We start from the raw sequence: 223307 nt of genomic DNA on the forward strand, positions 1-223307 counted from the left end.
GGATCAATCGGCATTACGCATCTCCGCGAGAGACTTTTTCATCGAGGCCCGAGACCCCCTCACGCCGGTCCAGTTCGGCGAGGACATGATCGAAGCTGACGCCCTTTGCCTGCAACAGCACCAGCAGGTGAAACATCAGATCGGCGGCCTCGCCGACCAATTCCTCGTTGCTGCCCGAAAGCGCCGCGATCACCGCTTCGGTCGCCTCTTCGCCCACTTTCTGCGCGATTTTGGGCAGGCCTCTGGCGTTGAGGCTGGCGACATAGGAGCTGTCTGGCGCGGCGGCGGTGCGCGATGCAATCGTCTTTTCGAGGCGTTCAAGTGTGGTCATGATTGCCCTTTCTAAACCCCTCGCGCTGGAAGGCCAGCCGCGCGTAGAGCCTCGTGAGCTTCGGAAACGCTGTGCGTGCCAAAGTGGAAGATGCTCGCGGCCAGAACCGCGCTCGCATGCCCCTTGGTCACGCCTTCGACCAGATGATCGAGCGTGCCCACCCCGCCGCTGGCAATCACCGGCACACTGACGGCGTCGGCAATCGTGCGGGTCAGCTCCAGATCGTATCCCGCCTGCGTCCCGTCGCCATCCATGCTGGTGACGAGCAGTTCTCCTGCGCCCAATTCCGCGACCTGCTTGGCATATTCGACCGCGTTGATCCCGGTCGGCTTGCGCCCGCCATGGGTAAAGATTTCCCACTGCGGCACCGCCTCACCCACCGGCAGGATCACCCGCCGCGCATCAACGCTCGCGACCACGCATTGGCTGCCGAACTTCTCGGCGATTTCGCGCACCAACTCGGGCCGAGCCACCGCAGCAGAATTGATCGCGACCTTGTCTGCGCCTGCGAGCAGCAATTCGCGCGCATCCTCTACGCTGCGCACACCGCCGCCGACGGTGAGCGGCATAAAGCACACCTCCGCCGTCCGCCGGACCATATCGAGCAGCGTCCCGCGCCCTTCGTGGCTCGCGGAAATGTCGAGGAAGCACAACTCATCCGCGCCCGCCGCATCATAGGCGCGCGCTTGCTCGACCGGATCGCCTGCGTCTTTGAGGTCAACGAAATTGACGCCCTTCACCACGCGCCCATCAGCGACATCGAGACACGGAATGACACGGATACGGACTGTCATTGATCAATCTCCTGCGGGACCGACGATAATACCCCGCTTTCCAGACATTCATCGCCAGAGCAATCATCTCCCGACTGAAAGGCGATAAGTAGATAGGGCCAAAGGAAGCTGGCGAAGAACGCGCCCGCCATGCCGTAAACGAGGCCATTGGTTCCAAATCGCGGCTCGATGAATTTGACCACGCCCAGCGCGAGCAACAGGAACACCACCACATTGATCATCGCGTATTCGACTGTGCCGACGGTAACCCCGGCAAGGAAGGTGAGTCCAAGAAAAAGGCAGCCCATTTGTCGCATTGTTACACGGGAGGCTCCGCCCTCGCCCCCATCGCAATTGCCGCGGCGAGATCGAGCCGACCTTCATACAGCGCGCGGCCCGTAATCACCCCTTCGATCCCCTCATGCGCGTGCAGGCTAAGCACGTGGATATCGTCCAGCCCCTTCACCCCGCCGCTGGCGATCACCGGAATGTCGACCCGGCGCGCAAGGTCCAACGTTGCGTCGATATTCGCACCTTTCAGCAAGCCATCGCGGCCAATATCGGTGAACAAGAGGCTTGCGACGCCCGCATCCTCAAACCGGCGCGCGAGATCGACCACCGGTACATCTGAGACATCGGCCCAGCCCTCGGTCGCGACCATGCCATCCTTCGCGTCGACCGCGACGACAATGCCGCCTTCCCAGTCCTTCGCCATCTCTTTGACGAATTCGGGGTTCTTGAGCGCGGCAGAGCCCATTACCACGCGCGAAACGCCGAGGTTGAACCAGCCTTCGACACCAGCCGCATCGCGGATACCGCCGCCCAATTGCACGTGGCCGGGAAAGGCTTTGATAATCGCTTCGACCGCCTCGCGGTTCTCGGTTCGCCCCGCAAAACTGCCGTCGAGATCGACGACATGCAGATACTGCGCACCGGCCTCCGCAAACAGCATCGCCTGCGCCGCAGGGTTGTCACCATAGACAGTCGCGCGGTCCATATCGCCTTCGGCCAGGCGCACCACTTCGCCGTTTTTGAGGTCAATGGCGGGGAAGATGATCATGTGAAGAGTCCCTGCTGCGGGCGGCCTGCACATCCGTGCGTGCCTTCGCAGGAGCCACCCGCTCCCTCCACCCTTCCACCCGGATTATCACACCGGGTTACGATCCGGGTGGAAGGGTGGAGGGAGCGGGTGGCTCGGGTGCGAGCGTTAGTGAGCCGCGAACAAACTAAGGCCGCCATTTTAGAAATCTCTCCAGCGTCGCCAGCCCGTAGGCTTGGCTCTTTTCCGGGTGGAACTGCACGCCCAGCACATTGTCCTTGGCCACCGCCGCGACGAGACCCTCGCCGTGATCGGTGAGCGCAGCGACATCATGCGGATCATCGGCGACGAAGTGATAGGAATGGAGGAAATACGCCTCCCCCTCCTCGATCACCGCAGAGCCGCGCGCATGCGGCATCATCGCAACATCGTTCCAGCCCATATGCGGGATTTTGATCGCCGGATCTGCCGGTTCGATCAGCCGCACTTCGCCGGCAATCCAGTCTAGACCCGGCGTTGCGCCATGCTCCAACCCGCGTGTCGCCAGCAATTGCATGCCCACACAAATGCCGAGAAACGGCGCGCCGCCAACATGCACACGCTCGGTCATAGCTTCGACCATATGCGGGATTGCGCGCAGACCCTCAGCGCACGCCCTGAACGAGCCGACACCAGGCAGGACGATCCGGTCCGCCGCGCGCACCACGTTTGGATCAGCGGTGACTTCGACGCGTGCGCCGACCGCCTTCAGCGCGTTGTGCACCGAATGCAGGTTCCCCGCGCCGTAGTCCACCAGCGCCACGATCATAGCGCGGAACCTCGGCTGCGCAGCAGCCGCAAGGGCGACTGCCCGCCCGCAGCGGCGCGGACTTGTCCGCAAGCCGCGAGGAAACCGCGCGCCCCGATGGGCGTGCGGAAAACAAACAGCCCTCCTTCACCCACCAAGCTGCCCTTTGGTACTCGGGATAGCGCCGCCTTTGCGCGGGTCTCGCTCAACCGCGATCCGCATCGCGCGGGCGAAACCTTTGTAGATTGCCTCGCAAATGTGGTGATTGTTCTCGCCGTAGAGCAGCTCGATATGCAGCGTGATCCCTGCGCTTTGAGCGACGCTTTCAAACCAGTGGCGGATCAGTTCGGTATCCCACTCGCCCAGTTTTTCTTGGCTAAAGCTCGCATTCCAGACGCAATAAGGGCGGCCCGAAATGTCGAGCGCAACGCGCGCCAAGGTCTCATCCATCGGCGAATAAGCGCTGCCATAGCGGCCAATGCCCGCCTTATCGTCCAGTGCATCGGAAATCGCCTGACCCAGCGCAATCGCGCTGTCCTCAGTCGTGTGGTGCTGATCGACATGCAGATCACCGACCACTTTCATCGTGACATCGATCAGCGAGTGTTTGGAGAACTGCTCCACCATGTGATCAAGAAAGCCGATGCCGGTCGACACATCATATGTGCCGGTCCCATCGAGATTGACCGAAATCGCAATCTCGGTTTCGGCGGTTTTGCGCTCTACAGAGCCGGTTCGCATATCTGCCTGCATAATGGTTGCGGGCTATAGGCCTACCGGCGCGCGGTGCAAGCATATCGGGCGTAACTCGTCGCTTTGGCGCGCAAAACGCTTGACCCGCGCGGGATCGCTCGCCACCCTCTCAATCGAAATGAGCGAAGAGACCCCCGATAGCTTGATCCCGTATGACGAGATCGTTCAAGAAGCGCTGCGTGCCGTGGTCTAGCCGTGTGCTGGGCGAAATCGTGGCTGGTGGCAGCGAATTGCCGGGCGAGCATCATTTCTACATCACGTTCAAGACAGGAGCTGTCGGCGTTTCGATACCGCAGCATTTGCGAGAGCGCTTTCCCGATGAAATGACCATCGTGTTGCAGAACAAGTTCTGGGACTTGGAAGTCGGCGATGAGGGCTTTTCTGTCGGCCTGTCGTTCAACCAGATCCCGGCAAAGCTGTCCGTGCCCTTTGCGGCGATCACCGCCTTTGTCGATCCGGCGGTTGATTTTGGCCTGCAATTCCAGGCGACTGTTGCCGACATGGCTCCCGAAGAGCACGAGGATGCGGAAAATGATGCTGCCGAAGGCGTCGGAGCGGACGAAATCGAAGGCGCAGATGACGGCTCCAACGTCGTCACTGTCGACTTTGGACGCAAGAAGTAGGGCGAGTTTCGCAAAACTGCGGACACAAATGCTCTGAACAGCGTTGAGTGACAATGGCCGATATCGACCCAACCACGACAGACATTAGCGCAGCGGATGCACAGCGCCCTGCGGTCAAAAGCGCTGGCAAAAGCATGGTCGGGCCCAGCCCAAATGCTGCCACCAATCTGCTGATCGCCGATGTGGTTTTGCGCGGCGCATCCAGCCTGTTTCGCAAGCAGGTTGAAAAGGGGATAGTCAAAACCAGCGACAATCAGGAAGAGGCGCGCCAAATCCTTGATGGGCGCGGCATCGTGACGACGCTGGCGCTTTACGGAGCGAGCAAGCTCGCCACCCGGTCACCCATTGGGCTTGGCATTGTCGCCGGCGGGCTGGTGCTCAAGACGCTGTATGATCGCGGCAAGTCACTCGAAAAGTCGAAAAAGCGCGTAGATCGCGGCTAGCACGCCCCTTCGCACTTGATTTCCGCTCGCGCTTTGCGGCATCGCCCGGCCATGAGTGATCACCAATCAACCGACAAGCTGGCGCGGCGTGGGCTGCTATTTATCCTGTCCTCGCCTTCCGGCGCGGGCAAAACCACGATTTCGCGCCGTCTTTTGACCGCCGATGACGAGATCGAATTGTCGGTATCCGCCACCACGCGCCCTCCACGCGAAGGCGAAATTGACGGGATCGACTATCACTTCATCAGCGAAGAGCGCTTTCGCGAGATGGTCGAGAAGGACCAGTTTTACGAATGGGCCGAAGTGTTCGGCAATCTCTACGGAACGCCCAAGGGCTATATCCGCAACGGTCTGAAAGAGGGGCGCGATTTCCTCTTCGATATCGATTGGCAGGGCACGCAGCAGCTCTACCAGAAGGACCAACAGGATGCCGTCAGTGTCTTCATCCTTCCGCCGAGCCTTGCCGAGTTACGCCGCCGCCTGGAAAGCCGGGCGCAGGACAGCAATGAGGTGATCGACAGCCGGATGGAGCGCGCCCACGCAGAAATCAGCCATTGGGCCGAATATGACTATGTTGTCGTCAATGCCGATGTGGATGAGTGCTTTTCCAAGGTGCGCGAGATCCTGCACGCAGAGCGCATGCGCCGCACCCGCCAGACCGGACTCATCCCGTTTGTCCGCGAACTGATGGCCTAGGGCCTTGCCGCAGAACCGCTTCAGCCGCCCGACGGGTCGACGAAATTGCCCGCGCCGATATTCGCGTTGACCACGCCGCCGTCGATCGCGAGCGTCGTTCCCACGACATAATCACCCGCACGGCTCAGCAGGTAGATCGCGCCCGCTGCCATGTCTTCGGTCACGCCCACACGCTTCGATGGAATCCCTTTCTTGACCAATTCTTCATTGTCGCGCGCGGCGCGGTTCATCGCGCTCGGGAAAGCGCCCGGGCCGATGCCGTTGACGATAATGTTGTCGCCAACCAGCTCTGCCGCCATCCGCCGCGTGAGGTGGATCAGGCCAGCCTTGGACGCTTGATACGGATAGGTCGGCCATGGGTTCGACTTCATCCCGTCGATCGACGCAATCATCAGCACCTTGGCCGGACGCTCAGGCGTGCCCGCCGCTTTGAGCAGCGGGTGCAGCTTTTGTGTGAGGAAGAACGGGGTCTTCACATTGAGGTCCATCGTGCGGTCCCAACCGGCCTCCGTAAAGTCGGTGAAGGGCTCACCCCAGGCAGCGCCCGCATTGTTGACTAGCAAGTCGAGCTTGGCTTCGCGCGATGCGAGTTCATCGGCGAGCTGCTTGATGCCATCCATCTGGCTAAGGTCGCCGACCAAACCGATGACTTTCTCGCCCAGTTCAGCAGCAGTTTCATCGACCTGCTCTTTCTTGCGCGCGACGATATAGACTCGCTCGGCGCCTGCTTCGAGCAAGCCTTCGACGATCATTTTGCCGATCCCGCGGCTACCGCCGGTCACGAGCGCCACGCGGCCCTGCAGGCCGAACAATTCTTCGAGTTTCATCATAGTGGTATCTCCGTTCGCGCTGGCTAATCAGTATCCGCTCATCTCGGCAACTCGGCCCGCATGGTAATACGCATCGCCGAGGAATTCGGTCAGCGCCCGGTCACGCTTCATGTAGAGGCCGATGTCGTATTCGTCGGTCATGCCAACGCCGCCATGCATCTGCACGCCTTCGCGCACCGCGAGGCCAGCGGTCTTGGCAACCTTCGCCTTGGCAACCGAAGCCATAAGGTCGGCCTTCTCGCTGTCGCCGTCGAGCAATTGCTGCGCCTTGATAACGGCAGCGCGCGCGATTTCGACTTCGGAATAGAGATGCGAGGCGCGGTGCTGCAACGCCTGAAACTCGCCGATCATCTTGCCGAATTGCTTGCGCTGTTTGAGGTATTCAACAGTGATGTCCATCGCGCCGCGAGCAACGCCAACGCCTTCGGCTGCCGAACCGATCCGGCCTGCAATTAGCATAGCGTTGAGGATATCGCGGCCACCATCGACCTCGCCGATCACAGCATCGCCATCGAGCTCAACACCGTCAAACTTTGTGTGAGTCGCCATCGAACTGTCGACCAAGCGCACTGCATCGTGGCTCATATTCGCTGCATCTTTGGGCACAGCGAAAAGCGTGATTCCGTCGTCATCCTCGTCGCCGCCCGATGTGCGCGCAGCCACCACCAGCATGTCAGCGCTAGCGCCTTGGACGACAAAGTCTTTCTGGCCGGAAAGCTTGAAGCCATTGCCCGACCTCTCGGCGCGCGTCGCAATCCGCTCTGGCCGGTGCTTGGAACCTTCATCGACCGCGACGGCGAACACGCTCTTACCCTCAATCAGACCGGGCAGATAGCGTCCACGCAGCTCATCACTGCCCGACTTCAGCGCGGTTGCGGCCAGCACAGAGCTGGTCAGGAACGGCGAAGGAGTGAGGTTGCGGCCGATCTCTTCGAGCACGATGCCCGCTTCGACATGGCCCATGCCCAGCCCGCCATCCTCTTCGGATACGAGGATGCCGGTGAAGCCCATTTCACCGAACTGCTCCCACAGGGCGTGGCCGAAACCGTCCTTACAATCGCGATCTCGCCAATGGCGGAGCTGTTTTGCGATTGCGCCTTCCTCAGCCATGAATTGCGCGGCGCTATCCGCCAGCATGGCCTGATCTTCGTTATGATAGAGTGGCATTGATCAGGCTCCCGGCAGGTCGAGAATGCGTTTCGAAATGACGTTAAGCATGACTTCCGACGTGCCGCCCTCAATTGAGTTCGCTTTGGTGCGGAGCCAATTGCGCGATGGTTTGCCGCCACCCGTCTCTTCGCTTTCCCATTCAAGGCTGCGCGAACCGCCCGCCGACATCATCAATTCATGACGACGTTTGTTGAGCTCGGTTCCGGCATATTTCATCATGTTGGGCTGGGCCGGATGCGCTTTGCCGACCTTGACCTCATCGAGGAACTTCTCGCCCATCGCGCCGTAAGCCAGCGCATCGACATCAAACATTGCCAGTTCCGCGCGCAGCACCGGATCAAGCTCGCCTGCGTGACGCTTCATCGCCGCGCCAATCGTGCCGGTGTTGCCGCCGTCGGCCCCTGAAATCATCTCGCGCTCATGACCCAGCAGATATTTTGCCACGTCCCAGCCGCGATTGATCTCTCCAACATAGGCCGGAATGCCTTCGCCATAGGATTTGGGCACCTTCACATCGTCCATGAAGGTTTCGCAGAAAGGCGAGCTGCCACTGATCAGCTTGATCGGCTTGGTAGCGCACCCTTCGCTTTCCATGTCGAACAGCATGAAGGTGATGCCTTGATACTTGTTCTCTTTGTCGGTGCGGACAAGGCAGAAAATCCAGTCGGCTTGGTCAGCATAAGAAGTCCAAACCTTCTGGCCATTGACGACCCAGTGATCGCCCTTGTCTTCGCCATATGTTTGTAAGCTGACGAGGTCAGACCCGCTGCCCGGCTCCGAATAGCCCTGACACCAGCGGATTTCGCCGCGTGCAATCTGGCCGAGGAAGTGCTTCTTCTGCTCTTCGGTGCCGAAGTGCAGCAGCGCTGGGCCAAGCATCCAGATGCCGAATGAACTGAGCGGCGGACGTGCATTGATGCGGCTCATTTCTTGACGCAGCACTTTGGCTTCGGGCGGGGTCAGGCCCGCGCCGCCATATTCCTTAGGCCAGGCAGGCACGGTGTATCCCTTAGCAAGGCAGGCATCGAACCACGCTTTTTGCGCGTCATTCTTGAAGGCCGCGCGGCGGCCACCCCAGTAAATATCGCTTTCATCGCGCACAGGCTCGCGCATTTCGGCTGGGCAATTCGCCTCCAGCCATTCGCGTGTCTCGCTGCGGAATTGCTCTAGATCGGACATTAAACCGACTCTCCTCTTTCATCTCTCACTTGACGCTTACGTTATGGGCATAGCCCCCATGCAAGCAAGGCCCGATTTACGCCAATTTTCGTCGCCCTGCGATGCCGTAGCGTCAGCGGGTTTCCGTTGACGGAACGCGCATGGCGCGTAGGTTTGGAGCCGAGAGTTGGGAGAAAAACGTGCGCGGATTCGGTTTTGGCAGCTGGGCTAAGAGGGAACTCTCGTGGGCCTAGTTCAGGGCAAGATCCCGATGCGGCTAAAGCTGATCCACGGCTTCGGCGCGGTCGCATTCGGCGTCAAAGACGGCGGCTTCCTGTTCTTCCTTCTGTTCTATTATAGTCAGGTGCTCGGCATGGATGCGGGCCTGGTCGGCCTGATCCTGTTGGCTGCCCTGCTGATCGATGCGGTTATTGATCCCATCATCGGCTACCTTTCAGACCGCACATACACCCGCTGGGGCAGGCGTTTGCCGTGGCTTTATGTCGCGCCAATACCTCTCGCCTTTGTCTGGGTGCTGTTGTGGTCACCGCCGGGCGGCGTTGCGCCGAGCCCACTGGGATTGCTCGGCATAATGGTGGCGGTCCGCATCTTATTGTCCGCCTGCGAAGTGCCCTCGGTCAGCCTCGTGCCAGAGCTGACATCGGACTATAACGAGCGCACGACCTTGTTCCGCTATCGCTATCTGTCCGGCTGGATGGGCGGAATTCTCATGATGGTGCTGGCATATACCGTCTTCATGCCGGGTGAGAACGGATTGCTGATGCAGGATGGATACGGCGCATTCGGCACATTCGGCGCCATTCTGATGGCAGTTGCAGTGCTCGGGTCAGCTTTGGGGCAGCATCACATTGTCGCCAAACTGCCCGAGACAAAGCCCCCACCCTTCAGCCTCAGCGATGCCTTTTCAGAGATCAAAGAGGCGTTCAGTGAAAAGGCGTTTCTGATCTTCGCGGCAGGCGGTCTTGCCGCTTACATCAGCCAGGGGATGACATTCTCGATCTCCAATTATTTGAACGTCTATGTCTGGCGGCTGGATGCGGTGACATTCGACTGGGCACCTTCGTGGCTCAATGGACTGACCGCCTATCCGTTCGTGTTGGGCGTTTCAGTGATCGGAATGTTTCTGCTGGTGGGGCCGATGCACAGCAAACTCGGCAAACCCAAAAGCGCGACGATCGCCGCGATTGCCGCGCTGGTGATTGGCTTGGCGCCCTATGTTCTATTCTTAGCCGGCATCTGGCCCCCGGTCGCGACATTGTCATCGACCCTGCTCTTCTACGCTTTCACCGTCTTTGCCAACATGTTCGGCGTGGTGATCATGATATCCGCGACGTCGATGATTGCCGAGATTGTCGAAGCATTTGAAGAACGCACCGGACGGCGCGCCGAGGGATCGTTCTACTCAGGCAACTGGCTAGTGCAGAAATGCGCGACCGGTTTTGGCGCGGCTATTACCGGACAGATCATCGCCCTGTCACAGCTGGAACAGGGCGCCGACCCGGCCAATGTCGCGCCGGACGTATTGAGCACGATCATCATCGCGTTCGGTGCGGCCACTGTTGTTCTGGCGCTTCTCGCGGCATATTGGCTTGGTCGCTTCCCGATCACCCGCGAAGAGCACGAGGCGCGCATTGCCGCCCGCGATGCGGCGATTGCCGCCAAGGCGCATAACCCGGGATATAGCTGACGCGCACAAATCATTGCTTGGCGGGGCCGTTTGGCTCTGCCACGGTTCGTCCAACAGATTCGATTGCATTTTAGGACTAGAGAGGAACACCCCCATGGATTTTGAGCCAACCGAACGTCAGGTCTATTGGCGCGACCGGGTGCGCGACTTCATCGAAACGCATGTCCGCCCCAACATGGATACTTACAAAGCGCAGGACGCTGAGGGTGATCGCTGGAAAGTCATCCAGATCATCGAGGATAAGAAGAAGCTCGCGAAAGATGCGGGCATCTGGAACCTCTTCATGCCGCCGCGTAATGACGGCCATCACCACGTTGAAGAAACCTTCGAATTCGACGGGCCCGGCCTCACCAACCTCGAATACGCGTTGTGCGCCGAGGAAATGGGCCGCATTGGCTGGGCATCGGAAGTGTTCAATTGCTCCGCGCCGGACACTGGCAATATGGAAGTGTTCCACCGCTACGGCACGCGCGAGCAAAAGGATAAGTACCTCACGCCGCTGATGAATGGCGAAATCCGCTCTGCCTTTTTGATGACAGAGCCGTTCACCGCATCGTCCGACGCTACCAATATCGAAACCCGCATTGAGCGTGATGGCGACGAATATGTCATCAACGGTACCGCAAATGGTGGTCTTCGGGTGCAGGCGATCCGCGCTGCAAAGTCGCCATCGTGATGGGTAAGACTGACTTCGAAGCGAAGCGTCACGCGCAGCAATCGATGGTTTTGATGGATCTTGATGCGCCGGGCGTGAACATTCTGCGCCACCTGCCGGTCTTCGGTTACGACGATGCGCCGCACGGCCATATGGAAATTGAGCTGAAAGACGTTCGCATCCCCGCCAGCAATATGCTGCTCGGCGAAGGGCGCGGTTTCGAGATCGCGCAGGGCCGCCTTGGCCCAGGCCGTATCCACCACTGTATGCGCACGATCGGCGTCGCCGAAGAGGCGCTCGCGAAGATGTGCAAGCGCCTGCAGGAGCGCGAAGCCTTCGGCAAGCCGATCTATAAGCATTCGGTCTGGGAAGAGCGCGTGGCGCGTGCCCGCATTGATATCGATATGACCCGCCTACTGTGCCTGAAAGCGGTCGACATGATGGACAAAGTCGGCAACAAGTCGGCCAAGCAGGAAATCGCCATGATCAAGGTGCAGGCGCCGAACATGGCTCTGCAGATTATCGACGATGCGATCCAGGCACATGGCGGCGGCGGTGTCTCGGAGGACTACGGCCTCGCGCAAGCCTATGCGCATCAGCGGACTTTGCGTTTGGCTGATGGCCCGGATGAAGTGCACGCGCGCTCAATCGCTCGCATGGAAATCGGCAAGCACATTCCAAACGAAGGTCCGACCGCGAACGCGCTTCGCGGTGGCGGTGGCCGTGCGGCGAATGATTCGGGCAGCCTAAGCTCGGGCGACATGGGCGCGACACGCTAAACATCACGGCTGGGGAGAGGCCAATATGGCGAAAGCTGCCATTCTGGAAACGCCAGGTCAGGGATTGGTGATCGGTGAGGTTGAACTCGCCGATCCCGCCCCGCACGAAGTCCTGATCGATACCAAGGCCTGCGGCCTGTGCCATTCGGACCTGCACTTCATCGACGGGACGTATCCGCACGCCCTGCCCGCCATTCCAGGCCACGAAGCGGCGGGCGTCGTGCGCGCGGTGGGCAGCGAAGTGCGCACCGTAAAGCCCGGCGACCATGTCGTATCCTGCCTCAGCGCCTTTTGCGGAACGTGCGAGTTTTGCGTCACCGGGCGGATGGCATTGTGCCTTGGCACAGCGACGCGCCGCGGCAAGGGTGATGCAATGCGCATTACTCGAAATGGCGGCGAGCCGGTTAACCAGATGCTCAACCTGTCGGCCTTTTCCGAACAGATGCTGATCCACGAAAACGCCTGCGTCTCAATTGATAAAGATATGCCGTTAGACCGCGCGGCGGTGATCGGCTGCGCGGTGACGACCGGCGCTGGCACAATCTTCAATGCTTGCAAGCTGACGCCCGGTCAGACCGTTGCAGTGATCGGTTGCGGCGGCGTAGGCCTTGCCGTGGTCAATGCGGCTAAGATTGCGGGCGCGGGTAAGGTGATCGCCGCAGATCCTTTGCCTGAGAAACGCGCCTTGGCGGAAGCCTTGGGCGCGACCCATACCGTCGATGCGATGGCAAACGACGCCGCAAAACAAATTCTCGAGATTTCTGGCGGCGGCGTCGATTTTGGCATCGAGGCAGTGGGTCGTCAGGCCTCAGCTGACCTCGCCGTTGCTGCGCTCAAACGCGGCGGTACGGCGGTAATCCTCGGCATGATGCCGCTCGATTGCAAAGTCGGGCTCGGCGCGATGGACCTGCTCGGCGGCAAGAAATTGATGGGCGCGATCATGGGCATGAACCACTTCCCAGTCGATCTGCCGCGGCTGGTGGACTTCTACATGCGAGGGCTGCTCGATCTCGATACGATTATCGCAGAGCGGATCGCGCTCGAGGATATCAATGCTGGTTTTGACAAGATGCGCGAGGGGCATTCCGCGCGCAGCGTGGTAGTGTTTGACTGATGGCTGAAAACGAAGCTCCGCAAATCGATTTCGATAAGGAAATGGTCGGCACGGTTGAAGTGCCCGAGGCCGACAGGCTCGACCTAGACAAGCTGACCGCATGGTTTGAGGCTAATGTTGAAGGCTTCGCCGGCCCGATCAGCTACACCAAGTTCAAGGGCGGGCAGTCCAACCCGACCTACAAGATCGAAACACCGGGCGCGAACTATGTCCTGCGCCGCCAGCCATTCGGAAAACTGCTCCCAAGTGCGCATGCGGTCGACCGCGAATATGCGGCGATGACGGGACTTTATCCGACCGGTTTTCCGGTCCCGCGCACCTATGGTCTTTGCGAAGACCCCGAAGTCATCGGCTCTAAATTCTTCGTCATGAGCATGGCTGATGGCCGCTCGCTATGGAATGGCGCGCTGCCCGGCAGTTCGCCCGATGAACGCCGCGAACTCTATCATTCGCTGATCGATACGATTGCCGATCTCCACCTGAACAAGCCGGCCGAGATCGGGCTTGGCGATTACGGCAAGCCGACCGATTATTGCGCGCGGCAGATCAGTCGCTGGTCAAAGCAATACAAGCTGTCTGAAACCGAGCACATGCCGCAGATGGAGCGGCTGATCGAGTGGCTGCCTGAGACTATCCCGCCACAGCATGAAAGCTCGGTCGTGCACGGCGATTACCGGCTCGACAATGTGATTTTTCACAAGACAGAAAACCGCGTGATTGCGGTGCTGGATTGGGAGCTGTCGACGCTTGGCGATCCGATCGCAGACTTCAGCTATCTGATGCTCAACTGGTTCCAGCCTGCCGATGGCCGTGCAGGATTGCTCGGGCTCGACCTGGAGGCGCTCGGCATTCCGACCGTGCAGCAGGCGGTGGACCGCTATGTTGCGCGCACGGGATTCCCCGTCCCGCCGATGGATTGGTATTTCGCCTACAACCTGTTCCGGCTTGCAGGCATCATGCAAGGCATCAAGAAGCGCGTGATAGACGGCACTGCATCATCGGCCCATGCCAAGGCAATGAGCGACCGCGTCGCTCCATTGGTTGAGCGCGCGTACCAATTCGCTCGCGAAGCCGGGATGCCGGAATAGACCGCAGCCGCAGCGCTTGGATCAAAACTCGGCGCTGAAGCTCACCACCGCACCAGCATCGTCGCGCGTTCCGGCAAAATGTCCAGGATCGCGGCGATAGAAAAGGCTTGCGCCGGCACGTCCGAAGAACAGCGGCCCATTCCACGCCAGTTCGCCCATCACCTCGCGCCCTTCCGGACTTAGCGACAAGCGCTGTCGGCCAAAGATCGCGCTTTCGGTCGCATAGTCATATGCAACCGGCAGATCGAGCAGCAGCTCGCCGCCATTAACCCGCAAAGGCTGACTGATGCGCAGGCCGAGACTGTCGCCAGACACAAGCGCGCCATATTTCGTGACATCGAATGACCACGCCTGGCTCTCCAGCTGGGATCCGCCAGCGATCAGTGCCCCGCCTCGCGGGCGGGTGATGCCATGGCGATAGGCTCCGCCGACGCGCCATCCTCGCGCGAACTCGTGACCAATCTCGGCGTCGAAGAACAGCGTGTCCGCGCCTTGGATGCCAAACGCATCGTGGAAGTGCCCTCCCAGCAGAGTGTCCGTTTCTTTCAGCCAAGTCAGCGAAAACAGGGTGTCGACGCCCGCGATTTCGCGGTCTGCGGCAAGGCCGAAGCTCTGGGTTGGCCGTCGCTCCCTTACCCCTGACAAAACATCGATTGCCTGCCGGTTGGCGCCAAGAAACGCATCGCCTTGCTCTGTAGACGCGGTGATGCCCCAGCCCCCCACCTGCTGACGAAGCGCAAGCGCAAATTCGCTGCGTTGAAAGAAACCATCATCGCCGCCTGCTTGAGGAGCAATTCGGAAGGCCGGGCGGCTTGCGCCCTGCAATTGTGCGACAAGCCCGCCAGCGCCTTGCGAAATGGCAAAGCCGAGCTTTGTATCGGGCGCAATCTTCGCGGCAACACGCGCTGCAAGCACGCGCGCGGATTGCGCATCCTCAGACGACAATTGCAGTTGCTGCGCCCAACCGAGCCCTCCGGCGCGCGGACCTTCTGCGATCGTGAAGGCCATCGACAATGCATCGCTCGAAGTGCCTACCGCTATGCCATTGCGCCCTACCGCACCCAGCAGCCGCTGGACTTGCGACGAGTTTCGAGTGCGAGCGCCAAGCTCATATGTGTAGGCGCGGTCATACTTGTCGGTCACTATTGTGCTGAGCGTCGTTCGCGCCAAAGAATCGCCCATTGCAGCCGAGCCAATCGCAACATCATCGGCAAGAGCGAGCACATTGGCGGTGCTGGCCACACGCGTTGTGCCCGAAGGCGCGATGGCGGCGGCGATGTCGAGAATGCCGGTGCCAAAAATCTCATCGATCCCTGCAGCCCCTGCATCTGTGGCGGTATCGAGAAGGATCTCGACAATCTCCTGCCCGGTGAGGTTGGGGAACGCTTGAGCTAGCAACGCCACAGCGCCGGATACCTGCGGGGCGGCGAAGCTTGTGCCCGAGAAGAGCGTCACAAACTGGTCGCCGTTAATGGTCTCTACGAATACCTCTCCGTTGTCATAGACGCAGCATATCCGTTCACCGCGGGCATTGATGAATGACGAGGCCAAGTCGCCCGCGCGATTTGAAAAGTCAGAAAATGCGCCATCTTCATCAACAGAACCGACGATGATGACATTGCCATTGCCCGCTTGTTGCAGACTGGCAGCGAAGGGATCGGGCTGGTCCGGATCGACATCAGGATCGCTGCCATCGCCCGAATTTCCTGCTGAAACGACGACAACGATGCCGGCGTTAGCAGCCCGGCGAACGGCATCCAGCACGCGTCCGCTAGCGCCTCCACCGCCAAGGCTAATATTAATCACCACGGCGCCGGAATTGACCGCGAGATCAATCCCATCTGCAATCGCGGAATCGTTAAACAGGCAACCGAGCGAGGAATCCTGAGGCGTGTCATCACCGCACGAATTGATCACGTCAGCGCGCACCGCGAGCACTTCTGCATCGAATGCAATGCCAAGCACGCCGGTGTCATTGCGGTCGCCAGCGGCAACCAGTGCCACATTGGTACCGTGGTCATCTTCGGGATCGACACCGCGATTGCTCACCACGTCAGCCGAATTGGTATTAACCCTGCCCTCAAATTCAGGGCTATCGGTGTCCAATCCGGTGTCGATAATCGCGATGATTTCGCCTGCACCGGTGAAACCCTCTTGCCACGCAGCCACCGCCCCATGAAATTCCGGGCCGTCAGACCGGCGGAACTCGGCGGTATCAAAGCCCGATGGCGGGGGCGTCACAGGCGGTGGTGGCGGAGGCGGTGGTGGCGGCGTCGGTGGAACCGGCACGGGAGCAGTGATTGGCCCACCACTTTGCCCCGACGGACTTCCCCCGCATGCACCAAGCGCGGCGCAAGCAGCAGCGAGCGCGACAAATCTAATTCCAATTGGGCATTCGGGACTATTATTCATTCTTTTGTCCTTTTGATGCCCCTTCCAAGAAAAAGCTTAAGATCAAGGCCACGGGTAAAGCAAGGTTTCCCACGATCACGACAATCGCTCAACCCAATCTGAACACGTCTCAACCCTTGTGAGTGTATGCACAGCGGGCTAGCAGCATCTGTTCCGCGCGCCGACCGGCAAACGCAATTCAAAGTCCGACCATTTTGGAGATACCATGTCACAAGAACTCGTCACCCAAATCGAAGAAGCGTGGGAAAAGCGCAGCGAGATTTCGCCGGGTCATGAGGTTCGTCATGCGGTAGAAGATGCGCTGTCGATGCTAGACAAAGGAGAAGCGCGCGTAGCCGAACCTGATGGTTCTGGCGGCTGGCGGGTCAATCAATGGCTGAAGAAGGCGGTGCTACTCTCTTTCCGCCTCACTGAAAACATTGTGATGGACAGCGGGTCTTGCAGTCAGGGCGCGTTCGACAAGGTGCCGACAAAGTTCTCCGGTTGGGGTGCGAATCGTTTCCGCGAAGCGGGCTTTCGCGTTGTCCCCGGCGCAGTCGCGCGGCGCGGCAGCTTTATCGGCAAAGGCGTCGTGTTGATGCCGAGCTTCGTCAATATCGGCGCCTATGTCGATGAAGGAACGATGGTGGACACATGGGCGACCGTTGGTAGCTGCGCACAGATCGGCAAGAACGTGCACATTTCGGGCGGTGCAGGGATCGGAGGCGTGCTCGAACCGCTCCAGGCCGAACCTGTCATCATCGGTGATGGCGCATTCATCGGTGCGCGCAGCGAAGTCGCCGAAGGCGTGCGCGTAGGTGAAGGCGCAGTGCTTTCCATGGGCGTTTATCTTGGCGCATCGACCAAGATCGTCGATCGGGCGACCGGCGAGGTGCATATGGGTGAAGTACCGCCCTATGCTGTGGTAGTGCCCGGTTCGATGCCGGGCAAGCCCCTGCCCGATGGTTCACCCGGCCCATCCCTTTATTGTGCAGTGATCGTAAAGACCGTAGACGCCCAAACACGCTCAAAAACCGGCATCAACGAACTTTTGCGCGACTAATCAGATAAAAACCCGGATCGAACGGAACGAGATTGTGGGATCCGGGTTAAACGGAGTATAGGCCTTAGGGCGTGGAGGAATTATGGCTGACGACAAAGACGAAATTCACATTGAGGACGACGATGCGATGGGTGCGGTGAAAACCGGCTATATGCGCTGGGTCTTGGGCATCAGTCTGGCCGCTGCGGTCGTAGCCATGACCCTCGTCTGGATCATTCCCGCGATCTACGGATAAGCGGTTGATCCAAGGATCTTCTGCCTGATTTTCGGAACACCTTGCCTGCTCCAGTGTTACTTCCTCATAGACCTACGAGGAGTTAATCATGAGCAATTCCAACAGCTTCCAGACTGATCAATATGTCAAATGGAATTGGGGTAACGGCGAAGGCAAAGGCCAGATAAAAGAACGATTTGAACGCGAAGTCACGCGCACACTGCAAGGCACGGAAGTGACTAAGCAGGGTGACGAGGACAATCCAGCCTATCTTATCAAGCAGGAAGATGGTGACGAGGTCTTGAAGCGCGGGTCCGAGCTCGAGGCGCAAGACACCTAAGCCATGCCAAAAGCGAACAGTAAAGCGCAGCAGCAAGCTGCCGGTGCAGCGCTGGCGGCGAAGCGCGGCGAAACGGACAAGAGCGAGCTCGAAGGCGCCTCGATCGAAATGTACGAGAGCATGAGCGAGGACGAGCTCGAGGACATGGCCTCAACTTCGCACGATGATCTGCCTGAGACCGCGGACGACGACTAGCGAACAGGCCCGGTTGAGCCGCCTTACTCCGTTTCGGGAAGCAGCGTCTCAATCGGCGGCATTTCAGAAACGCTGCTGGCATAGCGTTCCGCCTGCCGCAATACGCGCATCGCGTTGCGGCTGGAGATCAGCTCGAGCTCAACCTGAGAATAGCCGCGCCGTGCGAGCTCGGTGAACAGCGCAGGGTAACCGGCTGCATCCTCCATACCCACTGGCCCGGTCGGCATGCCGTCATAATCTGCGCCGATCCCGATATACTCAACGCCGATCAGCGAGCGGATATGGTCGATGTGATCGGCCATAATGCTCACTGGTGTCTGCGGCTCGGGGTTCGCCTCGTCCCAAGCGGTCATCGCGGCTTCAACGATAGCTGGCTGTCCCTGGAACAGCGCCTTTTGCTTGGCCTCTTCCGCTTGGCGCGCCGCATACCATTCGCGCGCTTCTTCGTTAAGGAAGCCCGGTAGACCGACCACCATCACGATCCCGCCATTCTCTGGCAGGCGGGACAGCACGCTATCGGGTACGTTGCGCGCATGGCCGTTCACCGCGCGCACGCCGGAGTGGCTGAAGATGACGGGAGCCTGCGCCACATCGAGCGCATCCATCATGGTTTTCTCGCTCACATGGCTGAGATCGACTAGCATCCCTATCCGGTTCATTTCACGGATCAGATCCTTGCCAAAGTCAGTGAGGCCGTTGTGCTCGGGCGTATCGGTCGCGCTGTCCGCCCAGGGCGTATTCTTAGAGTGCGTGATCGTCATGTAGCGCGCGCCCAGATCGTACATCTGACGCAGAACAGCGAGGCTAGACCCGATCGAGTGGCCGCCCTCCATGCCGAGGAAGGAGGCAATTTTCCCCTCGGCCATCACGCTTTCGGCCTGATCAGCGGTGAGCGTGAACTGAAGTTGATCGGGGTAGCGCGCGATCAAACGCTTCATCACGTCGATCTGCTCCATCGTCATCTGGACCGCTTCCGGCTCGCTGATGTTGGTGGGCACATAGACCGACCAATATTGCGCGCCGACCTTGCCCTCCGCCAAGCGGTTCAGGTCGGTGTGCATCGCGCGTCCATCAGGTCGCGTCGAGCCTGTGTCGGTCGTATCGACGAAATCGAAGGTATTGATCTGGTTATCGAAGCGTGCGCGCAACTGGATTGGCACATCGTTGTGCCCGTCAAACACTGGCGCCGCATCAAGCGCGGCTGCAGCGAGTGCTTCTGCCGGATCGAGTGGCTCTGCTGGCGTCTCGGTCGTCTGCGCCATCGCGGGCGAGGTGAGAATGCTGGCGGTGAGCAGAGTGGCGATGATTGTCTTCACGGGATACGGCTCCTCAATCGGGCGGAAGTGGTCTAGCGACATGGTTAGGCAAGCGGCGAAGCAATGAAAAGCCCGCGCGCGATTAGGAAAGAGAATTGATGGGCTTGGATGAACAGAAGGCAGGCAAGCAATGGGTGCGCGCAGGGCTGCGTGTGCTGCTCGCATTGTTCTACGGATATGCTGGATACGCGCATATCGCCTCGCCAGAGCCGTTCCTGACAATCACACCCGGTTGGGTCCCTGCGCCCGAAGCGGTAATCTTCTGGACTGGAATTGCCGAGATCGCAGGCGCGATCGGCCTGTTACAGCCATTCTGGAGCAAACTGCGCCGGATGGCGGGAATTGGATTGGCACTATATGCGCTGTGCGTATGGCCTGCGAACATCAATCACTTCGCGATGGATCTGGCGAGCGCTGATGGCGGCCTGGGCCTTGGCTATCATGTGCCAAGGATGATTGCGCAGCCGATATTGATCTGGCTGGCATTGTGGACCGGCGGCGTGACGGACTGGCCATTCCGCCGCCGGTGAACTCCACGAGATTATGTGAGGTGCTTGGACACCGCAGCAGTCATCTTGAACATGGAGATCTGGTCGTTGCCGATCACCGCGCCAAGCTTCGCATCAGGATTTATCTGACGCTTGTCTTTGCTGTCCTGAAGGCTGTTGCCTTTGATGTACTCCCAAACTTTCGACGTCACTTGAGCGCGCGTCATCGGGCCTTTGCCGATAACAGCCTCAAGCTCCGACGAGAGCTGCACAGGTTTCTGCAGTGCGTTAGTCTTTCCAGCCATGATCCTCTCCTTTGTAGTGGTGGCAGGTTTCAAAAAATCGAAATGTTAAACTTCAATCTCAGTCTTCATCATCGAAATCCTCGACCCATTCTTCGGCTTCGGATCCGGTGAAAGGCGCGACCATCACGGCGCACCCGGTTATTGTACCTTTGAGCGATGCGACGAGATCGTCGCGGGTCGCCCCGGGCATCAATGTCAGCGGCAATTCAGTCGCGAACAGTTGGAACACATAGTGCCGTGTTTCGCCAACCGGTGGATCTGGCAGCAGCCATTCCGAATTGCCATTTGCGTTTTTGCCGGCACGCGGAGGAACTTCGCCCTCAAGCAGCATGCCCTTTTGTCCTTTCAAGCCCCACACCAGCCAGTGGCAGGCAGGCTCAGAACCTTCACTCGAACCGTCCTCGACAATCACGATCAGCTCTTGCGAGCCGGGAGGAGGTGCGGTCCATTCGAGCGGAGGGGCTACGGCGTCTTCTTCCTGCGCGCTGAAGCAGGGATCGATCTCTTCTCCAGGCCCGAAAGCGGGACTGCTGAGCTTAAAACCACCACGCCCCAAATTGCGCTCGCTGCCTAGTTGCGCAATCGCCAGACCCCCGTGCCGCGCGGGCGCAGGGATAGCAGAATTGAGCCATTCAGGCAGTTCACTCATCTGGGCATTTTCCTCCTAGTCCACGGGGAAGCTAGGCGCTTCGGGCAGCCAAGACGAGGTGCGTGAGGCCAAAATGCGGCGGTTTCTGAGGAAAACTCGGGTAAATTGGTGAAAAATCAGGCCAGAATGAGGTTTTTGCGACGCCATTGTGACGCGATCTCCTCCCCTCGCCTGCAAAAATGCGGCTGTTAACCCTCATGATATTGCTCACAGGCAGTTCATACGCCATGCTGAAAGCAGCAATTCTATCTACATTCACAACAAATCATCTGGAGTCGCACCGCATGACCCTCGGTCGGAGTATTATCACTGCAACCCTCGCTGTCTCGCTTACTGCATGTGGGGGTGGCGGCGGGACGCCCACACCAACAGGCGGCGGCATTTCTGGCGGTGGGTCCGGCGGCGGTGGAGGCGGTGGAGGAACCGCTGGTTGCACTGTGAGAGAGCAACAAGACTTTGCCCGTGCGGTTATCGACGAATGGTATCTCTTCCCTGATCTGGTGGACACAAGCGCCAATGCGGCTAACTTCAGCGATGTCCAATCGTATCTAGACGCGCTGGTTGCACCGGCGCGCGCTCAGGCGCGTGACGTCGGGTTCACCTTCGCCACTTCGATCGAAGAAGAAACGGCTTTGATCAATTCTGGTGCAAGCGCCGGCTTCGGCATTCGCCTGGCCTACGACACCGTCAATGACCGGGTGTTCGTGCTCGAAGCTTACGAAGACGCACCCGGGTTTGGTGCCGGCATTGATCGCGGCACGGAATTGCTCGCTATCGGTACGACAAGTTCGAACCTTCAAACGGTTTCATCACTGATGGGATCAGGCGGCCCGCAAGCCGTGATTGATGCGCTGGGACCGTCGACCGCAGGCACTGCGCGCTTTCTACAGTTCAGAACGGCAACCGGAACGACCACTGAAACGAGCGTTTCCAAAGCCGAGTTTTCGCTCGACCCTGTTTCCGATCGCTACGGCGCTTCGATCATTGACGATGGCGGCAAGAAAGTCGGCTATCTCAACCTGCGTACCTTTATCACGTCATCGACTGCAGACGAGCTGCGCGAGGCCTTTGCTTTATTCCGCAGTGAAGGCGCGACCGAGCTAATCATCGACTTGCGCTATAATGGCGGCGGTCTTGTCAGCGCTGCCGAGACATTCGGAGATCTGTTGGGCAGCGGACGTGTGGGTCAGGTCTTCAGCCAAACAGTCTTGCGCGAATCCAAATCGAGCGAAAACACCACCGAATTGTTTGAGACCGAAGCCAACGCGCTCGCTCCGACCAAGATTGCGTTTATCGGTCGCCGCAGCTCGGCATCGGCCAGCGAGCTGGTAATGAATTCCATGATCCCATATCTTGGGAACAACATGGCGCTGATCGGGGATGACACATCAGGCAAACCGGTCGGACAGTTCGCGTTTGACCTAGCGGCATGCGATTTGCGTGTGCGAGCCGTCACTTTCCAGACGGTCAACGCCGATGGCAATGGCGATTACTTCCGCGGCATCGCAAGTTCAATGCCCAACACCTGCCAGGCACAAGACGATATCTTTAAGCCGTTTGGTGATCCGACAGAGGCATCTATTGCAACCGCGCTTGATTTCCTTGCGGGCCGCTCATGCACTGCGATTTCCGCGTCGGGCGTACAACAAGCTCAAGGAAGTGCCGCGCCAACTATCTTGCAACCCGATCGACCGAATGCCGCGCAGCACGAACTGCCGGGACTATTCTGATACGACTTGAATGATAATCGCCGTCTAATCGGCGGCGATATTCCTCGCTCTATCAGTGCGCGTCGCGTCGTTTTGGGCGTGAGCCAAAGCCTGCTCGATCACATATCCTGCAGCTGAGGGTTTAGCGATGAGCGGCGCGTCGAGGCGGCGAATGCGCTCATTATGGCGATCAAGATCGCCTGAGTGCAAGATGTAAGAAATGCCCCGTCTGTCCAATTCGTGAGCGATCGGAAAGCATGTCGTGCCTCCACCAAGCGATACATCAAGCAACGCAAGGTCAATCGTGAGCTCTGCGTCGCCAAGGAGTGCAAGCGCCGTTTCGCAATCGCGAGCCAAGAGCGCTCGGCAGCCTCGATCCTCAGCCGCGAACTCAAGATCCATGAGGATCAGTGGCTCGTCTTCCAGCAGCAAAATCGTGGCGGCCTCGGACATCACATCCTACCCGCCGGAACGGTGATCGTCACAGACAAGCCATCATTGCTCCAACGTCGCTCGATGCTTCCACTCGTTGTTGCGAGCAGCCGATCGACGATGGCTGTCCCTGTTCCAGGTTCAATCGCCGACTGATCGATCGAAGGCCCGCCACTCTCGTGCCATTCCAGGACCAGCGAGCCGTTGCCGTCTTCCGCCCGCCAAGCGACATTGACTTGGCCGTCATCGACTGACCACGCGCCATATTTGGTTGCGTTCGCGGCGAGCTCGTGGAGGATTAAACCGACAATCGAAACGGTGGTAAAGGGCATTCGAACGTCATCCGTTCCATTCAGCACTATCCGACCGTCTTCCCTGCCATAAGGGGATAACACTGCCTTGATCGCCTCACCCATATCAATGCTGCCCGACGATGCGTCGTCCAGAGTGGTCTCGTAAGCGCGGCCAAGCGCTTGGATGCGAGCGTTAATCTCAGCCGCCTCATCGCGGATTCCGCGAACCCGCCCGGTGACGTTCACGATGCCAGAAATGACCGAGAACATGTTTTTCATGCGGTGCGATAATTCGCGCGCCATATCTTTGGCGTGCAAGGCCTGCGAACGCGCCGCGCGAACGTCAGAGACGTCCCACTGGCTCCCGAAGAAATAGACCAGCTTGCCTTGCTCATTGTAGATTGGGCCGAGGTGCAGCGCATTCCAGAAGCTTGTGCCGTTCTTGCGATAGTTGAGCAGCTCAACCACCACGACATCCTCATTCGTCAGCGCTTCACGAATGCGCGCGATGGGCTCTGGATTGGTGTCGGGGCCCTGCAAAAAGCTGCAAGGGCGACCCAGGATCTCGTCTTCGCTGTATCCGGTCAGCCTGCGAAAAGCGCGGTTGGCAAAGACAATCGGCAAGCCTGGTAGATCTGGATCACACAAGCAAATTGCCATGCGCGTTTGCGCCATTGCCTGTTCGAAAAGTACACCGGACGCACCGATAAACTTATCTTCGCCGCGGCCTGACTTAAAGCGCTCAGGCGCATCATCGAACCGCATCGCAGCCTGGTTTGGCCGCGAACGATCATTCTCGTCGTCGGTATTCACGTAATTTCACTTTCCCGGCGTATTCAGTCTCTGCCGGACCATGTTTGTTGTTATTAGCTCAACGGACTAAGGCCGCAGCTGTTCCAAGAAACATCACCGCGTCGAGGACGATTTCATGCAAGGCAAATGCGCCATAAGGTATAAACTTGCAAAAAATCTGGGTAGTCATTTAGCCTTTAGGTGACGGCGGCCAAATTTTCGCAACTACGTTTCGTTTTCGTCCATCACAGAGAGTACAAAAATCAAGAAGCCGAGCGCAAAAAAACCTTCGATTACCAATGCAATAGCTGGCAGCAGCTGAATCGCTCCGCCAAAAATCTGCGGTCCGAGCAGCGCTACGACCCCGATCTTGCACAGCACACCCGCCCATATCACGGGGCCAAACCGAAGCGGCTCACGCGCAACGTGAAAATAGACAATGCCGAAACTGAAAACCAACAGACCCGTCATGCGCACGTCAATATTGGCTTCAGGGCTTAGCATCGCGGCCAGGCCGAAGATGAGGTTGAAGATCGTCGCCGCCCAAAAGAATGGCGGCCAGTAACCCGGAATAGCGTCTGCCTGCACTCGAGTTGCAGCGCCTTCATCCTTGGGCTCGATTTCAGCTTCTGTGCTCATTAGATTCAATCCTCAATCTCTGGCCCGACGCCGCCGACCTCTCCGCATCCATAGAGAGTATCTTCCCCCCACACGGCTGTGACAGTGTAGGCGAACTCCTGATCGCTCATGCCATCGCTACAAAGCCCTGGTGACACAGCAATTTGCAGCGCCCGTCCCTGAAGCTCTCCGGTAAAACCGAGACCGTTATTGCCGGCAAATCGATCGACCTGAATTGTCTCGCCATCCGGAAGGTCTGGCGCTGAATAGGTGAGAGTATCGCCCTCGATTGCCATGCTCCAGAACGGTTCGGTCCCAGCCAGTGTCAGTCGCTCGTCTGGTGAAATCGCATCGAACCGATTGGGCGTGTCCGCGCGGTCATCGCCGCCATTGGCGCAGCCTGCGACAAGCATCGAGAGAGCAATCCCAGCGCCCTTGGCTAGAGAGATTTGCATAGACTTTGACCTTTTGTCATCGCGCTGGACCATTACGTCATCACTCCATCAAGGTCACGGCCTATGCACGGGCGATCAAAGATTTTCCCCGACAGGCACAAAAAAGGCGGGCCAAAATGACCCGCCTTTCTCAATAGTTTCAATCGAATTTATTGTGGCATTAATACGGTGTCGATCACGTGGATCAGTCCATTCGATGCTGCCACGTCGGTTGCTGTGACCGTCGCGGTTCCGCCCGCTGCATCGGTCAGCACCACGGCTTCACCATCAATCGTAGCGGTCAGCGTGCCGCCGCCGACAGTCTCGACAGTGTAGCCACCTTCACCTGCGCCTTCGATCGCGGTCGTCAGGGTCGCGGCATCCACGGCACCACTTACGACGTGGTACTGCAGGATCGCTCCGAGCGTGTCGGTGTCTTCTGTGGTGAGCGTTTCGACGGTGCCTTCTGGCAGTTTGCCGAACGCGTCATTGGTCGGGGCAAACACGGTGAACGGACCTTCGCCCGACAATGTTTCGCCCAGCTCTGCGGCGGTTACGGCTGCTACGAGGGTCGAGAAGTCTTCATTGCCCTGTGCAACCTCAACAATCGTGCCAGTGGTTGCATCTTCAGCGACAGCAGTTTCATCAGCGGTGGTCGTGTCGGTTGCGTCAGTCTCTGCGCCTGGAGCGCATGCGGCAAGCGAAAGGGCTAAAGTTGATGCGAGTGCAAAATTGAGGGTCTTCATGAAATAATCCTTTGGGGGTTGGGGAAAAATTCGTTTCATCCCAGTGGAATGGGAACCGGTACGCTTTGCCAGTCCGCTTACAGTTACGAACGGATGGAGCCTTTGGATGTTCCGAAAATTATGTCCCGCAGGCGTAAGATTGTTACGCGCAGGCGCTGGAACCAGTGCGTAAATCCGGTGTTACACCTTCATGCAATGGACACCGACACGCGTCGCAGGATTAGACCACCTCAAAGCCTTTCTGCCGAAAGCTGGGCGCAAATATGCCGACGCTCGAAATTTCGACGATGGAGTAGAGCGCAGTAATGTCTCGCGATTGTCGCCGTGGCTGCATGCAGGACTGTTGAGCGAGACTGAGGTCTGCGCGGCTGCGCTTGAAGAGCACGGGCCAAAGTCTGCTGAAAAGTTCGTCGCAGAGGTTTTCTGGCGGGTCTATTTCAAGGGCTATCTCGAGCAGCGGTACGAGCATCTGGACGGCGTATTGCGAAGAGCGCGATGCGGCGTTGCAGCGTCTTGATCAGAACTCCGGCCTGCAAAAAGCCTATAGTCAAGCGACTACAGGCCAGACGGGTATCGAAGCGTTTGACCATTGGGCGCACGAACTGCTCGAAACCGGCTATCTGCACAACCATGCACGCATGTGGTTTGCCAGCATCTGGGTCTTCACTCTGAAGCTAGATTGGCAGTTGGGCGCGGATTTCTTTTTGCGGCATCTGATGGACGGTGATGCGGCGTCAAACACGCTGAGCTGGCGCTGGGTCGCAGGATTGCACACCAAGGGCAAAACCTATCTCGCGCGTGAAGACAATATCGAGCGCTACACGGCCAATCATCCGCAAGGCCCGCTGTCCGCTCAAGGACTCTCGGATGAAGCCGAAGCACTTGAGGAGCCGCGCGAGCACGGCCGCCAGCCGCTCGACCTGCCCGATGAACCCGATGCGACAGCATTCGATCAACCCTACGCTCTGCTGTTGCATGATGAAGCGGCAAGCCACGTGCCGTTCGACCTCCCGAACAACCCCTCGCTGGTGATAGGCACCGCACAGCCGCAAGCGCGTTCTCCCGAGCAAACCGGCGAGACTGCTGCCACGTTTGCACAAGAGAGCGTGGCCGGGGGCGTTGAGGCTGCAGCTCGGGAATTTGAATGCTCGAGCGTCATCTGGACTGCCGACAAAACGCTTTCTGCAATTCTCTCGGATGCAGGGATTGAGCGGATCGCCATGCCTTATCTGCCCACTGGCTGGACGCGTGATGCTGTGTGGCCGGAGCTTCAACCGCTGGTCGAAGAGGGTCGGGCGACCACCCTTCTCCATCCGCTCAATCGCCTGACATGGCCGCACGCTAAAGCTGGCTTTTTCGGTGTCAAAAAGAAGTCTGAAGGAATCTTGCAAGACCTTGGTCTCTGCTAGGCCATTATCGACATTTTCAGCCTTTAACCAAACCCTTACCGCTCCAAGATATATCTGCCTGCCACAATCGGGGGCAGTAGCAATGAAGTATCCCAATCGACTACAGACCGCGTTGGTCTTTGATCGACCGATCGATATTCTCGAACAAGCCGTGCAAGACTTCGCCCGCGTCGAAGAGATGAAGAGCGGCGCAACGTTCAATGTACCGGAAAGCAATCCGGGCAAATTCTATCGCCTGTTCAACGGCGATGAAGAGCTGATGCTCACGTTCGAGTATCTCGATAGTCCGGCGAACCCAGATGTGTTTCACGCGGCGTTTTCTTCACCGATCACAGGCCAGCTTTGCCCCGATATTCGCGAGCGCGTGATGCTTTCGAAAAGCCACATCTTGATAGAGATCTCGCATGGCGTGATGGGCGGCGTGGAGAACATCCCTGAAATCGCTGGGATGCTCAGCGAATTAGGAATGCCGCAGGCCGGGGCCAGTCAGACGCAGTTCCACCGGAAGCTGGAAATGCTAACCCTCATGACGCGCGTGATCTGCGATCATGCAAAGCCCAGCGCCGTGCACTGGACCCAATCAGATCAATTGTTCGATTACGAAAAATTTGAAGCCTATGCGGCCAACTCGGACACGCCAGGGCCTCTGCACATCCACCCGTTCCTGTTCGGGCCAATTGCGGCTGCCGGCGAACCACAAAAACTCGGCATCCGCACCTTTGGCGCGCGTCATTGGATAGGCCGCGAGATTCTGGTCGAGCCGAGCGAGTTGCCGTGGCTAGCAAATTACGAGACTATCCTCGCCTTCCTACGCATCGCAACGATGGAGAACGGCTATGTTATCCCCGATGGTGACACGTTCGGTCCGGAAGATCGCTCGCTATCCTATCGGGTGACATATCGGGATGCCGACCCGGAAGAAGGCGATCTGGGCGTTCCGTTTTACGAACTGACCCCTCTTAAACACGTCAAATATGGCTTTGTCTCAGACGAGCATGTACCTGAAGAAAACGTGATCGATGATCGCGCTTTTCCCGCCGACATCATGCCTCAAGACGGAGAGGCAAAGGCAGAGCTCGCCAATGAGTGGAGCGAGAAGCGCAAACTCGCCGAGGGGATCGGAGCATCCTTCGAAGTGCGGGCCAAAGATCCACAAAGTGCGCCACCGCCCAGCGCTCCCGACCCTTCTCCTCCGAAAATGGTCGCGCGTGCGCCAAATAGACCGGCAATGCCGAGCCTGTCGGGGCGCGGAATCCGGAGGAAAGCATTCGGTCGCAAAGGGGCCTAAGCGCCTAAGCGCCTGCCTCTTACGTTAATCTTGTAATGCTTTGACGGCTCAGGCCGTCTCGGTTTCAGCCGCCTGTGCCTTGGCAGCAGCCGCTTCCGCTTCTGCAGCACGACGCGCAGCGCGCTCTTCATCCGCGCGAGCGCGGTCAGCAACAGTCTTGCGCGCTTGCTCTGCCAATCCGCGCCAGGTTTCTTCCGCACGCAAATGCCGCTCGCGAACATTCGCAAGATCAGCCTTGGCTGCTGCAGCAGCCGCTTCGTCAGCGCGTTCCGTGTAGAATTCGTAGGTTTGGGCCATGAATGGTCTCTCTTTATCTGATCAACAAAACCCGGCTGCTGCGCTCAAGAGCGCCCGCCAGCCTTACCGCAGAGAATCGGCGGCTTTGCTGAATCTTTGGGATAGGCAATCGTTTTAGCAGACTTATGCACAATCACCTAATCATACGAGTCATTGAGGTAATCACATCACCTTGTCAGGGCGCGGGTCGTGGCCATGCTTGCCTTCGCGGTCGAACACCCGCTCCAAACGCTGCGCAAGCGTGTTTGCTGCCTTACGAGCAGCTGCATCAACCTTGTCCGCCCTGCCGTGCACGCCGATTGGCTTTCCGCCGCGCGGACGCGCTTCGATCATGCATTCCTTGTCCTCGGCCCCGTGCTTTGCACCATTCACATCGCGCACATGCACCTCAACGCGGGTCAGACGATCCTCGAACCGTGCAAGCTTGGCGCGAACCGCTGCCTCGATCCGTTCAGCCACGTTCTCCGTGCCCATCACCGAACTGTCCGAGTTGAACTGGAACTGCATATTGGACATCTGTTGATGCTCCTCTCTCTCAAAAGCTTCTGCCTTCATTCGAGATGGGGGCGAAACCGCGGAACGCAAGGCCCGGATGCAAGGCGATGTCAGCACCGGCGATTATCGAACTACAAGCGCTTGCTTGAGGTCAGGCGATTCAAACTTTCGTCACACCTGATTGACACGTTTGCTGTCCAGTCATCTTGTCATTCTTGTCAATCCAGTTAAGACACGAGGCGCAGTCCGCGAGTCCATCCATATGGCGCGGGATTAGGTCTGCACGGGATCAGCTTGACGAACCGCGCCAATTGCGAGGGGATTTGCAATGGCTGAAGACTGGCTGGCCGATGTGCGCCGTTACGAAGCGAACGCTGACGAAGGCGTCGTCGACAAAATCATCAAATATTGCGGCATAGCGCTGCGCACGCCCAATGCCAGCCAGGTCGACTTTAGCGAGCCGACCGAGACGGACCGGGTTCGCGAAAACTTCCTGAAGAAGAAACTCTAGCCGCACAGAAAGCGACGCCAGTCTCGATGCGGCCATCTCTGCCGTGGGTGAGCGCATGGCGGCAGACGCGACCAAGAACCGGGTGACCGTCTACTATCTGCTTGCCGATCACTTGGGTGCGCTTGGCGTCTTTGGTGCGACCACAGCTGCTGCACCCTCCAACGCCGCTCCTGCGATGGCCGCAGCACCTGCCGGCGCCATGGCCGCAGCCGCATCACCCGCCGCATCTCCCGCGCCCGCCGCATCGCCTTACACCGCTTTTGACGGGAACGGCGATGATGATGGCGCGCCGGGCCTCGCCGGTATCGGCTGCATCGCCGGGCTGGTCATGTTTGGTGCGATCATTTTCGCCGCAATCGTCGCCCTTTGGGCAAGCAACACCATCCTTGACCGCGAGCCTGAACCAGAGCCGGTAACAGCACCTGCACCTGCACCCGCACCCGTCGTTCCCGAAGGCGCCGGTGTCACCGCGTCAGAGCGAGACGGCCGCCCGATGCTGACGGTCTATTTCGACTCCGGCAGTTCTGGCGTAACACCCGACTTTGAAAACGTATCCACGGATCTTCGCGCATATCTGGATGCCAATCCGGATTCCACCGTGCAGATTTCGGGCTTCAACGATCCGACCGGAAATGCCGAGATCAACGCAAGGCTGAGCCGCGAGCGCGCGCAAAACGTGCAAGCCGCGTTGACCGGCCTTGGTCTCGCCGAAGCGCGCACCGATCTGGTGCGGCCCGATGACACGACCACTGAGGAAATGAGCAATGCCGAGGCGCGGCGTGTGGAGATCACCGTCGTCGAATAACGTATGGTGTAGAAACGCCCCGGCCCGCACAGCACCCTTAAAGCAGGTGGGCACGGGCCGAAGCGTCAGAAATCAGTCAGCAGCCGACAGGTTTACGGCGCTTTCCTTGCCATTGCGGTACCGGTTTCAACGTCGTAATTGAGGCGCTGATCTTTATCGAGCGTCTGCATACCAGCGGCTTGAACCGCGCTGATGTGAACGAAGCTGTCGTTCGATCCATCGTCAGGCGCGATAAAGCCGTAACCTTTGTCGGTGTTGAAGAATTTTACGGTGCCAGTGGTGGCCATGATCATGTTCCTTTCAAGAACGTGAGAATTGCCCGCGAGCGACATGCCCACAGGTTGTGCGTGTTTCGTTCAGATGAAAGGAAGTCGTCGTCCGGTTAACGCCGGGGGCCATGTGACCAAACGGCGGAGCGCAAATTTCAAGTTCCGTCGCAAATTCCGACGTCAGCGCGCATCATTTAGCAGGTTATTACCCGATTGCCTAATTATTGTTCGCAAGGCCGCCTAGTGACCCTGGCGGATGGCCCAGCGATGCTCGCCCACGCCCAACTCGCGGCGGCATTCACGAACACGCTTGGCGTAATAATCAACGAGATTGAAGTAAGTCTCTCGGTACCGGTGCGATTGCTGCTTTGGCGCTCGTTCATCACGGCGCGCTGGTGCTGGTAGAGAAGCTGATTGAGGTCCATGGCGGCTATCCTTCCGAAACGCGCTCGGGCGCCAGGGTCGGCGCAAATACGCGTGCGCTAAGAGGCGTAATGGAAGGAAAATAGCACTTGTTGAGCGCCGTGGGCCGTCGATCGCGACTGGTAGCAGATTCCCAGTGTAGCACGGTCGCGTGCGTTGACCTAATGACGGTCGGCGGATTGGGCTTGGTGTTCGGGCTTTGCGCCGACTAGGAGAGGGGTCATGCCCATTACGATCCTTATCGATGCCGATGCCTGCCCGGTGAAGGACGAGGTCTACCGCGTCGCAGAGCGGTTCAAGGCGGAGGTGCGCGTGGTCAGCAATTCACCGTTCCGCATTCCCGATAATCCGCGCGTAAAACGCGTTATTGTCGATGACGGCTTTGATGCTGCGGATGACTGGATTGCTGAGAATGCGGATGCGCGGACCGTGGTGGTGACAGGCGATATCCTGCTCGCCGAACGATGTTTAAAAGCGGGCGCTCAGGTGCTGGCACATAATGGCAAGCCATTCGACGCCGCCAGCATCGGCAGCGCGATTGCGACCCGCGCAATTATGGAAGACCTGCGCGCCGGAATGGACGGCATTGGGGGCGGCCCTCCGCCGTTCAGCAAGGCGGACCGGTCACGGTTTTTGCAAGAGCTGGACAAGGTCATGGGCAAGCTGTCTCGGCTCCCCTGATGCGGCCCCCAAATGTCGGGCAGAAAGGTCAGCGCATGCTAAATCGCACGCGCGTTCAGGGAACAGCGATCATGCTCTGCTATTATGGCGGGATGACCATAAACCGCTTTTCCCTACTCGCTCTGCCCGTCGCCTTTGCCTTGGGGGCCTGCGTCGGCTCGCCCGGCCCGGTTGGCAATGCCAGCGTACCGCAGCCGGCAAAGCCGGTGGAGCTCTCCGCCTATCTTGGCAAATGGTACGAGTACGCCCGCTACGAAGCGCCATTTCAGAAAGGGTGCGAGGGCGTGACGGCGGAATACTCGCTGCGCGAGACGTCTGGCGACAGCAAAATTCGAGTGGTCAATTCGTGCTATCAAGACAGCCTTGATGGCAAGTTCGAGCAGTCGACTGGCCGCGCAAAAGTGGTCGAGGGTTCAAACGGTGCGAAGCTGAAAGTCAGCTTTTTTGGCCCGTTCTTTGGCGATTATTGGGTGCTCGACCGCAGCGAGTCAGATGCGGATGGGCAGTACGCCTGGTCGATCGTCGGCGAGCCTTCGGGGCGGTACCTGTGGATGCTCACGCGCGAGGCTCAGCCGGATGCGGAGCTTCGCGTGAAGCTAGAGACCCGTGTGCGCGAGCTCGGATACGATTGGGATCTGGTGCGAATGACCGAGCATAGGTGATAGCGCTGGAGCAAAACAGGTAGCAGTTAGCGCGCGCGGGGATGGACGGCCCGCTTAGCGGCAGCGGAGGAGGCCCTCCCCGTTTAACAAAGCCGATCGCTCGCGGTTTTTGCACGCGCTGGATCGGGTGCTGGTGGGGATGGGACGGGGTTAGTGACGCAACCCCGCGGATTCTTCCGACGGGTCGAAATCCGAACTTGGCATCAATAGGGTGGCAATAGTGCACCGAAAAGGCTTCAACTGCAGCGCTCTTGGATATTTTCTGCGCCTCAATTGCAAATTTATTGGGAAATGAACCATATTGAACTAATTTCACTTTCAACTCAAAAGTTAGTCATGAACAAACTAACTAAGGTTAAAAGCAAAAACGAACCTGATTTTATCAACCTGTCAGGATATGTTTCTCATCTTGAGAAGGCGAAAAGCCTATTATTTTCTCAATTAAGTATTGTTGACGAAGCTACAATAAATTCAGGCTCAGTTGATACTAGATTTCTCGGAGAAACAGATGCCAAAAAGGCAAAGACGCTTCTCAAATTCCAAGACAGCCTGATCTCACAGTTCGACGGGCTACCGATTGCGAACCCCCTTTACTCTATGATTCTCGCGCTCAGCGCTAGCGAAGAAGACGCATATCCATGTTCGGTTACATCCTTATGCCTCACATCCAACGTGCCGGCGACGACCGCACTTAGATGGATAAATATCCTGGTAAAGGATGGTTGGGTTGAGCGTGTCGATGATCGGTTCGATCGCCGTAGGTCATGGACAAGGCTTACCCCGAAAGGTCGTTTAGCAATGTCGAACTATGTGCGTGATTGCAATAATGAGATTTTGACCAATCGAAGAAGATAGCGACCACAAAAACTGAAGTCAAATTAATCCGATTTAACTTTACAATGTTTTTGTCAAAAAATATTGACGCTGGATGTGCAGGGGGCTGACATATTCTCATTCTAATTTGCTGACTCTTGCAGAGGTTGCGAAACGCAGCGAAAATTACAAAACGAGGTTGTACAGGTCCAGACAAACGCGAGACTTTGCATGGGCAATACTGCTAGAACTATATATCGCAGAGCTAAGTGATTACGACCTTTTGGCTACACGCGTCCCAACGGAAGCGGGTATAAGCGGAACGTCTGGGCAACGATGGGTTAAATATCTCGAAATAGAAGGACTCGTTAAACGCTCCTCTGTCGAAGCTCTTCCCTCGGCGCGCTATCTGCAACTAACAGACACTGGTCGCGAAATGATTCAAGATTATCTAACCGACGTGTTTGGTGATTTTCAATTAACTGCTCACGAAGGAATAGACGCCCCAAAAGGCTGAAAGCCACGCCAAGGCAAGAATTCCGAGAATTACAAACTTTTCCCAAACAAAACCGAAAATATGCTTTTTCGATCCTTTGCGCTCGAATAGGTCTCGTTGCGCTAAGAAATCAAGCATCTCGTCCGAAATGACAGGCAATTCATGGTTCTCGTCGGTCATGCCACCACGCTAGGTAGTGGCCAAGAAATTCCGAATTAAAACTCTCTAACCAAGATTTCTTATCGCTCTTTTCTGACGGGCTGGACGTCGCGCGCATACCTCCAGCGCGTCGAAAGCCCGAAGAAGCGACCTGCTCTGTGCTCGCTCCATAAATAAGGAGCTCTCACTCCTCCGGCAGATAGAGCTCCTGCCCCTTTTCCTTATAAACCCGGCTCATCTCCTCCATACCCTTCTCTGCGTCCTCAACCGGCGCGGTCGCGGCAAGAAAGCTATCGGGGTCCGAGTTCTGCTTCGCGGCGAACTCCCGCACCTCCTGGCTTATCTTCATCGAGCAGAATTTCGGCCCGCACATCGAGCAGAAATGCGCAGTCTTCGCGCCTTCTGCGGGGAGCGTCTGGTCGTGATACTGCTCGGCCGTGTCGGGGTCGAGCGACAGGTTGAACTGATCGCGCCAGCGAAACTCGAAGCGTGCCTTTGACAGCGCATCGTCGCGGACCTTCGCCGCCGGGTGACCCTTGGCGAGGTCGGCGGCGTGAGCGGCCAACTTATACGTCACCACGCCCACCTTCACATCGTCGCGGTCGGGCAGGCCAAGGTGCTCCTTGGGCGTGACGTAGCAGAGCATCGCGGTGCCGTACCAACCGATCTGCGCGGCACCGATGCCGCTGGTGATGTGGTCGTATCCGGGCGCAATATCGGTGACGAGGGGGCCAAGCGTGTAGAACGGAGCCTCACCGCACGCCTCCAGCTGCTTTTCCATGTTCTCCTTGATCTTGTGCATGGGCACGTGGCCCGGCCCTTCGATCATCACCTGCACGTCTTGCGCCCAGGCGCGCTTGGTCAGCTCGCCCAAAGTGTAGAGCTCGGCGAATTGCGCTTCGTCATTTGCGTCCGCGATGGAGCCGGGGCGCAAGCCGTCGCCAAGCGAATAGGCGATGTCGTAGGCGGCGCAGATCTCTGAGATCTCGTCGAAGTGCTCGTAGAGGAAGCTTTCCTTGTGATGCGCGAGGCACCATTTCGCCATGATCGATCCGCCGCGCGACACGATCCCGGTGACGCGCTTGGCCGCCATCGGTACGAAAGGCAGGCGCACGCCGGCGTGAATGGTGAAATAGTCGACGCCTTGTTCTGCCTGTTCGATCAGAGTGTCGCGGAAGATGTCCCAGGTCAGGTCTTCGGCGACCCCGCCCACTTTCTCAAGCGCCTGATAGATTGGCACGGTTCCCACTGGGACAGCGGAGTTGCGGATGATCCATTCGCGCGTGTCGTGAATGTTGCGCCCCGTAGAAAGGTCCATGATCGTGTCCGCGCCCCAGCGGGTTGCCCAGACCATCTTGTCGACTTCAGTGGCGACGTCGGACGCGACGGCGGAGTTACCGATATTGGCGTTGATCTTGACCAGGAAATTGCGCCCGATGGCCATCGGTTCGCTTTCGGGGTGATTGATATTGTTGGGAATGATCGCTCGCCCGCGCGCGACTTCGCTGCGTACGAATTCCGGCGTGATCACATCAGGGATTTCCGCGCCCCAGCTTTCGCCATCACGCACCAAATCTTTGGCGATTTCACGGCCCAGGTTTTCACGCTCGGCGACATATTCCATCTCCGGCGTGATGATGCCTTTGCGGGCATAGTGGATTTGGGTGACGTTCTGGCCGGCTTTGGCGCGCAAGGGGCGCTTGACCACATTGGGGAATTGCGGAACGCCACCGCTGCGGTCCGGGCCAAGCTGGCCATTGTCTTCGGGTTTTACCTCGCGCCCGTCATAGGCCTCGACATCGCCGCGCGCCATGATCCAGTCACTGCGCAGGCCGGGAAGGCCGGCATTGATATCGATATTCGCGTCAGGGTCGGTGTAGGGGCCGGAGGTGTCATAGACGCGCACACTCGGCTCATCGCCCTCTAGGTCGATCTCACGCATGGCGACCCGAACGCCGGAGCCGGTGCGCGCGCCAACATAGACCTTGCGGCTGCCGCGAATGGAGCCTGTGGTTACGCCGATTTCTACGGGGGAATTGATGTCGGCCATGCGTGCTCTCTCCTCAAAGACGGAGTGCGGTTCACTGACAGACAGCAACCCGCTCCCTCCGCCTGTGTTAACAGGTTCAGGTTCAACGGGTCGGACGCCGCAACGCGCCCCTCTCAGCCACATGCTGGCTCCCCGGGGATGGCCGAGGCTGTAAACCTATGGCATGCGAACGTCCAGCCAATCTGGAGAGATAAATGCCGTTCAAGATGACCGACATGGTGGGATGCGAATTTCCCCTGTTTGCCTTTTCGCATTGCCGCGATGTAGTGGCCGCAGCCAGCCGTGCAGGAGGCTTTGGGGTGCTGGGCGCGGTCAGCTACACGCCTGAAGAACTGGAGCATGAGCTCAACTGGATCGACGATAATGTCGATGGCAAACCCTACGGCGTCGACGTTCTGATCCCCGAAGTGCAGGCGGTCGATCACTCGGTCAGCATGGATACGATCGTCGCTCAAATCCCGTCAGAATATCGCGACTTCACCCGAGAATTGCTGCGCGAGTGCGGGATCGACGAGAGTGTAGGAGCGCCGCGCAGCGGTTCTCAAGCGCCGAACACTTCGCTGGGGCAAGAATTGCTGGAGGTCAGCTTCAACCATCCGGTGCGTCTGATCGCCAATGCGCTGGGCACCGCTCCGCCGGAGATGATCGCGGCGGGCAAGAAGCATGGCATCCCCGTCGCCGCGCTCGTGGGCGCGAAGGAGCATGCGCTCAAGCAGGTCGAGGCTGGCGTCGATATTATCGTTGCGCAAGGCGGCGAAGGCGGCGGGCATTGCGGCGATGTTGCGACCATTGTGCTGGTGCCCGAAGTGATCGGCGCGTTGAAAGAGGTAGGCGCAGACATCCCCGTGCTGGCTGCGGGCGGAATCATGAACGGTCGTCAGATGGCAGGCATGATGGCGATGGGCGCGGCCGGAGCGTGGTGCGGCAGCGTCTGGCTCGCCTCGCCCGAAGCCGAGACGAACGAGGTATTCCGCGAGAAAATGATCGCGGCGGGATCGCGCGACACGATCCGCTCCAAACATCGCACCGGCAAGTTCAGCCGCCAGCTCAAAAGCGAATGGCACGAACGCTGGGAGGCGGCAGGTCTCCCTGCTCTACCTATGCCTCTCATGAGTTTGCTCGCCGAGCCTGTGCTGCGCGCGCTCGACAGCGCGGCGGTGGCGGGCAATCCGAAAGCACAGGCGCTCTCGAGCTACTGGGTCGGACAGGGCCTTGGTCTTGTCAAAGACTCGCGCGGCGTCGGCACCATCGTGCAGGACTTCAAAGCGGACTTTGCCAGCGGGTTCGAAACGCTGTCGAGCGCTTTCGACTAGTCGGCCTGCTTCGCGGCGCCAAACAAGCACACCGCGAGCAAGATCGTCGCGAGGACGCCCGAGCCACCTGCAAGCGGCAATTCACCGGTCACATCGCGTCCGAACGCCATCGATGCGGTGTTCGCCGCCATCGCGACAATGCCGACGATGACGCTGAGCCCGCCAATCGCCTTGGCTCCATCGGCAAGGCGCGCCGCTCCGAATACGATCAGCGCCAGGGCCAGAAGAACCTTGGCGGCGTTGTAGACCATGAACGAGAACGCGACGACAGATTGCGCCGCCGGGGCCAGCGCTTCGTTCTGGCCTGCAGCCTCAAAGAACGGGCCGAACATCGTCAGGCCAACACCGACCTGCACTACATTCAACACCGCGGTCGCCGTGATGGCAGACCAGCCCAGATGCAGGCTCTTCGCCTGTGCCAAAGCCGAGCCAGCAAACGCGGCCATGACCACAAACAGCAAGGCTTCGCTGCCCCACAGCATCTGGCGCGGCACGTCGACTTCATTGATGTAAAGCGCGGTGTAAAACGCTTGCGTGACCGCCGCGATGATAAGCATCCATGCTACAAATTGCGCGGTGCGTTTGAAAGTAAATTCCATTGCTGTGCCCCTTTGAATTGATGATATTCATACACCATTCGTGCGGCGCCGCGTAAAGGTTACTGCGCCAGGGTTTCGCCAGTCAAAATGCAAACTCTTCCAAGCATCGCTTTGACTTCGAGAAAGTTTCGGGCACATTCGAAACGTAGGAGATCAGAATATGCGGCTTCAATTCATATCAATGCTTGCCCTTCTCGCTGGCGCGACGCCCGCATTGGCCAGCGAGGCTCAGCCGGTCACGCAAACGACTGACAAAGGCAGCTATTGGGTGCTCAACGAAGCGCTGATCAACGACGAAGGCAGCATCCCGGCGAGCTACACGCGCGTTGAAAACCTGTGTATCACCACAGATGGCAGGCGCTTTTTCGGGATCCAGCCAGCCTCAGGGGACAAGCCCGCGATTGCGCGGACCGAAGGCGGTCCTCTACAAATCACCTTGAGCCCGGTCGATGCCAGCGCCGGCAAACGGCATTTCCGCGTGGGCAATCCCGAACGCGAGGATGAATATCTCACCTTGAACTTTATCGCGCCAGGCATGCGCGAGCAGGACTTGCCCAGCGCCACGGCAGGTCTATCCAGCGTCACGGCAGGCGAAGAGTACCAGATCGACTGCATCGAGAACGACAGCATCGTTATGATGGCGACCGATGGCTCGAACGCCATGATCGTTACCTCCGAGGATGGTGAGCTGGTGCTGCGCGGCGCACCGGAAAGCGCCGAGCCGGAGATTGAATATCGCAGCGGGTTTCTGGCCCAGGACGATCAGTTTAACGCCCTGCACTTCATTAATGCCGGCGGTACGTGTGACCTTTGATTTGAGTCGCGACGGGATGGCCGATGGATATGGGATCACCGTGGAAGAAAATGGCTTCCCCCAATTCAACAAGGTCGATGCCTATTTTATCGCGGACAAGGGCGTGCTGGCGCAATACACCACAGAAGCTTCACGCGAAACGGGCGGGCTGATAAGCCGTCTGTCGATCTGCAATCACTTTGCCGGAGAGGCGAGCGAAGATGCCGAACGCAACGCGCAGATCGCGCAAAAATGGTCCGAGCTTGGATGCGACAGCGTGCCTGCACGGTATGAAAGCGCCCTCGCCGCAGCACCCGAAGGCAGCGGGTTGAAATCCTATCTCGAAGCGAACTCGCCCAGCTGGATTTGAGCTTTAGTCCCGCGCGGGCGCGAAACTCGGGATTTCCGCTCGCTGGCCCTCGGCGGTGAAATATCGCCACTCGCTATTGGCCAGCCATGCCGGCACCTGTTGCGGCACGTGCACGCCAACGGCGCTCTGCGCATTTAGCGTGCGGTCGATCAGCATATCCGCCCCCTCCTCACGGAAGAACCAGAAGGGGACCATCACCAGATTGGTGCGCGCGCAGCAGAAGAACTTCGAATTCATCGTGAAATGCTGCATCGCCGGATCGGCATCGCCCATGTGCATCACGCGAACCGGATCGCCCGAAGCGCGCGTGGCTGACACGCGGTAGCTGATGTTGTGTACATCGGCGTGGCGCTCGGGCCAGCCCGAATGCGGCGTGCGGATCGCTTCGACGATCGCGCCTGCAACGTCGAATTTCTTGCTTGCCTCGCCATTGGAAAGCGTAATCGCGGTGATGCGATCTTCAAATCCAGCCTGCCACAAGCTGTGCTCGCGCATATCAGCAATCGCCTGCTCGGGCGCGACGATCCGGACGCTGCTTTGCGCGGCCATCAGCCGGTTGAAATACTCAGGCGAGAAGTGATCTCCATGAGCGTGACTGACGAATACTGCATCGACATTGTCGTAAGGCGCGGTGCCGTTGATAATTGCCTCGATTAGCGGCTGCTCCATCTCTGCGAGCGAGCCGAAATGGTTGTCATAAAGCGGATCGAACAGAAACTTGGCTTCGCCCAGCTGCGTGCTGACCCCTGCATTGAGGATCGATGTGACAGCATCGCCGCCCGCTTCGCGTGCTTCAGCATTTGGCTCGCTGGCGCCGCATCCTGCCAGCGCAAGCGCCAGTCCCAAGGCTACACCTCCGCCAACCAATCGCATCATACCGCGCTCCTCAGCCGCCTTTTTCGCCCGCGATCCACCGGTCGATCTTCTGTTCGAGGACCGCTAAAGGCAGCGCGCCAGTGCCCAGAACCTGAGCGTGGAATTCCTTGATGTCAAAATCGTCACCAAGCGCTTCTTCCGCTTCGCTGCGCAATTCCTGGATTTTGAGCGCGCCGATCTTGTAAGCAAGCGCCTGAGAGGGGATCGCGATGTAGCGCTCAACCTCGGCGACAACTTCGGTGCGTGTCATGCCCGAATTCTCGAGCATGAAATCAATCGCCTTTTCGCGGCTCCAGCCCTTGGCATGAAGGCCGGTATCGACGACAAGCCGCATGGCGCGCAGCTGCTCATCCTGCAGCGTGCCATAGCGGTTCCAGGGATCCTCGAAGAAGCCCATTTCATACCCCAAAGTCTCGGCATAGAGCGCCCAGCCCTCAATAAATGCAGTCGTCCCGCCAAAGCGCATGAAGGCGGGAAGCGCCTCGTTTTCCTGCGCCAGACTGATCTGGAAGTGGTGACCCGGCGCGCCTTCGTGCAGGTAAAGCGTCATATTGCCGGTCGTCAGGCGGCTCGGCAGGTCATAGGCGTTGAAATAGAACACACCGGCGCGCGAACCATCGGGCGTACCCGACTGGTAAGACCCCCCGCGCTGAACTGTTCGATCGAGGGATCATACGGCTTGATCTCAAGCTCGCTCTTGGGAAGCAGTGAGAAATACTCGCCGATCTTTTTGTCGACCTCTTTGCCGATATCGTAATAGCTCTGGGTCAGCGCCTCGCGACTCTCCGGCTTGAACTGCGGGTCGGTACGGACATAGTCGAAGAATTCGTTGAGCGTGCCTTCAAAGCCGACTTCCTGCTGCACCTTCTCAAGTTCGCTTTTGACGCGCGCAACCTCTGACAGGCCGAGATCGTGAATGTAATCGGCGGTGAGCGGCAGCGTGGTCGTGCTCTCGATCAGCTGGGCATAGAGCTTGTCGCCGCCCTTCATCTGGCTGAGACCGACAGTGTCGCGCGCAGCGGCAAGATATTCATCGCGAAGGAAGTCACGCATGCGCTCATGCGAGGCGTAAATCTCCTTGGTCTTCGCCTCGTAAGCAGCCGTTAGGCGGGCTTTATCTTCTTCGGAGAAACTTTCGGGAAAGTTCTTTACCGGCCCCATGAATTGCGAATCCGCAATCGGGACTTCGATCTGCGTGGTGAGCTGCTCAATCACATTGTTGATCGTCAGCTTGGTCTCGACAACGCCGCTCTCCATCCCGTCACGGAAGCGGGCGATGGCGCGGTCGCCAATCGCGATATAATCGTCGTGGCGCGCAAGGTTGTCATCATAGTTCGCGACCGTCTTAAACGGCGCAGCGCCCTGCCCGCTCGCGAAATTCGGATAGAATGTGTGGAAGCCAGAGAAGTGATTGACCGGGCGCACCACGGTGAGGTCGTAAATCTCTTCCGTGCTGCCGAGCAGCGATTGTTCCTGATTGTATTCGAACACATCATAGGCAAGCTGGTCCGTGGGAGACAGCTTGTCGCGGTCAATCTGCGCTAGCAGAGCGAGGTTGAGCTGCGTGTTACGAACCCCGGCGTAAAACTGAGCGTCGGTCAGAAAATCGCCAAGCTTGTCGGCATCCTCATCATCGCCGCGAAACAGGCGACCAAGCGGGTTAAGCTCCAGGCCTCGCTCGTCGCTGTCAGCGAACAGCGCGAACAGACGGTCGCGTTCGGATTGCTCTGTCTCGTCGGAGGCCGTTGTCTCTACATGATTATCGGCAAGCGCGGGCACTGCCGGGAGCGCGAAGGCGGCGGTTGCCAGAAACGCAATTCTGAGAAGCATAACTCGATTTCCAGTCACAATTATTCGATCGGTCGAGGAACTAGGCCCGCATTGACCACGAGGCAACCGCCCGCCCGACGAGCGGGCGAAGCGGGTCGATCAGCGTATGATCACTTAGTCAGTCGTCCGATAGACAATAGCGCATGCCGCGCCTCGCAACGCCAAAGCCGCGCTCCGCCACCAGTTTCGATTCCGCGCTTTCCGGACTGCGGATCGGATTGGTATGATTGTAGTGAATGAAATGCACTTTGGCCCGCTCGCTATCAGGCAAGTCAGCCAGCCGGTCCATTGTACCAAGCACGCGTGGATGAGGAATTTCCGACATATCGCGGCCCGCCAATTCATTGTCGTCCCAGAATGTGGCGTCGATAAAAGCGTAATCGACACCCATCACAAGATCTTCGAGCGGTTGCCCGCTCGCCGCCTCGAACTCTTCCCAGCTGTCGAGATCGGGAATGTAGAGCGCGCGCTTGTCCGGCGTCATCAGCAGGAAGCCGACCGTCTCCGAATACTCATCGCGGTGTGGGACCGCGATCGGCAGCACGCCAAACTCGTCCGAAACCGTGGTAAAATTCCCCTCCGCCATGTCGGTGATCGCGATATTGCCGAGCTCGACAAGCTGGTTCCAGGGACCGTTTTCGCGCAAGAACGCAGCCATGCGCGGCATGGAGAAGACCGGGACCTGATCCGCGCCTGCTGCCTCGCGGCCAAGATAGGCAAGCCCGAGATAATGGCCGATATGCGCATGGGTCAGGAAGACACCATCAATGCCGAGCCCGGCGCTGGGCGGCGCGATTTCATCCAGCAGAGCAAGCTGATGCGTGATGGCGGGTGTCGCATCGAACAAGAAGCGCTGCCCGTTGGCGCGGTCGATTACGCCAAGCGCGCTGGGCAGCAGGCGCGGTCCGTTGTCCGCCGCATTGCCGATCTGCGGCGCGCCTGCATCCTGCCCCGCGCCCAGCACCACCAGTTCGCGCTGGCATTGCTCGGCGTCGGTGATGGCAGCGGGCGCAGCGAGGGACACCAGCGACGCGGCGAGCGCTGTGCGGATCATTCGATGACGCGTCCGCGCACCATGACGAAATCGACGTTTTCTAGCACGGTGACATCGGCCAGCGGATTGCCATTTACCGCGATCATGTCAGCGGAAAAGCCCGGTGCGATCCGGCCAATCTCGTCCGCCAGCCCCAGGACTTCGGCAGCGCCCGTGGTCGCGCTTGCGAGCACTGCGCGGTCAGACATGCCGCCCGCCCTCATCAGCGCAAATTCGCCGGCATTCTCGCCATGCGGGAACACGCCGGCATCGGTGCCGAATGCGATCTTCACGCCGTAACGCTGCGCGCGTTGAACGATGGTGCCAGCAACTTGGCCGACCTCATTGATCTTCGCATCGACAACCGGAGTGTAATAACCGGTGCCGACATTCTTTTTGATGCCTTCAAACGCCATCAGGGTCGGGACCAGGATTGTGCCATTCGCGTTCATCGCCTTAGCAGCAGCCTCGTCGATGTAAGTGCCATGCTCAATTGTGTGGACGCCAGCACGCGCTGCCGCTTCGATCCCGCGTGCGCCATGCGCGTGTGCCGCGACTTTGAGGCCCAGAGTCTCGGTACCGTATCGACGATCGACTTCATTTCTGCGTCGCTGAAATGCGCTTCGAGTCCGCGTCCTTGCTGGGAGAGGACCCCGCCAGTCGCGGTGATCTTGATCAAGTCCGCGCCATATTTGGATGCGGTGCGGACCCGCTCGGCACACTGGATCGGGCCGGTGCAGGAAAAGTCGGATGTGATCGCATCGTTCACTTCCTTGCGAAAACCGTTCACATCGCCATGCCCGCCGACAATCGCAATAGTGCGCGCGCTAGTGACGATGCGCGGCCCCGGCACTACGCCGCTTTCGGTTGCACGGCGAAGGCTCTGTGTGACCTGATCGGTGCGTGAGCCAAGATCGCGAACAGTTGTGAAGCCAGCTAGCGCAGTAAGGCGCGCGTTTTTGGCCGCAATCAGCGTGTACCACTCGGGCGGGTTGGTCGCCGCGCGCCAGAACTCACCCGATGGATCGCCCGACAGGTGCGTGTGGAGGTCGATGAGGCCGGGCAGCACTGTTTTGTCGGAATGGTTTATCACCACGTCCGCAATCAGAGGCTCAGGCCTGGCGTCTTCCAGCAGTTCGATTGAGACGATCTTTCCATCTTCAACCATGATGAGCGCTGGGCCCGTCGGCTCACTATTTGCATCGACAATCACACTTCCCGCGCGGATCGCAATCGTCTCTGCCATAGCTGGAGCGGCGAGCGTTGCCGCCAAAGCTATCGTGGTGGCTACCATTCTTGTAAGTCTGCGCATCGATACACCTCACCTCTAAATTTGGCGCTCTGATAAGCGCGACCGACAAGGATGCACAAGGGGCGGTCTCGTTTCAGATGCAACGCGTAAGTTGCACGCTTCGCGTTTGCCATTGTCTGGACTCCCGCTATGGGAACGGGAAAGATTGTTTCAAACGAGGAACCCCATCCCATGAACCGGCTTGCCTTTTCGACCGCCACTTTGTTTGCTTCTGTCTCTATCGCCGCCACCGCGCAGGCGCGGTACGATGACACCGGAAGATGTGGCTAAACTTGAATCGGTCGGCGCGATGGTCGTTTCACCCGATGGCAGCCAGATCGCATTCACGACTTCGAGCCTTCCCGATGTCACCGAAGGCGAGGATGACGGCACGTTCACACAGGAACTGAAAGTCGCGACCAGTGCGGGTGAGGCCCGCGCCTATCTGCCGGACGACATCTCACCCGGCGGCGTCGCGTTCTCTCCCGATGGCAGCATGGTCAGCTTCCTGTGGGCGAAAGAGGAAGAGGACCGCGCGGTATGGGGCGTGCCGATGGACGGCGGAACATACAAAAAGCTCGCCGAGATCGAAGACGCCAATGTGCGCAGCTATCGCTGGAGCCCGGATGGCGGCACGCTTTATCTGCTAACCGACGCGGCAGAAGACAAACAGCGCAGCAAGCAAAAGAAGGGCGGCTTTGACGCGCGGGTCTATGAAGAGGAATTCAAGCCTGCACGCATGTTTGCCGCACGCGTTGGCGATGAGGTGGACGAAAGCCCTCGCGAAATCGCGCTGCCCGGTTTCGTCAGCGCCTTCGACATTGCGCCTGATGGCTCCTTCGCGATTGTCGATACCGCGCCTACCCCGCTGGTCGATGACAGCTACACCAGCAAGCGGGTCAATATCATTGATCTTGGCACCGGCGCGGTTCGCGCTGTCGTGGAGACGCCGGGCAAAATTGACGATGTTGAAATCTCGCCTGATGGCCGCCAGCTTTCGTTGATCGCGGGCGTCGATATGAACGACCCGGCAGCGACGACCCTGCACTTGGTCGACACCGCAACCGGCAGCTACCGCGCGCTGAATGCAGGCGCTGAGGAAGCCGCAGTTGATGCCGAATGGCTCGCTAATGGCCGGCTCGCTGCGATTATCCACAAGGGCGCGCAAAGCGTGCTGCGGATCTACAATACAAACGGCAGCGTGCGCGCCGAGCAATCGTCTGGCGATCTGATCCTGCGCCGTTTGGATGCCTCGGGCGGAAAACTGGCCGTCGCAGCCGATAGCCCCAAGCACCCGACCGAATTGTTCGTCCAGAACGGTCGCGGCTTTGAGCGCTGGACCACGCACAATCCGTGGCTCTCCGAAATCAGCTTTGGCAACCAGCGCACTTACACCTACACTGCGCGCGATGGTCAGCGGGTTGAAGGCGTACTGATAGAGCCCGTGGGCGGTGTTCCCGCTGGCGGCGCTCCGACGATCATGAACATCCACGGCGGCCCTGAAGCGCATGAAAGCAATGGTTGGCAGACGGCTTACTCGAAGCCTGGTCAAGTTGCAGCCGGGCAAGGCTATGCCGTTTTCCTGCCGAACTATCGCGGCTCGACCGGATATGGCGTCGCATTCGCCAAGCAGCATCAGGGCAATTACACCGATCCTGAATTCGTTGACATTGTGGATGCTAAGCGCGCGCTCGTCGCAGACGGCATCACCGATGGCGACCGTACCGGCATCACCGGCGGCTCTTACGGCGGATATGCGAGCGCCTGGGGGGCGACCTATCACTCGGCTGAATATGCGGCGAGCGTGATGTTCGTGGGCATCTCAAATCAAGTCAGCAAGTTCGGCACCGGCGACATCCCTTACGAGATGTACAATGTGCACAGCCGCAAATGGCCGTGGGATGATTGGCAGGCGATGCTCGAAGTCTCGCCGATCTATCATGTCGACAAAGCGGAAACGCCGATCCTGATTTTGCATGGTGACAGCGACACGCGGGTCGATCCAGGCCAGTCGTTCGAGCTTTACCGGTCGCTCAAGATCCGCAAGCCGAACACGCCGGTGCGTTTCGTGCTCTATCCGGGCGAGCCGCATGGCAACCAGCGCGCCGCCAGCCGCTATGACTACAATCTGCGGATGATGGAGTGGTTCGACACCTATCTGAAGACAGGCAATCGCAATGCGCCACTGCCAGCACCACGACCGACGTTGGCTGAAGGTGCGAAAGGGGCGAGCGCAACGGATTTGGACGACGATTGCGACTGCTAAGGTCACGTTGCCCGAGCAAGAGGGCTTGATTAGGTTTGAGCGATATAGCCTGCTCGTCACCCACAAAGGTGCGAAAGGAAAGGGCGTTGCGCGCGTACTCTTTGCCAGTGGATCGAGCGCATGGCGCCTGACGATCGACTCGGCTAGCCGACTGGGTGATTACGACGGCGCAACGAGCAATTTAAATGTGCTCGGGTGGCAGGATCCGGATGACCGACTTTATGCTCTCAATATCGGCTGGAAAAAGCTGATGCCGATATCGCCGGGCATTGAAGCAAAAGAGACGGCGGCCCGCTCCCTCCTTCGCGACTGATCGCTCAGCTTAGAAAGTATACCCTACGCCAATGCCGCCAAAGAATTGGTCCGCGCTACCTCGGATTGCGGTGTAGGGTGTGTCTGCGCCGTCACCGACCAGCCGCGAATAGCCCGCGATGCCATAGACGTTCCAACCACCATTCATGAGATTGCCATCGAGGTCGTAGGTGCCAATCGCGGTTAGTCCCAGGCTGTTGAGCCCCCCATCGGCGGTGAATTCAGGCAATCCGCTATCGGCGCTTTGCTGAGGGCTAACCGAGTAGTAATAATCGGCAAAGCTATCGTTGATGACCTGCGCGCTGAAGGCGAGCTGCAGCGCGGAACCCATACCCATTGGCGTGAAGTATCCGACGCTTGGTTCCACCACCATGCCATCATGCGCGCCAAGAATGTCCCAGCGTACCGAAGTCGACAGGGTCACCCGGTCGAAGCGGTTGAGCACGCCGGAGAATGTGACCCCCGCATTGGCCCCGATTTCCAGCGCGGTGTCCAATTCGCCTGCGGCCTTTACCACCTCGTCTTCGATCTGGTCAGCACGATCATTGCGGAAGCGGATCGACGGACCAAAGGCGAAAGTCGGTGCGTCAGAACCTTCGCTTGGAGGGCCGGCTTCGGGAGCCTGCGACAACAGATCAAGGTTAACGCCAGGGCCGTTGGGGCTGATCCCAATTCCGCCGACGCGGCCAACGATCAGTGGCAGCGGAAAGACCACATAATCGTTCGAGCCAGAATAGCTCGGGACCAAGCCTGCGCCGATACCGAGCGTCACCCAAGTATCGTCAAACACAATATCACTGGTGTCGATGCCCGGCGGTGGACCACCTCCCGCATCGGGTGGCGGACCATCCGGTCCCGCTGTCGTTGGACCGCGTGTCTGGCTCTGCTCTTCTTCGGCAGTGTTCTCAGCAAGAGCGGGCGTTGCAAGCAGCAGCGCAGCGGCGGAGCCGGCAAGGCTCCAAGTGATTGTGTTCGATAGCATTAGAGGCTCCGTTTCACTGACTTAACCCGCTCACACACGGCAGGTTCCCTCAGTGCGCGAAGAATGCGCCTATCCGCCTGCCTGCCACTGCGCAATCGCGTCAATTGGAAACAGCAGCATGATGACTGTCAGCGTCAGCCCATCGCGCACCACTATGCCAGCAACCACCTCCATGATGATCGACAGAAGGATCGTGACCTTGATCGGCAGGCGCATGGCGAGCCAGAAGCCGAAGGCCATCCAGCCAATATCGGCGAAGGAATTGAGCACGCTGTCACCCGAATAGCCCCAATTGGCGGTGACCGAGCGGAAGCGGTCGATCACCATCGGCGTGTTTTCGAGCACTTCCCATGCCGCTTCGAGGAACACGGCGAGCGGCAAGCCCCATTTGACCGCATCTTCGCCGCCGATCTTCCATTTCGCAAACAGCAGCCACCCGAAGAAGTAGAAGATCGGGCCGTGAATGATATGGCTTGGCGTGTACCAATCGGCGATGTGCTGGCTGTTGCCCATCGAGTTGATGTCGCCATGCCAAAGCTTCACATATCCGCACTCGCAGATCGGCGGTACGGTTCATCGCCAGCAGGATCAAAACCGCCGCAACGGCAATGCCGATCGAGACAAAAATCGTGGTACGCGTGGGGATCAGTTGAGCCATGATTAAGAGACTGAATCAGCAAAGGGAATGATGCAAGTCAGGCGCCTCAACCGCTTGGGGATAGCTCAGAGCATTGCCGCGCGCGAAATGCTGGCCTAGGGCCGTGACCAGATGAGCGGACACAATATAGATGTGGCGATAGTTGGCGGCGGCCTTGCGGGCGGCCTTATCGCGCTAGCGCTGTTCCGCGAACGCCCCGAATTGCGTGTCGCTCTGATCGAAGGCGGCAAGATGCTGGGCGGCAATCATCGCTGGAGCTGGTTTGACAGCGACCTTGATGATGCCGGGCACGCGCTGCTCGACGCGTTCCGCCAGAATGAATGGGATGAAGGCTATGATGTCACGTTTCCCAAATATACCCGCACGCTCAAGACGCCCTATCGCTCGATGTCGAGCGCCGATTTCCACGAGGGGCTGACGCGGCTTTTGCCGCCGGAAAACATTCGCCTTGGCTGCACCGCAAGCGCGATTGATGCACGCGGCGTCACCCTGACTGATGGCGAGCGGATAGATGCACGCACGGTCATCGATTGCCGCAATTTCCAGCCGAGCCAGCATCTGCGCGGCGGTTGGCAAGTCTTTATGGGCAGGCAAGTTCGCTTGAATGAACCGCACGGCCTCTCCCGCCCGACCATCATGGATGCAGACGTCGATCAGGTTGCACCTTACGGCAATGGCGGCGCCTATCGCTTCGTCTACACCTTGCCCTTGAGCGCGCATGACGTGTTTGTCGAAGACACATACTACGCTGACGAGGCCAAGCTGGATCGCAGCGCCTTGTCAGGCCGCATTGATGGCTATGCACGCCAGAATGGTTGGGATGATGGCGAGATCGTTGGCCATGAGCACGGCCTCTTGCCGGTGCTGACCGGCGGGGACTTTGCCGCCTACCAGAACGAAATCCGCATTGATGGCGTCGCGATTGCAGGCGCGCGCGGCGGCTTTGTCCACCCGCTCACCAGTTACACAATGGTGATCGCAGTCGAAAACGCGCTCGCCATTGCAGCAGAAGCCGATCTCACCGGGCCGCAACTTGCGGCTCTTTTCGAAACGCGTGCGCGGCGGCACTGGCGAAAGACCGGCTATTACCGGATGCTAGCGCGTATGCTGTTTTTCGCCGCAAAGCCCGAGCGCCGCGTCGATGTATTCCAACGCTTCTACACGTTGCGCGAGCGTTTGATCGAGCGGTTCTATGCCGCGCGTTCACCCTTACGCGACAAGGCGCGCGTCCTTTGGGGCAAACCGCCCGTAACTATTCCACGTGCTATCGTCGCCATGTTCCGCCGCGGCGAACCACTAACAGTCAAATCCCAGACGGAGAATCCCGAATGAACGCCGATGCGCCAATCAATGCTGGGCTGAACCTTTCCCCATCGCCATCCACCGGCAAGGGGATCAACCCCGCACAGGCCGAGAAATACGCGGGCAAGACGGCCTGCGTCATCGGAGCGGGCTTTGGCGGCATGGCGCTCGCGATCCGGCTGCAATCAGCGGGCATTGCCACCACCGTTATCGAAGCGCGCGACAAGCCGGGCGAGCCGGGCCTATTTCTGGGAGAAAGAGGGCTTTACCTTTGACGCTGGCCCGACCGTGATCACCGACCCACCCTGTCTTAAAGAGCTGTGGGAGCTGACCGGTCACGACATTGCCGAGGATGTCGAGCTGATGAAGGTGATGCCGTTTTACCGGCTCAACTGGCCCGATGGCACAAACTTCGATTACTCCAATGACGACGAGCAATTGAACGCCGAAATCGCGAAGCTCAATCCGGACGACGTAGTCGGCTATCAGGAATTCCTCGAGTATTCCGCCGGGGTGCACGAGGAAGGTTATGTAAAGCTCGGTCACAAGCCGTTTCTCGACTTCAAATCGATGCTGAAAGCCGCGCCCGCTCTGGTCAAAAAGCAGGCGTGGCGCAGCGTCTATTCGATGGTTTCGAGCTACATCAAAAGCGAGAAACTGCGCGAGGCATTGAGTTTTCACACGCTGCTGGTCGGCGGCTCGCCGATGAAAACCTCGAGCATTTATGCGCTGATCCACAAGCTCGAAAAAGATGGCGGCGTGTGGTGGGCGCGCGGCGGCACCAACCGATTGATTGCAGGGATGGTGCGCCATTTCGAGCGGCTCGGCGGAACTATGCGCCTCGGCGACGGGGTGGAGCAAATCCACACAATGGGCACGCGCGCGACCGAGGTGGAAACGCTGAGCGGCTGGAGGGAGCGCTTTGACGCGGTTGCCTCCAACGCCGATATCATGCATTCATATAAGGACTTGCTCGGCCAGTCATCGCGAGGGCAGAAATATGCCAAATCATTGAGCCGCAAGAGCTTTTCGCCCTCACTCTTCGTCGTGCACTTTGGCCTTGAGGGCAATTGGCCCGGCATCCCGCACCACATGATCCTGTTCGGCCCGCGCTATAAAGGGCTGGTCGATGACATCTACAAGCATGGCGTGCTGCCGCAGGATTTCTCGATCTATCTGCACCACCCGACCGTGACCGATCCGAGCATGGCGCCCAAGGGCAAGAGCACTTTCTACGCGCTTGTTCCGGTCGCCCATTTAGGCAAGATGCCGATCGACTGGTCTGTTGAAGGGCCGAAGCTTGAAAAGGCAATCCTTGATGAAGTTGGCCGCCGCCTGATCCCCGATATTCACGACCGGATCGTGACCAAGTTCCACTACGCGCCGACCGACTTCCAGGCCGATCTCGGCGCGCATATGGGCAGCGCATTCAGCCTTGAGCCGGTCCTGTGGCAGAGCGCTTACTTGCGCGGTCACAACCGCGACGATGTGATCGAGAACTTCTATCTCGTCGGCGCAGGTACGCATCCGGGCGCAGGCATCCCAGGCGTTGTCGGCAGTGCAAAGGCGACCGCCGGTCTTGTGCTGGAGGACTTGGCCGCTAGAGCGACCGCATGAGCCTGGTCGCGACGATCAACGAGAACTGGGGATGGACCGGCATCACAGCCGAGCGGGTCCGCGCGCAAAGCCCAATGGGTCACTTGCTGATTAGCGACGCCGCGGACCAGTTTTTCTATCTCGATCCCGATGGGATGGCGATCGTACCGTTGGGCAGCCGTGAAAACGCGCAGGCTCACCTCGACGAGCCAGAGGCCAATGAATTGTGGTGGGGCGGAGATTTGGTCGCTCGCGCACGCGAAATTCTGGGCGAACCGCCAGAAGGCTCCGTCTTCACTCTCACGCCGCACGCAATGGTCGCAGGCGAATACGCTCCTGAAAATATGTGTATTTTGCCGCTTGAGGAAGTTATCGCGTTCTCAGGGATGGTGGCACGGCAACTCAAAGACCTGCCTGAGGGCGCGCAATTCGAATTGAAAGTAACGGACTGAATGAAACGCCTCGCTGTCTATTGCGGATCGGCATCACCTGAAGATCCGCGCTATCTCAAACTCGCCACCGAAGTCGGACAGGGCCTTGCCGAGCGGGGCATCGGCGTCGTCTATGGCGGCGGACGGCTGGGCCTGATGGGCGCTGTCGCGAACGGGGCAAAAGACGCCGGCGGCGAAGTCATTGGCGTGATCCCGGAAGCGCTCGTGAGCAGCGAAGTCGCCAACCACAATTGTGACGAGCTGCACACCGTCAAAGGGATGCATGAGCGCAAGCAGCTCTTCACCGACCTCTCCGATGGCTTTGTCACCATTCCCGGCGGCGTCGGCACTATGGACGAGCTTTGGGAGGCGATGAGCTGGGCGCAACTCGGGTATCACTCCGACCCGGTCGGCCTGCTCAACGCCTTTGGCTTTTACGATAACCTGATCGCCTTCAACGCGAAGATGGCAGAGGTCGGCTTTGTCCGGCCCGCGCACCAGAATATCCTTGTTCATGCCGAAACACTGGCCGATCTGCTCGATAAGATGGCCGCGTATGAGCCGCACACACCGATCTTCCGCATGAAAGCGGATGATTTGTAGAGACGCCTGACATGGCTCAAAACTCCCTGAAACGCGCGGTTCTGGTCGAACACGCCCGCCGCGCCATAGAGGAAGGCTCGCAAAGCTTTTCCGCCGCGTCCAAGCTGTTCGATGAGGAGACCCGCGAGCGCGCGTGGTTGCTCTACGCCTGGTGTCGCCGCGCCGATGACATCGCCGATAATCAGGACATGGGCGGGCCCTTGGGTGATCAATCATCCGCCGAAGAGCGCCTCGCGCTGATCCGCAAACTCACCGCAAAGGCCTTTGCCGGCGAGCCGACGGGCGATCCGGCCTTCGATGCGCTCGGCGTGGTCGCGGAAGAATGCGGGCTGACCGAGCAAATGGCCGAAGACGTGATCGAAGGCTTTGCGCTTGACGCGGCTGATTGGCGCCCGCGTACCGAGGCCGATATGCTGCGCTATTGCTATCATGTGGCGGGCGCGGTGGGCGTGATGATGGCGGTCGTCATGGGTGTCTCGCCAGACGATCAGGAAACTCTCGACCGCGCCTGCGATCTGGGCCTCGCCTTCCAGCTATCCAACATAGCGCGCGATATCGTGGAGGATGACGCGGTGGGACGGTGTTACCTGCCCGAAATGTGGCTGGTCGAAGAGGATATCGAGCCCGGTCAGCACACCAAGCCGCATCACCGACAAGAGCTCGCGGATATGGCGGCAAAGCTGGTTGCGCTTGTCGAAAAGCACGAGGCTGCGGCGCGCGTGGGCGCAGCCAAGCTCCCCTTCCGCAGTCGCTGGGCGGTGCTCAGCGCTGCGCGTATCTACGGCGCGATCGGGCGGAAGGTGCGCAAACGCGGGACCGAAGCATGGAACAGCCGCACTCTTGTGCCGCGCTGGGAAAAAGCGCTCTACGGCGCGCGCGCATTCCTCTCCGCTGTGATCAACCGGGAGAAACATCCCGACGGGCCGATCACCTGGGGCATCAGCGACTTTCGTCCAAACGCTTGAAGCGATTGCCGCGCGCGACTAACCCGTCCGAATGATCTCAAAACTCCTCATCGCCAATCGCGGCGAGATCGCCTGCCGCATCATCCGCACCGCGCGCGAAATGGGCGTCGCCACTGTCGCGGTTTACTCGGACGCTGATGCGAAAGCGCTGCACGTTCGCCAAGCTGACGAGGCGGTGCATATCGGTCCCTCGCCCGCTGCCGAAAGCTATCTGGTGGGCGAAAAGATCATCGACGCAGCCAAGGAAACGGGCGCTGAGGCGATCCATCCGGGCTACGGATTTTTGTCCGAGAACGCGGACTTCGCTCAGGCCGTGATTGACGCGGGGCTGATCTGGGTCGGCCCCAAGCCGGAAAGCATCGAGGCGATGGGCCTCAAGGACGCCGCCAAAGAGCGGATGATCGCCGCAGGCGTGCCGGTGACGCCGGGCTATCTGGGTGAAGATCAGTCGGTCGAGCGGCTCACCAAAGAGGCCGACGCCATCGGCTATCCCGTGTTGATCAAGGCGGTCGCGGGCGGCGGCGGCAAGGGCATGCGCAAGGTCGACGCGCCGGAAAATTTCGCAGCGGATCTCGAAAGCTGCCGGCGCGAGGCCAAGGCGAGCTTTGGCAATGATGAGGTTCTGCTGGAGAGGTGGATCACCTCGCCCCGCCATATCGAGGTGCAGGTGTTCGGCGACAGCCACGGCAATGTTGTCCATCTGTTCGAGCGCGACTGCTCGCTGCAACGCCGCCACCAGAAGGTGATCGAGGAAGCCCCCGCCCCCGGCATGGACGAGGCAACACGGGCAGAAATCTGCGCCGCCGCCGTGCGCGCTGCGAAAGCGGTCGATTACGAGGGCGCAGGCACAATTGAGTTTATCGCCGATGCCAGCGAAGGCCTGCGCGCGGACCGCATCTTCTTCATGGAGATGAACACTCGGCTTCAGGTCGAACACCCCGTCACTGAGGAGATCACAGGGGTGGACCTGGTGGAATGGCAGCTGCGCGTCGCAAGCGGCGAGCCGATCCCGCTGAAACAGGAAGAACTGAGCATCAACGGCTGGGCTATCGAAGCGCGACTCTACGCGGAGGACCCGGCGAAGGGCTTTTACCGAGCCCTGGACGCGTCGACGCCATTCTATTCGACTACCGAGCGAGACTCGAAACGGCAGTCGAGGAAGGCGATACCGTTTCACCATTTTACGATCCAATGATCGCCAAGGTAATATGTCACGAGGGAGATCGCGACGCGGCAATCGATGCGTTACTGCGTTGGCTCGACAACAGCTTTATCTTACCGATCACTACGAACAAGGCATTTCTTTATGCCTGTGCAGATCTAGCTGAATTCAGAAGTGCCGAGCTAGATACTGGATTGATCGAACGCAACGACGTTCAGCTCACTTCAACCCCGCCCGCAACAGACCGGGTCTTAAACGCAGCGGGTTGGCGAATAAGAGAACATTTTCTCGATGGACATCAATGGGGTGACCGTGAATTTGAAAAAGGCTTGTTCGGGTTTCGGGTCAATGCTGACGCTGATCCGAAGCACGCTGTCTATGCTGAAGGCCGAGAACATTTAGCTTCTCTCCAATCGCCTCCTCAAGACATCGCAAGCGATCTCGAGGGCAATTCAGTTGTGGTGACCGAGAATGGATACACGCACGTATTTTCGCTGAATTCGCCTTACGGAACGGGTGCCCACTCCGCCGCAGACGGAGCGATCCTCGCGCCCATGCCGGGCAAGGTTATCGCGGTCGATGTGAGCGAGGGACAGAAAGTCAAAGCAGGCGACCGCCTCATGGTGCTCGAGGCGATGAAGATGGAACACGCGCTCACCGCGCCGTTTGACGGGACCGTCACCGGGCTTTCCGCCAGCGAAGGCGGGCAAGTGCAGGTCGAGGCGGTGCTGTGCGTGGTGGAGCCGAAAGAGTGACATCACTTTTCCGTCATTGCGAGGAGGCGAAGCCGACGCCGCAATCCAGAGTCGCATCGCGAGACACTCTGGATTGCTTCGCTGCGCTCGCAATGACGAGATAGATATGTCGTGGCAGGCTGAACTCGAAGAACTGCGCCAACGCGAAGCCCTCGCCGAACAGATGGGCGGCGAAGAAAAAGTCTCGCGGCAGCATGGCCGGGGCAAGATGGATGCCCGCGCACGGCTCGCGGCGCTGGTCGATGAAGGCTCGTTCCGCGAGATCGGCAAGATCGCGGGCAAGGGCACCTACAATGACGACGGCGATCTTGAGAGCGTCCTCCCCGCGCCGTTCCTGTTCGGTAAGGCGCTGGTAAACGGCCGCCCGGTGGTCGCGACTGCTGACGATTTCACCATCAGAGGCGGCGCGGCTGACGCAGGCATTGCGCGTAAGATGGTGCAGGCCGAAATGATGGCGCACGAGTTGAAGCTGCCCATCGTCCGCATGATTGACGGGACGGGCGGAGGCGGCTCGGTCAAAACGCTCGAGCAGATCGGCGCGACTTACATCCCCGCTGTGCCCGGCTGGAGCGATGTGGTCGAAAACCTCGATACGGTGCCGGTCGTCGCGCTTGCCCTCGGGCCGACCGCTGGCTTGGGAGCAGCGCGCACGGTCGCAAGCCATTACTCGATCATGGTGCGCGGGCTATCCCAACTCTTCGCCGCAGGCCCTGCCGTCGTCGATGGCCTCGGCGAAAGCTACAAAGGCGCCGCCGACCACCAACAGGCCAAGGAAGAGCTGGGCGGCGCGGACATTCACACGCGCAACGGTGTCGTCGATGACGAAGTGGCAAGCGAGGCGGAGGCCTTTGCCCGCGCCCGGCATTTCCTCTCCTTCATGCCCGAGCATGTCGGGCAACTCGCGCGCCGCTCCAACTGCAACGATCCAGTCCATCGCCGCGAAGAAGCCCTGCTCAGCCTTGTCCCGCGCGAGCCGCAACAAGTCTATTCGATGCGCCGCTGTCTGGACATGGTATTCGACCAGGGCACAGTGTTCGAGATCGGCAAGATGTGGGGCCGCGCAGCGATCACCGCTTTGGCGCGCCTTGACGGCTGGCCGGTCGCGGTGGTGGCGAGCGATCCCAGCTATCTCGGCGGATCGTGGGAAGCGAAGACCAGTGAGAAGGTCGAGCGCTTCGTCAAACTCGCCGACCAATTCCGCCTGCCAATCGTCCATCTGGTCGACAATCCTGGCTTTATGATCGGGCGCGAAGCGGAAATGGCGGGCACGATCCGCTACGGCGTGCAAGCGATGAACGCGATCTACAAAGCCAGCGTCCCGCTCGCCAGCATTGTCATGCGCCGGGCCTATGGGATTGCGGGCAGCGCGATGAGCAATGCCGACCGGTTCCAGTATCGCTATTGCTGGCCGAGCGGGGATTGGGGCTCGCTGCCGATCGCGGGCGGTTTAGAAGTCGCCTACAAATCCGAGCTTGAGGCCGCTGAAGACCCCGCCGCCTTGCTCGAAGAGATCAAAGCGCGACTGGACAAGGTGACCTCGCCTTTCCGCTCAGCCGAACGCTTCAATGTCGAGGACATCATCGACCCGCGCGACACGCGGCCCTTGCTGTGCGAATTTGCGGAATTGGCTTGGAGGCGTCTTAATTCCGAGACCTGGCCACCCGCACCCTCCACCCTTCCACCCGGATCGTAACCCGGTGTGATAATCCGGGTGGAAGGGTGGAGGGAGCGGGTGGTTCCGGCACGCGAAAAGGATCTGTTGCCCTTGCGGTTGCGGCGCAACCGATATCGCCCTCACCCATTCGTACCGCGTAAACAGCACACCCTTTTCGCTGAACAGCACAAAGCCCAGCCCGATAAGCCCGCAAGTCAGCATCGAGAGCGCCAGCGGCTGAGCCGTTCCATCGTACATATAGCCGATTGCCCCGCCCAGGATCGCACCCGTGCCCATGCGCAGCGCCGTGTGCGCGCTGCTCGCCGCGCCTGCAATCTGACCAAACGGCTGCATTGCAATCGAGGAGAAGTTCGACCCGATAAAGCCAAGCATCGCCATGTTGAGGCTCAGCAGGATGACAAATTCGGTCAGGCTTTGCGGCTGATCGCTCGCCGACCACCACAGCACCGCGCTGATCGCGATAAAGCACAGCAAGGCCGTGTGCCCTACGCGGCGCGCACCAAAGCGCTCAACAATGCGCGAATTGGTGAAATTGGCGACCACCATGCCGATCACGGCCCCGCCAAAGATGATTGCGAAATATTCGCCCATGCCGAACGCTTCGCCAATCAATTGCTGCGAGGAATTGAGGAAGCCGAACAGGCTGCCGAACACCAGCGCGCTGCCGATGACATAGCCGATGGAGCAGCGCACGCTTAGCGCTTGACCCATATTGCGCAAAATGGTTGGCGGATCGATATCCTGCACGTTTTCCGCTGCAAGGCTTTCCGGCAGGCGGATCCACACCCATACGCCGACAATCACACCCATCAGCGCCATAGCTATGAAAATTGCGCGCCAGCCGGCGAGCATCATGATCCCCTGGCCAATCGCCGGAGCGACAATCGGAACCAGCAAAAAGATCATCATGATCAGGCTCATCAACCGCGCCATCTTGTCGCCGCCTACGTGATCGCGAACAATGGCGGCGGGCACGACGGACAGGCCGGCGCAGCAGATACCCTGCACCACCCGCATTGCGACGAGCACTCCAAAATCATTGACCAAAGCGCAGCCGAGCGACAGCACGATATAAGCGATCAGGCCAACAGCGAGCACGGGCCGGCGGCCAAAGCGATCGGCAAAAGCGCCGGGAAAAAACGCTCCGATACCCGCGCCAAGGAAATAAGAGCTGATAACCAGCTGGCGGTCATTCCCGCCTGCTCCCATCTCGTCCGCCATCTGGCCCAAAGCTGGCAGCATGGCGTCAATGCCGAAGGCCTGTAGGCTCATCAATAGCGCCATGAGCACGATCATCTCGCGCTCACCCAATGCCCGCTCCGGTGCGCGTTCTGCCAAGGGTTCGGTGGTGGCCATGCCGCTCCCTTGGGCCTAGTGCGCAGGCTTGACCAGCGAATTTTGCGGCGGGCTAGGTTCCGCTGCGCGTGGATAGCGACTATCTAACGCAGGAATGTCAGAGGAAACATCCCAGTCAGATGGCGAGGAGGCACAGCAAGGTCTGCGCAAGATCATCCATGTCGATATGGATGCCTTTTTCGCCAGCGTGGAACAGCGCGACAATCCCGATTTGCAAGGAAAGCCGGTCGCAGTAGGCGGCTCTGGCGGGCGCGGTGTAGTCGCCGCAGCAAGCTATGAAGCGCGCAAATTCGGCGTGCGCAGCGCCATGCCATCGGTCACGGCCAAGCGGCTGTGTCCCGATCTGATTTTCGTGCGGCACCGCTTCGACGCTTATAAAGAAGCGAGCCGCACGATCCGAAAAATCTTCGAACATCACACGCCGCATGTCGAACCGTTGAGCCTTGATGAAGCCTTCCTCGATGTGACCGAGGACCGGCTCGGCATCGGCTCGGCCACACGCATCGCAGAGCTGATCCGGCAAGAGATCAAGGCCAAGACGCGGCTGACCGCGAGCGCGGGAATCTCTTACAACAAATTCCTCGCCAAGATCGCGAGCGACCAGAACAAGCCCGATGGCATGTGCGTGATCCGTCCGGGGCAAGGCGCGGACTTTGTCGCCAGCCTGCCGATCCGCCGCTTTCACGGGGTCGGGCCTAAAGCAGAAGAGAAGATGAAGCGGCTCGGGATCGCAACAGGCGCCGATCTGGCCGCGAAGGACATCGAGTTTCTGCGCGAGAATTTCGGCAGCTTTGCGGATTATCTCTACCGCGCCGCGCGCGGCATCGACCTACGCCCCGTCCGCGCTCATCGAGAGCGTAAATCGGTCGGCGGAGAGCGCACCTTCAGCGAGGATATCTCAAGCGGCGCGCAGCTGCGCGAGACGCTGGAGAACATCATCGACATCGTCTGGGGCCGGATCGAGAATGCGCAAAAGGACGGCAAGTTGCCGCGCGGACGCACGGTCACTCTGAAGATGAAGTACACCGATTTTCAGACGATGACGCGCTCTAAATCTGTGCCCAATTGGGTCGCAGACAAGGCAGAATTCGCAGAGATTGGCCGCGCGCTTCTTGAAGAGGCCTTGCCACTCCCCATGCCGATCCGGCTGATGGGACTGACCCTGTCTAATCTTGATCGTGGAAAGCCGAAAGAAGAGCGCAAAAGCGACGACTCGCAGCTTTCGTTGCTTTAGCTTTTTTCCCGCGAGCGCCAGTAATCGAGCCTTGAGCGGGTTTTCGCGATGAGCGGTTCGGGCAGCGAATGCGTGGGGAAAAAGCGCGCTTCCAGCACCTCGCGCTGATCGGGCGCAGGATGATCGTCGCAGGTCGCGGTGAAGAGATGCGCGGTGTGCGGCGCGCCGGACATAACTTCGTCGATTGCGCCAATTTTGGTCACCGCGGTAATTTCGAGACCGACTTCTTCGTACACTTCGCGGATCGCCGCCGCTCGTGGATCCTCCCCTACTGCTACCCCGCCGCCGGGCAGCGCCCAACCCTGCGGGCCATAGCTGTGCCTCAGCAATAGGAGATTTCCGCCCAGATCCGTGATGATGACTGAGCAGCCCGCAAGCGGGGTCTTGGTCAGCTTCCGCCAGCGATGGCGCACCTTATGTGCGATGGGCAGGATCGCGCGGTGCAACGGCGCGGGGACGAGGGAAATTAGCTTCACGGAAAGCAGGTTACCGCGTGCCCATCCGCCGCGCCAAGCAAACGGGCGACAGGCAGGTCGTGCTCATTTGCAAGCGCAGCTTCGAACACAGCGCGCTTTTCAGCCGAGCCGCCGAGCGTGAACACCAATTGCGAACAATCGAGCAGCGCGGGGATAGTCAGAGTGATCCGGTCAAACGGCGCCTCTGGCGGCAGCGGGTCTGGGGTCAGTCGGCGGATGAATTGCGGATCGTCGATCTGCGGATCGGTGTTCGGAAATAGCGAGGCGATGTGTCCGTCCGCGCCCATGCCGAGCCAGGCGAGCGAGAAACGTGGCGGCGCTTGCGCATCGGGCAAAGCGTTCACCTGCGCGCCGACAGGTTCAAAGATCGCGCGCAATTTGCCGGTGTTGGAGGCCGAGTGGTCCTCTGCGACAATCCGGTCATCATTAGGCCATATGATCACTCGCGACCAATCGAGCGGATGTTTGACCAACGCTTCGAAGATCGGAAACGGCGTAGACCCGCCCGGCACGGTGATGGCGATCGCCTCGCCGGTTTCGCTTAGCGCAGCGCCAAGACGCTCCGCAACCCAATCGGCGATGGCCTCAGACCCGGCGGCGTGCATGATTTGAGTTTTCATGTGTTCCGCATAGCAAAAGGGCCGCTCCCGGCTACCCGGAAACGGCCCGTCTGCATATGTATTCGCCTGAAACGCGCGGGTTTACTTCAGCAGCGATGTGAGGAACCACACGCGCTCTTCTGCCATATCGGTCCAGTCGTCGATCAAACCATCGGTTGCGTTGTCGCCTGCTTCTTCGGCCAATGGTTTCATCGCCTTCAATCGGTCGATCATTTTGGCATTGTCATCACGCAGCTCCGCGATCATGTCTTCCGCGCGAAGCGACGTACTGTCCTGATCCTTGATCTGCGTATGTTGAGCGACCGAGCCGACGGATGTCAGCGTGTCGCCGCCAAGTTTGCGGGCGCGCTCGCCAATCGCATCAATCTGGTCGCGGATTTCGATCGCCTGCTCGTCAAACAGCAGATGCAGATCGCGGAAACGCGGGCCGGTCACGTGCCAATGAAAGTTCTTCGTCTTGATATAAAGCGCGAAGTGATCAGCCAACAAAGCGTTGATTTCGGTGATCATCGCGGTCTTCGAATTGTCTTTTGGGTCAAGCATAAATGCCTCCTCGATAGTGTTACTGCCGCTTGGCATGTTCACCTAATCAATGGTCGAGGGCTGGCATGGTTTCGCGAAGTCTGCCAATCGTATTGATCGATAAAACCGATCAGAAGATCGCGAAACGAGCGTTCAAACCGATCAGAAGCGCGGCAACAATCAGACACGCGGCCAAGCTCAGTCGGATCACGCGCAGGGGCACTTTTGCGAGGGCATCGCCGCCTATCGACCAAGCCAGCGCAATCGCCGCGCCTCCCCCAATCGCTCCGCCAAGCGCGGCAACAGTCGGATAGCTCGCTTCGGCTGCGAGGGCGAAAACCACAAACCGTGCGCCATCACCCAATTGCCGCGCGAACAGGACAAGTCCGATTGCGCCCAGCGAGCGCGTCGGCTCTGCCAGTGGCTTGGACTTGATCGGCCAGATGAGTTCGAATGCTGCTGCGGCGAGCGCAAAAGCGACCAGCATATCGGCGGCGCGCTGGGGCAGCATGGCGGCAATGGCCGACCCCGCAAGCGCCATAGCGGCTGCGCTTAGTGCCGCGACAGTCAATCCCAGCGCCAGCAAAGAAAGGCGTGACCCGAGCAGAATCGGACAGGCGTGCAACGAGCAGTTGATCGCGCCCGCCCAGCGCGATCGCAAACACCAGCAGCATCGCGAGCAGAAAAGAATCCATGCTTTCGCCCTAGCAGGCAGGCGCAGTTTCGCCAGACCGTAGCGTCACAACAATTCGCCACCAAAACCGTCGCTGCGCTGCGCTTGACACGCACCCGCAGCGCGCCACATTCGATCTGTAATTACGAGGAAGCACCATGTCCGACCACATCATCGTCGAAACCGCCGACCGTCTTGTTACCGTGCGGATCAATCGTCCGGAAAAGAAGAACGCGATCACGCAGGACATGTATCAGGCGATGGCGGATGCGGTGAATGCCTATGGTGCGGACGAAGAAAACCGCGCGCTGATGTTCATCGGCACGGGCGACTATTTCACCTCGGGCAATGATCTTCAGGATTTTGCGATGGGCCCGCGGGGGGACGGCCTGCCGCCGGTCGTTCAGTTTCTTTACGCGATCAAGGATTGCCCCAAGCCGCTGATCGCAGCGGTCAATGGACCTGCCATCGGCGTCGGATTGACGCTGACGCTGCATTGCGACCTGGTCTATTCGGCGCAGTCGGCGACCTTCGCCGCGCCATTTGTGAAGCTGGGTCTTGTACCGGAAGCCGCGTCATCCATGCTGCTGCCAGCAATTATCGGTATGGCGGCGGCCAACGATGTATTCCTAACCGGACGCACGCTGACCTCGGAAGAGGCGCTGCGCATGGGGCTGACCTCGCGCGTGTTCGACGATGGGGTATTTGCTGAGGAGACTAAGGCCTTGGCGCAATTGGTGGCCAATGCGGCTCCGAATGCGATGCGCCAATCAAAGGCGCTGGTGCGGACTCAGAACGAGGCAATCACTCAGTGTATGAATGCCGAAGCGGAGATTTTTGCCGCACAATTGAAGTCGCTTGAATTCGGCGAAAGCGTCGCGGCGATGATGGCGAAACGGCCCGCTGTTTATCCGTAGTCGCGGTTGAATGTGCTTGGGACTGGCCCGGTTTCCAAGTGTGAGACCGGGCGGGTTTACGGTGGTTTGCGATCAGGCGAATAGGCCGGGGCTGGCTGGGACAATGGCGGTCGCGAACAGAACCGCTGACATGCTCAGCGACAGGACGGCTGCGAGGACGGTGGTGCGGTTTGAATTGGCAAACATGGGGGCTTTCCTTCGAGTTAGATTTGGCTTGCGCTTAGGCAAACAGCGTTGGACTGGCAGGGATAATTGCGGTGGCGAAAAGAACCGCTGAGATAGCCAGTGAGAAAACGGCTGCGATTGCGGTGTTGGTGGTTTCGGTAGCGAACATTTTAAGTCTCCTTGGTGCTTGTTTCGTATCTGGCGGGACGATCCCGCTGGATGCAAACAGCTTTGCAGGAGCCGTGCCAAACTTGAAAAACGGCAGAAAACTGCGGTTTCTGTGTAGTCACATTAACCGCAGATAAACGCTATTTGCGCATCATTGGGATATTTCGCCAAGAGTTGGGATTTGTGTTTTTGTAGCGCGCCCGCTCAAGTGGCAGCGCGCGCCTTTGGCTTCGTCTGGATCGTGAAATAGATAATCAGACCCACGCCAATCGCGCTCGGCCCGGCCCATATCAACGGGTTGAAAACCTGCTCAGGCACAATTCTGATCAGTCCAACCGAAAGAAACGCGGTGTAGGCCGAAATCCCCATCCCGATCAGCGCGCGGAAGTGCTCACCGACATAGGCGCTGCGCGCGTCGGGCGGGTCGGCTCGCCAGATGAAGCGCTGTTGCAGTCCCATCGCCACCAACCCGACAAACGCCACCAACACCATCAGCGGGTGCTCGACGCGAACGCCGAAATAGCCGCACCACAAAGCCGATATCACCACCGTCGCGATCACCACCTGGTATCGCGGAGCACGCAGGCTCTCGCGGCTCCTCGCATGCGTGACCGAGGCCAGCCCATAATCGGCAAAGCCAATCGTCAGCAGTCCGAGATAGAGCATCATCCAGCCAAACAATCCGGCGAACAGCTCGCGGTCAGTGATCGAAGGTATACGCTCTTCCGGGCCATAAAGCGACAACAAGGCCATCGCGATGGCGAGCGCACCTGCAGCCATAAAGCCATAGCACGCAGCCTTGCCCCATTTGCGATGCGCCTTGCCGCCTTTGCGCGCAGCGATCGGCACCCAGAAGGCGATGAGGCCTATCGCGCCGGCGATGACGTGCATCACAATCAAAGCTTCGAACAGGTGCATTGCGCGGCCATGGGTGCACAAAATTTCGTGCACACACAAGCGCGAGACAGATCATGTCGCAAATCGCGCAGCCACAATGCGCGCCCTTTCCTAGCCGCTCACAAGGCTTGCGCGCGCGCACATGCTCCTGCAATTGAACGCACATACAGAGGAGAGACGACCCCATGCGTCAGGTTGATCATTTTATTCTCGGCGATAGCCCCGCCCCCACCCGCAAGCATCAAATTTGGAACCCATCGACCGGTGAGATTCAGGCCGAAGTCGCTCTGGGCGATAAGGCGCTGCTCGACCGGGCGGTCGCGACCGCGAAGAAGGTCCAGCCCGAATGGGCGGCGACCAATCCGCAGAAGCGCGCGCGCGTGATGTTTAAGTTCAAAGAGCTGATCGAAGCCAACATGCAGAGCCTCGCAGAGCTGCTTTCGAGCGAGCACGGCAAGGTGATCGACGATGCCAAGGGCGATGTGCAGCGCGGCCTTGAAGTGATCGAATATGCTTGCGGCATTCCGCAGGTTTTGAAGGGCGAATACACGCAAGGCGCTGGCCCCGGCATTGACGTTTATTCGATGCGTCAGCCGCTTGGCATCGGCGCGGGTATCACTCCGTTCAATTTCCCTGCGATGATCCCAATGTGGATGTTCGGCATGGCGTGTGCAGCGGGCAACGCCTTTATCTTGAAGCCCTCCGAGCGCGATCCGTCGGTGCCAGTGCGGCTGGCCGAATTGTTCGTCGAAGCAGGCGCTCCTGAAGGCCTGCTGCAGGTCGTCCACGGTGACAAGGAAATGGTCGATGCGATCATCGAGCACGCCGACATCCCGGCTATCAGCTTTGTCGGCTCCTCCGATATCGCTCACTACATCTATCATCGCGGCGCTGAGTTCGGAAAGCGCGTGCAGGCTTTTGGCGGCGCGAAGAACCACGGCATTGTGATGCCCGATGCCGATCTCGATCAGGTGGTGAACGATCTGGCCGGCGCGGCTTTCGGCTCGGCGGGTGAGCGCTGCATGGCTCTGCCGGTGGTCGTCCCGGTGGGTGATGACACGGCGAACCGCCTACGTGAAAAGCTGATCCCGGCGATCAATGCTCTGCGCATTGGCGTCTCCACCGATCCGGACGCGCATTACGGCCCGGTCGTTACGCCCGAGCACAAGGCCCGGATCGAGCAATGGATTACAACAGCAGAGGAAGAAGGCGGCGAAATCGTCGTCGATGGTCGCGGCTTTTCTTTGCAGGGACATGAGGATGGCTTCTTCGTCGGACCAACCCTGATCGACCGTGTGACGCCGCAAATGGCTAGCTATCAGGAAGAAATCTTCGGACCCGTGCTGCAAATCGTGCGCGCAAAGGATTTCGAAGACGCCGTGCGCCTGCCAAGCGAACACCAATACGGAAATGGTGTCGCGATCTTCACCCGCAACGGCCACGCCGCGCGCGAGTTTGCCAGCCGCGTGCAAGTCGGTATGGTCGGCGTGAACGTGCCGATCCCGGTTCCGGTCAGTTATCACAGCTTTGGCGGATGGAAGCGTTCGGGCTTCGGCGATATCGACCAATATGGCACGGAAGGTCTCGCCTTCTGGACCAAGAAGAAGAAGATCACCCAGCGCTGGCCCGATGGTGGTGGCGATGGATCGAATGCCTTTGTAATTCCTACGATGGGGTGAGGCGATGCGAGCGACATTTGCATTGATCGGAGCGCTGACGCTGACGGCATGTTCGCAGAGTGACATAGCCACCGATGAGGCCGTCGCGGCTGGCGAACAGGCGGGCACGCCCGCTGCTCAAGCCGGGCCGCAAGAGGTGGCTGAAACAAGGGCCGACGCACAACCTGTCGCTGATGCTCAGGCCGCTGCGAAAATTCCGGATCAGTTCCTCGGCGTGTGGGACTATATCGGCGGCAGCTGCGCTCCGGAATCCGATATGCGGCTCGAAATCACCCAAACCCAGCTCGTCTTCTACGAGTCCGTCGGCGACATCCGCTCCTTCCAGACAGAGAGCGACACATTGCGCGTCGACCTCGCCATGTCGGGTGAAGGCGAAACATGGCGCGCCCTGCGGCAGCTCACGATCAAGGACGACGGCACGCTGCACGTGGTTGACGGCGCGACGCCCGATGCAGTGGACGAATATCCGCGCAAGAAGTGCAAGGGATGACTCGCGCTCGCACCACGTCGGGCTCACCATTCGAAAAGCAGTTCGGGTTTTGCCGCGCGGTGCGGGAGGGCAATCGCATTGTTGTCGCGGGCACTGGCCCGATTGAGGATGATGGTGAGACGACGCCGGGCGGTGCGGTCGAGCAGGCGGAACGTTGCCTGTCGCTGATCGTCAAAGCTATCGAAGAATTAGGCGGCAGCGCGGCGGACGTGGTGCGCACCCGAATGCTTCTCACAGATCCAGCTGATCAAGCAGCCGTGGGTGAAGTGCACGCGCGCTTCTTTGGTGACAATCCGCCAGCCGCGACCATGGCGGGCGTCGCGTGGCTATGCCGCGAAGAATGGAAGGTTGAGATGGAAGCCGAAGCGGTCGTCTCCGACCCTTGAAGCGCTTGTTAAGCGACAGCGCGGATATGCCGCTGCAGCGCGAAATCCATCGCCGCGATAAGCTGATCAACATGCGTCATCGCGTCCAACTCTTTAGGGCCGAGCAACAAGCGCGGTTCGCCGCCATTCTCGCGGATCAGAATCGCAGGAAGGTCAAAGCCGTGATGCGGATAGTCGGCCGCCAGATCGTCGCGGTGGTGAAACACTTTCTCCATCGGCAGGCTGTCCAGATAGCTGCGCCACACTTTGCGCATCGACACCGCGCCATAGGTTATCGCGCAGAGCGAACACGGATAAGTCGCGGGAAAGACAGACTTATGCACGGCGTGGACCAGCGCGTTCAGAATCCCGCCATCGGCGTTGTAAACGATCAAAAGCTTGGCGTTTTCTGTTTGCATAGCAATAGTTACGCAAGTCCCGCCGGTTCGGTTACAAATATTGCACGCGAGGCTCAAAATTCGCATCGCCGCATGCTTTTCTAGCGGCTCCAAGCGGGGTACAACGCGAGCCATGACAGGACAATTTCAACTCACAGAAGATCAGCTTGCGATCCAGGAAATGGCGCAGCGTTTCACCGCAGATAACATCACGCCGCATGCGGGCGAATGGGATGAGCAGCATCACTTCCCCAAGGACGTAATCAAACAAACCGCCGAGCTTGGCTTTGGCGCGATCTACGTCTCGGAAGAAAGCGGCGGGATCGGCCTTGGACGGTTAGAGGCCGCGCTGATCATGGAGGCGATGGCCTATGGCTGCCCCACCACCAGCGCGTTTATCTCGATCCACAACATGGCCGCGTGGATGATCGACGAGTTCGGCGGGCAAGAGCTGAAGGATCGCTACCTTCCCGATCTCATCTCGATGGACAAAATCGCGAGTTATTGCCTGACTGAACCGGGCAGCGGATCGGACGCAGCGGGCCTTAAAACCAATGCCGTGCTGGACGGCGATCATTACGTCCTGAACGGCACAAAGCAGTTCATCTCCGGCGGCGGCGTCAACGACATCTACGTAACGATGGTTCGCACCAGCGAGCACAAGACCAAGGGCATCACCTGCCTTGTGATCGACAAGGACACGCCGGGCGTCAGCTTTGGCGCGCCCGAGAAAAAGCTCGGCTGGAACGCCTCCCCGACCGCGCAGGTCATCTTTGAGGATGCCCGCATCCCGGTTGGCAACCGCGTCGGCGATGAAGGCGAAGGCTTCCGCTTTGCAATGATGGGTCTGGATGGCGGACGCCTTAATATCGGCGCGTGTTCGCTTGGCGGGGCACAGCGCTGCTTGGACGAAGCGGTGGCCTATACCAAGGATCGCAAGCAATTCGGCACGCCGATTGCCGACTTCCAGAACACGCAATTCATGCTCGCCGACATGGCGACCGATCTGGAGAGCGCGCGCGCGCTGCTCTATCTCGCCGCCGCCAAAGTCACCGACAACGCGCCTGATAAATCACGCTTTTCCGCAATGGCAAAGCGGCTCGCGACTGATAATGGCAGCAAGGTCGTCAATGATGCTCTACAATTGTTCGGCGGCTACGGTTATCTGAAGGATTACCCGATTGAGCGGTTCTGGCGCGATTTGCGCGTGCATTCGATCCTCGAAGGGACCAATCAGGTGATGCGCATGATCGTTGGACGGGATTTGTTGCGGCAGTGAGGGCACTTCACGTCATTTTTGCATATATATTTTCGGCATTTGTCGGGTCGTTTTCTCTGATGCTGATCGGTTCTCTTTTGGGAGATCTTGCGACGGGCATGTTCTGGATTCTCACGTTTGCTTATGCATCTGTCGGACTTTTCTGGGCTAGCATAGTCGCTCTCCCCGTACTGATTTTCACGGAAGTCAAAAGAATAGCCAACTGGCAATTCTACGTGATCGCTTGCGCGATCTCTGCCCCAGCGTTTCTCTGGATGATTGGCTCCTCGATGACCCCTGCGGCTTTAGCTTTCTTTGGGTTTGGTGCTGCCGTGGCTGGCGCTACCTACTGGCTTATTGCATGGCGTATCTTTCCGCCTATTGAGACCGCTGAGGAGCGGCAAATTTCATGAATCAAGACGTCCTAACCCGAAAATCCGCCGCGATCGGCCATATCACTTTGAACCGGCCCAAGGCGCTGCATGCGCTCACGCTCGATATGTGCCACGCCATGAGCGCGGCGCTCTCCGAATGGGCGGGCGATGATGAAGTGCAGGCGATCATCCTCGACCATGCCGAGGGGACGCGCGGTTTCTGCGCGGGCGGCGATATCGCCATGCTGCGCGATAGCGCGCTGAACGATGGCGGAGTTTCGGGCCGCAAGTTCTTCCACGACGAGTACCAATTGAACCACCAGATGTTCACCTATGAAAAGCCGATCGTGGCATTCATGGATGGCATCACGATGGGCGGCGGGGTCGGCATTTCGCTTCCGGCCAAATTCCGCGTCGCGACCGAGAACACCCGCTTTGCCATGCCCGAAACGGGTATCGGCCTGTTTCCTGACGTCGGCGGCGGCTGGTATCTCTCGCGCCTGGGCGGTCGGATCGGCCAGTTCCTCGCGCTCACCGGTGCGCGGCTGGATGGATCAGAAGCTCTGTGGGCGGGCCTCGCGACGCATTACGTCCCGAGCGAGATGCTGGACGATATCAAGGCACGGATTGCCGAACGCCCCGGACGTATCTCCGGCATCCTGTCCGAACCGGTGGGCACACCGCCAGAGGCGCGGATCGAGAAGAACGCGCTTAAGATCGCGAAGCACTTTGCCAGCGACAGCTACGAAGACATTCTCGCCAGCCTCGAGGCAGAAGTCGAGAGCAATGAGAATGGCGGCGCGGAATGGGCGCAGAAAGAGCGTGACACGCTCGGCACCAAATCACCGCAGACTTGCAAAGTGGCTCTTCGCCAACTCGCGAAGAGCGCGAACCTCGACGATTTCGCCGACAATATGCGGATGGAATATCGCATCGGCAGCCGCGTGCTGACCCGCCCCGATTTTGCCGAGGGCGTACGCGCAGTGATCACAGACAAGACACACGATCCCAAATGGGATCCGGCGACTCCGCAAGATGTGAGCGAAGAGCTGCTCGATGCGATCTTTGCTCCGCTGCCGGCTGACGAGGAATGGAAGCCCCTATGAGTTACGAAACAATCACCGTCGAAACCAACGCGCAGGGCAACACGGGCGTCACGCTGATGACGCTCAATCGGCCAAAGGCGCTCAACGCGCTCAACTCCAAAGTGCTCGAAGAGTTGATTGACGCTTTCGCCGCCTACAATGCTGATGACAGCCAGCTGTGCGCGGTGCTGACCGGATCGGGCGAGAAGGCCTTTGCCGCAGGAGCCGACATCAAGGAGATGAGCGAGAAGGCCGCGGTCGATTTCTACCTCGACGATTTCTTTGCGCCGTGGACGTCCGAGATCGTCAAGAAGACCCGCAAGCCCTGGATCGCGGCGGTCAACGGCTTCGCGCTGGGCGGCGGGTGCGAGCTTGCCATGATGGCCGACTTTATCATCGCGTCGGACAATGCCAAATTCGGCCAGCCCGAAATCAAGCTGGGCGTGGCCCCCGGCATGGGCGGTTCGCAGCGCCTCACCCGCGCAATTGGCAAATCAAAGTCGATGGAAATGTGCCTGACGGGCCGGATGATGTGCGCAGAAGAAGCCGAGCGCGCAAATCTGGTGGTGCGCGTTGTGCCGCAAGCGGACTTGCTAGGCGATGTGCTCAAAACCGCCGCGACCATCGCTTCAATGCCGCCAATGGCCGCAATGGCGAACAAGGAAATGGTCAATGCAGCGTTTGAAAGCTCGCTGGATCAGGGTCTGATCATGGAGCGCCGCATCTTCCAGATCCTGACCGCCAGCGAGGACAAGGCCGAAGGCATGGCGGCGTTTATCGAGAAGCGCGAGGGCAATTGGAAGGGGCGGTAATCCTTCACATTGGTTTGCTGCTCGGCGGCATATGGCTAACGATTGCCAACTTTCGCGCGTGGCGAAAGTTTAGCCGATTCACCCCTCCTTCAAGGGGGTGGACCGCAAATGGCCAAAGGCTGGGAACCTATGGAGCGATGGGAGCGCTGGCCATTGGAGGGTTTGGCATGATGCTGTTCGGCATCATCGGCTTGCTGAGTTGATTGGGAGAGTGACATGAAAATAGCCTTTATCGGCCTCGGCAATATGGGCGGCGGGATGGCCGCGAACCTCGTGAAAGCGGGGCACACGGTCAAAGCGTTTGACCTGTCCGAGGATGCGCTTGCCCGCGCGAAAGAAGCCGGGTGCGAAACGTTCTCTAATGTGCGCGATGCGGTCGAAAGCGTGGAAGCAGTCGTCTCCATGCTGCCAAGCGGCGCGATCGTGAAAGACGTTTACACCAGCGATGTGATCGGCCACACGCCTCACGCCGCGACTTTGATCGACTGTTCGACCATTGATGTCGCCTCCGCGCGCGAAGTCGCTGAGGCCGCGCATGCGGAGGGCTACAAGTTCGTCGATGCGCCCGTCTCTGGCGGGATTGCAGCAGCTAATGGCGGGACGCTGACCTTCATGGTCGGGGGTGAGCATCACGCATTCGACGCGGCTGAGCCGATCCTTTCCGCGATGGGCAAGGCGGTGATCCATGCTGGCGCTGTCGGTGCGGGCCAAACCGCAAAGATTTGCAACAATATGCTGCTTGCGATCACAATGATTGGCACAGCCGAAGCGATGAAAATGGCCGAAAAGCTCGGTCTTGATCCGCAGAAATTCTACGAGATCAGCTCGCAAAGCTCGGGCTACAATTGGTCCTTGAACGCCTACACCCCGTTGCCAGGTGTCGGTGTCGAAAGCCCTGCCGACAATGGCTATGCGGGCGGCTTTGCGACACCGTTGATGGTCAAGGATTTGCGGCTGGCAATGGAGGCGGCGGAGACTGCCGATGCGGCGGTTCCTTTGGGTTCGCGCGCGGCGGCGCTCTATGAGGATTTCCTCGGAGCGGGCAATGAAGCGCTCGATTTCTCTGCGATCATCAAGACCTATTGATTTCAACGATTACCGCGTCGAGCCACTCGCGCGGAGCCTGTCTGCGCCCAACATCAGCGACGAATTCCTGACCGCGCGCAACGCTTTGCAGCTGGCCGCGTTTGGCCCAGCGCGAAGGCCGGTCGTGATAGGATAGTCCGCCAGGCTTCAGCCATGCAGGCCGCCGCCACAAGGATGGGTTCGCGTCTGGCATGGTGAGCCGCAGAGTATTGCCGGCATGCGAGGCTTGCCGCCCCTCCCCGCGCCAGATCACATCGTTGGAGCCATGCAGCGCCAGCGCGTGCGGATGGCCCACATCCACGCATTCTTCAGGCACGCCAGCGGTTAGCGCTAGCATCTCTTCGACCTTCAAATACCCGAAAATGCGATGATGCGGTCTTTCGCCCTCGGCCCTGAACAAACCAAAGAAGACGAACACATCGCCCAGCCCGACGCCCTGCCGCTCCAGATGCGTTTGCGCCGCACCGCATTGGCCGAACCAGCAGGTTCCATCCGCTCGAAACATCGGATCGTGGTGGCAAGGATCGACCGCACCCAAATTCCCCCTGCTCGCCTGCGAAACCAATTCGCCAAGCCCCAAATCGCCATAGGTGGTCACGCTCGCCGCACCTGCCGGGATCGGCAGACTGATCGTGCCGACCATTGACTATCGGCGACGGACCACCGCCAGCCGCGCTGTCAAACCCCTTGCGAGAAAAGATAATTCGCATGGCGCCCCTCATGGCGAGCGATCCAGTGTTGCACAACACTCGTCGCACCCCACTTTGCGCAGGCTGGGGTTTGCCGCTAGAGGCGCAGAGAAGGACGGAATTAGCGAATGAGCGAACCTCAAAAAGTCACCGCACTCATTATGGCGGGCAAACGCTCGGGCGTGCTCGATCCGCTGGCCGAGCGCGCAGGCGTTGCGCAAAAATGCGTCGTCCCGGTCAACGGCACACCGATGATCGCCCGCGTGGTAGAGCAAGTCGCCGCCTGCGAGCGCGTTGGTGCAATCCGCATTGTCGCGCATGAGCCAGAAGAGATCGCCGCGCTTCCCGTGGTCGCGAAACTGCTCGAAGAGGGCCGCCTGACCTTCGCCGAAGGCAGGTTCAACATCGTCGACAGCGTTGTTTCCGGTGCTGAGGGCGTCCAATTCCCGCTGCTGATCACAACCGCAGACAATTGCCTCGTCACGCCCGAGGGCTATGGCGAGTTCATCGAGAAAGCGCTGGCCGAAGAAGCAGGAGCCGCTGCAGGCCTCGCGCGCAAGGAAGACGTACAGGCCGCAGATCCCGAGGGGCAGAAAAAGTTCTACGAGTTCAAGGATGGCGGCTATTCCAATTGCAACATGTATTGGATGGGCAGCGAGAAGGCGCTGAAAGCCGCCGAAATCATGCGCGAAGGCGGGCAGTTCGTGAAGTTCCCCGCTCGCATCATCAGGGCATTCGGCCTAATGAACCTGATCCGCTTCCGACTTGGCACAGGCTCGAAAGAAAAGCTGTTCGCGCAGATTTCGAAGCGCTTCGGCATCAAGCTCGTCCCGATTGTGCTGAGCAAAGGGCAGTATGCGATCGATGTCGATAACGAACGCACCTTCGAGGTGACCGAGCGCTTGCTGATCAAAACCGAAGGCAAACGCGGCTAACCGCCCGTTCGAGCCAGCAGGTGAAGCGCCTCTTCCAAAATATCGGCTGGCTGCTGACGGGGCGCGGTTTCAACGCGGCGATGAGCCTCGTTTACCTCTATCTCGCAACCCATACGCTGGGGATCGAGAATTTCGGCTATTTCGCAATCATTGTGGCGCTCGGACAAACCGTCACGGGTCTCGCCAATTTTCAGACCTGGCAATTCATCGTGCGGTGGGGCGCAAATGGCGAAGGCGCGAGTGAAGCTACTGGCTTTGCCATCGCGCTCGATATTCTGTCTGTCCTGATGGGCGCGGTGATCGCCGCCGGAGTGGTTTGGACGGCACAATTGTGGCTCCCCCTGCCCGACGAGCTGCTATGGCTCACCTTCGGCTATTGCATGATCTCGCTGCTCTCGATCCGAACGACGCCCACGGGACTGCTGCGGCTGAAGTTCAAGTTTGCGACCGCGACCGGCGCAGAGGCGGTGCAACCCGCCATCCGGGCGGCTGGTGCGGTGCTCGCCGCATTATTCATGCCCAATGTCGCAGGTTTTGTACTCGCCTGGGCCGCCGCCGAAGTGGCGGTCGCCATCGCGCTATGGGTCGTCGCAACACGCGGCGCGCCGATTGACTGGAGCAAAGTCAGCCTTAAGCGCATCCCGCAAAAGCACTCCGATGCCTGGCGTTTCGTTTGGTCGACCAACATGTCGGGCAGCCTCACCATCGCAGGCAAGCAGGTCATCATCCTGTTGGTTGGGACGTTTGGTGGAGCTGCGCTTGCAGGTGGCTTCCGCGTCGCCGCGCAATTGGGCCAAGCCTTGGTGGTGCTCGCGCAGACCATTTCCAAAGCGATCCTGCCAGAGCTGGTTCACGACGAGAAAAACGCGGTCGATATCGCCCGCCGCATGGCCAATATCGCCGTGGTCGCGGGCATTCTAGCGGTCGGTATGGCGCTGCTGTTTGGCCGCTGGGGCCTTGAGACAATTGCCGAAGAAGATTTCTCCCGCTTCTATTGGGCGATGGTGATCCTTTCGATCGCTGGCGCGGTTGAGCTGGTCGGGGCGAGCTTGGAGTCGCTTCTGGTTTCGGCGGGCAAAGCGCACACGGCATTCCTCGTGCGGCTCGTACCCACTGTGCTCGCGCTGCTTCTCCTCAACACCGCGATCCAGTGGGACGGCGCAAAAGGCGCAGCCTTCGCGATGCTCGGATCAAGCTCGCTGGCGGTGATCGGCTTCTTCGTAGCGGTACTGAACATGCGCGAGATCAAGATCGCAGTCGATCCGAACGGCAAACTCGCGAGCCCGGCACAGGAGAACACTCCCGCGACCGAACCAGAACGCCGCGACGCTTAGGCGCGCGCTTAGTCTTCCGGTTCACTCCAAGCGAGCTTTGGCTTGCGAGCCGCCGCCGTCTCATCGAGCCTGCGACGCGGCGCATAGTATGGCGCTTGCTTCAGGCTCTCATCGCCCGCCAGCGCCCGCTCTGTCACGCTGCGGAACGCAGTGATGAACTGATCAATGCTCGCCTTGCTTTCCGTCTCGGTCGGCTCAACCAACATCGCGCCATGCACCACCAGTGGGAAGTACACCGTCATCGGGTGATAGCCTTCGTCGATCAGACCCTTGGCCAGATCAAGGGTAGAAAGACCGCCGCCGAAATCCTTATCGCCGAACAATGCCTCATGCATGCATGGGCCGCTATCGGCGAAAGGCGCATGGAGAATATCCTCCAGACTGCGCAGGATGTAATTGGCGTTCAATACCGCGTCTTCAGCGACCTGCTTCAGGCCATCAGCACCGTGGCTGAGCATATAGGTCAGCGCGCGGGTGAACATGCCCATCTGTCCGTGGAACGCCGTCATTCGGCCAAAGTGCTGCAATGGTCCGCCAAAATGCTCTTTGGCGAACTCATCTGCCTGTTCTTCCTCGACCAAATGCACCACGCCGTCTTTCGTGCGCGCGGTGTAGGGCAGCGGCATAAAGGGCGCGAGCGCTTCGGACAAAACCACCGGCCCAGAGCCGGGGCCACCGCCGCCATGCGGGGTTGAGAAGGTCTTGTGCAGGTTGATGTGCATCGCATCGACGCCAAGGTCGCCGGGGCGAACGCGGCCCACGATCGCGTTGAAGTTCGCGCCGTCGCAATAGACGAAACCGCCCGCTTCGTGGACGGCATCGGAGATCTCGCGGAAGTCTTTTTCAAACAGGCCGCACGTGTTCGGATTGGTGATCATCACCGCTGCGACGTCAGGGCCAAGCCGCTCTTTCAACGCGACGACATCAATGCGTCCTTCCGGCGTCGCGGGGATATCTTCCACCCGGTAGTTGGCGAAAGCCGCGGTCGCCGGATTGGTCCCATGTGCGCTTTCCGGCACGAGCACGACTTCACGCGCATCGCCGCGTGCTTCGAGGGCAGCGCGGATGCACAAGATGCCGCAAAGCTCGCCATGTGCGCCCGCCTTTGGGCTCATCGCAACGCTGTGCATGCCGGTTAGGTCGATCAGCCAATGCGCAAGCTCGTTCATAACTTCGAGCGCGCCCTGCACCGTCGAAACCGGTTGCAGCGGATGAATATCTGCAAAGCCGGGTAGCCGGGCCATCTTTTCGTTAAGGCGCGGATTGTGCTTCATCGTGCAGCTGCCGAGCGGGAAGAAACCCAGATCAATGCCGTAATTCTGGCGGCTGAGGCGAGTGTAATGCCGGACAGTTTCCGGCTCGGTCAGGCCGACGAGGCCGATTGACTCCTCGCGCTCAAACCCGCCGAGGCGATTGGCATGGCCCGTGTCGATCTCGGGCAGGTCAACGCCAGTGGTCTCCGCATGGCCGATTTCGAACAGCAACGGCTCTTCGAGCATCAGGGCGCGGTTGCCGGTGGTCGTTTCGGGGCCATTGTGCATGCCATCATCGGCAGCTTCCATCGCTGGTTTCCAGCCGGATTTGTTGGGCGCGTTCATGACAGCACCTCCTCAAGAGTGGTCGCGAGGGTTTCGATATCATCCTCGGTGGTGGTCTCGGTCACCGCGATGAGCAGCGCATCGTTCAGCGCCTCTACACCAGGATAAAGCCGGTCAAGCGAGACGCCGCCGAGCACGCCTTTATCGGCAAGTGCGCGCACCACTTCGCGCGCCGGTCTGCCGCCCAGTTGCACCGTGAACTCGTTAAAGAACGCATTGTTCAGCAGGGTGACGCCACGGATTTGCGCCAAACGATCAGCGGTCTTGCACGCGAGACGATGGTTTTCTGCAGCCAGCTCGCGCAAGCCTTTCTCACCCAGCAGTGTCATGTGAACGCTGAAGGCGAGCGCGCACAGGCCTGAATTGGTGCAGATGTTCGACGTCGCTTTCTCGCGACGAATGTGCTGCTCGCGGGTCGAGAGCGTCAGCACAAAGCCGCGCTTACCCTCTGCATCGGTGGTTTCACCGCATAGCCGTCCCGGCATTTGGCGAACATGCTTGGGGTCACGCACGGCAAACAGGCCAAGATAAGGCCCGCCGAATTGCAGGCCGACGCCGATGGACTGGCCTTCGCCCACGACGATATCCGCGCCCATTTCACCGGGCGATTTGATCGCGCCCAAGGCCACCGGCTCGGTGTTGACGACAACCAGCAACGCGCCCTTTTCATGAGCGGCATCGGCGAGTTCGGTCAGGTCCGGGATGCGGTCGAGGATGTCGGGATATTGCACCACGACACAGGATGTTTCGTCATCGATGCGGCTTATGAGGCCAGAGTTGTCCGGCTCGGTCTGGATCGCGGGCATCGCATCGGCAATCGTGTCGCCGGTGAATTGCGCCATCGTCTTCACGACTTCGCTGTAATGCGGATGCAGCGCACCAGAGAGCACCGCGCGTTTGCGGCGCGTGACGCGGCCCGCCATGGCGACCGCTTCCCAGCAAGCGGTCGAGCCATCGTAGAGCGAGGCGTTGGCGACCGCACAGCCATAAAGGCGCGCGACCTGCGTCTGAAACTCGAACAGCATTTGCAGCGTGCCTTGCGCGATTTCAGGCTGATAGGGCGTATAGGCGGTCAGAAACTCGCCGCGCTGGATCACCGTGTCGACGCTGGCCGGAACATGGTGTCGGTATGCGCCCGCGCCAAGGAAGAACGGCGCATCACCCGCGGCCAAATTCTTGCTGGCGAGCTTTTTCATATGCCGCTCGACCGCCATCTCGCTGGCGTGCATCGGCAGACCGCGGATCGGGCCATCGAGACGCGCGACTTCGGGCACATCGACGAACAGATCGTCGATTGAGGACGCGCCGATTTTGGCAAGCATATCGCTGCGATCGGTGTCGGTGAGAGGTAGGTAACGCATCTAAAATCTCGCTAAAGAATCAATGTGATGGAGTGAGGTCGAATATCGTCGCATCGGTCCAAGCATCCGAATTGCGTGCCGCTGTCGTCAGGAGGCGCTCTCCAAGTGGCGTTGATTTCTCCCCGAACGACAACTTCACTGAACTGCATGAAGATCGCTCGAGTATCGAAATCGTCGTTGCCGCCGATCCCAAGTGCGCGATCAAAAGCTGGCATCCATTCTTCGTCTGGAAGCTCTCGATAGGCAGCGACCTTTTTCGCATCATCCAAAGTGCTGAATATAGCGCAATTGGTCCCGCCACACTCACCTAACCAGCCCGTCACCTTCACGACCTTTCCATCTAGCTTGCTGTCCTCTGCTGAAATGTCAGCGAGGACCTCAGCCACGGTGTATGCATCGTCGGGCGCCGACATAGCGCAGCTCCCCAAAAATAGCGCTAAGCAAGAGATCGTGAGCGCGTTTCGCATCACAAATTATCGACAAACGCCTTATACGCCTTGTCGTCCATCAGACCGTCGAGCTCGCTGGCATCGCCGATGGTCATGCGGAAGAACCAACCTTCCTCCTCTGGCGAGGTATTGACCAGCGCCGGATCATCTTCGAGCGCGCTGTTGGTTTCCATCACTTCGCCGGTGATCGGGGCGTAGACATCGCTGGCCGCCTTCACACTCTCGACCACGGCCGCCTCGCCGCCTTTTTCGACCTGGCTGCCGGTTTCAGGCAGCTCGACAAACACGATGTCGCCCAATTGCTCCTGCGCATAATCGGTGATGCCGACGGTGGCGCTTTCGCCTTCGACGTCGATCCATTCGTGTTCATCGGTAAAATAACGCGGCATTCAATCAGCTCCCTCTGAAATAGCGGTGAGGCACAAAAGGCATCGGTGAAACGGTAGCGGGCAGGCGTTTTGAGCGGACTTCGATTTCCAGCTCGGCGCCGTCCGCGGCGCGGTCGGGCGTGACATAGCCCATCGCAATCGGATGACCGAGCGAGGGCGAGAAGCCGCCGCTGGTCACGATGCCGATTTCTTCGTCGCCGGCAAAGATTTTGGCCCCTTCGCGCGCTGGCATGCGGCCTTCAATCGACAAGCCGACCCATTTTCGAGCCGTCCCGCCCACAATCTCGCGGCGAATACGCTCTGCGCCGGGAAAGTCGCCTCCGGCTTCGGTGCGGCGGCGCTTGTTTATTCCGAAAATCAGCCCCGCTTCGATCGGGCTCGTTTCTGGCGACAGGTCATGCCCGTAGAGCGGCAGACCCGCCTCCAGCCGCAAAGAATCCCGTGCGCCCAGCCCCACCGGCTTCACTTCCGGCTCGCCGCAAAGCAGCTCTGCTACTTCCTCCGCCACGTCGGAGGCAACCGATATCTCGAACCCGTCTTCGCCAGTGTAGCCCGCCCGCGCAATCGTCGCCAGGTGGCCTGCAATCGTGAACCGGCCAAAGCGCATGAAAGTCAGATCAGAGAGTTGATACTCGCCATCCGTGTGCCGCGCGAGCGCGGCTGCCGCCTTTGGCCCCTGCAAAGCGAGCAGCGCGTGATCTTCCATATGGTGGAGCGTGATTTCATCGGGCAGATGCTCGCGCAAATACGCAATGTCGTCGTACTTGGTCGCGCCGTTCACCACCAGATAGAGCGCGTCGGGCCAGCGCGAGACCATCAGATCATCGAGCACGCCACCATTCTCGTCGAGCAGAAGCGAATAACGCTGGCGCCCCAATTTCAACGTCGAGAGGTCGATCGGCAGGATGGCTTCGACCGCTGCGTCCAGTCCCTCGCCAGACAGCAATAACTGCCCCATATGCGAGACATCAAACAGCCCAGCATTGGTGCGGGTCCATTCATGCTCGGCCTTGATGCCGTCATACTGGATCGGCATTTCATAGCCCGCGAACGGGACCATCCGGCCTCCGCGCGCGCGATGCCACGCATCCAGCGGCAATGCCTTCAGCGGCAGGTCTTCACCTGTATCTTCTGGTATTTCATCGCTCAAAACTTCAGTCCCCGCAGCAGGCAAAACAACGCACCAAAGCGGCGCGTCGTTCCAACTTGCCCCCTCTGTCGGGTAACCTGAGAGCTTAGCAGGGTCGCAAACGACCCGGCCTTCCCCTTCGGTGGCCATGCGATTGCTCACATTGGCGCTTTCCAGAGTGCCCATTCCAGCGCGGTCCGTTTGCCTGAGAGTTTCCGGGGCGGTTGCTCCTTCGGCGCCTTGGCTGAAATCTCAGCCAAATCTCTCCCGCGAAAGATGCCAGAATCACTTCTGACGGGCATGCGTCATGTTGCGCATGCGAAGGGGTGCGTCAATCTCCGCCAAGCATTATCCGGGAAAACGCGAAACAATCGTGCGATCAGTTGGAGGTTTGCTCCGCGAGCAGCGCCTGAGCGCGCTTCATCAGGTCTTTTTCGCGCTGTGAGAACCCGCCCTCGTCTTCGGCCCCTTGGCGCGGTGGAACGGCGGTGGTGAAGTAAGCTATTCCCGTGCCACCGACTGCGTCGAGCCACAGCCCTGAACGAAGACCATAGGCTTCACCTGCATGGCCAATGCGCGACAAACCGTCATCGAAGAGCCCATCGGAACACGTTTCTTGGGGGGCCTCAATCATTTGAACGCCAAGTCCGTAAACACAAAAGAACTCCTGTCCTGGCTCAGGTTTATGCATCATCGAAAAAATAAACATGCCAAGTGAGTCAAATGACAGGAAACTGTCGGTATGGCGTTTGGTCAATTCCTGCCCGATCTTGGCCAGATCCATCATACCGATCCGCACCCCGCCTTGGGGCGAGAAGATCGAGGCATTGGTGCCCGGAACGTAGCTCGCAAGGTCGCATTCTGTGCCTTCCGCAATGGGAACAGTGCAATTGGGCGGCAGATCGCTTGGCTCATCGCGGGCCACATCGCCAGTATCGCGATAGAGCGTGACCGCGCGGGCGATCATGTCGTCATCGCAGCCCACCCAATTCAGGCACGCTTTGACATCCAAGGGAGCAAATACCGTGCGCTCCAAAATGCGGTCAAATCGCTCACCTGTGGCCGCCTCGAGTACGGTCGCCACAACAGGCGAGCCAAGGTTAGCGTACTCAAAAGGCGCTTCGCCCGGCGGGCCATCAGCATACCACGCCTCTGGCTCGGCAAGTTTCGCCTCCAGGCTTTCGCCGAGCGGGATCACATAGCCCGCATTATCACGCAGGCCAGATCGGTGAGAGAGCAATTGTGCGAGCGTCACCTTGGCATCGGGAAAGTTTGGATTGCGTACCTGCCAGCCGAGATAGTCTGAGACATCGGCATCCAGATCGACCTTGCCCTCATCGACCAGCCGCAAGGTTGCCAGCGCCATGATCAGTTTGGAAATGCTGGCAATGCGCACTGGGTCGTTGGCTTCGACCGGCTCTCCGCTGTCGCGATTGCGCACACCTTCGACTATCAGCGGAGTTATACTGTCGCGATCAAACGCTACCACTACGGTTGCTGGGCGCGTATCCACTTCGGGCCCGGTGTCTGGCGTGGTGGCGCAGGCGGTGGTGGTCATAGTGAGCGCAAGCGTCGCGGCGATCAGTCTGGCAATCATGATCGGAGCATTGCCGCTAAAACGCGCACAATCAATCCAAATTCGGCCTCAGCCAGCGTTCGGCGGTTTCCAAATCGATCCCGCGCCTTGTCGCATAGTCTTCCAACTGGTCGCGCCCGATCCGGGCAACGCCGAAATACTCTGCTTCGGGGTGGCCGAAATAGAACCCGCTCACCGCAGCAGTCGGCCACATGGCGAAGCTTTCCGTCAGCGACAGGCCAACATTCTTTTCCGCTTCGAGCAGGTCGAACAGGATCGGTTTCAGCGAATGATCGGGGCACGCCGGATAGCCGGGGGCCGGCCTGATGCCGCGATACTCTTCCTTGATCAGCGCATCATTTGTCAGCTGCTCGCCAGGCGCATAGCCCCATAGATCAGTGCGAGTGTGCTGGTGTAGGCGTTCGGCAAAGGCCTCTGCGAACCGGTCGGCCAGAGCCTTAAGTAGGATGTCAGAGTAATCGTCCTTGTCCGCCTGGAAGCGTGCGATATGCGGCTCGATCCCATGGATGCCGACGGCAAAGCCGCCGATCCAATCGCCATCGGGATCGATGAAATCGGCAAGGCACATGTTTGCACGGTCGCGGCTTTTCTTCACCTGCTGGCGCAGGAACGGCAGCACCACATGTTCTTCGCGACTAACGCGGTGGATCGTGACATCGTCGCCATCCCGCGCGCAGGGCCAGAATCCGGCAACACCTTTGGCGGTCAGCCATTTCTCTGCGATGATCTGATCGAGCATAGCATTGGCATCGTCAAACAATTGACTGGCGGTTTCGCCGACCACTTCGTCTTTGAGAATGCCCGGATAATTGCCGTGCAATTCCCAAGCGCGGAAGAACGGCGTCCAGTCGATGTAATCGCGCAGGTCCGCCAGGTCCCAATCGTCAAACACGTGTACGCCGGGCTTCAGTGGCGGCGCGGGCTTGTCGCTCAAATAGGCGTCGTAATAATTGGCGCGGGCCTCTTTCAGCGAAAGCAACACGCTGGGCGTTTTGCCGGCACGAGCATCGCGCACCTTCACATATTCGCCAGCGGTTTCTTCAACAAATTCATGGCGCTGCGTATCGGAAAGGAGCTTTGACGCGACGCCCACTGCGCGGCTGGCATCGAGCACATGCACGACCGGACCTCCATAGGATGGATCAATCTTTAGCGCGGTGTGCACCTTGCTGGTGGTGGCTCCGCCGATGAGCAGCGGCATGCTCATTTGCTCGCGCTGCATTTCCTCGGCGACGGTCACCATCTCGTCGAGCGAGGGGGTGATGAGGCCCGACAGTCCGATCATGTCCGCATTGTTGTCATTGGCCGATTTGAGGATGTCTTGCCACGGCACCATGACGCCAAGGTCGATCACATCATAGCCATTGCACTGCAGCACGACGCCGACGATGTTTTTACCGATATCGTGCACGTCACCTTTGACGGTAGCCATCACGATCTTGCCCTTGGCCTTGCGCTCAACCTCGGGCAGCAGATCTTTTTCGGCCTCGATGAACGGGATGAGGTGGGCGACGGCCTTTTTCATGACGCGTGCGGATTTAACGACTTGCGGCAGGAACATCTTGCCGCTGCCGAACAGGTCGCCGACGACGTTCATGCCGTCCATCAGCGGGCCTTCAATCACTTCGATCGGACGGCCACCGGCTTCGGCTGTGGCCTCGCGCATTTCCTCGGTGTCGTCGACGATATGTGCGTCAATGCCTTTGACGAGCGCGTGTTCGAGCCGCTTTTCAACCGGCCAGCCGCGCCATTCCTCTGCCGCCTTTTCATCGGCGACTGATTTGCCCTTATAGCTTTCCGCAAGATCAATCAGCCGCTCGGTCGCGTCCTTATGGCGGCACAGGATTACGTCCTCGCACGCACCGCGCAAGGTCGGGTCGATGGTGTCGTAAACGTCCAGCTGACCTGCATTGACAATGGCCATGTCGAGCCCTGCGGGGATAGCGTGGTAGAGGAAAACAGAGTGCATCGCACGGCGCACCGTCTCATTGCCGCGAAAGCTGAAAGAGAGATTGGAAAGCCCGCCGCTTGTCTTGGCGTGAGGGCATTGCGCCTTGATCTCTTCCACAGCCTCAATGAAGTCCAAACCATAACGGTTGTGTTCTTCGATGCCGGTCGCGACTGCGAAAATGTTCGGGTCAAAGATGATATCTTCGGGCGCAAAGCCGATGCCCGTTAGCAAGTCGTAGGCGCGCTTGCAGATTTCTACCTTGCGGTCTTTCGTGTCGGCCTGCCCAACCTCGTCAAAGGCCATCACGACCACCGCAGCACCGTAGGCCATGCATTTGCGTGCAGACTCGAGAAAAGGTTCTTCGCCTTCCTTCATCGAGATCGAATTGACGATCGGCTTGCCGGAGACGCATTTGAGCCCCGCCTCGATCACCTCCCATTTAGAGCTGTCGATCATCACCGGCACGCGCGCAATATCAGGCTCTGCCGCTATCAGCTTAAGGAAGGTGGTCATGGCGTGCTCGGCATCGAGCAGCCCTTCGTCCATATTGACGTCGATCACCTGCGCGCCATTTTCGACCTGCTGGCGCGCGACTTCGACGGCGGCAGTGTAGTCATCCGCCATGATGAGCTTCTTGAACCGCGCAGAGCCGGTGACATTGGTGCGCTCACCCACATTGATAAAGCGCGCTGAGCTGTTTGGCTGGTCCATCAGGCGGCCACTACAAACGGTTCAAGGCCTGCGAGGCGCATCGCCGTGTCAGGCACCGGGACTTTGCGCGGAGGCAGCCCTTCGACCGCCTTGGCAATCGCCAGAATATGCTCGGGCGAGGAGCCGCAGCACCCGCCGAGAATATTCGCCTGGCCGTTCTCCGCCCACAGCTTGACCAGCGATGCGGTCGTCTCGGGCAGCTCGTCATATTCGCCGAGCTCGTTGGGCAGGCCCGCATTAGGATAGGCCATCAAGAGCGTATCCGCGAGGCCGGAAAGCGATTGCACATGCGGGCGCAGCTGGTCCGCGCCAAAGCTGCAATTGAGCCCAATCGTGATCGGATCGGCGTGACGCACCGCGCACCAGAATGCCTCGACCGTGTGCCCTGAAAGATTGCGGCCGGACAGGTCCGTGAGCGTCATGGAGATCATGATAGGAATGTCGCGGCCAAGCTCTGTTTCGAGCTGTTTCACCGCCATGATCCCGGCCTTGGCATTTAGCGTATCGAACACGGTCTCGATCAGGATGAAGTCGCAGCCGCCCTTGACCAAGGCAGCTGCCTGCTCCTTGTAAACGGCAGTTAGCTCATCGAAATCGATCTCTCGAAAGCCGGGGTCTTCGACATCGGGGCTCAAAGATAAAGTCTTGTTGGTTGGGCCAATCGCGCCAGCTACGAAGCGAGGGCGTCCATCTTTGGCCGCATATTCGTCCGCCAATGCGCGCGCGATCTTGCCGCTTTCCACATTGATCGCCGCAACCTGATCTTCCGCCGCATAGTCTGCCTGCGAAATGCGATTGGCCGAGAATGTATTGGTTGAGATCACATCCGATCCCGCATCCAGATAGCTGCGAGTAATCCCTTCGATAACATCGGGCCGGGTGAGCGCGAGGATATCGTTATTCCCCTTCTGATCAGCCTTCAGGCCGAGATCGCCAGCATAATCCTCTTCGGAAAGCTTGCGGTCCTGAATCTGCGTCCCGAACGCGCCATCGAAAATGAGAATACGCTTTTCGGCCTCGGCAATCAGCCGCTCGCGCATACTCATGCCGCGTCTCCGACCGGACGTTTCCCAAGCATGTGGCAGATTGCATAGGCCAGCTCTGCGCGATTGAGCGTGTAGAAGTGGAACTGACGCACACCGCCCGCATAGAGGCGGCGGCACAGCTCAGCCGCGATTGTTGCGCTCACCAGTTGGCGCGCTTCGGGCCGGTCGTCCAAGCCATCGAACAACCCCTCCATCCAGCCCGGAATGTCCGTGCCGCACAGGCCGCTCATCCGCTGAACCGCGGCAAAGCTGACCACCGGCATGATGCCCGGTACAATCTCTCCGTCGATGCCAGCCGCAACCGCCTTGTCCCTGAACTCGAAAAAACAGCGCGTGTTGAAGAAGAATTGAGTTATCGCGCGGGTCGCGCCCGCATCGAACTTGGCTTTGAGATTGTCGAGATCGCTTTGCGCGTCAGGGCTCTCTGGGTGAACCTCAGGATATGCGGCGACGGAAATCTCGAAATCTGCAACCTCTTTCAGACCAGCAATCAACTCAACGGCATTGGCATAGCCGCCGGGATGTGGAGTGTATTGGCCGTTTCCTTCTGGCGGATCGCCGCGCAGCGCGACAATGTGCCGAATGCCGCTTTCCCAATAATGGCGGGCGACTTCATTCACTTCGTCCTTTGTCGCCGCAACGCACGTGAGGTGCGCCGCAGCCGGGATTCCAGCTTCTTTCTGGATCCGGACGACCTGTTCATGCGTGCGCTCTCGTGTCGAACCGCCCGCGCCATAGGTCACCGAAGCAAAACGGGGGCGCAATGGCCTGAGTGTCTCCACACTGTCCCAAAGCTTTTCGCCCATTTTCTCGGTCTTTGGCGGGAAGAATTCGAACGAGATGTCGATGTCGCCGGCAAGCCCTTTGAACAGCGGACTGTCGAGCGCGGTGCGCGCCTCGTGCATTTGGTCGAGAGTGGGGTTCACGCTGTGCGTTCCTGAGCAGGAGTTGAGAGAGGGTTCTTGCGACGCTGGCCGATCCAGATTTTCACGACCAACTCTTCGCCTTCGAGTGCTTCTGGCGTACGGGCGGTGAAGCCGGCGCTGCGGAGGAAATCGCGAACTTGCCTGTCCGAAAAGCCGAGACGGGCATGGGCGTGGCGGGTGCGCAATTCTTCGCGGTCGTGCGCGGCGAAATCTACGATTGCGACACGGCCACCGGGACGCGTGACGCGCGCAGCCTCGGCCAGCGCTGTCGCGGGGTCCTGCACGAAATGCAGCACTTGGTGCAGCAGCACCGTGTCGAAACTAGCGGCAGGAAAGGGAAGGTCGCTGAGGTCGCCCTGCACCAGCTCAATCCGATCAGCGGGGAAATGCTGTAATTTGGCGCGAGCGATGCGCAGCATTTCGAGGTTCTTGTCGAGCGCCACAATCCGTTCAGCACGCCCCGCGAACAGCTCCGCCATTCGGCCTGTGCCGGTCCCGATATCGAGCAGAGTGCCGACGGGCTCATCACCCAACGCTTCGCTGAGCCGACCTTCGACCAGACCATCATCGCTGTGCAACTGGCGAAGCTCGTCCCACTCGGTCGCGTGGCGCTCGAAATATCCCTCCGCCGTCGCCTCGCGTGCGGTTCGGATTGCAGTGAGCTTGCGCCGATCATCTTCGCAAATCTTGGCAAAAGCAGGATCCTCGCGCTCGGCAATCGCAAGGAGGCGCGCAATCGCTTCAACCACAGGAGACGTGCCGTCCGCGCTGCTGGCCATGCGCAGGAACACCCAGCTGCCCTCACGGCGACGCTCGGCAAGGCCAGCATCGCAAAGGATGCCGACATGGCGCGAGACCCGCGGCTGGCTTTGGCCAAGAACCTGCGCGAGTTCGCCAACCGCCAGCTCCATCGCCGCGAGCAGGCGCGCAATCCGCAGCCGGGTCGGGTCGGCCAGGGCACGAAAGATCGTGTCGATGTTCATTGCTTCGGTGTTCATGACTTGACTCAGCAAGTAGCATATAAAGATATTTTTATATCTGTAAATGAGGCAGTGCGGGCTTGCTTGCACCGATATCGCGATCTGAAGCGTAAGGTGCTTGCTTTTGCCGCACCTTCGCCCGAAATGCTGGCGCACTGGCAATCTGAGAGACTGCGCGATGAAACTGGGCTGCTGCTATTATCCCGAACATTGGCCAGAGGAAATGTGGGCCAAAGATGCGCAGCGCATGACCAATATGGGGTTATCGCTGGTGCGGATCGGTGAATTTGCCTGGAGTCGGATCGAGCCGAAGCCCGGACAGCTGAGCTGGGATTGGCTTGATCGCGCGATCGAAACCCTAGCCGGGGCTGGACTCAAAATCATTCTTGGCACGCCCACCGCGACCCCGCCGAAATGGCTGGTTGATCGCATGCCCGATATGGTCGCAATTGATGAGCGAGGTCGCCCGCGCGGCTTTGGATCGAGGCGGCATTATTGCTTCTCGCACCAAGGCTATCGCGCCGAATGCCGCCGAATCGTGACCGCGATGGCGGAGCGATATGGCGGTCATTCCGCGATCACCATGTGGCAGACCGACAATGAGTATGGCTGTCACGACACGGTGCTGAGCTTTTCCGATGCCGCCGCAGCTGGCTTTCGCGATTGGATAAGGCGGCGCTATCAGACGCCAGAGATGCTCAACAAAGCTTGGGGCAATGTGTTCTGGAGCATGGAATATCGCAGCTTTGACGAGATTGACCCACCGCACCTGACCGTGACCGAAGCCAATCCTGCGCATTGGCTCGACTACCGCCGCTTCGCTTCGGATCAGGTCGCGAGCTTCAACCGCGAACAGGTCGAGATCATTCGCAAGCATTCGCCCGGTAAGGACATCACGCACAATTTCATGGGTTTCTTCACCGAGTTTGATCACTACGACACGGCGCGCGATCTCGATGTGGCGACGTGGGACAGCTATCCGCTCGGCTTTCTAGAGCAGTTCTGGTTCGGAGATGACGACAAGCGGGATTACCAGCGCCAAGGTCATCCCGATATCGCCGCTTTCCATCACGACCTCTATCGCGGAGCCGTCGGCAATCAGCGTTGGGGCGTGATGGAGCAGCAGCCAGGCCCGGTGAACTGGGCGCGCTTCAACCCCGCTCCATTGTCGGGGATGGTCGCGCTCTGGACGCTCGAAGCGATGGCACATGGCGCGGAGTTCACAAGCTATTTCCGCTGGCGGCAGGCGCCGTTCGCGCAGGAGCAAATGCATACAGGGCTCTTGCGCCCGGACAGCGTGGACGCTGAGGCAGCTGGTGAAGCACGCGAAGCCGCGCGGATCATCGACGAAATCGGACCGCAAGATATCGCGCAAGCGCCAGTCGCACTCGTCTTCTCCTACGAAGCGGCATGGGTGTGCGGCATCCAGCCTCAAGGGCAAAGCTTCCGTTATCTTGAGCTGGCCTATGAATGGTATTCGGCGCTGCGCAAAAAAGGCCTCGATGTCGATATCGTCAGCCCGGATGCCGATCTGTCCGACTACACAATGGTCGCCGTCCCGACTCTGCCCATCGTGCCGGAAGGGTTCGCGGAGAAAGTCGCTGCACTCGACTGCCCCCTTCTGCTCGGTCCCCGCTCGGGTAGCAAAACGACCTGCTTTTGCATCCCGGAAGGGCTCGCACCCGGCGCGCTTCAATCGCTTATGCCAATAACTGTGGAGAGGGTCGAAAGTCTGCGCCATGGCATCACCGAGCAAGGCGACGGTTTCGCCGTAGAGCGTTGGCTGGAACAGGTTGAGAGCGAGCTAGTTCCCGAAATCACGCTCAAAGATGGCCGCCCCGTCGTCTTCAAGCACGGCCCTGCACGCTATTGCGCCGCTTGGCCGGATGACGCGCTGCTTTCGCGCCTAATCGCGAGCATGGCGAACGAAGCGGGCGTTGCACTGATCGACCTTCCCAAAGGGTTGCGCGTCCGCCGCACCGCCACTCATCTCTTTGCGTTCAATTATTCGACCAAGCCGGTCCGCTTCGACCTGACCGGCGAAACAATTGACCCGGCGGGCGTTTCAATTACGGCGCTAAGCGAATGAGCGACACGCGCACATATGCAATACTGGGCTGCGGCATGATGGGCCGCGAGCATATGCAGAACCTCGCGCTGGTTGATGGTGCAGAGCTGGTCGCGATTGCCGATCCTGACGAAGGCTCGCGTGAGGCTGCGGCGGACTTGGCGGGGACGCTCGGCCAAAGCATCACCTGCTTTGCCGACAATTCGGAGATGCTCGCCACGACCAAACCCGATGCCGTCATCATCGCCTCGCCCAATTTCACCCATTTTGATGTGGTGAAGCCGGTGATGGACGCCGGATGCGCGGTGCTGATGGAAAAACCGATGTGCACGCGGGTCGTGGATGCCTTGGCGCTCAGCAAAGCCGCGCGCGAATACGACAATCTGTTCTGGGTGGGCCTCGAATATCGCTACATGCCGCCCGTCACCCGCTTCATCGAGCGGGTGCACGCTGGCGAAGCGGGCGACATCAAAATGCTCGCGATTCGCGAGCACCGCTTTCCCTTCCTCGTCAAAGTAGGCGACTGGAACCGCTTTAACGCCAACACCGGCGGAACGCTGGTTGAGAAATGCTGTCACTTCTTTGACCTAATGCGACATATCCTGCGCGATGAGCCGATCCGCGTGTTTGCGAGCGGCGCTCAGGACGTAAACCATCTGGACGAGCGCTACGACAGCAAGACTCCCGACATCATCGACAACGCCTTTGTAATGCTCGACTTTGCGGGCGGCGCGCGCGCTGTGCTCGACCTGTGCATGTTCGCCGAAGGGTCGCAGCAGCAGGAAGAGATCAGCGCGGTCGGCCCCATAGGAAAGCTCGAGGTAAAGATTCCCGCCGCCGAAATCACCTGGTCCCCGCGCGACGAATCCGGGCCGTTTCGCGAAACCGTCGAGACACCCGCCGCTGCACTCGCAGCCGGCGATCACCACGGCGCAACGTTCTTCCAGCAGCGCGATTTTCACGCCGCGCTCGCGAACGGCACGCCGCCGCTCATCGACGCGCAGGACGGCTATCGATCAGTCGTAGTCGGCGCCGCAGCGCAGCAAAGTATCGCCACCGGACAGCCGGTCGATATCCATTTCGAAGACGAGAACTAGATCATGCTCGATACCATGCCGCGCCAGGGCTTTGGCCTTTGGAAAGTCCCCCGCGAGGACACCGCCGCGACCGTCATTGAGGCGATCCGCGCGGGCTATCGCCATTTCGACAACGCAGCAGACTACGCCAACGAAATCGAAACCGGACAAGGAATCGCGCAGGCCATCGGAGAGGGCCTGGTGACGCGCGACGACCTGTGGATCACGTCAAAGCTTTGGAACACCTTCCACGCGCCCGAGCATGTCGAGGAAGCGTGCCGCAAATCGCTCGATGATCTTGAGCTCGAATATCTCGACCTCTATCTGATCCACTTCCCTATCGCGCTTGAATATGTGCCGATCGACGTGCGTTATCCGCCGGAATGGGTCCACGATCCCGCCAGCAATTCGGGGATGAAGCGAGCGTCCGTTCCGCTGCACGAGACTTGGAAAGCGATGGAGAAGCTGGTCGACAAAGGAATCGTAAAGCGCATCGGCGTGTGCAACTACAACTCGGCGCTGATCCACGATCTGATGACCTATGCGCGGGTCAAACCGGCCATGCTCCAGATCGAAGCGCATCCATTCCTCACACAGGACAAGCTGATCCGCTGCGCCAAGAATTACGGCATCGATGTCACCGCCTTTTCGCCGCTCGGCGCGCAAAGCTATTTCGAGCTAGATATGGCGAAGAAAGATGAAAGTGTGCTCGGCTCTGCGCCGGTCATGGTCGCAGCCGATGCGCATGGCAAAACGCCCGCGCAAGTCGTCTTACGCTGGGGTGTACAGCGCGGCACGGCGGTGATTCCCAAGACTTCGCGGCCAGAGCGGATGCGCGAAAACCTAAACATCGACGATTTCGAGCTGTCGCAAGTCGAAATGGCCGCGATCAGTTCACTCAACCAAAACCGCCGCTTCAACGATCCCGGCGTGTTCGCAGAGGCGGCCTTTGCCACGTTCCACCCGATCTATGACTGATACCGAATTCCCCGCGATCATCACCGGCGGCGGCGATCTCGCCGCCTTTCTGAGCGCGAACAAGGCTGCGGTCGATGCGGCGCTGGACCATGCGGGCGCGCTGCTGTTTCGTGGGTTTGAGGTACCCGATCCGCTCGCCTTTGATGCCGCGATTGAAGGCTATGGCGAGCCGGGCTTCACCTATGAAGACTCGCTCAGCAATGCTGTGCGCACCAATGTGACCCCGCGCGTTTTTACCGCGAACGAAGCGCCGCCCGAGACCGAAATCTTCCTCCATCACGAAATGGCGCAAACGCCGCTCTACCCGGCAAAACTGTTCTTCTATTGTGAGATCGCAGCGACAAGCGGTGGCGCGACGCCCCTATGTCGCTCGGACTGGGTGCAGGATGGGCTGCGCGAGGCCAATCCTGACTTCGTCGCACGGGTTGAAGCCGAAGGCGTGCGTTACACCAACGTCATGCCCGGCGCAGACGATGCGGGCTCTGGCCAAGGGCGCAGCTGGCGGAGCACTTTGAGCGTTGCGACCAAGCACGACGCCGAAGCGCGTCTCAAAGACCTAGGCTATTCGTGGGAATGGCTCGACGAAGAGGCTTTGCGAGTGACCACCGCAGCCCTGCCCGCTGTGCGCGATCTGGGCGATGGACGCGCGAGCTTCTTCAACCAGCTGATTGCCGCGTTTCGCGGTTGGGCCGACAGCCGCAATGATCCCAACCGCGCGATCACATTTGGCGGCGGAGAGCCGATCACGCCGGAAGACATGGCCGATGCGATCCGCATTGCCGATGAGTTAACGCATGATCTCGCCTGGCAAGCGGGCGATGTCGCCTTGCTGGACAATTTTCAGGTGATGCATGGGCGCAGGCCGTTTGAGGGCAAGCGCCGCGTGCTCGCCAGCCTGATCGCTTAGACCGCGCGCCGCGAAGCCAGCGCCCACACTAGCGCATTGCCCATCACCAGCGCACCAAAGAGCGCGGCGAACAGCACTCCCATGCCCTTGCCCGACGCCAGACCAAGCGGCGAAAACAGCAGATAGGTCGCGACCACGCAGCTGAACAATGTCACCGCAAGCGGCTTGGCAAAGCGCCACGGGGTCATATCGACTTTCTCACATCGGGTGAACGCCCAGGCCTCGTCGCGCGGGCGCATCCAACCGCAGGCAAGCATGATGCCGACCTCGATCCAGAACAGCACCGCGTAAAGGTGGATGAAGTGCAGCGTGATCACGTCGTCAAAGACGAAGCGGATCAGTCCATAAGCGATCACATGGAAGACAATCACCAGCTTCGCGCCGAGCGCTGGAACGCGGGTCGTGAACAGGCCGACCACAACGATCACGATGGTCGGAATGTTGTAGAAACCGGTGAAGATGCGGATGATTTGCCACAACCCCTCGGGCGAGAAATAAAGCAGCGGCGCAACCACGAAAGAAAACAGCGCGATGATGACACTGGCGATCTTTGCAACGCGAACCAGCTCTGCATCCGACGCCTCGCCTTTGCGCGCAGGGGCGTAGACGTCGAGGCTAAACAAAGTCGCAGCGGAATTGAGCAGCGAGTTGAACGAACTGAGCACCGCCCCGAGCAAGACTGCGAGGAAAAAGCCAGAGAGATAGATCGGCAGGACATCGCGGATCAAGCGCGGATAGGCCTCGTCAATCGTGCTGAGCCCCGGACCATAAAGGTGAAACGCAATCACGCCGGGGATCATCATCATGAACGGCACGAGGATCTTGAAAAAGCCGGAGAGCAGCACGCCTTTCTGCCCCTCGGCGAGGCTTTGCGCACCAAGCGTACGCTGGATCACATATTGGTTTGTGCACCAGTAAAACAGGTTGGCAAAGATCATGCCGGTGAAAAGCGTGCCAAACGGCGTTGGATCGCTCGCGCTACCGATCGCATTCAACTTTTCTGGGTTCTGCGTGGTAAGCTCAGTAAGGCCTGCGCCAAAACTCCCCTCGCCCAGCGCGATCAAACCGAACACCGGAACCAATACGCCGATGATCAGCAGGCCGACACCGTTGAGTGTGTCGGATACCGCGACAGCGCGCAGCCCTCCGAAGATTGCATAGATCGCGCCGATCACGCCGATCACGATCACCGTCGCGACCAGGGCCGGAAAATAGTCGAGCCCGGTCAATCCAGGCACATCGAACAGCAGCAGCACAGCCACCGAGCCGGAATAGAGCACGCTCGGGATCGTGACGAAGCCATATCCGAACATGAACAACACCACCGACATGCGGCGCACCGTGGGGTCGAAGCGATCATTCAGGAATTGCGGCAGGGTCGTAAAAGCGCCCGCGAGATATTTCGGCAGGAAGACCAGGGCCATGGCGATGGTGGCGACCGCCGCCGTCACCTCCCAGCCCATGCTCGACATGTTGTAGCCGTATGCCGAGCCGTTGAGCCCGATCAGCTGCTCGGCTGACAGGTTGGTTAGCAAAAGCGAGCCAGCGATAAAGGCCGCGCCCAACCCTCGTCCGGCGAGGAAATAGCCGTCCTTGCTGTCTGCCGTGCCGCGCGTCTTCAGCCAGCTGATCCAACCGACCAGTCCCATGAAGAACACGCAGCTTGCGAGCGTGAAGATCAAATCGCCGGTACTCATACGCGCTCATCCAGCAATTTTCGGTAGTGGTCGCGCAAGTTCTCGATCCCGAATTCGGGCGTCGCATCGGCGTCATATTGCTGCGCTTTCGGATCGTAGACGAGCATGCTTTCAGTCGCGTAGTAGCGCGCGATCCGGGCATATTCGCACCTTTCCGCGCACCAATCGGAGAGGCCTGCGCTGAGCGCAAAGATGCGCTCAGCTGCGGTGAAAAAGCCTAGCGGCACGCGGCGCACTTTGACTTCGTGTCCGAGCAATTCGCTCAGCATCGCGGCTTGATCGCGCGGGCTGATCGCTGGTCCGGGGCCACCAATCACCTTGGTCGTTTTCCTGCTATCCGGATCTCCGATGCAAGCGACTATGAAGCGCGCGAGATCAGCGTCGCTGATCGGCTTGCAGCGGGTCAGTTCACCATCGCCGAAGACCATAAATCGGCCTCCCTTCGCGACCCGCTCAACCTGCCCGGAAAGCGATTTGAAGAAGGCGGTCGGGCGGATGATGGTGTGGTCGAGCTTTGACGCTTTTAGCGCGTGCTCGAAGGCGATTTTCGCACGCTGAAACGCGAGTTTAGGGCGCTGCACGCAAATCGCGGACAGCAGGATAAAGTGATCGACGCCTGCTTCTTCCGCTACCTTCAGCGTATTGAGATTTGCTTGAAAATCTACGGCCTCAGCATCCTTCGGCGAGCCGCTGCGCGAAGCGAGGCAGGAAATCACAGCATCGAAACGCGTGTCGGCGAAGGCATCCTTGCAGACAGACGCCGCATCCGTGACGTCTCCATAGCGAATCTCAGCGCCCTGAAATGCGTTTTCATCCACGCTGCCACCCGGGCGCACAAACGCAAAAGTCTGAAAGCCCTGCTCGACCAGCTCGCGCACCACTGCGCGGCCAATCGTGCCGCTCGCGCCGAGTACCAGCACGCTTTTGCCGCTTTCATTGCATGTAGTCCCGCCCATCGCCTGCAACCCTAGCAAGGCGGGTCAGGCTGGCAATCCCTGCGCGATCTTCAGTTTTTCAAGACTGGACCCAAGTCGAAGAGGCGCGTCGACCGACGCTGTTTACGCGACCTTCCGGTCCTCTTCGTGCTCATTGGTGAGTTCGAGCGTCTCTTCAGCAGGAGCAGGCCGACCAAAGTGGAAGCCTTGGAAGCATGAGCAACCCAGAGCCAGCATGGCTGTCGCCTGATCTTCTTCCTCGATACCTTCAGCCGTCACGTCGATCTCGAGCGACTTCGCGAGCGACACGATGGCCGTCACGATCGCCTGGCTCTTGCGCGATCCAGCAGCAGCAGCCTGAACAAAATCGCGGTCGATCTTGATCATCGAGAAGTTCATTTTCTCGATATAATTCAGTGACGAGTAGCCGCGGTCGAAATCATCCAAAGCGAAAGAAACGCCGAGTTCCTTGAGGCTGCGCAATTGCTTCTCAAGTTCCTCATCCATCTCGAGCATCAAGGATTCTGTAAGCTCAAGTAGCAGCCGGTTCGGGGCAAGCCCGCTGGATGCCAGGGCTTCGACAACAGTCGCAAGGAACTGACCAGTCGAAAGCTGGAGCGAAGAAACGTTGACGGTCAACTTGATGTGCTCCGGCCATTTGGTCGCTTCGCTACACGCATTGCGCAGCATCCATGCGCCAAGCGATTCAATCAGCATGGCATCTTCGGCAATCGGAATGAAGACACTTGGAGGGACCAGGCCGCGCTCATGATGGTTCCAGCGCATCAGCGCTTCATAGCCCATGACCTTGCGATCGGATCCGTTGATGATCGGCTGATAGGAGACCGACAATTCGCCATTTTCAAGCGCAAGCGAAAGATCACTCTCCAGCTTGGAGCGGTCTTCGAGCTTGGACCGCATGGCCTGCTCATAGGTCACATAAGTGCCACGACCGCGATGCTTGGCTTCGTAAAGTGCCAAGTCAGCGTTCGTCATCAGCACCGAATCCGATACCTCGCCGCAAATGACCGCGATGCCGATCGAAGCGCCGATGGCGAATTCAAAGCCATCGACAGTGCACATTTCGCTGACTTCGCCGATAATCTCAGAGGCGATTGCTGAAGCCTCATCGACAGAGGTTGGCGGCGCAAGGAACAGACCAAATTCGTCACCACCCAAGCGTCCAATCACGGCTTGCTCGCCCGCAGCGCTGCGGAAACGTTCAGCCACAATCTGGAGCAGCTTGTCTCCGACCGCATGTCCGTAGAGATCGTTAACTTGCTTGAACCGATCCAAATCGATCAGCATCAGCACGCCTTCCTTGCCTGTCTCAGAGCAGGATTTGGCAGTCTCGATGAGCTGCTGGCGGAAATAATCGCGCGAGAACAGTCCCGTCAGCCCATCGTGCTGGGTGACATAAGTCAGTTTCTCGTTCGCTGCTGCGATTGCAGCACGGTTGCGGTTAACCGTGCGAAGCGTCATCATCGCGGCGACAAAGGCAGCGATCACAAGAGCGATGCCGAACGTAAGCAGGATGACCTGGTTTTGTGTGCTGGCGAGACGCGCCTCATTGGCGTCTCTTTCGGTACGACAGCTTAGAAATGCGCAGTTCGCGGTTTTCGGAATCGAACCGTGCGCCCAAAAGCGCATTGTTGGCGACAGCAGAAAGATCGCGTGCCTTACCCTCAATCCGGTGGAACGCAGCCAGGTGGTCAGCTGCCAACTTGTATTCGCCGCGTCCGGAATAAACCTTGTAGGCAGTGTCGTGAAAATCGCGGAACAGCGAAGCAGTCTCGGTCAGGTCTTGCCCATCAAAAGTGCGTCCAATGTAGCGCTCTGCGCGGGTCAGATCCCCGCGTGAGAGCTCAACTTGGGCGCGCACGCCATACAAGAAAGGCAGCCATTCGGGAGCTTGATCGTAAGCGATGCGCAGGCCGCGAGCAGCCGTATCCTCTGCCGCGGCGTATTGGCCGTTCAGATGCTGGGTCGATGCAATATTCGTCAGAATCCGCGCTTCAAGCAGCGGGCTATCCATCTTGCCTGCCGCGGCAAGAGCAAGGCGAAACTCTTCTTCGGCCTCTTCCAGTCGATCAAGTTCCTTCAGTGCGTTGCCCTTGTTATTATGAGCAGAAAGAGACAGCGCATTGTCTTCCGGAAACGCCTGGTTGGCCTGTCTGTAATAGCGAAGCACGCGTTCATAGTCGCGTGCGTCGTTATACAGCGAGCCGATGTTTTGCAGCACGATCGCGCGGCTACGATCTTCGCCCAGGCTATTGTAACGATCATGCGCTTCCAAAAATGATGACAGCGCTTCGCCATACTCGCCCTGGCTCGCCATCAGCGAAGCCTTTGATCGCAACAAATCCGCGTGCAGCTTATCGCCTGGCAGGTTTGCGCTCACCTCTTTCAAGGCCGCATCGATAATCTCTTGCGCTTCGTCAGTCCGGTTGAGGCGGGTCAAGGCTTCGCCTTCGAGCCACTGCGCGGTTAGGCGAGATTTAACTGCCTCGCTCGATTCGCCTTTGACTTGCGATTTAGCCTTGCGGGCAAGATCGAGAGCAGACGAGGTATCCGCCATCATCTTCGACTTGGCTTCAGCGATCGTTGCTTCGAATGCCTCGCCTGGTGCCGGGTTCGATGCGGACGCCGATACAGGCGTAACAGCAACGATCAGAGCGGCGCATAAAACGCTGATTCCTTTCGTAAACTTGCCCATGTCAACTCTCCCCGTCAGCCCACCCTTCTCACGCCCATCGATTTGATGGAGCCCAAGGCAGCACGCATATTTTCGCCTTGCTTAGAAGCGCAAACCGATGTTCGCACCCACCACGTAGCTTTCGTCTTCACCGGCATCCCCGGCACTCACATAGCGCCCGAAAAATCCGACTTCAGAATTGCTAGTTAGCGGAGAAGCGTAAACAATTTCTCCAGTCATACGGCGTTTTGTTTCGATGCCGATTGTCTGGGTCACAAAGCCAAGTTCACCGGTCTCACGGTCGATGACTTCTTGCGATTCGAACTCCAGCTGGCCTTTTTCAACGGTCAGCGGTTGGCCAAGCGACACACGAAGAACATCGCTTTCGCCCATAATGCCGCGCTTGTTCATAGTGATCTGGCCGGCGGTGCTTGCAATGCGCTTGCTGTTTGAAAGCAATTGCCCCTCAGACGTTTTCGTCGAAGCCCCTGTTGCCGAAAGGTCGAACGAAAGGCCCTGCCCCAGATTGAAAGTCGCAGAAAGCGTTACGGCCTCTGTCTTCGATCCTTTGCCGAGGAAGTCCTCGGAAGACGTCTGTGCGCCCAGCAATGCGTCATTCTCGTTCAGGTTCGTCCACTGCAGGTTGAGTGAGACGTTGTCCGTGACCTTTTGCTCCACACCCATGGTGAAAGCAGAAGCTTCGCGCGCGCCAAGATTACGCTGGATCTCGCGCTGGAGGTCAGAGACGCCGACCAGGTCCTGCCAATCTTCGCGTTCTTCGCTGAAGCCAGCTGTGATCTTGGTGGTCTTCGTCGGCTTGTAGCTGGCCGAGGCAAATGCTTCGCCGGAGGCCAGACCCAGCACTGGGTTGACGCCGCCCGTATCCGCATCGTGATCGCTGATCAGGCCAAAGCGCTGGCCGGTGAGCGACAGCGCGCCCTGACCATGACCGAGAGTGACAGAGAAATCACCACTAGGATCGGTCAATGTCGCTGCTGTGTGTACGGATTCATAAGTGCCGGCATCGGTCAGCCGCGGTGCAATCATATCATATTGCAACTCCCACTCGCCGCGCGTTGGCGCGATCTGAGAAGTCAGCTGGCTGACGCCAACTTTGCCGTTGCCATCCTTGTCGGCACCTTTGCTCAGCAGCCAGTTAGAGAAACGGCTGTTGATGAAGTCCTGGAAGCGCTGTTCACCATGGCCGAGCGCATTGGTCGTATTACCATAAGTGAAGGAAGACACAGGGATCGCAAAATCACGATAGGTATTCCCGATCTTTTCGAACGCGGTGATGTAGGCATCGTTGGTTTCCCAAGCGGCTGGGATACCTGCGCCGAGGAGGGACGTAACGGGCGATTCCACAGAAACCCAAGCGCCGTTGACGCGCTGATGCGTTTTGTATGTCAGCGCCCCGAAATCAAGTGGCGATTGCGACGCGGCAACGTCCAGCAGACCCCAGCCATAGACTTCATCGGGGCCGGGTGCGCCAAGATCCTGCGCCGAGCGGAAAATGATTTCTGCTGTTTCTTCCGGGTTGCGGGCGAGCCAGGTCCAGCGATCGTGCAGAAGCGAGATCGCACCCGAAACAAGCGGAGCCGCAAACGATGTGCCCGACCGGCGCACAACGCCGCCCTGACCATCCGAGACGAGGATCAGTTCACCCGGCGCAACAACAGTGCGCATGAACAGCTCATTGCCTTCATTACACACGCCATTGTTGAGCAGACAGGCGCTGCCCGGACGGTTCGAGAAGTTCGAAATCTGGCCGTTAGGCGCAACCGAACCGACCAAGATAAAGGTCGTGTCGCTCGCGTAGTTCCAATCAATATCAGCCGTTTGGGTGATACCATCGTTACCCGCTGCAACAACATAGGTCGTTTCGTGGTTCCAGCGCGCGAGGTGCGTGCTGTTCAAGACGTTAGCAAGGCCTTGAGACACTGCCCAGCCGCTCTCACCGAGCGACAGGTTCACGACGCTGATGTAGCCGGTTTCGTTGCCGCCGACATAGCGGTAAAGGATCTGCTCGATGCCGGACTGAACACTGTCCCAAGTCGCGGTGTTGTCTGCGTCGAACGGGTTATATGTCGCGAGCTTCGCTTTCGGCGCGATGCCCATGACACCTTCACCGTCATGCGCGCCAGCGATCAGGCTGGCCACGCCAGCGCCATGACCGTCCACAGTATTATGGCTGCCGCCCGACCAAGCGATGTTGTCGGCGAGATCGGCGTCAGCGCGGAAGCTACCATCGATCACACCGATGATGGCCTGCTTGCCCTCGCCCTGAATCTGAGTGATCGCAGGGGTCCAATTGACCGTGCGCATCCAGTGATCGACAGCATCAATGCCGGAGTAGGTTTGCAGCGTGTCGTGCCAATCGAGGAACAACTTCGCGCGGTCGCCAGCAGACTTACCAGCGAGAGTCGTTTTGGCTTCCTTGGTACCCTCAAGGCTTACGCCATGCCGCGCAAAGATCTCAGCCACCAAATCGTTGCGGAATGACTTGCCAGTCTCCGCCTCATATTTCGCGCCAAATTGCGCCTCGGCCTCAGCGACCATCGTTTCAATCGCATTGAGAATCCGATCTGGCGTACCGTCGTAGACAGGCGTGAATACGCCATTGCTTTCGGTATATTGTAGCGCGCCCCAAACCTCGTCGGCTGTTGCCATCGAAGCCCCGTTTGCAGCCCAGAATTCGCCGAGCAGTTTCAGGTTGGTCGCGTCAAATGCACCGATGTCACCATAGAATGCGTCAATGTCGCCCCAGAATGCGCCGATATCGCCGTAGAACGGGCTGATATCACCATAGAACGGGCTGATGTCGCCATAGAACGGGTTGATGTCGCCATAGAACGCGCCGATGTCACCATAGAACGGATTGATGTCACCCCAGAACGCATCGATGTCGCCATAAAATGCGCCGATATCGCCATAGAAGGCGTCGATGTCGCCATAGTTCGGGTCGAGCGAGCGAACCGTAACCACACCATCTGAAATGACAGCCGTTGGCGCGATGTCGGGCGCAGCCAATTGCGGGACGGTAACACTTACCGTCTCGATTGGCGCAACCGTGGTCAGCGGTGCGACACTATCATCAAAGGCCAAATCGATCGCATGCGCATCTACAGATGAAAGCGAAAGCTCCCCTCCGTCCTGTGCGTGCGCTGCGCTTGCGAGCGACGATGCGATCGCAATGCTAGCAGCTCCAAATGCAAACCTTGTAGTCATGGTCTCAATCCAATTTCCGTTCATCAGCGCCATCACGCGCAATTCGATATGGACGGAATAGAGGAGGAGGCGTTCGACCTAGGTTGAGCGCAATGGTTAAAAAATTAGGAATTTTGCGATCGCGGACAATTGGCCGAAAACACAGAGCTTTTACCTATTTGCCCAAACAGAGCCGTTAGCGAGAGTTAACACGGGGTAAAAACCGAAATCCGAAGCATTTTTCGCAAATTTCGAGGTCGCATTTATTAATTCTCGCGCCGCTCTGATCCGGCCAAGATTGCGCGATTCGTTTGAAGCGGCAAAGTTTGGAAAATCGGATCAGGATTGGGGGCCACAGACTTTGGTAGGCGATCCCCAAAATAGCCCAAATGCCAAGAACCGATTCCGATAATTGTGACCCTCAGCGTTGCGGTCTTCGAAATGATCGCGCTATCGCTCACCCAAAGCTGGAAACAAACCAAACAATCCCAGGAACTTGACCTGCCAAAAGAGCAGCGGGGGTTAAACCCGTTTTAACTCAGTTCCCCTATCTCACGCGCCCAAACAAGGGTTGCGGGGAAATGACGGGTGTTTTGGAAACGGCTGCGCAAAAATGAAGCGAGCGAAGCGGACGCTGAACAAGCGGCCATCGCTGCAGAAGCGGGAGCTCAGCGTCGTCTGGATCGCCTCAAACAGCGCCGGATCGAAGCTGCGAACGAAGCGTCAAATGACGAAGCTCGCGATGCGGAAACCCTTCGAGGCCACTTTGCTGAATGCGCATTTGTAGTCCTTGGTGTCCCGACAGACGCAGATCAATCCGCCATCGCGCAAGCTGCGGATGACCTCTCCTTCGCGGAAGAGGCAGACCCAGACGCTGTCGAAGCAAGTCGGGCCGCACTGCTCGCACCCAAAGAGCGGGTGGCCCATGAATTGGAGTGGCTGCCAGAAGCAAGCGGGGGTGAGCAGGAAGAGGCGCGCCGCGCTCTAGGCAAGGGCGATGGCGAAGCGCTTTTCGCCCTGCGACTTGGCGCAAGCGACCTTGCGCGGATCAATCTTGGATTGGCCCTGCTGCCGGTCCGCGCGAAGGATGAAGACCTGCAGCGCACTCTGATGGCGGATCTTTTGAGCTGGGACGCACATGCAACCCGCGATCGGATTGATGAAGCGCGTTTGCGAGCAGGCTTTAGTCCAACAAGCGACGAGCATTTTAATGAAGCGGTCCAAACCCGCCGCCGCACTATTGCAACAACTGTTGCCGAGACCCTCGGAAACAACCGCGAGGGCCGCGTTCTGATTGCAGAGCAGATTGCTCAAAATGGTGCAGATATCCGAGCCTGCAACACGCCGATGCTCGAGGCCGTAGCACAAGAATATGGTCGGCTCGCCGATCCCAAGCTGCAAAATCTGCGCGGCAAGATTGACGAAGCCCTTGTATCGCTTGAGAATAATCCGCGTGATCCGGCGAGGGTCACACTGATAATCACGACGCTCGATCTGTGGTCGCAATGGCGCATGCCATTGCAAAGGCTTGAAGAAGCGCGCGGTCTCGATGATCCGCAATCAGCCGAGCTTTTCCAGAAGTTGCGCGAACTAGGCATCACGCTCAGCAATGAGCACAAGCTGTTCGACGAGAGCCTGCGTTTAGCAAAGGCGCTGAAGCATTGCTTCGCCGCAGTCCCGGGCCTTCAGCAAGCGGTTGCGAGAGACTTGCCGACACTCATGGGCAATGTGCTGTTCAAGCGCTTTGAAGAGCTGACCGAGGCGATTGCACGCAATTTGCGGGACTTTGCTCGGGAAATTGATGGCGCCGGGATCGGCTCGGATGTTGGCGGCGTCGTCGGCAACTTCTGTTCTGTTTTTGACGAACTGCTCGAAATCGATCCCCATCAGGAAGGCCCGTGGATTTACTTCCGCGAATTATCGGTTGCGATCGCCAATAAAGTCGGTCGCGCTGACGTCTCGCTGACCGTTGTGGAATGGCTGCTTGAACGCAATTCGCCGGAAAAAATCCGGAACCAACTGGTTCAGGATATGTGCCAATTGCAACGCATTATCAAAGAGGCACGGTCACGATGAGCGCGCCGCATTCCGCCCTCGCCGATCTCGCCACGCATTACTGGAAATTGTGCGAGAGCCTTGCGCACAAATGTGCAGGTGAAGAGAATAGCGCAGATGCCGCCATGCTCCGCTATTCGCGTAGCAAGCTCGAGGCGATCCTCGGCAGCGAGGACATGGAGCTGCGCTGCTACGCCGGGCAGGAATGGGGCGCGGCATTGCCCACCATTCCGATCAACCCTGACGAAATTTGCGGCGAGAGCGCGACAGTGTTGCGCACCATTGAACCCACCATCCTGCGCAGCGGCAATGTCCTATTGCCGGGCAAAGTGATGCTGACAGAAACCCAAACCGAAAAAGAGTAAGCCAATCATGTATCTTGGTATCGATCTCGGCACGTCCAATTCCGCCATCGTCGGCGATCGCAGCGGCAAACTTGAACTGTTCAAGACCGTGACGGGCGAAGATGTGCTGCCCTCTGTCATCATGCAGGACCGCAGCGGCAGTCGCTATGTCGGCAAGCGCGCCTATGAGCAGATGCGGGTTTCTCCGCAAGGAATTGCGGCCCGGTTCAAACGCTTGCTTGGCACCAGTTCGACGCTCGCCTTCGGTCCGGAAGACGGCACGATCACGCCTGAGGAAGCGAGCAGCGAGGTTCTCAAGCAATTGCTGACCCAGGCGCGCGCGCAGATCGGCGATGAGGCGGTGATCGGATCGATCGTTACTGTCCCGGCCGCCTTCAACCAGATGCAATCAGAGGCGACCATCCGCGCTGCCAATGCAGCGGGACTTGATCAGGTTGGCCTGTTGCAGGAGCCCATAGCAGCGGCGATGGCGTGCATGGAAAACCCGGATGCTCGCAATGGCCTGTTCCTGATCTACGATCTTGGCGGCGGCACATTTGACGTGGCACTCGTGCGCGCGATCAACGGCGCGGTCACGGTCGAAGCTCACGAAGGCATCAACATGCTGGGCGGAAGCGATTTCGACCGGTTGGTACTTGAGAACATCGTCAAACCTTGGCTCGATGCCCGGTTCACCATCCCGAGCGACATTTCCGGCTCCCCCGAATTGCAGCGGATGATGCCCATCGCGAAAGCGCATGTCGAACGCGCCAAAATCGAGCTGTCGACCATGCAGGAGACCACCATCTTCGTCTCCGAAAACGAGGCGCAAACCCGCGATATCGACGGCACGCCAATCTATCTCGAAATCCCGATTTCCCGCGCGCAGGTCGAGGAAATCGTCGGCCCACAAATCGAGCGCTCGATCGAATTGTGTCGCAAGGTTTTGAACGACCACGGCTACACATCCGAGGACGTCACCAAGGTAGTGCTGATCGGCGGACCATCGCGCATGCCCGTTGTACGCGAACGTGTGCCAGGTGAGCTTGGCGTCGAGGTTGACCTAGAGATTGATCCAATGACTGCTGTCGCTCGAGGCGCCGCGATCTATGCCGAGAGCCGCGAGTGGCAACCCGTTGGCGAGAATACGAGCCAAGCAGATCCAGAACAAGGCGGCGCGAAAAAAGCGCGCGTAAAGCAAGGCTCAGGCGATCACATATCGTACGATTTCGAAGCGCGAACGACCAATGAGCGCGCCCGCGTCCGGGTGCTCGGCGACGATGCGACTGAAGGTTGGTCGGTGACGGCCACCTCTAGCACAGGCGAGAATTACGGCACCCGTCTTGTGGCTGACAAACCGATCTTTTCGATCCTGCTCGATCCCGGAGAGACCAACATTCAGATGCGCGTCGTAGATGAAGCCGGTGCGCCTGTTCACGACGCTTCACGCAAGCTCACCCTCACCCGGATCATGGCAACGGCCACGGGTGCTCCTTGCACCGCTACGATCGCTGTGAAGGTCGAAGACACCGACGGCACGCGCGCCATCAATGTGCTTGAGTCATTGCTTGAGAAAGGCGAAGTCCTTCCCAAGAAGGGCAAACGCACCTTCCGCGCCGCGCGCAAGCTGGAGCCCGGTGCGGCTCGACTGGATTGACATTGAGCTGTATGAGAAAGCCAAAGACGTGCCGGAGCCTGAAGCGAACCTGCTTATTGGTTCGTTTCGCTTATCCGCAACTGACCTGCCCCCGCATGTCGCCCCGCTGATGCCGGGCGACGAGGTGATTTTGCACTGGGCGGTCGATGACAGCCAATTGATCAAGGCCTCCGTCGAACTGCCTGCCTGCGGTTTGCACCTGCGGGATCACAGCTTCTACGTCGATGATCTCGCCAAAATTGATTTCGGGACCGATGGGGAACGATTTGCGCGTGAAGCCCTGCTTGCAGCTGAAGATGATCTCGATCAACTTCGCCAGATCGTTGGCGATGATTTTGCGCGCGATATCACTGTGATCCGCCGACGCCTTGATGAGCAAGCTGCGCGCGTACGGACAAGCTATGAGGCAGATGTATTCCGGTCGGTGACGGAAGAAGCGCGCATGCTCCGCCAGGAAATCTCCCGCCTCCGTCACAAGCCCAAAGCTCGCACGAGCGAGCTGACCAAGCGTATCTATGAAGCCGAGCAGGAAATGCGCCGGCTTTCAGGGACATTGGACCAAGCAGGAACTGACGCTGCCCGCGCGCACCTCGAAACGGCGCAACGGGCATTGGATGAAGAGCAATTTCAGGTTTGCTCCCGCGCGATCAAGGCGGCTGAAGGAGTGTTCACGCGTTATGTGGTGGAATCGCCAGGTTTCATCGCGGCGTATTACCAGCAGCTGCGAACGATGCGTCATGCTGCGATGGACAAGAACCGCTTCGATCAGTTGGTTGAGCTCGGCGATGCGGCCTTCGCAGCAGGTGATGAAAGCAGACTGCGTGGCATCGCCGCCGATATACACGGCGTACTGACACCGGCAGGCGGTGAGACTGCCAACGCGGCAGCTGCGGCAGGCCTTAGACGCTGAGGTCTTGAATGCGGTCAGGAAGCTCTGGTGCGCTTACGGGAACCGAAATTCTCGTCTAAAATAACGATAAATCAGTGAGTTCGACGAATGCCATTTGTTCATGCCCCCCGCCATGCCCCCACCATAATTTGTGGAAATGTGAGTCCGGGAATGTGACTCGAACAGGGCATTCTAGACGCCAATCTGGCAGCAGATTCGTTGAGCGAAAGCAAGAGATTCTGATGCGTTTCAGGTGATCCCAAGTCCGCCCTCACCTGCATCGATCCTGAAGCCAATCGTCGATCTCATGCTCGATCCAAGCGACTGACCGACCACCTAGCCGAACCGACTTCGGAAACCTCCCCTCGTCCATCCAGCGATAGACTGTCGATCGACCTAGGCCCGTTCGATGAAGCACTTCTCGAAGCCGAATGAAGCGCCGAACCGGCTTCGCAACTAAGCCCTCGCCGTGCGCTGGTTGCTCAACATCAAAGGGAAATTCCTGCTGAGCTGGAAGCCCTTCGCGACCCTCGATCTGGTCCCGATTAGCCATTGTGTACGTATGATCTGTAGACATGAATCAAGTTCCTTGTGTTCAAAGAACCTGGCTCACCCTTCGAAAGGCATGTGCCACACTAGGCCGGTGGAAGGGGTGTAGGAAAACGAAAAGATTCCGCTATTTGTCAGTGCCTTATGGCGATCCGGACCAATTCAGCACACTCGCAAGAAGCCTGTGCCGCAACTGGTCCAGAAGTGGACACTGCCAATTTCCTTCGCGAATTCATAACGTTATAAGGCTGCACCGCTGCGTACGGTGTGCTGGGTCAAGCCCATTCTCAAGTGCGCGTCGGTGACCAGGAGAAAAGCCCGTATATCTTCCGGAAGAAATTCCATCTTTTCAGGGTGGATAGGCAGAGATAAGCGGCGAATGAGCGCAAAATATTCCGCACCAATTTTTGCAATTGATGGGCCGCACATTGTCTGTTTGTTCCGAAATGGGGACCAAATAGCATTCACAAGCATGCAACCAAATTGGCCCTTGGTTGAGCAATTTCTCCGCGATGTTACGCACGCTCAACGAACAAAGCTCCCGCGTCTTTCGCGCTGCGAAATCTTGCGATAAGGGTCTACAGAGGGGACCCGCGCGATGGCATTAAAGATTGTTGAGTTTTTTGGATTTCCACCACTCTCGCCACTTGCGTCGGAATACATCTCCGTAAAACAATGCCCCTACACGGTTAGCCCTTGCATCAAGCCAAACCACGGCGCCTGTTCCGTTCGACAGACGACAAGTGAGCCAATAATTTGCTGCCCAAATCGCCTGTATGCGGAAAACTATCGCGCGCTTCGTGAAGTAGCGACCGAAGTTTTCGGCCAGCAGATCGAACTCATTACCGCCGCTGAAGGAAGGGCAAGAAAGGGTTCGAAGTCGCTCATGGGCTCCGAGGTCATTGCGTTTGGAAAAGGATGGGGAGGCGAACTTCCCCTTCCTCGCCCTAAGCGAGCCGATGGGGGGAAGAGTGGCGCATATTACGTTGACTGGATATTAGCCCGGATTGATGCCGATGGCGAGCTGCAAGAATTTACCGCAGTGGAGGTTCAAACGATCGATACGACCGGCAGTTATAGGGACCAATCAGATGCCTATTTTGCTGGAGAGACCTTCGATGGTTGGAGCAAATCGGGCATGAATTGGGAGAATGTGAACAAGCGCATTCTTCCTCAGCTGATTTACAAGGGACATGTCCTGCGTAGAGAGGCGCGGTGCTCCAAAGGCCTGTTTTTCGTTTGCCCTGAGCAGGTCTATCAAAAGATCAGAGACCGATTGGGTAATAATTTGCACGAGTATCCAGTGGGACCAGGGACCCTTTCTTTCAGGTCCTACCAACTTGGCGATGTAGACTCCTCAACGATGCAACGACCATTGGTGTTCAACGCCCAATTCACGACAACCGTGGATCAAGTCGCCACCGCATTTACGTCGCCAATGAATCTCCCCGACCAGAATGTCTATGCATCTGCAATCAAGCTCGCATTGGGGAGTTAGATCACACAAACGTGACGTGCGAATAGCCTCTGATTGATCGACTTCAGACTTGGAATCCCATCTCCCGGAGGAAACGCGACGGGGACTTCTGCCAACCGAATACCTTGTCGGAGTAGGTCAGAGTTAGGCTATCTTCAGTCCTAGTGATCGCCACGAAACAGTTTCGGCGCTCTTCTTGCATTTCGGGGCTTTCGGCCCCTTTCTTGACTGCTGCCCAACTCGGAAGCTGGTCCTCGACCATAGCAATCAAATAGACATGCCCGAACTCCATTCCTTTCGAAGCATGGATCGTAAAGCATGGCACTGCTTCCTTGGGTTGAGGCGGCGTTTTTGATCGGAGGTCAAGCTCTTGAAGGAGCATATGAAGCGTCACACTCTCTTTTCCAAACTGGGCCTCAATGTCAGCGACAAGGGCCTCCCAAACTTGCTTCTCATCTTCGAACTCGGAGAAGTCGTTTGAAGAATCGAGGAATGGTTGATCGGGCAATCCTGCGAACCATTCGAAGGTGGATGCGCAGAATGATCGAAAATCGAGACGCTCGACCAGCTGTGGCAATGCGCACACGAGATACTCCCGCGTGTGGTCACTAAGCTCGTTGCGCTCAAGGGCCAGGTTAAGAAACGAACGAAGAGTGCTACCCTCGAATGCCTCCGCTGCAGAAGTCACACCAGCTGGGTCAATCTGCAGTCCTTCCAATGCAAAAAAGGCTCGGGTCAGTCTGCGGGTTTGCTCTCGATCATTTGAACTATTGGCCAATCGCAGTGCAGCGTGAAGCCAGCGCAGCGGGGCGCTTACAAATTCATCTTTTCGGTTTGCCAGATAGGCGGTCACACCATTGTTGCTTAGGTGCTCGACCGCTCGCTCAAGCGTCTTTCGTGTCCGCGCAAGGACTACGCATCGCTCTCTCTCTGGAGCGGATTTTGCCGAAATGTCTTGAGCAACCCACGCGACCTCACTCTCAAAGTCTGGAAAATGATAAAGATTGAGTCCCTGATCTTCACTCGCGGGCTTTTCCGCTAGAAGCTGATCCTTGTTTGCCGTTCGCGTGGAGTTGTTAGCGATTAGTTTGTTGGCGATATCGATGACCGCTGGGGGGCATCGATAATTCGTGGGGAGCTGAAGCACCGTCATCTCGAAATCGCGCTTCAAGCCTTCGAGGCGTGCTGGGCTGGCCCCATTCCATTGGTAGATTATCTGATCGTCATCCGCGACCACGAAGAGGTTGCGCGAGTCGGAAGCGACCAAGCAAATGAGCAAGCTGTATTGCGCGAAGTTAGTGTCTTGGAACTCGTCCACGCACACGTAGCGATAGATGCGGCGGATTTGCTTTGCTACGGCCTCATGCGTTTTTAGGACTCGCACTGCTTCTGAAATCATCGAGGGGAAGTCGAGGCTGTTGGCTGCAATCAGCTTGTCCTTGTAAGCTCGATAGACAGCGCTCACTGACGCTCGTCGTCCCTCCGGCAGCGTCGCGACGATCTTTTCAACTCGCTCGTCACCAACATCGTTCTCAAGTAACCTGTTGATCAAGGGCAGTAGTCGTTCACCGCTGAACTCCGAAACCTCGAAAGATCGACCGGCATCAGCGATGGCTTCGTCCAACAATCCTATTCGCTCGCCGTCTTGAGTCAGGATCGTAAAGTCAGGCTTCAGGCCGAGCAGGTGGCCGTGTTGACGCAAAAGATCGCCAGCGAACGAATGGAAAGTGGTCAAAAGGACGCGATTGCCAGAACCAGGTGCCAGATTCTCGATACGCGCGCGCATTTCGGTCGCTGCTTTATTCGTGAAGGTCAATCCTAGAACGCGATAATGATCATCCGGCGATTGCTGGATCATGCGCCCGATGCGTCTCGTTAGAACTGTCGTCTTACCTGAGCCGGGGCCGGCGAGAACCAAGAGTGGGCCGTCCTGCCACGAAACTGCTGTGGCTTGGCGCTCATTCAATGAAGTGAGAAATTCGCTCATAGACCTTCCTTACCTTTGGCCACGGCGAAATTGGCTAGGTCCACTAGGAATTGAGGTATCGACGCTGCGCCTTGTTGATCGAGCCGATCCACGACCTGAGTAGCGCGGACCGGCTTCCCCTTGCTGGGTTGATGCTTGTTTACCAAGTGCTGCCAATACTCCTGCGTACCCTGCGCATGTGGGTTTGGATTGGCCGCAGCCTTCTGAGGAGAAACGCTGGCCTGAAAGATGTCGCCAAATCCATTCATGCAAAGATAGGTTTCCATATCCCAAGCGGGCAGTGTCCTGATATGATCCTGCGCAGGCCTGCCAGCAAGCAGCCCGCCTGCGGTGTTTGCGTACCCCTGGCCCGCTGGATCTCCGTCTGAGACGCAAATCCAGTGAATTCCAAGGGCGTCAGCCAAACGAATATACGGTTCAATACCGAGCTCGGTGAACTTGAAGCAACCTACTCCGGCGGCAAAGAGATCAATACCAGCAACACGTGCTGCTTCCTGGATGATGACCTCATCGGTTTCCCCCTCTACCAAGAGCCAAACGCGTGCAAAAAGTATGGAGCCACGGAGGCGTCGAATCTGATGATCTAAGCGACTCAATGTAGGCTCATCGATCATGCCGTCCTCGATTTGGAAAACGTCGATCTCGTTTCCGACCCGCCGCAGACGCCGCAAGCTTCTCAAAGGAACGGACGCAAGCAAGTCACCGGAATGCGTAGTGATGATTTTTTGCCCGCCCAATCGTGAGATCAGCTGACCAACCGCACGCACCGCCGATGGGTGCAGATGCGCTTCCGGTTCCTCTAGGGTCAAGATGGGGACAGCGTCCTCGCCATACTCACCGACCAAGCGAGCATCGAGAAACGCATCGAAAAGACAGATTACAGCTAGGCTTTGAGTACCCTCACCGTGCTGCGCGAGGGGAAGGCGTGCACCTGATACCCCTGAGAGCAAAACTTGAGTTCTCGCGAGTATGTCGAATACTCGGCTGGGTAGCGCATCGATGCTAACAGGATCGTCAGCTCCACCAAGAGGCACTAAATGGGCAGATTGCCCAAGTCGTGCCTTTACGGCATCAAAACCTGTATGCGCATCGAGAACCCTCTGATTGAGTTGCGCGATTTCAGCTTCAATCTCTTCCCTTACTTCGGGATCAATCTTTAGCGATTTGACGAAAGGTCCCCAAAAAGCACCGTTTGATCGAAACTCGCGCGCTGCATCTCTGAGCGCCGCGAGATAAAATGCAGGGACAATCTGCTGAATTCGCCGCAGGGCGGAAGGGTTAGCTGGCAGGGGATCGCCATTCGGGTTTAGGAAATCAAATGCTGAGACGAACGAACCGATTGCCTCGTCGTACCGACCACTTAGGCGCAATGTAACAATTTGGAGACCGTCGGCTCCGATGCCCACTACTGGTCCGAGCTGCTGGACCATCGCGTCCGACCAGTCGTCAGGTCCAGACTCCTTGAAAGTGACTTCGATCTTGATCGGTGCCGCGTCCGTTGGTTGGGCATTTTGGTCCAAATGAAAATCATATTCCGAGAAAGCAGCTGTCCGGCGTCCCACGGCCCTGCCTAAGACCATCTGTATAGCCGCCAGAACTGTCGACTTGCCGGTGTTATTCGAACCAAAAACGACCGTCGTTTGATCAAAATCGATCTCGAGCGCCGTGATGCCGCGAAAATTCTCAACCTTCAGATTTGAAATGATCATTGGATGTCGCTGTGCTGGAATGAACTAGGATAGTCTAGTGCGACTTCCTTCTTTGACAATCTAGGTCAAGCGGTCGCGCTAAATGCAGGATATAGATTTGATTTTATGCACCAATTTGATTGCACTTCCGTTCCATATTACCCAATCGAAGGGAAGGTAAAGATCGCAAGAAATTCGTCATACCAGGGCATCGCTGTTCCCCTCTCGACAATCAATCATTAGCGCCTTTGCAAACATTGGACCTGCTACGACCTTTCTGCGTGACAATGCCTCATAAGTCTCAAGTAGGGTTAGCGAATGTCGCGACGTGCAGCTGCACCGTGGGGACACCATTTCAGTTCAACTGGGGCAACATCCCCCTAGCCATATTCGATCTTTTGTTACAATGTGACGAGGATAAGGGCTTAGGGGGCTGAGTTGCAGGAAGGGGTGTTTTTGAGCTGGTCGGGGGACCTTAGCTGTAAAGTTGCAGGGAGAACCAAAGAGTTACTAGAGACCATTTTCCCTCATGTTCCGATGTTTTTCTCGCCTGACGGGATGGAAAAAGGTCAGGTTTGGCAACAACAGATGGCTCAGGTTTTAGCCAGCTGTTCCAGAGGCCTTTTCTTTGTAAGCAAGTCGAGCCCTGCGTCCCCCTTCATGCAGTATGAGCTTGGTGCGATATCGAAAGAACCAGGCAAAGGGTTTGCTGTCCCGATTCTAATAGACCTCGACGAAAGCGAACTTGGCTTCCCATTCTCACTCTTCCAGTCGGCTAGAATTGAGAGAACTGATTTCCTGCGCGTAATCAATAATATAAACATGTCACTCCCGAAGCCGGTCGCTCAAGAGATCATTACCCGGTCATTTGAATTGGGGTGGGATAGCTACAGAGCTTCGATAGACGAGCTAGTAGCGCTAGATAAAGCGCTGGAAAATGTATCAGCGCAGATATTGGAACCAGTTAGTTCGTGGACTCCGGATCTCGTGCGAATGGATCCCGACCACGGCTGCTACGCCTTGGCCGACTGCGTGGTCTTTGATCAAGCTCAATGGGGTGGGACATATCGAGAAAACGATGTCCGGTCATTTGCAACGGGGCTGACATATCATCTTCCTCCGACGCTTGCCGATGTTGCAGAAAAGTACCGCAATGCGCAGATCGGCGACAATCTTCCACATTACATGATGACTGGATTCCGAAAATCTGCATCCGATTTCAAAGGTGTAGAGATCGAGTTCTGCAGAAGTTGGTATAAGGACGTTCGGTCAATTCATGCCGCCATTCAGGATGATCCTCATCAAAAACTAGTCAATGAGGACCGATCGCTGATCACGTATCTCTTGGATCAGCGCCCTCTGCACTTTCGTCAGGCGTTTGTTCCCTCACAGTTCAGCGTCAATGTCGTGACCGTCTCAAAGTCAGGGGGAGGAACCGCTGGTCCTGTTAGGGCAACGAGGTGGAGGTGAACAAGTTGGGTATTTTCCTCGGACTTGGTCTTGTACATTCCAAGAGACAATGGCGGCGAGTGCAGGAAAGATTGGGGAGTTTGGGCCGAATGACACTTCGATCTTCGACTGCGCTCGAAGAGGCCTAAGAGAGGAGCTGCTAGGCGACCTTACGGCAAAGGCGGATATTGGCTTTCAGTGCTTCTTTCTCGAAGGTGGAATACTCAATCAGTCGTCAATCGCAATCGCAGAGCTCGACATGCCTTTTCCAAGAATCTGCAAGGCTAGACGGCTTCTTGCAGAAGATAGCGCCGAAGCCACTGCCTTGGTCGGGGTGCCCTTGCGACCCGAGGTAATTCTGCGCATCCTCCGATCGGAGAAGATAGACCTTGATTTTGTACGGGACGTCGGAGCAACTGATCCTACGGGATCTTCGCCATTGCCCAACTCCGGCAATGAGTGGCATCCATCGGCACGCCTTGCACTGTTCATGCTTCTACGACGTTACTTTCCAACGGATGCGAAGCGTTGGCTGACAGCCCAGATTGAGCGTTAAGTGCGGCTTGTCATTGTAGTCGGACGCACTTGCTCGGGGAAGTCTACTCTCGCCAGGGCATTAGCCAAGAATCTTGATTTTCGCCTAATATCAGTTGGCGAAGAGATCCGGAAAGCAATGCGAAGCGACGAGCATTTGAAAGCTCTCTACGCTGGCGCAAACGGCTTTACGAGCGACCAGGTAGTATCGATCGTGAAAGCCGCATATGCTCGCGAGAAGCAATCTTCGGGCATGGTCTTGGAGGGCAGCATCGGAGTGGGCTCTGTCGTCCAAACGCTATTGGGCCCCAACGAAGTAAAATGCGCGGTTTCAATCCTGCTTGAATGCGCCGCAGAAACCAGGCGAAAACGTTTTAGCGGTCGGGAGAAAGGCGGTTCTAGAAGCGAGCACAAGTCATTCTTCGATGATCGAGAGAATCTCTTTGATCGGAGACTGCCTGACGACATGGCCATCCTGCGCGGTGAAACATGTTTCGTGGAAATCGACGCGACCGAGAACGCACCTCGAGTCTACGAAAAAGCAAAGAGTGCAATTGATGCATTCTGGAACCGATAGCATGGTAAAATTAGCCGGAAGCTTGCAACCACCACACGACAGTAACTGCAAGTAATATCACCCCGTGAAATGAGAGTAGCGTAACTGAGAAGAACGCAGCCAGCCAATTCGAAGATGTTCGTGGATTGAGGTCGAAATCAATTTTACTGGGCTCGAGACATCTGACGTGATCATATAAATCTCGATATATTCGCTCTTGCGAAAGAAAATACGCATCGACCACCCAAAATGCAATTGACGGAAAATACGCCAGATAGAGATAGCTCTGATTCGCGTCTTTATTGGACAGAACAAATAATGAAGCAACCAAAAGGACAGTCCACCCTTTTAATTGAAATGAGTTCGTTGCATTTCTTGCTATTATATCTTGAACAAATTCGAGATGCTTCAGTTTTCCGTCCATAAGCGCTTCTGCTCCATCGAATTGCTATTTGAGCGAATTAAATTCATTGGCCACTTGCGTCAGGTAGCTAGGCGGCAACTCTAAGTCGGCGCTTAGAAGCGGGCCTCAGAATGCTTTCTTTGATTTCATCGCCCAAAGCGCGGCCAAGAAGTGGTGGCACCGCATTCCCAACCTGAATGAACTGCTCAGTCCTACTGCCTTCAAACTCGAACCAATCGGGGAACGACTGGAAGCGGGCGGCCTCGCGCACGGTCAAAGAGCGATCATCATCCGGGTGGATATACGCTCCCCAGTGGATGTCGCATTTTGTAAGGATCGTCGAAGACAACCCATGCCATTCCAAACGCCCGTATCGCTTAGTGTGATCGCAGCGCCGCGCCTTCTGCATGCCTGCTGGTAGGAGCTCTATTGGAATGTCTCGCCAGCTCCCACCCGGCGGGATGTGACGCATCCGTTGTTCATTGACTTTAGCCAAGCGTGGGGCCGCGTGATTTAAAACGCCCGGCGTTCCACGCCGCATCTCAGTTTGGTAGCTAGACCTTGGTTCCGAAGCATAATGAGAGTTGAGCCATGCCTCACCATTCTTCAACCTTGGCAGATCAGAGATCGCATCAAAAACAGTTGTGAGTGGTTCCAACTCAGGGCCATGCGTCACTTCCGGGAAGTTGACGGGCTTGCCTATGCGGTTGCCGATAAAGACGACACGGCGCCTCTCCTGCGGGACGCCATACTCCTCTGCTTTGAGAACTTTGAATGAAATATCATAGCCGAGTGAATTGAAGCCCTCGGTGATCGCTCGCACCGCTGCACCCTGTCCAGTCGAGAGCAACCCCATGACGTTTTCCATGATCACCCATTCGGGAGCCAGCCCATCAACGAGGCGAAGATATTCCTTGAACAGGAAGCTCCTCTCGTCGTGCATCCCTCGCTGATGATTGTAGACGCTGTAAGCCTGGCACGGTGGCCCTCCGGCTAACACGCTCAACTGACCGGGTTTCAATCGGGCCGCCCTCAAGAAGTCATTCACAGTCAGATTTTGGATCAGTCCTCCGAGAAAGCGCGCTTCCTTGTGCGTCCGAGCGTATGTCGCTCCTGCTGCTTCGTCAAAATCGTTGCCTGCAAGCACATGGAAACCAGCTTGGCTCAACCCCTCGGAAAGGCCACCTGCACCACAGAACAGGTCGATCGCCGTAAGTTCAGTGGTCATTCTGCGCCTCCCGTTGTTCGTGCCATTGGAAGTTCAATTTGGGGACCAGCGTGTTCGTCGAGATACTGAACGATCGCTTGCCGAGCGACCCATGAACAAGAGACCTGGAGCTGGTCAGCGTATCGACGAAGCTCAGCATTCTCTTTGGGAGTCAGATTGACCGAAATTCGTTGGATTTTGTCAGCCATCGTAGCCCCTTTGTTCTCTTTACGTTCCAGCCCAATACCGTCTTCGTGATAGCTTGGCAAGATGGAGCGGAATACAGCAAAGTGCTGCACTTTGCTGCGCTGTCCACATATTCTCGCCCGCTAGCACCCGCCTTGCGGAGCTAGAAGTGCGTTCACTGCGTCCCCGATTTGCTGCACCGCCTCAATCAAATGGCCGTCATGCAGATGAGCATACCGAGCAGTTGTCTGTACATTGGCATGACCGAGCAGACGCCCGATCATCGGCAATGTTTCCTTGTTCATAGCCGCGTGGCTGGCGAAGGTATGGCGTAAATCATGGATGCGAACCTCAGATAGCCCTGTTTCTTCTCTGAGCCTGCGCCAGAAGCCATTCACGCATCGAAGGGGCTTTCGGTAGCCGTAGTTCCAGAACGGATATGGAATCCTCTCGAAGCGCGGGAGCTCGGCGATAACTTCACGGGCTGCCGAGCCAAGCCAAACCGTTCGCGGCCCAGTCTTGCTATCGCGCAAGTGCAGCCGGTTGCCCTTGATGTCGCTCCATTCCAGCGTAAGGATTTCGCTCTTCCGGCAACCTGTCAGCAGCAGAAGCGTGAGGGCTGCACCCGCACACTGCTTGGTGCGATCCTCTGATGCGCGAAGTCTTGCCAGCTCGGAACCCAGACGTGCGAGTTCTTCATTGGTCAAGAAGCGCTCGCACTGGCGCTTGCGGTTGGGCCGGACAGAGCGGCACGGGTTGGTGTTTTCGAGCCGGTAACCCCATTCCTCCGCCTTGTTCAGCATGTGCTTGAGGATTTCGAAGGTCCGGTTCGAAGCTCCCGGACCGGTTCGATTGTTGAGGTCCGCAAACCAGCTCGTGACGTGGCCCTCGTTCAATTCGTCGATGTAGACGCCAATAAAGGCGTCATCGAGATAGCGGCGGCGGTAGCCGGTGTGTGTTTCAAGGGTCGATGCTTTCCAGCGTGGTGCCCAGCGATCCCAGTATTCGGTCACGAAGTCGGCGAAGCTAGGAGCGGAGCGAATGCGCTGGCGTTCCGTCGCCGGATCGCGACCGACCTGCGCGTAAGCGATAACGCGGCGCGCGACCATCTGGGCCTGGTAGCAGGTAAGGACCGATGCAGGCCCGATTGTCACCGTTCGCATACGGCCTGCCATGCGGGTCTGCACGATGTAGACGTTGCGACCACTCGGATAGTGACGAATGCCGAAGCCGTGCTCGACACCGAGCCAGGTCGTGGTGCGCGCCTTGCCTTTGGGAATGAGCTTGAAGTTGACGGTTGCACCGACCTCGGCAAGCGCCTCCTCGACGATCTTCTTTAGACTGGCGGCGGTCATTGCCTTAGGCCAATCGCCTGCGCCAGCGAACCGGAAACTCGCTCGGCAGCTTCGCCGATCACGTCATCGGAAAGGTGAGCATATTTGGAGGTCGTCTCGACCAGCTTGTGGCCTAGCAGCTTGCCGATGGTCGATAGGGGGACGTTGTCCATGATTGCGATTGAAGCGAAGCTGTGGCGCAGATCATGAATACGAACGTCTGGCAGAGCACAACGCCGCCGAAAGCTGTACCACCACGTATCAAAGTTGAGCGGGCGTTTGCCAGTGCGGTTCGGGAACACCAGCTCGCTGTCCTCGCGCCTCTCGATCCCGGCAAGGACCTCTTGCGCCTGTGTGTTGAGCCAGATCACCTTGGGACCAGTTTTACTATCTGGCAGCAGCAGACGGGGCGGCTTCACCCATTCCCAATGCAAGTTCTTGATCTCGCCAACGCGCGCGCCGGTGAACAGAAGCAGGCGAGCAATAGCGACCTCTGCGGGTCTGTCCGCCTCAGCCTCACGCAAAGCCGCTCCGATCCGGCGATACTCGGCTGGCGTCAGATAGCGTTCGACGCGCTGCCGCTTGTAGCGCGGCATCCCTCGGCAGGGGTTCGAACCTGGGCGACGCATCTTGAGCGCTTCGGCATATTTGAACAGCGCGGACAGCACGGGAACGGCGCGGTTGAACTTCATCTCGCTCTCTCCCGCGCATCCATCGCGCCAGCGGTGGATGTCTGATGGGAGGATGTCCGCTACGCGCGTGTCACCAAACGTAGGTTTGATGGTGAGCCTCCATGCGGTCCAATTCCGCTTCGTGGTCGAAGGCTTCCAGACGCGCGAAAGATCGTCCCAATATGTCTCGACAAAATCGGTCATCGTGGGTGTGGCCTTGACCACGGCGCGCTTGGGCAATCCGTCGAGCGCGGCTTCGGCAAGGATGCGGCGAGCCTGCGCCCTCGCCAGGCCCGCCTCAAGCTCGTCGGTTCGGCCAAGGGTGATCCGGCGATGCTTGCCGCGATGGCGCAAGCGAACGAACCAGAAGTAGTTCCCGCTCGGCCTTATGCGCAAGCCGAAGCCCGCAAGCTCGGTGTCCCAGATGCAGTATTCGCGCTCGCGCAGCGGCAGTTTGCGGCGGGCAAAATTGCCATCGAGAAATGCTCTACGAGCTGACCTTCGACGCTTGGGGACCATATGGCATTCGCCCTCATGCAAACTGCCCCCAGAACCCTTGGAAATACTGTCATTTGCGGGGACCGGGCGGCATTCAACGGCGCCCTCTCTGCCGAGCACCTTAAGCGTTTCGCGCACTGATTTTATTGCACTTTTTCCCAAAACACAGCAGTGCTACTGCGTACGGTGTGCCTGTCAAGTTCCAATGTGCGCGGGTGGTGCCGGTCTCATGGGTTGATCGAACTAGGAAAGCATTTGCCCTCTACATAGTCGGAGCGTGAGCAATAGCCTTTAATTGGGGCGCGCGAGAAAACTGGTAGCTGTCAGCTCGACATGTGCCTCCAACGGCGGCCTAATCGCGAAGGCCTTCGGCTCCCGCGCGAAATTCCAAAGTCTGACAAGATGCCAGTCGTCTCGGCGAGCATCCGCCACTGCCAATTCATTCCTCGAGATATGAAAGGGTGTGCGTTCCCAGCCATTGGTCGTCTTCACCTCGATCAATCTCTCGCGCCCATCCGGCTCGAAGCTGGCGACATCATATCCAAAGCCGTCGCCGTCCTGAACTGCCGTCCATCGTACCCTATCGGCTAGGTCATCGCGGCCTGCTTGCCGCAGGTTGTTTTGCTCGTGCTGTAGTACGATCTCCTCTCCCGCCTTGCCTAGTGCACGATTGCGAGCATCACGTTCGGCAACGTCGTACTTCCGTCCAATGGCTGCGATGAACTCTGGATCAATGGGCGGCGGCTCATTTCGCTGCGTCGGCGGCGGCCCGATCCAAAGCGCTGGCATTTCGTTTACACGAGATTGTTTGATTGAGGGTCGTTCGGGAGCAAGCCAGTCGGGCTTGGCATCAAGCCACCGAAGCACCCCGTCGACGAGCGCATTCTGAAAGTTGGCTGCGGGCTTATAGCCATCGATCCAAGGCTGCCCGAGGCCAAGCAGAACTGCACTGATGTTCTGGTGTTTGAACTCGATCGATCCACGGCTGCGCGAGATGAGTTCTTGCAAAGCGCGATTGTGCTCCGCCTTATTGAACATCTTACCGTCAAGCTCGTCCGCCAACATCGCGAAGTAGTCCGCAACGATTAAGTCGATCTCTGTATCGTTCCATACATCAGTCAAAGAGGCACCTCCCGCATGCAATTTTAGGAGCGACATTCGGCAAGTCCATTACAAACCAGCGCAGGTTGGGTGCGGAGGACACAGGGCAAAGACAAAAAATGATCACGATGCCAAAGTCTCGTATCGATACCTCACGAGCACCATGGCGGGAACAAGAGGGGTCGCTGGCCTCACTTGCACCCGCTTCAAGGCCATGTGCGACTCTCTGAGTTGCGCTTCTGAAATTATCCCCGCTACATACTTCAGGCAGGCAATTCGGTACCGCAGAATCTTTCATAACTTTTCACGCGGGGCACTATTACTTTGTGCCAAAGCAATAGTTTATTGATGACTTCGCCTACATAGATGGGCAGGATGACCTCTGCCAACGAAGGGGCAATGGGGAATCATGAGCAGGATTAGAGCAGGGGTCGACCTGTTGCCTAAGGCGGATGAGCGAATGCTCGCCGAACACGCCGCAATGCTGCTTGCAGCGATCATTCATGCCGATGGCACAGTGGACGGCGACGAGGTCGCTCTCGCACGGCTCGCATGCGAAGAATTCGCTATTCCGCTTGAGCTGCTTGATAACGCACTAGGCACTGCCATGAGCGACCCCATGCAAAGCTTCGCCGAGACGCTGTTGCGTGTCGAACATCCGGCGGACCGTGAGCGCCTCGCGTCGATTCTGTTCGAGATCGCATCGGTTGACGAAAAGCTGGACGACCGTGAAGTCCGAATGCTGCGCGCAATGCAGCAGGCTTGGGGAGTCACGGTTTCCTTCCTCAACAAGCCGATCAAATGGGACGAGGACCAGCTGCGCGTGATCGAGGCCGACCGCTCGGCGCGCCTGCTTGTGTCGGCGGGACCCGGCATGGGCAAAACTGCGGTCGCTTGTTCGCGTGTGGCGCACCTTATCGAATACGAGGACGTCGCCGATACCAACGTCTGGCTGGTTAGCTTTACGCGTTCGGCCATCGCTGAACTCAAAGGACGGATCGGTGACTTTGCCGAAGATCCGAGCAACGTCTTTGCGGTCAAGATATCCACGATCGATTCGCAGGCCTGGAAGATCCGCTACGGCTTCTCCCCGGAAGAGGTCGAAAAGCTGTTCGGCGGCTTTGAAACCGGGATCGACGCGGCAGCCGAGCTTATTGACGAGCGTATCGAGGATTTTCGGGACATTTTTGGAGATCTTGAGCACCTTATCGTGGACGAGGCGCAGGACATTACCGGCGACCGTGCGCGCTTTCTGCTCAAGCTGATCGAACTCCTGCCCGCAGACTGCGGAATTACCGTGTTCCACGACCCCGCTCAGGCAATCTACGACTATGCCGCAGGCGAGGAGCTGTTCCGCTTTACAGACGGACTGGCGGCGCTTCTAGGCGATGATTTGCAGCAACGACCGCTGAAGAAGATCTACCGCACCGATGAGGTACCGCTGCTTAAGCTGTACGAAGACCTGCGGCTTGATATCTTAGGCAATGCTGATGTCGACGCGGATTCATTCCAGTCCAAGACCGATCTCGTCAAATCCGCCGCTGTATCGCATGGCAAGGGTTTCGATCATGATGCGCTCGACGGTTACGATGATGCGCTTGTTCTCTTCCGCAAGCGCATGGAAGTAGCGCAGGCTTCGGCGTTCATGGCCAGCGACGGGCATCGTCACCGGCTGCGTATGTCGGGTCTGGGGCGCTTCGCGCTGCCTTGGCTTGCGTTGGTGCTTGGCAAAACAGAGACGCGCGAAATCGAGCGCGCCGAGTTTGCCGAGCGTTGGGCTGAAGCGCGAGACGACTTTCCTGCACTGCTCTTTGGTGAGGACATCGAAGGCAGCTCAGTTGAGGCTCGATGGGACCGCCTGAGGCGCTATGCGGGCTTGCGCAGTGACCGCATCGATCTTTTCAAACTTAGGAGTAGACTCGCCGGTTCTCCGCCCGACGAATTCATGGCACCGGAATTTGGGCATGCCGGTCCTATTCTTGGGACAATCCACGCATCCAAAGGACGTGAGGCGGATCATGTTTTTCTCCAGATCAACAACAATTGGGGCGCAAGACCGGGCTCCGAAGAGAAGGATCTGTCAGAAGAGGCCCGCGTTTTGTTTGTCGGAGCGACCCGGGCCAAGCGCAGCTTGGCTGTGCAGGGTGGTTTTGCGATGAAGTTTGCAAGCACGACCGAGAGCGGCTAGCTGCTACCGCAAGATGCCAAAATACAAGAACGGATATCAGTTCCAGCTGGGTCTGCAGGGTGACTTCGATGCCTATTCGCCTCTCAAATTAGCAAGGTCGCTTGATACGGCGACGGCTAGAAGATCTTCCGCTTCGGTGCCGCGCACGCCTGGAGCCGGGAACCTGGGTCTGGCGAGTTGAGACCGAAACAGGCGTTCCGCTTGGAACATTTGGTAAACGGGTGACAAACGATCTCTACGAAATCTCGAAAAAGTACCACGGCTCCGGACGCCGCTTGAACGATCAGATTCGCAACATTTTTCTTATGGGTTTTGGTTCTATGATTGCCGCACCCGGGGACGAACGGCTCAACGGGGCCAAGCATCACGGCGCCAACAGCGGCTTCTGGCTTGTCCCGCAACTATGCGGCTTGCCGCTGGTCTTCGTATGAGCGGGGCGGCTAACGCACGCGCTCATCTTCTGACGCGCTTCAAGACCGATCTGATCGGCCCCGGTGCCGAGGACGAGGTCCTGAACGAGCGGCCTTCAGCCCGTTATCTCACTGCGATCCTCTATCCTCAACAGTCGGAAATCACAGAAGAAGAGGACGAGAGCATTGCCGCAGAGAACGGCGGCGGCGAATCAGAGGACGAGGATCGCGACGCAGTCTCGCTGCTGCGCACTTTCAAGCCTGCCACGTGCGGTCTCTCGTTTTCCGTTGCGCTCACAGAAGATGACGCGCACCTGCTGCTTAATCTCTCCTATGCGCGATATAGCGCCGAGGAGAAAGTTGAGGGAAAAGGCGAGAGCAAGGGACGACCGCGGTTGGAATGGGTGCGGACAGGACACACACTGCCCGACGTTGCGGTTTCACTCGCAGTCGGCAGCGACGATGTCGAGCTTGCCGATGGCCTTCTTATGTACCGCCGAGTGAGGCGAGCCGGGGCGCTGGCGACCGTCACCATCCAGTTCGTCAACGCCTATCGAGAACTGCCGCGCGGCTCCCCGTCCGAAGACGAGCCGAGCTCGATCCGCTGATTATCCAGGGACTGGTCGCTAGCGAAGAAGCTTCGTTTTTTCAGTTCGCAGCGGATTTTCGGTGCTCGGATGGATGTAGTTTCGCACCGCGCCGCACCTCATTTCGCGGCAACGACGAGGATGAACGCGTCGCTGACCTGATCTACCGCGACTGCGCCGAATATGCTGTCGGCCATACCGCCTCGGCGTCTTGGTCGCCTGAAACCGCGCCGGATAAGGTCTCGCTCACATGGATGCCGGAAGCCGTCGTGCAGGGAATGGACGCTTCGGGCGATGCGCTGCTGCGCGACCGGATCGCTGCAACTTCACTCGGTCGGCTGCACGGCCTCGAACTTGCTCTTGCCGAGGATGCGGCTCTGTTCGAAGCGCTCGACGCTCTTGCGCAAGGTTACGACAACTGGATTGACGCGCGCGATACTGAGGTTCCGGAGATGCCCTCTGCGTTGCAGCCGCAAGCGCACAATAACCTTGCGCGCTGTCGGGCAGCGGCAGGAAGGATACGCGAAGGGATCGCTTTCCTGCGCAAGGACGGCAAGGGATTGACGGCTTTTCGTCTCGCCAACCGCGCGATGTATATCCAGGCCGCTTGGGCGGCTAAGCGTCGGCACGCGGCTGCGGACATGGACCCGAACGCGTTCAAATTCGAGTGGCGGCCATTCCAGCTGGCCTTTGCCCTTATGTGCCTGCCCTCGGCCGCCGATCGCGGACATGACGATCGCGACATTTTCGACCTGATCTGGTTCCCGACCGGCGGCGGCAAGACTGAGGCTTATCTTCTGCTTTCAGCCTTTGTCCTGTTCCATCGCCGCTTCATCCACGGCGCGCGAGGAGCCGGGGTCAATATCATCATGCGCTACACACTGCGCACGCTGACGGTGCAGCAGTTCCAGCGCGCAGCTGCCTTAATACTTGCCTGCGAGACCCTACGATTGACCGGCAGCGAAGATTTGGGTGCCAAGCGGTTCTCAATCGGACTGTGGGTAGGCGGCGACAGCACGCCGAACCGCTTCGCCGATGCCGCCGATGCGCTACATGACTACGACGCGAAATCGACGCCGCGGCAACTTACGAAATGTCCTGTCTGCGCCAGCGAACTCGAGTGGAGCAGCGACAAGCCGCGCCGGCGCATCGAATGCCGCTGCCCTTCGGAAAGCTGCCGTTCCGCGCGGCCCGAAGGCGCGGCCCCGGTAATGACCGTCGACGATGATCTCTATGCCGAACCGCCTTCGCTGCTCATCGGCACGGTCGACAAGTTCGCGCAGATCGTGCGCAAGGCGGAAAGCGGCGCGCTGTTCGGAACGAACGGCGCGGTTGAGCCGCCGGATCTGATCATCCAGGACGAGCTGCATCTGATAGGAGGACCGCTAGGTTCGCTGACCGGTCTTTATGAAGCCGCGATCGACCGGCTTTGCAGCACGCCCAAGGGACCGCCGAAGATCGTCGGATCGACAGCTACGATCCGTCGCGCCGACGAACAGGTGCGCGCCGTTTTCAACCGCAGCGCGTTCCAGTTCCCTCCACCCGCGCTCGATTGGTCGAATTCCTGCTTTGCCAAGGTGCGCGACGACGACGGGCGTCACTACGTCGGATTGACAACGGCAGGACGGTCGGAGAAGTTTGCTCTGCAGGCCGCGTCTGCGTCGCTCCTGCAGGCCGAAAGCGACCCCGCGGCGCATGGCAATCCCGACTTCGACGCCTACGCGACTCTGGTCGCTTATTTCAATTCCTTGAAAGTTCTCGGCGGTGCGCTGGTGCTGATGGAAGACGACGTTCGCATTACGATCGACGCGCTGGCATCGCGCAGAGGCGAGAAGGCGCGCGAGCTCGGCAATCCCGAAGAACTGACGAGCCGCAAGGCATCCTCGGAAATTCCTCTCATCCTTGATCGCCTCAATCTCTCACATTCAGATCCTGAAGCGGTCGATGTATTGCTCGCCAGCAACATGCTCAGCGTCGGCGTCGATATTCCGCGCCTCGGGCTCATGCTCGTAAACGGACAACCCAAATACATGGCAGAATATATCCAGGCGACGAGCCGCGTCGGGCGCCGCGAGCCAGGCCTGGTGGTGACCCTCTTCAACAACAACAAGATCCGCGATCGCGCGCATTTCGAGACATTCGCATCGCGCCATGCCGCGCTCTACCGCTCGGTCGAGCCTTCGAGCGTAACGCCGTTTGCGCCTCGCGCGCGGGACAAGGCACTGCACGCTCCGCTTGTCGCCTTGGTCAGACACTTTATCAATGCGACAGGCGCCAGCGCCGCTGTCGCCGACCGTGCACAGGTAATGCGGCTGGTCGAAGAGATCGTCGACCGTGTCCAGGACGTGGATTCAGGCGAGGCGCCGCAAGCGCGGACCGAGCTCACGCGCTTTGTCGATGCCTGGATCGAGGCGGTCGGCGACGACCGAGATCAAGAGCTATTGGGATGACCGCAGGCTGCAGACCAGCTTGCTGATGTCCGCCGAAGAGGCAGCTGCGCGACGCGCGACGGGCAAAGCCGATGCGGCTGCCGTGCCGACGCCCAACAGCGTGCGCAATGTCGAGCCCGGGGTGGATTTCCTCATGAAGGAACGTGTGTGAGCCGCAACAATCATCTGGGTAAGGTAAGGCGGGGGCAGGTTCTCGGATACGGTCCTGGCGCTGTGATCGACTTTCGCGCAGGCGCCAAGGGCGGTGGGCCGGTTTCGGTCATTGCTGCGTCGCTCGACCGTTGGGAGCAGACCGCCAAAATCGCGGGCGGCCTTAACGATCCGCATGTCTTGCGCGAAGCGCGGCTCGAAAAGGTCCTCAACAAAGGTCATTTCCGCCTGCCGCCGGTCGACGATGCCGGACGCGATGCGGCTTTCCCCAACCGATGGCTCAACGGCTATCGGTTTCCGGCGTGGCTGCAGTGCCCGAGCTGCAAATCGCTCAAACTCGCGGGCAAATGGGCAAAGGAGATGGGCGACCCGTCGCGCTGGTGCGCGCGCTGCTCGAGTGAAGAGCGGCGGGTCTTTGCAGTGCCCTCGCGCTTCGTGACGGCCTGCGAAAACGGTCATATCGATGAATTCCCATGGGTCCGCTGGTTGGCCATGCGCGGCGGACAGCCCCTGGCTTGTCTGTCGGACAGCGATGCCGAGGCAGGCGACGAAGGTTTCAAACAGTGCCGCCTGCGGCTCGAGAGCGTGGGCGGCTCGGGCATCGAAGGCTTGCGCGTGAGCTGCTCGGCTCGAAGGTTGTGGCGCTTCCGCCTCAATGGCGGGCGCGTTTTCCTCTAAGGGTCTCGAAGGTCACAAATGCTCAGGCCGCCGCCCATGGCTGACCAACGACCGCGAGACGTGCACCGCATCGCCGCGGACCTTGCAGCGCGGGGCCTCCAATCTCTATTTCCCGGTCACCTATTCTACGCTCAGCATCCCACCGTGGACCGATGCGATTCAGCAGGAGCTCAATGCCTATTGGGGCGCACTGCGCGAATTGAGCCCCGATATGCGAGAGACGATGATCGACAGCCTGTCTGCGACCAACGCGTCGATGCACAATATGTCCGCCGACGAATATGCGGCGGTGATTCGCGAACGACTCAAGCTGGACGAGGAAACGACGCTTGATACGCTGCGCTTTGAAGAGTTCATCCGGCTCGAGCGCGATGCGGAAGGGAGCGACTTTCAGGTCAAGCAGGAACCAGTGCCCGAGGAAGCGCAACCCTTTATCGCAAGGATAGGCCGGGTCGAGCGCCTGCGCGAAGTGCGTGCCCTGACCGGTTTCAAACGCATTTATCAAAACGCATCGATCGATGAACCCGGCCGCGGTACCGGTTCGGCGACTTGTCGCTTGCCCCGCTGCCGTGGCTTCCCGCAATCGAGGTGCGCGGCGAGGGCATCTTCGTCTCGCTCAAGCTCGAAGCGATAGATGCCTGGCTCGCCGACCCTGAGATACACGAGCGCGCCCGCCTCGTCGAAGAGGCTCGCGCTGCGGAATTCGAACGCATTCACGAAGAGGAGAGCGTGGGTGATCCGATCACGCCGGCATTCCTCCTCGTCCACTCGCTCGCCCACGCCGTAATCAAGCGCCTGTCCTTCGAATGCGGTTACGATGTCGCATCGCTTCGCGAGCGCATTTATGTCGGCGAAAACCCGCGCATGGCGGGGTTTCTCATCTACACCTCAACCAGCGATGCCGACGGGACGCTCGGGGGACTGGAGCGCCAAGGGCGGGCCGATCGCTTTATTCCTGTTCTCGCCTCGGCGGTGCGCGACGCATTCTGGTGCTCATCCGACCCCCTGTGCCGGACCGGCGTTTCGAGCCTTTCGGAGAGCATGAACCTTGCGGCTTGCCACAGCTGCCTTTTGCTGCCCGAAACCTGCTGTGAAGAGGGCAACCGTTATCTCGACCGCTCGATGCTCGTCGGCGACGGAGTGGGCGGCGTGAAGGGCTTTTTCGATTCCTTCATCGAAACGGACGGTTGAGCCGATGCCTGCGCGGATGATCCCGCCGATGCTCCCGCCCGAGATACGCAGTGATCCGAAGCGAAGCGGCGAAACTGCGGTCTACGACCTGCTCGCGCAAGATCCGATCCTGACCGGTGCAACGGTATTCTACTCCTGTGAATGGGTCGGGCTGGACGGCGAGCTGCTGCGCGACGGGGAAGCCGACTTCGTGATTGCCCATCCGCAGATCGGTTTTCTCGTGCTCGAGGTCAAAGGCGGTCGTGTTCAGCGGCGCGTGGCCGACGGCAAATGGACGACGAAGAACCGCAACGACGAGGTTTTCGAGATCGAGAACCCTGTGCGTCAAGCGATGAAGTCGAAGAAAATCATCCTCAATGCGCTGAAGAAGCGCTGGCCCGGCAATGCGCCGTGGCTTTCGGCGAGGCACGGGGTGATCCTGCCTCATTGCAGCAGACCCGCCAATGCTGCGCATATGGGTGCAGCCGCTCCGCTGGAAATCTTCGCGTTCCGCGAAGACCTGCCCAATCTCGGCGCGCGCCTGCTGCAGATGATGGTCTGGAAGCCCGACGGAGAACGGGAGACTTTGGGCGGCCTCGGGCCCGCGGGTATCGCCATGCTCGAGGATTTTTACGGACGCGACATCGACTTCACTCCGCGCCTGTCGTCGGTCATCGAGGAATGCGAGGCGGCAATCGAAAAGCTCACCGAGACGCAGTACCGCTATCTCGATTTCCTCGGCACCACAAAACGAGCGCTCATTCAAGGAGGCGCGGGCACCGGCAAGACCGTTTTGGCGGCGGAGAAAGCGCGCCGCGCCAGCCGGGCGGATCGGCGGGTTCTCATGCTGTGCTTCAACCGACCGCTTCTCTTACAGCTTCGCAGCGAGCTTGAAGGCAGCACCGCATCGGTCGCGACGTTCCACGAGTTCTGCGCTCGCATGTGCCTTGAGAAGGGCATCGATCTCGACGCGGAGCGCATCGCTTGCGAGGAGCGGCACTTTTGGTCGGTCCGCCTCCCCGAACTGCTGACCGACATCGGGCTCGATATCCCGCCGGAGCAATACGATGACCTCATCATCGATGAAGGACAGGACTTCAAGTCGGTCTGGGTCGAAGCGCTCGGACTGTTCCTCGACCCTGAGGGCTCACTCTACGTCTTTCGCGACGACTTCCAGAATATCTACAGCGGCGATGATGCGACCGCGGCTGTGCAGGCCGAACCGCTTGAGCTGACCGAGAACGTGCGCAACACCCAGGCGATTTTCCGCGCTGGAAATGTCTTTCGGCAAGGCCGCGAACAGACGTGCCTCGGGCCGGAAGGCGCGCCGGTCAGTTGGGTGCCGTGCACTCAGGACAAAACCCTGCGAACAGTCGAAAAGGAATTGGGGCGACTGCTGACGGCGGACGACATCGCGCCTGGCGATATTGCCGTGCTGTGCGGCTGCGGTGCCGAAATGTCGGTCCTTCGAAAGGCGCCGACCTTGGCGGGGCGACATTGGACCCCTGCCGACGAGCCTGCCGACGATCGGATCATCGCCGACAGCATCATGCGGTTCAAAGGTCTTGATCGTACCGGTGGTGATCCTCTGCGAAATCGAGGAGGCCGATGCGGAAATCGCCTATGTCGGCCTTACACGTGCCAAGAGCCATCTCATCGTCATCGGCGATGAAGCGACTGTAGACCGGCTTGGCCGCAACGACGCCGCAAAAACAGCGTTGATCTAGATCAGCAACACACGGTGCTTGATGCTTCGTAGACTTACTCCGGATCGTTTCGCTCAAAAATGTCGCACAGGCGCTTACTGAGCATTTCAGCATCTCGCGTTTCGCATTCCCAGATCACTTCAGGCTGCCACCCGGCCGCGCGCAGAACTGCGGTCTGCTCGGCATCGCGCTCAACGGTACGTGCGAATTTCGATTCCCATAATCCCCTCCGCGTCGAGGGCATGGATGCGCGAGGACAATTTTCGTGACGGTGCCAGAAGCAGCCGTGAACGAAGATCGCCAGACGGTCCTTGGCGAGTACGATGTCGGGTTTGCCCGGAAGGTCCTTGCGGTGCAGGCGGAAGCGTCTGCCGAGTGCGTGCAGCGCGCGCCTGACCGTCAATTCCGGTTGGGTGTCCTTGCCCCTGACACGGCGCATGTTCTCGCTGCGCCGCTCTGGATCGAGATGGTCCACTTCTAGAGTCCAGCTTCAGGCGATCTGCTCGCGGCCTAGCTGATCGACCGTCTGAGCATTTTTCTGAAATGCGACGCAGGACATCATACAGTTTGGAGTTTGTCGAGTGCATCGACTTTCGTTTTGGGCTGCTCAAGTTTCTCAACGGCTCGGCCTCGGCGCAATAAAGGCAGAATGTGTCCAATCAAATGGCGTCCTAATTCTACCGGCACTGCATTGCCCACTTGTTTGCCAGAGGCAATCAGCCCGCCCGAGAACACGAAATCGTCGGGGAAGGTTTGGATTCTTGCAGCTTGCCGAACGGTTATACCGTGATGCTCGACGGGATGTACGAAACGCCCCTTTGATGGGTTAATGCACGCTGTTGTCATCGTCGGCGCGGGTAGTCGAGGGTCTATCCTGCCGTAGACGTCTTTATGTCCGTCATGAGTGCGGTGGCATGGAAGCACACGACCCGAGTCTTTCCGGCTTCCACCGTTCGGAGGCGTCTTGCGAAATGCTTCAACAAGCTCTGCGCTGTGTGTCATGTGAACGTCGTTTTGGTCATTGGACGCGGCGGGGAAGAATGCCGCCCCACAATTGACCCAAGGAGCAAGTTCAGGATCGCCTCGCCGAGCCGCCTCGTTCCCGTGCGTGGGAGCCGGAGGCCAACTCAAGTCACTCGCATCTAAACCTTTACGCAGCCCAAGAATGAACACTCGCTTTCGACGCTGCGGCAAACCATAGTCACGTGCATCAACAATAATGGGTTGTCTGATTTCGTACCCTGCGAGAGCTCCCTCGCGATAGAAACGATCAAGCGCTGACGCATGCCGGTCCCACAGCATTCCTGGAACATTCTCCATGAGAAATGCCGTCGGTGAAAAGGCTCTGACAAATTCGAAGTAGGTATGAATTAGATCATTGCGTTTATCGTCAATGCCGGAGCCCTTCAGTCGATGAGTTGAAAACCCTTGGCATGGCGGGCCGCCAAGAAGCAGGTCGCATTGATCGCCGTCCGAAAAGACCTCCCGAAAAGCCTTAGATGCATTTATCTCCCGAATGTCATCGGTGAAGAGCTGCGGCCCTATCGAACCAGCACAAAAATTCTTTCGGTAGGTATCAACCGCATGCTTGTCATTTTCAATCGCAAGCCGGACCCGCAAACCCGCCTGTTGCGCAGCTAAAGAAAAGCCGCCTGCACCTGCAAACAGATCGGCACAGTTCAACATTGCTTTCGACTCTTCTTTGACTGCCGGAAGATGATACACTCAAAATTGATCACGGACCCCCCAGACTTAGCTTTATCGTTCAAGTCATGTCACTTGTCGAGCCTGGAGGCCTTCGCTAGAAATTTTTGGCCTGGAGTGCAGTTTCAAAACAACAAATTCGTGTGATCGAGTCCCGCACTCTCAGATGACGAGTATCTTCCAGCCAATTCGTTGGAGTTCCTCACAAGCGCGTGCATCCCGGGCCTTGTCGTTCTCAAATTTCTCAAGCCACTTTGACGTGCTTGTGGCGGTTTCAATAAGGTCCTTCAACAGCGCCTACTCTGGCAAACGGCAACACCTTCACTCCGGCCTTCAGCTCGTCTAGATAGTCGCTCCACCACTGCGCCATCTGCACGCGCTCGTCCCAGTAATTGCCGCGATTGTAGATGCCTCTGATTGCGTTGCTGTCGCCGTGCGCTAGGGATCGCTCAATAGCATCCGGATGCCACTTACCGCTTTCGTTGAGGAAAGTCGAAGCAGTCGAACGGAAGCCGTGTGCAGTCACCACGTCGGGGCCGTAGCCCATCCGCCGCATGGCCTGGTTGATCGAGTTATCGCTCATGTACTTCAGGTGCGATTGCTGTGCAGGGAACATCTTCTCGAAGCCGCCAGTGTGGCAATGCAATTCGCGCAGCAAAAGCATCACTTGCTCTGACAATGGCACCGCGTGAAGTCGCCGGAGCTTCGTACGCTCAGCAGGGATGTTCCAAATTCTTTGACCCCAATCGATCTCGGACCATTGCCCCATTCGCATCTCACCCGGACGGGTCATGATGTGAGGCAATATCTGCATGGCAATGCGCACCAATGGTGTACCCGTGAACTCGTCGATATCACGTAGCAACTGTCCGAACTTGTCCGGGTCTAGGATCGCCGCACGATGGGTCACGATTGGGGTCGCCAACGCATCACCCAGATGCGCCGCTGGATCACTCTTGCAGAGCGAACAGGCAATCCCATGGCGGAACACCCTACTGGCGAGCGCGCGGGTTCTGTTGGCGCTTTCACGATGCCCTCTACGCTCGATCTTCTTGAGGCTTTCGAGCACCTCGACCGGCTCGATATCATTGATCGGGCGGCGCCCGATGTCGGGCTCAAGTAGTGAGACATACCAGCGCGCCTTGCGGATGGTCGATTCCGCCATCCCGCTGTCTTCCATGCGCACCTTGATGAAGTCCTCGGCGACGCTCTTGAAGCTGTTCCCGGCGTTCATGCGTGCCAGACGCTTCTTCCGTTTGCGTTCTAGCGTGGGATCGATTCCGTCGAGAACTTTTAGCCGCGCCACGTCCATCCGCTTGCGCGCATCCGCGAGGGATATGTCAGGCCATGCTCCCAAGGCCATCCGCTTTTCCCTTCCGGCGATGCGAAACTTGTATCGCCAGAGCTTCGACCCGTTCGGAAACACCTCCAAATAGAGGCCTTTTGAGTCGGTTTTCCGAAATGACACGCTTTTCGGGCGTAACCTACGGATTTCTTGCGCTAAAATCGGCATTTGGGGGCATGACCTTTCTGGCTGGCTTTATGCCCCCTTTCATGCCCCCAAATGGTGATAGACGTGGGGGCATGACGCGGGACAAAGCGGGAACATCAGAAAGTTAGAAATACCCCAAAAACCGCTGAAAATCAACGGTTTCGGGACGATTTGGGAGAAAGCTCTGGTGCCGCTTACGTGACTCGAACACGTGACCCCATCATTACGAATGATGTGCTCTACCAACTGAGCTAAAGCGGCAGCCGCCGCGGCTGCTTCCACTGAACAGCACGCGAAGTTTGGAGGCCCGAGCCGGAATCGAACCGGCGTACACGGATTTGCAATCCGCTGCGTCACCACTCCGCCATCGGGCCACCCCTTAGGTCTTTCAACCGACGGAGCGCGCGCACTAGCGATTCGAGCAGGCAAAGGCAATCGAAGAAATCGATCATGCGCCCGCTGCTTTGTGCGCGCGGGCCTTCCGTAACGACAATCTGGACGCGGCAGACTTTGCGCGGCAGGAGGATCGCATGACTATCGCCAGCCTGCTCGACCCCATCACCGGCACAGCCGGACCTGTCCGCCTCGAACACGCGACCGACTGGATGCAGGGGCGCACTCTCTATGGTGGAGCATCAGCGCTGGTTGCTTACACCATGGCGACCCGGGCTTTTCCCGATCTCCCTCCCTCCGCGCGGCACAAATCGGTTTCGTTGCTCCAATCGGCGAAGAGATTGAACTGTCCGCAAGCGTGGTGCGTCAAGGCCGCAATGTCACACAAGTGCGAAGCGAGATCTCGAGTGATGGCAAGCCAGCGCTAACCGCATTCTGGCTGTTCGGGGCCAGCCGCGACGCAAATGCCCAGCGCGCATCAGACGAGCCCGACAATTGGCCTGGGTCGCCCGAAGAAGCGCAGGGCGCGATGAAAACAGGTCAGGCACCTTCCTTCATTCAGAACAATTTCGACATTCGCTTTGGGCAAGCAAAGGGCGAAGATCACGGTCCGACCATTCGGCGCTGGGCCCGCCTGACTGAAGACCATAATCTCGATCTCGTTAGTCAGCTGGTGCTGATGGGCGATGTTATGCCGCCAGGCGCGATGCGGATCATGCAGCGCATGGGTCCGATCAGCTCGATCAATTGGTCCTTCAACGTGCTCGAACCAGAATCGACAAACTCAGACGGTTGGTTTCTGGCCGAAAACGCGAGCCAACATGCCGATGCGGGCTATTCCTCAGAGCGGTTGCGCATGTGGGACAGTCAAGGTCGCCAGATGCTGGATGGCCTGCAATGCGTGGCAGTATTCGGCTGAGCCAAAGCGGAGCGGCTCGGACGTCTCAAACGTCCTCGAAGTTTGCCGCGCGTTTTTCCATGCTTGCCATAACGGCTTCGACCTGATTTTTGGTGCGCATGACGCCGTGCTGTTCGATGCTCTCTTCGAGCAAGATCGCGTCGGTGTCGCGCTCAACCATGCCGTGTTGCAGGCGCTTTGCCGCGCGGATTGCATGAGGATTGCGGTTGGCAATTTCGCTGGCAATAGCCGTCGCGCGGGCGAGCGGATCCGTATCAACATAGGTCGCAAGACCAAGCGATTGCGCCTCTTGCCCGGTAAACTCCCGATTGGTGTAGATGAGCTCGCGCAGCACGTCGTCGCGGACCAAACCGCGCCACAGGGCATAGCCGCCCATGTCAGGCACAAGTCCCCATTTCATTTCCATGATTGCCATGCGGGTATCGGGATGCACAATACGGATATCCGCACCGCTCGCGATTTGCAGTCCGCCTCCGAAACAGACGCCATGGACAGCAGCGATTACCGGCACCGGTAGCTTGCGCCATTGCATGGCTACTTGCTGAAACTTATTGGAATTGCCGTAGGTCCGCTCGGTCAGTTCCGGCTCATCTGGGTCGCGCGGACGGGAGAAATTCGATAGGTCAAGGCCTGCGCAAAAGGCACGCCCTTCACCCGATAGGACCACTGCACGAAGGCCTTTGAGCCGTTGCAGGCGGCTACCCGCCTCAATGATGCGTTCGAACATTTCCGGGTCGAGCGCGTTCATCTTATCACCGCGTGTAAAGCGGACTTGCGCAACCCCGTCATCGCCAAATTCAATTGCCAGTCGATCGTTGGCGGGCATCATTGCGGTCTCGGTCACTACGGTCTTCCTATCCTGTGCGCTCTAACTCTCGCGCACAGTAAAGTCTGGCTCAACCGCTTGTTCAAGTCCAGACCGATCACTCGCTGCGTTCGAATGCTCCAGGATCGTTAGGTACATCAAGATAATATCCACCGTCTGGATGCGTTGCCAAGATGCTGCCCAACCCAAAGGGCTGAAGCTTTGCGCGGACCCGAGCAACATGGACAGCCACACTGTTTGTTTCCGGTTCAAAATTGATCCGCCAAACATCTGCCAAAAGCTGCTGTTTGGTCATTGGAACTCCAGGCTGTTCTGCCAAACGCCAAATGAGCTCGAACTCGCGGGGATGCATTCCCATCCAGCGATCCTCAACACGCCCGTCGCGATGGAACAGATCGAGTGTAACATCACCTGCCTCTCGAAATCGCGGAATCGATGAATCCCCGTCTGGAACAACATTATAATTTGCAATCGAAGTCACAATTCCTCCCCCATGCGCATCGAATACGCGGCGTGCCTAGTGATAATAACGTGATCTAGAAGTTCGATATCGAGCGCCTTTCCGACCTCGATAAGCCTCGTTGTTTCGTTGATGTCGCTGCGACTGGGACGACAGACACCCGACGGGTGGCTATGCGCAACGAGAAGCGAGCTCGCCCCACAATCCAAAGCAACGCCGAACAATTCGCGCAATCTGAACGAAACTGACGATGCTTTGCCGTGCCCCATGCTCTTGTCGGCCAGATATTCCCGGTCGGCATCGAGAAAAACGGCATGAAACCGCTCAATGATGCGTCCACTTTCGGACATAGCTTCACGCAAGAAATGGACGAAGTGGGGTTCGGCAATGTTCGAAAACCGATCGACGTATACCGGGGGACCTTGGGGTGGTGACAGCAGCGTGTTGAACAATGATAGCATGGCTCAAACCTTCCCAGCTTGAGCAAGCGGCAAATGATCGGTCAATTCGGAACCTCTCCAGTCGCGGTAATCGCCATAATTCTTCTTGCGCCTTATGTGCCGGATCAATCCGAGCAACATGATCGCGAGTTGAAAATAGGACGGCCCGATCACCAAGATCGCGTAAGCAATCGGCGTGACAGTATCGGCCAACCCGCGCGCCATGTGAGCAGACATGGCAACAATCTGAAATCCCGCCACCCAGAGGGTGTAATTACGATTTGCTTGAAGTGCGATGCCAACGAAGATTACGCATGCCACAACATCTGATGCAACCAGTAGAATGCTACGGTCACTGATGATCAGAGGCTCATCGGTGACTGCCTCCAGAAAAACGGTTGGAACAATGAATAGGGACACAAACGTGACCCCAATCAACCTTTCCGGTTTCCCGCCCCAGCGCCACATCGCCAGCACTAAAAGCACGCTGGCGATGCGGTAAGCTGCGACCCGATTTTCAAGAATCAATTCAAGCATGCTGCTTTGCGCTCTCTACAGTGCCTCAAACTCCCGATGCGCTGTCGCCGTCTCCGAAATTGCCCCTTCTGGAAATTCCGTCGGAATGTTGTGATCACCACCCATCGTCTCTCTTGCGACGGTGCTCAATTCGTCGTGCACACGCAATAGGCTTGTCGACATTTGCATCGCCTGCGCTTCGGCTTGGTTGAGACGCATAAGTGCCTTTTGGCCAACATGCACTTCGACACCCGGATTTTGACGGGCTTTGAGCATGGCCTGCTTCAGACGGGCAAAAGCGATCATGGATTCGTCTGCGAGCGCTTCGGCTTCGCGGATCAGCTTCTTCATGTTGCGGGCGTCAGTTAGAACCTGGTCGTTCATTGAGGATCTCCAAATCCTCTCCGCTCACCTAGAGGAATGTTCTTCTTCCGCGGGGACGCGCGCCTTACCGTCCATCGCTTCACTAACGGACACTGCTGCAGTCACGGTCAGGACAACCGCTGCCAGCACTCCAAATGCGATCGCGATGATCGCTGCGAACCGAAACAAGACGGCATGCTCGCCGTCGAGCACCCCGGGGACAACCTTTGGTTCTTCTCTGCGCCCCCATGGCGCATCGACCAACATAGGCAACACATCACTAAGGACGAGTTTGCCCGGGTCATCCCGCTCAGGAAATTGGCGGCTTTCGCTTTCGTCAGGGAGCTGATTTTTCGTGTATACAGGTTCGCTTAAGGGCCTGTCGGGGGCTTCGGATCGATCTTCTAATCGCCGATCAGCGCGGTCGGTATGGATTTCTTCGGCAGGATTGGATGCGCGGTATTCCTCGACCAGCTCATTCAAGCTGTCGACTTCAAAAATGTCTTTCAGAGCACGGATATGCTGATTGATACGCGTCTCAGACACACCAAGTTCTTGCGCGATCACCTTGATTGGGACGCGTCGGTCAATTCGCTCGATCACGGCTGCCTGCCTATCGGTAAGCGACCGCGAATTGGCGGGGGGCATCTAATCCTCCTTTTCGCCGTGTTCTACGTGATATTTAACTCACGAGAGGCCGTTATGCTCCGCTATGGAGCAAATTTAATTTGATCCCGAGAAAAGCCGTCATTTCTTGACGTTAAGCCCAAGAGAAATAAAGTATTTCCTAATATTTCTGGCAGCCTGCCTCAACCTTTGTTCGTTTTCAACCATAGCTATTCTAACGAAGCCTTCACCCTCTTCGCCATAACCAACGCCAGGCGCAACGGCGACTTCGGCTTCGGTCAAGAGTTGTTTAGAAAATTCAAGGCTTCCCATGTCTGCTAAGGCCGGTGGCAGTGGGGCCCAAGCAAACATCGATGCAGGCGGTGGAGGGACATCCCAGCCCGCTCGAGCGAATGCTTCGACCATCACGTCGCGCCGCTTCTTGTAAAGCTGTCGGTTGCTTTCAACGATATCTTGCGGGCCGTTCAGTGCTGCACATGCGGCGGCCTGAATTGGGGTGAAGGCCCCATAATCGAGGTACGATTTCACCCGAGTTAGGGCTGCAATCAGTTTTTTGTTACCGACGGCAAAACCCATCCGCCATCCGGCCATCGAATAGGTCTTCGACATACTGGTGAATTCGACCGCGACGTCTTTCGCACCTTTGACCTGCATGATCGAAGGCGTCGGCTCATCACCGTAGTAGAGCTCCGAATAGGCCAAGTCAGAAAGTAGCCAGACCTTATTGTCGCGCGCCCATTCGACGAGGCGTTCGTAGAATGCGAGGTCGACGACCTCAGCCGTCGGGTTCGATGGATAGCTCACGACCAGAACACTTGGACGCGGGACTGTGAAGTTCATCGCACTCTCGAGCGACCGCCAATAATCCTCGTTGGGCGTAGTCGGGACAGCGCGAATGGTGGCGCCGGCAATGATGAAGCCGAAGGTGTGGATCGGGTACGAGGGATTTGGCGCGAGCACGACATCACCCGGTGCAGTGATTGCATTGGCAAGGCTAGCGAGACCTTCCTTCGATCCCATAGTCACCACGACTTCGGTTTCCGGGTCCAGATCCACACCAAAACGGCGTTCGTAATAATTAGCCTGCGCGCGGCGCAGCCCTGGAATGCCCTTTGACTGCGAATATCCGTGCGCATCGGGTTTTGATGCGACCTCACACAGCTTGTCGATGACATGCTGAGGGGGCGGCTGATCGGGATTGCCCATCCCGAGGTCGATGATGTCCTTACCGGCTGAGCGCGCCTCATGCCGCATCGCATTCACTTCCGCGATGACATAAGGAGGAAGCCGCTTCATCCGATAAAATTGGTCATTCATTGCCGTTTAAACCCAGTTTTGCGCAATCATTGTCGTTGCAGACGCATGAATCATGTTAGGCGAAGTTCAGCCGCACTGGAAAGCATATTTAGATTTTATCTCGCGGAACCGCGCGAAGGCCCGTACATTGCAATTTCAAACCGGAGCAGACGATCAATCCATGCCTAAAGACGACACATTTTTCACCGGCGCGCTTGGGGGCGAAGCCATCCGCTCATTCTTCGATATGCAAGGTGAAGCGATGCGGGAAATGTTTTTACAGTCCTCTGCTGGAGCACAAAACACCGGTTCGAGCGGTACCGCGGACTTGTTCAAATCAGCGCCGGATGCAGCGGAGCTTGGAGAATGGGCCAAGGCGGGAACCGAGTTGCAGCAGATGTGGCTGGATTTCGCCGCGCATCAGGCCAAGCAGACGGTCAAGAAATTTGGCGAAGCCAAAAATCCACTCGATCCGGCACAGTGGATATTGATGACCCAAAGTCTGCTGAAACAAGCACCAACCCACCCGATCGACGGGCCGGCGAAATTGGCGCAAGACACTTTGGACATTTGGAAGAGCGTGTTTGGTCAGTTTGCGATGCCTGGCTCGGCTCAGAACGATGCTGACGAAGGCAGCGCCGACGCATTGCCGCGAAAAGACCGCCGCTTTGCCGATCCCGCCTGGCAAGAGCACCCGGCATTTGCGCTGCTGCATCAGACCTATCTGATGCTCGCGGAGTATTTCCAGAAGTCAGTGAAATCGATGGATGGGATTGATCGAGAGAAGCGCAGGCAGCTGGAATTTGCGGTGAGCGCACTGGTCGACGCGATGAGCCCTGACAATTTCCTACTGACCAACCCCGTTGTGCTCAAGCGGACGATGGAAACGCGCGGACAAAATCTTGTGCGCGGCATGCAGCATCTCATCAATGATCTGAAGCGCGGGCAATTGACCCACACGGATGCTGACGCTTTCACTCTTGGCAAGAACCTTGCGGCCAGCCCTGGCAAAGTCGTGCATGAGACTCCTCTGTTCCAGCTGATCCAGTACAGCCCATCAACCGATGAGGTGATGGAAACCCCGCTGCTGATATTCCCTCCGTGGATCAACCGGTTTTACATTCTCGATCTGACCCCGAAGAAGAGCTTTATCAAATGGGCCGTCGATCAGGGCCTGACTGTCTTTGTCGCCAGTTGGAAGTCAGCTGATGAGACGATGGGCGACGTCGTGTGGGATGACTACATTCGCGCTCAGATGGAAGCGATCGACGTGGTGCGCGACCGCCTGAAAGTGCCGAACGTGCACGCAATCGGATATTGTGTAGCGGGCACGACGCTTGCCGCGACGCTCGCAGTGCTGGCGCGGCGCGGCGAAGCTGACAAGGTCAAGAGCGCGACATTCTTCACAGCTCAAGTCGATTTCGAAAAGAGCGGAGAGCTGAAGCACTTCATCGAAGACAATCAGCTCGAGATGATCGGCAAACTATCGCCCGATGGGTATCTCGACGGTCGTTATCTTGCTGCGACTTTCAACGCTCTGCGCGGTAAAGACCTGATCTGGAACTACGTCGTGAACAATTACCTGCTTGGCGAAGACTATCCGGCGTTCGATCTGCTGCACTGGAACGGGGACGTAACCAATCTGCCGTCCAAATGGCACAATGATTATCTGCGCGACCTTTACCGCGACAACAAACTAGTCGTGCCCGATGCGCTCTCTGCCGATGGCACGTCGATCGATCTGACCCAGGTCAAAACCCCCACCTTCGTCCAAGCGGGCAAGGAAGATCACATCGCGCCTGCCGAGAGCGTCTGGCGGATCACCGATCACTTTTCTGGTCCGGTTGAATTCCTGCTCGCTGGATCGGGACATATTGCCGGTGTGGTCAATCCGCCGGCGGCGAACAAATACCAATATTGGCTCGGAGACAGCGACGCCCCTTCACTGAAGGCATATATCGAAGGTGCAGAAGAGCACCCGGGCAGTTGGTGGCCACATTGGTTGCAATGGCTCGAGGCCCAGTCTCCCGAGCGCGTGCCTGTAAAAGGCAAGCGAAAGCCGGGTGGCCGTGGTGACAAAGTGATCGAAGATGCCCCTGGCAGGTACGTCAAGACGCGTTAAGTTTCTGGCTACGCTACATTTTTCCGATTATTGTGCAGTGCACAAAAAATGCTTGACTTCGCAGTTGCAATCACTATTTTGTGCAATGCAACATAAAGTGAGGTTCCCATGGCCACCAACGCCACATCGAAAATTGATGCCGCTGCTGAGAAAGCATACGCTGAAGCCGCCGCCAACAAGGGCGTAAGCGAAAAAGCTGTCGAGAAGGCAGTAGAAGCCGACGCTCCAAAGCCCGAAGCGAAACCAGCTGTCGTCAAGAAAGCTGTAGCCGCTCCAGCAGCCAAAAAGGCGGCACCTAAAAAGGCTGCTCCAAAGAAGACCGCTGCGAAGAAAGCGACCGCCAAGAAGGCTACTGCCAAGAAAGCTCCGGCTCGTAAGGCTGCGGCCAAAAAGGTCGTGACGAAGAAGACCGCTGCGAAAAAGCCAGTCGCCAAGAAAGCGCCAGCAAAGAAGGCAGCGAAGACAGCCGAAACAAATCCAGTCATCAAACTGAAGGACACCATCATGGCTACTGCCAAGAACACCGATTTCACAGCGACCGCCAAGGAAGTGGCTGCTGACGTACAAGAGCGCGTGAAGACTGCCGCTGCCAAGGGTGGCGAGTTCGCGACCGAAGTAAACGAATTCAACAAAGCGAATGTCGAAGCCGTCGTCGAATCTGGCAAGATCCTCTTCGCTGGCATGCAGGACATGGGCCGCGAGCAGGTCGAAACCGGCAAGACTGTTGTCGAAACCGTCACCGCCGACGTGAAGAAGATGGCTGGCGTCAAGTCGCCAACCGAACTCATGCAGATGCAGGGCGAGCTCGCTCGTCGCAACTTCGACGCTGTTGTTTCTTACGGCTCGAAGCGCACCGAAGCTTGGGTGAAGCTCTACAACGAAGCATTCGCTCCAATCTCAAATCGCGTAAGCGTCGCTGCCGAGAAAGTCTCGAAGGCCGCTTAATCTAAGCGATTGATTTTCAGAGCCAGCCTCTCCCTCTCTCCCAACTGGCTCTTGGAAACGCGCTCAAAGCGCAAGGGCTGAACAGACCAACGGTTTGTTCAGCCCTTTTTCGTCTGAAATCCGTATGTCGCTTGGATAGATTCGCCCAGCCAAGCATTTAAGCTGCAAGACGAACCTTGCAGATACCCGCACCATTGACGATATTGCAGCCAACATGATCACGACCACGCCTTCTCTTGCGCATGTCGCGCACCATGACCCCTTGCTTCCGCGTCTTGCGGATAACGATCAGGATGGCGACGGCGATTCCGATAGCGAAGTTGGCATCGCGACCAAGACCCGCACGAAGCCGAAGAAGCCGAGCCAGTATAAGGTTCTGCTCCTCAACGATGATTACACCCCTATGGAATTCGTGGTGATGGTGCTGAAGCGCTTCTTCTCGATGGATTTGGAGCAAGCGACGCGCGTCATGCTGCATGTCCACCAAAAGGGCGTCGGCGTGTGCGGCATCTTCACCTATGAAGTCGCCGAGACAAAGGTGAACCAGGTGATGGACTTCGCCAAGCAAAACCAGCACCCGCTCCAGTGCACTTTGGAAAAGGCGTGATCCGCGTCGCGCCTGTGATCTGAACGCATGCGCCAGCCTCACCATCCTGAACCCGATCCGATCGGCCCCGGTCAGGAAAGCGTGTGGGACTACCCTCGCCCAGCCATTGCTGAGCCGACGCGGCGGCGGCTTGAGATTATTCACCGAGGCATTGTTCTAGCCGATACCAGACGCGCCTACCGCACGCTGGAGACAAGCCATCCACCAACCTATTACATCCCGCAAGCCGACATCGCGATGCAACACCTCGATCCTAATCCGCGCCGTTCGCTGTGCGAGTGGAAGGGACAGGCGCATTATTGGGATGTCGTAATCGACGACAAGCGGATCGAGGCGAGTCGCATGGCATTACCCTTCGCCCACCCAGTCCTTCACGCCAATTGCGGGACACATAGCATTTTACCCCGATCCCTTCGACGATTGCCGGATCGACGGGCAGACAATCATTCCCCAACCCGGCGGATTTTACGGCGGTTGGATCAGCCAATATGAAGCGGGGCCGTTCAAGGGCGTGCCTGGTAGCCGGTTCTGGTAGACGCATTGCCGCAGAAATTACGGCCCTAGGCACATGACCGCGCGTAAATTTGGCGCTATGGGAAACTCACAAGCTGTTCACGCTCGGTGTCTTAGCCAAGCGAAAGAGTGAAACCAAACGATACCAAGGCCAATTCAACCATCGTGCTCAACGCCTTCCCCAGCATAGACCGATATATATTCCGGCTGGTGATCTTCCCGATGCTGGGCGTGCTCGCGCTCGCAGCGTCGCTTTTGATGCTCGACAAGATGCTTCGGCTGTTCGACTTCGTCGCGGTCGAAGGCGGCCCGATTGACGTCGTATTCAAGATGCTCGGTGCACTTGTGCCTGAATATGCCAGCCTTGCGATCCCGCTCGGGCTTTTGCTCGGCGTTCTGCTCGCCTTTCGCAAACTCGCGACTTCGAGCGAGCTCGATACGATGCGCGCTGTGGGTTTAAGCTATTGGCGGCTGCTGCGCGTCCCTTACGCGATCACGGCAGTACTTATGGCGATCAATGTCGCACTGGTTTTCTATGTTCAGCCGATCAGCCGGTATTATTACGAGCAGATGGAATATGACCTGCGCTCTGGCGCACTCGGCGCTTCGATCAAGGTCGGGGAATTCACCACGCTCGCCGATCGGATGGCGCTTCGCATTGAAGAAAGCGAGGAGGAAGGGCGGCGATTGATCGGGATTTTCGCTCGCGTGGCAAACTCCGAAGGCCAAGTGCTCTCGATCAGCGCACGCGAAGGCTCCTTCCTCGCCACCAGCGACGACCCGAACACAATCATCCTCCGTCTGTCCGAAGGGACAATCGTGCAAGACACCGGCAGCGAAACACCGCGCGTGCTCTCATTCAGCCGTCACGATCTCCCAATCGACCTTCCTGCCATCGAAGAATTCCGCGCGCGCGGGGATGCTGAGCGGGAATATATCCTCCCCGAATTGCTGAGGATCGGCTGGTCGGAAAACGAAGAAGAGATCAAGCGCGACGCGAGCCAAGCGAGTTTCCATTTCCGATTGGTCGAAGTGGTCATGATGGCGCTGTTGCCGCTGCTAGCCGTGGCACTTGCGATACCGCCCAAGCGATCGACCAGCGCATTGGGCGTGTTCGTTTCGATTGTGATGGTAGTCGCCTATCACAAGATTAATCAGTACGGCGAAGACATCGCCTCGCTCGGGCGGGTCGATCCGATCATAGCGCTTTGGGGGCCGTTCGTGCTGTTCGCAGCCTTGATCCTGTGGATGTATTACCGGGTCGCGCACGTGCCCGGCGGTCAAGCGATCGGCGCTCTAGAAACCTTTGCCGCCAAGGTTGGCAAAGCGATCCGGAAGCTGTTCAGTCGCCGCAAGCCGCACAAGCTGCGCGGGCCTGATCCCGATCTGCAGACGTCTCCGGCTGAATAATCATCATGCAGCTCGACTTCTTCCCCTCGCGCACGCTTACGATCTATCTCGCCAAGATGTTTGTGGTCCGCATCCTCGCCGTGTTGGTGATGCTGGTCCTCGTGCTGATGATGCTGGACTTACTGTCCAACACAGGTGAGATCCTCGCGGTCGAGGGCAATGGCGATGCCGAGGTTTGGAAATATGTCAGCCTGCGCGTGCCTCAATTGATTTCCCGCTTCCTGCCCTATTCGGTGCTGCTGGCGACACTGATCACGCTGGTGACGCTCAACCAAAACAGCGAAGTCGTCTCGATGAAGGCCGCCGGTCTGTCGGCGCATCAAGTGCTCGCCCCGCTCCTGCTCACAGCGAGCCTCGTCTCTATCATCAGCTTCGCGTTCAACGAGCGGGTGGTGACGCGCGCTACCGGCACGCTCAAGGCGTGGGAAGCGGCCGAATACGGGCCGATCCCTGAGCAATCCAACCTCAAGGCGAATGTCTATCTAACGGACGGAGATAGCATCCTGTCCGCAGCCAATGTCAGCGGAACCGGCAATGCGATCACCATGAGCAAGGTCACTTGGTACGAGCGCGCACCTGGCGGCATCATCCGCGAACAAGTGCGTGCGGACCGAGCGACCTATGCCAACCCCGGGTGGAAGCTCGAGAATCCCGTGCGCTTCAGCGTCGGCAGCGCGACCAATGAGGAGCTGGACAGTCTCGTGGTCGGCCAGGGACTGACGCCTGAGCGAATTGACCTGCAATCGGTTGATCCCGATGCGCTGTCCTTCAGCGAGCTTGGTCGCACCATCCAGGCCTATCAGGCAGCTGGCCGAAGGACATCCGAGATGGAAGCAAAATGGTGGCACAAGCTTTCGGGGCCCTTGTCGGCATTCCTGATGCCTCTGCTGGGCGCGGTGGCAGCCTTTGGCCTCGCCCGATCCGGCCAGCTGTTCGTTAGAGCGATCATCGGCATGGCGCTCGGATTTGCCTATTTTGTGGTCGACAACGCCGCGCTCGCAATGGGCAGCTTCGGCGGATATCCGCCTTTCCTCGCGGCATGGGCGCCTTTTTTGCTGTTCGTTCTGGTCGGAGAGACGGTGCTGATCCGCACCGAAGAATGAGCGATTGGTCGCTACGCCTTGCGCGTCTCGAAGATGCCGCAGTGATGCCGCCGATTGAGGCGCGAGCCGGAAAAATGTTCGAGACGATCGAAGGGCTTGCTGGCATCGCAGGTCAACGCACTGTGCCTGTCGAGCGCCTGCAGCGTTACATTCGCAAAGGACACTGTTTGATTGCGCATTCTGACGATCAGCCAGCGGGTTTCCTCGTAAATGAGCCGTTCCAGCGCGAGTTGCATATTTGGGAATTCAATGTCGATCCTGACCACCAAAGGCGCGGTATCGGCGCTGGGTTGCTCAGGGCATGCCAGATTGATGCCCGCAATTCTGGCTTTAAAGCTCTGACTCTCACGACATTTCGAGATGTGCCGTGGAACGCGCCCTTCTACTCTCGGCTGGGTTTTGAGGAAGTTGTCGCGCTTGATGCACACCCAAGGCTTTCGGGCGAATTGGCGATCGAGGCCGATCATGGCCTTCCTGCCGAACGTCGCTGCGCAATGATACACTTCATCGAGTGAATTTGGCGCTCTGCGCAGCTTTGCCTATGCTGCGGCAATCAGGAGAGAGACGATGCGCAAATATCTCATCATTCGCTCTGCAGCTGCGGCTTTGCTGCTCAGCGCATGCGGTGGGCGCGAGGCAGAGGACACCTCAGCCACGCTCGTCGAGGGCGGTGAAACCGTCCCCATCACTCGCGAAGACGGCGGCGAGTTTCCTGAAGGGGACCCAGGTTCGCTTGCAGATGGCGGTGCAACTGCGCGCGATAGACCGAACTCAGACGTCGAGATAACCAGCGATGCCAATAGCGCCTTAACAACCAGCGGTGGCTCTCCCAATTCAATGATCAGCGGAAAAAGCGACGCGCCGACTGGCGGGAAAGCCTCTAAGCTGCAGAAGATGGACCCGGCGATCTAAGCCGGAATCAGCCCGATCAGCGCATCATAGTGCTGCGTGCTATCCGGTACGACGAGTGCAAACATGCCGGGGTGGTTCGCGCCTTCATAGGTCGAGCCATTACCCAGGTCCTTCGCCAATCGGCGGTGCGCCTCTGGCAAATCATGATAGGGCATCGAGGGCATCAGGTGGTGTAGCGCGTGATACCGCAGACCAACCGGCGCCCAGATTTCGGCAATCACGCCGGGCGGCGGCACATTGACGCTATCGAGAAATTGCGCGGTTACCGTCATCGGTTCACCCTCATTCTCCCAAAGATGCGCCACCAATGTGCGCAATTGGTTGAGCGTGGCTGTCAGCGACAAGATGGCGAGCGCAATCAGCAGCGGCTTCCAACCCAGAACCTGCGTGCTCGCAAGCAAGATCCACGACCAGACAAACACGCCAAATTCCTGCCACGCGACGCGCTTCTTGAAGTCGCCTTCAGGGAGTTTACGGCGAAAATCAGGGTTGATCGAGAGCGATGAAAACCGCTCCCAGATAAGGCGGCGCACCGGCGGAATAATTGCGCCCAATGGGACAAGGATCGCTGCACGCACTATCAGGGCAATGGGAGCGAGCAACGCGACGAGCACGAAAGCGGGAAGGCTCCAAGGTTTCATCAGCGCCAGCGGGAGATATTCGGGGTCTTCGATCGTCCCATATTGCGTGCGCTTGTGATGGATTACATGCACGCCTTCATACATGAAGCTCGGCGTCAGAAGCGGAATGCCGACCAGCAAGTTCCAGCCTGTGCGAAAGCCGGGAAGCGCGTTCTTGTGAATGTGCGTGAGCTCGTGGATGAACATCAACGAGCGATAGAGTGCGAGCGCTGCGACCAATCCAAACAGGACGGCCAACGGAACGCTGTCGGTCAGTATCGCCGCTGCAATCCCGCCATAGCCGACCGCAGTCGATAAGAGCATGTCGGGCCAATAGACAGCCGCTTTGGCTTCACCCAAATCCTTGGTCAGATCGCGCGCGGCCCGCAGCATGGCCTTGTCATCTTCGGTCTGAAATTGCGCACGCGTTGCCTTGGCCGGCACGCCTTCGGGCGTGTCAGCGGCAGGGGCAAGAGGGGAATTCATCATAGACATGGCGGCGATTTCTAAGCGTCGTTTAGGGGATTTGGAGGGGAAGGACAAACTCATCCTGTTGGCAAGAGTAATCGATTCTCTTGCGCACTGCGCCCTGCACAGACACAGATGCTGCTTAGCTTTTGCTGAATAGGGCACTGTGCATGGATGGTGAGCAAATAAGTATCGAGGCGGTTGAGGGCAAGCGCGGACGAGCCCAATTCGTCGATCTGGGGCGCGAATTCGCGGCCAAAGTGCCCAATTATGTGCCGCAATTGCGCGCCGAGTTGTTAGAGCTCGTCAATCCAGACAAGAATCCGTTCTTCGGACACGGCACAGCGCAGCTATTCATTGCATATCGAGGCGGGCAAGCCGTTGGTCGGATTTCAGCTCATTACGATGAACTCGCACTTGGCATGCCACCAGAACAAGGCTTTGGACCTGGAACCGGCAATTTTGGTTATTTTGACGCAGCCGATGAAGGCGTAGGCGCGGCCTTGCTTGGGCGCGCTGAGCAGTGGCTTCGCGAAAAAGGTATGACCCGCTCTGTTGGTCCAATCTCGCTGGCAATGTGGGAAGAACCCGGTCTTTTGGTTCGCGGACAAGACCATGCGCCAATGGTAATGATGGGACATCACCCCGAAGAATACGCCGGTTGGATTGAAAGCTCAGGTTATGAACGGGCGAAGACACTCTACACCTATGATCTTGACATTGTGAACGATTTCCCTCCTCTCGTGCAAAGGATCGTTAAATCGGGCCGCCGTAATGAGCGGATCAATATTCGCCGAGTAGACAAGTCGAATTGGGACAGGGACGCTGCCATCGTCCTCTCAATCCTCAATGATGCATGGTCGGACAACTGGGGCTTTACACCGTTCACGCCTGAAGAAGTCGCCTATGCTGGCAAAAAGCTAAAGACCATCATATTTGAACCGCTCAATATGATCGCCGAAGTGGACGGCAAGCCGGTTGCATTCATGCTGACTTGGCCCGACATCAATGATGTGCTGGCGCGAATTGACGGTAAGCTCTTTCCGTTCGGGTGGTTCCATATGCTTCGATGGCTGCGTGCGCCTCGAGGTTCAGGAATGCGCGTCCCTTTAATGGGTGTGGCAAAGGAATTGCACAATTCGCGGCTGGCGAGCCAGCTAGCTTTTATGATGATCAACGAAATCCGAGAAAGCGCGTACACGACTTTTGAGTCAAAGCGCGCAGAAATCGGGTGGATATTGGAAGACAATCAGGGAATGGTTGCAATCGCTGATACGATTGGCAGCACAATAAACCGCGAATACGCGATCTACGAGAAATCACTGGCCTGACCCGAACCCACGAGAATCCAAGCCCCACGAAAAAAGGCCTCCACATCGCAATGTGGAGGCCTTGGGATCGTATCACTGCCGCTTGGACGGGAGGGGGGTCTCGGCGGTGATGACAACAAAATGCGCGGAGATGAACTCGGTTCCCGCATTCTTCAAAAAAAGATTCTGCTCTAGTCCGAATTGGATGGAAACCTGTTTCGGCTCGGCGCCGCTCGATCGATATGCGCCCGCTTATCCGAGCGGGATCAATCTTTTATCAAGGCAGTTGAAATTCTTTGTCGAGCGGCGCACTAGGCTCGTGAGGTCAGAAAATCCGATAAGGAAAACCACATGTCATTGGGTCAGGACGTAGCAGCCAATCTACCTTTTTTGCGTCGCTATGCGCGCGCGCTCACCGGCTCTCAGGCCACTGGAGATGCCTTTGTCCGGGCGACATTGGAGGCGGCGCTGGCAGACGAGGAACTGAAGCGCTCACTCGAAGAAGGTAGGGTCGCGCTCTATGCTGCTTTCAACAAAGTCTGGTCGAGCGCCTATCTGCAAGTGGACACCGAAGAGAGTGTCGTTGGCGACCATGAAGCGGCGGCGCACGAGCGACTCAATACGATCACTCCGCTCAATCGGCAGGCCTTGTTGCTCACGACGCTCGAGGACTTCACAGCGGCCCAAGCGGCGCAGGTCATGGAGCTGAGCCCGGAAGCGATCGAGAAGCTCGTAACCGAAGCAATCGCTGAAATCGATCGGGAATCAGCAACCGATGTGCTGATCATAGAAGATGAGCCGCTCATTTCGATGCAGCTGGAAGACCTAGTCGCATCGCTCGGCCACACCATCTGCGGCACCGCAGCGACGCGAACTCAGGCTCAGGAAGTGGTCGGCAGCAAAACGCCAGGACTTGTTCTGGCAGACATCCAGTTGGCGGATGGCTCATCAGGTCTCGATGCGGTCGATGACATTCTTGCGATCGGGGATGTTCCGGTGATCTTTATCACAGCCTATCCGGAACGGCTTCTTACGGGCGATCGACCTGAGCCGACCTATCTCGTCACAAAGCCATTTGAAGAACGCACCGTGAGCGCAGCCATCAGCCAAGCTCTGTTTTTCGGTTCAAGCAAACCGATCGACTGACGACTTAATTCACGCCTCTTCGGCGTCCGGCGCTTGATCGGGCTGCCTGATCTGAAAATCATCGCGTTGGCGCACAGCCACCTGCAAAATGCAGCGGACACCATCCGGCTCGAAGTCGAGTGTGACAGGTTGCTTGAGCTCGTGCGCCACAATCTTCTGGATCAAGTCCGTTCCGAAGCCGTTTTCGCGCATCGGGCTAACTGGTGGACCGCCAATCTCCTGCCACTCAATCTCCGCCAGATGCTCTTTGACAAGACGCCAGTTGATCTTGACCAGTCCTTGACCGTCACTGAGCGCGCCAAATTTGGCCGCGTTGGTTGCAAGCTCATGCACTGCCTGCCCAAAAATCAACGCATCATTGGGGGCCAAATTGACATCCGGTCCCTCCATTTCGACCATTTGGCCATAGGACGCACTGACATGAGTCAGCTCAGCCTCAAGGACGCTGCGCAAAGGCGTAGTGCCCCATTGGGATTGGGTAAGCAGATCATGAGTTGCCGAAAGCGCCCGAATTCGTCCCTCAAAACTATCCGCAAACTCGTCGAGACTGCTTGAGCGGCGGCGGGTCAAAGCCAGGATCGACAAGACATTCGCCAGCGTATTCTTGACCCGGTGATTGAGTTCTCGCGTCAGTGAATTCCGGATCGAAAATTGTTCCTCGAAAAATGCAAGCCGGGTCTGATTTTCTGCCGCTTGCCGTCCCATCATGCGGGCCAAAAGAAACATCAGACCGGCAAGGATGAGGCCAAAGAACAAGGCGCCATAGGACAGCGCGCTCAATACGCCCGAGGCCCGAGGCTCGACCGACAATATGTAATCTTTGCCGGCGAGTGCTACGCGCACGTCGAGCATCTCTGTTTCGCGAAGTCCGCTAGCAGTGGTCGCCAATAGTTCAGGACCTCCATCGCGTGCTTCGTGCAGAGAGGCGTCCAAATTGCCGTGAGAAGATGCCAGAATAGCAGCTCGCAAAAGCGCATCAGCATCAAACGGCACAAACAGGTAGTTGGTCGGTCCAGCTTGCCCATCGCTAGCGGACCTGGACGGAGCGTTTTGGAAAGCCACCAATATGACCAGCGACATCTTCTCAGGCAGCCCGGACGATCCGGGTGATGACGCGATCTTTGCCGACGCGGTTGGTTGAGCATTTGTCACCGCAAGATCGAAAGCCTCGCCAAATTCGGGAATGCGGCCCAAATCGAACCTGTCCCAATCGGACGAACCCTCATATTCTGACACGAATGTCTCGACTATTTCTGATCTGTTGCCCGATCTCTCTGCGAACTGAACGGAGGCCAGACCAATCCCACTACCGCCAAATTCAGAGAGGTTGATGCGCCTTGCAAAGCGCTCGAATGCGACCACATCTTCGTCTGAAGAGCTTTCAAGCAATGCCTGCCCGGCAAGCAGGTATGAAGTCGCGTCTTTGACGTGATGCTGCAATGACGAAGCCACCGCTAGAGCCGCTTCACGTGCTTGGGCCTTGCGGCTTTCGCGAGAGCTCGTTTCGATCGCGAGTACGCTGAACAATGTAATCGCCACGATCACCATGAACAGGGCAAGCGGTATGGCTCGCGGATAGCTTACCAGCCAGTCGCGAGCCTTCTGGGTTGCCCCAAACCGTTTTTCCCCCGATGCCTCTTTGTGCACGTTCCGCTCTTTTTTGCTACTGTGCGGGGAACCATACATTGGCGGTATCGTTCCCGTATCGAACAGACAAAGTCGAGCCAATCTGGCGCTACATGTAATGTAGTCCACTCGTATCAGAGGTTATCAGCAGGTCCATGACCTCAGGAAAGAAATCAGATTCGGGCAGCGCTGCAAGCTCAGCCGACGGCGATCCAGGTAAGCTGGATCAGCCACAATGGGCCAATGGTCTCAAGCAGCTATATGATTCTGTCGTTGATGAGCCATTGCCTGACAGCTTCAAAGATCTCCTTTCAAAGTTTGACGATGAGAGCGCGGATGAAAGCGACCAGAAATAATGGCTGCGGAAGAACGGACCGCGGCTGAAAAAGCCGAATTCAAGCGGGAGCTGACCGCAGTCGTGCCGCACTTGCGCGCATTCGCTCGCGGATTATGCGGTCGTCCCGACATGGCCGACGACCTTGTGCAAGAAGCTTTGCTGAAAGCCTGGGCGGCTCAAGCACGTTTTGAGCCGGGCACGTCGATGCGCGCATGGACTTTTGTGATCCTGCGCAATGCCTATCTCACGGACATGCGCCGCAACCGCTTTCGCGGGGATTACGACGAAGGGGTTGCGGAGCGCATTCTGACCGCACCAGCCGGACAGGAAGAACCAATCCACCTTTCTGACATGCACCGTGCGCTGCTCACTCTCCCTCCAGAACGGCGCGAAGCCCTATTGCTGGTCGGCGCTGGCGGATTTTCTTACGAAGAAGCGGCGCAGATTTGCGGCTGCGCCGTCGGCACAATCAAAAGCCGCGTCGGGCGCGCGCGTGCAGCGCTGAATGACATGCTCGCGGAAGGCAATATCCCGCAGCGCTCCATCGAGGATGAAACCGCGCACCGTGCGATCCTTGAAGAGCTGGACAATGTCGCCGCGGGCAATGGTGAGACAGCCAAGACCTGAATTCAGGACTTAGCGCGGTCTACCGCACTGGTCACTGCGACGTTCATTGTCACATTTGCCAATGTCCGCATGATGTCCGGCAGCATTTCAACTGCAACCAACAAGGCCAGCGGTTCAATCGGCACGCCCATCGCCAAGGCGATCGGACCGATTGAGACAACGAAGCTTATGGAACCAGGCAGGCTAACCGAGCCGATGCTGATGATCACCGCGACACCGATGCCCACCAACATTAACGGCCAAGAGACCTCTATCCCCGCAAGATGCGCGACATAAAGAGCGACAGCGAGATTCATGGCTACGCTGGTCGCACGAAAAATTGCGACCGCCAGCGGCAAAACGAACTCACTGGTTTCCTCGCGCAGCTTGAGACGGCTGGAGCTGTCGAGCATGGCCGGCAAACTGGCGAGCGAGCTCTGCGTTGAAACGGCCACCGCCTGAGCGGGCAATACAGCCTTGGCAAATCTGATCGGGCTCATCCCGCCGAGCGTCGAGGCAATTGCATAGGCAAGCACCAGGATGAACGCGCCCATCGCCGAGACGAGGAGGATGTAGTGCGCCAAGGCGACGAACGCGCCGCCTCCGCTTTTGAGGCCCACACCGAAGGCCAGCGCGAACACACCTGCTGGGGCCACCCATAAGACCCAACCGATGATCGTCAGCATCGTGTTCGCGAGCGCGTGAAAGAAACCGAGCATCCTCTCGCCCTGCTCTGTGGGCAGACGCGCAACCGCGACCGCAAACAGGGCAAAGAAGATCGTGAGCGGCAGCATCGCTGTTTCAGCCGCGGCGGCGATCACATTCGGGGCAATGAGCGAGGCAACGAAAGCAAAAATATCAGGTACTTCGCCGGCATCGGCGGGAGTATCGGCCAGAAAGGCACTTGCTCCATCCGGGATTGGAAAGACGCTGAAGGCAAGCGGCAAGATCGCGGCGGTGAACAATCCCCCAATGATCAATACGCCGAATACAAGAGCGAGGAAGCGCCGCGCCGCTGCCCCTGCGCGGGCTGCTTCTGCCATTTGCGCTATGCCAAGCACCAGCAAAGCAGCGACCAATGGAATGATTGTCATCTGCAAAGCGCGCAGCCACAGCGAGCCAACCAAAGCGACGCTTTCACGCAACCAGTTTGCAGGATCGGCTTGTGCAAAAAACATGCCGAGCGCCAACCCGGCCACCAGCCCACCGAGCGTTAGCCATACCGGCAGTTCAATGTGGTTCAGCTCATAGTGCTTTGCACCACTTGCGCCCGATTTTTCGCTCAAATTCCATCCCCTGCTGGGCGTATTTTGGTCCGCTGCCCCTTCCCTTTGTGCGATAACCGCGCCAGAAGCGCCTGACAAATCATCCGCGTGAAAGCGCGAAGAAAAAGCGATGCAAAAGAAGGCCAATACAAAGCATGGCACGCAAATTCTTTGGCACTGACGGGATCAGGGGCCGCACCAACAGCAAAGTCATGACGTCAGAAATGGCGATGAAGGTGGGACAAGCGGCGGGCGGGCATTTTATGCGCGGCGACCACCGTCACCGCGTGGTTATCGGCAAAGACACACGCCTGTCCGGCTATATGATCGAAAGCGCACTAGTCGCCGGCTTCACCAGCGTCGGCATGGATGTGATCATGACCGGGCCGATCCCCACCCCGGCGATTGCGCTGCTAACGCGCGAAATGCGCGCGGATTTGGGTGTGATGATTTCCGCCAGCCACAACCCTTACGAAGACAATGGCATCAAGCTGTTCGGTCCGGATGGCTTTAAGCTCTCCGATGAGGATGAAATGGAGATCGAAAAGCTGATCGAGCTTCAGCCCGCTCTGGTGGACGCGTCGCAAATCAGTACGGGCGCGAAGGATTGAGGATTCGCGAGGACGATATATTCACGCGCTCAAGCAATCGGTTTCTGACGAGACCCGCTTCGATAGCCTGAAAGTCGTGGTCGATTGCGCCAATGGCGCTGCCTATCAGGTCGCCCCATCAGCGATCTGGGAACTGGGCGCTGAGGTAATTACGCTGGGCGTGAGTCCCGATGGCACCAACATCAATGATGGGGTCGGATCGACGCATATCGAGGCGTTGCAAGCCAAGGTGGTTGAAGAGAAGGCCGACATCGGGATCGCGCTCGATGGGGACGCAGACCGGCTGATTGTCGTCGATGAAAAGGGGCAAGCGGTCGATGGCGACCAGATCATGGCGCTGATCGCTTGTCGCATGCACGAAAAGGGCGCGCTCACTGGCGGCGGCGTTGTCGCCACGGTCATGTCGAACCTGGGGTTAGAGCGCTATCTGAAGACGCTCGGCCTGACGCTAGAGCGCACCAAGGTCGGCGATCGCTATGTGCTCCAACGCATGAAAGAAGGCGGGTTTAACATTGGCGGCGAGCAATCAGGTCATATGATCCTGCTTGATCATGCGACCACGGGCGACGGTTCGGTTGCGGCCTTGAGAGTGCTTTCCAGCCTGGTTCGCTCCGGCAAACCTGCAAGCGAGTTGCTGCATGTGTTCGATCCGGTTCCGCAGCTCCTTAAAAATGTTGTGTTCGAAGGCGCAAACCCACTGGAGAACGAGGCGGTTAAGGCGGTCATCGCTGATGCCGAGAAAGAGCTCGACGGCAAAGGTCGCCTGGTCATCCGAAAATCTGGCACAGAGCCAAAAATCCGTGTGATGGCCGAAGGTGATGATGAGGCTCAGGTGGAAGCGATTGTGGACCGCATCTGCGAAGCCGTGCGTGCGGCAGCTTAATCAAGGGGGGACGCTCCATGCTTGAAATGCGACCGGACTGCGAACGCTGCGGCAGCAATCTGCCCGCCGAGGTTCCAGGTGCCTTCATTTGCAGTTTTGAATGCACATTTTGCGCCGACTGTGCCGACGCATTGGATGATCGTTGCCCCAATTGTGGCGGTGAATTGATGGACCGCCCGACCCGTGCAAAGAAGCTGCACGAAAAGTTTCCGCCCTCGACAACGCGGAAATTCAAAGGGTGAGCAAAGCCCCTCCCCGCATCCTCACCATTGCGGGATCGGATTCGTCCGGCGGGGCTGGCATTCAGGCCGACATCAAGACCATCACCATGCTTTCGGGCTACGCGATGAGCGCGATCACAGCAGTCACCGCTCAGAATACGAAAGGCGTGCAAGCAGTCGAGACGCTCTCACCTGAATTCGTGAAACAACAGATTGCCAGCTGCTTGGATGATATCGGCGAGGATGCGGTCAAAATCGGTATGGTCGGCAGCGCTGAAAACGCGCTCGCGATTGAGCAGGCGCTCGTCGATACCGGGCACAATATCGTGTTCGACCCGGTCATGGTCGCGACCAGCGGCTCGGCGCTCGCCGATCAAGAGACGCGCGCAGCCTTTGGCCGTTTGATGGCGTTTTCCTATGTAGTGACCCCGAACTTGCCCGAACTGACGGCGCTCACCGACATGCCTTGCGATACTGACGAAAATATCGCCGCGGTACGCCAGCTATCTGATGGAACGCTATGGCTGCTCGGTGCTGGTGAAAGGTGGGCACGCGGAAAGCGACGAGGTGACCGACACACTGTTCAACGCCGGCGGGCGGTCCGCAAGCTTCACCGACCCGCGCATCGAAACGCGCCACACGCACGGGACCGGTTGCACCCTTTCGGCTGCCATCGCAACGCTGCTGGGACATGGCTTATCACTTCAAGATGCGGTGCGGCTTGCGCGGCAATTTGTGCGCGAGGGGCTGCTTAATGCTCCCGGCTTTGGTGAAGGCGCAGGTCCGCTCGGCCACCAAGCGGTTCGTCAAGAGCCATGATGGAGCCGGTTAGCCGGGTTGACGGGAGAGGGGCAGATCCAACCGCCGGCAAAGTGAGGTTCGACGCAGCCAAACTGCTGTGGAACGTAGGAATGCTGGCCGGAACAGTGCTTGCGATTTGGCACGCGACTTGGGCCGCGTTCGGCATGTTTCTGGCTTTCACCTATTTCACCCTGTTGATTGGCCACAGCGTCGGCATGCATCGCATGATGATCCACCGGACATTCACCGCGAAACCATGGCTGGCGCGCCTGCTGATCTATCTCGGCACGATAGTCGGCGTCGGCGGGCCATCTGCGATTATCCGCATTCACGACACTCGCGATTGGGCCCAGCGCGAGCCGGAGTGCCATGATTTCTTTGCGCACCAGCGCAGATTGCTGCGCGACCTTACATGGAATCTTTTCTACCGCTTCGACTTTGAAAAGCCTCCAATTGTGTCGGTCGAGCCAACGATCGCAACGGATCCGTTCTATCGCTTTCTCGATGCGACATGGCGCTGGCAGCAATTGCCGATTGCCTTGCTGCTCTTTGCGGCTGGAGGGTGGCCCTTTGTTCTGTGGGGTGTGTGCGCGCGCGTCCTTGTGAGCACGGCAGGTCATTGGATCGTCACCTATTATTGCCACAATCCCGGCCCGGGCCGCTGGCGCGTTAAAGGCGCTGGAATACAGGCATCAAACCTGCCGGGTCTAGGATTTCTCACCTATGGCGAGTGCTGGCACAACAATCATCACGCATTCCCGGAATCCGCCCGGATCGGGCTTGAGCGCGGCCAGACAGACCCGGGCTGGTGGGTGATTTCGGGTCTCGAGAAGCTAGGGTTGATCGCTAACGTCGGTCGGCCCCGCCCGCAGCCAGCGCGCGATGATCTGCACGACGAGACTACGCCTCAGCGCTCAAGCTCGTAAAAATCTGAGATGTGTTCCCACGCCTCGTCAGCGGTTTCGCACCAATGGAACAGATCGAGGTCCTTTTTCGAGATCGTGCCCTCTTCGGCAATCGCTTCAAAATTGACGACGCGGCTCCAAAAATCCTTCCCGAACAGCAGGATCGGGATCGGCTTCATTTTGCCGGTCTGGATCAGCGTGAGCAGCTCGAAGAACTCGTCAAATGTGCCGAAGCCACCGGGGAACACGGCCACTGCCCGCGCGCGCAACAGGAAGTGCATCTTGCGCAGCGCGAAGTAGTGGAAATTCAAAGACAGATACGGCGTCACATAGGAATTAGGCGCCTGCTCATGCGGCAGGATGATGTTGAGGCCGATGCTTTCTGCACCTGCGTCTGACGCTCCGCGGTTGGCCGCCTCCATGATCGAAGGACCACCGCCGGAGCACACGACGAACTGCCGCTTGCCGTCTTCGATGATGGCCTTTTCCGACACCATCTTCGCCAGCGTGTGCGCCTCTGCATAATACTTCGCTTTGGCAGCAAGGTTTGCTGCGACTTTTTGCTCGTATTCGGTGCCGTCTTTCGCCGCGTCTATCTTCGCTTGCGCTTCTTCTGGTGAAGGGATGCGCGCCGAGCCATACATGACCAAGGTCGATCCGACCCGCGCTTCATCAAGCAGCATTTCAGGCTTGAGCAATTCGAGCTGAAAACGAACCGGACGCAGTTCATCGCGCAGCATGAAGTCCACGTCGCGAAACGCTAACTTGTAGGCCGGATGATCGGTCTGCGGCGTACGGTCAGGCGCTTCCTCGGCGAAACGGGTTTCTTCGCCAGCGCGGTAGAACTTGCGGTCGGTAAGGTCTTTTTCTGTCATGGCTAGCGCCTTAGATTGGCGGAAGATTCCCGGCAAGGGACACGGCAAGTTTCGCCGCTATCCCGCTGGATGCCCCGCGAGGATTCGAACCTCGATTGACGGAGTCAGAGTCCGTAGTCTTGCCATTAGACGACGGAGCAATTCGGCGCAGCGAAGCCAAGAAATGGGGAGCCTCGACGCGAAACGATGGGCGCATCTAGGTTCGCGCTCTTGATCGGTCAAGAGCCGCCATCTTGCCCAAACGCGCCCCTTGCGTTAGTTTCTTTCTCAAGTCCTCGCGCCAATACGGTGCGAGAGGAGAAGAAAGAGTTGGTTATGGCGGATATATCTCCGCCGGACGGTTATAAAAAGGCTGGCGCAAAACGGGAGCGCAAGTCCGGTAAAGTAGCAGATTTCCGCTACAAGAGCTCCCCCCAGTCGAAAGAGCGCCCCAAAGATGGCAGGGTTTCGTCGCGCCCGAAAGACCGCAGTCACGCGTCTCATCACGGCAACCCGGCACATCGCAATTCTCCAAATCGCAAAACTGCATCGCGCGCCTATCGCGGGTCGCGCCCGAACGAGGCCTATGCAGCGCTCGATCTCGGCACCAACAATTGCCGCCTCTTGATCGCAAGGCCGTCGGGCAAGGATTTCACCGTCATCGACGCCTTCAGCCGGGTGGTGAAGCTGGGTGAAGGTCTCGCTGCAAGCGGGCGCTTGTCTGACGATGCGATGGACCGGACACTCACCGCGCTGTCCGTCTGCGCCGACAAATTGCGCCGCCGCAATGTTCGGCTCGCCCGCTCGGTTGCCACCGAAGCCTGTCGTCGGGCTGAAAATGGCGGAGATTTCATCGACCGGGTCTATCGCGAAACCGGCATCAAGCTTGATATCATCAGCGCCGAGGAAGAAGCGCGCCTGGCGGTGCTCGGCTGCCATATTCTGCTCGAGCAAGGCAACAGTCCCGCGGTGATCTTCGATATTGGCGGCGGTTCGACCGAGCTGGTCCTGCTCGAACCTGGCGAAAAAATCCCGCGCATCATCGACTGGCAAAGTGTGCCGTGGGGTGTGGTTTCGCTGACCGATACCGTCGCGCGTGGCGAAGACACAGAGCAGGGGCGCGCGGCTCGCTACTCCGAGATGCGCAAAGCTGTGTCGGAGAGTTTTGCTCCGTTTGCCGAGCGAATTGCGGACGCGGCGAAAAAGAAGGACATCCGTCTGCTAGGAACAAGCGGCACTGTCACCACCCTCGCCAGCCTGCATCTCGAATTACCGCACTATGATCGCAAGGCAGTTGATGGCCTAATCGTCCCCTCAAAATCCATGCGCGATATCAGCGACCGGCTTTCGCTTATGTCTCAGGCTGAGCGCGGGGAACTGCCCTGCATCGGGAATGACCGGGCGGATCTGGTTGTCGCAGGGTGCGCGATATTGGAATCGATCCTCGATTTGTGGCCCGCGGACCGCTTGGGTGTCGCCGACCGCGGCATTCGCGAAGGCATTTTACGCAGCCTGATGGCTGCAGAGCGGCAAGCCGAACGATCCATGCAAGCGCTACAAAAATTGCGCGAGACTACGATTGAGACCTCGCATATGGACCGCCAATCGTGAGCCGGTCAGGCCGCAATCCAGATCGGCGCGTCCGTACCGCGAAAAAGCGCACGGCTTCGTCCACCCGCTGGCTCGAGCGGCAGCTCAACGATCCCTACGTCAAGCAGGCGAAAGCAGACGGCTATCGCAGTCGCGCAGCCTACAAGCTCATTGAGCTCGATGACCGCTTTGGTCTCATCCGCGGAGCCAAACGCGTTGTTGACCTCGGCATTGCGCCGGGCGGCTGGGCGCAGGTGGTGCGCAAGCGTGCTCCGAAAGCAGCTATCGTCGGGATCGATCTTTTGCCGACCGAGCCGATTGAAGGCGTCGCGATCCTGCAAATGGACTTCATGGATGATGCCGCCCCCACCGCACTTGAAGCGGAGCTCGACGGCAAACCCGATCTGATCATGTCAGACATGGCCGCCAACACTGTCGGCCACAAACAGACCGATCACTTGCGAACAATGGGGCTGGTCGAGGCCGCCGCGTGGTTCGCAGCCGAAAATCTCGAAGAAGGCGGCGCGTTTATCGCCAAGGTTTTGGCAGGCGGCACGGATGCGGACCTGCTGGCGCTGCTCAAAAAGCACTTCAAGACCGTGAAGCACGCAAAACCACCTGCGAGCCGCAAAGGCTCGTCAGAATGGTATGTCGTTGCTCAGGGATTCAAGCCCGCCCACTAATTGAGACGGGCTTGTTCAAAGCCCAATCAGGCCCCGCCTTCGTTCTCTTCGGCAGCCGCGTCTTGTTCAGCCGCCGCTTCACCTTCAGCCGCTGCGTCCGCCTCGCCTTCCGCTTCGGCAGTTTCCTCATCGCCACTACCCGCGTACCGCCTCGACGAATTCAGGAACGGGCAGGTTCGAGCCGTAGGTGTTCATGTACATGGATACCGCGGCGCGATCTTCGATCTTGGAGAGGCCGGCAAAGCTCATCTTGGTACCGTTGGCGAACGCTGATGGGCGCTTGAGCCACTCATTCATGTTGTCCCAGTCCCAATTGCCGCCTTTTTCAGCGAGCGCCGAGCTGTAAGCGAAGGCTGCGTTGCCGCCGCCGATTGGCTTACCCATAATGCCGTAGAGGTTCGGTCCGACGCCGTTCGCGCCGCCTTGCTCCATGTTGTGACATGCCTGGCACTTGGCAAACACCGCTTCACCTTTGGAAATCAGCTCGTCGCCCGACATCATGTTGAGCGCCTCGGCCATGGTCATTTCGGCAGGGCCGTCGCTAACCTCGACCACGCCTTCGATGATGTAGCCGAGCTGCTCGGGACGTTCCGGATCATCAGCGTGGAAAAACTTCCCGCTCAAAATGGCGAAACCAAGGCCGATGATGCCTGCGAAGAGCACCCAGCCAGCAGCGGTGTTAAAACGATCATCCATGGTGGTTTGAGAATCCCAATTGACTGTCACAATCAAAGTGGCGCCCGCTCTAATCGTGTAGCCGCGCTCGCGCAAGGGTGATCGCGGCATCACTTATTGCGAGGAATGCAAGCAGGGTTGCAGGCGCGATCACGGCGCTTTAGCACGCTTGCCGCCATGCACAGCTTTCCCGCCCCTGCCCGCGCTATAGTCGAAACCATGCAAGCCGCCGCTGCGGCCGAACCAAACCGCGCGATTGCGTTTCAGGGCTCGCCCGGAGCAAATTCGCACCGAGCGGCCGATGAGGCCGCGCCGGATTACCTGCCCTTGCCTTGCTTCAGCTTTGAAGATGCGCTCGAAGCGGTGAAAGACGGCCGTGCCGCCCGCGCTATCATCCCGATCGAGAATTCACAGCACGGGCGCGTTGCCGATATCCATTTCCTGCTCCCCGAAAGCGGACTGGCGATTGTCGGCGAATATTTCATGCCGATCCACCACGCTCTGATGGGTATTGGCAACGGGCCATTCGAGGCCGCTTACAGCCACCCGCAAGCGCTAGGCCAATCGCGGTTTTTTCTGCGGGAGCGCGGGATTGTGCCCCTCAGCTATGCTGACACAGCAGGCGCTGCGGCTTTCGTGGCGGAGAAAGGCGATCCCAAGTTCAGCGCAATTGCCCCGGCCATCGCGGCAGAGCTCTATGGCCTCGATATCGTCGAGCGTCATGTCGAAGACACTGAAGACAACATGACGCGCTTCGTCGTGCTGGCAGCGAATGCGCTCGACCCACGCGACCTCGATGGGGCAGACGCCATCACCACTTTCGTTTTTGAAGTGAAGAACATCCCGACCGCGCTCTATAAAGCGATGGGCGGCTTCGCGACCAATGGCGTCAACATGACCAAGCTCGAAAGCTACCAAAAGGGCACAAGCTTTTCCGCTAGTACCTTTTATGCCGACATTGTTGGCGCGCCGGGTGATCCGGCAATTGACCGGGCGCTGGAAGAACTCGCCTTTCATTCCAAGGAATTGCGCGTACTAGGCAGCTACAAACAAGGGCGCAGGCGCGGATCGGCAGAGTAGCCCATGCCAAACATCTGTTAGTTCGAGCATTATTGTTAATGCCAGGGTGTTGCGCGCCGCCTTGCACCATGCCACCAGTGTCACGCAATGACGCGCGCGACAGGGAGCAATCCGGGGCAGGCGGAAGCCCCCAGCAGCAGCTCTGCTGAAAGCGGTGGTCCTGCTGGCTGGAGCGAAATGCGCGGCAACGATGACATCCAGTTCGAAGTCATAGAAATTCCGCCCCTTCCACCGCGCGAACCGGGCTGGTTTGAAAAGATCCTGGAGATGCTTGCGGAGCTGTTCGCGCCCTTGGGCTCCATGTTTGGCGGCGCGTGGCCGGTGGTCAAATGGGTGTTGATCGCGGTGGCCATCGCATCAGTCGCATTCCTTCTATGGCGCATGATTGGCCCGCTGATCGGCCTGCGATCCTCAGTTGCCGAGCAGCAAGAGGAAGACATCGAATGGCAGCCAGACAGACAACAATCGCTCGCCCTGCTTGAAGACGCCGACAAACTCGCTGCTGAGGGCCGGTATGACGAAGCGGTTCGGCTGCTGCTGCAACGCAGTGTCGGCCAGATTGCCGAGGCGCGGCCCGATTGGGTTGTGCCATCCAGCACGGCACGCGAACTGGCCGCCCTGCCCATGCTTTCGGACGGAGCACGCGGCGCCTTTCGCACCATTGCCGAGCGGGTCGAGCGCAGCCTGTTTGCGCTGCGCGCATTGGATCAGACGGATTGGGAGGCAGCCCGCAAAGCCTATTCCGATTTTGCCCTCGCGAAGATCGAGCGCGCCATAGCGCATCGCAATCTGATTGATGCGAAACCTGCTTGGGAAACTTCTGCGAACGAGATCAGCGCATGACCGACGCTATCCATCAGCAGGGCACACGCCGGGGCGGCGGCGGTTTCAGCCGAGGGGCTGTGCTGGCAATGGTAGTGGTCGGGTTCGCTGCCTTTATCGCTTTGCTCTATTTCATTGGCGCAGGCGACACGCGGGGTGATTCCAACAATGGTCAGGCGCATGCCGAGGCCAACGGACTGAACGGCTATTCGGGTCTTGTGAAGTTGCTGGAGGCGCGCGGCGAAACCGTGTCCATTTCCCGCACGCCATCCAGCCTCGAGACGACCGACCTACTGGTTCTCACTCCGCCGCCTTACTTGGATACGGAAGAATTCGAAGAGATCCTGCAAAAGCGCGCCTATCTTGGCCCGACCCTCGTGATCCTGCCCAAGTGGTTTGCCTATGGTTTTCCGCCGGGCACAAAAGAGCGCGTGGATCAGGACATCAAGAAAGGCTGGGTGCAGTTGGGCGGGTCATTCCCCGTGAGTTGGACGGATGAGCTTTCCGATTACTACAAATTTGAAACGACATTCGAAGAAGACGTAAAAAAACCGGAGAGCTGGGCGGGGCTCGAACTAAACGGCACATTGCCGGGCACCTCGCTCGTCGCTGCAACCGACATCGGCAATGGCACTGCGCTGGTGGTCGATGGCTCCAGCAACGCGCTCGCCTTTTGGCTCAATGTTCAGGACGAGTGGGGCGAGAGCGCCGATACCGAAGCCGTCACATTTGTGGTCGAGCCAGATCTGATGAACAATTACGGAATGGCGGACCCGGACCGCGCAGCCGTCGCACTCGCACTAATTTCGGATGCTTCCTACGACAGCGATTATCCGATCACCTTTGACATGACGCTAAACGGTTTTGGCGGATCAACCAATCTGTTGACCCTGGCCTTTCGCCCGCCATTCCTCGCTGCCACCTTGTGCCTGATTCTTGCGATCCTGATTGTCGGTTGGCGCGCTTTCAAACGCTTCGGACCGCCGGTTGCGAGTGGACCGGAAATCGCCTTTGGCAAGCGCCGACTGGTCGCCAATGGTGCTGGCCTGATCCTGCGCGCCCGCCGATTGCGATTGCTGGCAGAGCCCTACGCTGCGCTCAGTGCCAGACGGCTGGCGAGCAGGCTGGGCCTCAGCAAACCTGATCCAGAGGCAATCGACGATGCTTTACGCATCCGACTGCCCGAAGAACCCTCCTATTCGCTGCGCGCGCAGGAATTGCGCAAAGCCACCAAGCCATCCGAAATTCTGCGCGCCGCTCGCGCGCTCAAAGACCTTGAAGGGAAACTCGCAAAATGAGCATGAGCCTCGAACAACTGCGCGAATTGGCCGATGCCATCCGCGCTGAAGTGGCCAAGGCGATCGTCGGTCAAGACGAGATGATCGATCAATTGCTGGTCGCCATGATCAGCGAAGGGCATGTCTTGCTCGAAGGCCCTCCGGGGACCGCCAAGACCTTCCTCGCGCAGAGTTTTGCTACCGCGCTAGGTCTCGATTTCGGTCGCATCCAGTTCACACCTGACCTTCTGCCGGGCGATATTCTGGGCTCGAACCTGTTTAACTTCCAGACCAGCGAATTTACCCTCACGCGTGGGCCGATTTTCTGCGAATTGCTGCTCGCAGACGAAATCAACCGCACGCCGCCCAAAACGCAGGCCGCTTTGCTCGAGGCGATGCAGGAGCGCCGCGTTACGTTGGACGGTGAAACGCATCAGCTCGCTCATCGTTTTATGGTGGTCGCGACGCAAAACCCGATCGAGAACCAGGGTGTCTACCCGCTGCCGGAGGCGCAGCTTGACCGCTTTCTGTTCAAACTGCTCGTGCCCTATCCCGATGAGGCGGAAGAAGCGAAGATCGTGACCAGCTATGGACAACGCCAAGGGCCGATGCGCCCGGCAGAGTTGGGGGTCACTGCGGTTGCCGATCAAGCCAAACTTGCCGCTGCGAGCGGCGCGCTCGAGAATGTCACGGTCGCGGAGGAAATCACCGGCTACGTGGTGCGTCTGGTGCGCGCGACGCGTGACCACGCTGAACTAGCCGTCGGCGCTAGTCCGCGTGCTGCCGTGATGCTCGCCAACGCCGCCCGCGCCCGGGCTGCGCTCGAAGGCCGGGCCTATGCCATCCCAGACGACGTAAAGGCGCTCGCCATTCCCGTGCTGCGCCACCGCCTGACGCTGAGTCCGGCAGCTGAAATCGAAGGCCGCGACGTCGAAGCGCTGGTGGCCGAACTGGTCGAAAGCACTGAGGCGCCGCGCTGATCGCAATGGCCCTGCCGCGCCCCACCCTTCCCAACATCCCCATCGTGCCAACCGAGCGTGCGGCATGGGTCGCTGCCGCCTTCGCGCCGATTGCGCTGGTGATCGCAGCCGTCGCGCCCGGCGCATGGGTCGCAGCCCCTGCTGCGCTCGGCATGATCCTGCTGCTAATCGTGCTCGACGCGTTGCTCGCAGGCGGGGCGCGCGATTGGGAAGTCCGCGTGCCTGCCGATACCGAGGTCGGGCAGAAGACTCCGCTGGTCATGTTGGCCGAGTTTGCTGGCGGCATTCAAACACGGGTCGAAGGATCACTCGAATTCGATCCTCGGCTTGGCAAAGGAGGCCGCGCGAGCCTCACTCTTCAACCGCACTCGCACGAAGACTATTTCAATGGCACGTTTCAGGCTGTGCCGGAGCGGAGAGGCACAGCCGATGTGCCCCAAGCGTGGCTGCGCTGGACGGGACCGCTGGGCCTTGGCGCGCGCCAGAAAAGCCGCAAACTCGACGATCAAGTGCGCATCTGGCCTGACCTCTCTGCAGTGCGCAGCAAGGAATTGCAGACCTTCCTGCGCGATGCTCAGGTGGGTCTGATCGCGCGGCGTATCCGAGGCGAAGGTACCCAGTTCGAGGCGCTGTCTGAATATGAGCCGGGTATGGATCGTCGCCGGATCGATTGGAAAGCAAGCGCGCGCCACACCAAGCTCTACGCCCGCGAAAACGAAAGCGAGCGCAACAACCAGATCGTCTTCGCGTTCGATTGTGGACAGACGATGTGCGAGCCTGTCGATGGCCTGCCCCGCATCGACCGAGCTGTTTCAGCGGCGCTCACCGCGTCTTATGTTGCTTTGAAAAGCGGCGACCGGGTTGGACTGTTTGGCTTCGATCAGCGACCCCAAGTGTTGACGCCATTCGTCGGCGATGCCCGCGCGTTTCACCGGCTGCAAAGCGCAGCGGCCTCACTCGATTACACCAGCACTGAGCCGAATTTCACGCTCGCGCTCGCGACGTTGACAGCAAAGCTCCAACGCCGATCATTGATCGTGCTGTTCTCCGACTTCAGCGATCCGACGGCAGCAGAATTGATGATCGAGAGCATTGGACGGCTGATCAAAAGGCACCTCGTCCTGTTCGTCACCATCGCAGACAGCGAGCTCGAGGAATTCATCGCCGAAGAGCCCTCCGATATCGCCGTGCTCGCGCGCAGCGTGACCGCCGACACTCTGGCGCATCAGCGTCACATTGTGCTGCAACGTCTACGGCGTATGGGAGTCGATGTGGTTGAGGCTCCGTGGGATCAAATCGGCTATCAGCTGATCGACAAGTACTTCGAGATCAAGAACAGCGAGGCAATCGGATGAAGGCCCCGATCCTCTCCAACTGGTTCGGCAAGAAGCAGATCGAACCGCCTGCGGATATTGAAAGCGCGGTGCTGCGTTCGGACCGTTTCCGGCTCGAGCGTGAAGGCGATTGGCGGCGCTTGGAAGATATTCTCAAGCGGATGGAGCGCGGAGGCTTGCGGCGTGTCAGCGATGAAGATTTGCTTGCGCTGCCGACGCTTTATCGCACCGCTGCATCCAGCCTTTCGGTGGCGCGCGAGACATCGCTCGATGTGTCGACCCTGCGCTATCTCGAAAGCCTCGTCCAGCGCGCCTGGTTCCAGGTCTACGGCCCCCGCCAAGGCCTTGCCGGATGGCTCAAATCCTTCCTGCTCGGCGGCTGGAGCCGGGCGGTTCGCGAAATCTGGTTGGAAATCTGCGTTGCCTTGTTCGTTATGGTCGCAGGCACGCTGGTCGGCTGGTTGCTCGTCGCTCAGGACAAGGAATGGTATTACCGTCTTGTGCCGACATCGTTTCAGGACACGCGGGTTCCCGGTGCCAGCCGCGAACTGTTGATGGAAACGCTCGCGGTCGAGGAGAGCTCCAGCGGCCTTTCGATTTTCGCCGCGAGCCTGTTCAGCAACAATGCCGGGGTCTCAATCCTCGCCTTTGCGCTGGGTTTTGCCTTCGGCATCCCTTCGCTGATGCTGCTGGTCTATAACATGGCGGTGCTTGGCGCGATGATGTGGCTTTTCGCCGGACAAGGACTGGCGGTCGAGTTCGCCGCCTGGCTTAGCGTGCACGGCACGACTGAATTGTTCGCGATCTTGCTATCGGGGGCGGCGGGCCTGCATATCGGGCGATCAATGGCGTTTCCGGGCGAGCGCTCGGTGCTCGCAGCAGCGTCCGACAGCGGGCGGCGCGGCGCGGTGGTGATGGCGGGCGTCGTGCTGATGATGGTGGTCGCCGGATTGCTGGAAGCCTTCCCCCGACAATTGGTCGGCGGGGCGGAGAACCGCTTCCTGATCGGCGGGACAATGCTGGCGCTATGGCTCGCCTATTTCTTTGCCTATCGGCCCAAGAACCTTGAGGACAGCGGATGAACGCCGCGACAGCCACTCGCGATTTCGCTCACAAGCGTGAACGCACGCTCATCACGCCAGAGGGCATCTCCGTGCCCATCGTGGTGGCTTCGCGCGCGGCGCGGGTCGGGGCGCTGATCCTTGATTTCATCCTGCTCTATGTCGGACTGTTTCTTTTCACGCTGTTGATGGGCTGGCTGTTTCAAGGGCTTATCGATGACATAATCACCGCAGGCGAGGAGCAGGTGACCGGCGCTGCCGAGTTCATCTACATCGTTTTCATTCTGGTGATGTTCCTCGCCCGCTATGGATATTTCCTCAGCTTTGAGCTTGGCCCCCGGGGCGCGACATTGGGCAAGCGCGCGGTCGGCATCAGGGTTGCTGCGCGCGACGGTGGCAGGCTGACAGCAGAGGCGGTGCTGGCGCGCAATCTGATCCGCGACATCGAATTGTTCATGCCGCTCGTCTTCATCATGGTCGCGCCGAGCGGCGAAATGGGCAATGCGGGCTATGCCGGACTGGTCTGGGTGCTCATCTTCCTTGCCTTTCCCTTCTTCAACAGGAACTCGCTGCGCGCTGGCGACGTGATCGCGGGTACGTGGGTCGTCGAAGCGCCGCGCACCGAACTGGGCGAAGCGCTTTCCACGCAGCAGGGGGCGAAAGGCGAAAGCGGCCTGACTGGCGCGCGTTACGACTTTGGCGAAGCAGAGCTCGGCATCTATGGCGAGCACGAATTGCAGACGCTTGAGAGAGTGCTGCGCGAGGACCGCGAGGAAGCGATAGCAGCGGTGCATTCGACAATTTGCACCAAGATCGGATGGGATCCGGGGGCCGGCGATGAGCGCGCTTTTCTGGAAGCGTTTTACGCGCAGCTGCGGGCCAAGCTCGAAGGCGATATGCGCTTCGGCAAGCGCAAACAGAACAAGTTTGACGAGGTTTAGGCGGGCGCTTTCCGCTCCCCTTCCCATATCATGAGTTTGTGATAGCTTCCAAGCGAAAGGGATAACCAAATGGAACGCGCGCTGAGAACTATCGCAGCCAGCCTGCCGCTGCTGTTCGCATTCGCGTTTCTCGCCCCTGTGATTGCCCAGGGGATGAGCGCCTTGGGCCTCAGCGCGCCTTTCGGTCTCTCCACGCTGACATTTGCGCTGCTAGTCGGCGGCGCGTGGGGGCTGTTCGCGCAAATCAGCGGACGCTGGATTTGAGAGGCGCGAGACGATGAACGCGCACTCGCCTGTCCTGCCTGACGACCTTTCTCAGCTTTCGAATGCCGAGATCAAGCGGCTCGAGCTGAAGATCGCGCGCCAACATTCTGGCATGGTCCCTTGGGAAGCGGTCATCTGGGCGTTCGTCAATATGGCGGTGTGGCTATCGCTATGGCCGCTCGTATTCTCCGGCTGGCTTCCGCTATGGGCCGCGTTCCCAGTTGCGACGATCAATATGGCACTGGTCTATCTGCCGACGCACGAGGCTCAGCATGACATCATCGCACGGCCCGGCACCAAACTGCGCTGGCTGAATGAGTTGGTCGGCCACGCGACGAGCTGGATGCTGGTGTTCCCCTTCGAGGTTTTGCGCATCACCCATCTTGATCATCACCGGCACACCAATGATCCGGAAAAGGATGTCGATATTACCACCAAGGCTCCCGGCCCTTGGAGCGCGATCTGGTGTTCGATCCGCAACCGCCAGCCGGATGCCAAGCGAAACCATGACTACGCGGCGGCGCTGATCCGCGCGAATAGACCGGGGCTGATCGTACTTTCACTGGTCTACAAGCTGGGCTTTATCGGCATTTTGGGCACGCTTGCGTGGAATGGATACGCCTTGGAAGCGCTGTTCTTGTGGTGGCTCCCTTACCAGATCGCCATCACTTACATCGTTTTCTTCCTGTCATGGGCGCCGCACCATCCGGGCAAAGAGACAGGCCGCTATCGCAATACGCGAAGCTGGCGTTCAAGGCTCGGCAATATCGGTTCAATGGGGATGCAGTTTCACATCGTGCATCACCTGCATCCCTACATTCCGCTGATCCGCACGCCCGCTGCTTACCGTGACATGCGGCCAATCCTTGAAGCGCGAGGGTGCGAGCTGGGCGGGTTGTAGCGGGCCGCTGTCTCAGTCCTCGCCCGCAAAGATCGCCACTTCATTCACACCGGCGCTGGTCGCGCGACCGCGATACATACCGGCGGTGTTAAAACTGTAGAGCGCGTGGCCGTCTGGCGTGACGAGGATGATCCCGCCATCGCCGCCGATTTCTTTGACTTCCTGCATTACTCCGTCAGCCTCTTCCTGAACCATGTCGGCTGTGAACGGAAACTCAGAAGCGTGAACGATGTAGGTAGGAAAACCATCAGGACGCTTGGGAACCTCAGCTTGCGCAGCGTCGATTTCCATGCGGAAGCGATATCTTAGCCGCGTACAAATTTCCTGCGCCACACCTACGCGGATAAACATTTCGCCCCAGCCGGTCGCCGAGACTGCGCAGGAGCGATTATCGGCGTAGGTCCCCGCGCCGATAACCGGGCTGTCTCCAATCCGGCCCCAGCGCTTGCCGGTCATGCCTCCGGTCGACGTGCCCGCGGCAAGATTGCCGTTTTGGTCCAGAGCCACCGCACCCACGGTGCCAAACTTGAGATCGACATCGAGCGCGCTCAGCTCGCGCGCCTTCATCCGCTCCAGCGCCTCGCGGCGATACTCGGTCGCGAACCATTCGGGCGGTGCTATTTCAAGATTATGCTCGTACCGCGAATTCCTCCGCGCCCGCGCCGCTCAGGAAAACATGACGGCTCTCTGTGCGAACCTTGTCAGCAAGCAGGATCGGGTTCTTAATCGATTTCACGCCAGAGACTGCACCCGCGCTGCGGTCGCGCCCGTCCATAATCGATGCGTCGAGCTCATTCTCGCCTTCCCACGTGAACACCGCGCCGCGCCCGGCATTGAACAGGGGATTGTCTTCGAGCGGAACGATCGCGGCCTTCACCGCATCCATCGCGCTGCCGCCCTCTTTGAGGATTGCGGCCCCGGCGTCCAAAGCCTCTTGCAGCGCAGCCTCATATTGCTCGCGTTGCTCTGGTGTGATGCGATCAGGCGTGATCGTGCCCGCGCCGCCATGAATTGCGATGGACCATTTGGGCTCATCATCTTCAGCATAAGCCGGAGCGGAAATAGCGAAAAACGCGACGAGCGCGGCAGCAAAAATGTGTTTCATGCTGCAAAGGCCTATCGAAAAAGTGGGCGGCGGGCTAGCGTTGCCTGAACGCAGCTTTTTGAGAGTAAGGACAGATGAGCGAATTTGGAGCGCAATCGACCGCAGACGAGGTTTTGGAAGGCTTCGATCTATCAGGCAAAACGGTTTTCATTACCGGCGGCAATTCCGGCCTTGGCCAGGAAAGTGGCCGCGCGATGGCAGCCAAGGGCGCGCATGTCGTGCTCGCCGGGCGCAATCAGGAAAAACTGGACGCGGCAGTTGCTGCGATCAAGAGCGAAAATTCCGACGCTAAAGTCGAGACGATCATCTGTGATCTTGGCTCGCTCGCAAGCGTGCGCCAATGCGGCAAGGAAGCCAAGGAGCGCTTCGAAAAGATCGACATTCTGCTCAACAATGCCGGTGTGATGGCCTGCCCCAAGGACCAGACTACGGACGGTTTTGAGCGTCAGTTCGGCACCAATCACATCGGCCATTTCGCGCTCACCAAACAGCTGATGCCGCTGGTCGAAGCGGGCACAGATAAGCGTATCGTCAACTTGTCCAGCCGTGGCCATCACATCACTCCGGTGGACCTGGATGACCCCAACTTCGAGAACCGCGACTATAATGAGTGGTCCAGTTACGGCCAATCGAAGACTGCGAACGCGCTCTTTTCCGTCGGGTTGGAGCAGCGTTTCGCGGATAAAGGCGTCCATGCCTACGCCGTGCATCCGGGCGGCATTCAGACCAACCTCAGTCGCCATTTGAGCCAAGAGCAGCAAGGGGCACTGGTCGATAGGGTCATGACCTCAGATCCGGATTTCTCCTGGAAAAACATCCCGCAGGGCGCAGCCACACAGGTCTGGGCAGCGACCGCACCCGAGCTTGAAGGAAAAGGCGGCGTCTATTGCGAAGATTGCCACGTCGCCGAAGTCGACGATCAATCAACCACCAGTGGCGTGCGCAGCTACGCTCTCGATCCGGCGAATGCGGATCGTCTTTGGGAGATCAGCGAACAAATGATCGGCGAGAGCTTTTCCGCCTGATCGTCATTCGCGCAGAAAATCGCGCACCAGAGCAAACACGTCCTTCGCCTCACGCGTGGGGGTGACCGCCATGAACACATGCGGCGCGCCCTCATACTCATAGAGCTTGGCGTCGACGCCGGCATCGCGCAGCTTGGGGATGAAGCTACGGCTGTCGATGATGAATAGGTCGTGCCGTCCGGTGAAGATACGCGTAGGCGGCAATTGTGCGAGGTCTTCGATCGGTATGTAGAGCGGGCTGCATTCCGCACTCGCGGGGTCGCGATCCCCCGCCCACATCGCGCCGCAACTGCGCAAAGTGCCGATCTTGAGCATGATGTCGAGCGGCTCGACCATCTGCATCTTCGGATCGGCCATCGTTACATCTAGCCACGGTGCGAACAGCACCAGCTTGCCCGGCTGCGGTCCGCCTGTTTTCGCGAGTCTTAGCGCGAGGCTCAGCGCCATATGTCCGCCCGTGCTATCGCCATTGATCACAATCTTCGCCGGATCGTGCTCGCTGGAAAGCTTCGCCCACGCTGCATCGGCAAGTTTGTCGGCTTCGGAATAGTGATGCTCCGGCACGATCTTGTAGAGCGGCAGCGTGATACTGACGCCTGACTGCCGGACCAATTCGGCTGCCAGGGGCCAATGCTCTTTGAACATCGGGCGGACAAAACCGCCACCGTGGAAATAGAGCATGTGCCATTCGGCTGGCCCCGATTTTGGGTGGAGGGTTACGAGCTTTTGCCCTTCCGCTTCCCAATGTTCGACAGTGAATTGCTGCTCGAATTTGGCAGGCATCGGCGCATCAAGTGGCTCTGTGCGCGTGGCCATATACTCTTTGAAGGCCACGGAATCGTGCGGGAATACCGGCGTGCGGCGCGACATGATCCACTTGACCAAGCGCATTGTGAGGCTTGGCTTCTGGCTACGAAGTTCGATCAAAGTGTCGCTGAGCATGTTCTCTCCCCCAAGCGAGAGAGACTGACGCCGCTGCGCGCGAAGTCAAGCTCTTGGGGGTCAAGCTAACGCGACGATCAACCCTTCGTTGAGCCAGCGCCCCAGCATTGCGCCTGCGCGCATCGCCGCATCGTTGATCGCGGCTTCATCCGCGCTACCTGCAGCGAGCATCATGCAGACCTCGCCATAGCTCGCGCCATTCTGCATTTCGGCAAAAGCGCGCGCCTCTTCGTCTGATACCATTATGAACGTGGGCCGTTCGCCCTCGCGCCAGACAAGGCAGCCTGCGGGCTCCTGCAGTCTGAAATCAGGGCGGTCATCTGCACCGTTTCCAAGCGCGTTCCAAATCGACGTGAGATCGTGTCCGACAATGCGGCTGGCTGCGCGCGGCTGGAACTCAAGCTTCAAATTGCCCCAATCCTCATCACCAAATCCAGCCGTAGCCACCGTGAATGCCGCTCCATCGAGCGCGGTCGTATCCGGTGCGGTGGCAAGGCCCAGCATGGTCCATTCGAGCCATGCAATCTCTGCAACCTCGGGGTTCTCGCCAAAGACTTGCGCGCAGCTTTCCTCGAAACCTGCGCCTGCATCGTCAATGGTCCAGCTCGCCGGTGGCTTGGTGATCGCGTGGTGGGCTGCGAGGCGCTTGAAGGGGCCATCGCCAACATATTCAGCGGTGCGTTCAAATGTGCTGGCGAGCGCATCGACCAGAGCCGAGCGGTAATTGCCGCGATAGACCTGCATTCCGGCAGCCTGCGAATTGCCCCAGCCGAATGGCAGCGGGGCGTTCTCATCAAGCACTTGCTCCATGAAAGCAGCTTGCCGCTCGGCGAGGCTCATGCCGGCTCCATAGCGCGCGCTTCGTCAGCCACGGCCCGCGCACGGTCCAATTCGTCTAGCAATTCGGTCAGGGGCGGTATCTTGTCGTCCCGCTCGATCATCGTGGCAACCGGACCGGGAAGCATGGTCAACGCCTTGGCATAGAGCGTCCACACGCCTTCACACACTTCGCGGTCATGCGTGTCGATGATGATGTCTCGCTCGGGCGTTGCGGGATCATGTCCGGCCAAGTGGATTTGGCGCACCCGGTCAAGTGGCAATCCGGCAAGATAGTCGTCAGCGGAAAAGCCGTGGTTCTGGCTACTGACATAAATGTTGTTCACATCGAGCAGCAGATAGCATCCGGTGCGGCGCGCCATTTCGCTCAGGAATTCCCATTCGGTCAGCTCATCTTCGGGAAAGGTCAGATAGCTTGACGGATTTTCGAACAGCATCGGGCGGCCAAGCACGTTTTGCGCATGGTCGATATTGTCGCACACCGTACTTAAGGCCTCTTCGGTTAGCGGCAGAGGCAAGAGATCATGGCTGTTATGCGCGCTCGTACGCGTCCAGCACAGATGATCGGATACCCATAGCGGGTCGATGCGCTGTTCGAGCTGCTTTAGCTTGGCGAGATAATCCTCATCGAGACCGCCTGCCGAGCCAATCGACATTGAAACACCGTGAATGATGACCGGGTGGTTTGCGCGGACTTGCTCGAGGATGCGCATTTGGCGCCCCCCTCGATCATGTAGTTCTCGGAGATGACCTCAACGAAATCAACCGGGACATTGCCTTCCAGAAAATCGTCGTAATGCGTGCGGCGCAATCCCAGTCCGAACCCGGAGAAAGGCGCAATTTCGTGTCTGCGTGTTTCCATCACACCGGCTCCATAGCAAAATTTGGCAGCCCGGGGGATACAATATCCAGCACACGGAAGGGGTCAGGTTTGCACGGGAAAACTGCAAAAGCCCCGGACTGCCAGGCAATCAGACTCGCTCTAGCTCGCTAAAACAACCGATCGCCAAACTTCAGGAATTCACACAATCGAGCGCGCGCGATTCCTTTGTATGTGTGAGTAGGTTCGCAAGCACGCACGTTTGCGTTACACCTGCAAAAAGAAAGCAAAAAATTGCAGGCGTGTAACCAAGCGAAGGGAAAGCGCGAACTCATGGTCAGTTCCGGCAGTCAGCTGGAATACCCCGAAGTAAGAGATTTTTGGAGATATCTCATGAACACCAAGTCACTCGCAACGTTCGCTGGCCTCGCAATGACCGCCGGCATCGCAGCTGGCCTCGCAACCACTCCGGTTGCTGCGCAAGGCGCCAAAGAGAAATGTTACGGCGTATCAAAAGCAGGGAAGAATGATTGCGCCGCAGGCCCGGGCACGAGCTGCGCCGGTACATCGACCCGCGATTACCAGGGCAACGCCTGGACTTATGTCGACAAAGGCTCTTGCGTGAAGATCAAGACGCCAAAAGGCAACGGCTCGTTGAAGCCGATCAAGCGCTAGTAAAGCGCGGTATAATAGGAGGCTAACAATGAGTGGAATTATTGCTGCATATGACCGCGTGGTCGGATTTCTGGCAGGAAAACTCGGTGAAGGCATTGCTTTGCTGCTCGCGCGTATTGCGCTCGCCGGGACCTTCTGGAGATCGTACAAGACCAAGGTCGTCGAAGGAACCTGGTTCCAGATCGACGAAACGCAATATCTCATTTTCGAGAACGAGTTTTCCGGTCTGCCGCTGCCAAGCGCACTGTCAGTGCCATTGGCAACTTACGCGGAATTTCTCTTCCCAATCCTGCTTTTTGTTGGCCTCTTCACCCGCTTTTCTGCTCTCGCGCTGATGATCATGGCTTTGGTAATCCAGCTGTTTGTGTTCCCTGATGCGGCGCACTTCTTTGGCTGGGCCATCACCGTGATCGCGCTGGCAGCAATCATCGTCTCTCGCGGCGCAGGAGTGCTCTCGCTAGACGCTCTGCTTGCCCGCGGGCGTGGCCAATAAGGCGCGCGAACGATGGTCGGGGACGAAGGCACACTTTCTCGCTTGATGGCAGCAGCACAAGACGGCGATAAAGCCGCTTACAATGTGCTGCTGTCAGAGGCGGGAATGTGGCTCGAGCGGTATTTCCGGCGGCGCGTCCCCCCTCCCAGCTCGATGATCTGGTGCAGGACGTGCTGCTGGCAATTCACAACAAGCGGGCCACATATGACCGGCAGCGGCCATTCCTCCCATGGCTCGCCGCCATCGCCCGGTATCGCTGGGTCGATCACCTTCGCAAAGTGTACAAGCACGAGAGCAAAGAGATCGAAGACGACGATGCCATCGAGGATAGCGGCGAGGAAGTAACCCTTGCCCGCGTCAGCCTGGAACGGCTGTTCGGTCACCTCAACGAAAATCAGGCAACCGCCATTGAACTGGTGAAAATCGAAGGGCTCTCGATCCGGGAAGCCTCACAAAAAACCGGCCAAAGCGAAAGCCTGGTCAAAGTGAATATACATCGCGGCCTCAAGAAGCTCGCTGCGATGGTCGAGAAAGCTGAATAAAATGAATTTAAGTCGTGAGAATATGATCGCAGGACTGGCTGAAGAGCTGGAACCTGTGCGGCCAATCACAACCACTGGCGGGCTCGCCGTCGTGGCGTTTGCGACCGCCGCTGCCTTTGCTGTGTCGGTGATCGTCTTTGGTTTCTGGACTGGCATCTTCGAAGGACAGGCGTCGGCCTTCTTCTTCGTCACCAACGGTCTGGTTTTGCTGTTGGGCTTTGCCAGCGCGTTTGCTCTCGTTACGGGTGGTGCGCCGCGCGTTGGCCAGCGCGAGAACGCCCCCGGCTGGTCAGCAGCTATGCTCGCGGTGTTGCCGCTGGCTGCCATTATCGCACTGTTCACAGGCGAGGCGAACCACGTCCATGAGGGTCTCAATGATCCGGTGGCTGTGATGTGCACACGCGCTTCGATTGCCGCAGCTTTGCTGATCGGATTGGCTTCTGTCGCTTGGCTACGCCGCAGCGCGCCGGTCTCGATCGAACGGTCCGCATGGTTGGTCGGCTTGACCTCGGGGGCGCTCGGAACCTTCGCCTACGGCATCACCTGCCCGCTTGATACAGTTTCGCATCTCGGACTCTGGCACGTGGTCCCCGTCGCGATTTCTGCGATACTTGGACGCCTGGTGGTCCCGCCCCTGATCCGCTGGTAAGTAATCCAGCGAGAGATTGAAAAAGGGCGGTCGGCATTTCGCTGGCCGCCCTTTCTCGTATGTCATTGCCCAGTCATCTCATCGCGCCTATATCGCGGACATGTCAGTAAGGCCTTGGCGAGATATCGAACGGCGGGAATGCCGCCAGATCATGGTTGGCAATGTGCCAGTGGGCGGCGATGCGCCGATCACGGTGCAGACGATGACCAACACCCCGACCGAAGACGCAGGTGCAACGATCGACCAGATCCGCCGCTGCGAAGAGGTCGGCTGCGATATCGTCCGCGTGTCTTGCCCGACCGAAGAGGCGACCGCCGCCTTCCCGCTGATCACCCGGGCATCGAACATCCCGGTCGTCGCCGACATCCACTTTCACTACAAACGCGCGCTCGAAGCCGCTGACGGCGGCGCGGCGTGTCTGCGTATCAATCCCGGCAATATCGGCTCATCCGACCGCGTTGCCGAAGTGGTACGCGCCGCGAAAGCCAATGGCTGCGCGATCCGCATTGGCGTGAACGCGGGCAGCCTAGAAAAGGACTTGCTCGAAAAATACGGCGAGCCATGCCCCGAGGCGCTGATCGAAAGTGCGCTTGATCACATCAAGCTGCTCCAAGATCATGACTTTCACGAGTTTAAGGTCGCGGTGAAAGCCAGCGACGTGTTTCTTGCTGTCGCGGCCTATCATGGCCTCGCTGATGCGGTGGATTGCCCGCTGCATCTCGGCATTACCGAGGCTGGCGGATTGATCGGCGGCACGGTTAAATCCTCGATCGGCATGGGCAGTCTGCTGTGGGCGGGGATTGGCGACACCATCCGCGTCTCACTCTCCGCAGAGCCTGAAGAAGAAGTCAAAGTCGGCTACGAAATGCTCAAAGCCTTGGGCTTGCGCACCCGCGGCGTTCGTGTCGTTTCGTGCCCCAGCTGCTCGCGCCAGGGCTTCGACGTAATCCGCACGGTCGAGACGCTGGAAAAGCGGCTGGAGCATATCAAAACGCCGATGTCGCTGTCCGTGCTCGGCTGCGTCGTCAACGGTCCGGGCGAAGCGCGCGAGACCGATATTGGCCTTACCGGCGGCGGCAATGGCAAGCATTTGGTGTATCTTTCGGGCATGAAAGCGCACGCCATCGAAGACGAGGCGATGCTCGACCACATTGTAAAGCTGGTCGAAGAGAAAGCCGCGAAGATCGAAGCGGGCGACGAAGTAGCGTTCGATCCGCACGCAGCCGAAGCAGCTGAATGAACGAAATTCTGGGTCGGATCGCAAGCGGTCTCAAAGCAACATTGTGGGGCGGTCTTTCATTGCTCTGGTTGGCTCCGCTGATCCCGCTGATCTCCATAATTCCTGAGTTCGCTCAACATGTCGCCGAGATCCGGCTCGGCATGTTTGAAAGCGAAGAAGCCTTCGCAGCCAATGCAATGAGCGAAGACCGCTGGTTTTACGCCTACTTCAAGATCGCTGGCCTCTTTATCGCAATACTGGCCGCAGCGCGCTTTATCGGCGGAGCGGGCAAGCGCTGGTGGGATTTGCGGACCATCGCGTGGAAGCAGTTCCTGATTGCGCTAGCCTTAAATCTGGCAGTCACGGCTATCGCAGTAGTCGCTGCGCAATTGTTCGATGGCGAAGTTCCGCCATACATTGATTACCCTTTCCAGTTTTTGACGCTGCCGCTTCTGATTTATCTGGTCGGACCGCTCCTTGGTGACCGGACCATGACACTGCGCCGCGCATATACCGTTGGCTGGCTGGCCACGCTCATGGCTGCAGGCCTTTCGCTAGTTGCTTGGGGTCCGGCGCAATTGCTGCATCAATACAATCACACGCTGGCGATGGGACAGAGCGATTTGATCGTTTGGGCGCTGATGGTCTGGGATTCGCTGCTGGTGGGCCTGATGGCGTGCTGGATGGGCGCGGCGCTGGGTGCGGGCTATTGGCTTGGAAGGCCGCCAGCGCCTGAGGCGGAACCGACGGCATGATCAAAGCGCTATTTGGTGGAATTGCAGGCGGGTTATTGGTGACAGGCAGCATCGCCGCGCTCGAAGCCATTAACGGCTCGCACGACTACCCTGAGGCGACTGCTTATGATGTCTCACCAGATGCGGAAGGCGATGTGGATGCCGCCCTTTCTCGCGCGGCGCAGAGCAATAAGCGCGTGCTTCTGGTGATGGGCGCGAACTGGTGCCACGACAGCCGTGCGCTCGCAGGATGGCTGGCGACAGACCGGTTTTCAAAGTTGATCGAAGACAGATACGAACTCGTTTTCGTCAATGTCGGGATGCCGCAAAGGGGCGATGGGCATAATCTCGACATTGCCCGCCGGTTTGGTCTGGACGACCTGCCAGGAACGCCCACTGTCTTGGTTCTGACATCGCAAGGCGAGCTGCTTAACAAAGAAACGGCGACCACTTGGCGCGATTCCGCAAGCCGCAGAGAGGATGATATCTTCACAGAGCTTGAGTTGCTGTCGAAAAAGCCAGTCTAAAGCCTTGCTCCACGTCGTTCATCACGCTGATTACATCGCGCCGCGCCCGGAGCGGGGCACATTCAAGTTCGACAAGTACTACCTTGTCATGGAGGAGTTGCGCGCATCAGGCATACCGATCACCGAGCATGCGCCCGAGCCAATGCCGCGCGACTGGCTCGAAGCGGTGCATGACCCGGACTATGTCGATGAAGTGTTCCGCGCAAACGTGCCGCGCGAAAAGGAGCGACGCATCGGTTTTCCCGTTACCTCGCATATCGCCAGCCGCGTGCGTCACACCAATGGCGGCACATGGCTCGCCGCGCAGCTTGCCAAGCGCTACGGCTACGCCGCCAATTCCGCTGCGGGCAGCCACCATGCGCTGCACGATACCGGGGCGGGCTATTGCGTCTTCAACGACCTCGCGGTCGCCTCCAACCGCTTGATCACAGAGGGCGATGCGAGCCGCATTCTGATCGTGGATCTCGACGTGCACCAGGGGGACGGCACAGCCAGTCTAACCGCGCTGCGCGACGACATTTTCACGCTCTCCTTCCACGCCGAAAAGAACTTTCCTGTGCGAAAGGCACGTTCCAATCTCGATGTAGGCCTGCCAGATGGCTTGGATGATGACGGCTACATGGAGGCGCTGGAGAAGCACTTGCCCGCCACTATAGGCGAGTTCGCACCAGACCTTGTGCTCTATCAGGCGGGCGTTGATCCGCATGCCGAGGACAAACTGGGACGGCTCTCACTGTCCGATGACGGGCTGCTAGCGCGCGACCGGTTTGTGGTGCGCGAGGCTCGCCAGCGCGGCCTACCCATCGCCAGTGCGCTCGGCGGTGGATATGGGGACGATCAGCGCAAAGTAGGCGCCCGCCATGCGCGATCCATGCTCGCAATGGCTGAGGAAAATACCAATTTTACGGTTATTTAGCGCGTTTAGACTGGCTTAAATCTTCGCCGCTATTCTACCCCGATGCTGGGCAAGTACATCAGTTTTGCAGCGCTCGCGTGCGGCTTCGCCATTTTGGTTGTTCCTTCCGAGGACGAGCAGATGGCTGCCGATGAGCGCGCCGAGGCGCGCTCTGGCTCGTCTTTTTTCGACAGCACGGACGAACAGTCCAATTCAGACTGGCTAGCTGGCGACCATACGCTTGATCGCGCAGCAGACGGGCATTTCTACGCCTATGCCAATATCGATGGCGCACCGGTACGCATGATGGTCGATACCGGGGCAAGCGTGATCGCGCTGACCGGTGAAGATGCAAGTGCAGCAGGGCTTGATTGGGATGACGCCCGGGTAGGCCCTATCGGGCGTGGGGCTAGCGGGACCGTCTATGGCGTATCCACCCGTCTCAATGAGGTGGAGATCGGCGGTATGGTGCGGCGTAATGTCAACGCGGTGATCATTCCAGAGGGCCTCGATATCTCGCTGCTCGGCCAGTCTTATCTCTCACAAATCGGTGCGGTCGAGATTGCCGACGACAAGATGGTGATGAGCGCGGACTAGCAGCGTTTAGAAATAGATGTCGATGTAGTCGGTTAGACGGTCGCACCACTCAAATTCGCGCAGCCGCCAATATTTGCGGTTCTCCGTGATTGCGAAACGCCATTGTTTGTTTTGATCGCAAAAACGGTCCGCATCTGGAGAACCCGCAATGGTGATTTCACCATCGAAAACAAAGTAATCCGAGCCGATTTCGCTGATCGTGCCCTCCAGCTTCAAACCACCGCCGCCCACGTCATTTTGTTGACCTTCCAGCCACCATACGCCCTGATCGTCGACTGCAATCCAAACGCGGCCCCGCTCGTCCCAGCTAATCCACTGCAAAGTAAGCCCCGAATTGCCAAAGAGACGTTCAGCGCTCGTCCGATTGAGTATACGCGTTGCCTCAGCAGGCACTTCGTCTGCTTCAACGACCAACCTATTGGGCGCCTCAGCAAAATTGCTGCGCACAACTTTTCGCGAAACCAGATCTGGCATCACCGGCGGTGGGGGGATGGTCGGAATTTCGGCCTGGGGCGGGTTGGGCGCCGCTGCGGGTGCGACAGCCGCCTCGGCAACTTCAAGTGCGGCTTCATCAGCCGAAGTAACACAGCCACTGAGCAACAATCCCCCTGAAACCAAGGCGAAAATCGCGCCTCTCCGTATGCTCATTCGCTCACTCCTCGCATGCATGGCCTTGCGTGACGCAGCAAAAAAAGCCACGCACTCCTCATAGATCGCAGCGCAAGGGATACCAGAGCCATGGCCGAACTCGAAACCGATTATCTTGTCATTGGCGCAGGCGCAGTCGGCCTCGCCTTTACTGATACATTGCTGGATGAAGATCCCGATTGCCACGTAACCATCGTCGATAAGCACGCCAAGCCCGGTGGGCATTGGAACGATGCCTACTCGTTTGTGACATTGCACCAACCTTCGGCGACCTACGGTGTCAACTCGATGGAGCTTTGCCCCAACCGGGTCGATACGCAAGGCCACAATAAAGGTATGTATCCGCTCGCCAAGCACGCAGAAATCCTTGCCTATTACGAGCAGCTGATGAATGATCGGCTGATCCCGAGCGGACGCGTGACCTATCTCCCGCTGACCGAATATCTCAGCAAGGACGGTAGCAGCCACCGCGTCAAAGGCATTCTCTCTGGTGAAGAGAGCCAAGTGACTGTGCGGCGCAAGCTGGTAGATGGGACCTATTTCCAGACCTCTGTTCCCTCCACGCACAAGCCCGGTTTCGAGATTGCCGAAGGCACGCCTTTTACCATTCCGGGCGAACTGCCCAAGCTCTGGAAAGATGCCGACGCGATACCCGAACACTTTATCATTCTGGGCGCTGGCAAGACCGCGATGGACACCGCCGTATGGCTGCTTGAAGCGGGCGTAGCGCCTGATCGCATCGGCTGGGTGCGTCCGCGCGACAGCTGGATGTTCAACCGCAAGTTCCTCCAACCGGCGGAGCATCACCTCGATCGCCTGGCTGAATTCCAGAAAGGACAGATGCGCACCGCCGCCGCTTCAAAGAGCGGGGACGAGATGTTCGCCAAGCTCGGCGAGCAAGGCTTGATGCTGCGGATCGACCCAGAGGTTACGCCGAAAATGTTCCATTTCGCGGTGATCTCGGAGGCCGAGGTTGAGATGCTGCGTGGTATCACTCAGATCTACCGTCAGGGCCGGGTCAAGCGGATCGAACCGGGCGCAATGCACTTTGCTAACGAGAGCGTGGACGTGCCCGCTAGCACCATGTTTGTCGATTGCACCGCAAGCGCCGTTCCCTTCGATGCGCGCTACAACCAGCGCCCGTTCTTCGATGGCGACACGATCACACTGCAATTGGCGCAAACGCCTTTTGTGCCATACAGCGCGGCTCTGGCAGCGTTTCTCGAAGCCAATCTCGACACCGACGAGGAAAGGAACGCACTGACCCCGCCCGCCCCGCTGACCGACACGACGAGCACCTATCCCGCGGCATTCCTGGCCAATCTTCGCAGCACTGGACTGCTCTCGCAGAATGAAAAGACCAATGCGTTCAACGCGCGCAGCCGCTTGCATCCAACCGGCCCTGCGATTGCCAAGCTGATGGCGGAAGGCAGCCCGAAGCTCGCGGCGATGGCCGATATCGGCCAGGTCGTGAAGGAATGCATGCCCGGCATCATGGAACTCGGCATGAAAGCCTACGCCGAGCATAATGGCGCCCCTCCGCGCGGCTCGTGAACGGCTATTGTCGCATCACGGGTCAGCATGCGATTTTTTGTTCACGGGAACGATAGGTTTGCGCTATTAGTTTCTCCACTATGAAACGGCGCGATCTTCTTAAGACAGGATTGGCGGCGGGCGCAGCCTTGGCCCTGCCGACGCTGCCAGCCACACTCGCAGCCCAGCCCCGCAAAGGCTCGCTGCGCGACCGCAAATTGTTCGACATTGCCACGCGCGAATTGAACCGCGCCGGCGGCGCGATCTGGAAACGCGATATAGTCGGAATTGCCGATTTTGGCGTCCATTCGGCCCAGCGACGGTTCCACTTCGTCAATCTCGAGCGCGAAGAAGTACAAAGCTATCACGTCAGCCACGGCACCGGGTCCGATCCCGAGCATGATGGCTGGCTCAACAAGTATTCCAATGTCGAAGGGTCGAATGCGACCAGCCGCGGCGCCTATGTTACGTGGGAATGGTATGTCGGCCGTTATGGCACGTCTGTGCGGCTAGGCGGGCTCGATCCGACCAATGATGCGGCCTTGCGCCGTTATATCGTGATGCATCGCGCGAAATATGCCGAGCCAACGCATATTGAGCGGTGGGGACGGCTGGGCCGGTCAAACGGCTGCTTTGCCCTCGGAGAAGAGCAATTCCGCATTGCGCTGCTCAACCTTTCCGGCGGACGCCTGCTGTTTGCAGATAGCCTCGGCCTGCAAGAGGATGGCAGCATCGCGCAGCGCCCGCAGTATGAAATGCTGCAACCGGCGCGCCCTAACGACACACAGCGCTATGCGCCGGGATCGTTCTAGGAGATTATGTCTTACGAACCCGGCTTCACGCTGAGTTCTTCGCCAGCAATCCGCGCGATTTTGCCAGCAAGTGCGCTTGGCGCATTAGTTGGCGCCAAACTCTTTTCGATCTCGATCCTTCTAGCACCCGCAGTTGGCATGTATGACCCGGTGCTAGGCCCGCCACGGGAACTGGCGATCCACGCATTCGCTATCAGTTTGATGGTCGGCGCTGCGCTCTCCTACCTATTCATTCTTTTGATTGGCGCACCGCTAGCGAGCGTTTTTGGGAACTTCACGCGCCGCCCAGCAGGGATGGTTGTAGCTTTGGTTGCAGCCCTCGCAATTTCGACGGCACTGTATTTTGCATTGGCGTCTAGCGCGCCAACTAAAGAGCCGACATGGCACTTGTTTGCAATTTTATGCGGCTTTTCAGTTCCTTCGGCTCTAGTCTACGCCCGATGCTTGCGCAAAAGCAGCGGAAGCTAACCACCCGCGCGCGGGTCGTTCTCAATCACAATAACCTCATCATCGCTTTCACCGCTGCGATTGTCGACGCGCGGCTTGTCGAGGCTCGCCAGCACCGGCGCATCGCGGCCATAGATGTCGTTGAAGGTCTTCATCTCGCCGCCAATGTCGGTCGCCATCGTGAAATAGGTGATATAAGCGGGCAGCTCGCGCTCATTCATAACTTTGGTGTATTTGCCCGAGGTCGCGATTTCGACCGCCTCGTCCTTGCTCGCGCCCTTGCCAAGGATCGTCACCAGCATCGCCACTTCGAGCGCGTTTTCGGTGCGGATACAGCCGTGGCTCAGCGCCCGGTTGGCATTGCCAAACAGATGGCGCGAAGGCGTATCATGGAAGAAGATCGCGTGGCGGTTGGGCATTTCCAGCTTCATCCGGCCAAGCGAGTTACCCGGACCCGGCTGTTGCACCACCGTGATCCAGCCGTTCGCGCCTTTGGTCGCCTTGTATCCGTTGCGCTTTGCCCAAGCAGGGTTGTTGAGCACGCGGTTGCCCAGCCCCTCACCCTTCACGATTGACTGCGGCACAGTCCAGGTCGGGTTGAAGACCACTCCTTCAACCATTTCAGCGAGCTGCGGGGTCGCGGTGCGGCCCGGCTTACCGACGATGGTTCGGTAGGTTTTGATGATCTTGTCATTGACCGTCAGGCGCAGCTGATATTCGGGCACGTTAGTAATCAGATACATCGTGCCCAGATCGCGCGCGAGCCAGCGCCAACGGTCCATATTGGCGCGGATCAGCTTGCGCTTCTTCACCTGATCGGCGGGCGTTTTTGCGAGTTCTGCTTTCAGCTTGGCATAGTCGGGATGGGTCGGCGCGAGCGTGGCCAAAACCTCAGCGACATTTCCCGTCACGACAGCCTTTTCGAGCAGGTCAGCGGTGCGATATTTATCCCGGTCGGGATCGACTACAAACCACTGGGTCCGCGCATCCATCGGCGTGCGGCCATCACGCAAGTCTTCGACCAGCCAGCGGAAATTCTTGGAGGCGAGCGCGTTCAACTCGTCCGAAGGGCCCGACGCAAGCGACGTCCGCAGCGCCTGAAGATCGTAGTCATTAGGGTCGAGACCCTCTGCGCCGATCCCCTCGATCACTGCGATCAGCGCATCGACATTCTCGCTGCTCCACGGTTGCACATTGGGTTTGATCTCAGCCTCAAGATCGCCCTGCACCACCGGCGCGGAAACAGTCCCTTGGAAGGCCTCGTCAAAGGTCTGTGCCTCCGCCTGTTCTTCGGTTTCGGGCAGCAAATCTTCCGGCTCAGCTTGCTGTGCCATCGCACCGCTTGCCACCACAGCCGACAGAGCGACGCCTGCCGCGAAATTGCCGATCAAAATACGCATACTGTTCTCTTCAATCCCATGTCGCGCCGCAAACTAGCGGTGCGATGCAACCACTATAAAGCTTCAATTACCCGATTTTCAACCAAGACGGCTTACAATTGGCTGAATTTTGCGCGCCAGAACGTGTTCCTGACGGGACAAAATTGAAGTGACGCAGGTCGCCATGCGCCCTAGAGGCTCTGGCATGTCCTCATCGCACCGCTTGATGCCGTTTGTGGCTGCCTTTGCCGGTGTGGGGCTGTTATCGCTGATGGACGCATTTATGAAAGGTGCGGCGCTGGAGGCTGGCGCCTATTCGGCGACCTTGCTCCGCGCTCTGATCGGCGCGGCGATGATCGGCCCGTTCTGGCTTGCGCAGGGGCTGAAATGGCCCGAGAAAAAGGTGTTGAAACTGCATTTGGAGCGCGGTGTGATCTCCGCCTTCATGGCACTCAGCTTTTTTTATGCGCTTACCAAGATGCCGTTGGCCGAAGCCATTGCAATCAGTTTCGTTGCGCCCTTGATCGCGCTCTATTTTGCGCGCGTCCTGCTGGGTGAGCAAATCCAGCGTCAGGCGATCTACGCCAGCATTCTGGGTTTTATCGGCACAATCGTGATCGTGAGCGGGCAATTCGGACGCGAGGATGTGAGCCGCGATCTGGTGCTGGGCCTTGTCTCGCTGATGTTCTCGGCCTTCCTCTACGCCTACAATTTCGTCGTTATTCGCAAGCAATCGCAATTGGCGGGTCCAGTTGAGGTCGCCACGTTTCACAGCGGCGTAGGCGGGCTTGTCCTGCTGCTGTTTGCGCCGCTGTTTTGGGTGACGCCCGATTTCGATGCGGTCGGATCGATCTCCGTCGCGAGCGCGCTGACTGTGACCGGCGCGATGGCGCTCGCCTGGGCCTATGCACGCGAGGAAGCACAGGCGCTGGTACCGATCGAATATTCGGGATTTCTCTGGGCGAGCGTGTTTGGCTGGCTGTTCTTCCGCGAGGCTGTCACCCTACCGACGATTGCCGGGACCAGCCTGATCGTCGCAGGGTGCTGGATTGCGACGCGCGGCAAATCTAGGACAAAAAGCGCAGAGCAGGCGGCATAAGCAAAAAGGGCCGAGCCAGCATATTAGCTGACCCGGCCACCCCCGTTATTCTAGCAGCGATTTCTTCGATCTCTTGCCAGTGCGACCCGCCGAACCTGACGTTGCCCCCTTAGCGCGCCAGATCCGCAGGCTCAGCAGCGCTTGCCTCCACCTCGTCACCCGAGAAGGCGAATGCAGCGCTAAAGCATGCGACCACGACCATAATTGCTGCGGCGACCCCTGCTCGCAGACTCTGGATTTGCTCAGCCCCCGAATGCGGTTTCTTATTCATTATTGTGCCCCCGCCCTGTGAGAGAGCTTTTGCCGCAAAAAGTGATTCTGAGAAAGTTAACCCTTGTAAAATCGTCAGTCGCCACGCCCCCCTTGACCTGAGGGCCAAGGTCCAGCAGGTGCATTGTCGAAATATCGCTCGGCGCGCCCTTCGCCCGAGTCACACCACACACGAAGGATGGGATTATCCGATGACACAGGTCGGCAAGGACACGCTCGCAACCCGCTCAACCCTCAATGTACGCGGCAAGGAATATGCCTATTACTCGCTCGCCAAGGCGGCGGAGCAATTGGGTGACATCTCGAAATTGCCGAATTCGCTGAAAGTGCTGCTCGAAAACATGCTGCGCTTTGAAGACGAAGGTTTCACTGTCGGGCGTGAGGACGCACAGGCGATTGTCGACTGGCAGAAGAACCCGGTCACTGGCAGCGAGATCCAGTACCGCCCAGCCCGCGTGCTGCTGCAGGACTTCACCGGCGTGCCTTGCGTTGTTGACTTGGCGGCTATGCGCGACGCGATCAAGAAGCTCGGCGGCGACACCGCCAAGATCAATCCGCAGGTTCCGGTAAACCTCGTGATCGACCACTCGGTCATGGTCGATGAATTCGGCCACCCAAAGGCAATGGAAGCCAACATGGCGCTCGAATATGAGCGCAATGCCGAACGGTACGACTTCCTCAAATGGGGTTCAAAGTCGTTCGAGAACTTCTCCGCCGTGCCTCCAGGAACCGGCATCTGCCACCAGGTAAACCTCGAGCATATCGCCAAAGGCGTATGGTCGAGCCAGGATCAGAGCGGCGCACTGGTCGCCTACCCAGACACTTGCGTGGGCACGGACAGCCACACCACGATGATCAACGGTCTTGGCGTGCTGGGCTGGGGCGTCGGCGGGATCGAAGCCGAAGCTGCGATGCTTGGCCAGCCGATCTCGATGCTGATCCCCGAAGTCGTCGGTTTCAAGCTGACGGGAAAGATGGCCGAGGGTGTCACCGCAACTGATCTTGTGCTGACCTGCGTGCAGATGCTGCGCGAGGTCGGCGTGGTGGGCCGCTTCGTCGAATTCTACGGCGAAGGTGTTGCGGGCCTTACCCTCGCCGACCGCGCGACGATCGCCAATATGGCGCCGGAGTATGGCGCGACATGCGGTTTCTTCGGTATCGACGACAAGACTATCGAATACATGCGCCTCACCGGTACCGCAGCGAAGACGAGATCGCGCTGGTCGAAGCCTATTCGAAAGAACAGGGAATGTGGTTCGATCCGGCGCATGAGCCGATCTTCTCCAACACGCTCGAACTCGATGTCGCTAGCGTCGTCCCTAGCCTTGCCGGGCCCAAGCGCCCGCAGGACCGCGTGATCCTTCCCGAAGTGGACGAGCTGTTCAACGGCGACCTCAAGACGGTCTACAAGAAAGACGGACCGGTTCGTGTCGACGTTGCCGACACCGCCCACGATATTGGCGATGGCGATGTTGTAATCGCAGCGATCACCAGCTGCACCAACACCTCTAACCCCGACGTGCTGATCGCCGCTGGCTTGGTTGCGAAGAAAGCCAACGAGCGCGGCATGAAGCCAAAGCCTTGGGTGAAAACTTCGCTCGCACCGGGTTCGCAGGTCGTGACCGACTACTTGGTGAAGTCTGGCCTCCAAGACGATCTCGACGCCATCGGCTTCGACCTGGTCGGCTATGGCTGCACGACCTGTATCGGCAATAGCGGCCCGCTCGCCCCGCCGATCAGCAAGGCAATCAACGGCAACGACATCGTCGCGGCCTCGGTTCTGTCGGGCAACCGCAACTTTGAAGGCCGTGTATCGCAAGACGTGCGCGCCAACTTCCTCGCATCGCCGCCGCTGGTTGTGGCCTATGCGCTGAAAGGCACCGTCACCGAAGACATCACCACCACGCCGCTGGGTCAGGACAAAGACGGCAACGATGTGATGCTCGCCGATCTGTGGCCGACCAATGCCGAAATCGCCGAACATCGCGCGGCCAATATCGACCGCTCAATGTTCGTCAGTCGCTACGCCAACGTCTATGACGGCGATGAGCACTGGCAGGCGATCACCGTTGAGCCATCCGACACCTATCAGTGGCGCGCCGGATCGACCTATGTCGCGAACCCACCTTACTTCGACGGCATGGAGATGGAGCCGGCCCCGATCACCGATATCGAAGGTGCAAAGCCGCTCGCGATCCTTGGCGACTCGGTCACGACCGACCACATCTCGCCAGCTGGAGCGATCAAAGAAGATTCGCCAGCCGGTGAATATCTCAAGAGCAATCAGGTCGCGAAAAAAGACTTCAATTCCTACGGTTCGCGCCGCGGCAACCACGACGTAATGATGCGCGGCACCTTCGCCAATATCCGTATCAAGAACGAGATGGTTCCGGGCGTCGAAGGCGGCGAGACCACCTATAACGGCGAGCAAATGCCAATTTACGACGCGGCTATGAAGCACAAGGCCGATGGCACGCCGCTGATCGTGGTCGGCGGCAAGGAATACGGCACGGGTTCCTCACGCGACTGGGCGGCGAAGGGCACGATACTGCTGGGTGTGCGCGCCGTCATCGTCGAGAGTTTCGAGCGTATTCACCGTTCGAACCTCGTCGGCATGGGCGTGCTACCGCTGCAATTTGAAGAAGGCACGACCCGCGAAACTTTGGAGCTTGATGCGGATTGCACCTTCTCAATCAAGGGGCTGGCGGACCTCAAGCCGGCGCAGAAGATCGAGATTGAAGTAACGCGCGGCAATGGCACAAGCTTCACCTTTAACGCGCTTTGCCGCATCGATACCGCGAACGAAATGGAATATTACCGCAATGGCGGCATCCTCCACTACGTTCTGCGCAAACTCGCAAGCTAAGGAACAAGCATATGCAGGCTCGCTTTCTCGTCATGATGGCATTGGGAGCGAGTCTCGCGCTTGCCGCTTGCACATCTGAAGCATCGACCAAACCGGACGCGGCTCTGGTCACCGAGGTCGCGACCGAAAACGCGGTGATTGACCTAAGTGTCGAACAACTTGTCGCGCTCCAAGCCGACAGCAATGTCCGCCTGATCGATGTGCGGCGTAACGATGAAGTTGCTGAGGGGATGATCCCCGGCGCGGAGCATATCGCGCTCGACACATTCGATCCGGCGCGGCTCGACCTCAGCGATGGCCGCGAAGTCGTGCTTTATTGCCGATCGGGCCGCCGTTCGCGGATCGCCGGCGAAAAACTCGCTGCGCATACAGGCCAGCCTGCCAGACATCTGGACGGCGGAATCATCGCCTGGCGGGAAGCGCAATCGACTGAATAGGCTTGGCGTTCGACAGACGCCTACCGACATGATCATGCCGTGCTATAATGCGTCATTCATACAGGGTGTGCGACATCGTCGCGCAAGGGTAAGACGAAGGGGTCTTCAAAATGATGGAATTGACGAGCGTACTCGCCGCATTGCTGCTCGCCACGCAGGCACAACCGGCCGCCGAAGCGGACGCGCAACCTGAAGCTGCACCAGCGGCCACCCCAGCTGCAGCGGCCGAACCCGCGGTTGAAGAAGAGCCCGAAGTGGATCCGGTAGACGAAATGATCTGTCGCAAGACGGCGGTCATTGGCTCTCGCTTCAAGAAACGCGTTTGTGCAACCCGTGAAGAATGGGAAACGCTCCGGAAGCGCAGCCGGGAAAACGCGGGCGAAATGCAGCGCCGCGGCAAGGGCCTTAGCCCTAACGGCAGCTGATCGCTGCCTTAATCCGCGCCGAGCGCGCTATTCAGCATCCGCTCACGCGAAGCATACCACCTTGCGGTCTCAATTAAGCGGAGGGTGATATCATGCGTCTTGGAATACTGTGTGCGGGCTTTGCTGCGCTGGCGCCGGCATTGACGATGGCTCAGGATGCACCGCCGGTAGCATCCGAAGCGCCATCAGAACCCCTAATTGATTACACAGGCTTTGCCGATCTTGTGGCAGAGGTTGCCCCAATCCGCGAAAAACGCTTGCTGCCTAAAGACGAGTTTCTGAAGCAAGCGCTCGCGGACGGCGCTTTGCTGCTGGACACCCGATCGGCGGAGGCTTTTCGCTTGGGGCATATTGAAGGCGCGGTGAACCTGCCATTCTCCGACTTTACCGATGACAAGCTGCGCGAAGTGATCGGGACTGACCTTGACCGGCCAATCTACATCTATTGCAACAACAATTTCAGCGACAATGTGCGCCCGATCGCACTCAAGCGCGCGCCGCTGGCGCTCAACATCCCGACCTTCATCAACCTGTATGGCTATGGGTACGAGAATGTCTGGGAGTTGGCGGGCGTTATGTCGGTCGACGAAGTGCCATGGGCCGCAGAGCCAATGTTCGTGATGGATGGCGAGCAAGCCGTACGCGCGCAGCGCCAGTGATCTCTGCATAGAAAAAGGGCGGCTCCAGCCGGAACCGCCCTCTTCACCAGGAACTTTGTGTCGCGGCTTATTTGCCGCGCTTGATCTTGAATTTCCGGCGCCCGAGGATCGCAGCAGCCGCGATGCCGAACAGCGCCATCATCGGCGGTGCTGGAACTTCGGTTCCGCTGCTGGTTCCACCCGACGTGCTGCTTGAGCTCGACGACGAGCTGGAGCTCGATGAAGAGCTGCTGCCTGACGAAGATGACGAGCCCGACGACGAGCCTGAGCTTGAGCCGCTGGAGCTTGAGGAAGACGAGCTCGAAGAGCTGCTTGATGACGAAGACGATGAGCTGGTGCTGCTGGTCATGTCACCCGAAGTGCTGCCACCGCTGGTCGACATGCCGCTGGACGAACCGCCCGAAGAGCTGCTGCTGGAACTGGACGAAGACGATGAGCTTGATGAGGAACTGCTGGACGAACCGCCAGAGCTACCACCCGTAGAGGTCATGCCGCCGGTGGTCGTGGTGCTGCTACCCCCGCCGCTGGAACCGCCAGAGCTGCCACCGCTTGAGGATCCACCCGAGCTCGAGCCCGAAGAGCTGCCCGAAGACGAGCTGCTGCTTGAACCTGACGAACTGCCCGAGCTGCTGCCACCTGATGACGAACCGCTGGAGCTGCCGGATGACGAGCTCGACGACGAGCCACTAGATGAGCCGCCAGATGAACCACCCGATGAGGTTGTCGACCCAGGGTGGCCAGTCGTACCACCAGTCGATGTCATCCCGCCCGTCGATGTCATCCCGCCAGTGGTGGTGTTGCCACCGGACGAGCTGCTGGACGAAGAGGATGATGACGAGCTCGAGGAGCTGGAAGAACTGCTTGATGACGAGGAACTCGACACGTTACCCGAGGAGCTGGAGACGTTGCCCGAGGAGCTCGATACGTTACCCGAAGAGCTCGATACGTTACCCGAAGAGCTCGAGACATTGCCTGAAGAGCTCGAGACATTGCCTGAAGAGCTCGAAACTTGGCCGGTCGAAGAAGATACCTGACCGGTTGAAGACGAAACATTCCCCGAAGAGCTGGATACATTGCCCGAGGTGGTCGAGGTTGAAATTCCGCCAGTCGAAGTCGACACTTCACCGGTTGAAGAGCTGATCTCACCGCTCGAGCTGGTCGAAGTGACCACGCCCGAAGACGATGTGGTCGAGGTCGAGTTGTCGATGTCGATGATGATGTCACCCGACGAAGAAACGCCTTCGCCGCCCTCACCGCCAGTCGTAGTGGTGCTGACCACCGAGACATCGCCGCTCGACGAACCGCCGCCGCCGAAGAAGCCGCCGACAAGACCGCCACCAAAGCCGCCGAAGCCGCCTCCGCCGCCGATCACGACCGGGCCGCCGCCAAATCCGCCGCCGCCACCGCGAACGGGTGGCAAGGGTGGAAGCGGTGCCGGTGCATAGGCAACCTGTGCGATCGGTGGACACTCAGCCGGATCGAAATAGGTCTGAACAACGCGTCCCTGGCCATTGGCGCTCGCTGCGCCCGCGCCTGCAATCGCGCCAGGACCTACGCTCGGCTGCACCGGCTGGCACTCAATCGTGCGCTCGACAATGCGGCGACGACGCTGCTCGGGCTCCGGGATCTGACGTGTGCGCGTCTTCACATATTGTGGCTCACCCTTGATCAGACGCGGCGTCTCGACCAGCTTGCCATCGGCATTGGTCGTGAACTGCGGATCATCCGTGTTCATATCTTCCGCGACACGCACCGCGCCACCTTGAAGGATGGCGAGACCAGCGACCGTTGCGGCTAACTTTGCTGTGGCAAGTTTGATCGACATGAGGTGTGAACCCTAAAATTGCTTTTGGCAGTGTCGAAGCGGCCCATCCGCTCTTTCACCAAATCCAACCGTGTCATGATCAAGTGATGGCGATTCCAGCAACGGGGTTAACCATGAAATGCAGCGGCTAACGCTCAGAAATGGCTCAAATACGTGGTTTTTCGTAGAGGCTGTCCCGTTTTGATACCGAATGATCAGCCGAAGTAAGTCGCGAAATTAGTGTTAACGCTGATGCGAACTCACTTGTCGGAATCGAACATGGACGATTGTGCATCGCCCGAGCGTTTGGGCGGGCTCATCTCGAGATGCGTCCAGCCATCATCATTCAGCACGCGCCCGCGGGCCGTGCGCGCCAGCAGACCAAGCTGAATGAGGTAGGGTTCGACCACATCCTCAACCGTATCGCGCGGCTCGGCGAGTCCCGCGGCGAGCGTCTCTACGCCGACCGGCCCGCCTTTGTAGGTGGTCGCGATCATGGTGAGATAGCGCCGGTCCATCGCGTCGAGACCAAGCGAGATCGATCTCGAGCCGGGTCAGCGCATTGTCGGCCAGCGCGCGGCTGACCGTAGCCTCACCCGCGACATGGGCAAAGTCGCGCACGCGGCGCAGCAACCGGCCAGCAACCCTCGGCGTCCCGCGCGAACGGCGAGCAATCTCGCGGGCGCCCTGCTTGTCAATATCGAGACCCAGCAGCCGCGCCCCGCGCGTCACTACCTGGTCAAGCTCGTCATGAGTGTAGAAATTGAGCCGCACCGGAATGCCGAAACGGTCGCGCAGTGGCGTCGTTAACAGACCCTGCCGCGTGGTCGCTCCGATCAAAGTGAAGGGCGGCAGGTCGATGCGCACGCTACGTGCTGATGGCCCCTCGCCGATAATGATGTCGAGCGCCCGGTCCTCCATCGCCGGGTAGAGCACTTCCTCGACCACGGGATTTAGCCGGTGGATCTCGTCAATGAACAGCACGTCATGCGGCTCGAGATTGGTGAGCAGTGCCGCGAGGTCGCCAGCCTTGGCGATGACCGGACCGGATGTCGCGCGAAAGCCGACGCCCAACTCGCCCGCAATGATCTGCGCCAGCGTCGTTTTGCCGAGGCCGGGCGGGCCGAAGAACAAGGTGTGGTCCATCGCCTCGCCGCGCGATTTGGCGCTCTCGATGAAGACGCGCAGATTGTCGCGCGCGGCCTCTTGCCCGATGAATTCTATGAGAGTCTTCGGACGCAGCGCCTGGTCTGGATCGTCCGGCTGACGCTCGGGGGAGTGGATGGGTTGGTCTTCCGGATGCATCACAGGACGGCCTCAAGTGCAACAAACGCACCAATGACAAAAAACACCAGCGAGGCTGATGCACATGACAAACTGATTATCAGAGCAGTATCAGACTTCTTTTCATACGACTGGGAGTCGTATGTGTCTCCAAGCTCAAGAGCTTGGCTGCGCTTGTTGAGAGCATCATTATAGGTGGCATTCATCAGAAAATCTTGAGTGAAATAACCGCCAAACTGGGCCGCAATCGTAAGAGTTAGGCCTGTGGTGAACCAAACGAATGCCCAAAACATCCCTCGCGGACCGGCATCCAAATCGCTATTACCGAGAACCGTAAGAAGAGATAAGATTGCACCGCCGTTTGCTAAAAATAGACCTTTAAGGCCCGCCACCCCATAATCGATGCCGTACTTCAGCCGGTCATTGGATTCCGCGTAGCGGAGTTCCGCTTCCTCTTTAAATGCTATTTTTTGGCTGCCGGTAGGTGCTACTGGAAAATTCACGCTACCTGCGGCTTTCCCCGTTTCTTTACCCATCACCCTGCCGCCTTTTTCAGAGCCACGCGGATAAGGTCGCCTTCGCTGGCATCCTCACCCAATTCGGTCTGCGCGCGCGCCACAGCCTGAGCCGCAACAGCGGGTTTGAAGCCCAAATTCTCCAGCGCCGAAACCGCATCCGCGCTTGCACCGCCTGCGGGTGACACCGCGCCAACCGGCACACCGGCCATCCCCCCACCGGGAAGCGCCCCGGCCTTATCCTGCAACTCGTTGACGATCCTTCCGGCGAGCTTTGGCCCGACACCATTAGCCCGCGCGACCGTCGCCGCGTCTCCGCCCGCGCAGGCATCGCGCACTTCGCCGGTCGACAGAGCTGAGAGGATCGCAAGAGCAACCTTGCTGCCCACGCCCTGAACCGTGGTGAGTAAGCGGAACCAATCGCGTTCTGCACTCTCAGCAAAACCCAGCAGCCGCATGTCGTTCTCGCTCACCTGCAGATCGGTGTGGATCGTGCAGCCCTCGCCCACTTCGCCCAGCGCGGCGAGCGTCTTGGTCGAGCAATGGACCAGATAGCCAACGCCCTGCACGTCAACGATGGCCCAATCCTCGCCCGTCTCATCGAGCCTGCCTGAAAGCTTTGCAATCATGGGGGAGGTTTTGAAGGAAAGTGCTGTGCGGCGCCAGAGAATATGGACACTTGCCCACTCTTGCGACAAAGACTGCGCGCATGAGTTGGAACACCTTCGGTCGCGCGTTGCGCTTTACGACATGGGGCGAAAGCCACGGCCCTGCGCTGGGCGTGGTGCTGGACGGCTGCCCTCCGGGCATCGCGCTGAGCGAGGCGGACATCCAGCCCTTCATGGATGCGCGCAAGCCGGGGACGAGCAAGTTCACCACTCAGCGCAAGGAAGCGGACGAGGTGCGCATCCTCTCGGGCGTGTTCGAAGGCAAGACGACCGGCACTCCGATCAGCATGATGATCGAGAACACCGATCAGCGCTCCAAGGACTACAGCGAGATCGCCCAGAGCTATCGCCCCGGCCATGCCGACTACACCTACGACGCGAAGTACGGCATTCGCGACTATCGCGGTGGTGGGCGTTCGAGCGCGCGTGAGACGGCGGCGCGGGTGGCGGCGGGCGCGGTGGCGCGGCTGATAATCCCGGAGGTAACGATCACGGGCTTCGTGTGCGAGCTGGGTGGCGATGCGATTGACCGCTCGGCATTGGACTACGCGCAGATTGGCGAGAACCCGTTCTGGTGCCCTGATGCTGCTGCGGCGGAGCGCTGGGAAGAGCTGGTCGATGGCGCGCGCAAGAGCGGCTCGTCTTTGGGTGCAGTGGTCGAATGCGTGGCCGAAGGTGTGCCAGCTGGGTGGGGCGCGCCGGTCTATGCGAAGCTCGACAGCGACTTGGCCGCAGCGATGATGACGATCAACGCGACTAAGGGCGTTGAGATCGGCGACGGGTTTGCGGCGGCGCGGCTTAGCGGAGAGCAGAACGCCGATGCGATGTCACCCGGCGCGGACGGCAAACCGGACTACGCCAGCAACCATGCGGGCGGGACGGCAGGTGGGATCTCGACCGGGCAGCCGGTGGTGTGCCGCACCGCCTTCAAGCCAACGAGCTCGATCCTGACGCCGGTGGACTCGATCACGTCCGCTGGAGAGGCGACACAGGTGCGCACCAAGGGGCGGCACGACCCATGCGTTGGGATACGCGGGACGCCTGTGGTTGAAGCGATGATGGCGCTGGTCTTGGCAGACCATAAACTGCTGCACCGCGCTCAAGTAGCGTAAGCGGGAGCGCGGACAAAAGCGCGCTCAGACCGGGTGGCCAGGAGCACGCCCGGGCGCGCAAAAAGTTCCGGAAAACTTCGATCAAAATTTTCGATCTTCGCAATCGCACAATTTCGCTTTTGTGCAGCGCAGCAGCACCTATTTGCGCTCACAACGAAATTCCTCTCAACCCAAATCAACAAGGGAAACTCAAAAATGGGTATTATCGGCTCAACCATCAAACCGTTCACCGCTACAGCCTTCAAGGCTGGCGAAGACTTTTACGACGTTACCGACGAAGACGTTAAGGGCAAGTGGTCGGTCTTCTTCTTCTATCCAGCAGACTTCACCTTCGTCTGCCCGACGGAACTTGAGGACCTGGGCGAGAAGTATGAAATGCTGAAGAGCATGGACGTCGAAGTCTATGCCGTCAGCACCGACACGCATTTCAGCCACAAGGCATGGCACGACACCTCGGAGAAAATCGGCAAGCTGAACTTCCCGTTCCTCGGCGACCAAAACCACGTTCTCGCGCGTAACTTCGACGTACTGCGTGAAGGCGTTGGCCTTGCCGATCGTGCAACCTTCGTGGTTGACCCTGACGGCGTGATCCAAATCGTTGAGCAGACCTGCGAAGGCGTAGGCCGCAACGCAAACGAACTCACCCGCAAGATCAAGGCTGCTCAGTACGTCCGCGCCAACCCAGGCCAGGTTTGCCCGGCCGCGTGGGAAGAAGGCAGCGACACACTCGCTCCTTCGCTCGACTTGGTTGGCAAGATCTAACAACTCCAGTTCGGGTCCCTGCGGCCCGATCTGAAACTGCAAGGCGGTCTCGCTATCCCCCTCCCCCCTCGACAGCGAGGCCGCCCCATTTCCTTCAAGACCATCTAGACCAACGGATTTCACGATGCTCGACTCCAATATGCAGACCCAGCTGAAGCAATATCTCGCCAATCTGCGCGAGCCAATTGAGCTTGTTGCGTCTCTCGATGGTTCAGAGAAATCTGCGCAAACCCGAGAGCTGCTGGGCGAGATTGCCGACCTGCATGACATGGTTTCTGTCAGCTTCGATGGCACCGATGATCGCAAGCCCAGTTTCCTCATCCGCCGCGCGAGCGATGCGGACAAATGGGTCCGCTTTGCAGGCCTTCCCATGGGCCACGAATTCACATCCCTCGTCCTCGCCCTGTTGTGGGCCGGCGGTCACCCGCCAAAGGTCGATGCTGACCTGATCGAACAGGTCCGTGCGCTGGAAGGCGATTACAATTTTGAGATGTACTTCTCCTTGAGTTGCCACAACTGCCCGGACGTCGTGCAGGCACTCACACTGATGGCGCTGGAGAACACGCACATCACCGCGACTTTGATCGAAGGCGGCACCTTCCAAGATGAGGTGGACGAGCGCGGCGTTATGGCCGTGCCTGCGACCTACCTTAATGGAGAGAGCTTCTACAACGGCAAGATGGAACTCGCCGAAATTCTATCCAAATTGGATAGCGGCGCGGATGAGAAAGCCGCCGAAAAGCTCGACGCGAAAGAGCCGTTCGACGTGCTCGTCATCGGCGGCGGACCAGCGGGCAGCGCCTCTGCCGTTTACACCGCGCGCAAAGGCTTCCGCACTGGCATCGCGGTACGAGCGTTTCGGCGGCCAGCTGCAGGATACGCTCGGGATCGAGAACTTGCCCGGCACGCTCTACACTGAAGGACCAAAGCTGTCCGACGCGCTCAAGAAACAGACGCTCGAGACTGAGATCGACCTGATGGACCTTGCCCGCGCGACCGAACTGCGCCCGGCAAAAGAGCTTGGCGGCATGCACGAGGTTGTCATGTCCAACGGCGCGACGCTGCAGGCGCGCTCTTTGATCCTTTCGACCGGCGCACGCTGGCGCAATCTTGGCGTTCCCGGCGAAGCAGAATATCGAAACAAGGGCGTTGCCTATTGTCCGCATTGCGATGGCCCGCTGTTCAAAGGCAAGAATATCGCGGTGATCGGCGGCGGCAATTCGGGTGTCGAAGCGGCGATCGACCTCGCGAAGACCGTCGGCCATGTCACCTTGATCGAATATGATGACAAGCTGCGCGCTGACGAAGTGTTGCAACGCAAGCTTCGCTCACTCAGCAATGTCGAGATTGTCACCAGCGGCCAGACGACCGAGATTCTGGGCGATAGCTCGAAAGTCAGCGGACTGGTTCTGAAGGACCGCAAGAGCGGTAATGAACGCACAGTCGAGCTCGAAGGTGTTTTCGTCCAGATCGGGCTGGTCCCCAATACCGAGTGGCTTGCCGACACTGGTCTCGAATTGTCGCAATATGGCGAGATTGTCGTTGACGAGCACGGCGCGACCAACTTGCACGGCATTTACGCCGCGGGTGATGCGACCACAGTACCGGACAAGCAGATCGTGGTGGCCATGGGTGAAGGCGCAAAAGCAGGCCTTGGCGCATTCGATTATTTGATCCGGAATGAACCGGTCGAAGACGTCGCAGCTGCCGCCTAAGCACCACGAACTGACCTGTGCTTACGACCAGAACCTGTAAGCACCAAATTCGATCAATCAGCGCATTTTAATCGATTAGACAGATCAGCGCAAAAGGGTCATCCTCTTTGGGTAATCAGGCAAAAGCCTGAGTCGAATACCGAATTGAGAGGAGATTTCTGATGGATGCGAAGACTGGTGATATGAGCGGGGGCTGTCCATTCCATGGTGATGGTGGAATGCGTTCACTGCTCGGGCGGACCAATCGCGATTGGTGGCCAGAGGCTACTCAGCTGGAAATCCTCACTCAGGAAGGGAAAAGTGCCAATCCCGCTGGTGAAGACTTCGATTATGCCGAGGCATTCAATGCCATCAACTACGAGGCGCTAAAGGATGATCTTACCGCTCTGATGACGGATAGCCAGGACTGGTGGCCAGCCGATTATGGCCATTATGGTCCGTTCTTCATTCGCATGGCGTGGCACGCGGCGGGCACCTATCGCACCGGCGACGGGCGCGGCGGCGCAGGCACCGGCCAACAGCGATTTGCTCCGCTCAACAGCTGGCCAGACAACGGCAACCTTGACAAGGCGCGCCGTCTGCTTTGGCCGATTAAACAAAAGTACGGCAAGCACATCAGCTGGGCCGATCTTTTTATTCTGACCGGCAATGTCGCGATCGAAAGCATGGGTGGACCAGTGTTCGGCTTCGGCGGAGGCCGCGCTGACGTCTACGAGCCTGAGAGCGTCTATTGGGGCACTGAAGAGCAGTGGGTGAACGAAGGTGTCGCCACCCGGATCATCCCGGATGAAGGCAAGGCACTCGAAAACCCGCTCGCCGCGATCCAGATGGGTCTGATCTACGTAAATCCGGAAGGTCCAGGCGGCAAACCCGATCCGCTGCAGTCGGGCCGCGATATGCGCGAAACTTTTGCTCGTATGGCTATGAACGACGAGGAAACCGTCGCACTAACGGCAGGCGGTCACGCGTTCGGCAAGGCCCACGGTGCTCACCCGGCGGACACATTTGGCGGGGCTCCTGAAAGCGAAGTGCTGGAGCTGCAAGGCTTTGGCTGGCTCAACGATGAGGAAGAGATTGCCAACGGCAATATCACGACCTCCGGCATTGAGGGTTCATGGTCGAATAACCCGACTTCGTGGAGCCACGACTATTTCCGTCTGCTGTTCAAATACGAATATGAGCTGACGGAAAGCCCCGCAGGCGCGAAGATGTGGACGCCGATCAATCCCGATCCGGAGGATATGGCACCCGACGCTCGCGATCCGAGCAAGAAGGTCCCGACCATTATGACCACCGCCGACATGGCGCTGAAGATGGATCCGGAATATCGCAAGATTTCGGAGCGATTCCACGCGAACCCAGAGCAACTGGACGAGGCATTTGCGCGCGCATGGTTCAAATTGTGCCACCGCGATATGGGTCCGAAGGTTCGCTATATGGGTCCGGAAGTGCCGGAAGAGACGCTGATCTGGATGGATCCGGTTCCGGCTGGCAGCAAACCATCGGATGGCGCGGTTGCAGACTTCAAGTCCGCGATCCTTAGCAGCGGCCTCACGGTTAGTGAGCTTGTGAAAGCGGCATGGGCCTCGGCTTCGACCTATCGCAATTCAGACCACCGTGGCGGTGCCAACGGAGCGCGTGTGCGTTTAGCTCCGCAGAATGGCTGGAAGGCGAACGATCCCGATGAACTCAGCAAGGTTCTAGCCAAGATTGATGAGCTGCGCGGCGACCTTTCGATGGCCGATGCCATTGTACTTGCAGGATCAGCGGCGGTTGAGAAAGCCGCGGCGGATGCGGGTCACAATGTCAGCGTCCCATTTCTTGGCGGACGCGGCGATGCCACCGACGAGCATACCGATGCGGAAAGCTTTGAGCCGCTGGAGCCGTTTGCCGATGGCTTCCGCAACTACCTCAAGACCAAAGCCAATGTCCGCACTGAAGAGATGCTGATCGACCGGGCACACCTGCTCGGCCTGTCCATCCCTGAATTGACCGTTTTGGTCGGCGGAATGCGTGCGCTGGGTGCCAACTCCGGAAACACCAAGCACGGCATCTTCACCGACCGCGTTGGCCAGCTGACCACAGACTTCTTCGTCAACCTGCTCGACATGGGCACCAAGTGGGCTCCGGTCGATGGCAGCGGAGATGAGGAATATGTCGGGACCGATCGCAAGACTGGCGAAGAGCGTTACCGCGCGACCCGCACCGATCTGGTGTTCGGCTCAAACTCGCAATTGCGCGCTCAGGCGGAGTTCTACGCGGAGAGCGGCAATGAAGCGAAGTTCGTCGAAGACTTTGTGGCTGCATGGACCAAGGTGATGAACGCCGACCGTTTCGACGTGACGCACGCCAAATATCACGCCTGATCTGTCCCTTATCGTATCAGGCAAACGAGAGCCCTCGGCAGCAATGCCGGGGGCTTTTTTGTTGCATTCGCGCAAGTGATCGCGTCATTGGGCGGAATGACAAGCATCGCCCAGACAGCTCAAGAACCCGTAGCCGCCGGGCGTACGTATGCTGGTGTGATTGCTGCGTTCGCGTTCGCGGCCTTGGCCGTGCAGCCCATGCTCGGCGACGGAACCTATCTTGAGAACCTAGCCGCAATGCTGCGTTTCTTTACCATTTGGGGGAATGTGGCAGCATGCATCGTCATGGCGCTGATTGCGCTTGGCAAAACGCCCTCACGGGCGGTCATGGCAGCGCTCGTGACCGCCATAACGGTGATCGCTTCAGTCTATTGGGCACTGTTGGCGAGCGACCATCACCCATCCGGGTATGACCGCATCACCAATCAGTTCCATCATACCATCGTGCCCTTGACGACATTCCTGTGGTGGCTGCGTTTTGCACCAACTGCGCCAAAGATCTTGCCGCTGATCCCGGTAGTTATGATCCCTCCGCTTAGCTACGGCCTGTTCGCGTTCATTCTCGGCCAAGTGACCGGTTTTTACGCCTATTTCTTCCTTGATCTGCCGGCGATGGGATGGGTGAACTTTCTGATCAGCAACGCAGTGTTGGCGGTATTCTTCGCGGTTCTCGGCGCTGGCCTCGTCGCGATCAAGAATGCGCTTGGCCTTAGTGCAAAACAGACCTCCTAAGCCCTGAACTAGCGCCGTCTCTTAAGTACCAAATAAAGCGCGCCATCGCCGCCATGCCCGCGATGCGCCTTGCGCACAGCGGCGATAGCGTCGGAATGCGGCCCAGCGGCGAGCCAATCGAGCAATTTCGCGCGAATGGCGCCTCGCTTGCTGCCCCGATCAGCCGGGTCGACCGGACGCGACCGGTACCGGCAATTAGGAGCACAACGCGCGCATCCATGGCAAGCGCCTGATCCAATCCAGACATGATCCGATCGTACGCTCGGTCCAAGGTATGCCCATGCAAGTCGAACGTATAGTCGGGCACGATCCGCCCCGCTTTCAGCTTGCGGTCCCAGTGCGAATCCAGGCTGCTATCAGCGATGCTTTGCGGCGCACGAGGCTGCGGAACGGGTGCGGCACCGCTGCGCTCTGATTGCAGACTCGGCGGAGATTTCAGTCCGACCTGGGTCGGAGATTTGCTTTGCACCGCGTGCCCATCAGCCTGCGGCACTACGGGTGGCGTGCGTCCTTCGAGCGGGGTGACACTCTTGGCAAGATGCGCCCAGGCAGCAGCTTCTGCCTCGCTCAGCCCCCGCGGAATACTCATTCGCCGTTAAGTCGCGCGACCGTCCCTTTGGGCAGCAAAATGTAAGCCTGCCCGCGACCACTCATTCCGCCCGCTATGCGGCGTGCATCTTCGCCTGCCCCCCAGAAGGTGTCGAAGCGGTTCGCGCCTTTGATCGCCCCGCCCGTGTCTTGCGCGACCCACAGACCATCAGCCTCATTCCGATCGAGATCGAGCCATACAGGCGCTCCGTAAGGCACGAAGCGCGGGTCAACCGCAACTGAACTTTCGCGCCGCACCGGAATGCCGAGCGATCCCAAGGGGCCGTCACCAGTCAGCTCGCGGAAGAATATCCAACTCTTGTTGAGCTGCATTAGCTCGCGGCCTTCCTCCGGGTTTTCGCGGATATAGGCCATGATGCCCTGCATCGATCCGGGATACTTGCCTGGACCCTCGCCCAGCAGTCCCCGCTCTCGCATCACGCCGCCAATGCCGACATATTCGCGGCCATTCTGTCCGGCATAGCCGATGCGGATCACTTCGCCTTCAGGCGTAATCAGACGTCCAGAGCCTTGGATTTGCAGAAAGAAAAACTCAACCGGATCCGCGATCCAGGCGATCACGGGAACGCGGCCATCAAGGGCGCCTTCCTCGATCTCTCTGCGCTCAAAATAGCGCACATATTCGCCATTCATATTGCGTCGTGCGAGCGGTGGCCGCCCAGTGCGCTCAGCTTCAGGAATATCAGCCGTCCAGCCTCGCTCTAGGTCATCGGGCAAAGCATAGACCGGCGTTTCATAGCCAGGCCTGCGAGTACGGCTGCCACGAATCTCTGGCTCGAAATAGCCGGTAGCAAAGGCTTCTCCGGAGCCGATGATCGCGGTCTCAAAGTTCTCGGCAAAAAACGATCGAGCACTGCCGCGCGCTCGCGGTGCAGCATCGCAGGCTGCGCGCCAATCTTCGCGGCGGGTCAGGCCCGTGGTGTCCTCGCGCCGCAGCAGCGAAGGACAGCTTTCGATAAAGGAGCGCAGTGCAGTTTCGGCGTCATCCTGACCAAAACCAAGCCCCGTCACAAATGGTCCCGGGCGCACCCCTGCCATCAGAGCGCTTGTCGCCGCAGGTCCAGGCGGGGCTGATGGCGGCGGAGCTGGTGTCACCACCGGAGGCGGCGCAGGACTGGTCGCAGGCCCGCGTGGGCCACCGCTTTCAGGGATGAGGCGGACACAGCCCGACAGAAAAATGAAAGCCGCCAATATCAGGGCTGAGCGCATGTATCCCTCCGTGCAATAGCCCCACAATGGTAAGCGGATTAGCCCTCGTCAGTTTCGTCAAGCAGCCAGTTTGGATCAGAGTCCTTCACATTGCGCGAGAATGTCCAGATGTCGCGGCTCTCAACCGCATCATCGAGCGATCCGGCAATGACATTGCCATCTTTATCGCGAGTTACTGCCGCAATGTCAGCGACGAAGAGGATTGCAATCCGCGCCATCTTACCATCAAGCTGGGCGGAGTGGATCTTCGTCTCTTCAATGCGGATCAGTTTGTTCTCGAGCGTGTTGCCAGCGGCTTCACGCGCGTCAATCGCAGCGGAGAAACCTGCGAACACATCATCATCACACAAATCTTTCAGGGTGTCGCGATCGCCTTCCCAAAAAGCCTCGAGGACCATCTCATAGGCGGCACGGCCACCTTCGAGGAATGCGGTCAGGTCAAAACGGCTGTCAGCGGCGGCGATCTCGCGAATTCCACGCTCTACTGCTGGCAAGACGCCAACGACCTGAGGCTCGCGGCTTGTTTGCGCGGGCGCGACAGATGCGGGAACCTGTGCAGGCTTATTTTCGCCAGCGTCAAAACGGTTCGGAACCGATTCTTCTTCGTGCTCCGCACGCTGACCCAAAACCGAATACAGGCGCAGCCCCAAGAACGCGGCAATCATGGCGAGAATGATAATTTCAACAATCACAATGTAGTATCCGGTACTTTGGGCGACGCGCCCTCCAGCGCATTACCCGATTTCCAACACCCCTTCGTGCCCTAAATAGGCGCTAAATACAAATGAACAACGACCTTTAACTCTAGCCTTAACGGTTTTTGCGCAGCGTTCGTCCGGTTGCTTGCACGTCTCGCGCCTGCTAGGCGCGCCCGCAACCCGCTGGCTGCGATGGTCGGCACGATCCTTTATTTGACTGAAAGAGCTTAAAGATGGCCGAAGAAGGCGATGTTCTGACTAACCTCAACGATCCAGCTGCAGGCGCAAACGGTGCCGATAACCAGCCAGCGGCAGGTTTGATAACCCAGTACGTGAAAGACCTCTCGGTCGAGAACCCGAATGCCCCAGATGTCTATCAATGGACGGATCAGCCGAACATTGATGTGCAGTTCAACATCGGCGCGGATCAAGTGAACCAGGAAGTTCACGAGGTGACGCTCAAGGTGAAGATCGAAGCCAAAGCCGAAAAGGGCAGCGCCTATCTCGTCGAGCTCGACTATTGCGGTTTGGTTGGCGTTCGCAATCTGCCTGATGATCAGACGCACGCATTCCTGTTTGCCGAAGCGCCGCGACTGCTGTTCCCGTTCGCACGCCGCGTCGTTTCGGATGCTGTTCGCGATGCCGGTTTCCCACCGCTGATGATGGACCCGATCGACTTCAACGGTCTCTATCTTCAGCAATTGGCGCGCAAGCAGCAGGAAGAAGCCGCAGCGGGCGGCGCGCCTGCGGGCGACGCCTAAGCCATCGTATCGCGCGGGCCTGAGCTATGAGCCTGCTCAAAAACGTCGGAACGATCGGCGGGCTGACCATGCTCAGCCGCGTCGCCGGGATGGCGCGCGAGATGATCTTCTCGCGCGTCCTCGGTGCCAATGCGGTCACAGATGCGTGGTTTCAGGCGTTCATCATTCCAAATGTATTTCGCCGCCTTTTTGCCGAAGGCGCGTTTTCGGCTGCCTTCGTGCCAATGTTCTCGAAGCGTCTGCATGGCGAAGGCGGCATTGAGGAGGCACGCAGCTTCAGTGCCGATGTGCTGAGCGTGTTTTTGCCGGTGCTGATCGCGCTGGTTGCCGTTTTCGAACTGGCCATGCCAGGCGTGATCTGGCTGCTATCCGAAAAACCGGTTGATCCTGAAACCTATCCTCTCGCGGTTGATTTCGCGCGGATTATGTTCCCTTACATTATCCTTGTTAGTCTGGTGACCTTGTTCACCGGGATGCTGAACTCGGTCTCGCGGTTCGCCCCCGGAGCAAGCTTTCCCATCATCCTCAATCTTGTGCTGATCGCGGCACTCTTGGCTGGCGAGTGGTTTATCGAAACCACCGGCGCGAGCGTCGAGCAAGCTGCCTATGGCATCGCGTGGGCGGTGACCGGTGCAGGGGTGATGCAGCTTGCTTGGCTCTATTACTGGACGCGGGTCGAAGGGTTCCGGCCCAAGCTGCTATGGCCGCGCATTACGCCAGAGGTGAAGCGCCTCTCGATCATTGCCCTGCCCGCTGCGATTGGCGGCGGCGCGTATCAGATCAACACTCTGGTGCAGCTCTATTTCCTCAATCAACTTGAGGATGGCTCGGTCAGCTATATGAATTATGCTGACCGGCTGAACCAATTGCCGCTCGGCATAATTGGCATCGCGCTCGCTACGGCGATACTGCCCAACCTGTCCAAATTCATCGGCGGAGAGGACGAGGAACGCGCCGCGAAACTTCAGTCGGACGCGATTGAGCTGGCTATGCTGCTGACCGTCCCTGCAGCGGTCGCGCTCGCCATCTGTGCTGAGCCATTTGTGACCATGATTTTCCAAGGTGGACGTTTCGATTTGGCCGATGCGGCGGTGACCGGCGATGTCCTGGCGGCGCTTGTAATGGGCCTGCCCGCTTATGTACTGGTCAAAGTGCTCGTCCCAAATTTTTACGCCCGCGCCGACACCAAGACACCTGTGATCGCAGCTTTCATCTCGCTCGGTGTGTTCATCGCATTCAGCATTTCGGTTCTCCAAACATTGGGCGTGATCGGAGTTGCCTATGCCAGCGTTGTGGGCGCATGGATCAATGTCGCGTTCCTGCTTATCGTGCTCGCGATGCGCGGACATTATCGCATTCCGGGCGCGTTGATTTTTCGCCTCGCCCGACAAGTGCTCGCCGCTGCAGCGATGGGAGCAGCGCTCTATTACACCAGCGACCTGTTGACCGGCTGGTATTCGGCAGGCGTATTCGCACGGCTTTGGGCGCTATTGGTGCTGGTCGCTGCTGCAGCGACCGTCTATTTCGGCCTTGCATTTGCCACTGGCGCCATTGACCGGCAACGCATCGCCGCCCTTACAAAGAAAGCAGTCTAATATCATGAAAGTCGTCTCCGGCATTCAACCCACCGGCAAGCCGCACCTTGGCAATTACCTTGGCGCAATCGTCAACTACGTGAAGCTTCAGGACGAGGCGATCGCAGCGGGCGGCGAGTGCTTTATCTTTTTGGCAGATTTGCACGCGATCTCGCAGCCGCATGACCCGGCGGAGTTGACGCAAAACACCCGCGAGATGGTCGCCACTTTGGTCGCATGCGGGGTCAATCCGGCCAAGACGATCCTTTTCAACCAAGCGCAAGTCCCCGCACATGCAGAGCTGCAATGGCTCCTCAACGGGACAGCGCGAATGGGCTGGCTCAACCGTATGACCCAGTGGAAGGACAAGGCTGGCAAGAACCGCGAGAGCCAATCGGTCGCGCTGTTCACCTATCCTGTCCTGCAGGCTGCCGATGTGCTGCTCTATCAGGCGACCCACGTTCCTGTGGGCGACGACCAAAAGCAGCATTTGGAACTGGCGCGTGACATCGCGCAGAAATTCAACAACGATTTCTGCGCCGAAGATGCTCCGCTCTTTACCCTGCCTGAGCCATACATCCCTCCGGAAGCCGCGAGGATCATGAGCCTGCGCGATGGCACTTCGAAAATGAGCAAATCGGACCCGTCGGAAATGAGCCGCATCAGCCTGACCGATGATGCCGATACGATCATGAAAAAGGTGAAGAAAGCCAAGACCGACCCAGAACCCTTGCCGAGCGAACTCGACGGCCTCGAAGGACGCGACGAAGCCCTGAACCTGATCGGTATTTATGCCGCCCTGGCAGGCGTCAGCAAAGAGCAGGTTCTGGTAGATTTTGGCGGGCAGGGCTTCGGAGCATTCAAACCGGCTCTGGGCGAATTGCTGATCGAAACGCTCAGCCCTATCAACGCCCGCTTTATGGAACTGAAGGACGACCAAGAGGCGCTCGATGCAATCCTGGCTCGTGGCGCAGCGCAGGCTCGCGAACGCGGGATACCGACGCTTGATGCTGCCTACCATGCGCTGGGATTGGTACGCGGATAGACGTTCTGTGCGGTGCCCCGTGTTGGAGCTGCGTTCAAAGTGTATTCAGACCAAAACTTTACAGTGAAGCAAGCTAATGACAGCTTGCTGGTCTAGGGTGGGGTCCTGAAACCGCGATTCTCAAGGTTTCTGTCGATAGGGAGACATGCGGCTTCCCGCGAGCAATGCTGGCCGTGTGAATGAGAAAGGTACGATCATGATCAACCCACTTCGATCCCGCGCAAAAGGACTAAAGCGCGCCGCCGCAGCTGCCTTGCTGCTTGGCCTCGCTGCCTGCGCCACGCCGTTCAAGGCCGATGTGTCGCGGTTCCAGACGCAATTGCCCGCCCCTGACGGCAAAACCTTTGCCGTGGTCGCAGAAGATCCAAAGCTCGCTGGCGGGCTTGAGTTTGCGCAATATGCCGATTTTGTCGAAGCCGAAATGGCAGCCCTTGGTTACAAGCAAGCCGCACCGGAGGTCGCAAACTTGCTGGTCAGGTTCGACTACGGTGTCGACAACGGCTAGGGAACGCATTCGCACCACCGGCTTTCGTGATCCTTACTTTGATCCTTGGTATGGCGGTTTTGGACGCAGGGGCTTTTATCGCGGTCGTGGCTTCCACCGCAGCCGCCTCCGCGGTGCGTGGGGCTTTGGCTTTTATGACCCGTGGTTTGGCGGCCCTGAGGTTCGCAGCTTCACGGTTTTCACCTCGGGCATCGACATGAAGATCGACAATACAGAGACCGGGGAACGCCTGTTTGAAGGTAAAGCTCAGGCCGTATCGCGTTCGAACAGTCTGCCTTATCTGGTGCCCAACCTAGTCGAGGCGATGTTTACCGGCTTTCCTGGCAATTCCGGCGAAACAGTACGCATCTCCATCAAGCCGGAGGACAAGGTTGTCCAACGGGGCAACTGACCACAGCTACTCACAGCAGTTCCCTTGGACGGGAATGACAAGGGGCGGCGCTGAAAACGGCGTCGCCTTTTGCATTCACAGCTCCGAGACGAACCGAGATTGACGCTTGTCTATGAGCAACTAGTAGGACAGCAATGAAGCCATATCGAACAGTTTTGGCTGCCGCATTGAGTGCGTCTCTGGCCGTAGGGTTCTCCCCTGCACCAGCTGCTGCTCAATCCGGGTCTGACGAAAGCGTCTTTGTCGATCTTGGCCGCTGGACAGTTTATCAGCGGCCGTCCGAACAACGCTGTGTCTTGAGGCTATCCTCAAATGACGGGGTCAATCTCGCCTACACAAAGTCGCGGCAGGGGTCTGCTCGATTGTCGCTACAATCCAATCGGCAAGTGAACAACGGTTTTGGCGATGTCGTTTGGGCTTTCGATGGCGACGAGTTTCAAGGGCAGGTCAACGGCAATCGGCTCTATTCGCCGCTTGCTGATAGCGGCGCCATTGCAAGCGCATTTCGCAAGGCGCGCTTTCTCAATGTTCGCCACGGCGGGGTGACGGTAGCAAGCATCTCTCTCAAGACGAGTTCGGCAGGTTTTCGTTTGCTCGAGCAATGTGCTGACCAATGGCGTCCTGGCTTTGCGCCGCTCGGATCGAGGTGGCAGAGCCCAGCTTCCCTGTCGCGCTCCTCGTCAGCGCCTGTGACAACTCCTCCTGTCAGCACTCAAGTTTCTGAGGCCCCGCCCCGACAAGCCTCCACGCGGCGACCTCCGGCACGTCCTGCCCTCTCTCTCAGCAGTCCGCCGGTGCCTCGCAACAGCTCAGGCTGGATAAAGAGCGACGATTACCGGCGCTTTCAACCGCGCACCTGGGATGGCGGCGAACTGCGCTTCACCTTGCTCGTCAATCCAAGCGGAGGAGTTGAAGACTGCCGGGTTGATGAAACAAGCGGATCACGCGAATTTGATGCACTCACTTGCAAGAATCTGGAACGCCGGGCCCGGTTTGAGCCTGCGCGTGATAATGGCGGGAACGCCACGAATGGCCGCTACAGCTCCACCATACGGTATGAAGTGACCGACTAGGGGGGCTTAGAGCTTTTCGTGACCGCCCGTCGAGCCAAACCCACCGGCGCCACGGTCGGTTGCGTCCAACTCTTCAACCTCAATCCAAGCCCCTTGCGTTACTGGCGCTAGCACTAGCTGGGCCACGCGGTCACCGCGCACGATAGCAAACTCGCTGTCTCCATGATTGATCATGATGACCTTGAGCTCGCCGCGATAATCGCTGTCGATCGTTCCTGGAGTGTTGGGGACGGTTATGCCGTGTTTGAGCGCAAGACCTGAGCGCGGGCGCACCTGAATTTCAAACCCTTGCGGTATGGCGACAGCGAGTCCAGTCGCAACCGCGTGACGCGCGCCCGGTGCAATCGACACATCTTCTGCTGCGACGATGTCCATCCCGGCAGCGCCAGTCGTTGCGTAAGCGGGTAAAGGTAAGCCCTCACCATGCGGCAAACGTTTGACCTCTACGGGAACAGCGGACTGCGTTAGAGCGCCTTCCGCCCCGACCTCGCGTTTCATTCAGCCGCCTCAGCGGTCAACGACTTGGCGATCCGCTCAGCCAGCGCCATCGCAACGCCGCGTTTGTGCATCGTCTCCAAGCTCTCAACACCTTCGCTTGAGACAATGTGTACGGTGTTCTCATCGCCGCCCATCACATCGCCCGACACATCATTGGCAACGATCCAGTCAGCGGCTTTGCGCTTGCGTTTCTTCTTGGCGTTATCGAGCACGTTCTCGGTCTCTGCTGCGAAGCCAACAACAAGTTCTGGCCGGTTAGAAGATGCTGCAATGTTGGTCAGGATGTCAGGATTCTCGGTCAGTAAAAGAGCGGGCGGCGCAGAGCCGCGCTTCTTCATTTTTTCGGATTGATAGTCCTTTGGTTTCCAGTCAGCCACCGCCGCGACCATCACCGCCGCATCCGCGGGCAGCGCATCTTTCACAGCCTGTGACATCTGGTCGGCGCTCTCCACGTCCACACGGTCCACACCGGTTGGTGTGACAAGTGAAACTGGCCCAGCGACGAGTGTCACACGCGCGCCCAAGGCCGCAGCAGCGGCTGCTATGGCAAAGCCTTGCTTACCGCTCGAACGGTTGGCGATGTAGCGGACGGGATCGAGCGATTCCCACGTCGGGCCAGCGGTTACCAGAACATGGCGCCCCTCAAGCGGACGGTAGGATGGATCAATATCAAAGCCAGATCCGCCCAGCGCATCCTCGTGCACCACTTCAATGCCGTCGCCTGCATCGGGTGCCGGCGGGATCATTTCAGGCGCGGATTTGCGATCATCGACAGTGTGGTTGATCGCGCTTGGATCCATCGGAGGCGCTGCACCTGCCCCGCCCTTTTTGGCCAGCAGTGGTCCGCCAAGGTCTGGATTGAACTCGGGCGGCTCTTCGCCAGCTTCGTCCTCAGACAGCTCGGCGGCTTCCGCGTCCTCATTCGCCTCTTGGGCTTCGAGATATTCCGCTTCTATGTCTTCGTGCGTGCGCTTGGCGGTCGAGCGTGGAATGATCATCGAAAGAAGGCCGCCCAGACCCTGGCCGGTATCGCCGTCATTCTCGACCTCTTCTTCGTACTCTTCCGCCTCTTCGGGTTCCAGAGCCTCAATCTCTTCTTCGGGCTCAGGCGTGTCATTTGCTGGCACCGCAACGGGTACGGCAGCAAGTGCTGGCTCAGCCACTTCGATATCGAAGTACGCGGCAATCTCACGCCAGATGGCATCAGGTTCTGGCAGACGACCATAGCCAAACTCGCCGCACGCCATCGGGCCTTCATCCGGGTCGAGCACATTGACGCCTGCCTGACGCAGCCATTCGATGTTGCGCTGGGTCGCTTCGTGCTCCCACATGCGCACGTTCATCGCAGGCACGGCCATAACCGGCTTGTCCGTGGCAAGGATCAAGGTGGTCGCGAGGTCATCAGCGATACCGGAAGACATTTTCGCGAGCAGGTCGGCTGTGGCCGGGCACACAACTACCAAGTCCGCCTCTCGACTGAGCTCGATATGCCCCATCTCGACCTCATTCTTGAGGTCCCAGAGATTGGTGTAGACCTGATTTTCGCTAAGCGCGGCAAGCGACATGGGCGTGACGAATTGCTGTCCGCCTTTGGTCACCACGCACGTGACATCGGCGCCACCCTTGCGGATCAGGCGAACCAGCTCACACGCCTTGTAAGCGGCGATTCCGCCGCCTACTACCAGCAGGATTTTCGTACCGCGCTTCGGTCATTTTGCAGACCCCGCGCGCATGCCCATCCGGCAGCTCATAGCTCGCTAAACTCCCTAATCTTGCGATCTTTATGGTTAGCAACCTAGCCGCACTGTACGCCTTGGCCAAGTCCAAGCCCTTCCCTTGGGGCATATTGGTTAAGGTTTGTTGAGTTTTCTGGTCTTTTCGCGAGGGGCAAGCGGGTAAAAACTCAGCCAATCCAGCCCATTGCCATGGCGCCATAGAGCGTGCCTGCACCAAGGGCAGCAGCCATCAAATAGCCGAGCAAACCGCCGCCTTCACGCGGCTTGCGATCGGTGACAAGCGGTACATCAGGCAGAGGCGGCTGCTCTGGCGCTCCGCCCTTGGGCGGAAAGCGCTCTTCCACGCGGCGGATCAGATCGGGCAAGCGCAGAAATGTCTGTGTGTCTTCCTTGATACGCTCTGCGACCGCTGCTTCGGGACCTAATTCATCGCGGATCCAGCCGCGAACATAGGGGGCCGAGACGTCCCACATATTGATGTCTGGGTTAAGCTGGGTCGCGATGCCCTCGACCATCACCATAGTCTTTTGGAGCAGCAGCAAATGCGGCTGTGTCTGCATGTCGAAATCGCGGGTGATCGCGAACAGTCCGTCGAGCATCTGACCAACGCTTAGTTCGCTTACCGGCTTGCCGCGCATTGGCTCGCCGACTGCACGAAGGGCCGTCGCGAACTCCCCGACCGAGTGATAGCTCGGCACATATTGCGCCTCGAAATGGATCTCGGCCACGCGCTTATAGTTGCCGGTGGTGAGACCATAGAGAATTTCGGCGAGCCATTGGCGCGCGCGCCGATCAATGCGGCCCATAATGCCGAAGTCGATCGCCACTATCGTCCCGTCATTCTCGACGAACAGATTGCCCTGGTGCATGTCCGCGTGAAAGAAGCCGGCGCTGATCGCTTGCGTCAAAAACGAGACAACCAGCCGTTCGGCCAGATGCGTCAGATCGACACCTTTGGCCTTCAATTCATCCAGCTTGCTGATCTTGACCGCGTCGATCCATTCGACCGTCATCACGCGGCCATTGGTGCGATCCCAATCAATGTCAGGGATGCGATACCCCTCGACCCCGCGCATGCCCTCGGCCAGCTCAGATGCGCTCGCTGCCTCACGCCGCAAGTCGAGCTCGCTATTTGTCCAGCGTTTAAAGTTAGCGATGGTGAGGCGCGGGCGCAGGCGGGCTGCTTCGCCGCCAAAGGCTTCAAGATGCGCGGCGGCCCATTCATAAGTCTGGATGTCGCGCGCAAACTTTTCGCGGATGCCCGGGCGCAACACCTTGATCGCAACTTGCCGACCATCACTGGTCACGCCCTTGTGCACCTGCGCGATTGAGGCAGCGCCGACCGGATCGGGGTCAATCTCGCTGAATAGCGCTTCGATCGGTTGACCAAAGCTCGATTCAATCTGAGCGGCAATCTCTTCAAACGCGACCGGAGGAAGGTTGTCTTGCAGGCTCAGCAGATTGTTCGCTGCCTCATCGCCGACCAGATCGGGCCGGGTGGCGAGCGACTGGCCTAGCTTGATCGCCGCCGGACCAATCGCGCGAAAGGCCTCGGCATAATTGGGCACCTTGGGCTGACGCGTACCGAACCTCGCGACCCGAACCAAACGACGCACAGGGGTCGGCGTGTTCGGGTCCGCTTCGATCCCCCGCAGCGCGCCATGCCGCGCCAGAGTGCGACCCCATCTAAGGAGCCGCCAGATATGCGTGATCGGTCTGGTCATAGGGTCTTTACGTTTGAAGCCTCAGATTGCTCCAGCAGACCAAGCTGGTTGTGGCGAAAAACCACTTTCACACCTTCCACCCGGAATGGATCGCAACCGCACCGCCCAAAATCGCTTCAACCTTGGTGTTCGCAAAGCCGGCATCGCGAATCATCTGCTCAAACTGAGGCATCTTGGGAAAGCGACGGATCGATTCGGCGAGGTAGCGATAGCTGTCTTCGTCCTGCGCGATCACCTTACCCATCTTGGGCATGATCTTGTGCGAATAGATGTCATAGACTTCCTTGAAACCAGGCCATTCGGTGGTCGAAAACTCCATACAGAAGAACCGCCCGCCGGGCCGCAGCACGCGGTGTGCTTCACGCAAAGCCTTTGGAATATCGGTCACGTTCCGAATGCCGAACACGATTGTGTAGGCATCGAAACTGCTGGAGGCGAAACTCAATTCCTCCGCGTTCTGGCACGACCAAACGAGCGCGCCATCATCATCGCGGTGCCCGCGCTTCATTGCGCGTTCGACGCCAACGTCGAGCATGTCCTGATTGATGTCGCAGACGGTGATGTCCGCGCCGCTTGGCGCCATGCGAAACGCAATGTCTCCCGTGCCGCCCGCCATATCGAGAATCGTCTCGCCCGATTGCGGCTTCACCCGCCGGACAAACCGATCCTTCCACAAACGGTGCATGCCGCCTGACATGGCATCGTTCATGATGTCGTATTTGGAGGCCACGTTGGAAAACACATCGCCCACGCGGCGGGTTTTTTCCTCTGGGGCCACTTCTTCATAGCCAAAGCTGACGGTCTTTTCGCTCATGGCGCAGAGCCTTAGGGGAGTTTGTTCGGCGCGCAAAGCTTGTTAAACGCAACGCCTGATGCCTGAATTGCCAGAAGTAGAAACCACGGTCCGGGGCCTTGAGCGCTTTATGCTGGGCGAGCGGATAGCGCGCGTACAGCTCAATCGCCCCGATCTGCGCCGTCCGTTCCCCGAAGACCTAGTGCAAGTGCTGACAGGTGCACAGATTACCGGACTCTCTCGGCGGGCCAAATACGGGCTGATTAATATCGACCGCGGACAGTCGATGATCTTCCACCTCGGCATGAGCGGGCGCTGGCGGATCGACCCGGAGACACCCGACAAGCACGATCATCTGGTAATCGAAACCGATGCGCATCAATTCGCTTTGTGCGATCCGCGCCGCTTTGGCTCGGTCGATCTGGTGGCAAGCGACGCGCTCGATCAATGGCCACCGTTTGCCAGCCTAGGTCCAGAGCCACTAGGTGATGGGCTAAACGCATCGCATCTCAAAGCTGCGCTCAAGGACAGGACCCAATCGATAAAGCTGTGCCTGCTCGACCAAAGCATCATCGCCGGGCTTGGCAATATATATGTGTGCGAGGCGCTGTGGCGCGCGGGCATTCATCCGCTCAAGAAAGCCGGCAAAGTCACAAAGCCGCAGCTCGAGCGGCTCGTACCGGCGATCCGTGCTGTGCTGGAGGCATCGATCCGCGATGGGGGCTCGACCTTAAGAGATTACGCGCAGCCTGATGGAGAGTTGGGCTATTTCGCGACCCGTTTTGACGTCTATGGCCGCACGGGTAAGCCCTGCCGCCGCGATGATGGCGGCGTGATCCGGCGCATTGCGCAAGGCGGGCGCAGCACGTGGTACTGCACCAAATGCCAGAAGTAAGAGCGAAAGAGCGCTCGCAACTGCAACAGAAATGTTGACGATTCGCCTGCTGCCCACTATGTGGCGCGCTTTCCGGTGTGCGAAGAAAATTCGCACGCTGATTCTTTTCGAGAAACAAAGACCTTATTTCGGCCATCTCTGATGGCCTGCAGAAACCGCGAGACAGACAACGATATGGCCAACACGCCGCAAGCCCGCAAACGCATCCGCCGCAACAATCGCCGTGCGGAAATCAACACAGCCCGCGTCAGCCGCATCCGCGGTTTCGTGAAGAAAGTCGAAGCGGCTTGTGCTGCTGGCGACAAGAAGGCGGCTGCCGAAGCGTTGAAAGCGGCTCAGCCAGAAATGGCACGCGGTGTTGCTCGCGGTGTGATGCACAAGAACACTGTCGCGCGCAAAATGTCGCGTCTCTCAAAGCGAGTCGCAGCGCTCTGATTCGCGCCAACCACTCCGTATTTTTGCGGAGCTAAAGACATAGGGGTCGGGCCGTAATGGCACGGCCCTTTTTGTTTGCGCGGAACATATCAAGTGCGCCGCAGACAAACCCAAGGATTCTCCACGATTCGCGGGCCGCTCAGGGGGAAATCCCAATAAATCAGACAGTTGAACGCAGCGCTGCGGGTTGCAGCCGAGTCAACCGAATTATTTCTCTTTTTTTACATTAGACCCCCTTGCGCGAAATCGAGATGCGTAGATAACTCGTAATCACTCAGGGCGGGACAGCTTGAGTGTTTACAGTTTGAACGATGGGGGAAAGTCCGGAACGTGCAGTTCCGGCTTACGGCGAAGCTATACCGATCGTGGGTTGAGGAATGCGTGGGATTGGGCTTCCACGTTACACAGGATGGGCATTGATGGTTCACAAAATTGATAAGGCGCGGACAACGCGTCGGAAAGCAGACGACGATCTAATGGAAGACTCAGAAGCCGTAAATCTGGCCGCCGATTGGGCCGATATCAGTCAGGGGCTTCGCAAAGATTTGGGCCACCAATTGCATAGCCAGTGGATCAAACCGATCCAGGTTGGCGGCATAGATAAAGAGACAGGAACCCTCGATCTGTTCTTGCCCACCGAGTTTTCGGCAAACTGGGTTCAGGACCGGTTTCATGATCGCTTGCAGCTTGCATGGAAAATTGCGCGCAGCGAGGTGCGCACCGTCCGCATTCAGGTGCACCCGGGACGCCGGCAATTGCCAGAGCTCCGCCTCGACAATGGTCGCCGTCCAGCAAACGACGCCGATGCAAGCGCCATCGCGGTTGCCGCCGGCACCATCGGGGACGCAGGTTTCACCAGCTCTGTCGGCCTTGATCCGTCGCTTACATTTGCTGCCTTCGTTACCGGTGAAGCCAACGTGCTCGCCTGCAACGCTGCACAGCGCATGGCCGCGACCGAGCAGCCGCAATTTTCACCGCTCTATTTGAAAGCGGCAACCGGTCAGGGCAAGACGCACCTGCTTCATGCGATCGGCCATGGCTTTCTTCAGGCACACCCGCGTGCGCGCATCTTTTATTGCTCGTACCGAGCGCTTCATGGTCGAATTCGTTCAGGCGCTCAAAGCCAACCAGATGATCGAATTCAAGGCGCGCCTGCGCAGCTTTGATTTGCTGCTGGTCGATGACATTCAATTCATCATTGGCAAGGCAAGCGCCCAAGAGGAGCTGCTCTACACGATTGATGCGCTGCTGGCCGAAGGCAAGCGTCTTGTCTTCGCCGCTGACCGCGCGCCGCAGGCGCTTGACGGTGTCGAGCCACGCCTCTTGAGCCGTCTCTCGATGGGTCTGGTTGCAGATATTCAGGCCGCCGATATCGAACTGCGCAAGAAAATCCTTGAATCGAAATTGACGCGTTTTGCACCGCTCAACGTGCCTGATGACGTTATCGATTTCCTTGCTCGGACCATCACGCGCAATGTTCGCGAGTTGGTTGGCGGGCTTAACAAGCTCATCGCTTATGCTCAGCTCACTGGTCAGGAAGTTTCGCTCAATCTTGCAGAAGAGCAGCTGACCGATATCCTGTCGGCCAATCGCCGCCGGATCACAATCGACGAGATCCAGCGCACGGTATGTCAATTCTACCGGATTGACCGCAGCGAAATGTCATCGAAGCGTCGCGCGCGCGCCGTCGTACGGCCACGTCAGGTGGCGATGTATCTGTCAAAAGTGCTCACGCCGCGTTCTTATCCAGAGATTGGACGCAAATTCGGCGGACGCGATCACTCGACGGTTATCCACGCCGTTCGCTTGATCGAAGACCTGCGGACACGCGATGCCGATATGGACGGCGATGTGCGCAGTCTTTTGCGTCAACTCGAAAGTTAATTCGCACACATCTTCCGCAATTTCTGAACAGGTTGGTCGACAGGTCTATGCACAGCCCTGTCGACAGCTTGTGCACATGGTCTAAACAGCTTGTCCATGAGCTTATCGACACCCCTTTCTCCGGCGCGGCTCGACCGTTTTGCACGCCATATCGTGCTGCCTGAAATCGGCGGAGCAGGTCAGGTCGCGCTCACTTCCAAGCATGTCGCCATCATCGGCCTTGGGGGCATCGGATCACCGGCCCTACAATATCTGGCAGGCGCGGGTATCGGGCGTTTCACACTGGTCGACGACGATGAAGTCGATCTCAGCAATCTTCAGCGCCAGACCATTTTTACCAGCCGCGATGTCGGGCATGGCAAAGCCACCAGTGCGCGCCGCTGGCTCGCCAATTTCGACGATGCACTTGACGTAACGATATCCGATCAGCGGATCACTTCAGACAATATTGGCGAGCTGATTGCTGGCGTCGATCTTGTGCTCGATGGCACCGACAACTTCGCAACACGCCTGGCGGTCTCCGATGCCTGCGTTGCGGAGCGCGCGCCTCTTCTCAGCGCGGCCGTTGGTCGTTTTCAAGGTCAGGTCGGCGCCTTCGCAGGCCACGAACCGCACAATGCCTGCTACCGCTGTTTTGTCGGAGATGCGTTCGACGCGGAGGATTGCGACACCTGCGCCGAAGACGGAATGCTGGGCGCAATGGCCGGCTGGACCGGCAGCTTTGCCGCGATGCAAGCGCTGCGCGTGCTGCTTTCCGGTGCGAGTTCTTTTGGTGATCCGGGATGGAGCAAGCTGCACATCCTCGATGGCATGAAGCCAGGAATGCGAACACTCAATATTGCCAAAGACCCAGAATGCAGAGGATGTGGCTAGTCCGCGAGTATTTCCGTCACCCATTGCGGAACCAAGTCGCCGGCCCGTCCATGGCGGGATTCGTGAAAATGATGACTTCCTTCGCTGCGTTCCAAATTGAGCTCCAGCGTTTGCGCGCCATGCGCCGCTGCCTCTTGGACGAAACCCGCAGCTGGATATACAGCGCCGCTCGTCCCGATGCTGACGAACAGATCACACCTAGCGAGCGCCGCGTAAATCCGCTCCATCTGATACGGCATCTCGCCGAACCACACCACATCGGGGCGCAGGCTGGGCGACTGACAGATCGGGCATGGCGGTCTGTGTGACATCGCGGTATCCCAAGGCGAACGCATCTCGCATGACAAACATAGTGCACTCTTGAGCTCACCATGCATGTGCAGCACGTCTTTCGAGCCGCCACGCTCGTGCAGATCGTCGACATTTTGAGTGACGAGCAGCAGTTCGCCTGAAAACTGTTGCTCCAACTGCGCGAGCGCCGTGTGAGCGGCATTCGGCTCAACTTTGGCCAGCGCTTCGCGGCGCATGTCGTAAAAGCCGAGCACGAGATCGGGATCGCGTGCGAACCCTTCCGGCGTCGCAACATCCTCTACCTTGTGCTGCTCCCAAAGACCTCCAGCCGAACGGAATGTGTCAATTCCGCTTTCTGCGGAAATTCCCGCGCCTGTCAGGATGACGATGCTTTCAATGTCTGGCATGGATGCCATGGAACATGCCGACCGGAGGTAATGCAATGGCTCAATTCGCAATCATCGGACACAAGGGACGCATGGGTCATGCCTTGGTCGCCGCGATTGAAGAGGCCGGTCATGAATTCAAGGTCGGCGTCGATCTTGGCGGTGATCCGGCCCCTCTGCTCGGCCAATGCGATGTCGTTGTCGATTTTTCTTCGCCCGATGCGCTGGCAGGCAACCTAAAGGCCGCGCAGAGCGCTGGCATTCCGATACTTGTCGGCACGACCGGACTTGAGCAAGAGCATTTTGTTGCGCTCGCTGAAGCGGCGAAATCTATTCCGATCCTGCAAACCGGCAACACCTCGCTCGGCGTCACACTGCTCGCTCATCTCGTGAAGGAAGCAGCGGCGAAGCTTGGCCCCGATTGGGACATTGAAGTGCTGGAGATGCACCACCGGATGAAGGTGGACGCGCCTTCGGGTACAGCAAAATTGCTGGGCGAAGCGGCTGCTGAGGCGCGCGGCGTCGACCTGTCCGATGCGATGGATAGCGGCCGTCACGGACAGACCGGGGCGCGGCGCGAAGGCGATATCGGCTTTGCGACCTTGCGCGGCGGCACAGTTGCGGGCGAACACAGCGTTATATTCGCCGGAAATGAAGAGCGGATCACGCTGTCGCATTCGGCAGAGAACCGCATGATCTTTGCCCGCGGCGCCGTGAGGGGCGCTGCTTGGCTGCTTGGGAAATCCGCCAGGCGCTACACGATGAACGATGTTCTGGGTCTGTGACTGAATGACAAAAGACCAGATTTTTGAATTCTTCCGCCGTTTGGCTGAGGACAATCCAGAACCTGAAACTGAGCTGGAATATGGCAACGCCTATCAGCTCGTCGTGGCGGTGGCTTTGTCTGCGCAGGCGACTGATGTTGGCGTCAACAAAGCCACGCGTGCGCTTTTTGCCAAGGTTGAGACACCTCAGCAGATGCTTGATCTGGGCCTGGACGGGTTGATTGATCACATCAAGACGATCGGGCTGTTCAACTCCAAGGCGAAGAATGTGATCGCGCTGTCGCAATTGCTGATCGATGAGTATGGCGGCGAGGTTCCGGACACGCGCGAAGACTTGGTGCGGTTACCGGGAGTGGGCCGTAAGACAGCCAATGTCGTGCTCAATTGCTGGTTCAAGCAAGAGACCTTTGCGGTCGACACGCATATCCTGCGGGTAGGCAATCGGACGGGTCTGGCCAAGGGCAAGACGCCCGAACAGGTCGAGGCGAAGCTTGAGAAGCGCGTTCCGGAGCCCTTCCGCTTGCACGCGCATCACTGGCTGATCCTGCATGGCCGCTATGTCTGCAAAGCACGGAAGCCGGAATGCTGGCGGTGTCAGCTGGTCGATCTGTGCAGCTTCAGGAAAAAGGTGCTGGAGAAGCCAAGGGGGCGTTAGGACCTAGACATCATCAGCGCTGATCATTTCTTCACGGTCGATCTCATTGGTCAGGCTTGCCACGGTGGTCGCTACCGCCGCATCGCCGCTGACATTGGTCGTTGTGCGCATCATGTCCATTATCCGATCAATGCCCGCAACGAGTGCGATGGTTTCCAGCGGAACGCCAACCGCGCTGAACACCAGCACCATCATGATCAGGCCCGCGCCAGGGATGCCGGCTGCGCCGATCGCTCCCAGCGTGCCAAGAATCGAGATCGTGATATAGTCCGCCATGTCGAGCGGTACACCAAATGCCTGCGCACCGAAGAGCGTTGCGAGGCCGAGATACATCGCCGTGCCGTTCATATTAATGGTCGCGCCAAGGCTGATCACGAAGCTCGCGACCGAGTTCGACACGCCCAAGTTGCGCCGCGCGCAGCGCAAGGTCACCGGCAAGGTCGCGTTCGAACTGGCGGTCGAGTAACTGACAGCCATCGCGTCCACGATGCCCCGGAAGAAGTCGATCACTGGCAGCTTGGCGATGAACTTGATCATCCCGGCATAAATCAGACCGATAATGAGGAAGCAGCCAAGATAGTTGAGGAAGACGAGGATACCGAGCGCCTGCAGCGCCTCAATGCCTAGCGTGCCTGCGACCCAAGCCATCAGTGCAAAGACACCGAACGGCGTTAGCTCCATCACGATCATCGTGACTTTCTGCATGACCACACTGCCGCTTTCGAAGATCTTGAGCACTGGCTCGCCCTCTTCCTTCGCCATCAGGATTCCGATCCCAATCAGCAGTGAGAAAATGATCAACGGCAGGACGTTGACGTCTGCCATCACCTGAATCGGGCTGGATGGAACCATCTCGAGGATCATCTGCTGGATCGTCACGCCGTCGTCCTGACGGCTCTGCGCGCGCTCAAGAGCGCCCTGATCGAGCTCCATAGTGCGGCCATCGATGCCCGAGCCGGGCTGTACGAAAGTGCCGATGGCGAGGCCAAGCCACACCGCCATTTGCCCGGTCACAATGAAAATCAGGAGGGCGCGCCAGCCGACGCTACCGAGTTTTCTAAGATCGCCGATAGAGGCAACACCGGCGACCAAGCTGAAGAAGATCAGCGGAACGACCAGCATCTTGATAAAGGCGATAAAGATATCGCCGATGATCTTGATGCTTTCCGCACCCGGTCCCCAGATATAGCCGACGATAATGCCAAGTATCAGGGCCGCGATGACGCGCTGCCACAAGGGTATGTTGAACCACGCTTTCAGCACTATCGCGCTCCCTGTCTATTCTGCTTTGAGCGCCGCCATGGCCACGCTTGTGTAAATCCTGGCTAGCGCACCGAGATCGGCAATGGCCACCGCTTCATCGCGTTTATGCATGGTTGCGTTGCAAAGCCCAAATTCGATCACCGGACAGACATTGCGCAGGAAGCGGGCGTCGGATGTGCCGCCGCTGGTTGAGGCCTCCGGTTTGACGCCCGTCTCCTCTTCTACGTACCGCCGCAATCATTCGCGAAAATTTGCCCGGCTCAGTCAGGAAAGGCTCGCCCGAAATGATCGGGAGCGCGCGCCCTCCATGGTTTTCGGCAATCGAAGCTACGCGCTCGGAGAGCGACGCCCCCGTGTGCAGATCGTTGAAGCGGATCGAAATCCGCGCCTTAGCGTCAGCCGGGATGACATTGTGGGCTTTGTTGCCAACAGTAAGGTCGGTGATTTCCAGATTGCTTGGCTGGAACCAGTCGGTGCCCGTATCGAGCGTTAGCGCGTCGAGCTCGGCCAGCATAGCGACCAGCTTGGGAATCGGATTGTCGGCGAGATGCGGATAGGCAACATGGCCTTGCGTGCCCTCTACGCTCAGCCAGATATTCACTGAGCCGCGCCGTCCGATTTTCATCATGTCGCCAAGCCGGTTGACGCTGGTCGGCTCTCCGACAAGGCACAGGTCGGGCTGGTGGCCTTCTGCCTCCATGTAGTCGATAAGAGCGCGTGTACCGTGCAGCGCCGGGCCTTCTTCGTCTCCGGTGATGATAAAGCTGATCGTGCCGGCATCCTGCGGAATGTCGGCAACGGCTGCAACCATCGCCGCAATAGCGCCCTTCATGTCGACCGCACCGCGACCGTATAGCAGATCACCACGGATCTCTGGCTCGAACGGCGCGCTGCTCCACCCCTCACCGGGCGGCACCACGTCGAGGTGTCCAGCAAAAGCAAAATGCTTTGAGCCTTCGGGACCCTGACGGATCGCAAACAAGTTTTCGACCGGAGCCTCATCGCTGCCCTCTTCGCCGTCACCACGCGTGAAGCGATGTACGGAAAAGCCGTGGGGGGTCAGCATTGCCTCTAATTCGTCGAACACGGTGCCGGTGGCAGGTGTGACGCTGGGCGCGGCGATCAGGCGCTTGGCATAGTCGAGCACGGTGCTCATCGAGTTTGCTCCGGCAAAGGCCCTGACTGAAATGCCAATTCGATAGCTTCGGCGATACGGATGCCCGCCTGTTGCACACGTCGCTTTGCGATTGGCACTCCTGCAACGATGTCTTCCTGGCTCAAGGCTGTTTTGCTCGGAAGCTCTTGTCCGCAAACATTTTGCGTGTCGAAAGCGGTCGGATAGACAAAATCGCGCGCGATCGTCCAGCTTTCGCGACCCCAATCTGCTGGGCTGCCTCCTCCCAGATCAGCGCGCTCGGCAGCGGAGTATCGGCGGACCACCGGATCAGCAGGGTCGCTGATCGCACGCTCGGCCAGCGGTCCGTCCCAAATCCAATGCAGATTGAGGTTCGGCACGATGCCATAGTCGGTTTCGCGATCATTGCCGCCGCGATCATTCTTGTCTCCCGAATGCAGCGGCATGTGCACATCACCGATGAAGTGCACCATGAATGCAAGCGCCTCCAACCGGAGATGGTCGGGCAGAGTCTCATCGGCAAGGATGCGCTGACTGCGCTCAATCTGCGCGATTACACAATTGCCGCCCGAGCAATTGGCACGCGGGTTATAGGCCTCGCAAATCGGCGTCGTGCGATAATGCCAGGCGGCGGTGTAGCCCCAGCGCCAGCGCGTCCGCCGCACGCAATCGGGCCAAACGCTTGCATCCTCAATCGAGGCGAGCGCGCATTCGGGCGTCCCGAGCCACTGCTCTGAGCGCAGCAGCTGCGCAATTGAGGCACGTGAAGCTGGCGAGACATTGGCCTCCGCGATCTCGGCTGTCTTGGTATGAGCGTAAAAGCCCCAGGCGTACGTTTGGGTAGGATTAACAAAGATCAAGAAAGCACCGACTAAAGCGGTGCACGCGCGATGCAGCATCAGCCAACGCTCTCATATTGTTCGATCACCCATTCTTCAGATTCTGACGCATCGACCCATTCTTGCATCCAAGCATGCTCCCACAAGGCTTCCATATAGCTCTGCGCAAAGCCCGGAACGCCAATCCCATAGGTGAAGAAACGCGAGACCACTGGGGCATAAAAGACATCCGCTGCACCAAACGTGCCGAACAGGAATGGTCCACTGCTGCCATAACGAGAGCGCGCTTCCGCCCATAGAGTAAGGATGCGCACAATGTCCTGCTTGGTCTGTTCGCTGACCTGCTCCAATTTTATCCGGCGCCGGACATTCATCGGCAAATCGCTGCGTAGGGCTGCATAGGAGGAGTGCATTTCGGCAACCATCGACCGGGCCATGCCGCGTGCGGCCTCATCTTTTGGCCAAAACCGATCGCGCCCGACCTTGTCG

Annotated in this window: 210 protein-coding genes, 3 tRNA genes, 23 pseudogenes and 3 riboswitches (2 of these 239 cut by a window edge); of the genes and pseudogenes, 132 read left to right on the forward strand and 104 right to left on the reverse strand. The window is 58.6% G+C overall.

Going from position 1 to position 223307, the window contains the following annotated elements:
• The 7 genes from ACZ1GU_RS12065 to hisB form a co-directional block, all read right to left on the reverse strand.
• Positions 1–14 carry the 5' end (the start) of a histidine triad nucleotide-binding protein gene (locus ACZ1GU_RS12065; protein WP_472648231.1) on the reverse strand. The gene continues 367 nt to the left of window position 1, outside the view, so the window shows 14 of its 381 coding nt (coding positions 1–14); it begins with the start codon at positions 12–14; the stop codon falls past the left edge of the window.
• Positions 14–331, reverse strand: coding sequence for a phosphoribosyl-ATP diphosphatase (locus tag ACZ1GU_RS12070; RefSeq protein WP_472648232.1), 318 nt, complete (start codon positions 329–331; stop codon positions 14–16). The genes ACZ1GU_RS12065 and ACZ1GU_RS12070 overlap by 1 nt, the downstream gene beginning before the upstream one ends.
• 11 nt (positions 332–342) lie before the next feature.
• Positions 343–1125, reverse strand: a complete 783-nt coding sequence (gene hisF, locus ACZ1GU_RS12075; RefSeq protein WP_472648233.1) for an imidazole glycerol phosphate synthase subunit HisF — start codon at positions 1123–1125, stop codon at positions 343–345.
• Positions 1122–1412: a hypothetical protein gene (locus tag ACZ1GU_RS12080; RefSeq protein ID WP_472648234.1), complete on the reverse strand. Its 291-nt coding sequence runs from the start codon at positions 1410–1412 to the stop codon at positions 1122–1124. The genes hisF and ACZ1GU_RS12080 overlap by 4 nt, the downstream gene beginning before the upstream one ends.
• Before the next feature lie 11 nt (positions 1413–1423).
• Positions 1424–2164 carry a 1-(5-phosphoribosyl)-5-[(5-phosphoribosylamino)methylideneamino]imidazole-4-carboxamide isomerase gene (gene hisA, locus ACZ1GU_RS12085; RefSeq protein WP_472648235.1) on the reverse strand — a complete coding sequence of 247 codons (741 nt, stop codon included), beginning with the start codon at positions 2162–2164 and terminating at the stop codon, positions 1424–1426.
• 166 nt (positions 2165–2330) lie between these two features.
• A complete protein-coding gene (gene hisH, locus ACZ1GU_RS12090; RefSeq protein WP_472648236.1) occupies positions 2331–2951 on the reverse strand; it encodes an imidazole glycerol phosphate synthase subunit HisH in 621 nt (206 codons plus the stop codon).
• 126 nt (positions 2952–3077) lie between these two features.
• The gene (gene hisB / locus ACZ1GU_RS12095) at positions 3078–3671 is read right to left on the reverse strand and encodes an imidazoleglycerol-phosphate dehydratase HisB (protein ID WP_472648237.1); all 594 of its coding nucleotides are present in this window, start codon (positions 3669–3671) and stop codon (positions 3078–3080) included.
• Between the two features lie 130 nt (positions 3672–3801).
• Between hisB and ACZ1GU_RS12100 the strand changes: the two are divergent.
• From ACZ1GU_RS12100 to gmk, 3 genes and pseudogenes are all read left to right on the forward strand, one after another.
• Positions 3802–4306, forward strand: a pseudogene (locus ACZ1GU_RS12100) (SspB family protein).
• Positions 4307–4359: 53 nt separating this feature from the next.
• Complete coding sequence (locus tag ACZ1GU_RS12105) at positions 4360–4749, forward strand: hypothetical protein (RefSeq protein WP_472648238.1); 390 nt, start codon at positions 4360–4362, stop codon at positions 4747–4749.
• Positions 4750–4800: 51 nt separating this feature from the next.
• Entirely contained in the window at positions 4801–5445 is a 645-nt protein-coding gene (gene gmk / locus ACZ1GU_RS12110; RefSeq protein WP_472648239.1) for a guanylate kinase, read from the forward strand.
• Positions 5446–5465: 20 nt separating this feature from the next.
• Here the strand turns inward: gmk and ACZ1GU_RS12115 are convergent, their stop codons facing one another.
• From ACZ1GU_RS12115 to ACZ1GU_RS12125, 3 genes are read right to left on the reverse strand one after another with little or no spacing between them, the layout of a single operon-like run.
• Entirely contained in the window at positions 5466–6272 is an 807-nt protein-coding gene (locus tag ACZ1GU_RS12115) for an SDR family oxidoreductase (protein WP_472648775.1), read from the reverse strand.
• A gap of 30 nt (positions 6273–6302) precedes the next feature.
• Positions 6303–7442 (reverse strand): acyl-CoA dehydrogenase family protein, encoded by a 1140-nt coding sequence (locus tag ACZ1GU_RS12120; protein ID WP_472648240.1) that lies wholly within the window; start codon positions 7440–7442, stop codon positions 6303–6305.
• A gap of 3 nt (positions 7443–7445) precedes the next feature.
• On the reverse strand, positions 7446–8624 hold the full coding sequence (locus ACZ1GU_RS12125; protein WP_472648241.1) for an acyl-CoA dehydrogenase family protein: 1179 nt from the start codon (positions 8622–8624) through the stop codon (positions 7446–7448).
• Positions 8625–8847: 223 nt separating this feature from the next.
• Here ACZ1GU_RS12125 and ACZ1GU_RS12130 point away from each other — a divergent pair, with 223 nt between their 5' ends.
• From ACZ1GU_RS12130 to ACZ1GU_RS12145, 4 genes and pseudogenes are all read left to right on the forward strand, one after another.
• Positions 8848–10311 (forward strand): MFS transporter, encoded by a 1464-nt coding sequence (locus tag ACZ1GU_RS12130; RefSeq protein WP_472648242.1) that lies wholly within the window; start codon positions 8848–8850, stop codon positions 10309–10311.
• Between the two features lie 94 nt (positions 10312–10405).
• Positions 10406–11745 (forward strand): annotated as a pseudogene (locus tag ACZ1GU_RS12135) (acyl-CoA dehydrogenase family protein).
• Between the two features lie 25 nt (positions 11746–11770).
• Complete coding sequence (locus ACZ1GU_RS12140) at positions 11771–12859, forward strand: Zn-dependent alcohol dehydrogenase (protein ID WP_472648243.1); 1089 nt, start codon at positions 11771–11773, stop codon at positions 12857–12859.
• On the forward strand, positions 12859–13947 hold the full coding sequence (locus ACZ1GU_RS12145; protein WP_472648244.1) for a phosphotransferase family protein: 1089 nt from the start codon (positions 12859–12861) through the stop codon (positions 13945–13947). Before ACZ1GU_RS12140 ends, ACZ1GU_RS12145 begins: the two co-directional genes overlap by 1 nt.
• A gap of 21 nt (positions 13948–13968) precedes the next feature.
• Here the strand turns inward: ACZ1GU_RS12145 and ACZ1GU_RS12150 are convergent, their stop codons facing one another.
• Complete coding sequence (locus tag ACZ1GU_RS12150) at positions 13969–16359, reverse strand: S8 family peptidase (RefSeq protein ID WP_472648245.1); 2391 nt, start codon at positions 16357–16359, stop codon at positions 13969–13971.
• Between the two features lie 205 nt (positions 16360–16564).
• Here ACZ1GU_RS12150 and dapD point away from each other — a divergent pair, with 205 nt between their 5' ends.
• The 4 genes from dapD (at position 16565) to ACZ1GU_RS12170 (ending at position 18150) form a co-directional block, all read left to right on the forward strand.
• Entirely contained in the window at positions 16565–17401 is an 837-nt protein-coding gene (gene dapD, locus ACZ1GU_RS12155) for a 2,3,4,5-tetrahydropyridine-2,6-dicarboxylate N-succinyltransferase (protein ID WP_472648246.1), read from the forward strand.
• Between the two features lie 82 nt (positions 17402–17483).
• Positions 17484–17636, forward strand: coding sequence for a hypothetical protein (locus ACZ1GU_RS12160; RefSeq protein ID WP_472648247.1), 153 nt, complete (start codon positions 17484–17486; stop codon positions 17634–17636).
• 88 nt (positions 17637–17724) lie between these two features.
• A complete protein-coding gene (locus ACZ1GU_RS12165; RefSeq protein ID WP_472648248.1) occupies positions 17725–17955 on the forward strand; it encodes a hypervirulence associated TUDOR domain-containing protein in 231 nt (76 codons plus the stop codon).
• Between the two features lie 3 nt (positions 17956–17958).
• Entirely contained in the window at positions 17959–18150 is a 192-nt protein-coding gene (locus tag ACZ1GU_RS12170) for a DUF3008 family protein (RefSeq protein WP_472648249.1), read from the forward strand.
• Between the two features lie 23 nt (positions 18151–18173).
• Here the strand turns inward: ACZ1GU_RS12170 and ACZ1GU_RS12175 are convergent, their stop codons facing one another.
• Positions 18174–19412, reverse strand: coding sequence for a dipeptidase (locus ACZ1GU_RS12175; protein WP_472648776.1), 1239 nt, complete (start codon positions 19410–19412; stop codon positions 18174–18176).
• A 152-nt stretch (positions 19413–19564) separates the two neighbouring features.
• Between ACZ1GU_RS12175 and ACZ1GU_RS12180 the strand changes: the two genes are divergently transcribed.
• Complete coding sequence (locus ACZ1GU_RS12180; RefSeq protein WP_472648250.1) at positions 19565–19996, forward strand: DoxX family protein; 432 nt, start codon at positions 19565–19567, stop codon at positions 19994–19996.
• 11 nt (positions 19997–20007) lie between these two features.
• Here ACZ1GU_RS12180 and ACZ1GU_RS12185 read toward each other — a convergent pair whose 3' ends face one another.
• Together ACZ1GU_RS12185 and ACZ1GU_RS12190 are read right to left on the reverse strand one after the other, a co-directional pair.
• Entirely contained in the window at positions 20008–20259 is a 252-nt protein-coding gene (locus ACZ1GU_RS12185; RefSeq protein ID WP_472648251.1) for an SWIB/MDM2 domain-containing protein, read from the reverse strand.
• Positions 20260–20317: 58 nt separating this feature from the next.
• Positions 20318–20908, reverse strand: a complete 591-nt coding sequence (locus ACZ1GU_RS12190) for a YbhB/YbcL family Raf kinase inhibitor-like protein (protein ID WP_472648252.1) — start codon at positions 20906–20908, stop codon at positions 20318–20320.
• Between the two features lie 284 nt (positions 20909–21192).
• Here ACZ1GU_RS12190 and ACZ1GU_RS12195 point away from each other — a divergent pair, with 284 nt between their 5' ends.
• On the forward strand, positions 21193–22638 hold the full coding sequence (locus tag ACZ1GU_RS12195) for a S41 family peptidase (protein ID WP_472648253.1): 1446 nt from the start codon (positions 21193–21195) through the stop codon (positions 22636–22638).
• 24 nt (positions 22639–22662) lie between these two features.
• On the opposite strand, the gene ACZ1GU_RS12200 is transcribed toward ACZ1GU_RS12195, so the two are convergent.
• From ACZ1GU_RS12200 to ACZ1GU_RS12220, 5 genes are all read right to left on the reverse strand, one after another.
• Complete coding sequence (locus ACZ1GU_RS12200) at positions 22663–23070, reverse strand: response regulator (RefSeq protein WP_472648254.1); 408 nt, start codon at positions 23068–23070, stop codon at positions 22663–22665.
• On the reverse strand, positions 23070–24155 hold the full coding sequence (locus tag ACZ1GU_RS12205; protein WP_472648255.1) for a PAS domain-containing protein: 1086 nt from the start codon (positions 24153–24155) through the stop codon (positions 23070–23072). The genes ACZ1GU_RS12200 and ACZ1GU_RS12205 overlap by 1 nt, the downstream gene beginning before the upstream one ends.
• 204 nt (positions 24156–24359) lie before the next feature.
• Complete coding sequence (locus tag ACZ1GU_RS12210; RefSeq protein WP_472648256.1) at positions 24360–24773, reverse strand: hypothetical protein; 414 nt, start codon at positions 24771–24773, stop codon at positions 24360–24362.
• A 5-nt stretch (positions 24774–24778) separates the two neighbouring features.
• Positions 24779–25207 (reverse strand): COG3650 family protein, encoded by a 429-nt coding sequence (locus tag ACZ1GU_RS12215; protein ID WP_472648257.1) that lies wholly within the window; start codon positions 25205–25207, stop codon positions 24779–24781.
• A gap of 149 nt (positions 25208–25356) precedes the next feature.
• The gene (locus ACZ1GU_RS12220; RefSeq protein ID WP_472648258.1) at positions 25357–25932 is read right to left on the reverse strand and encodes a fasciclin domain-containing protein; all 576 of its coding nucleotides are present in this window, start codon (positions 25930–25932) and stop codon (positions 25357–25359) included.
• A 190-nt stretch (positions 25933–26122) separates the two neighbouring features.
• Here ACZ1GU_RS12220 and ACZ1GU_RS12225 point away from each other — a divergent pair, with 190 nt between their 5' ends.
• From ACZ1GU_RS12225 to ACZ1GU_RS12235, 3 genes are all read left to right on the forward strand, one after another.
• Positions 26123–26449, forward strand: a complete 327-nt coding sequence (locus ACZ1GU_RS12225; RefSeq protein ID WP_472648259.1) for a hypothetical protein — start codon at positions 26123–26125, stop codon at positions 26447–26449.
• Positions 26436–27341, forward strand: coding sequence for an FAD-binding domain-containing protein (locus tag ACZ1GU_RS12230; RefSeq protein ID WP_472648260.1), 906 nt, complete (start codon positions 26436–26438; stop codon positions 27339–27341). Before ACZ1GU_RS12225 ends, ACZ1GU_RS12230 begins: the two co-directional genes overlap by 14 nt.
• An 82-nt stretch (positions 27342–27423) precedes the next feature.
• A complete protein-coding gene (locus ACZ1GU_RS12235; RefSeq protein ID WP_472648261.1) occupies positions 27424–28629 on the forward strand; it encodes a hypothetical protein in 1206 nt (401 codons plus the stop codon).
• A gap of 48 nt (positions 28630–28677) precedes the next feature.
• Here ACZ1GU_RS12235 and ACZ1GU_RS12240 read toward each other — a convergent pair whose 3' ends face one another.
• Together ACZ1GU_RS12240 and ACZ1GU_RS12245 are read right to left on the reverse strand one after the other, a co-directional pair.
• Positions 28678–28926 carry a hypothetical protein gene (locus ACZ1GU_RS12240; protein ID WP_472648262.1) on the reverse strand — a complete coding sequence of 83 codons (249 nt, stop codon included), beginning with the start codon at positions 28924–28926 and terminating at the stop codon, positions 28678–28680.
• Positions 28927–29088: 162 nt separating this feature from the next.
• A complete protein-coding gene (locus tag ACZ1GU_RS12245) occupies positions 29089–29442 on the reverse strand; it encodes an HPF/RaiA family ribosome-associated protein (RefSeq protein WP_472648263.1) in 354 nt (117 codons plus the stop codon).
• Between the two features lie 307 nt (positions 29443–29749).
• On the opposite strand from ACZ1GU_RS12245, the gene ACZ1GU_RS12250 reads away from it, so the two are divergent.
• The 3 genes and pseudogenes from ACZ1GU_RS12250 to ACZ1GU_RS12260 all read left to right on the forward strand — a co-directional run bounded on the left by ACZ1GU_RS12250 (position 29750) and on the right by ACZ1GU_RS12260 (position 30737).
• Positions 29750–29932, forward strand: a complete 183-nt coding sequence (locus ACZ1GU_RS12250) for a DUF2853 family protein (RefSeq protein ID WP_472648264.1) — start codon at positions 29750–29752, stop codon at positions 29930–29932.
• Positions 29933–29954: 22 nt separating this feature from the next.
• A pseudogene (locus tag ACZ1GU_RS12255) lies at positions 29955–30038 on the forward strand (DUF2853 family protein); the annotation flags it as partial.
• A 93-nt stretch (positions 30039–30131) separates the two neighbouring features.
• A complete protein-coding gene (locus ACZ1GU_RS12260) occupies positions 30132–30737 on the forward strand; it encodes an OmpA family protein (RefSeq protein WP_472648777.1) in 606 nt (201 codons plus the stop codon).
• A 72-nt stretch (positions 30738–30809) separates the two neighbouring features.
• Here the strand turns inward: ACZ1GU_RS12260 and ACZ1GU_RS12265 are convergent.
• A pseudogene (locus ACZ1GU_RS12265) lies at positions 30810–31024 on the reverse strand (cold-shock protein).
• A gap of 627 nt (positions 31025–31651) precedes the next feature.
• Between ACZ1GU_RS12265 and ACZ1GU_RS12270 the strand changes: the two are divergent.
• From ACZ1GU_RS12270 to ACZ1GU_RS12280, 3 genes are all read left to right on the forward strand, one after another.
• On the forward strand, positions 31652–32110 hold the full coding sequence (locus ACZ1GU_RS12270; RefSeq protein WP_472648265.1) for a YaiI/YqxD family protein: 459 nt from the start codon (positions 31652–31654) through the stop codon (positions 32108–32110).
• 35 nt (positions 32111–32145) lie between these two features.
• Positions 32146–32772 (forward strand): lipocalin family protein, encoded by a 627-nt coding sequence (locus ACZ1GU_RS12275; protein WP_472648266.1) that lies wholly within the window; start codon positions 32146–32148, stop codon positions 32770–32772.
• Positions 32773–33108: 336 nt separating this feature from the next.
• Positions 33109–33627, forward strand: coding sequence for a winged helix DNA-binding protein (locus tag ACZ1GU_RS12280; protein ID WP_472648267.1), 519 nt, complete (start codon positions 33109–33111; stop codon positions 33625–33627).
• A gap of 436 nt (positions 33628–34063) precedes the next feature.
• On the opposite strand, the gene ACZ1GU_RS12285 is transcribed toward ACZ1GU_RS12280, so the two are convergent.
• Together ACZ1GU_RS12285 and thiC are read right to left on the reverse strand one after the other, a co-directional pair.
• A complete protein-coding gene (locus ACZ1GU_RS12285) occupies positions 34064–34261 on the reverse strand; it encodes a hypothetical protein (protein ID WP_472648268.1) in 198 nt (65 codons plus the stop codon).
• 163 nt (positions 34262–34424) lie between these two features.
• Positions 34425–36290, reverse strand: a complete 1866-nt coding sequence (thiC, locus tag ACZ1GU_RS12290) for a phosphomethylpyrimidine synthase ThiC (protein WP_472648269.1) — start codon at positions 36288–36290, stop codon at positions 34425–34427.
• Between the two features lie 35 nt (positions 36291–36325).
• A riboswitch (TPP riboswitch) is annotated at positions 36326–36435 on the reverse strand.
• A 49-nt stretch (positions 36436–36484) separates the two neighbouring features.
• On the opposite strand from thiC, the gene ACZ1GU_RS12295 reads away from it, so the two are divergent.
• Positions 36485–37603, forward strand: coding sequence for an NAD(P)H-dependent flavin oxidoreductase (locus ACZ1GU_RS12295; RefSeq protein ID WP_472648270.1), 1119 nt, complete (start codon positions 36485–36487; stop codon positions 37601–37603).
• Here the strand turns inward: ACZ1GU_RS12295 and ACZ1GU_RS12300 are convergent.
• The gene (locus ACZ1GU_RS12300) at positions 37600–38202 is read right to left on the reverse strand and encodes a thiamine biosynthesis protein ThiC (protein WP_472648271.1); all 603 of its coding nucleotides are present in this window, start codon (positions 38200–38202) and stop codon (positions 37600–37602) included. The genes ACZ1GU_RS12295 and ACZ1GU_RS12300 overlap by 4 nt on opposite strands.
• Positions 38203–38362: 160 nt before the next feature.
• Here ACZ1GU_RS12300 and ACZ1GU_RS12305 point away from each other — a divergent pair, with 160 nt between their 5' ends.
• Complete coding sequence (locus ACZ1GU_RS12305) at positions 38363–39016, forward strand: hypothetical protein (RefSeq protein WP_472648272.1); 654 nt, start codon at positions 38363–38365, stop codon at positions 39014–39016.
• A 16-nt stretch (positions 39017–39032) separates the two neighbouring features.
• On the forward strand, positions 39033–39365 hold the full coding sequence (locus tag ACZ1GU_RS12310; RefSeq protein ID WP_472648273.1) for a hypothetical protein: 333 nt from the start codon (positions 39033–39035) through the stop codon (positions 39363–39365).
• Between the two features lie 3 nt (positions 39366–39368).
• Here the strand turns inward: ACZ1GU_RS12310 and ACZ1GU_RS12315 are convergent, their stop codons facing one another.
• The 4 genes and pseudogenes from ACZ1GU_RS12315 to ACZ1GU_RS12330 all read right to left on the reverse strand — a co-directional run bounded on the left by ACZ1GU_RS12315 (position 39369) and on the right by ACZ1GU_RS12330 (position 44416).
• Positions 39369–40241 carry an MBL fold metallo-hydrolase gene (locus tag ACZ1GU_RS12315; RefSeq protein WP_472648274.1) on the reverse strand — a complete coding sequence of 291 codons (873 nt, stop codon included), beginning with the start codon at positions 40239–40241 and terminating at the stop codon, positions 39369–39371.
• Positions 40242–40251: 10 nt separating this feature from the next.
• Positions 40252–42071 (reverse strand): annotated as a pseudogene (locus ACZ1GU_RS12320) (DUF885 domain-containing protein).
• A 118-nt stretch (positions 42072–42189) separates the two neighbouring features.
• A complete protein-coding gene (locus ACZ1GU_RS12325) occupies positions 42190–43125 on the reverse strand; it encodes an MBL fold metallo-hydrolase (protein WP_472648275.1) in 936 nt (311 codons plus the stop codon).
• Positions 43122–44416: pseudogene (locus tag ACZ1GU_RS12330) on the reverse strand (metal-dependent hydrolase family protein). Before ACZ1GU_RS12330 ends, ACZ1GU_RS12325 begins: the two are co-directional and overlap by 4 nt.
• 262 nt (positions 44417–44678) lie before the next feature.
• Between ACZ1GU_RS12330 and ACZ1GU_RS12335 the strand changes: the two are divergent.
• Both ACZ1GU_RS12335 and ACZ1GU_RS12340 read left to right on the forward strand, forming a co-directional pair.
• Entirely contained in the window at positions 44679–46661 is a 1983-nt protein-coding gene (locus ACZ1GU_RS12335; protein WP_472648276.1) for a S9 family peptidase, read from the forward strand.
• 25 nt (positions 46662–46686) lie between these two features.
• The gene (locus ACZ1GU_RS12340) at positions 46687–46974 is read left to right on the forward strand and encodes a hypothetical protein (protein ID WP_472648277.1); all 288 of its coding nucleotides are present in this window, start codon (positions 46687–46689) and stop codon (positions 46972–46974) included.
• A gap of 9 nt (positions 46975–46983) precedes the next feature.
• Here the strand turns inward: ACZ1GU_RS12340 and ACZ1GU_RS12345 are convergent, their stop codons facing one another.
• Both ACZ1GU_RS12345 and ACZ1GU_RS12350 read right to left on the reverse strand, forming a co-directional pair.
• Positions 46984–47955, reverse strand: a complete 972-nt coding sequence (locus ACZ1GU_RS12345; RefSeq protein ID WP_472648278.1) for a MipA/OmpV family protein — start codon at positions 47953–47955, stop codon at positions 46984–46986.
• Between the two features lie 69 nt (positions 47956–48024).
• Positions 48025–48498 carry a DUF2585 family protein gene (locus ACZ1GU_RS12350; protein WP_472648279.1) on the reverse strand — a complete coding sequence of 158 codons (474 nt, stop codon included), beginning with the start codon at positions 48496–48498 and terminating at the stop codon, positions 48025–48027.
• Between the two features lie 226 nt (positions 48499–48724).
• Here ACZ1GU_RS12350 and crtY point away from each other — a divergent pair, with 226 nt between their 5' ends.
• The 7 genes and pseudogenes from crtY to ACZ1GU_RS12385 all read left to right on the forward strand — a co-directional run bounded on the left by crtY (position 48725) and on the right by ACZ1GU_RS12385 (position 57120).
• Positions 48725–49945 (forward strand): lycopene beta-cyclase CrtY, encoded by a 1221-nt coding sequence (gene crtY / locus ACZ1GU_RS12355; RefSeq protein WP_472648280.1) that lies wholly within the window; start codon positions 48725–48727, stop codon positions 49943–49945.
• 131 nt (positions 49946–50076) lie between these two features.
• A pseudogene (locus ACZ1GU_RS12360) lies at positions 50077–51532 on the forward strand (phytoene desaturase).
• Positions 51529–51963 carry a hypothetical protein gene (locus ACZ1GU_RS12365; RefSeq protein WP_472648281.1) on the forward strand — a complete coding sequence of 145 codons (435 nt, stop codon included), beginning with the start codon at positions 51529–51531 and terminating at the stop codon, positions 51961–51963. Before ACZ1GU_RS12360 ends, ACZ1GU_RS12365 begins: the two are co-directional and overlap by 4 nt.
• Positions 51964–52545: an LOG family protein gene (locus ACZ1GU_RS12370; RefSeq protein ID WP_472648282.1), complete on the forward strand. Its 582-nt coding sequence runs from the start codon at positions 51964–51966 to the stop codon at positions 52543–52545. It begins immediately after the preceding gene.
• Positions 52546–52556: 11 nt separating this feature from the next.
• Complete coding sequence (locus tag ACZ1GU_RS12375) at positions 52557–53510, forward strand: phytoene/squalene synthase family protein (RefSeq protein WP_472648283.1); 954 nt, start codon at positions 52557–52559, stop codon at positions 53508–53510.
• 31 nt (positions 53511–53541) lie between these two features.
• Positions 53542–55427, forward strand: a pseudogene (locus ACZ1GU_RS12380) (acetyl/propionyl/methylcrotonyl-CoA carboxylase subunit alpha).
• A gap of 106 nt (positions 55428–55533) precedes the next feature.
• The gene (locus ACZ1GU_RS12385; protein ID WP_472648284.1) at positions 55534–57120 is read left to right on the forward strand and encodes an acyl-CoA carboxylase subunit beta; all 1587 of its coding nucleotides are present in this window, start codon (positions 55534–55536) and stop codon (positions 57118–57120) included.
• Positions 57121–57288: 168 nt separating this feature from the next.
• Here the strand turns inward: ACZ1GU_RS12385 and ACZ1GU_RS12390 are convergent.
• Positions 57289–58458, reverse strand: a pseudogene (locus tag ACZ1GU_RS12390) (multidrug effflux MFS transporter); the annotation flags it as partial.
• A gap of 94 nt (positions 58459–58552) precedes the next feature.
• Here ACZ1GU_RS12390 and dinB point away from each other — a divergent pair.
• Positions 58553–59692 carry a DNA polymerase IV gene (gene dinB, locus ACZ1GU_RS12395; protein ID WP_472648285.1) on the forward strand — a complete coding sequence of 380 codons (1140 nt, stop codon included), beginning with the start codon at positions 58553–58555 and terminating at the stop codon, positions 59690–59692.
• Here dinB and ACZ1GU_RS12400 read toward each other — a convergent pair.
• The 4 genes from ACZ1GU_RS12400 to ACZ1GU_RS12415 all read right to left on the reverse strand — a co-directional run bounded on the left by ACZ1GU_RS12400 (position 59689) and on the right by ACZ1GU_RS12415 (position 61851).
• Complete coding sequence (locus tag ACZ1GU_RS12400; RefSeq protein ID WP_472648286.1) at positions 59689–60168, reverse strand: NUDIX hydrolase; 480 nt, start codon at positions 60166–60168, stop codon at positions 59689–59691. The genes dinB and ACZ1GU_RS12400 overlap by 4 nt on opposite strands.
• Entirely contained in the window at positions 60165–60788 is a 624-nt protein-coding gene (locus ACZ1GU_RS12405; RefSeq protein WP_472648287.1) for a 6-phosphogluconolactonase, read from the reverse strand. The genes ACZ1GU_RS12400 and ACZ1GU_RS12405 overlap by 4 nt, the downstream gene beginning before the upstream one ends.
• Positions 60789–60869: 81 nt before the next feature.
• Complete coding sequence (locus ACZ1GU_RS12410; RefSeq protein WP_472648288.1) at positions 60870–61331, reverse strand: Dps family protein; 462 nt, start codon at positions 61329–61331, stop codon at positions 60870–60872.
• A 109-nt stretch (positions 61332–61440) separates the two neighbouring features.
• On the reverse strand, positions 61441–61851 hold the full coding sequence (locus tag ACZ1GU_RS12415) for a hypothetical protein (protein WP_472648289.1): 411 nt from the start codon (positions 61849–61851) through the stop codon (positions 61441–61443).
• A gap of 290 nt (positions 61852–62141) precedes the next feature.
• On the opposite strand from ACZ1GU_RS12415, the gene ACZ1GU_RS12420 reads away from it, so the two are divergent.
• Positions 62142–62900, forward strand: coding sequence for an enoyl-CoA hydratase-related protein (locus ACZ1GU_RS12420; RefSeq protein WP_472648290.1), 759 nt, complete (start codon positions 62142–62144; stop codon positions 62898–62900).
• A gap of 72 nt (positions 62901–62972) precedes the next feature.
• Here ACZ1GU_RS12420 and ACZ1GU_RS12425 read toward each other — a convergent pair whose 3' ends face one another.
• The 3 genes from ACZ1GU_RS12425 to ACZ1GU_RS12435 form a co-directional block, all read right to left on the reverse strand.
• Positions 62973–63086 carry an enoyl-CoA hydratase gene (locus tag ACZ1GU_RS12425; protein WP_472648291.1) on the reverse strand — a complete coding sequence of 38 codons (114 nt, stop codon included), beginning with the start codon at positions 63084–63086 and terminating at the stop codon, positions 62973–62975.
• Between the two features lie 34 nt (positions 63087–63120).
• Positions 63121–63234, reverse strand: a complete 114-nt coding sequence (locus ACZ1GU_RS12430; protein WP_472648292.1) for an enoyl-CoA hydratase — start codon at positions 63232–63234, stop codon at positions 63121–63123.
• A gap of 203 nt (positions 63235–63437) precedes the next feature.
• Positions 63438–64151 (reverse strand): hypothetical protein, encoded by a 714-nt coding sequence (locus tag ACZ1GU_RS12435; RefSeq protein WP_472648293.1) that lies wholly within the window; start codon positions 64149–64151, stop codon positions 63438–63440.
• A 164-nt stretch (positions 64152–64315) separates the two neighbouring features.
• On the opposite strand from ACZ1GU_RS12435, the gene ACZ1GU_RS12440 reads away from it, so the two are divergent.
• The 3 genes from ACZ1GU_RS12440 to ACZ1GU_RS12450 are packed head-to-tail and all read left to right on the forward strand — an operon-like array spanning position 64316 to position 66685.
• The gene (locus ACZ1GU_RS12440; RefSeq protein WP_472648294.1) at positions 64316–65809 is read left to right on the forward strand and encodes a CoA-acylating methylmalonate-semialdehyde dehydrogenase; all 1494 of its coding nucleotides are present in this window, start codon (positions 64316–64318) and stop codon (positions 65807–65809) included.
• 4 nt (positions 65810–65813) lie between these two features.
• Positions 65814–66299: a hypothetical protein gene (locus tag ACZ1GU_RS12445; protein WP_472648295.1), complete on the forward strand. Its 486-nt coding sequence runs from the start codon at positions 65814–65816 to the stop codon at positions 66297–66299.
• Complete coding sequence (locus ACZ1GU_RS12450) at positions 66296–66685, forward strand: RidA family protein (RefSeq protein WP_472648296.1); 390 nt, start codon at positions 66296–66298, stop codon at positions 66683–66685. Before ACZ1GU_RS12445 ends, ACZ1GU_RS12450 begins: the two co-directional genes overlap by 4 nt.
• Positions 66686–66693: 8 nt before the next feature.
• Here ACZ1GU_RS12450 and ACZ1GU_RS12455 read toward each other — a convergent pair whose 3' ends face one another.
• Positions 66694–67083, reverse strand: a complete 390-nt coding sequence (locus ACZ1GU_RS12455; RefSeq protein WP_472648297.1) for a hypothetical protein — start codon at positions 67081–67083, stop codon at positions 66694–66696.
• A 112-nt stretch (positions 67084–67195) separates the two neighbouring features.
• Between ACZ1GU_RS12455 and ACZ1GU_RS12460 the strand changes: the two genes are divergently transcribed.
• The 5 genes from ACZ1GU_RS12460 to mmsB all read left to right on the forward strand — a co-directional run bounded on the left by ACZ1GU_RS12460 (position 67196) and on the right by mmsB (position 71677).
• Positions 67196–68341 carry an acyl-CoA dehydrogenase family protein gene (locus ACZ1GU_RS12460; RefSeq protein ID WP_472648298.1) on the forward strand — a complete coding sequence of 382 codons (1146 nt, stop codon included), beginning with the start codon at positions 67196–67198 and terminating at the stop codon, positions 68339–68341.
• A gap of 59 nt (positions 68342–68400) precedes the next feature.
• Positions 68401–68733, forward strand: a complete 333-nt coding sequence (locus ACZ1GU_RS12465) for a hypothetical protein (RefSeq protein WP_472648299.1) — start codon at positions 68401–68403, stop codon at positions 68731–68733.
• Positions 68730–69800 (forward strand): enoyl-CoA hydratase/isomerase family protein, encoded by a 1071-nt coding sequence (locus tag ACZ1GU_RS12470; RefSeq protein WP_472648300.1) that lies wholly within the window; start codon positions 68730–68732, stop codon positions 69798–69800. The genes ACZ1GU_RS12465 and ACZ1GU_RS12470 overlap by 4 nt, the downstream gene beginning before the upstream one ends.
• Complete coding sequence (locus tag ACZ1GU_RS12475) at positions 69797–70591, forward strand: enoyl-CoA hydratase-related protein (RefSeq protein ID WP_472648301.1); 795 nt, start codon at positions 69797–69799, stop codon at positions 70589–70591. The genes ACZ1GU_RS12470 and ACZ1GU_RS12475 overlap by 4 nt, the downstream gene beginning before the upstream one ends.
• Before the next feature lie 216 nt (positions 70592–70807).
• Positions 70808–71677, forward strand: a complete 870-nt coding sequence (mmsB, locus tag ACZ1GU_RS12480) for a 3-hydroxyisobutyrate dehydrogenase (RefSeq protein WP_472648302.1) — start codon at positions 70808–70810, stop codon at positions 71675–71677.
• On the opposite strand, the gene ACZ1GU_RS12485 is transcribed toward mmsB, so the two are convergent.
• Together ACZ1GU_RS12485 and ACZ1GU_RS12490 are read right to left on the reverse strand one after the other, a co-directional pair.
• Positions 71664–72320: an Nmad3 family putative nucleotide modification protein gene (locus ACZ1GU_RS12485; RefSeq protein WP_472648303.1), complete on the reverse strand. Its 657-nt coding sequence runs from the start codon at positions 72318–72320 to the stop codon at positions 71664–71666. The genes mmsB and ACZ1GU_RS12485 overlap by 14 nt on opposite strands.
• A gap of 25 nt (positions 72321–72345) precedes the next feature.
• Positions 72346–72399: pseudogene (locus ACZ1GU_RS12490) on the reverse strand (hypothetical protein); the annotation flags it as partial.
• 95 nt (positions 72400–72494) lie between these two features.
• Here ACZ1GU_RS12490 and ACZ1GU_RS12495 point away from each other — a divergent pair.
• On the forward strand, positions 72495–73301 hold the full coding sequence (locus ACZ1GU_RS12495; protein WP_472648304.1) for an NTP transferase domain-containing protein: 807 nt from the start codon (positions 72495–72497) through the stop codon (positions 73299–73301).
• A 20-nt stretch (positions 73302–73321) separates the two neighbouring features.
• Positions 73322–74635, forward strand: coding sequence for a lipopolysaccharide biosynthesis protein (locus ACZ1GU_RS12500; protein ID WP_472648305.1), 1314 nt, complete (start codon positions 73322–73324; stop codon positions 74633–74635).
• 8 nt (positions 74636–74643) lie between these two features.
• Here the strand turns inward: ACZ1GU_RS12500 and gcvPB are convergent, their stop codons facing one another.
• The 10 genes from gcvPB to ACZ1GU_RS12550 form a co-directional block, all read right to left on the reverse strand.
• On the reverse strand, positions 74644–76233 hold the full coding sequence (gene gcvPB / locus ACZ1GU_RS12505; RefSeq protein WP_472648306.1) for an aminomethyl-transferring glycine dehydrogenase subunit GcvPB: 1590 nt from the start codon (positions 76231–76233) through the stop codon (positions 74644–74646).
• Complete coding sequence (gene gcvPA, locus ACZ1GU_RS12510) at positions 76230–77594, reverse strand: aminomethyl-transferring glycine dehydrogenase subunit GcvPA (RefSeq protein WP_472648307.1); 1365 nt, start codon at positions 77592–77594, stop codon at positions 76230–76232. Before gcvPA ends, gcvPB begins: the two co-directional genes overlap by 4 nt.
• Positions 77595–77605: 11 nt before the next feature.
• Positions 77606–78007, reverse strand: coding sequence for a hypothetical protein (locus tag ACZ1GU_RS12515; protein ID WP_472648308.1), 402 nt, complete (start codon positions 78005–78007; stop codon positions 77606–77608).
• A 53-nt stretch (positions 78008–78060) separates the two neighbouring features.
• Positions 78061–78432, reverse strand: coding sequence for a glycine cleavage system protein GcvH (gene gcvH, locus ACZ1GU_RS12520; protein ID WP_472648309.1), 372 nt, complete (start codon positions 78430–78432; stop codon positions 78061–78063).
• Between the two features lie 4 nt (positions 78433–78436).
• Entirely contained in the window at positions 78437–79582 is a 1146-nt protein-coding gene (gcvT, locus tag ACZ1GU_RS12525; protein WP_472648310.1) for a glycine cleavage system aminomethyltransferase GcvT, read from the reverse strand.
• A 61-nt stretch (positions 79583–79643) separates the two neighbouring features.
• A riboswitch (glycine riboswitch) is annotated at positions 79644–79742 on the reverse strand.
• A 2-nt stretch (positions 79743–79744) separates the two neighbouring features.
• A riboswitch (glycine riboswitch) is annotated at positions 79745–79841 on the reverse strand.
• A 99-nt stretch (positions 79842–79940) separates the two neighbouring features.
• The gene (locus ACZ1GU_RS12530; RefSeq protein ID WP_472648311.1) at positions 79941–81158 is read right to left on the reverse strand and encodes a serine hydrolase domain-containing protein; all 1218 of its coding nucleotides are present in this window, start codon (positions 81156–81158) and stop codon (positions 79941–79943) included.
• A gap of 31 nt (positions 81159–81189) precedes the next feature.
• A complete protein-coding gene (metH, locus tag ACZ1GU_RS12535) occupies positions 81190–83820 on the reverse strand; it encodes a methionine synthase (protein ID WP_472648312.1) in 2631 nt (876 codons plus the stop codon).
• On the reverse strand, positions 83820–84866 hold the full coding sequence (locus ACZ1GU_RS12540) for a homocysteine S-methyltransferase family protein (protein ID WP_472648313.1): 1047 nt from the start codon (positions 84864–84866) through the stop codon (positions 83820–83822). The genes metH and ACZ1GU_RS12540 overlap by 1 nt, the downstream gene beginning before the upstream one ends.
• Positions 84863–85792, reverse strand: a complete 930-nt coding sequence (gene metF / locus ACZ1GU_RS12545) for a methylenetetrahydrofolate reductase (protein WP_472648314.1) — start codon at positions 85790–85792, stop codon at positions 84863–84865. The genes ACZ1GU_RS12540 and metF overlap by 4 nt, the downstream gene beginning before the upstream one ends.
• A complete protein-coding gene (locus ACZ1GU_RS12550) occupies positions 85789–86775 on the reverse strand; it encodes an ArsR/SmtB family transcription factor (protein WP_472648778.1) in 987 nt (328 codons plus the stop codon). Before ACZ1GU_RS12550 ends, metF begins: the two co-directional genes overlap by 4 nt.
• Positions 86776–86950: 175 nt before the next feature.
• On the opposite strand from ACZ1GU_RS12550, the gene ACZ1GU_RS12555 reads away from it, so the two are divergent.
• From ACZ1GU_RS12555 to ACZ1GU_RS12570, 4 genes are read left to right on the forward strand one after another with little or no spacing between them, the layout of a single operon-like run.
• Positions 86951–88861 (forward strand): beta-galactosidase, encoded by a 1911-nt coding sequence (locus ACZ1GU_RS12555; RefSeq protein ID WP_472648315.1) that lies wholly within the window; start codon positions 86951–86953, stop codon positions 88859–88861.
• Entirely contained in the window at positions 88858–89937 is a 1080-nt protein-coding gene (locus ACZ1GU_RS12560) for a Gfo/Idh/MocA family protein (protein WP_472648316.1), read from the forward strand. The genes ACZ1GU_RS12555 and ACZ1GU_RS12560 overlap by 4 nt, the downstream gene beginning before the upstream one ends.
• A 3-nt stretch (positions 89938–89940) precedes the next feature.
• A complete protein-coding gene (locus tag ACZ1GU_RS12565) occupies positions 89941–90894 on the forward strand; it encodes an aldo/keto reductase (RefSeq protein WP_472648317.1) in 954 nt (317 codons plus the stop codon).
• Positions 90887–91801, forward strand: a complete 915-nt coding sequence (locus ACZ1GU_RS12570; RefSeq protein ID WP_472648318.1) for a TauD/TfdA family dioxygenase — start codon at positions 90887–90889, stop codon at positions 91799–91801. The genes ACZ1GU_RS12565 and ACZ1GU_RS12570 overlap by 8 nt, the downstream gene beginning before the upstream one ends.
• On the opposite strand, the gene ACZ1GU_RS12575 is transcribed toward ACZ1GU_RS12570, so the two are convergent.
• From ACZ1GU_RS12575 to ACZ1GU_RS12595, 5 genes are all read right to left on the reverse strand, one after another.
• Positions 91798–93498 (reverse strand): solute:sodium symporter family transporter, encoded by a 1701-nt coding sequence (locus ACZ1GU_RS12575; protein WP_472648319.1) that lies wholly within the window; start codon positions 93496–93498, stop codon positions 91798–91800. The genes ACZ1GU_RS12570 and ACZ1GU_RS12575 overlap by 4 nt on opposite strands.
• A complete protein-coding gene (locus ACZ1GU_RS12580) occupies positions 93495–94454 on the reverse strand; it encodes an NAD(P)H-binding protein (protein WP_472648320.1) in 960 nt (319 codons plus the stop codon). The genes ACZ1GU_RS12575 and ACZ1GU_RS12580 overlap by 4 nt, the downstream gene beginning before the upstream one ends.
• A gap of 102 nt (positions 94455–94556) precedes the next feature.
• Entirely contained in the window at positions 94557–95942 is a 1386-nt protein-coding gene (locus ACZ1GU_RS12585) for a putative bifunctional diguanylate cyclase/phosphodiesterase (protein WP_472648321.1), read from the reverse strand.
• 58 nt (positions 95943–96000) lie between these two features.
• Complete coding sequence (locus ACZ1GU_RS12590; RefSeq protein ID WP_472648322.1) at positions 96001–97149, reverse strand: tetratricopeptide repeat protein; 1149 nt, start codon at positions 97147–97149, stop codon at positions 96001–96003.
• 81 nt (positions 97150–97230) lie between these two features.
• On the reverse strand, positions 97231–100356 hold the full coding sequence (locus tag ACZ1GU_RS12595; RefSeq protein WP_472648323.1) for a S8 family peptidase: 3126 nt from the start codon (positions 100354–100356) through the stop codon (positions 97231–97233).
• 567 nt (positions 100357–100923) lie between these two features.
• On the opposite strand from ACZ1GU_RS12595, the gene ACZ1GU_RS12600 reads away from it, so the two are divergent.
• Genes ACZ1GU_RS12600 through ACZ1GU_RS12615 form a run of 4 tightly spaced genes read left to right on the forward strand, consistent with a single transcriptional unit; the run spans position 100924 to position 105301 of the window.
• Positions 100924–102411 carry a hypothetical protein gene (locus ACZ1GU_RS12600; RefSeq protein WP_472648324.1) on the forward strand — a complete coding sequence of 496 codons (1488 nt, stop codon included), beginning with the start codon at positions 100924–100926 and terminating at the stop codon, positions 102409–102411.
• Positions 102408–102755, forward strand: a complete 348-nt coding sequence (locus ACZ1GU_RS12605) for a hypothetical protein (RefSeq protein WP_472648325.1) — start codon at positions 102408–102410, stop codon at positions 102753–102755. The genes ACZ1GU_RS12600 and ACZ1GU_RS12605 overlap by 4 nt, the downstream gene beginning before the upstream one ends.
• Before the next feature lie 7 nt (positions 102756–102762).
• The gene (locus ACZ1GU_RS12610) at positions 102763–104391 is read left to right on the forward strand and encodes an Hsp70 family protein (protein ID WP_472648326.1); all 1629 of its coding nucleotides are present in this window, start codon (positions 102763–102765) and stop codon (positions 104389–104391) included.
• A complete protein-coding gene (locus ACZ1GU_RS12615) occupies positions 104372–105301 on the forward strand; it encodes a hypothetical protein (RefSeq protein ID WP_472648327.1) in 930 nt (309 codons plus the stop codon). Before ACZ1GU_RS12610 ends, ACZ1GU_RS12615 begins: the two co-directional genes overlap by 20 nt.
• Before the next feature lie 250 nt (positions 105302–105551).
• On the opposite strand, the gene ACZ1GU_RS12620 is transcribed toward ACZ1GU_RS12615, so the two are convergent.
• Entirely contained in the window at positions 105552–105857 is a 306-nt protein-coding gene (locus ACZ1GU_RS12620) for a helix-turn-helix transcriptional regulator (protein WP_472648328.1), read from the reverse strand.
• Between the two features lie 570 nt (positions 105858–106427).
• Between ACZ1GU_RS12620 and ACZ1GU_RS12625 the strand changes: the two genes are divergently transcribed.
• On the forward strand, positions 106428–107327 hold the full coding sequence (locus tag ACZ1GU_RS12625; RefSeq protein ID WP_472648329.1) for a NotI family restriction endonuclease: 900 nt from the start codon (positions 106428–106430) through the stop codon (positions 107325–107327).
• A gap of 43 nt (positions 107328–107370) precedes the next feature.
• On the opposite strand, the gene ACZ1GU_RS12630 is transcribed toward ACZ1GU_RS12625, so the two are convergent.
• Positions 107371–109293: an ATP-dependent helicase gene (locus ACZ1GU_RS12630; protein ID WP_472648330.1), complete on the reverse strand. Its 1923-nt coding sequence runs from the start codon at positions 109291–109293 to the stop codon at positions 107371–107373.
• Positions 109290–111002, reverse strand: coding sequence for an ATP-dependent nuclease (locus ACZ1GU_RS12635; RefSeq protein WP_472648331.1), 1713 nt, complete (start codon positions 111000–111002; stop codon positions 109290–109292). Before ACZ1GU_RS12635 ends, ACZ1GU_RS12630 begins: the two co-directional genes overlap by 4 nt.
• 435 nt (positions 111003–111437) lie before the next feature.
• On the opposite strand from ACZ1GU_RS12635, the gene ACZ1GU_RS12640 reads away from it, so the two are divergent.
• Both ACZ1GU_RS12640 and ACZ1GU_RS12645 read left to right on the forward strand, forming a co-directional pair.
• Positions 111438–112451, forward strand: coding sequence for a hypothetical protein (locus ACZ1GU_RS12640; protein ID WP_472648332.1), 1014 nt, complete (start codon positions 111438–111440; stop codon positions 112449–112451).
• 535 nt (positions 112452–112986) lie between these two features.
• On the forward strand, positions 112987–113541 hold the full coding sequence (locus ACZ1GU_RS12645; RefSeq protein WP_472648333.1) for a nucleoside monophosphate kinase: 555 nt from the start codon (positions 112987–112989) through the stop codon (positions 113539–113541).
• Between the two features lie 470 nt (positions 113542–114011).
• On the opposite strand, the gene ACZ1GU_RS12650 is transcribed toward ACZ1GU_RS12645, so the two are convergent.
• From ACZ1GU_RS12650 to ACZ1GU_RS12665, 4 genes are all read right to left on the reverse strand, one after another.
• Positions 114012–115151, reverse strand: coding sequence for a DNA cytosine methyltransferase (locus ACZ1GU_RS12650; protein ID WP_472648334.1), 1140 nt, complete (start codon positions 115149–115151; stop codon positions 114012–114014).
• 308 nt (positions 115152–115459) lie between these two features.
• Positions 115460–116671, reverse strand: coding sequence for a tyrosine-type recombinase/integrase (locus ACZ1GU_RS12655; protein WP_472648335.1), 1212 nt, complete (start codon positions 116669–116671; stop codon positions 115460–115462).
• Positions 116668–117840 (reverse strand): tyrosine-type recombinase/integrase, encoded by a 1173-nt coding sequence (locus ACZ1GU_RS12660; RefSeq protein WP_472648336.1) that lies wholly within the window; start codon positions 117838–117840, stop codon positions 116668–116670. The genes ACZ1GU_RS12655 and ACZ1GU_RS12660 overlap by 4 nt, the downstream gene beginning before the upstream one ends.
• A gap of 270 nt (positions 117841–118110) precedes the next feature.
• Positions 118111–118941: a protein NO VEIN domain-containing protein gene (locus ACZ1GU_RS12665; protein WP_472648337.1), complete on the reverse strand. Its 831-nt coding sequence runs from the start codon at positions 118939–118941 to the stop codon at positions 118111–118113.
• A 388-nt stretch (positions 118942–119329) separates the two neighbouring features.
• Between ACZ1GU_RS12665 and ACZ1GU_RS12670 the strand changes: the two genes are divergently transcribed.
• From ACZ1GU_RS12670 to ACZ1GU_RS12710, 9 genes are all read left to right on the forward strand, one after another.
• Positions 119330–121108, forward strand: coding sequence for a UvrD-helicase domain-containing protein (locus ACZ1GU_RS12670; RefSeq protein ID WP_472648338.1), 1779 nt, complete (start codon positions 119330–119332; stop codon positions 121106–121108).
• Positions 121109–121329: 221 nt separating this feature from the next.
• On the forward strand, positions 121330–121539 hold the full coding sequence (locus ACZ1GU_RS12675) for a hypothetical protein (RefSeq protein ID WP_472648339.1): 210 nt from the start codon (positions 121330–121332) through the stop codon (positions 121537–121539).
• Positions 121536–122126, forward strand: coding sequence for a hypothetical protein (locus ACZ1GU_RS12680; protein WP_472648340.1), 591 nt, complete (start codon positions 121536–121538; stop codon positions 122124–122126). Before ACZ1GU_RS12675 ends, ACZ1GU_RS12680 begins: the two co-directional genes overlap by 4 nt.
• Before the next feature lie 233 nt (positions 122127–122359).
• Entirely contained in the window at positions 122360–124555 is a 2196-nt protein-coding gene (locus ACZ1GU_RS12685; protein WP_472648341.1) for a helicase-related protein, read from the forward strand.
• Positions 124556–124580: 25 nt separating this feature from the next.
• A complete protein-coding gene (locus ACZ1GU_RS12690) occupies positions 124581–124706 on the forward strand; it encodes a hypothetical protein (RefSeq protein WP_472648342.1) in 126 nt (41 codons plus the stop codon).
• Positions 124703–125383: a hypothetical protein gene (locus ACZ1GU_RS12695; RefSeq protein WP_472648343.1), complete on the forward strand. Its 681-nt coding sequence runs from the start codon at positions 124703–124705 to the stop codon at positions 125381–125383. The genes ACZ1GU_RS12690 and ACZ1GU_RS12695 overlap by 4 nt, the downstream gene beginning before the upstream one ends.
• On the forward strand, positions 125361–126017 hold the full coding sequence (locus ACZ1GU_RS12700; protein WP_472648344.1) for a hypothetical protein: 657 nt from the start codon (positions 125361–125363) through the stop codon (positions 126015–126017). The genes ACZ1GU_RS12695 and ACZ1GU_RS12700 overlap by 23 nt, the downstream gene beginning before the upstream one ends.
• On the forward strand, positions 125972–126574 hold the full coding sequence (locus tag ACZ1GU_RS12705; RefSeq protein WP_472648345.1) for a Zn-binding domain-containing protein: 603 nt from the start codon (positions 125972–125974) through the stop codon (positions 126572–126574). The genes ACZ1GU_RS12700 and ACZ1GU_RS12705 overlap by 46 nt, the downstream gene beginning before the upstream one ends.
• A gap of 4 nt (positions 126575–126578) precedes the next feature.
• Positions 126579–128225, forward strand: a complete 1647-nt coding sequence (locus tag ACZ1GU_RS12710) for an NERD domain-containing protein (RefSeq protein WP_472648346.1) — start codon at positions 126579–126581, stop codon at positions 128223–128225.
• An 89-nt stretch (positions 128226–128314) separates the two neighbouring features.
• Here the strand turns inward: ACZ1GU_RS12710 and ACZ1GU_RS12715 are convergent, their stop codons facing one another.
• From ACZ1GU_RS12715 to ACZ1GU_RS12735, 5 genes are all read right to left on the reverse strand, one after another.
• A complete protein-coding gene (locus ACZ1GU_RS12715; RefSeq protein ID WP_472648779.1) occupies positions 128315–128698 on the reverse strand; it encodes a very short patch repair endonuclease in 384 nt (127 codons plus the stop codon).
• Positions 128699–128817: 119 nt separating this feature from the next.
• Positions 128818–129984 carry a DNA cytosine methyltransferase gene (locus ACZ1GU_RS12720; RefSeq protein WP_472648347.1) on the reverse strand — a complete coding sequence of 389 codons (1167 nt, stop codon included), beginning with the start codon at positions 129982–129984 and terminating at the stop codon, positions 128818–128820.
• Between the two features lie 253 nt (positions 129985–130237).
• Positions 130238–131476 (reverse strand): tyrosine-type recombinase/integrase, encoded by a 1239-nt coding sequence (locus tag ACZ1GU_RS12725; RefSeq protein WP_472648348.1) that lies wholly within the window; start codon positions 131474–131476, stop codon positions 130238–130240.
• 164 nt (positions 131477–131640) lie between these two features.
• Positions 131641–131716, reverse strand: a tRNA-Thr gene (locus ACZ1GU_RS12730).
• A 39-nt stretch (positions 131717–131755) separates the two neighbouring features.
• Positions 131756–131829, reverse strand: a tRNA-Cys gene (locus ACZ1GU_RS12735).
• A gap of 156 nt (positions 131830–131985) precedes the next feature.
• On the opposite strand from ACZ1GU_RS12735, the gene ACZ1GU_RS12740 reads away from it, so the two are divergent.
• Together ACZ1GU_RS12740 and ACZ1GU_RS12745 are read left to right on the forward strand one after the other, a co-directional pair.
• Entirely contained in the window at positions 131986–132276 is a 291-nt protein-coding gene (locus tag ACZ1GU_RS12740) for a hypothetical protein (RefSeq protein ID WP_472648349.1), read from the forward strand.
• Positions 132195–132767, forward strand: coding sequence for an acyl-CoA thioesterase (locus tag ACZ1GU_RS12745; protein ID WP_472648780.1), 573 nt, complete (start codon positions 132195–132197; stop codon positions 132765–132767). Before ACZ1GU_RS12740 ends, ACZ1GU_RS12745 begins: the two co-directional genes overlap by 82 nt.
• 25 nt (positions 132768–132792) lie before the next feature.
• Here ACZ1GU_RS12745 and ACZ1GU_RS12750 read toward each other — a convergent pair whose 3' ends face one another.
• The 7 genes from ACZ1GU_RS12750 to ACZ1GU_RS12780 form a co-directional block, all read right to left on the reverse strand.
• Entirely contained in the window at positions 132793–133596 is an 804-nt protein-coding gene (locus ACZ1GU_RS12750; RefSeq protein WP_472648781.1) for a crotonase/enoyl-CoA hydratase family protein, read from the reverse strand.
• 94 nt (positions 133597–133690) lie between these two features.
• On the reverse strand, positions 133691–134074 hold the full coding sequence (locus ACZ1GU_RS12755; RefSeq protein WP_472648350.1) for a winged helix-turn-helix domain-containing protein: 384 nt from the start codon (positions 134072–134074) through the stop codon (positions 133691–133693).
• The gene (locus ACZ1GU_RS12760; protein WP_472648351.1) at positions 134071–134514 is read right to left on the reverse strand and encodes a JAB domain-containing protein; all 444 of its coding nucleotides are present in this window, start codon (positions 134512–134514) and stop codon (positions 134071–134073) included. The genes ACZ1GU_RS12755 and ACZ1GU_RS12760 overlap by 4 nt, the downstream gene beginning before the upstream one ends.
• Before the next feature lie 3 nt (positions 134515–134517).
• Positions 134518–135030: a hypothetical protein gene (locus tag ACZ1GU_RS12765; RefSeq protein ID WP_472648352.1), complete on the reverse strand. Its 513-nt coding sequence runs from the start codon at positions 135028–135030 to the stop codon at positions 134518–134520.
• A 15-nt stretch (positions 135031–135045) separates the two neighbouring features.
• Complete coding sequence (locus ACZ1GU_RS12770; RefSeq protein ID WP_472648353.1) at positions 135046–135393, reverse strand: hypothetical protein; 348 nt, start codon at positions 135391–135393, stop codon at positions 135046–135048.
• Positions 135394–135417: 24 nt separating this feature from the next.
• On the reverse strand, positions 135418–136020 hold the full coding sequence (locus ACZ1GU_RS12775) for a hypothetical protein (RefSeq protein ID WP_472648354.1): 603 nt from the start codon (positions 136018–136020) through the stop codon (positions 135418–135420).
• Positions 136021–136119: 99 nt separating this feature from the next.
• Complete coding sequence (locus ACZ1GU_RS12780; protein WP_472648355.1) at positions 136120–137316, reverse strand: LL-diaminopimelate aminotransferase; 1197 nt, start codon at positions 137314–137316, stop codon at positions 136120–136122.
• A 160-nt stretch (positions 137317–137476) separates the two neighbouring features.
• Here ACZ1GU_RS12780 and ACZ1GU_RS12785 point away from each other — a divergent pair, with 160 nt between their 5' ends.
• The 8 genes and pseudogenes from ACZ1GU_RS12785 (at position 137477) to ACZ1GU_RS12820 (ending at position 144907) form a co-directional block, all read left to right on the forward strand.
• Positions 137477–139417, forward strand: coding sequence for a PHA/PHB synthase family protein (locus ACZ1GU_RS12785; protein ID WP_472648356.1), 1941 nt, complete (start codon positions 137477–137479; stop codon positions 139415–139417).
• A 108-nt stretch (positions 139418–139525) separates the two neighbouring features.
• Positions 139526–140362 (forward strand): phasin family protein, encoded by an 837-nt coding sequence (locus ACZ1GU_RS12790; RefSeq protein ID WP_472648357.1) that lies wholly within the window; start codon positions 139526–139528, stop codon positions 140360–140362.
• Between the two features lie 214 nt (positions 140363–140576).
• Positions 140577–140969 carry an ATP-dependent Clp protease adapter ClpS gene (gene clpS / locus ACZ1GU_RS12795; RefSeq protein ID WP_472648358.1) on the forward strand — a complete coding sequence of 131 codons (393 nt, stop codon included), beginning with the start codon at positions 140577–140579 and terminating at the stop codon, positions 140967–140969.
• Between the two features lie 186 nt (positions 140970–141155).
• Positions 141156–141504: pseudogene (locus tag ACZ1GU_RS12800) on the forward strand (DUF427 domain-containing protein).
• 143 nt (positions 141505–141647) lie between these two features.
• Positions 141648–142892: an LptF/LptG family permease gene (locus ACZ1GU_RS12805; RefSeq protein ID WP_472648782.1), complete on the forward strand. Its 1245-nt coding sequence runs from the start codon at positions 141648–141650 to the stop codon at positions 142890–142892.
• 5 nt (positions 142893–142897) lie between these two features.
• Complete coding sequence (gene lptG, locus ACZ1GU_RS12810) at positions 142898–143995, forward strand: LPS export ABC transporter permease LptG (RefSeq protein WP_472648359.1); 1098 nt, start codon at positions 142898–142900, stop codon at positions 143993–143995.
• Positions 143992–144510 carry a GNAT family N-acetyltransferase gene (locus ACZ1GU_RS12815; RefSeq protein WP_472648360.1) on the forward strand — a complete coding sequence of 173 codons (519 nt, stop codon included), beginning with the start codon at positions 143992–143994 and terminating at the stop codon, positions 144508–144510. The genes lptG and ACZ1GU_RS12815 overlap by 4 nt, the downstream gene beginning before the upstream one ends.
• Before the next feature lie 52 nt (positions 144511–144562).
• Positions 144563–144907, forward strand: coding sequence for a hypothetical protein (locus ACZ1GU_RS12820; protein ID WP_472648361.1), 345 nt, complete (start codon positions 144563–144565; stop codon positions 144905–144907).
• Between the two features lie 16 nt (positions 144908–144923).
• Here ACZ1GU_RS12820 and ACZ1GU_RS12825 read toward each other — a convergent pair.
• A pseudogene (locus tag ACZ1GU_RS12825) lies at positions 144924–146013 on the reverse strand (fatty acid desaturase family protein).
• A gap of 152 nt (positions 146014–146165) precedes the next feature.
• Between ACZ1GU_RS12825 and ACZ1GU_RS12830 the strand changes: the two are divergent.
• Positions 146166–147326, forward strand: a complete 1161-nt coding sequence (locus ACZ1GU_RS12830; RefSeq protein ID WP_472648362.1) for an N-acetyltransferase — start codon at positions 146166–146168, stop codon at positions 147324–147326.
• A gap of 330 nt (positions 147327–147656) precedes the next feature.
• Positions 147657–148451, forward strand: coding sequence for a response regulator (locus ACZ1GU_RS12835; protein WP_472648363.1), 795 nt, complete (start codon positions 147657–147659; stop codon positions 148449–148451).
• A 9-nt stretch (positions 148452–148460) separates the two neighbouring features.
• Here the strand turns inward: ACZ1GU_RS12835 and ACZ1GU_RS12840 are convergent, their stop codons facing one another.
• Entirely contained in the window at positions 148461–150098 is a 1638-nt protein-coding gene (locus tag ACZ1GU_RS12840) for a sensor histidine kinase (RefSeq protein WP_472648364.1), read from the reverse strand.
• A gap of 134 nt (positions 150099–150232) precedes the next feature.
• Here ACZ1GU_RS12840 and ACZ1GU_RS12845 point away from each other — a divergent pair, with 134 nt between their 5' ends.
• Both ACZ1GU_RS12845 and ACZ1GU_RS12850 read left to right on the forward strand, forming a co-directional pair.
• Positions 150233–150433, forward strand: coding sequence for a NepR family anti-sigma factor (locus ACZ1GU_RS12845; RefSeq protein WP_472648365.1), 201 nt, complete (start codon positions 150233–150235; stop codon positions 150431–150433).
• Entirely contained in the window at positions 150433–151041 is a 609-nt protein-coding gene (locus ACZ1GU_RS12850; RefSeq protein ID WP_472648366.1) for a sigma-70 family RNA polymerase sigma factor, read from the forward strand. Before ACZ1GU_RS12845 ends, ACZ1GU_RS12850 begins: the two co-directional genes overlap by 1 nt.
• Before the next feature lie 2 nt (positions 151042–151043).
• Here the strand turns inward: ACZ1GU_RS12850 and ACZ1GU_RS12855 are convergent, their stop codons facing one another.
• Positions 151044–152306: a dicarboxylate/amino acid:cation symporter gene (locus tag ACZ1GU_RS12855; RefSeq protein ID WP_472648367.1), complete on the reverse strand. Its 1263-nt coding sequence runs from the start codon at positions 152304–152306 to the stop codon at positions 151044–151046.
• A 134-nt stretch (positions 152307–152440) separates the two neighbouring features.
• Between ACZ1GU_RS12855 and glmM the strand changes: the two are divergent.
• The 5 genes and pseudogenes from glmM (at position 152441) to ACZ1GU_RS12880 (ending at position 155727) form a co-directional block, all read left to right on the forward strand.
• Positions 152441–153779, forward strand: a pseudogene (gene glmM / locus ACZ1GU_RS12860) (phosphoglucosamine mutase).
• Positions 153780–153796: 17 nt separating this feature from the next.
• Complete coding sequence (locus tag ACZ1GU_RS12865; RefSeq protein WP_472648368.1) at positions 153797–154021, forward strand: DUF1272 domain-containing protein; 225 nt, start codon at positions 153797–153799, stop codon at positions 154019–154021.
• An 86-nt stretch (positions 154022–154107) separates the two neighbouring features.
• Positions 154108–154437 (forward strand): annotated as a pseudogene (gene thiD / locus ACZ1GU_RS12870) (bifunctional hydroxymethylpyrimidine kinase/phosphomethylpyrimidine kinase); the annotation flags it as partial.
• Between the two features lie 73 nt (positions 154438–154510).
• A complete protein-coding gene (locus ACZ1GU_RS12875) occupies positions 154511–154819 on the forward strand; it encodes a bifunctional hydroxymethylpyrimidine kinase/phosphomethylpyrimidine kinase (protein ID WP_472648369.1) in 309 nt (102 codons plus the stop codon).
• Positions 154816–155727 carry an acyl-CoA desaturase gene (locus ACZ1GU_RS12880; RefSeq protein ID WP_472648370.1) on the forward strand — a complete coding sequence of 304 codons (912 nt, stop codon included), beginning with the start codon at positions 154816–154818 and terminating at the stop codon, positions 155725–155727. Before ACZ1GU_RS12875 ends, ACZ1GU_RS12880 begins: the two co-directional genes overlap by 4 nt.
• Here the strand turns inward: ACZ1GU_RS12880 and ACZ1GU_RS12885 are convergent.
• Positions 155709–156581 (reverse strand): LOG family protein, encoded by an 873-nt coding sequence (locus ACZ1GU_RS12885; RefSeq protein ID WP_472648371.1) that lies wholly within the window; start codon positions 156579–156581, stop codon positions 155709–155711. The genes ACZ1GU_RS12880 and ACZ1GU_RS12885 overlap by 19 nt on opposite strands.
• A gap of 66 nt (positions 156582–156647) precedes the next feature.
• Positions 156648–156721 (reverse strand) — tRNA-Gln (locus ACZ1GU_RS12890).
• 175 nt (positions 156722–156896) lie between these two features.
• Here ACZ1GU_RS12890 and ACZ1GU_RS12895 point away from each other — a divergent pair.
• Together ACZ1GU_RS12895 and ACZ1GU_RS12900 are read left to right on the forward strand one after the other, a co-directional pair.
• Positions 156897–158171 carry a Ppx/GppA phosphatase family protein gene (locus ACZ1GU_RS12895; RefSeq protein WP_472648372.1) on the forward strand — a complete coding sequence of 425 codons (1275 nt, stop codon included), beginning with the start codon at positions 156897–156899 and terminating at the stop codon, positions 158169–158171.
• A complete protein-coding gene (locus tag ACZ1GU_RS12900) occupies positions 158168–158833 on the forward strand; it encodes an RlmE family RNA methyltransferase (RefSeq protein WP_472648373.1) in 666 nt (221 codons plus the stop codon). Before ACZ1GU_RS12895 ends, ACZ1GU_RS12900 begins: the two co-directional genes overlap by 4 nt.
• Positions 158834–158968: 135 nt before the next feature.
• Here ACZ1GU_RS12900 and ACZ1GU_RS12905 read toward each other — a convergent pair whose 3' ends face one another.
• On the reverse strand, positions 158969–159529 hold the full coding sequence (locus tag ACZ1GU_RS12905) for a c-type cytochrome (protein WP_472648374.1): 561 nt from the start codon (positions 159527–159529) through the stop codon (positions 158969–158971).
• Between the two features lie 156 nt (positions 159530–159685).
• Between ACZ1GU_RS12905 and ACZ1GU_RS12910 the strand changes: the two genes are divergently transcribed.
• The 9 genes from ACZ1GU_RS12910 (at position 159686) to ACZ1GU_RS12950 (ending at position 168168) form a co-directional block, all read left to right on the forward strand.
• Positions 159686–160588, forward strand: coding sequence for a prephenate dehydratase (locus ACZ1GU_RS12910; RefSeq protein ID WP_472648375.1), 903 nt, complete (start codon positions 159686–159688; stop codon positions 160586–160588).
• Between the two features lie 87 nt (positions 160589–160675).
• On the forward strand, positions 160676–161431 hold the full coding sequence (locus tag ACZ1GU_RS12915; RefSeq protein ID WP_472648376.1) for a hypothetical protein: 756 nt from the start codon (positions 160676–160678) through the stop codon (positions 161429–161431).
• Positions 161428–162708 carry a DUF4350 domain-containing protein gene (locus tag ACZ1GU_RS12920; RefSeq protein ID WP_472648377.1) on the forward strand — a complete coding sequence of 427 codons (1281 nt, stop codon included), beginning with the start codon at positions 161428–161430 and terminating at the stop codon, positions 162706–162708. The genes ACZ1GU_RS12915 and ACZ1GU_RS12920 overlap by 4 nt, the downstream gene beginning before the upstream one ends.
• A gap of 2 nt (positions 162709–162710) precedes the next feature.
• Complete coding sequence (locus ACZ1GU_RS12925; protein WP_472648783.1) at positions 162711–163667, forward strand: AAA family ATPase; 957 nt, start codon at positions 162711–162713, stop codon at positions 163665–163667.
• Positions 163668–163672: 5 nt separating this feature from the next.
• Positions 163673–165022, forward strand: a complete 1350-nt coding sequence (locus tag ACZ1GU_RS12930; RefSeq protein ID WP_472648378.1) for a DUF58 domain-containing protein — start codon at positions 163673–163675, stop codon at positions 165020–165022.
• Positions 165019–166083: a stage II sporulation protein M gene (locus tag ACZ1GU_RS12935; RefSeq protein WP_472648379.1), complete on the forward strand. Its 1065-nt coding sequence runs from the start codon at positions 165019–165021 to the stop codon at positions 166081–166083. The genes ACZ1GU_RS12930 and ACZ1GU_RS12935 overlap by 4 nt, the downstream gene beginning before the upstream one ends.
• A complete protein-coding gene (locus tag ACZ1GU_RS12940; RefSeq protein ID WP_472648380.1) occupies positions 166080–167003 on the forward strand; it encodes an RDD family protein in 924 nt (307 codons plus the stop codon). The genes ACZ1GU_RS12935 and ACZ1GU_RS12940 overlap by 4 nt, the downstream gene beginning before the upstream one ends.
• Before the next feature lie 69 nt (positions 167004–167072).
• Positions 167073–167267 (forward strand): hypothetical protein, encoded by a 195-nt coding sequence (locus ACZ1GU_RS12945; RefSeq protein ID WP_472648381.1) that lies wholly within the window; start codon positions 167073–167075, stop codon positions 167265–167267.
• A 13-nt stretch (positions 167268–167280) separates the two neighbouring features.
• A complete protein-coding gene (locus ACZ1GU_RS12950) occupies positions 167281–168168 on the forward strand; it encodes a fatty acid desaturase (protein ID WP_472648382.1) in 888 nt (295 codons plus the stop codon).
• A 12-nt stretch (positions 168169–168180) separates the two neighbouring features.
• Here the strand turns inward: ACZ1GU_RS12950 and ACZ1GU_RS12955 are convergent.
• A pseudogene (locus ACZ1GU_RS12955) lies at positions 168181–169273 on the reverse strand (isoaspartyl peptidase/L-asparaginase family protein).
• Between the two features lie 74 nt (positions 169274–169347).
• Between ACZ1GU_RS12955 and ACZ1GU_RS12960 the strand changes: the two are divergent.
• Entirely contained in the window at positions 169348–170298 is a 951-nt protein-coding gene (locus ACZ1GU_RS12960; RefSeq protein WP_472648383.1) for an SDR family NAD(P)-dependent oxidoreductase, read from the forward strand.
• Positions 170299–170301: 3 nt separating this feature from the next.
• Here ACZ1GU_RS12960 and ACZ1GU_RS12965 read toward each other — a convergent pair whose 3' ends face one another.
• From ACZ1GU_RS12965 to bufB, 3 genes and pseudogenes are all read right to left on the reverse strand, one after another.
• Complete coding sequence (locus ACZ1GU_RS12965; RefSeq protein WP_472648384.1) at positions 170302–171240, reverse strand: alpha/beta hydrolase; 939 nt, start codon at positions 171238–171240, stop codon at positions 170302–170304.
• A 60-nt stretch (positions 171241–171300) separates the two neighbouring features.
• On the reverse strand, positions 171301–172080 hold the full coding sequence (locus ACZ1GU_RS12970) for an HvfC/BufC N-terminal domain-containing protein (RefSeq protein WP_472648385.1): 780 nt from the start codon (positions 172078–172080) through the stop codon (positions 171301–171303).
• A gap of 86 nt (positions 172081–172166) precedes the next feature.
• Positions 172167–172939 (reverse strand): annotated as a pseudogene (bufB, locus tag ACZ1GU_RS12975) (MNIO family bufferin maturase); the annotation flags it as partial.
• A 351-nt stretch (positions 172940–173290) separates the two neighbouring features.
• Here bufB and ACZ1GU_RS12980 point away from each other — a divergent pair.
• The 9 genes and pseudogenes from ACZ1GU_RS12980 to ACZ1GU_RS13020 all read left to right on the forward strand — a co-directional run bounded on the left by ACZ1GU_RS12980 (position 173291) and on the right by ACZ1GU_RS13020 (position 179228).
• The gene (locus ACZ1GU_RS12980) at positions 173291–173572 is read left to right on the forward strand and encodes a BufA1 family periplasmic bufferin-type metallophore (protein WP_472648386.1); all 282 of its coding nucleotides are present in this window, start codon (positions 173291–173293) and stop codon (positions 173570–173572) included.
• A gap of 28 nt (positions 173573–173600) precedes the next feature.
• Positions 173601–174065: a DoxX family protein gene (locus ACZ1GU_RS12985; protein WP_472648388.1), complete on the forward strand. Its 465-nt coding sequence runs from the start codon at positions 173601–173603 to the stop codon at positions 174063–174065.
• 12 nt (positions 174066–174077) lie between these two features.
• Positions 174078–174607: pseudogene (locus tag ACZ1GU_RS12990) on the forward strand (sigma-70 family RNA polymerase sigma factor).
• A 1-nt stretch (position 174608) separates the two neighbouring features.
• The gene (locus ACZ1GU_RS12995) at positions 174609–175256 is read left to right on the forward strand and encodes an NrsF family protein (RefSeq protein WP_472648389.1); all 648 of its coding nucleotides are present in this window, start codon (positions 174609–174611) and stop codon (positions 175254–175256) included.
• Positions 175257–175356: 100 nt separating this feature from the next.
• Positions 175357–176496 carry a flavodoxin-dependent (E)-4-hydroxy-3-methylbut-2-enyl-diphosphate synthase gene (gene ispG / locus ACZ1GU_RS13000; RefSeq protein ID WP_472648390.1) on the forward strand — a complete coding sequence of 380 codons (1140 nt, stop codon included), beginning with the start codon at positions 175357–175359 and terminating at the stop codon, positions 176494–176496.
• Positions 176493–177230 carry a hypothetical protein gene (locus tag ACZ1GU_RS13005; RefSeq protein WP_472648391.1) on the forward strand — a complete coding sequence of 246 codons (738 nt, stop codon included), beginning with the start codon at positions 176493–176495 and terminating at the stop codon, positions 177228–177230. Before ispG ends, ACZ1GU_RS13005 begins: the two co-directional genes overlap by 4 nt.
• A complete protein-coding gene (locus ACZ1GU_RS13010; RefSeq protein WP_472648392.1) occupies positions 177227–177736 on the forward strand; it encodes a thioredoxin family protein in 510 nt (169 codons plus the stop codon). The genes ACZ1GU_RS13005 and ACZ1GU_RS13010 overlap by 4 nt, the downstream gene beginning before the upstream one ends.
• Positions 177737–177740: 4 nt before the next feature.
• Positions 177741–178652, forward strand: coding sequence for a histone deacetylase family protein (locus tag ACZ1GU_RS13015; protein WP_472648393.1), 912 nt, complete (start codon positions 177741–177743; stop codon positions 178650–178652).
• Between the two features lie 42 nt (positions 178653–178694).
• Entirely contained in the window at positions 178695–179228 is a 534-nt protein-coding gene (locus ACZ1GU_RS13020; protein ID WP_472648394.1) for a retropepsin-like aspartic protease family protein, read from the forward strand.
• A 6-nt stretch (positions 179229–179234) separates the two neighbouring features.
• On the opposite strand, the gene ACZ1GU_RS13025 is transcribed toward ACZ1GU_RS13020, so the two are convergent.
• On the reverse strand, positions 179235–179876 hold the full coding sequence (locus tag ACZ1GU_RS13025; RefSeq protein WP_472648395.1) for a hypothetical protein: 642 nt from the start codon (positions 179874–179876) through the stop codon (positions 179235–179237).
• A gap of 90 nt (positions 179877–179966) precedes the next feature.
• Between ACZ1GU_RS13025 and ACZ1GU_RS13030 the strand changes: the two genes are divergently transcribed.
• Both ACZ1GU_RS13030 and ACZ1GU_RS13035 read left to right on the forward strand, forming a co-directional pair.
• On the forward strand, positions 179967–181430 hold the full coding sequence (locus ACZ1GU_RS13030; RefSeq protein WP_472648396.1) for an NAD(P)-binding protein: 1464 nt from the start codon (positions 179967–179969) through the stop codon (positions 181428–181430).
• Positions 181431–181510: 80 nt separating this feature from the next.
• Positions 181511–182221, forward strand: a complete 711-nt coding sequence (locus ACZ1GU_RS13035) for a murein L,D-transpeptidase catalytic domain-containing protein (RefSeq protein ID WP_472648397.1) — start codon at positions 181511–181513, stop codon at positions 182219–182221.
• Positions 182222–182685: 464 nt separating this feature from the next.
• Here ACZ1GU_RS13035 and ACZ1GU_RS13040 read toward each other — a convergent pair whose 3' ends face one another.
• Positions 182686–184068 (reverse strand): L,D-transpeptidase family protein, encoded by a 1383-nt coding sequence (locus tag ACZ1GU_RS13040; protein ID WP_472648398.1) that lies wholly within the window; start codon positions 184066–184068, stop codon positions 182686–182688.
• A 184-nt stretch (positions 184069–184252) separates the two neighbouring features.
• Here ACZ1GU_RS13040 and ACZ1GU_RS13045 point away from each other — a divergent pair, with 184 nt between their 5' ends.
• Entirely contained in the window at positions 184253–185146 is an 894-nt protein-coding gene (locus ACZ1GU_RS13045) for a DMT family transporter (protein ID WP_472648399.1), read from the forward strand.
• Positions 185147–185255: 109 nt separating this feature from the next.
• Here ACZ1GU_RS13045 and ACZ1GU_RS13050 read toward each other — a convergent pair whose 3' ends face one another.
• Positions 185256–185417, reverse strand: a complete 162-nt coding sequence (locus tag ACZ1GU_RS13050) for a hypothetical protein (RefSeq protein ID WP_472648400.1) — start codon at positions 185415–185417, stop codon at positions 185256–185258.
• Between the two features lie 190 nt (positions 185418–185607).
• On the opposite strand from ACZ1GU_RS13050, the pseudogene acnA reads away from it, so the two are divergent.
• The 7 genes and pseudogenes from acnA (at position 185608) to ACZ1GU_RS13085 (ending at position 191601) form a co-directional block, all read left to right on the forward strand.
• Positions 185608–188282, forward strand: a pseudogene (gene acnA, locus ACZ1GU_RS13055) (aconitate hydratase AcnA).
• An 11-nt stretch (positions 188283–188293) separates the two neighbouring features.
• Positions 188294–188719 carry a rhodanese-like domain-containing protein gene (locus tag ACZ1GU_RS13060; protein ID WP_472648401.1) on the forward strand — a complete coding sequence of 142 codons (426 nt, stop codon included), beginning with the start codon at positions 188294–188296 and terminating at the stop codon, positions 188717–188719.
• A 110-nt stretch (positions 188720–188829) separates the two neighbouring features.
• Positions 188830–189144, forward strand: coding sequence for a hypothetical protein (locus ACZ1GU_RS13065; protein WP_472648402.1), 315 nt, complete (start codon positions 188830–188832; stop codon positions 189142–189144).
• Positions 189145–189236: 92 nt separating this feature from the next.
• A complete protein-coding gene (locus ACZ1GU_RS13070; RefSeq protein ID WP_472648403.1) occupies positions 189237–189803 on the forward strand; it encodes a rhodanese-like domain-containing protein in 567 nt (188 codons plus the stop codon).
• Positions 189804–189925: 122 nt separating this feature from the next.
• Positions 189926–190837, forward strand: coding sequence for a hypothetical protein (locus tag ACZ1GU_RS13075; RefSeq protein WP_472648404.1), 912 nt, complete (start codon positions 189926–189928; stop codon positions 190835–190837).
• Positions 190838–190876: 39 nt separating this feature from the next.
• Positions 190877–191248, forward strand: a complete 372-nt coding sequence (locus ACZ1GU_RS13080) for a hypothetical protein (protein WP_472648405.1) — start codon at positions 190877–190879, stop codon at positions 191246–191248.
• A gap of 206 nt (positions 191249–191454) precedes the next feature.
• Positions 191455–191601, forward strand: a complete 147-nt coding sequence (locus tag ACZ1GU_RS13085) for a hypothetical protein (protein WP_472648407.1) — start codon at positions 191455–191457, stop codon at positions 191599–191601.
• A 266-nt stretch (positions 191602–191867) separates the two neighbouring features.
• On the opposite strand, the pseudogene ruvB reads toward ACZ1GU_RS13085, so the two are convergent.
• The 3 genes and pseudogenes from ruvB to ruvA all read right to left on the reverse strand — a co-directional run bounded on the left by ruvB (position 191868) and on the right by ruvA (position 194035).
• Positions 191868–192912, reverse strand: a pseudogene (ruvB, locus tag ACZ1GU_RS13090) (Holliday junction branch migration DNA helicase RuvB).
• Entirely contained in the window at positions 192912–193427 is a 516-nt protein-coding gene (locus ACZ1GU_RS13095; RefSeq protein ID WP_472648408.1) for a hypothetical protein, read from the reverse strand. Before ACZ1GU_RS13095 ends, ruvB begins: the two are co-directional and overlap by 1 nt.
• Positions 193427–194035 carry a Holliday junction branch migration protein RuvA gene (ruvA, locus tag ACZ1GU_RS13100; RefSeq protein ID WP_472648409.1) on the reverse strand — a complete coding sequence of 203 codons (609 nt, stop codon included), beginning with the start codon at positions 194033–194035 and terminating at the stop codon, positions 193427–193429. The genes ACZ1GU_RS13095 and ruvA overlap by 1 nt, the downstream gene beginning before the upstream one ends.
• A gap of 80 nt (positions 194036–194115) precedes the next feature.
• Between ruvA and aroC the strand changes: the two genes are divergently transcribed.
• The 5 genes and pseudogenes from aroC (at position 194116) to ACZ1GU_RS13125 (ending at position 200761) form a co-directional block, all read left to right on the forward strand.
• On the forward strand, positions 194116–195186 hold the full coding sequence (aroC, locus tag ACZ1GU_RS13105; protein WP_472648410.1) for a chorismate synthase: 1071 nt from the start codon (positions 194116–194118) through the stop codon (positions 195184–195186).
• Between the two features lie 195 nt (positions 195187–195381).
• A complete protein-coding gene (ahpC, locus tag ACZ1GU_RS13110; protein ID WP_472648411.1) occupies positions 195382–195948 on the forward strand; it encodes an alkyl hydroperoxide reductase subunit C in 567 nt (188 codons plus the stop codon).
• A 124-nt stretch (positions 195949–196072) separates the two neighbouring features.
• Positions 196073–197663: pseudogene (gene ahpF, locus ACZ1GU_RS13115) on the forward strand (alkyl hydroperoxide reductase subunit F).
• 161 nt (positions 197664–197824) lie between these two features.
• Entirely contained in the window at positions 197825–200029 is a 2205-nt protein-coding gene (katG, locus tag ACZ1GU_RS13120) for a catalase/peroxidase HPI (RefSeq protein WP_472648412.1), read from the forward strand.
• 96 nt (positions 200030–200125) lie between these two features.
• Positions 200126–200761: a Pr6Pr family membrane protein gene (locus ACZ1GU_RS13125; protein WP_472648413.1), complete on the forward strand. Its 636-nt coding sequence runs from the start codon at positions 200126–200128 to the stop codon at positions 200759–200761.
• Here ACZ1GU_RS13125 and ACZ1GU_RS13130 read toward each other — a convergent pair.
• From ACZ1GU_RS13130 to ACZ1GU_RS13140, 3 genes are read right to left on the reverse strand one after another with little or no spacing between them, the layout of a single operon-like run.
• Positions 200739–201350 carry a Smr/MutS family protein gene (locus tag ACZ1GU_RS13130; protein ID WP_472648414.1) on the reverse strand — a complete coding sequence of 204 codons (612 nt, stop codon included), beginning with the start codon at positions 201348–201350 and terminating at the stop codon, positions 200739–200741. The two genes, ACZ1GU_RS13125 and ACZ1GU_RS13130, sit on opposite strands and share 23 nt — an antisense overlap.
• A complete protein-coding gene (mltA, locus tag ACZ1GU_RS13135; RefSeq protein WP_472648415.1) occupies positions 201347–202579 on the reverse strand; it encodes a murein transglycosylase A in 1233 nt (410 codons plus the stop codon). The genes ACZ1GU_RS13130 and mltA overlap by 4 nt, the downstream gene beginning before the upstream one ends.
• Before the next feature lie 38 nt (positions 202580–202617).
• Positions 202618–203271 (reverse strand): Tim44/TimA family putative adaptor protein, encoded by a 654-nt coding sequence (locus ACZ1GU_RS13140; RefSeq protein ID WP_472648416.1) that lies wholly within the window; start codon positions 203269–203271, stop codon positions 202618–202620.
• Positions 203272–203510: 239 nt separating this feature from the next.
• On the opposite strand from ACZ1GU_RS13140, the gene secB reads away from it, so the two are divergent.
• From secB to ACZ1GU_RS13165, 5 genes and pseudogenes are all read left to right on the forward strand, one after another.
• Positions 203511–204038 (forward strand): protein-export chaperone SecB, encoded by a 528-nt coding sequence (gene secB, locus ACZ1GU_RS13145; protein ID WP_472648417.1) that lies wholly within the window; start codon positions 203511–203513, stop codon positions 204036–204038.
• A gap of 26 nt (positions 204039–204064) precedes the next feature.
• Complete coding sequence (gene murJ, locus ACZ1GU_RS13150; RefSeq protein WP_472648418.1) at positions 204065–205633, forward strand: murein biosynthesis integral membrane protein MurJ; 1569 nt, start codon at positions 204065–204067, stop codon at positions 205631–205633.
• A gap of 4 nt (positions 205634–205637) precedes the next feature.
• Positions 205638–206657 carry a tryptophan--tRNA ligase gene (gene trpS / locus ACZ1GU_RS13155; RefSeq protein WP_472648419.1) on the forward strand — a complete coding sequence of 340 codons (1020 nt, stop codon included), beginning with the start codon at positions 205638–205640 and terminating at the stop codon, positions 206655–206657.
• Positions 206658–206853: 196 nt separating this feature from the next.
• Positions 206854–207553: pseudogene (locus ACZ1GU_RS13160) on the forward strand (DUF4136 domain-containing protein).
• Positions 207554–207687: 134 nt separating this feature from the next.
• Positions 207688–208626 carry an energy transducer TonB gene (locus tag ACZ1GU_RS13165; RefSeq protein ID WP_472648420.1) on the forward strand — a complete coding sequence of 313 codons (939 nt, stop codon included), beginning with the start codon at positions 207688–207690 and terminating at the stop codon, positions 208624–208626.
• Between the two features lie 6 nt (positions 208627–208632).
• On the opposite strand, the gene dut is transcribed toward ACZ1GU_RS13165, so the two are convergent.
• The 4 genes from dut to ACZ1GU_RS13185 form a co-directional block, all read right to left on the reverse strand.
• Positions 208633–209124: a dUTP diphosphatase gene (gene dut, locus ACZ1GU_RS13170; RefSeq protein WP_472648422.1), complete on the reverse strand. Its 492-nt coding sequence runs from the start codon at positions 209122–209124 to the stop codon at positions 208633–208635.
• Positions 209121–210815, reverse strand: coding sequence for a bifunctional phosphopantothenoylcysteine decarboxylase/phosphopantothenate synthase (locus ACZ1GU_RS13175; protein ID WP_472648784.1), 1695 nt, complete (start codon positions 210813–210815; stop codon positions 209121–209123). The genes dut and ACZ1GU_RS13175 overlap by 4 nt, the downstream gene beginning before the upstream one ends.
• 212 nt (positions 210816–211027) lie before the next feature.
• A complete protein-coding gene (gene ubiB, locus ACZ1GU_RS13180; protein WP_472648423.1) occupies positions 211028–212584 on the reverse strand; it encodes a 2-polyprenylphenol 6-hydroxylase in 1557 nt (518 codons plus the stop codon).
• Between the two features lie 67 nt (positions 212585–212651).
• Positions 212652–213398, reverse strand: coding sequence for a class I SAM-dependent methyltransferase (locus ACZ1GU_RS13185; RefSeq protein ID WP_472648424.1), 747 nt, complete (start codon positions 213396–213398; stop codon positions 212652–212654).
• A 58-nt stretch (positions 213399–213456) separates the two neighbouring features.
• On the opposite strand from ACZ1GU_RS13185, the gene mutM reads away from it, so the two are divergent.
• The 4 genes and pseudogenes from mutM to ACZ1GU_RS13205 all read left to right on the forward strand — a co-directional run bounded on the left by mutM (position 213457) and on the right by ACZ1GU_RS13205 (position 217464).
• The gene (gene mutM / locus ACZ1GU_RS13190) at positions 213457–214272 is read left to right on the forward strand and encodes a bifunctional DNA-formamidopyrimidine glycosylase/DNA-(apurinic or apyrimidinic site) lyase (RefSeq protein WP_472648425.1); all 816 of its coding nucleotides are present in this window, start codon (positions 213457–213459) and stop codon (positions 214270–214272) included.
• Between the two features lie 174 nt (positions 214273–214446).
• Positions 214447–214707, forward strand: coding sequence for a 30S ribosomal protein S20 (gene rpsT, locus ACZ1GU_RS13195; RefSeq protein ID WP_472648785.1), 261 nt, complete (start codon positions 214447–214449; stop codon positions 214705–214707).
• A gap of 572 nt (positions 214708–215279) precedes the next feature.
• Positions 215280–216588 (forward strand): annotated as a pseudogene (locus ACZ1GU_RS13200) (DnaA ATPase domain-containing protein); the annotation flags it as partial.
• Positions 216589–216687: 99 nt separating this feature from the next.
• Complete coding sequence (locus ACZ1GU_RS13205) at positions 216688–217464, forward strand: HesA/MoeB/ThiF family protein (RefSeq protein WP_472648427.1); 777 nt, start codon at positions 216688–216690, stop codon at positions 217462–217464.
• Here ACZ1GU_RS13205 and ACZ1GU_RS13210 read toward each other — a convergent pair.
• Positions 217461–218162 carry an NAD-dependent deacylase gene (locus ACZ1GU_RS13210; RefSeq protein WP_472648786.1) on the reverse strand — a complete coding sequence of 234 codons (702 nt, stop codon included), beginning with the start codon at positions 218160–218162 and terminating at the stop codon, positions 217461–217463. The two genes, ACZ1GU_RS13205 and ACZ1GU_RS13210, sit on opposite strands and share 4 nt — an antisense overlap.
• Positions 218163–218197: 35 nt before the next feature.
• Between ACZ1GU_RS13210 and dapB the strand changes: the two genes are divergently transcribed.
• Together dapB and nth are read left to right on the forward strand one after the other, a co-directional pair.
• Positions 218198–218926: a 4-hydroxy-tetrahydrodipicolinate reductase gene (gene dapB, locus ACZ1GU_RS13215; RefSeq protein WP_472648428.1), complete on the forward strand. Its 729-nt coding sequence runs from the start codon at positions 218198–218200 to the stop codon at positions 218924–218926.
• Between the two features lie 4 nt (positions 218927–218930).
• The gene (gene nth / locus ACZ1GU_RS13220; protein WP_472648429.1) at positions 218931–219581 is read left to right on the forward strand and encodes an endonuclease III; all 651 of its coding nucleotides are present in this window, start codon (positions 218931–218933) and stop codon (positions 219579–219581) included.
• Between the two features lie 3 nt (positions 219582–219584).
• Here the strand turns inward: nth and ACZ1GU_RS13225 are convergent, their stop codons facing one another.
• From ACZ1GU_RS13225 to ACZ1GU_RS13240, 4 genes and pseudogenes are all read right to left on the reverse strand, one after another.
• Positions 219585–220844, reverse strand: a complete 1260-nt coding sequence (locus ACZ1GU_RS13225) for a dicarboxylate/amino acid:cation symporter (RefSeq protein ID WP_472648431.1) — start codon at positions 220842–220844, stop codon at positions 219585–219587.
• Positions 220845–220859: 15 nt separating this feature from the next.
• A pseudogene (gene dapE, locus ACZ1GU_RS13230) lies at positions 220860–222000 on the reverse strand (succinyl-diaminopimelate desuccinylase).
• Positions 221997–222878, reverse strand: coding sequence for a S1/P1 nuclease (locus tag ACZ1GU_RS13235; protein WP_472648432.1), 882 nt, complete (start codon positions 222876–222878; stop codon positions 221997–221999). The pseudogene dapE and the gene ACZ1GU_RS13235 overlap by 4 nt, the downstream one beginning before the upstream one ends.
• Positions 222878–223307: the 3' portion of a glutathione S-transferase family protein gene (locus ACZ1GU_RS13240; protein WP_472648433.1), read on the reverse strand. 233 nt of this gene lie beyond the right edge of the window; only the last 430 of its 663 coding nucleotides appear in the window; its start codon lies beyond the right edge, outside the window; the stop codon is at positions 222878–222880. The genes ACZ1GU_RS13235 and ACZ1GU_RS13240 overlap by 1 nt, the downstream gene beginning before the upstream one ends.

It is taken from the genome of Erythrobacter sp. HA7-11 (genome assembly GCF_055693605.1).

Bases quoted from the DNA above. Each gene is read 5' to 3' on its own strand.
- ACZ1GU_RS12070 (WP_472648232.1), bottom strand. From the start codon at position 331: ATGACCACACTTGAACGCCTCGAAAAGACGATTGCATCGCGCACCGCC.
- hisF (WP_472648233.1), bottom strand. From the start codon at position 1,125: ATGACAGTCCGTATCCGTGTCATTCCGTGTCTCGATGTCGCTGATGGG.
- ACZ1GU_RS12080 (WP_472648234.1), bottom strand. From the start codon at position 1,412: ATGGGCTGCCTTTTTCTTGGACTCACCTTCCTTGCCGGGGTTACCGTC.
- hisA (WP_472648235.1), bottom strand. From the start codon at position 2,164: ATGATCATCTTCCCCGCCATTGACCTCAAAAACGGCGAAGTGGTGCGC.
- hisH (WP_472648236.1), bottom strand. From the start codon at position 2,951: ATGATCGTGGCGCTGGTGGACTACGGCGCGGGGAACCTGCATTCGGTG.
- hisB (WP_472648237.1), bottom strand. From the start codon at position 3,671: ATGCGAACCGGCTCTGTAGAGCGCAAAACCGCCGAAACCGAGATTGCG.
- ACZ1GU_RS12105 (WP_472648238.1), top strand. From the start codon at position 4,360: ATGGCCGATATCGACCCAACCACGACAGACATTAGCGCAGCGGATGCA.
- gmk (WP_472648239.1), top strand. From the start codon at position 4,801: ATGAGTGATCACCAATCAACCGACAAGCTGGCGCGGCGTGGGCTGCTA.
- ACZ1GU_RS12115 (WP_472648775.1), bottom strand. From the start codon at position 6,272: ATGAAACTCGAAGAATTGTTCGGCCTGCAGGGCCGCGTGGCGCTCGTG.
- ACZ1GU_RS12120 (WP_472648240.1), bottom strand. From the start codon at position 7,442: ATGCCACTCTATCATAACGAAGATCAGGCCATGCTGGCGGATAGCGCC.
- ACZ1GU_RS12125 (WP_472648241.1), bottom strand. From the start codon at position 8,624: ATGTCCGATCTAGAGCAATTCCGCAGCGAGACACGCGAATGGCTGGAG.
- ACZ1GU_RS12140 (WP_472648243.1), top strand. From the start codon at position 11,771: ATGGCGAAAGCTGCCATTCTGGAAACGCCAGGTCAGGGATTGGTGATC.
- ACZ1GU_RS12145 (WP_472648244.1), top strand. From the start codon at position 12,859: ATGGCTGAAAACGAAGCTCCGCAAATCGATTTCGATAAGGAAATGGTC.
- ACZ1GU_RS12150 (WP_472648245.1), bottom strand. From the start codon at position 16,359: ATGAATAATAGTCCCGAATGCCCAATTGGAATTAGATTTGTCGCGCTC.
- dapD (WP_472648246.1), top strand. From the start codon at position 16,565: ATGTCACAAGAACTCGTCACCCAAATCGAAGAAGCGTGGGAAAAGCGC.
- ACZ1GU_RS12160 (WP_472648247.1), top strand. From the start codon at position 17,484: ATGGCTGACGACAAAGACGAAATTCACATTGAGGACGACGATGCGATG.
- ACZ1GU_RS12165 (WP_472648248.1), top strand. From the start codon at position 17,725: ATGAGCAATTCCAACAGCTTCCAGACTGATCAATATGTCAAATGGAAT.
- ACZ1GU_RS12170 (WP_472648249.1), top strand. From the start codon at position 17,959: ATGCCAAAAGCGAACAGTAAAGCGCAGCAGCAAGCTGCCGGTGCAGCG.
- ACZ1GU_RS12175 (WP_472648776.1), bottom strand. From the start codon at position 19,412: ATGGCGCAGACGACCGAGACGCCAGCAGAGCCACTCGATCCGGCAGAA.
- ACZ1GU_RS12180 (WP_472648250.1), top strand. From the start codon at position 19,565: ATGGGCTTGGATGAACAGAAGGCAGGCAAGCAATGGGTGCGCGCAGGG.
- ACZ1GU_RS12185 (WP_472648251.1), bottom strand. From the start codon at position 20,259: ATGGCTGGAAAGACTAACGCACTGCAGAAACCTGTGCAGCTCTCGTCG.
- ACZ1GU_RS12190 (WP_472648252.1), bottom strand. From the start codon at position 20,908: ATGAGTGAACTGCCTGAATGGCTCAATTCTGCTATCCCTGCGCCCGCG.
- ACZ1GU_RS12195 (WP_472648253.1), top strand. From the start codon at position 21,193: ATGACCCTCGGTCGGAGTATTATCACTGCAACCCTCGCTGTCTCGCTT.
- ACZ1GU_RS12200 (WP_472648254.1), bottom strand. From the start codon at position 23,070: ATGTCCGAGGCCGCCACGATTTTGCTGCTGGAAGACGAGCCACTGATC.
- ACZ1GU_RS12210 (WP_472648256.1), bottom strand. From the start codon at position 24,773: ATGAGCACAGAAGCTGAAATCGAGCCCAAGGATGAAGGCGCTGCAACT.
- ACZ1GU_RS12215 (WP_472648257.1), bottom strand. From the start codon at position 25,207: ATGCAAATCTCTCTAGCCAAGGGCGCTGGGATTGCTCTCTCGATGCTT.
- ACZ1GU_RS12220 (WP_472648258.1), bottom strand. From the start codon at position 25,932: ATGAAGACCCTCAATTTTGCACTCGCATCAACTTTAGCCCTTTCGCTT.
- ACZ1GU_RS12225 (WP_472648259.1), top strand. From the start codon at position 26,123: ATGCAATGGACACCGACACGCGTCGCAGGATTAGACCACCTCAAAGCC.
- ACZ1GU_RS12235 (WP_472648261.1), top strand. From the start codon at position 27,424: ATGAAGTATCCCAATCGACTACAGACCGCGTTGGTCTTTGATCGACCG.
- ACZ1GU_RS12240 (WP_472648262.1), bottom strand. From the start codon at position 28,926: ATGGCCCAAACCTACGAATTCTACACGGAACGCGCTGACGAAGCGGCT.
- ACZ1GU_RS12245 (WP_472648263.1), bottom strand. From the start codon at position 29,442: ATGTCCAATATGCAGTTCCAGTTCAACTCGGACAGTTCGGTGATGGGC.
- ACZ1GU_RS12250 (WP_472648264.1), top strand. From the start codon at position 29,750: ATGGCTGAAGACTGGCTGGCCGATGTGCGCCGTTACGAAGCGAACGCT.
- ACZ1GU_RS12260 (WP_472648777.1), top strand. From the start codon at position 30,132: ATGGCCGCAGCCGCATCACCCGCCGCATCTCCCGCGCCCGCCGCATCG.
- ACZ1GU_RS12270 (WP_472648265.1), top strand. From the start codon at position 31,652: ATGCCCATTACGATCCTTATCGATGCCGATGCCTGCCCGGTGAAGGAC.
- ACZ1GU_RS12275 (WP_472648266.1), top strand. From the start codon at position 32,146: ATGCTAAATCGCACGCGCGTTCAGGGAACAGCGATCATGCTCTGCTAT.
- ACZ1GU_RS12280 (WP_472648267.1), top strand. From the start codon at position 33,109: ATGAACAAACTAACTAAGGTTAAAAGCAAAAACGAACCTGATTTTATC.
- ACZ1GU_RS12285 (WP_472648268.1), bottom strand. From the start codon at position 34,261: ATGACCGACGAGAACCATGAATTGCCTGTCATTTCGGACGAGATGCTT.
- thiC (WP_472648269.1), bottom strand. From the start codon at position 36,290: ATGGCCGACATCAATTCCCCCGTAGAAATCGGCGTAACCACAGGCTCC.
- ACZ1GU_RS12295 (WP_472648270.1), top strand. From the start codon at position 36,485: ATGCCGTTCAAGATGACCGACATGGTGGGATGCGAATTTCCCCTGTTT.
- ACZ1GU_RS12300 (WP_472648271.1), bottom strand. From the start codon at position 38,202: ATGGAATTTACTTTCAAACGCACCGCGCAATTTGTAGCATGGATGCTT.
- ACZ1GU_RS12305 (WP_472648272.1), top strand. From the start codon at position 38,363: ATGCGGCTTCAATTCATATCAATGCTTGCCCTTCTCGCTGGCGCGACG.
- ACZ1GU_RS12310 (WP_472648273.1), top strand. From the start codon at position 39,033: ATGGCCGATGGATATGGGATCACCGTGGAAGAAAATGGCTTCCCCCAA.
- ACZ1GU_RS12315 (WP_472648274.1), bottom strand. From the start codon at position 40,241: ATGATGCGATTGGTTGGCGGAGGTGTAGCCTTGGGACTGGCGCTTGCG.
- ACZ1GU_RS12325 (WP_472648275.1), bottom strand. From the start codon at position 43,125: ATGATCCGCACAGCGCTCGCCGCGTCGCTGGTGTCCCTCGCTGCGCCC.
- ACZ1GU_RS12345 (WP_472648278.1), bottom strand. From the start codon at position 47,955: ATGCTATCGAACACAATCACTTGGAGCCTTGCCGGCTCCGCCGCTGCG.
- crtY (WP_472648280.1), top strand. From the start codon at position 48,725: ATGAGCGGACACAATATAGATGTGGCGATAGTTGGCGGCGGCCTTGCG.
- ACZ1GU_RS12365 (WP_472648281.1), top strand. From the start codon at position 51,529: ATGAGCCTGGTCGCGACGATCAACGAGAACTGGGGATGGACCGGCATC.
- ACZ1GU_RS12370 (WP_472648282.1), top strand. From the start codon at position 51,964: ATGAAACGCCTCGCTGTCTATTGCGGATCGGCATCACCTGAAGATCCG.
- ACZ1GU_RS12375 (WP_472648283.1), top strand. From the start codon at position 52,557: ATGGCTCAAAACTCCCTGAAACGCGCGGTTCTGGTCGAACACGCCCGC.
- ACZ1GU_RS12385 (WP_472648284.1), top strand. From the start codon at position 55,534: ATGTCGTGGCAGGCTGAACTCGAAGAACTGCGCCAACGCGAAGCCCTC.
- dinB (WP_472648285.1), top strand. From the start codon at position 58,553: ATGTCAGAGGAAACATCCCAGTCAGATGGCGAGGAGGCACAGCAAGGT.
- ACZ1GU_RS12405 (WP_472648287.1), bottom strand. From the start codon at position 60,788: ATGAAAACTCAAATCATGCACGCCGCCGGGTCTGAGGCCATCGCCGAT.
- ACZ1GU_RS12410 (WP_472648288.1), bottom strand. From the start codon at position 61,331: ATGCTTGACCCAAAAGACAATTCGAAGACCGCGATGATCACCGAAATC.
- ACZ1GU_RS12415 (WP_472648289.1), bottom strand. From the start codon at position 61,851: ATGGCGCTTGCGGGGTCGGCCATTGCCGCCATGCTGCCCCAGCGCGCC.
- ACZ1GU_RS12420 (WP_472648290.1), top strand. From the start codon at position 62,142: ATGTCCGACCACATCATCGTCGAAACCGCCGACCGTCTTGTTACCGTG.
- ACZ1GU_RS12425 (WP_472648291.1), bottom strand. From the start codon at position 63,086: ATGTTTGCCAATTCAAACCGCACCACCGTCCTCGCAGCCGTCCTGTCG.
- ACZ1GU_RS12430 (WP_472648292.1), bottom strand. From the start codon at position 63,234: ATGTTCGCTACCGAAACCACCAACACCGCAATCGCAGCCGTTTTCTCA.
- ACZ1GU_RS12435 (WP_472648293.1), bottom strand. From the start codon at position 64,151: ATGCACCTGTTCGAAGCTTTGATTGTGATGCACGTCATCGCCGGCGCG.
- ACZ1GU_RS12440 (WP_472648294.1), top strand. From the start codon at position 64,316: ATGCGTCAGGTTGATCATTTTATTCTCGGCGATAGCCCCGCCCCCACC.
- ACZ1GU_RS12445 (WP_472648295.1), top strand. From the start codon at position 65,814: ATGCGAGCGACATTTGCATTGATCGGAGCGCTGACGCTGACGGCATGT.
- ACZ1GU_RS12450 (WP_472648296.1), top strand. From the start codon at position 66,296: ATGACTCGCGCTCGCACCACGTCGGGCTCACCATTCGAAAAGCAGTTC.
- ACZ1GU_RS12455 (WP_472648297.1), bottom strand. From the start codon at position 67,083: ATGCAAACAGAAAACGCCAAGCTTTTGATCGTTTACAACGCCGATGGC.
- ACZ1GU_RS12460 (WP_472648298.1), top strand. From the start codon at position 67,196: ATGACAGGACAATTTCAACTCACAGAAGATCAGCTTGCGATCCAGGAA.
- ACZ1GU_RS12465 (WP_472648299.1), top strand. From the start codon at position 68,401: ATGCTGATCGGTTCTCTTTTGGGAGATCTTGCGACGGGCATGTTCTGG.
- ACZ1GU_RS12470 (WP_472648300.1), top strand. From the start codon at position 68,730: ATGAATCAAGACGTCCTAACCCGAAAATCCGCCGCGATCGGCCATATC.
- ACZ1GU_RS12475 (WP_472648301.1), top strand. From the start codon at position 69,797: ATGAGTTACGAAACAATCACCGTCGAAACCAACGCGCAGGGCAACACG.
- mmsB (WP_472648302.1), top strand. From the start codon at position 70,808: ATGAAAATAGCCTTTATCGGCCTCGGCAATATGGGCGGCGGGATGGCC.
- ACZ1GU_RS12485 (WP_472648303.1), bottom strand. From the start codon at position 72,320: ATGGTCGGCACGATCAGTCTGCCGATCCCGGCAGGTGCGGCGAGCGTG.
- ACZ1GU_RS12495 (WP_472648304.1), top strand. From the start codon at position 72,495: ATGAGCGAACCTCAAAAAGTCACCGCACTCATTATGGCGGGCAAACGC.
- gcvPB (WP_472648306.1), bottom strand. From the start codon at position 76,233: ATGAACGCGCCCAACAAATCCGGCTGGAAACCAGCGATGGAAGCTGCC.
- gcvPA (WP_472648307.1), bottom strand. From the start codon at position 77,594: ATGCGTTACCTACCTCTCACCGACACCGATCGCAGCGATATGCTTGCC.
- ACZ1GU_RS12515 (WP_472648308.1), bottom strand. From the start codon at position 78,007: ATGTCGGCGCCCGACGATGCATACACCGTGGCTGAGGTCCTCGCTGAC.
- gcvH (WP_472648309.1), bottom strand. From the start codon at position 78,432: ATGCCGCGTTATTTTACCGATGAACACGAATGGATCGACGTCGAAGGC.
- ACZ1GU_RS12530 (WP_472648311.1), bottom strand. From the start codon at position 81,158: ATGATTGCCAGACTGATCGCCGCGACGCTTGCGCTCACTATGACCACC.
- metH (WP_472648312.1), bottom strand. From the start codon at position 83,820: ATGGACCAGCCAAACAGCTCAGCGCGCTTTATCAATGTGGGTGAGCGC.
- ACZ1GU_RS12540 (WP_472648313.1), bottom strand. From the start codon at position 84,866: ATGAGTATGCGCGAGCGGCTGATTGCCGAGGCCGAAAAGCGTATTCTC.
- ACZ1GU_RS12550 (WP_472648778.1), bottom strand. From the start codon at position 86,775: ATGAACATCGACACGATCTTTCGTGCCCTGGCCGACCCGACCCGGCTG.
- ACZ1GU_RS12555 (WP_472648315.1), top strand. From the start codon at position 86,951: ATGAAACTGGGCTGCTGCTATTATCCCGAACATTGGCCAGAGGAAATG.
- ACZ1GU_RS12560 (WP_472648316.1), top strand. From the start codon at position 88,858: ATGAGCGACACGCGCACATATGCAATACTGGGCTGCGGCATGATGGGC.
- ACZ1GU_RS12565 (WP_472648317.1), top strand. From the start codon at position 89,941: ATGCTCGATACCATGCCGCGCCAGGGCTTTGGCCTTTGGAAAGTCCCC.
- ACZ1GU_RS12570 (WP_472648318.1), top strand. From the start codon at position 90,887: ATGACTGATACCGAATTCCCCGCGATCATCACCGGCGGCGGCGATCTC.
- ACZ1GU_RS12575 (WP_472648319.1), bottom strand. From the start codon at position 93,498: ATGAGTACCGGCGATTTGATCTTCACGCTCGCAAGCTGCGTGTTCTTC.
- ACZ1GU_RS12580 (WP_472648320.1), bottom strand. From the start codon at position 94,454: ATGGGCGGGACTACATGCAATGAAAGCGGCAAAAGCGTGCTGGTACTC.
- ACZ1GU_RS12590 (WP_472648322.1), bottom strand. From the start codon at position 97,149: ATGGGCAAGTTTACGAAAGGAATCAGCGTTTTATGCGCCGCTCTGATC.
- ACZ1GU_RS12595 (WP_472648323.1), bottom strand. From the start codon at position 100,356: ATGACTACAAGGTTTGCATTTGGAGCTGCTAGCATTGCGATCGCATCG.
- ACZ1GU_RS12605 (WP_472648325.1), top strand. From the start codon at position 102,408: ATGAGCGCGCCGCATTCCGCCCTCGCCGATCTCGCCACGCATTACTGG.
- ACZ1GU_RS12610 (WP_472648326.1), top strand. From the start codon at position 102,763: ATGTATCTTGGTATCGATCTCGGCACGTCCAATTCCGCCATCGTCGGC.
- ACZ1GU_RS12620 (WP_472648328.1), bottom strand. From the start codon at position 105,857: ATGTCTACAGATCATACGTACACAATGGCTAATCGGGACCAGATCGAG.
- ACZ1GU_RS12625 (WP_472648329.1), top strand. From the start codon at position 106,428: ATGGCATTAAAGATTGTTGAGTTTTTTGGATTTCCACCACTCTCGCCA.
- ACZ1GU_RS12630 (WP_472648330.1), bottom strand. From the start codon at position 109,293: ATGAGCGAATTTCTCACTTCATTGAATGAGCGCCAAGCCACAGCAGTT.
- ACZ1GU_RS12635 (WP_472648331.1), bottom strand. From the start codon at position 111,002: ATGATCATTTCAAATCTGAAGGTTGAGAATTTTCGCGGCATCACGGCG.
- ACZ1GU_RS12650 (WP_472648334.1), bottom strand. From the start codon at position 115,151: ATGACCACTGAACTTACGGCGATCGACCTGTTCTGTGGTGCAGGTGGC.
- ACZ1GU_RS12655 (WP_472648335.1), bottom strand. From the start codon at position 116,671: ATGACCGCCGCCAGTCTAAAGAAGATCGTCGAGGAGGCGCTTGCCGAG.
- ACZ1GU_RS12660 (WP_472648336.1), bottom strand. From the start codon at position 117,840: ATGGTCCCCAAGCGTCGAAGGTCAGCTCGTAGAGCATTTCTCGATGGC.
- ACZ1GU_RS12670 (WP_472648338.1), top strand. From the start codon at position 119,330: ATGAGCAGGATTAGAGCAGGGGTCGACCTGTTGCCTAAGGCGGATGAG.
- ACZ1GU_RS12680 (WP_472648340.1), top strand. From the start codon at position 121,536: ATGAGCGGGGCGGCTAACGCACGCGCTCATCTTCTGACGCGCTTCAAG.
- ACZ1GU_RS12685 (WP_472648341.1), top strand. From the start codon at position 122,360: ATGCCGGAAGCCGTCGTGCAGGGAATGGACGCTTCGGGCGATGCGCTG.
- ACZ1GU_RS12690 (WP_472648342.1), top strand. From the start codon at position 124,581: ATGTCCGCCGAAGAGGCAGCTGCGCGACGCGCGACGGGCAAAGCCGAT.
- ACZ1GU_RS12700 (WP_472648344.1), top strand. From the start codon at position 125,361: ATGGCGGGCGCGTTTTCCTCTAAGGGTCTCGAAGGTCACAAATGCTCA.
- ACZ1GU_RS12710 (WP_472648346.1), top strand. From the start codon at position 126,579: ATGCCTGCGCGGATGATCCCGCCGATGCTCCCGCCCGAGATACGCAGT.
- ACZ1GU_RS12715 (WP_472648779.1), bottom strand. From the start codon at position 128,698: ATGCGCCGTGTCAGGGGCAAGGACACCCAACCGGAATTGACGGTCAGG.
- ACZ1GU_RS12725 (WP_472648348.1), bottom strand. From the start codon at position 131,476: ATGCCGATTTTAGCGCAAGAAATCCGTAGGTTACGCCCGAAAAGCGTG.
- ACZ1GU_RS12740 (WP_472648349.1), top strand. From the start codon at position 131,986: ATGACTATCGCCAGCCTGCTCGACCCCATCACCGGCACAGCCGGACCT.
- ACZ1GU_RS12750 (WP_472648781.1), bottom strand. From the start codon at position 133,596: ATGATGCCCGCCAACGATCGACTGGCAATTGAATTTGGCGATGACGGG.
- ACZ1GU_RS12760 (WP_472648351.1), bottom strand. From the start codon at position 134,514: ATGCTATCATTGTTCAACACGCTGCTGTCACCACCCCAAGGTCCCCCG.
- ACZ1GU_RS12765 (WP_472648352.1), bottom strand. From the start codon at position 135,030: ATGCTTGAATTGATTCTTGAAAATCGGGTCGCAGCTTACCGCATCGCC.
- ACZ1GU_RS12770 (WP_472648353.1), bottom strand. From the start codon at position 135,393: ATGAACGACCAGGTTCTAACTGACGCCCGCAACATGAAGAAGCTGATC.
- ACZ1GU_RS12775 (WP_472648354.1), bottom strand. From the start codon at position 136,020: ATGCCCCCCGCCAATTCGCGGTCGCTTACCGATAGGCAGGCAGCCGTG.
- ACZ1GU_RS12780 (WP_472648355.1), bottom strand. From the start codon at position 137,316: ATGAATGACCAATTTTATCGGATGAAGCGGCTTCCTCCTTATGTCATC.
- ACZ1GU_RS12785 (WP_472648356.1), top strand. From the start codon at position 137,477: ATGCCTAAAGACGACACATTTTTCACCGGCGCGCTTGGGGGCGAAGCC.
- ACZ1GU_RS12790 (WP_472648357.1), top strand. From the start codon at position 139,526: ATGGCCACCAACGCCACATCGAAAATTGATGCCGCTGCTGAGAAAGCA.
- clpS (WP_472648358.1), top strand. From the start codon at position 140,577: ATGATCACGACCACGCCTTCTCTTGCGCATGTCGCGCACCATGACCCC.
- lptG (WP_472648359.1), top strand. From the start codon at position 142,898: ATGCAGCTCGACTTCTTCCCCTCGCGCACGCTTACGATCTATCTCGCC.
- ACZ1GU_RS12815 (WP_472648360.1), top strand. From the start codon at position 143,992: ATGAGCGATTGGTCGCTACGCCTTGCGCGTCTCGAAGATGCCGCAGTG.
- ACZ1GU_RS12820 (WP_472648361.1), top strand. From the start codon at position 144,563: ATGCGCAAATATCTCATCATTCGCTCTGCAGCTGCGGCTTTGCTGCTC.
- ACZ1GU_RS12830 (WP_472648362.1), top strand. From the start codon at position 146,166: ATGGATGGTGAGCAAATAAGTATCGAGGCGGTTGAGGGCAAGCGCGGA.
- ACZ1GU_RS12835 (WP_472648363.1), top strand. From the start codon at position 147,657: ATGTCATTGGGTCAGGACGTAGCAGCCAATCTACCTTTTTTGCGTCGC.
- ACZ1GU_RS12845 (WP_472648365.1), top strand. From the start codon at position 150,233: ATGACCTCAGGAAAGAAATCAGATTCGGGCAGCGCTGCAAGCTCAGCC.
- ACZ1GU_RS12850 (WP_472648366.1), top strand. From the start codon at position 150,433: ATGGCTGCGGAAGAACGGACCGCGGCTGAAAAAGCCGAATTCAAGCGG.
- ACZ1GU_RS12865 (WP_472648368.1), top strand. From the start codon at position 153,797: ATGCTTGAAATGCGACCGGACTGCGAACGCTGCGGCAGCAATCTGCCC.
- ACZ1GU_RS12875 (WP_472648369.1), top strand. From the start codon at position 154,511: ATGGAACGCTATGGCTGCTCGGTGCTGGTGAAAGGTGGGCACGCGGAA.
- ACZ1GU_RS12880 (WP_472648370.1), top strand. From the start codon at position 154,816: ATGATGGAGCCGGTTAGCCGGGTTGACGGGAGAGGGGCAGATCCAACC.
- ACZ1GU_RS12885 (WP_472648371.1), bottom strand. From the start codon at position 156,581: ATGACAGAAAAAGACCTTACCGACCGCAAGTTCTACCGCGCTGGCGAA.
- ACZ1GU_RS12895 (WP_472648372.1), top strand. From the start codon at position 156,897: ATGGCGGATATATCTCCGCCGGACGGTTATAAAAAGGCTGGCGCAAAA.
- ACZ1GU_RS12905 (WP_472648374.1), bottom strand. From the start codon at position 159,529: ATGGATGATCGTTTTAACACCGCTGCTGGCTGGGTGCTCTTCGCAGGC.
- ACZ1GU_RS12910 (WP_472648375.1), top strand. From the start codon at position 159,686: ATGCACAGCTTTCCCGCCCCTGCCCGCGCTATAGTCGAAACCATGCAA.
- ACZ1GU_RS12915 (WP_472648376.1), top strand. From the start codon at position 160,676: ATGACGCGCGCGACAGGGAGCAATCCGGGGCAGGCGGAAGCCCCCAGC.
- ACZ1GU_RS12920 (WP_472648377.1), top strand. From the start codon at position 161,428: ATGACCGACGCTATCCATCAGCAGGGCACACGCCGGGGCGGCGGCGGT.
- ACZ1GU_RS12925 (WP_472648783.1), top strand. From the start codon at position 162,711: ATGAGCCTCGAACAACTGCGCGAATTGGCCGATGCCATCCGCGCTGAA.
- ACZ1GU_RS12930 (WP_472648378.1), top strand. From the start codon at position 163,673: ATGGCCCTGCCGCGCCCCACCCTTCCCAACATCCCCATCGTGCCAACC.
- ACZ1GU_RS12935 (WP_472648379.1), top strand. From the start codon at position 165,019: ATGAAGGCCCCGATCCTCTCCAACTGGTTCGGCAAGAAGCAGATCGAA.
- ACZ1GU_RS12940 (WP_472648380.1), top strand. From the start codon at position 166,080: ATGAACGCCGCGACAGCCACTCGCGATTTCGCTCACAAGCGTGAACGC.
- ACZ1GU_RS12945 (WP_472648381.1), top strand. From the start codon at position 167,073: ATGGAACGCGCGCTGAGAACTATCGCAGCCAGCCTGCCGCTGCTGTTC.
- ACZ1GU_RS12950 (WP_472648382.1), top strand. From the start codon at position 167,281: ATGAACGCGCACTCGCCTGTCCTGCCTGACGACCTTTCTCAGCTTTCG.
- ACZ1GU_RS12960 (WP_472648383.1), top strand. From the start codon at position 169,348: ATGAGCGAATTTGGAGCGCAATCGACCGCAGACGAGGTTTTGGAAGGC.
- ACZ1GU_RS12965 (WP_472648384.1), bottom strand. From the start codon at position 171,240: ATGCTCAGCGACACTTTGATCGAACTTCGTAGCCAGAAGCCAAGCCTC.
- ACZ1GU_RS12970 (WP_472648385.1), bottom strand. From the start codon at position 172,080: ATGAGCCTCGCCGAGCGGCAAGCTGCTTTCATGGAGCAAGTGCTTGAT.
- ACZ1GU_RS12980 (WP_472648386.1), top strand. From the start codon at position 173,291: ATGAACACCAAGTCACTCGCAACGTTCGCTGGCCTCGCAATGACCGCC.
- ACZ1GU_RS12985 (WP_472648388.1), top strand. From the start codon at position 173,601: ATGAGTGGAATTATTGCTGCATATGACCGCGTGGTCGGATTTCTGGCA.
- ACZ1GU_RS12995 (WP_472648389.1), top strand. From the start codon at position 174,609: ATGAATTTAAGTCGTGAGAATATGATCGCAGGACTGGCTGAAGAGCTG.
- ispG (WP_472648390.1), top strand. From the start codon at position 175,357: ATGTCAGTAAGGCCTTGGCGAGATATCGAACGGCGGGAATGCCGCCAG.
- ACZ1GU_RS13005 (WP_472648391.1), top strand. From the start codon at position 176,493: ATGAACGAAATTCTGGGTCGGATCGCAAGCGGTCTCAAAGCAACATTG.
- ACZ1GU_RS13010 (WP_472648392.1), top strand. From the start codon at position 177,227: ATGATCAAAGCGCTATTTGGTGGAATTGCAGGCGGGTTATTGGTGACA.
- ACZ1GU_RS13020 (WP_472648394.1), top strand. From the start codon at position 178,695: ATGCTGGGCAAGTACATCAGTTTTGCAGCGCTCGCGTGCGGCTTCGCC.
- ACZ1GU_RS13025 (WP_472648395.1), bottom strand. From the start codon at position 179,876: ATGAGCATACGGAGAGGCGCGATTTTCGCCTTGGTTTCAGGGGGATTG.
- ACZ1GU_RS13030 (WP_472648396.1), top strand. From the start codon at position 179,967: ATGGCCGAACTCGAAACCGATTATCTTGTCATTGGCGCAGGCGCAGTC.
- ACZ1GU_RS13035 (WP_472648397.1), top strand. From the start codon at position 181,511: ATGAAACGGCGCGATCTTCTTAAGACAGGATTGGCGGCGGGCGCAGCC.
- ACZ1GU_RS13040 (WP_472648398.1), bottom strand. From the start codon at position 184,068: ATGCGTATTTTGATCGGCAATTTCGCGGCAGGCGTCGCTCTGTCGGCT.
- ACZ1GU_RS13045 (WP_472648399.1), top strand. From the start codon at position 184,253: ATGTCCTCATCGCACCGCTTGATGCCGTTTGTGGCTGCCTTTGCCGGT.
- ACZ1GU_RS13050 (WP_472648400.1), bottom strand. From the start codon at position 185,417: ATGAATAAGAAACCGCATTCGGGGGCTGAGCAAATCCAGAGTCTGCGA.
- ACZ1GU_RS13060 (WP_472648401.1), top strand. From the start codon at position 188,294: ATGCAGGCTCGCTTTCTCGTCATGATGGCATTGGGAGCGAGTCTCGCG.
- ACZ1GU_RS13065 (WP_472648402.1), top strand. From the start codon at position 188,830: ATGATGGAATTGACGAGCGTACTCGCCGCATTGCTGCTCGCCACGCAG.
- ACZ1GU_RS13070 (WP_472648403.1), top strand. From the start codon at position 189,237: ATGCGTCTTGGAATACTGTGTGCGGGCTTTGCTGCGCTGGCGCCGGCA.
- ACZ1GU_RS13075 (WP_472648404.1), top strand. From the start codon at position 189,926: ATGCCGAACAGCGCCATCATCGGCGGTGCTGGAACTTCGGTTCCGCTG.
- ACZ1GU_RS13095 (WP_472648408.1), bottom strand. From the start codon at position 193,427: ATGGGTAAAGAAACGGGGAAAGCCGCAGGTAGCGTGAATTTTCCAGTA.
- ruvA (WP_472648409.1), bottom strand. From the start codon at position 194,035: ATGATTGCAAAGCTTTCAGGCAGGCTCGATGAGACGGGCGAGGATTGG.
- aroC (WP_472648410.1), top strand. From the start codon at position 194,116: ATGAGTTGGAACACCTTCGGTCGCGCGTTGCGCTTTACGACATGGGGC.
- ahpC (WP_472648411.1), top strand. From the start codon at position 195,382: ATGGGTATTATCGGCTCAACCATCAAACCGTTCACCGCTACAGCCTTC.
- katG (WP_472648412.1), top strand. From the start codon at position 197,825: ATGGATGCGAAGACTGGTGATATGAGCGGGGGCTGTCCATTCCATGGT.
- ACZ1GU_RS13125 (WP_472648413.1), top strand. From the start codon at position 200,126: ATGACAAGCATCGCCCAGACAGCTCAAGAACCCGTAGCCGCCGGGCGT.
- ACZ1GU_RS13130 (WP_472648414.1), bottom strand. From the start codon at position 201,350: ATGAGTATTCCGCGGGGGCTGAGCGAGGCAGAAGCTGCTGCCTGGGCG.
- mltA (WP_472648415.1), bottom strand. From the start codon at position 202,579: ATGCGCTCAGCCCTGATATTGGCGGCTTTCATTTTTCTGTCGGGCTGT.
- secB (WP_472648417.1), top strand. From the start codon at position 203,511: ATGGCCGAAGAAGGCGATGTTCTGACTAACCTCAACGATCCAGCTGCA.
- murJ (WP_472648418.1), top strand. From the start codon at position 204,065: ATGAGCCTGCTCAAAAACGTCGGAACGATCGGCGGGCTGACCATGCTC.
- trpS (WP_472648419.1), top strand. From the start codon at position 205,638: ATGAAAGTCGTCTCCGGCATTCAACCCACCGGCAAGCCGCACCTTGGC.
- ACZ1GU_RS13165 (WP_472648420.1), top strand. From the start codon at position 207,688: ATGAAGCCATATCGAACAGTTTTGGCTGCCGCATTGAGTGCGTCTCTG.
- dut (WP_472648422.1), bottom strand. From the start codon at position 209,124: ATGAAACGCGAGGTCGGGGCGGAAGGCGCTCTAACGCAGTCCGCTGTT.
- ubiB (WP_472648423.1), bottom strand. From the start codon at position 212,584: ATGACCAGACCGATCACGCATATCTGGCGGCTCCTTAGATGGGGTCGC.
- ACZ1GU_RS13185 (WP_472648424.1), bottom strand. From the start codon at position 213,398: ATGAGCGAAAAGACCGTCAGCTTTGGCTATGAAGAAGTGGCCCCAGAG.
- mutM (WP_472648425.1), top strand. From the start codon at position 213,457: ATGCCTGAATTGCCAGAAGTAGAAACCACGGTCCGGGGCCTTGAGCGC.
- rpsT (WP_472648785.1), top strand. From the start codon at position 214,447: ATGGCCAACACGCCGCAAGCCCGCAAACGCATCCGCCGCAACAATCGC.
- ACZ1GU_RS13205 (WP_472648427.1), top strand. From the start codon at position 216,688: ATGAGCTTATCGACACCCCTTTCTCCGGCGCGGCTCGACCGTTTTGCA.
- ACZ1GU_RS13210 (WP_472648786.1), bottom strand. From the start codon at position 218,162: ATGCCAGACATTGAAAGCATCGTCATCCTGACAGGCGCGGGAATTTCC.
- dapB (WP_472648428.1), top strand. From the start codon at position 218,198: ATGGCTCAATTCGCAATCATCGGACACAAGGGACGCATGGGTCATGCC.
- nth (WP_472648429.1), top strand. From the start codon at position 218,931: ATGACAAAAGACCAGATTTTTGAATTCTTCCGCCGTTTGGCTGAGGAC.
- ACZ1GU_RS13235 (WP_472648432.1), bottom strand. From the start codon at position 222,878: ATGCTGCATCGCGCGTGCACCGCTTTAGTCGGTGCTTTCTTGATCTTT.